201 protein-coding genes, 3 pseudogenes, 3 riboswitches and 1 other annotated feature (1 of these 208 cut by a window edge) are annotated in these 230,686 nt (G+C 36.8%); of the genes and pseudogenes, 149 read left to right on the plus strand and 55 right to left on the minus strand.

Features of this window, described 5'->3' with window-relative positions; all coding sequences use genetic code 11:
* Positions 1 to 354: 354 nt before the first annotated feature.
* Both CEQ21_RS01005 and CEQ21_RS01010 read left to right on the plus strand, forming a co-directional pair.
* Positions 355 to 975 (plus strand): DUF975 family protein, encoded by a 621-nt coding sequence (locus CEQ21_RS01005; RefSeq protein WP_185762851.1) that lies wholly within the window; start codon positions 355 to 357, stop codon positions 973 to 975.
* A 184-nt stretch (positions 976 to 1,159) separates the two neighbouring features.
* Entirely contained in the window at positions 1,160 to 2,071 is a 912-nt protein-coding gene (locus CEQ21_RS01010) for an ROK family protein (protein ID WP_185762852.1), read from the plus strand.
* Positions 2,072 to 2,152: 81 nt separating this feature from the next.
* Here the strand turns inward: CEQ21_RS01010 and CEQ21_RS01015 are convergent, their stop codons facing one another.
* Together CEQ21_RS01015 and CEQ21_RS01020 are read right to left on the minus strand one after the other, a co-directional pair.
* Positions 2,153 to 2,806 (minus strand): HAD family hydrolase, encoded by a 654-nt coding sequence (locus tag CEQ21_RS01015; RefSeq protein WP_185762853.1) that lies wholly within the window; start codon positions 2,804 to 2,806, stop codon positions 2,153 to 2,155.
* Positions 2,807 to 2,950: 144 nt separating this feature from the next.
* A complete protein-coding gene (locus tag CEQ21_RS01020; RefSeq protein ID WP_185762854.1) occupies positions 2,951 to 4,651 on the minus strand; it encodes a 2-isopropylmalate synthase in 1,701 nt (566 codons plus the stop codon).
* Positions 4,652 to 4,728: 77 nt separating this feature from the next.
* Positions 4,729 to 4,957 (minus strand) — a binding site (T-box leader).
* A 190-nt stretch (positions 4,958 to 5,147) separates the two neighbouring features.
* On the opposite strand from CEQ21_RS01020, the gene CEQ21_RS01025 reads away from it, so the two are divergent.
* Positions 5,148 to 6,002: a YitT family protein gene (locus CEQ21_RS01025; RefSeq protein WP_185762855.1), complete on the plus strand. Its 855-nt coding sequence runs from the start codon at positions 5,148 to 5,150 to the stop codon at positions 6,000 to 6,002.
* A gap of 108 nt (positions 6,003 to 6,110) precedes the next feature.
* On the opposite strand, the gene CEQ21_RS01030 is transcribed toward CEQ21_RS01025, so the two are convergent.
* Positions 6,111 to 7,669 (minus strand): IS3 family transposase gene (locus CEQ21_RS01030; RefSeq protein ID WP_235907130.1). Its coding sequence is split into 2 segments (ribosomal slippage): positions 6,111 to 7,018 and positions 7,018 to 7,669, totalling 1,560 coding nucleotides; the frame shifts between segments, so codons are not numbered across the junction.
* A gap of 668 nt (positions 7,670 to 8,337) precedes the next feature.
* On the opposite strand from CEQ21_RS01030, the gene CEQ21_RS01035 reads away from it, so the two are divergent.
* Complete coding sequence (locus tag CEQ21_RS01035; protein WP_235907131.1) at positions 8,338 to 9,723, plus strand: amino acid permease; 1,386 nt, start codon at positions 8,338 to 8,340, stop codon at positions 9,721 to 9,723.
* A 136-nt stretch (positions 9,724 to 9,859) separates the two neighbouring features.
* On the opposite strand, the gene CEQ21_RS01040 is transcribed toward CEQ21_RS01035, so the two are convergent.
* Entirely contained in the window at positions 9,860 to 10,336 is a 477-nt protein-coding gene (locus CEQ21_RS01040; protein ID WP_185762856.1) for a GNAT family N-acetyltransferase, read from the minus strand.
* Between the two features lie 382 nt (positions 10,337 to 10,718).
* Here CEQ21_RS01040 and CEQ21_RS01045 point away from each other — a divergent pair, with 382 nt between their 5' ends.
* Positions 10,719 to 13,151, plus strand: a complete 2,433-nt coding sequence (locus CEQ21_RS01045) for a sensor domain-containing protein (protein ID WP_185762857.1) — start codon at positions 10,719 to 10,721, stop codon at positions 13,149 to 13,151.
* Positions 13,152 to 13,534: 383 nt separating this feature from the next.
* Here CEQ21_RS01045 and CEQ21_RS01050 read toward each other — a convergent pair whose 3' ends face one another.
* The 7 genes from CEQ21_RS01050 to CEQ21_RS01080 form a co-directional block, all read right to left on the minus strand.
* Positions 13,535 to 13,717 carry a hypothetical protein gene (locus CEQ21_RS01050; protein ID WP_185762858.1) on the minus strand — a complete coding sequence of 61 codons (183 nt, stop codon included), beginning with the start codon at positions 13,715 to 13,717 and terminating at the stop codon, positions 13,535 to 13,537.
* A 199-nt stretch (positions 13,718 to 13,916) separates the two neighbouring features.
* Complete coding sequence (locus CEQ21_RS01055; protein ID WP_185762859.1) at positions 13,917 to 14,828, minus strand: ABC transporter substrate-binding protein; 912 nt, start codon at positions 14,826 to 14,828, stop codon at positions 13,917 to 13,919.
* Between the two features lie 18 nt (positions 14,829 to 14,846).
* On the minus strand, positions 14,847 to 15,857 hold the full coding sequence (locus CEQ21_RS01060) for a FecCD family ABC transporter permease (RefSeq protein ID WP_185762860.1): 1,011 nt from the start codon (positions 15,855 to 15,857) through the stop codon (positions 14,847 to 14,849).
* Positions 15,858 to 16,892, minus strand: a complete 1,035-nt coding sequence (locus CEQ21_RS01065) for a FecCD family ABC transporter permease (protein ID WP_419181562.1) — start codon at positions 16,890 to 16,892, stop codon at positions 15,858 to 15,860. It abuts the gene before it with no gap.
* Between the two features lie 186 nt (positions 16,893 to 17,078).
* On the minus strand, positions 17,079 to 17,555 hold the full coding sequence (locus tag CEQ21_RS01070) for a FixH family protein (protein ID WP_235907132.1): 477 nt from the start codon (positions 17,553 to 17,555) through the stop codon (positions 17,079 to 17,081).
* 15 nt (positions 17,556 to 17,570) lie between these two features.
* Positions 17,571 to 18,944, minus strand: a complete 1,374-nt coding sequence (locus CEQ21_RS01075; protein ID WP_235907133.1) for a PepSY-associated TM helix domain-containing protein — start codon at positions 18,942 to 18,944, stop codon at positions 17,571 to 17,573.
* A gap of 313 nt (positions 18,945 to 19,257) precedes the next feature.
* Positions 19,258 to 20,178, minus strand: a complete 921-nt coding sequence (locus CEQ21_RS01080; protein ID WP_185762862.1) for a Ppx/GppA phosphatase family protein — start codon at positions 20,176 to 20,178, stop codon at positions 19,258 to 19,260.
* A 240-nt stretch (positions 20,179 to 20,418) separates the two neighbouring features.
* On the opposite strand from CEQ21_RS01080, the gene CEQ21_RS01085 reads away from it, so the two are divergent.
* The 6 genes from CEQ21_RS01085 (at position 20,419) to CEQ21_RS01110 (ending at position 26,612) form a co-directional block, all read left to right on the plus strand.
* The gene (locus tag CEQ21_RS01085) at positions 20,419 to 22,641 is read left to right on the plus strand and encodes an RNA degradosome polyphosphate kinase (RefSeq protein WP_185762863.1); all 2,223 of its coding nucleotides are present in this window, start codon (positions 20,419 to 20,421) and stop codon (positions 22,639 to 22,641) included.
* 147 nt (positions 22,642 to 22,788) lie between these two features.
* The gene (locus CEQ21_RS01090; RefSeq protein WP_185762864.1) at positions 22,789 to 23,271 is read left to right on the plus strand and encodes a DUF2975 domain-containing protein; all 483 of its coding nucleotides are present in this window, start codon (positions 22,789 to 22,791) and stop codon (positions 23,269 to 23,271) included.
* A 10-nt stretch (positions 23,272 to 23,281) separates the two neighbouring features.
* Positions 23,282 to 23,503 carry a helix-turn-helix domain-containing protein gene (locus tag CEQ21_RS01095; RefSeq protein ID WP_185762865.1) on the plus strand — a complete coding sequence of 74 codons (222 nt, stop codon included), beginning with the start codon at positions 23,282 to 23,284 and terminating at the stop codon, positions 23,501 to 23,503.
* Between the two features lie 35 nt (positions 23,504 to 23,538).
* Complete coding sequence (locus tag CEQ21_RS01100; protein ID WP_235907134.1) at positions 23,539 to 24,339, plus strand: DUF817 domain-containing protein; 801 nt, start codon at positions 23,539 to 23,541, stop codon at positions 24,337 to 24,339.
* 171 nt (positions 24,340 to 24,510) lie between these two features.
* Positions 24,511 to 25,089: a CBO0543 family protein gene (locus tag CEQ21_RS01105; protein ID WP_185762866.1), complete on the plus strand. Its 579-nt coding sequence runs from the start codon at positions 24,511 to 24,513 to the stop codon at positions 25,087 to 25,089.
* 308 nt (positions 25,090 to 25,397) lie between these two features.
* Positions 25,398 to 26,612 carry an MFS transporter gene (locus tag CEQ21_RS01110; protein ID WP_185762867.1) on the plus strand — a complete coding sequence of 405 codons (1,215 nt, stop codon included), beginning with the start codon at positions 25,398 to 25,400 and terminating at the stop codon, positions 26,610 to 26,612.
* Positions 26,613 to 26,665: 53 nt separating this feature from the next.
* Here CEQ21_RS01110 and CEQ21_RS01115 read toward each other — a convergent pair whose 3' ends face one another.
* Positions 26,666 to 27,646, minus strand: coding sequence for an aldo/keto reductase (locus tag CEQ21_RS01115; protein WP_185762868.1), 981 nt, complete (start codon positions 27,644 to 27,646; stop codon positions 26,666 to 26,668).
* A gap of 427 nt (positions 27,647 to 28,073) precedes the next feature.
* On the opposite strand from CEQ21_RS01115, the gene CEQ21_RS01120 reads away from it, so the two are divergent.
* From CEQ21_RS01120 to CEQ21_RS01150, 7 genes are all read left to right on the plus strand, one after another.
* A complete protein-coding gene (locus CEQ21_RS01120; protein ID WP_185762869.1) occupies positions 28,074 to 28,985 on the plus strand; it encodes an AraC family transcriptional regulator in 912 nt (303 codons plus the stop codon).
* A 209-nt stretch (positions 28,986 to 29,194) separates the two neighbouring features.
* Positions 29,195 to 30,136, plus strand: coding sequence for a sugar phosphate isomerase/epimerase family protein (locus CEQ21_RS01125; protein WP_185762870.1), 942 nt, complete (start codon positions 29,195 to 29,197; stop codon positions 30,134 to 30,136).
* A gap of 48 nt (positions 30,137 to 30,184) precedes the next feature.
* The gene (locus tag CEQ21_RS01130) at positions 30,185 to 31,390 is read left to right on the plus strand and encodes a Gfo/Idh/MocA family protein (protein ID WP_185762871.1); all 1,206 of its coding nucleotides are present in this window, start codon (positions 30,185 to 30,187) and stop codon (positions 31,388 to 31,390) included.
* 154 nt (positions 31,391 to 31,544) lie between these two features.
* On the plus strand, positions 31,545 to 33,044 hold the full coding sequence (locus CEQ21_RS01135; protein ID WP_185762872.1) for an MFS transporter: 1,500 nt from the start codon (positions 31,545 to 31,547) through the stop codon (positions 33,042 to 33,044).
* The gene (locus tag CEQ21_RS01140; protein ID WP_185762873.1) at positions 33,041 to 33,703 is read left to right on the plus strand and encodes a methionine ABC transporter permease; all 663 of its coding nucleotides are present in this window, start codon (positions 33,041 to 33,043) and stop codon (positions 33,701 to 33,703) included. Before CEQ21_RS01135 ends, CEQ21_RS01140 begins: the two co-directional genes overlap by 4 nt.
* A gap of 32 nt (positions 33,704 to 33,735) precedes the next feature.
* Positions 33,736 to 34,593, plus strand: coding sequence for a MetQ/NlpA family ABC transporter substrate-binding protein (locus CEQ21_RS01145; RefSeq protein ID WP_185762874.1), 858 nt, complete (start codon positions 33,736 to 33,738; stop codon positions 34,591 to 34,593).
* A gap of 12 nt (positions 34,594 to 34,605) precedes the next feature.
* Positions 34,606 to 35,808 carry a M20 family metallopeptidase gene (locus CEQ21_RS01150; RefSeq protein WP_185762875.1) on the plus strand — a complete coding sequence of 401 codons (1,203 nt, stop codon included), beginning with the start codon at positions 34,606 to 34,608 and terminating at the stop codon, positions 35,806 to 35,808.
* Between the two features lie 194 nt (positions 35,809 to 36,002).
* On the opposite strand, the gene CEQ21_RS01155 is transcribed toward CEQ21_RS01150, so the two are convergent.
* Complete coding sequence (locus CEQ21_RS01155) at positions 36,003 to 36,887, minus strand: LysR family transcriptional regulator (RefSeq protein WP_185762876.1); 885 nt, start codon at positions 36,885 to 36,887, stop codon at positions 36,003 to 36,005.
* 118 nt (positions 36,888 to 37,005) lie between these two features.
* Here CEQ21_RS01155 and CEQ21_RS01160 point away from each other — a divergent pair, with 118 nt between their 5' ends.
* A complete protein-coding gene (locus CEQ21_RS01160) occupies positions 37,006 to 38,238 on the plus strand; it encodes an MFS transporter (RefSeq protein WP_185764034.1) in 1,233 nt (410 codons plus the stop codon).
* Positions 38,239 to 38,478: 240 nt separating this feature from the next.
* Complete coding sequence (locus CEQ21_RS01165; RefSeq protein ID WP_185762877.1) at positions 38,479 to 38,652, plus strand: hypothetical protein; 174 nt, start codon at positions 38,479 to 38,481, stop codon at positions 38,650 to 38,652.
* Between the two features lie 114 nt (positions 38,653 to 38,766).
* On the opposite strand, the gene CEQ21_RS01170 is transcribed toward CEQ21_RS01165, so the two are convergent.
* Positions 38,767 to 40,155 (minus strand): catalase, encoded by a 1,389-nt coding sequence (locus tag CEQ21_RS01170; protein WP_185762878.1) that lies wholly within the window; start codon positions 40,153 to 40,155, stop codon positions 38,767 to 38,769.
* 243 nt (positions 40,156 to 40,398) lie between these two features.
* Between CEQ21_RS01170 and CEQ21_RS01175 the strand changes: the two genes are divergently transcribed.
* The 3 genes from CEQ21_RS01175 (at position 40,399) to CEQ21_RS01185 (ending at position 43,208) form a co-directional block, all read left to right on the plus strand.
* Complete coding sequence (locus CEQ21_RS01175) at positions 40,399 to 40,644, plus strand: hypothetical protein (protein ID WP_185762879.1); 246 nt, start codon at positions 40,399 to 40,401, stop codon at positions 40,642 to 40,644.
* A gap of 325 nt (positions 40,645 to 40,969) precedes the next feature.
* Positions 40,970 to 42,379, plus strand: a complete 1,410-nt coding sequence (locus CEQ21_RS01180; protein WP_185762880.1) for a GH1 family beta-glucosidase — start codon at positions 40,970 to 40,972, stop codon at positions 42,377 to 42,379.
* Between the two features lie 121 nt (positions 42,380 to 42,500).
* The gene (locus CEQ21_RS01185) at positions 42,501 to 43,208 is read left to right on the plus strand and encodes a GntR family transcriptional regulator (protein WP_185762881.1); all 708 of its coding nucleotides are present in this window, start codon (positions 42,501 to 42,503) and stop codon (positions 43,206 to 43,208) included.
* A 114-nt stretch (positions 43,209 to 43,322) separates the two neighbouring features.
* On the opposite strand, the gene CEQ21_RS01190 is transcribed toward CEQ21_RS01185, so the two are convergent.
* The gene (locus CEQ21_RS01190) at positions 43,323 to 45,017 is read right to left on the minus strand and encodes a methyl-accepting chemotaxis protein (RefSeq protein ID WP_185762882.1); all 1,695 of its coding nucleotides are present in this window, start codon (positions 45,015 to 45,017) and stop codon (positions 43,323 to 43,325) included.
* Positions 45,001 to 46,650 carry a pyridoxal phosphate-dependent decarboxylase family protein gene (locus CEQ21_RS01195; protein ID WP_185762883.1) on the minus strand — a complete coding sequence of 550 codons (1,650 nt, stop codon included), beginning with the start codon at positions 46,648 to 46,650 and terminating at the stop codon, positions 45,001 to 45,003. The genes CEQ21_RS01190 and CEQ21_RS01195 overlap by 17 nt, the downstream gene beginning before the upstream one ends.
* A 121-nt stretch (positions 46,651 to 46,771) precedes the next feature.
* Positions 46,772 to 46,859: riboswitch (cyclic di-GMP riboswitch) on the minus strand.
* 356 nt (positions 46,860 to 47,215) lie between these two features.
* Between CEQ21_RS01195 and CEQ21_RS01200 the strand changes: the two genes are divergently transcribed.
* The 3 genes from CEQ21_RS01200 to CEQ21_RS01210 all read left to right on the plus strand — a co-directional run bounded on the left by CEQ21_RS01200 (position 47,216) and on the right by CEQ21_RS01210 (position 49,150).
* A complete protein-coding gene (locus CEQ21_RS01200) occupies positions 47,216 to 47,872 on the plus strand; it encodes a PspA/IM30 family protein (protein ID WP_185762884.1) in 657 nt (218 codons plus the stop codon).
* 449 nt (positions 47,873 to 48,321) lie between these two features.
* On the plus strand, positions 48,322 to 48,507 hold the full coding sequence (locus CEQ21_RS01205; protein ID WP_185762885.1) for a hypothetical protein: 186 nt from the start codon (positions 48,322 to 48,324) through the stop codon (positions 48,505 to 48,507).
* Between the two features lie 259 nt (positions 48,508 to 48,766).
* Positions 48,767 to 49,150, plus strand: a complete 384-nt coding sequence (locus CEQ21_RS01210; RefSeq protein WP_185762886.1) for a hypothetical protein — start codon at positions 48,767 to 48,769, stop codon at positions 49,148 to 49,150.
* A 48-nt stretch (positions 49,151 to 49,198) separates the two neighbouring features.
* Here the strand turns inward: CEQ21_RS01210 and CEQ21_RS01215 are convergent, their stop codons facing one another.
* Positions 49,199 to 49,816 (minus strand): GntR family transcriptional regulator, encoded by a 618-nt coding sequence (locus CEQ21_RS01215; RefSeq protein WP_185762887.1) that lies wholly within the window; start codon positions 49,814 to 49,816, stop codon positions 49,199 to 49,201.
* Positions 49,817 to 50,060: 244 nt separating this feature from the next.
* Between CEQ21_RS01215 and garR the strand changes: the two genes are divergently transcribed.
* From garR to CEQ21_RS01235, 4 genes are all read left to right on the plus strand, one after another.
* Complete coding sequence (gene garR / locus CEQ21_RS01220) at positions 50,061 to 50,960, plus strand: 2-hydroxy-3-oxopropionate reductase (protein ID WP_185762888.1); 900 nt, start codon at positions 50,061 to 50,063, stop codon at positions 50,958 to 50,960.
* An 8-nt stretch (positions 50,961 to 50,968) separates the two neighbouring features.
* Positions 50,969 to 52,396: a four-carbon acid sugar kinase family protein gene (locus CEQ21_RS01225; protein WP_185764035.1), complete on the plus strand. Its 1,428-nt coding sequence runs from the start codon at positions 50,969 to 50,971 to the stop codon at positions 52,394 to 52,396.
* Between the two features lie 64 nt (positions 52,397 to 52,460).
* Positions 52,461 to 53,783, plus strand: coding sequence for a gluconate:H+ symporter (locus tag CEQ21_RS01230; protein ID WP_185762889.1), 1,323 nt, complete (start codon positions 52,461 to 52,463; stop codon positions 53,781 to 53,783).
* A gap of 205 nt (positions 53,784 to 53,988) precedes the next feature.
* Entirely contained in the window at positions 53,989 to 54,531 is a 543-nt protein-coding gene (locus CEQ21_RS01235; RefSeq protein WP_185764036.1) for a cysteine hydrolase family protein, read from the plus strand.
* A gap of 349 nt (positions 54,532 to 54,880) precedes the next feature.
* Here CEQ21_RS01235 and CEQ21_RS01240 read toward each other — a convergent pair.
* Together CEQ21_RS01240 and CEQ21_RS01245 are read right to left on the minus strand one after the other, a co-directional pair.
* Positions 54,881 to 56,439, minus strand: a protein-coding gene (locus tag CEQ21_RS01240; protein WP_235907135.1) for an IS3 family transposase whose coding sequence is annotated in 2 segments (ribosomal slippage) — positions 54,881 to 55,788 and positions 55,788 to 56,439 — 1,560 coding nt in all. Because the reading frame shifts where the segments join, the coding sequence is not laid out codon by codon here.
* Positions 56,440 to 56,572: 133 nt separating this feature from the next.
* Entirely contained in the window at positions 56,573 to 57,460 is an 888-nt protein-coding gene (locus CEQ21_RS01245; RefSeq protein ID WP_185762890.1) for a glycine betaine ABC transporter substrate-binding protein, read from the minus strand.
* Positions 57,461 to 57,894: 434 nt separating this feature from the next.
* Between CEQ21_RS01245 and CEQ21_RS27340 the strand changes: the two are divergent.
* Both CEQ21_RS27340 and CEQ21_RS01250 read left to right on the plus strand, forming a co-directional pair.
* Positions 57,895 to 58,061, plus strand: a pseudogene (locus CEQ21_RS27340) (hydrolase); the annotation flags it as partial.
* 122 nt (positions 58,062 to 58,183) lie between these two features.
* Positions 58,184 to 59,179: an ROK family transcriptional regulator gene (locus tag CEQ21_RS01250; protein ID WP_185762891.1), complete on the plus strand. Its 996-nt coding sequence runs from the start codon at positions 58,184 to 58,186 to the stop codon at positions 59,177 to 59,179.
* A gap of 77 nt (positions 59,180 to 59,256) precedes the next feature.
* Here the strand turns inward: CEQ21_RS01250 and CEQ21_RS01255 are convergent, their stop codons facing one another.
* The 3 genes from CEQ21_RS01255 to CEQ21_RS01265 all read right to left on the minus strand — a co-directional run bounded on the left by CEQ21_RS01255 (position 59,257) and on the right by CEQ21_RS01265 (position 62,651).
* Positions 59,257 to 59,733: a hypothetical protein gene (locus CEQ21_RS01255; RefSeq protein WP_185762892.1), complete on the minus strand. Its 477-nt coding sequence runs from the start codon at positions 59,731 to 59,733 to the stop codon at positions 59,257 to 59,259.
* A gap of 142 nt (positions 59,734 to 59,875) precedes the next feature.
* Positions 59,876 to 61,264 (minus strand): Na+/H+ antiporter NhaC family protein, encoded by a 1,389-nt coding sequence (locus tag CEQ21_RS01260; protein WP_185762893.1) that lies wholly within the window; start codon positions 61,262 to 61,264, stop codon positions 59,876 to 59,878.
* Between the two features lie 565 nt (positions 61,265 to 61,829).
* Positions 61,830 to 62,651, minus strand: a complete 822-nt coding sequence (locus CEQ21_RS01265) for a mechanosensitive ion channel family protein (protein WP_185762894.1) — start codon at positions 62,649 to 62,651, stop codon at positions 61,830 to 61,832.
* A gap of 302 nt (positions 62,652 to 62,953) precedes the next feature.
* Here CEQ21_RS01265 and CEQ21_RS01270 point away from each other — a divergent pair, with 302 nt between their 5' ends.
* From CEQ21_RS01270 to CEQ21_RS01325, 12 genes are all read left to right on the plus strand, one after another.
* Positions 62,954 to 65,017, plus strand: coding sequence for a methyl-accepting chemotaxis protein (locus tag CEQ21_RS01270; RefSeq protein WP_185762895.1), 2,064 nt, complete (start codon positions 62,954 to 62,956; stop codon positions 65,015 to 65,017).
* Positions 65,018 to 65,398: 381 nt separating this feature from the next.
* Positions 65,399 to 67,252 carry a bifunctional homocysteine S-methyltransferase/methylenetetrahydrofolate reductase gene (locus CEQ21_RS01275; RefSeq protein ID WP_185762896.1) on the plus strand — a complete coding sequence of 618 codons (1,854 nt, stop codon included), beginning with the start codon at positions 65,399 to 65,401 and terminating at the stop codon, positions 67,250 to 67,252.
* A gap of 87 nt (positions 67,253 to 67,339) precedes the next feature.
* Entirely contained in the window at positions 67,340 to 69,631 is a 2,292-nt protein-coding gene (gene metE / locus CEQ21_RS01280; protein WP_185762897.1) for a 5-methyltetrahydropteroyltriglutamate--homocysteine S-methyltransferase, read from the plus strand.
* 389 nt (positions 69,632 to 70,020) lie between these two features.
* A complete protein-coding gene (locus CEQ21_RS01285) occupies positions 70,021 to 71,277 on the plus strand; it encodes a hypothetical protein (protein WP_185762898.1) in 1,257 nt (418 codons plus the stop codon).
* 351 nt (positions 71,278 to 71,628) lie between these two features.
* Positions 71,629 to 71,934, plus strand: coding sequence for a PTS sugar transporter subunit IIB (locus tag CEQ21_RS01290; protein ID WP_185762899.1), 306 nt, complete (start codon positions 71,629 to 71,631; stop codon positions 71,932 to 71,934).
* 32 nt (positions 71,935 to 71,966) lie between these two features.
* Complete coding sequence (locus tag CEQ21_RS01295) at positions 71,967 to 73,238, plus strand: PTS sugar transporter subunit IIC (protein ID WP_185762900.1); 1,272 nt, start codon at positions 71,967 to 71,969, stop codon at positions 73,236 to 73,238.
* Between the two features lie 359 nt (positions 73,239 to 73,597).
* The gene (anmK, locus tag CEQ21_RS01300; RefSeq protein ID WP_185762901.1) at positions 73,598 to 74,746 is read left to right on the plus strand and encodes an anhydro-N-acetylmuramic acid kinase AnmK; all 1,149 of its coding nucleotides are present in this window, start codon (positions 73,598 to 73,600) and stop codon (positions 74,744 to 74,746) included.
* A 17-nt stretch (positions 74,747 to 74,763) separates the two neighbouring features.
* Positions 74,764 to 75,099 carry a PTS lactose/cellobiose transporter subunit IIA gene (locus CEQ21_RS01305; RefSeq protein WP_185764037.1) on the plus strand — a complete coding sequence of 112 codons (336 nt, stop codon included), beginning with the start codon at positions 74,764 to 74,766 and terminating at the stop codon, positions 75,097 to 75,099.
* Between the two features lie 12 nt (positions 75,100 to 75,111).
* Positions 75,112 to 76,197, plus strand: coding sequence for a DUF871 domain-containing protein (locus CEQ21_RS01310; RefSeq protein WP_185762902.1), 1,086 nt, complete (start codon positions 75,112 to 75,114; stop codon positions 76,195 to 76,197).
* A gap of 78 nt (positions 76,198 to 76,275) precedes the next feature.
* Positions 76,276 to 77,178, plus strand: a complete 903-nt coding sequence (locus CEQ21_RS01315) for a BadF/BadG/BcrA/BcrD ATPase family protein (RefSeq protein ID WP_185762903.1) — start codon at positions 76,276 to 76,278, stop codon at positions 77,176 to 77,178.
* A 15-nt stretch (positions 77,179 to 77,193) separates the two neighbouring features.
* Positions 77,194 to 78,051 (plus strand): MurR/RpiR family transcriptional regulator, encoded by an 858-nt coding sequence (locus CEQ21_RS01320; RefSeq protein ID WP_185762904.1) that lies wholly within the window; start codon positions 77,194 to 77,196, stop codon positions 78,049 to 78,051.
* 57 nt (positions 78,052 to 78,108) lie between these two features.
* A complete protein-coding gene (locus CEQ21_RS01325; RefSeq protein WP_185764038.1) occupies positions 78,109 to 78,606 on the plus strand; it encodes a kinase in 498 nt (165 codons plus the stop codon).
* Positions 78,607 to 78,748: 142 nt separating this feature from the next.
* Here CEQ21_RS01325 and CEQ21_RS01330 read toward each other — a convergent pair whose 3' ends face one another.
* From CEQ21_RS01330 to CEQ21_RS01340, 3 genes are all read right to left on the minus strand, one after another.
* Positions 78,749 to 79,456, minus strand: a complete 708-nt coding sequence (locus CEQ21_RS01330; RefSeq protein WP_185762905.1) for an SDR family NAD(P)-dependent oxidoreductase — start codon at positions 79,454 to 79,456, stop codon at positions 78,749 to 78,751.
* Positions 79,457 to 79,507: 51 nt separating this feature from the next.
* Entirely contained in the window at positions 79,508 to 80,680 is a 1,173-nt protein-coding gene (locus tag CEQ21_RS01335) for an MFS transporter (RefSeq protein WP_185762906.1), read from the minus strand.
* A gap of 266 nt (positions 80,681 to 80,946) precedes the next feature.
* Positions 80,947 to 81,357 (minus strand): MerR family transcriptional regulator, encoded by a 411-nt coding sequence (locus CEQ21_RS01340; RefSeq protein WP_185762907.1) that lies wholly within the window; start codon positions 81,355 to 81,357, stop codon positions 80,947 to 80,949.
* Between the two features lie 304 nt (positions 81,358 to 81,661).
* On the opposite strand from CEQ21_RS01340, the gene CEQ21_RS01345 reads away from it, so the two are divergent.
* Positions 81,662 to 81,919 carry an HPr family phosphocarrier protein gene (locus tag CEQ21_RS01345; protein WP_185762908.1) on the plus strand — a complete coding sequence of 86 codons (258 nt, stop codon included), beginning with the start codon at positions 81,662 to 81,664 and terminating at the stop codon, positions 81,917 to 81,919.
* 68 nt (positions 81,920 to 81,987) lie between these two features.
* Entirely contained in the window at positions 81,988 to 82,932 is a 945-nt protein-coding gene (locus tag CEQ21_RS01350; RefSeq protein WP_185762909.1) for an alpha/beta hydrolase, read from the plus strand.
* Between the two features lie 98 nt (positions 82,933 to 83,030).
* Here CEQ21_RS01350 and CEQ21_RS01355 read toward each other — a convergent pair whose 3' ends face one another.
* From CEQ21_RS01355 to CEQ21_RS01365, 3 genes are all read right to left on the minus strand, one after another.
* A complete protein-coding gene (locus tag CEQ21_RS01355; protein WP_127739528.1) occupies positions 83,031 to 83,342 on the minus strand; it encodes a DMT family transporter in 312 nt (103 codons plus the stop codon).
* Between the two features lie 3 nt (positions 83,343 to 83,345).
* Complete coding sequence (locus CEQ21_RS01360) at positions 83,346 to 83,696, minus strand: DMT family transporter (RefSeq protein WP_185762910.1); 351 nt, start codon at positions 83,694 to 83,696, stop codon at positions 83,346 to 83,348.
* Between the two features lie 119 nt (positions 83,697 to 83,815).
* On the minus strand, positions 83,816 to 84,385 hold the full coding sequence (locus CEQ21_RS01365; RefSeq protein ID WP_185762911.1) for a TetR/AcrR family transcriptional regulator: 570 nt from the start codon (positions 84,383 to 84,385) through the stop codon (positions 83,816 to 83,818).
* A gap of 296 nt (positions 84,386 to 84,681) precedes the next feature.
* Here CEQ21_RS01365 and CEQ21_RS01370 point away from each other — a divergent pair, with 296 nt between their 5' ends.
* The 5 genes from CEQ21_RS01370 to CEQ21_RS01390 all read left to right on the plus strand — a co-directional run bounded on the left by CEQ21_RS01370 (position 84,682) and on the right by CEQ21_RS01390 (position 90,332).
* Positions 84,682 to 85,026, plus strand: a complete 345-nt coding sequence (locus CEQ21_RS01370) for a hypothetical protein (protein ID WP_185762912.1) — start codon at positions 84,682 to 84,684, stop codon at positions 85,024 to 85,026.
* 31 nt (positions 85,027 to 85,057) lie between these two features.
* On the plus strand, positions 85,058 to 85,459 hold the full coding sequence (locus tag CEQ21_RS01375; protein ID WP_185762913.1) for a hypothetical protein: 402 nt from the start codon (positions 85,058 to 85,060) through the stop codon (positions 85,457 to 85,459).
* A 371-nt stretch (positions 85,460 to 85,830) separates the two neighbouring features.
* Complete coding sequence (locus tag CEQ21_RS01380; RefSeq protein ID WP_185762914.1) at positions 85,831 to 86,334, plus strand: MarR family winged helix-turn-helix transcriptional regulator; 504 nt, start codon at positions 85,831 to 85,833, stop codon at positions 86,332 to 86,334.
* Positions 86,335 to 86,746: 412 nt separating this feature from the next.
* Positions 86,747 to 88,504 carry an ABC transporter ATP-binding protein gene (locus CEQ21_RS01385; protein WP_185762915.1) on the plus strand — a complete coding sequence of 586 codons (1,758 nt, stop codon included), beginning with the start codon at positions 86,747 to 86,749 and terminating at the stop codon, positions 88,502 to 88,504.
* Complete coding sequence (locus CEQ21_RS01390) at positions 88,497 to 90,332, plus strand: ABC transporter ATP-binding protein (protein WP_419181563.1); 1,836 nt, start codon at positions 88,497 to 88,499, stop codon at positions 90,330 to 90,332. Before CEQ21_RS01385 ends, CEQ21_RS01390 begins: the two co-directional genes overlap by 8 nt.
* A 339-nt stretch (positions 90,333 to 90,671) precedes the next feature.
* Here CEQ21_RS01390 and CEQ21_RS01395 read toward each other — a convergent pair whose 3' ends face one another.
* Complete coding sequence (locus CEQ21_RS01395) at positions 90,672 to 91,043, minus strand: VOC family protein (RefSeq protein ID WP_185762916.1); 372 nt, start codon at positions 91,041 to 91,043, stop codon at positions 90,672 to 90,674.
* A 206-nt stretch (positions 91,044 to 91,249) separates the two neighbouring features.
* Here CEQ21_RS01395 and CEQ21_RS01400 point away from each other — a divergent pair, with 206 nt between their 5' ends.
* From CEQ21_RS01400 to CEQ21_RS01420, 5 genes are all read left to right on the plus strand, one after another.
* On the plus strand, positions 91,250 to 91,540 hold the full coding sequence (locus CEQ21_RS01400; protein WP_185762917.1) for a hypothetical protein: 291 nt from the start codon (positions 91,250 to 91,252) through the stop codon (positions 91,538 to 91,540).
* Between the two features lie 211 nt (positions 91,541 to 91,751).
* Complete coding sequence (locus tag CEQ21_RS01405) at positions 91,752 to 92,147, plus strand: hypothetical protein (RefSeq protein ID WP_185762918.1); 396 nt, start codon at positions 91,752 to 91,754, stop codon at positions 92,145 to 92,147.
* A 165-nt stretch (positions 92,148 to 92,312) separates the two neighbouring features.
* Complete coding sequence (locus CEQ21_RS01410; RefSeq protein WP_213087323.1) at positions 92,313 to 93,194, plus strand: MurR/RpiR family transcriptional regulator; 882 nt, start codon at positions 92,313 to 92,315, stop codon at positions 93,192 to 93,194.
* 139 nt (positions 93,195 to 93,333) lie between these two features.
* Positions 93,334 to 94,284, plus strand: coding sequence for an NAD-dependent epimerase/dehydratase family protein (locus CEQ21_RS01415; RefSeq protein ID WP_185762919.1), 951 nt, complete (start codon positions 93,334 to 93,336; stop codon positions 94,282 to 94,284).
* Between the two features lie 310 nt (positions 94,285 to 94,594).
* Positions 94,595 to 95,563 carry an alpha/beta fold hydrolase gene (locus CEQ21_RS01420; protein ID WP_235907136.1) on the plus strand — a complete coding sequence of 323 codons (969 nt, stop codon included), beginning with the start codon at positions 94,595 to 94,597 and terminating at the stop codon, positions 95,561 to 95,563.
* A gap of 115 nt (positions 95,564 to 95,678) precedes the next feature.
* Here CEQ21_RS01420 and CEQ21_RS01425 read toward each other — a convergent pair whose 3' ends face one another.
* Positions 95,679 to 96,893 carry an ROK family protein gene (locus CEQ21_RS01425; protein WP_185762920.1) on the minus strand — a complete coding sequence of 405 codons (1,215 nt, stop codon included), beginning with the start codon at positions 96,891 to 96,893 and terminating at the stop codon, positions 95,679 to 95,681.
* A 278-nt stretch (positions 96,894 to 97,171) separates the two neighbouring features.
* Between CEQ21_RS01425 and CEQ21_RS01430 the strand changes: the two genes are divergently transcribed.
* The 9 genes from CEQ21_RS01430 (at position 97,172) to CEQ21_RS01470 (ending at position 104,695) form a co-directional block, all read left to right on the plus strand.
* On the plus strand, positions 97,172 to 97,990 hold the full coding sequence (locus CEQ21_RS01430) for a purine-nucleoside phosphorylase (RefSeq protein ID WP_185762921.1): 819 nt from the start codon (positions 97,172 to 97,174) through the stop codon (positions 97,988 to 97,990).
* A gap of 39 nt (positions 97,991 to 98,029) precedes the next feature.
* Positions 98,030 to 98,485 carry a nucleoside deaminase gene (locus tag CEQ21_RS01435; RefSeq protein ID WP_185762922.1) on the plus strand — a complete coding sequence of 152 codons (456 nt, stop codon included), beginning with the start codon at positions 98,030 to 98,032 and terminating at the stop codon, positions 98,483 to 98,485.
* Positions 98,486 to 98,749: 264 nt separating this feature from the next.
* Positions 98,750 to 100,282: a maltose/glucose-specific PTS transporter subunit IIC gene (locus CEQ21_RS01440; RefSeq protein ID WP_185762923.1), complete on the plus strand. Its 1,533-nt coding sequence runs from the start codon at positions 98,750 to 98,752 to the stop codon at positions 100,280 to 100,282.
* A 21-nt stretch (positions 100,283 to 100,303) separates the two neighbouring features.
* Positions 100,304 to 101,005 (plus strand): N-acetylmannosamine-6-phosphate 2-epimerase, encoded by a 702-nt coding sequence (locus CEQ21_RS01445; protein ID WP_185762924.1) that lies wholly within the window; start codon positions 100,304 to 100,306, stop codon positions 101,003 to 101,005.
* Between the two features lie 218 nt (positions 101,006 to 101,223).
* On the plus strand, positions 101,224 to 102,063 hold the full coding sequence (locus CEQ21_RS01450) for a MurR/RpiR family transcriptional regulator (protein WP_185762925.1): 840 nt from the start codon (positions 101,224 to 101,226) through the stop codon (positions 102,061 to 102,063).
* 188 nt (positions 102,064 to 102,251) lie between these two features.
* Positions 102,252 to 102,608 carry a VOC family protein gene (locus tag CEQ21_RS01455; protein WP_185764042.1) on the plus strand — a complete coding sequence of 119 codons (357 nt, stop codon included), beginning with the start codon at positions 102,252 to 102,254 and terminating at the stop codon, positions 102,606 to 102,608.
* Positions 102,609 to 102,923: 315 nt separating this feature from the next.
* Entirely contained in the window at positions 102,924 to 103,313 is a 390-nt protein-coding gene (locus CEQ21_RS01460) for a MerR family transcriptional regulator (RefSeq protein ID WP_185762926.1), read from the plus strand.
* Between the two features lie 132 nt (positions 103,314 to 103,445).
* Positions 103,446 to 103,712: a DUF2316 family protein gene (locus tag CEQ21_RS01465; protein ID WP_185762927.1), complete on the plus strand. Its 267-nt coding sequence runs from the start codon at positions 103,446 to 103,448 to the stop codon at positions 103,710 to 103,712.
* A gap of 20 nt (positions 103,713 to 103,732) precedes the next feature.
* The gene (locus CEQ21_RS01470; RefSeq protein WP_235907137.1) at positions 103,733 to 104,695 is read left to right on the plus strand and encodes an aldo/keto reductase; all 963 of its coding nucleotides are present in this window, start codon (positions 103,733 to 103,735) and stop codon (positions 104,693 to 104,695) included.
* A gap of 58 nt (positions 104,696 to 104,753) precedes the next feature.
* On the opposite strand, the gene CEQ21_RS01475 is transcribed toward CEQ21_RS01470, so the two are convergent.
* Together CEQ21_RS01475 and CEQ21_RS01480 are read right to left on the minus strand one after the other, a co-directional pair.
* Complete coding sequence (locus tag CEQ21_RS01475; RefSeq protein WP_185762928.1) at positions 104,754 to 105,674, minus strand: MBL fold metallo-hydrolase; 921 nt, start codon at positions 105,672 to 105,674, stop codon at positions 104,754 to 104,756.
* Between the two features lie 35 nt (positions 105,675 to 105,709).
* Positions 105,710 to 106,327 carry a TetR/AcrR family transcriptional regulator gene (locus CEQ21_RS01480; RefSeq protein ID WP_185762929.1) on the minus strand — a complete coding sequence of 206 codons (618 nt, stop codon included), beginning with the start codon at positions 106,325 to 106,327 and terminating at the stop codon, positions 105,710 to 105,712.
* A 170-nt stretch (positions 106,328 to 106,497) separates the two neighbouring features.
* Here CEQ21_RS01480 and CEQ21_RS01485 point away from each other — a divergent pair, with 170 nt between their 5' ends.
* The 3 genes from CEQ21_RS01485 to CEQ21_RS01495 all read left to right on the plus strand — a co-directional run bounded on the left by CEQ21_RS01485 (position 106,498) and on the right by CEQ21_RS01495 (position 109,768).
* Positions 106,498 to 107,694: a YhgE/Pip domain-containing protein gene (locus CEQ21_RS01485; RefSeq protein WP_185762930.1), complete on the plus strand. Its 1,197-nt coding sequence runs from the start codon at positions 106,498 to 106,500 to the stop codon at positions 107,692 to 107,694.
* 394 nt (positions 107,695 to 108,088) lie between these two features.
* Complete coding sequence (locus CEQ21_RS01490; RefSeq protein ID WP_419181580.1) at positions 108,089 to 109,132, plus strand: bifunctional transcriptional activator/DNA repair enzyme AdaA; 1,044 nt, start codon at positions 108,089 to 108,091, stop codon at positions 109,130 to 109,132.
* Between the two features lie 321 nt (positions 109,133 to 109,453).
* Positions 109,454 to 109,768, plus strand: coding sequence for a DUF3892 domain-containing protein (locus CEQ21_RS01495; RefSeq protein WP_185762932.1), 315 nt, complete (start codon positions 109,454 to 109,456; stop codon positions 109,766 to 109,768).
* Between the two features lie 47 nt (positions 109,769 to 109,815).
* Here the strand turns inward: CEQ21_RS01495 and CEQ21_RS01500 are convergent, their stop codons facing one another.
* On the minus strand, positions 109,816 to 110,682 hold the full coding sequence (locus CEQ21_RS01500) for a LysR family transcriptional regulator (protein WP_185762933.1): 867 nt from the start codon (positions 110,680 to 110,682) through the stop codon (positions 109,816 to 109,818).
* A gap of 125 nt (positions 110,683 to 110,807) precedes the next feature.
* Between CEQ21_RS01500 and CEQ21_RS01505 the strand changes: the two genes are divergently transcribed.
* The 9 genes from CEQ21_RS01505 (at position 110,808) to CEQ21_RS01545 (ending at position 117,576) form a co-directional block, all read left to right on the plus strand.
* Positions 110,808 to 111,716 carry a DMT family transporter gene (locus CEQ21_RS01505; RefSeq protein ID WP_185762934.1) on the plus strand — a complete coding sequence of 303 codons (909 nt, stop codon included), beginning with the start codon at positions 110,808 to 110,810 and terminating at the stop codon, positions 111,714 to 111,716.
* Between the two features lie 100 nt (positions 111,717 to 111,816).
* Entirely contained in the window at positions 111,817 to 112,725 is a 909-nt protein-coding gene (locus CEQ21_RS01510; protein WP_185762935.1) for a DMT family transporter, read from the plus strand.
* 229 nt (positions 112,726 to 112,954) lie between these two features.
* The gene (locus CEQ21_RS01515; RefSeq protein ID WP_185762936.1) at positions 112,955 to 113,203 is read left to right on the plus strand and encodes a hypothetical protein; all 249 of its coding nucleotides are present in this window, start codon (positions 112,955 to 112,957) and stop codon (positions 113,201 to 113,203) included.
* 37 nt (positions 113,204 to 113,240) lie between these two features.
* Positions 113,241 to 113,639 (plus strand): hypothetical protein, encoded by a 399-nt coding sequence (locus CEQ21_RS01520; RefSeq protein WP_185762937.1) that lies wholly within the window; start codon positions 113,241 to 113,243, stop codon positions 113,637 to 113,639.
* Entirely contained in the window at positions 113,629 to 114,246 is a 618-nt protein-coding gene (locus tag CEQ21_RS01525; protein ID WP_185764044.1) for an NUDIX hydrolase, read from the plus strand. The genes CEQ21_RS01520 and CEQ21_RS01525 overlap by 11 nt, the downstream gene beginning before the upstream one ends.
* 169 nt (positions 114,247 to 114,415) lie before the next feature.
* Complete coding sequence (locus CEQ21_RS01530; protein ID WP_185762938.1) at positions 114,416 to 115,354, plus strand: ring-cleaving dioxygenase; 939 nt, start codon at positions 114,416 to 114,418, stop codon at positions 115,352 to 115,354.
* Between the two features lie 88 nt (positions 115,355 to 115,442).
* Positions 115,443 to 115,832 carry a DoxX family protein gene (locus CEQ21_RS01535; RefSeq protein WP_185762939.1) on the plus strand — a complete coding sequence of 130 codons (390 nt, stop codon included), beginning with the start codon at positions 115,443 to 115,445 and terminating at the stop codon, positions 115,830 to 115,832.
* 145 nt (positions 115,833 to 115,977) lie between these two features.
* Positions 115,978 to 116,961, plus strand: a complete 984-nt coding sequence (locus CEQ21_RS01540; protein ID WP_185762940.1) for a ring-cleaving dioxygenase — start codon at positions 115,978 to 115,980, stop codon at positions 116,959 to 116,961.
* An 18-nt stretch (positions 116,962 to 116,979) separates the two neighbouring features.
* Positions 116,980 to 117,576: an NADPH-dependent FMN reductase gene (locus tag CEQ21_RS01545; protein ID WP_127739496.1), complete on the plus strand. Its 597-nt coding sequence runs from the start codon at positions 116,980 to 116,982 to the stop codon at positions 117,574 to 117,576.
* A 131-nt stretch (positions 117,577 to 117,707) separates the two neighbouring features.
* On the opposite strand, the gene guaD is transcribed toward CEQ21_RS01545, so the two are convergent.
* The gene (gene guaD / locus CEQ21_RS01550; RefSeq protein WP_185764045.1) at positions 117,708 to 119,075 is read right to left on the minus strand and encodes a guanine deaminase; all 1,368 of its coding nucleotides are present in this window, start codon (positions 119,073 to 119,075) and stop codon (positions 117,708 to 117,710) included.
* Between the two features lie 168 nt (positions 119,076 to 119,243).
* Positions 119,244 to 119,345: riboswitch (purine riboswitch) on the plus strand.
* A 158-nt stretch (positions 119,346 to 119,503) separates the two neighbouring features.
* Between guaD and CEQ21_RS01555 the strand changes: the two genes are divergently transcribed.
* From CEQ21_RS01555 to CEQ21_RS01595, 9 genes are all read left to right on the plus strand, one after another.
* A complete protein-coding gene (locus CEQ21_RS01555; RefSeq protein ID WP_235907138.1) occupies positions 119,504 to 120,850 on the plus strand; it encodes a nucleobase:cation symporter-2 family protein in 1,347 nt (448 codons plus the stop codon).
* A gap of 24 nt (positions 120,851 to 120,874) precedes the next feature.
* Positions 120,875 to 121,864, plus strand: a complete 990-nt coding sequence (locus tag CEQ21_RS01560) for an aromatic ring-hydroxylating dioxygenase subunit alpha (RefSeq protein ID WP_185762941.1) — start codon at positions 120,875 to 120,877, stop codon at positions 121,862 to 121,864.
* 275 nt (positions 121,865 to 122,139) lie between these two features.
* The gene (locus CEQ21_RS01565; protein WP_235907139.1) at positions 122,140 to 122,988 is read left to right on the plus strand and encodes a hypothetical protein; all 849 of its coding nucleotides are present in this window, start codon (positions 122,140 to 122,142) and stop codon (positions 122,986 to 122,988) included.
* Positions 122,989 to 123,170: 182 nt separating this feature from the next.
* Positions 123,171 to 124,013, plus strand: a complete 843-nt coding sequence (licT, locus tag CEQ21_RS01570; protein WP_185762943.1) for a BglG family transcription antiterminator LicT — start codon at positions 123,171 to 123,173, stop codon at positions 124,011 to 124,013.
* A gap of 123 nt (positions 124,014 to 124,136) precedes the next feature.
* Positions 124,137 to 126,002, plus strand: coding sequence for a beta-glucoside-specific PTS transporter subunit IIABC (locus tag CEQ21_RS01575; protein ID WP_185762944.1), 1,866 nt, complete (start codon positions 124,137 to 124,139; stop codon positions 126,000 to 126,002).
* A 64-nt stretch (positions 126,003 to 126,066) separates the two neighbouring features.
* Entirely contained in the window at positions 126,067 to 127,506 is a 1,440-nt protein-coding gene (locus tag CEQ21_RS01580; protein ID WP_185762945.1) for a glycoside hydrolase family 1 protein, read from the plus strand.
* A 102-nt stretch (positions 127,507 to 127,608) separates the two neighbouring features.
* Entirely contained in the window at positions 127,609 to 128,403 is a 795-nt protein-coding gene (locus CEQ21_RS01585) for a polysaccharide deacetylase family protein (RefSeq protein WP_185762946.1), read from the plus strand.
* Positions 128,404 to 128,505: 102 nt separating this feature from the next.
* Entirely contained in the window at positions 128,506 to 129,390 is an 885-nt protein-coding gene (locus CEQ21_RS01590) for an anti sigma factor C-terminal domain-containing protein (protein ID WP_185762947.1), read from the plus strand.
* A 16-nt stretch (positions 129,391 to 129,406) separates the two neighbouring features.
* On the plus strand, positions 129,407 to 130,030 hold the full coding sequence (locus CEQ21_RS01595) for a GyrI-like domain-containing protein (protein ID WP_185762948.1): 624 nt from the start codon (positions 129,407 to 129,409) through the stop codon (positions 130,028 to 130,030).
* A 43-nt stretch (positions 130,031 to 130,073) separates the two neighbouring features.
* Here CEQ21_RS01595 and CEQ21_RS01600 read toward each other — a convergent pair whose 3' ends face one another.
* Positions 130,074 to 130,379, minus strand: coding sequence for a hypothetical protein (locus CEQ21_RS01600; protein ID WP_185762949.1), 306 nt, complete (start codon positions 130,377 to 130,379; stop codon positions 130,074 to 130,076).
* A 153-nt stretch (positions 130,380 to 130,532) separates the two neighbouring features.
* On the opposite strand from CEQ21_RS01600, the gene CEQ21_RS01605 reads away from it, so the two are divergent.
* Together CEQ21_RS01605 and CEQ21_RS01610 are read left to right on the plus strand one after the other, a co-directional pair.
* A complete protein-coding gene (locus tag CEQ21_RS01605) occupies positions 130,533 to 130,730 on the plus strand; it encodes an acetyltransferase (protein WP_185762950.1) in 198 nt (65 codons plus the stop codon).
* A gap of 82 nt (positions 130,731 to 130,812) precedes the next feature.
* Positions 130,813 to 131,271, plus strand: a complete 459-nt coding sequence (locus CEQ21_RS01610; protein ID WP_185762951.1) for an NUDIX domain-containing protein — start codon at positions 130,813 to 130,815, stop codon at positions 131,269 to 131,271.
* Between the two features lie 42 nt (positions 131,272 to 131,313).
* Here CEQ21_RS01610 and CEQ21_RS01615 read toward each other — a convergent pair whose 3' ends face one another.
* From CEQ21_RS01615 to CEQ21_RS01630, 4 genes are all read right to left on the minus strand, one after another.
* Complete coding sequence (locus CEQ21_RS01615; protein WP_185762952.1) at positions 131,314 to 131,730, minus strand: DUF1284 domain-containing protein; 417 nt, start codon at positions 131,728 to 131,730, stop codon at positions 131,314 to 131,316.
* Positions 131,731 to 132,038: 308 nt separating this feature from the next.
* Positions 132,039 to 133,397, minus strand: a complete 1,359-nt coding sequence (locus tag CEQ21_RS01620) for an MFS transporter (protein WP_185762953.1) — start codon at positions 133,395 to 133,397, stop codon at positions 132,039 to 132,041.
* Positions 133,398 to 133,431: 34 nt separating this feature from the next.
* Positions 133,432 to 134,961 (minus strand): FGGY-family carbohydrate kinase, encoded by a 1,530-nt coding sequence (locus tag CEQ21_RS01625; RefSeq protein WP_185762954.1) that lies wholly within the window; start codon positions 134,959 to 134,961, stop codon positions 133,432 to 133,434.
* Positions 134,962 to 134,985: 24 nt separating this feature from the next.
* Complete coding sequence (locus CEQ21_RS01630) at positions 134,986 to 135,762, minus strand: SDR family oxidoreductase (protein ID WP_185762955.1); 777 nt, start codon at positions 135,760 to 135,762, stop codon at positions 134,986 to 134,988.
* 214 nt (positions 135,763 to 135,976) lie between these two features.
* Between CEQ21_RS01630 and CEQ21_RS01635 the strand changes: the two genes are divergently transcribed.
* The 6 genes from CEQ21_RS01635 to CEQ21_RS01660 all read left to right on the plus strand — a co-directional run bounded on the left by CEQ21_RS01635 (position 135,977) and on the right by CEQ21_RS01660 (position 142,573).
* Complete coding sequence (locus CEQ21_RS01635) at positions 135,977 to 137,101, plus strand: ROK family transcriptional regulator (RefSeq protein ID WP_185762956.1); 1,125 nt, start codon at positions 135,977 to 135,979, stop codon at positions 137,099 to 137,101.
* 621 nt (positions 137,102 to 137,722) lie between these two features.
* Positions 137,723 to 138,775: a sulfate ABC transporter substrate-binding protein gene (locus CEQ21_RS01640; RefSeq protein WP_185762957.1), complete on the plus strand. Its 1,053-nt coding sequence runs from the start codon at positions 137,723 to 137,725 to the stop codon at positions 138,773 to 138,775.
* Between the two features lie 81 nt (positions 138,776 to 138,856).
* A complete protein-coding gene (cysT, locus tag CEQ21_RS01645; RefSeq protein WP_185762958.1) occupies positions 138,857 to 139,699 on the plus strand; it encodes a sulfate ABC transporter permease subunit CysT in 843 nt (280 codons plus the stop codon).
* Positions 139,700 to 139,715: 16 nt separating this feature from the next.
* Positions 139,716 to 140,594, plus strand: coding sequence for a sulfate ABC transporter permease subunit CysW (cysW, locus tag CEQ21_RS01650; protein ID WP_185762959.1), 879 nt, complete (start codon positions 139,716 to 139,718; stop codon positions 140,592 to 140,594).
* A gap of 22 nt (positions 140,595 to 140,616) precedes the next feature.
* A complete protein-coding gene (locus tag CEQ21_RS01655) occupies positions 140,617 to 141,690 on the plus strand; it encodes a sulfate/molybdate ABC transporter ATP-binding protein (RefSeq protein WP_185762960.1) in 1,074 nt (357 codons plus the stop codon).
* Between the two features lie 121 nt (positions 141,691 to 141,811).
* Positions 141,812 to 142,573 carry a class I SAM-dependent methyltransferase gene (locus CEQ21_RS01660; protein WP_185762961.1) on the plus strand — a complete coding sequence of 254 codons (762 nt, stop codon included), beginning with the start codon at positions 141,812 to 141,814 and terminating at the stop codon, positions 142,571 to 142,573.
* 8 nt (positions 142,574 to 142,581) lie between these two features.
* Here CEQ21_RS01660 and CEQ21_RS01665 read toward each other — a convergent pair whose 3' ends face one another.
* Positions 142,582 to 142,848 (minus strand): HPr family phosphocarrier protein, encoded by a 267-nt coding sequence (locus tag CEQ21_RS01665; RefSeq protein WP_185764047.1) that lies wholly within the window; start codon positions 142,846 to 142,848, stop codon positions 142,582 to 142,584.
* A gap of 177 nt (positions 142,849 to 143,025) precedes the next feature.
* Between CEQ21_RS01665 and CEQ21_RS01670 the strand changes: the two genes are divergently transcribed.
* The 16 genes from CEQ21_RS01670 to CEQ21_RS01745 all read left to right on the plus strand — a co-directional run bounded on the left by CEQ21_RS01670 (position 143,026) and on the right by CEQ21_RS01745 (position 167,155).
* Positions 143,026 to 143,943, plus strand: a complete 918-nt coding sequence (locus CEQ21_RS01670; protein WP_185762962.1) for an AraC family transcriptional regulator — start codon at positions 143,026 to 143,028, stop codon at positions 143,941 to 143,943.
* A gap of 177 nt (positions 143,944 to 144,120) precedes the next feature.
* Complete coding sequence (locus CEQ21_RS01675; protein WP_185762963.1) at positions 144,121 to 145,338, plus strand: MFS transporter; 1,218 nt, start codon at positions 144,121 to 144,123, stop codon at positions 145,336 to 145,338.
* Positions 145,339 to 145,689: 351 nt separating this feature from the next.
* Complete coding sequence (locus tag CEQ21_RS01680) at positions 145,690 to 148,395, plus strand: alpha-mannosidase (protein WP_185762964.1); 2,706 nt, start codon at positions 145,690 to 145,692, stop codon at positions 148,393 to 148,395.
* Positions 148,392 to 149,723: a glycoside hydrolase family 125 protein gene (locus CEQ21_RS01685; RefSeq protein ID WP_185762965.1), complete on the plus strand. Its 1,332-nt coding sequence runs from the start codon at positions 148,392 to 148,394 to the stop codon at positions 149,721 to 149,723. The genes CEQ21_RS01680 and CEQ21_RS01685 overlap by 4 nt, the downstream gene beginning before the upstream one ends.
* Before the next feature lie 27 nt (positions 149,724 to 149,750).
* Positions 149,751 to 150,374 (plus strand): YesL family protein, encoded by a 624-nt coding sequence (locus tag CEQ21_RS01690; RefSeq protein ID WP_185762966.1) that lies wholly within the window; start codon positions 149,751 to 149,753, stop codon positions 150,372 to 150,374.
* Positions 150,375 to 150,408: 34 nt separating this feature from the next.
* A complete protein-coding gene (locus tag CEQ21_RS01695) occupies positions 150,409 to 152,289 on the plus strand; it encodes a beta-N-acetylhexosaminidase (RefSeq protein ID WP_185762967.1) in 1,881 nt (626 codons plus the stop codon).
* A gap of 24 nt (positions 152,290 to 152,313) precedes the next feature.
* The gene (locus CEQ21_RS01700; RefSeq protein WP_185762968.1) at positions 152,314 to 155,421 is read left to right on the plus strand and encodes an alpha-mannosidase; all 3,108 of its coding nucleotides are present in this window, start codon (positions 152,314 to 152,316) and stop codon (positions 155,419 to 155,421) included.
* 192 nt (positions 155,422 to 155,613) lie between these two features.
* A complete protein-coding gene (locus CEQ21_RS01705) occupies positions 155,614 to 156,543 on the plus strand; it encodes an ABC transporter permease (RefSeq protein WP_127739466.1) in 930 nt (309 codons plus the stop codon).
* A 48-nt stretch (positions 156,544 to 156,591) separates the two neighbouring features.
* Positions 156,592 to 157,575 (plus strand): carbohydrate ABC transporter permease, encoded by a 984-nt coding sequence (locus CEQ21_RS01710; RefSeq protein ID WP_185762969.1) that lies wholly within the window; start codon positions 156,592 to 156,594, stop codon positions 157,573 to 157,575.
* 21 nt (positions 157,576 to 157,596) lie between these two features.
* Positions 157,597 to 159,051 carry an ABC transporter substrate-binding protein gene (locus CEQ21_RS01715; RefSeq protein ID WP_185762970.1) on the plus strand — a complete coding sequence of 485 codons (1,455 nt, stop codon included), beginning with the start codon at positions 157,597 to 157,599 and terminating at the stop codon, positions 159,049 to 159,051.
* Between the two features lie 208 nt (positions 159,052 to 159,259).
* On the plus strand, positions 159,260 to 160,714 hold the full coding sequence (locus tag CEQ21_RS01720) for an ABC transporter substrate-binding protein (protein WP_185762971.1): 1,455 nt from the start codon (positions 159,260 to 159,262) through the stop codon (positions 160,712 to 160,714).
* A 140-nt stretch (positions 160,715 to 160,854) separates the two neighbouring features.
* On the plus strand, positions 160,855 to 162,645 hold the full coding sequence (locus CEQ21_RS01725; protein ID WP_185762972.1) for a sensor histidine kinase: 1,791 nt from the start codon (positions 160,855 to 160,857) through the stop codon (positions 162,643 to 162,645).
* A complete protein-coding gene (locus CEQ21_RS01730) occupies positions 162,638 to 164,143 on the plus strand; it encodes a response regulator transcription factor (RefSeq protein ID WP_185762973.1) in 1,506 nt (501 codons plus the stop codon). The genes CEQ21_RS01725 and CEQ21_RS01730 overlap by 8 nt, the downstream gene beginning before the upstream one ends.
* A gap of 22 nt (positions 164,144 to 164,165) precedes the next feature.
* A complete protein-coding gene (locus tag CEQ21_RS01735; RefSeq protein WP_328593465.1) occupies positions 164,166 to 165,551 on the plus strand; it encodes a glycoside hydrolase family 1 protein in 1,386 nt (461 codons plus the stop codon).
* Positions 165,552 to 165,574: 23 nt separating this feature from the next.
* Positions 165,575 to 166,471: an ROK family protein gene (locus tag CEQ21_RS01740; RefSeq protein ID WP_185762974.1), complete on the plus strand. Its 897-nt coding sequence runs from the start codon at positions 165,575 to 165,577 to the stop codon at positions 166,469 to 166,471.
* A gap of 228 nt (positions 166,472 to 166,699) precedes the next feature.
* Positions 166,700 to 167,155 (plus strand): Imm6 family immunity protein, encoded by a 456-nt coding sequence (locus tag CEQ21_RS01745; RefSeq protein WP_185762975.1) that lies wholly within the window; start codon positions 166,700 to 166,702, stop codon positions 167,153 to 167,155.
* A gap of 147 nt (positions 167,156 to 167,302) precedes the next feature.
* On the opposite strand, the gene CEQ21_RS01750 is transcribed toward CEQ21_RS01745, so the two are convergent.
* Positions 167,303 to 167,665: a hypothetical protein gene (locus CEQ21_RS01750; protein WP_185762976.1), complete on the minus strand. Its 363-nt coding sequence runs from the start codon at positions 167,663 to 167,665 to the stop codon at positions 167,303 to 167,305.
* Between the two features lie 1,279 nt (positions 167,666 to 168,944).
* On the opposite strand from CEQ21_RS01750, the gene CEQ21_RS01755 reads away from it, so the two are divergent.
* The 5 genes from CEQ21_RS01755 (at position 168,945) to CEQ21_RS01775 (ending at position 179,899) form a co-directional block, all read left to right on the plus strand.
* Entirely contained in the window at positions 168,945 to 171,944 is a 3,000-nt protein-coding gene (locus CEQ21_RS01755) for an endo-beta-N-acetylglucosaminidase (RefSeq protein ID WP_185762977.1), read from the plus strand.
* Positions 171,945 to 172,037: 93 nt separating this feature from the next.
* Positions 172,038 to 175,163, plus strand: a complete 3,126-nt coding sequence (locus CEQ21_RS01760; protein ID WP_328593449.1) for an alpha-mannosidase — start codon at positions 172,038 to 172,040, stop codon at positions 175,161 to 175,163.
* A gap of 39 nt (positions 175,164 to 175,202) precedes the next feature.
* Positions 175,203 to 177,485, plus strand: a complete 2,283-nt coding sequence (locus CEQ21_RS01765; protein ID WP_185762978.1) for a glycoside hydrolase family 3 N-terminal domain-containing protein — start codon at positions 175,203 to 175,205, stop codon at positions 177,483 to 177,485.
* 499 nt (positions 177,486 to 177,984) lie between these two features.
* Entirely contained in the window at positions 177,985 to 179,232 is a 1,248-nt protein-coding gene (locus CEQ21_RS01770) for an MFS transporter (protein ID WP_185762979.1), read from the plus strand.
* 127 nt (positions 179,233 to 179,359) lie between these two features.
* On the plus strand, positions 179,360 to 179,899 hold the full coding sequence (locus CEQ21_RS01775) for a GrpB family protein (RefSeq protein ID WP_185762980.1): 540 nt from the start codon (positions 179,360 to 179,362) through the stop codon (positions 179,897 to 179,899).
* 72 nt (positions 179,900 to 179,971) lie between these two features.
* On the opposite strand, the gene CEQ21_RS01780 is transcribed toward CEQ21_RS01775, so the two are convergent.
* Positions 179,972 to 181,606 (minus strand): alkaline phosphatase, encoded by a 1,635-nt coding sequence (locus CEQ21_RS01780; RefSeq protein ID WP_185762981.1) that lies wholly within the window; start codon positions 181,604 to 181,606, stop codon positions 179,972 to 179,974.
* Between the two features lie 967 nt (positions 181,607 to 182,573).
* Between CEQ21_RS01780 and CEQ21_RS01785 the strand changes: the two genes are divergently transcribed.
* From CEQ21_RS01785 to CEQ21_RS01795, 3 genes are all read left to right on the plus strand, one after another.
* Entirely contained in the window at positions 182,574 to 183,533 is a 960-nt protein-coding gene (locus CEQ21_RS01785; RefSeq protein ID WP_185762982.1) for a LacI family DNA-binding transcriptional regulator, read from the plus strand.
* A gap of 116 nt (positions 183,534 to 183,649) precedes the next feature.
* Positions 183,650 to 184,114: a YrvL family regulatory protein gene (locus tag CEQ21_RS01790; RefSeq protein WP_185762983.1), complete on the plus strand. Its 465-nt coding sequence runs from the start codon at positions 183,650 to 183,652 to the stop codon at positions 184,112 to 184,114.
* Between the two features lie 87 nt (positions 184,115 to 184,201).
* A complete protein-coding gene (locus CEQ21_RS01795) occupies positions 184,202 to 184,456 on the plus strand; it encodes a hypothetical protein (RefSeq protein WP_185762984.1) in 255 nt (84 codons plus the stop codon).
* Positions 184,457 to 185,217: 761 nt separating this feature from the next.
* On the opposite strand, the gene CEQ21_RS01800 is transcribed toward CEQ21_RS01795, so the two are convergent.
* Positions 185,218 to 185,586: an MmcQ/YjbR family DNA-binding protein gene (locus CEQ21_RS01800; protein ID WP_185762985.1), complete on the minus strand. Its 369-nt coding sequence runs from the start codon at positions 185,584 to 185,586 to the stop codon at positions 185,218 to 185,220.
* A gap of 335 nt (positions 185,587 to 185,921) precedes the next feature.
* Between CEQ21_RS01800 and CEQ21_RS01805 the strand changes: the two genes are divergently transcribed.
* Positions 185,922 to 186,377 (plus strand): DUF2691 family protein, encoded by a 456-nt coding sequence (locus CEQ21_RS01805; protein ID WP_185762986.1) that lies wholly within the window; start codon positions 185,922 to 185,924, stop codon positions 186,375 to 186,377.
* A 64-nt stretch (positions 186,378 to 186,441) separates the two neighbouring features.
* Positions 186,442 to 186,588: a YuzL family protein gene (locus CEQ21_RS01810; protein WP_419181564.1), complete on the plus strand. Its 147-nt coding sequence runs from the start codon at positions 186,442 to 186,444 to the stop codon at positions 186,586 to 186,588.
* A 51-nt stretch (positions 186,589 to 186,639) separates the two neighbouring features.
* On the opposite strand, the gene CEQ21_RS01815 is transcribed toward CEQ21_RS01810, so the two are convergent.
* Positions 186,640 to 187,476, minus strand: a complete 837-nt coding sequence (locus tag CEQ21_RS01815; RefSeq protein WP_185762988.1) for an STAS domain-containing protein — start codon at positions 187,474 to 187,476, stop codon at positions 186,640 to 186,642.
* 181 nt (positions 187,477 to 187,657) lie between these two features.
* On the minus strand, positions 187,658 to 188,479 hold the full coding sequence (locus CEQ21_RS01820) for an STAS domain-containing protein (RefSeq protein ID WP_185762989.1): 822 nt from the start codon (positions 188,477 to 188,479) through the stop codon (positions 187,658 to 187,660).
* Between the two features lie 192 nt (positions 188,480 to 188,671).
* On the opposite strand from CEQ21_RS01820, the gene CEQ21_RS01825 reads away from it, so the two are divergent.
* A complete protein-coding gene (locus CEQ21_RS01825; protein ID WP_185764050.1) occupies positions 188,672 to 190,597 on the plus strand; it encodes a beta-glucoside-specific PTS transporter subunit IIABC in 1,926 nt (641 codons plus the stop codon).
* Positions 190,598 to 190,618: 21 nt separating this feature from the next.
* Positions 190,619 to 192,028: a glycoside hydrolase family 1 protein gene (locus tag CEQ21_RS01830; RefSeq protein WP_235907140.1), complete on the plus strand. Its 1,410-nt coding sequence runs from the start codon at positions 190,619 to 190,621 to the stop codon at positions 192,026 to 192,028.
* Positions 192,029 to 192,070: 42 nt separating this feature from the next.
* Here the strand turns inward: CEQ21_RS01830 and CEQ21_RS01835 are convergent, their stop codons facing one another.
* Positions 192,071 to 193,180 carry a GGDEF domain-containing protein gene (locus CEQ21_RS01835; protein WP_185762991.1) on the minus strand — a complete coding sequence of 370 codons (1,110 nt, stop codon included), beginning with the start codon at positions 193,178 to 193,180 and terminating at the stop codon, positions 192,071 to 192,073.
* Positions 193,181 to 193,672: 492 nt separating this feature from the next.
* Between CEQ21_RS01835 and CEQ21_RS01840 the strand changes: the two genes are divergently transcribed.
* Positions 193,673 to 193,834, plus strand: coding sequence for a hypothetical protein (locus CEQ21_RS01840; RefSeq protein WP_185762992.1), 162 nt, complete (start codon positions 193,673 to 193,675; stop codon positions 193,832 to 193,834).
* 302 nt (positions 193,835 to 194,136) lie between these two features.
* A complete protein-coding gene (locus tag CEQ21_RS01845) occupies positions 194,137 to 194,442 on the plus strand; it encodes a hypothetical protein (protein ID WP_185762993.1) in 306 nt (101 codons plus the stop codon).
* A gap of 175 nt (positions 194,443 to 194,617) precedes the next feature.
* Here CEQ21_RS01845 and CEQ21_RS01850 read toward each other — a convergent pair whose 3' ends face one another.
* A complete protein-coding gene (locus CEQ21_RS01850; RefSeq protein ID WP_185762994.1) occupies positions 194,618 to 196,105 on the minus strand; it encodes a glycoside hydrolase family 30 protein in 1,488 nt (495 codons plus the stop codon).
* Positions 196,106 to 196,170: 65 nt separating this feature from the next.
* Positions 196,171 to 198,888 carry a beta-glucosidase gene (locus CEQ21_RS01855; protein WP_185762995.1) on the minus strand — a complete coding sequence of 906 codons (2,718 nt, stop codon included), beginning with the start codon at positions 198,886 to 198,888 and terminating at the stop codon, positions 196,171 to 196,173.
* Positions 198,889 to 199,498: 610 nt separating this feature from the next.
* On the opposite strand from CEQ21_RS01855, the gene CEQ21_RS01860 reads away from it, so the two are divergent.
* Both CEQ21_RS01860 and CEQ21_RS01865 read left to right on the plus strand, forming a co-directional pair.
* A complete protein-coding gene (locus CEQ21_RS01860; RefSeq protein ID WP_185762996.1) occupies positions 199,499 to 199,975 on the plus strand; it encodes a hypothetical protein in 477 nt (158 codons plus the stop codon).
* 324 nt (positions 199,976 to 200,299) lie between these two features.
* On the plus strand, positions 200,300 to 200,704 hold the full coding sequence (locus CEQ21_RS01865; protein ID WP_235907141.1) for a DUF4279 domain-containing protein: 405 nt from the start codon (positions 200,300 to 200,302) through the stop codon (positions 200,702 to 200,704).
* 251 nt (positions 200,705 to 200,955) lie between these two features.
* On the opposite strand, the gene CEQ21_RS01870 is transcribed toward CEQ21_RS01865, so the two are convergent.
* Together CEQ21_RS01870 and CEQ21_RS01875 are read right to left on the minus strand one after the other, a co-directional pair.
* The gene (locus tag CEQ21_RS01870; protein WP_185762997.1) at positions 200,956 to 201,369 is read right to left on the minus strand and encodes a hypothetical protein; all 414 of its coding nucleotides are present in this window, start codon (positions 201,367 to 201,369) and stop codon (positions 200,956 to 200,958) included.
* The gene (locus CEQ21_RS01875) at positions 201,366 to 201,806 is read right to left on the minus strand and encodes a LytTR family DNA-binding domain-containing protein (protein ID WP_185762998.1); all 441 of its coding nucleotides are present in this window, start codon (positions 201,804 to 201,806) and stop codon (positions 201,366 to 201,368) included. Before CEQ21_RS01875 ends, CEQ21_RS01870 begins: the two co-directional genes overlap by 4 nt.
* Before the next feature lie 605 nt (positions 201,807 to 202,411).
* Between CEQ21_RS01875 and CEQ21_RS01880 the strand changes: the two genes are divergently transcribed.
* The 7 genes and pseudogenes from CEQ21_RS01880 to CEQ21_RS01910 all read left to right on the plus strand — a co-directional run bounded on the left by CEQ21_RS01880 (position 202,412) and on the right by CEQ21_RS01910 (position 209,374).
* Positions 202,412 to 202,822: a hypothetical protein gene (locus CEQ21_RS01880; RefSeq protein ID WP_185762999.1), complete on the plus strand. Its 411-nt coding sequence runs from the start codon at positions 202,412 to 202,414 to the stop codon at positions 202,820 to 202,822.
* Positions 202,823 to 202,969: 147 nt separating this feature from the next.
* Complete coding sequence (locus tag CEQ21_RS01885) at positions 202,970 to 204,247, plus strand: aminopeptidase (RefSeq protein ID WP_185763000.1); 1,278 nt, start codon at positions 202,970 to 202,972, stop codon at positions 204,245 to 204,247.
* A gap of 116 nt (positions 204,248 to 204,363) precedes the next feature.
* A pseudogene (locus tag CEQ21_RS27440) lies at positions 204,364 to 204,588 on the plus strand (group II intron reverse transcriptase/maturase); the annotation flags it as partial.
* A 612-nt stretch (positions 204,589 to 205,200) separates the two neighbouring features.
* Positions 205,201 to 205,752: a sigma-70 family RNA polymerase sigma factor gene (locus tag CEQ21_RS01895; protein WP_185763001.1), complete on the plus strand. Its 552-nt coding sequence runs from the start codon at positions 205,201 to 205,203 to the stop codon at positions 205,750 to 205,752.
* Between the two features lie 3 nt (positions 205,753 to 205,755).
* Complete coding sequence (locus CEQ21_RS01900) at positions 205,756 to 206,172, plus strand: PadR family transcriptional regulator (protein ID WP_185763002.1); 417 nt, start codon at positions 205,756 to 205,758, stop codon at positions 206,170 to 206,172.
* Positions 206,169 to 207,500, plus strand: coding sequence for an FtsW/RodA/SpoVE family cell cycle protein (locus CEQ21_RS01905; protein WP_185763003.1), 1,332 nt, complete (start codon positions 206,169 to 206,171; stop codon positions 207,498 to 207,500). Before CEQ21_RS01900 ends, CEQ21_RS01905 begins: the two co-directional genes overlap by 4 nt.
* 367 nt (positions 207,501 to 207,867) lie before the next feature.
* Positions 207,868 to 207,975: riboswitch (SAM riboswitch) on the plus strand.
* Between the two features lie 118 nt (positions 207,976 to 208,093).
* Positions 208,094 to 209,374 carry a Na+/H+ antiporter NhaC family protein gene (locus CEQ21_RS01910; protein WP_185763004.1) on the plus strand — a complete coding sequence of 427 codons (1,281 nt, stop codon included), beginning with the start codon at positions 208,094 to 208,096 and terminating at the stop codon, positions 209,372 to 209,374.
* A 638-nt stretch (positions 209,375 to 210,012) separates the two neighbouring features.
* On the opposite strand, the gene CEQ21_RS01915 is transcribed toward CEQ21_RS01910, so the two are convergent.
* The 4 genes and pseudogenes from CEQ21_RS01915 to CEQ21_RS01930 form a co-directional block, all read right to left on the minus strand.
* A complete protein-coding gene (locus tag CEQ21_RS01915) occupies positions 210,013 to 210,495 on the minus strand; it encodes a DMT family transporter (protein WP_185763005.1) in 483 nt (160 codons plus the stop codon).
* A gap of 11 nt (positions 210,496 to 210,506) precedes the next feature.
* Positions 210,507 to 210,936, minus strand: a pseudogene (locus CEQ21_RS01920) (DMT family transporter).
* A gap of 290 nt (positions 210,937 to 211,226) precedes the next feature.
* Positions 211,227 to 211,796, minus strand: a complete 570-nt coding sequence (locus tag CEQ21_RS01925; RefSeq protein ID WP_185763006.1) for a flavin reductase family protein — start codon at positions 211,794 to 211,796, stop codon at positions 211,227 to 211,229.
* Between the two features lie 33 nt (positions 211,797 to 211,829).
* Positions 211,830 to 212,084 carry an HPr family phosphocarrier protein gene (locus CEQ21_RS01930; RefSeq protein ID WP_185763007.1) on the minus strand — a complete coding sequence of 85 codons (255 nt, stop codon included), beginning with the start codon at positions 212,082 to 212,084 and terminating at the stop codon, positions 211,830 to 211,832.
* Positions 212,085 to 212,348: 264 nt separating this feature from the next.
* Here CEQ21_RS01930 and CEQ21_RS01935 point away from each other — a divergent pair, with 264 nt between their 5' ends.
* From CEQ21_RS01935 to CEQ21_RS01985, 11 genes are all read left to right on the plus strand, one after another.
* Positions 212,349 to 213,185 carry a MerR family transcriptional regulator gene (locus tag CEQ21_RS01935; protein WP_185764053.1) on the plus strand — a complete coding sequence of 279 codons (837 nt, stop codon included), beginning with the start codon at positions 212,349 to 212,351 and terminating at the stop codon, positions 213,183 to 213,185.
* A 1,017-nt stretch (positions 213,186 to 214,202) separates the two neighbouring features.
* Entirely contained in the window at positions 214,203 to 215,057 is an 855-nt protein-coding gene (locus CEQ21_RS01940; protein WP_185763008.1) for a PRD domain-containing protein, read from the plus strand.
* Entirely contained in the window at positions 215,054 to 216,898 is a 1,845-nt protein-coding gene (locus CEQ21_RS01945) for a beta-glucoside-specific PTS transporter subunit IIABC (protein WP_185763009.1), read from the plus strand. Before CEQ21_RS01940 ends, CEQ21_RS01945 begins: the two co-directional genes overlap by 4 nt.
* A gap of 13 nt (positions 216,899 to 216,911) precedes the next feature.
* Complete coding sequence (locus CEQ21_RS01950; protein ID WP_185763010.1) at positions 216,912 to 218,357, plus strand: glycoside hydrolase family 1 protein; 1,446 nt, start codon at positions 216,912 to 216,914, stop codon at positions 218,355 to 218,357.
* Positions 218,358 to 218,589: 232 nt separating this feature from the next.
* Entirely contained in the window at positions 218,590 to 219,168 is a 579-nt protein-coding gene (locus CEQ21_RS01955; RefSeq protein WP_185763011.1) for a TetR/AcrR family transcriptional regulator, read from the plus strand.
* A 322-nt stretch (positions 219,169 to 219,490) separates the two neighbouring features.
* The gene (locus tag CEQ21_RS01960) at positions 219,491 to 219,967 is read left to right on the plus strand and encodes a MarR family winged helix-turn-helix transcriptional regulator (protein ID WP_185763012.1); all 477 of its coding nucleotides are present in this window, start codon (positions 219,491 to 219,493) and stop codon (positions 219,965 to 219,967) included.
* A gap of 60 nt (positions 219,968 to 220,027) precedes the next feature.
* Positions 220,028 to 220,777 carry an SDR family oxidoreductase gene (locus CEQ21_RS01965; protein ID WP_185763013.1) on the plus strand — a complete coding sequence of 250 codons (750 nt, stop codon included), beginning with the start codon at positions 220,028 to 220,030 and terminating at the stop codon, positions 220,775 to 220,777.
* Positions 220,778 to 220,792: 15 nt separating this feature from the next.
* Positions 220,793 to 221,137, plus strand: a complete 345-nt coding sequence (locus CEQ21_RS01970; RefSeq protein WP_185763014.1) for a carboxymuconolactone decarboxylase family protein — start codon at positions 220,793 to 220,795, stop codon at positions 221,135 to 221,137.
* Positions 221,138 to 221,253: 116 nt separating this feature from the next.
* Entirely contained in the window at positions 221,254 to 222,213 is a 960-nt protein-coding gene (locus CEQ21_RS01975) for an aldo/keto reductase (RefSeq protein WP_185763015.1), read from the plus strand.
* Positions 222,214 to 222,306: 93 nt separating this feature from the next.
* Complete coding sequence (locus CEQ21_RS01980; protein ID WP_185763016.1) at positions 222,307 to 222,579, plus strand: HPr family phosphocarrier protein; 273 nt, start codon at positions 222,307 to 222,309, stop codon at positions 222,577 to 222,579.
* A 903-nt stretch (positions 222,580 to 223,482) separates the two neighbouring features.
* Positions 223,483 to 223,980, plus strand: coding sequence for an HPP family protein (locus CEQ21_RS01985; RefSeq protein WP_185764054.1), 498 nt, complete (start codon positions 223,483 to 223,485; stop codon positions 223,978 to 223,980).
* A 507-nt stretch (positions 223,981 to 224,487) separates the two neighbouring features.
* Here the strand turns inward: CEQ21_RS01985 and CEQ21_RS01990 are convergent.
* A complete protein-coding gene (locus CEQ21_RS01990) occupies positions 224,488 to 224,859 on the minus strand; it encodes a cupredoxin domain-containing protein (RefSeq protein WP_419181565.1) in 372 nt (123 codons plus the stop codon).
* A 311-nt stretch (positions 224,860 to 225,170) separates the two neighbouring features.
* Here CEQ21_RS01990 and CEQ21_RS01995 point away from each other — a divergent pair, with 311 nt between their 5' ends.
* From CEQ21_RS01995 to CEQ21_RS02015, 5 genes are all read left to right on the plus strand, one after another.
* The gene (locus tag CEQ21_RS01995) at positions 225,171 to 225,746 is read left to right on the plus strand and encodes a pyridoxamine 5'-phosphate oxidase family protein (RefSeq protein WP_185763017.1); all 576 of its coding nucleotides are present in this window, start codon (positions 225,171 to 225,173) and stop codon (positions 225,744 to 225,746) included.
* 181 nt (positions 225,747 to 225,927) lie between these two features.
* The gene (locus CEQ21_RS02000) at positions 225,928 to 226,680 is read left to right on the plus strand and encodes a class I SAM-dependent methyltransferase (RefSeq protein ID WP_185763018.1); all 753 of its coding nucleotides are present in this window, start codon (positions 225,928 to 225,930) and stop codon (positions 226,678 to 226,680) included.
* Positions 226,681 to 227,649: 969 nt separating this feature from the next.
* Positions 227,650 to 228,486: a BglG family transcription antiterminator LicT gene (gene licT, locus CEQ21_RS02005; protein WP_185763019.1), complete on the plus strand. Its 837-nt coding sequence runs from the start codon at positions 227,650 to 227,652 to the stop codon at positions 228,484 to 228,486.
* 107 nt (positions 228,487 to 228,593) lie between these two features.
* Positions 228,594 to 230,465, plus strand: coding sequence for a beta-glucoside-specific PTS transporter subunit IIABC (locus tag CEQ21_RS02010; protein WP_185763020.1), 1,872 nt, complete (start codon positions 228,594 to 228,596; stop codon positions 230,463 to 230,465).
* A gap of 11 nt (positions 230,466 to 230,476) precedes the next feature.
* Positions 230,477 to 230,686, plus strand: partial view of a 6-phospho-beta-glucosidase gene (locus CEQ21_RS02015; protein WP_185763021.1) — the 5' portion only. The gene runs 1,224 nt beyond the window's last position; 210 of the gene's 1,434 nt are visible here — the first part of the coding sequence; its start codon is at positions 230,477 to 230,479; its stop codon lies off the right edge, out of view.

Below are 230,686 nucleotides of genomic sequence, written 5' to 3' on the forward strand. Positions count from 1 at the left end.
GTCAATAGAGGAAGGAGTTATATTTACACCAGGCTCTATCCTTGGCACAAAGTCAGACTTTATGCGTCTTACATATGGAAAAGCTAGTGATGAGGAAATTCCTATTGGTATCAAAAGACTGGCGAAGGCGCTGGGGAAAATAACCAGCTAAGCATAATTGGATGTTTAAAATATTAGTAATCGCTGAGTGACTAATTAAGGTCATTCGGCTTTTTTGTGTTCAATAATGCTTAGTATTAGTGAAATGGAACGTTTCAGAAAAGAAACTTTGTTGTAGGAGTAAAACAATAAAATAAAAATAAAAGAATTTGAGGTGAAATGATGCAGATAATGTAACAAGAAGCATTGGATGCATTGAAGAATAATTGGGGAATGGCTGTGTTAGTTTGGTTTATTTTAGCTATAGGTAATGTGTTAGTATTTATTATTTTCTTTTCAATTAATTTATTTATACCCTTTCTATTTGATATACCCGTGAAAGAGACTTCTAATTTACCATTAACAACAGTACTTTCCTTTGCAGGGGGAGTGGTATCTTTGCTGCTGATACCATTATCTATTTCTATCACCTGGTTTTTTTTAGATATTGCAAGGCGGAATTCACCGCGGATTAGCGAAGTATTAAAACCGTACAATAATATAATTTTACTTTTAAAGATGATAAAATTAGCGATTGCTCAAATAGTACTCATAATTCTATGGTCGTTCCTTTTCGTAATACCAGGAATTATAAAAGGAATTCCCTATTCTCAAGCGTTTTATTTGCTTAAAGATCATCCAGAATACACGATATTTGAAGCACTTGCAGAAAGCAGGAGGCGGATGCACGGTTATAAGTGGAGGTACTTCATGTTGAATCTTAGTTTTATTGGATGGGGAATTGTTGTCAGCTTTACTTCAGGGATAGGCAGTCTTTGGCTTAGTCCTTATCTTCTCACAACACAAGGTGTTTTTTATGATAAATATATAGCTTAGGAGAAGGGGAATTAGGTTTATAAGAAGTGTGCTACTTTGAGGATAAGTAACCAAACTTTTTGGCAAGGATTGAATTCTATTCATTAAAAAAGGAAAAACCCATTTCTGCGGCGAAATATTATAGTACTTCAACTATTCAGATAAACACAATTAAAAATCATCAAAAAGACTAGGAGAATTATATATGTATTTCGTACTTGATATCGGTGGAACGTTTGTTAAATATGCTTTGATGGATACTGCTGGGAACATTTCTTCAAAAGGGAAAAGGCCCGCGCCTCGAACGAATTTGGACGATTTTGAAGAGGTCCTGTTTAGTATTTTGGATGATCACGACTTATCAGCCGTTAAAGGGATTGCCGTAAGCTGTCCAGGGACGGTAGATGTTGATACAGGTATGATTTATTATGGAGGGTCTTTCCCATTTCTTCATGAAGTGAATTTGGCAAAAAGAATTGGGGACAGGTACGGAAAAGATGTCTCCATTGAAAATGACGGGAAATGTGCTGCTTTAGCTGAATTGTGGCTTGGCAGTATTAAAGAAGCTAAGGACGCAGTCGTATTAGTGCTCGGAAGCGGTGTAGGCGGTGGTATTGTCGTTGATGGCAAGCTGCATCGTGGAGTGAATCTGTCTGCTGGTGAAATGAGCTTTGTGATGGATAAAATAGACATGACAAGCAGGAAAGCACAATTTTTTGGCTCCGATTGTTCGGCAGTGCGCATGGTGCGTCTTATCGGAGAAGCAAAGAAGCTGGATGATCCAACAGATGGTGAAGCTGTATTTGAATACATAAACAATCAGGATGAAGAAGCTAATGAAATATTCAATGAGTTTTGTTTTTATCTAGCTTCCCAAATATTGAACCTGCAATATATTTTAGATCCGGAGATATTTGCAATTGGCGGCGGAATCAGTGCCCAGCCTATCTTAATTGAAAGAACAAAGTGGGCAATAGAGGAAATAAAGTCAGCTAATTCTCCCCATATGGCAAATCCGAAAATAGATGTTTGCAAGTTCCGAAATGATGCAAACCTATACGGGGCGCTTTATCACTTTTTTGTCAGCAAGGAAAAGGAAATAGTGATTAAACAATAGCTAATTCGAAGACGAAAAAATAATGTTAAAAAATAAAAGGAATAGCCCCATGTGAGGTTATTCCTTTTTATGCTACTTCTATTATTTATATTTGGATATTAAATCAGCTAGTGGCATTGCCTGCATGGAATCAAAGCGGTAATCCACATCACAGAATTGCATGGCATTTGTCACTTCATTTGGGAAAATAACAACATTTAAGCCTGCTGTTTTAGCTGCTTGTGCCCCGTGAGCAGAATCTTCGAATGCTATGCATTCATTTGGCTGCAGCTCAAGGCAACGGGCAGCTTCTATGTATAGAGCTGGATCTGGTTTAACTTTTTCTACATCGTCAGAGGTTTTGATGCAGTCAAAATAATCAAATAAACCTAATCTCTTTAAATGCTTGGAAACCCAATCATAATTTGAGCTTGAAGCGAGACCAATTTTCAAACCTAAAGATTTGGCTGTATCAAGATAATCCTTAACACCAGGTCTTTCTTTTTCTAGTTCGAGCTTGCTAATAAAGTTTTCTTGAAAAGCTGTTTCTAAAATTTTTAAGTCGAGTTTTCTTTTAGACTGTTCTTCCAGGTAAACAAATGGGGAGAAATCTGTGTGTGTGCCTATTTCTTTTTGCCATAATTCTAAAGGCAATTCACAGCTGTGTTCTGTAAATAACTCCTGCAGTAAGTGGTACTGATGTGTTTCTGTGTCAAAAATAAGCCCATCAAAGTCGAAAATGATTCCTTTTATCATATGTTCCTCCTTTAAGATACGTTTGCTGTTTATTAACATGAACAGAGGATTATTAGGAAACAAAAAGTTTCCCATCCACATTAATAATATTAACATAGTTTAATTAAACATAAAGAACCCTGCATAAACAGGGTTCTCAATCATTTATTTAGACAAGGAGTATCCTTGCTCGGCAGCCGGCTGTTCACTGCTGACCATATTGTTAACGGCACTGAACAGGGCTTTAATGGAGGAGGTCATAATGTCTGCATCAATTCCACATCCCCAGTAAACGGAGCCGTTTGCGGCTGTAAAGCCTACGTAAGAAACGGCTTTTGACTCGGAACCTGTTTCAAGGGCATGCTCTGTATAAACTAAATCCTTGTATTGGATACCCAATGAGGATTGCAAGGCATTACTGATAGCGTCAAGCCTTCCGTTCCCTTTACCACTTAATTCATGGACGGTATTGTCCTTTTTCACTGACACTGTTGTGTCATAGCTGTTATTTTGCGTGAATTGATATTCAATGAATTCAACAGGAGCATCTATATTGACGTATTCATTCAGGAAGATGTCATGAATTTCGTCAGGCATAAGCTCCTTATGAAGGTTATCAGATACTCTTTTAACAGCATATCCAAAGCTTTCACGCATTTTAGCAGGAAGATCAAGGCCGTAATTCTGTTTAAGGATATAACCGATGCCACCTTTACCGGATTGGCTGTTAATGCGGATAATGTCTCCTTCATATTGTCTCCCAATATCTTTAGGGTCAATCAAAAGGTAAGGGACTGTCCAATAGTCGCAATTCTTGTCCTCACGCCATTTCATGCCTTTAGCAATGGCATCCTGATGGGAGCCTGAGAATGCTGTAAAGACAAGCTCTCCACCATATGGATGTCTTTCAGGAACCCTCATTCTTGTCAATTTTTCGTATTTTGCTAGGATGCCAGGAATATTATTAAAATTCAAATTCGGCTCTACGCCGTGTGAATACATATTCAATGCAAGTGTGACAATGTCAACATTTCCTGTTCGTTCCCCGTTTCCGAACAATGTTCCTTCCACCCTTTGTGCACCTGCAAGAACTCCAAGCTCGGCATCTGCAACACCTGTACCTCTGTCATTATGTGGATGTAGCGACAGAATGACATTGTCCCGAAAGCTTAAATGCTCACTCATGTATTCAATTTGGCTTGCATAAACATGTGGCATCGACATGGATACAGTTGCTGGCAAGTTAATGATAACCTTGTTATCCTCAGTTGGCTGCCAGATGTCTAGTACACTGTTACAGATGTTAAGTGCGAATTCTATTTCTGTTCCTGTGAAGCTTTCAGGCGAATATTGAAATTTGAAGTTGCCTTCTGTTTCTGCTGCGTATTTTTTCAATAGCTTAGCGCCAGTAACGGCAATATCAATTATTTCTTGTTCAGACTTTTGGAAAACCTGTTCCCGCTGTGCAACAGATGTGGAGTTGTACAGATGGACAACTGCTTTATTAACACCTTTAAGAGATTCAAACGTCTTTTTAATAATATGCTCTCTGGATTGTGTCAGCACTTGGATTGTTACATCCTCTGGAATTAAGTCTTGTTCAATTAATGTCCGTAAAAAGGCATATTCTGTATCAGATGCTGCCGGAAAACCAACTTCAATTTCCTTGAAGCCAACTTCCAATAGCAATTGAAAATATTCCAGTTTTTCTTCAAGGCTCATTGGCACAATTAGCGCTTGGTTGCCATCACGAAGATCCACACTGCACCATGTTGGAGCTGCTTCAATGTACTCTTTCTCTGTCCATTTCAAACTTTTAGCTGGAGGGGTAAAATAACCTCTGGAATATTTTTCGGTATTTTTCATCACTACTGACCACCTTTTCGGATTAATTTAATAGAAAGAAATTTTTGTAAGGAAAATAAAAAAAGCCCGTTGTCTCTATAAGAGACGACAGGCTTTACCTTCGTGGTACCACTCTTTTTGATTCACCTGAAATAGAAATCGGGGGTGAACCCACTTTACGACTTGATTACGGCAGTCAGCCGTTAAGACTTACATTTCAGCCTTACCACTCCTGGGCGAGTTGGGGGAGTTTATTGTCTGTCTTTCACCAGCCGACAGCTCTCTAAGCAATAAATATCCCTTAATACTCCCAATCCTAGCGTTTCGTTTTCTTAATTTTCTCCATTTTATAATTAATTTTGAATTCAGTCAACAGACGATTTTTGTCATTTTGAAACTTTTCTAAATTGTCTAGTAACTTGTTATATTTTCTGACATTGTTTTTCGCTATTGTCGGAAATCTATTGTTAAGTTATGATTAAATCTTATATTCAGTAAGAGAAAGGATTTTAACACAATGCAAAGTAAACAAGAATTTCGTTCTTATAGTTTAATTATTCTTGGAACATTTTTAGTAGGTTTGGCATTTAATATATTTCTATTGCCTGCATCTATTACGGCAGGAGGAGTAGCTGGAATAAGTATCATTTTGAACAAATTGAATGGGTGGAGCCCGGCAGTTGTACAATGGGCAATCAATATTCCAACTTTTGTTGTAGGCTATTTTCTTCTTGGTAAGGATTTCAGCATCCGCACCTTTGTTGGAACAATGTTGCTGCCAACATTTATTTGGCTGACATCGTATTTACCGTTCTCAGTAGAAGATCCATTGCTTGCTTCTATTTACGGAGGAATACTTAGCGGAATCGGGATTGGTCTTGTATTCCGTGGTAAAGGCTCTACTGGTGGGACAACAATTTTTGGACAGCTCATTAAAAAATATACTCGTTTGTCGAGTGGTTATTCACAATTTCTTATTGACGGCTGTATCGTGATAGTAGCCATGTTCGTTTTTGATTTTGAAAGAGCATTATATGGCATGATAGCCATGTTTATCATTGGAAAATCAATAGATGTCGTCCAGCTTCGTTCATCCACTTCAAAGCTAGTCTTAATAGTGACAGAAAACGAACAGAAAATTACAGATTTAATTCGTAATGAAATTGACAGAGGCTTCACAAAGGTTTGGTCTGAAGGAGGATACAGCAATCAGAAGAAGGCATTACTATTCAGTGTTGTAGAACAATCTGAGGCTGTATATTTAAAAGAACTTATCCAAAGAAGCGACAATAGTTCCTTTGTGATTTTCTTAAATGCTTCAGACATTATCGGCAGAGGATTTTCATTGCCGAGAGATTTTCCAAGAAGCTAATGATATGGAGGCTGGGACATAAGTATGTGAACCAGCGTAAAGACCGAACTACTTAATCAACTTTGAAATGCCCCCTGTCAAGTAGACAGTTGAAATAATAAAAAAGATTTAAACAGCTTGAGCTCTATATTCCATAGGGCTTAAGCCGTTTAATCGCTTTTGATATCTTTCATAATTATAAAAATGAATATACTCCTCTATCGCATGTTCAAGTTCCTCAAATGTATTATATTTATGTATATAATACTTCTCACATTTCAGTGTTCCCCAAAAAGATTCCATCGGTCCATTATCAATACACCGACCAACTCTTGACATACTCTGCGTCATTTTCGCCGCATCTATCCTTTGCTTAAATCCTTTGGAGGTATATTGATACCCACGATCACTATGGATAAGTGGATGTTCCTCCTCTAATAATAGTGCAGTTGCTTGGTCTAGCGTCTTAAATACAAGTCTATTATTATTGGAATGTCCTATAACAAAACTTACAATGGAGCCATCATAAAGGTCACGAATCGCACTTAAATAAGCCTTCCTTGATTGGCCATACTTAAATTCCGTTACATCTGTAACCCATTTTTCATTTGGTTTTTCCGCAGTAAATTCTCGATTTAGTCTATTTTCCGCCACCTGTTTAGGAGTAAAGTGTTTATAACGTTTTTTCTTGGTGCGGATAATCGAGCGTAAGCCCGCCACTTTCATTAGTCGATAGATTCTTTTATGATTAAGTTTCTCTTTAAACTGTCTATTCATGTGAAGCGTCATTTGACGATAACCGAAGGTGCTATCCACTTTTTCATGAAGAATCTTCATTTCTTTTATGATTTTTTCATTCAGTAAATCCTGGGAAGTAGGGAGACGATTCAGCCATTTATAATAGGCGGATCGTGCTATTTTGACTATTTCACAAAGTAAAGAAATACTTATGTTTTCTTCCCTGTGAAGCTCCTGGATAGCGATATATTTATCCTCGAATCGGATAGGCTTTATTTTCTCCTCCTTTCTATCTCCTCCAACTTTTTTAAATACAAATTCTCCGCACGTAACCGTTCATTTTCTTTTTCTAGCTTTTTCATTTGAAGCTTGAATTTTTCTTCTGGAGTTAGCTTTGATTCCTCTTTCCTTTTACCACGTCTATCTTTCAACGCTTCTTCTCCGCCATCTTCATACTTCTTTACCCAGTGATAAACTTGTTGATAAGAAACTTGATACGTATCCGCTGCTTCTTGATAATTTTTTCCGTTCCCCAAGCAATCAAGTACAATATGTAATCGTTCTTCCCAAGTTAGTTTGCTTTCATTAGTCATAGAGCCCGTCCTTTCTTGTGACGCATCTTTTAATTCACTATGACTATTATACTTCCTAATCCAACTTCTGAGGACAGAGGGATGGGATATTTCATACATTCTAGAAACCTCACGAATCGAAGAACCACCGGACAAATACTCTTTTATGGCGGATAACTTTAGTTCTTCCGAATATTTTTTCCATGCGGAAGACTCCTTTAATCCTTCTAAGCCAAAGGTATCAAACTTATATTTCCATTCCAAAACGGTGGCATGATGTACTTTATAAATGGATGCCACTTTAAGTGAAGAAAGTGATTCATCAAACGCCTTCACTATTTCATATTTTTCTTCTGCAGAGTAAAACTTTCGAGACATAAAAAATACTCCCCTATAGTATCCAGATTTTATTTTTTAACCTGTCTACCTATAGGGGAGCTTATCACTTTTGATTAAATAGTTCGTTTTTTTTTGTTTTTAGTTTTAATATAATAATTAGAAATCTTAGTGTAGCGTAATAGAAAGAACTTATTTTGAACCCATATTCTATTTAGTCAGAAGCCTCATTTTTTAAAAATTAGATGTAATTTTATTATTCTTGTTTAGAAAGGTTATCTTTTGTTTTGTTCCAGCCTCATTTTTTATTTAAAGATAAAAATCGAGAAAATTTTTCTGAAGGATAAGTTATAGAAGAATAACAAAGCAAAAGATTTCCATGCTTATGATAGTGATTTCCTGCTTAAGAAAAGAATAGATTACTCTTAATAGAATGTGAAATCCTCAACAAGCTACTAGCACTTATTTAAGCTGAACATAAAAAAGGTTAGTAATCTTACGGAAATAATAGGAGAACGGACTAATACTATTGTATTAAAGTATTGTTATGGAGAAAGTAAAAAATACAAGAAAACTTCCATTGACATAATGTATTTATACCTTTTATAATCAGCGGAGTAAAATTCTGAACAATTAATAGAGTAACACTTTTTTAAACTTAATTGTTTGAAAATTTTAATTTTAATTAACATTCTGGGAGGATTACAGCTTTGAGTCAACTTTTTCGTAGAAAATCTGTGAATGTGATGATTTCGCAATCTCAAAATAAAACGCTAAGCCGATCGATGGGGATCATGGATCTCATCTTTTTGGGTGTCGGCTGTGTAATTGGTACAGGTATTTTCGTTGTAACAGGTGTTGTAGCAGCAGAAAGTGCAGGTCCAGCCATTATTTTATCCTTTGTACTTGCAGGAATTGCTTGTGCGCTTGCAGCATTTTGTTATGCAGAATTTTCGTCGGCAGTTCCGCTGTCCGGCAGTGTTTACACATACACTTATGCAACACTAGGTGAGTTATTTGCCTTTTTAATTGGCTGGGACTTGATGATGGAATATGTTCTCGCCATAGCAGCAGTCGCAACAGGCTGGTCAGCTTACTTCCAATCCTTGATTGCAGGCTTTAATCTTAACTTGCCAGCAAGCATAACGTCAGCCCCAGGAGTAGGGAAAGGCGGGCTTGTCGATCTTCCAGCGATGCTTATTATTTTAGCTATTACTGCATTGGTTTCAAAAGGTGTAAAAGAAAGTATTAAATTCAACAATATTATGGTTTTTGTTAAACTAGCAGTTATCTTATTATTCATTATTGTCGGTGTTTGGTATGTGAAGCCAGATAACTGGACTCCATTCATGCCATTTGGCTTCGATGGGATAATTACCGGAGCAGCAACTGTTTTCTTTGCATATATTGGCTTCGATGTTATTGCAACAGCTTCTGAAGAAGTGAAAAACCCAGGTAAAACAATGCCAATCGGAATTATTGGGTCACTGGCAATTTGTACAGTACTATATATCGCTGTTTCAGCGGTCTTAACTGGAATGATTCCATTCACACAACTAGGTGTGGGTGCACCAGTCTCACTTGCATTAGAATCAGTAGGACAAAATTCAGTTGCAGGTATTATCTCAATAGGGGCTGTAATGGGAATTACAACAGTTATCCTTGCATTGATTTATGCACAAGTGCGTTTAAGCTATGCAATGAGCCGTGATGGTCTTCTGCCAAAGATGCTTTCTTCTGTTAACAACAAGACAAAAACACCATTCAAAAATACATGGCTGACAGGAATTATTGCTGCATGTATCGCTGGTTTTGTTGATTTGTCTACACTAGCTCATTTAGTTAATATGGGTACATTGGCAGCCTTTACGCTAATTTCAATTGCGATTATTGTGCTGCGTAAAAAATTCCCTGAATTGAAAGGTTCCTTCCGAGTACCATTCGTACCAGTATTGCCAATTATCAGTGCTCTTCTTTGTATTGGTTTAGCTATCAGCTTGCCAGGAATTACTTGGATTGCCTTTGTTATTTGGCTAGCAGTTGGAACGGTTATTTACTTCGTATTTTCAAAGAAAAATAGTAAATTGAATAATTAATAGGAAGCAGCCTTTGGCTGCTTTTTTTGTTTTCCTTCATTATTGCAGGTATAAATTCAGAGGGCTGGCCATTTAGTAGGATGGCAAAATAAACGACAGCTGCTAGTGTTTGCAGGTGTCGTTTACTTGTTTTAGCTTATTTCAGCTTCTTCATGTACCATGCATCCATTGCTGAGTGCTCTGACCCTTCCAATGGCTTTGCCAATAGTTCAAATTCAAACTTTTCATAGAGCGCACACGCAGCCTTCAATTGTTGGCGTGTCTCCAAATAGCAATAATCAAAATGCTTTGCAGCAAAGTCCAAGGCAGTGTTCATCAAAAGGTTAGCATAGCCTTTGCCTTGGGCTTTAGGGCTTAAGTATAGCTTTTGTAATTCACAAATGCCGCTTTCTTCATTGAAAGGGGCTATTCCTATACCGCCGACTACCTCACCATCAAGCATTGCCACCCAGTAGGCAGCGGATTCTAGCGAATTGTAGTAAGAGGTCAAATTATCTAACGATGGATCAAAATAAGCAGTGCCTTTAATATTTAAACCGACAGACTCAAGTGAGTGCCTGATGATAGTAGCTATTGTTTCATTATCTTGGTGTTCTATCTCTCTAACAATCATGTAATATTCCCCTTTGTTCTTTGTGATAAGTAAATGTTACCTCATTTTTTTGAAAATACAAATATTTTATAATCATTAACTAATGAAAATGTATATAGTAAATTATCTCCATATAATTTTTTATCACTATTAACTGAATAAAAGTTTAGTTGAAGGAAAAAATGGGTAAATTGAACTAAATAATTTTCCTTAGTAAGGAAGATATTTATACTTTTTACAGTGGAAGTAATTGGTAGAGAGAAGAATGAGAAGTTGTATATATACTTCTGTTGATGTTGTTGATTGTCAAACATTAACAAATGCAATTATCTTCCTTTCTTAATCAGTTGCAATATATAATAGGTCTAAAGTAGTGATATGGGTCTTTGGTAGGGGTGTTATTATGGGCTATCCGATTTTGTATTTAGTTTTATGTTGTATTATTTGTGTTACTTTATTGAATACAAATATGTATGTAACCACAACAGTAGCAGGGAAGAAAATGCATGAAGCAATATATACGTTATTTTTAGCTGTTTTATGTGGTTTCATCATTTCTATTATTCCCTACATTGGTCTTCTAAGCTTAAAAGCAGTTGAATTGTCAAAAGAAAGTTTAATGCTTACTTTTAAAAATACTTTATATACTTTTTTGTTCTGTTTTGTGTGCTTTTTTCTCCTGAATACTATTGGAAAAGTAGCGGTCAAGCCATCTAGATATAATACGAACAAAAAGAAAGGAATTATTCCTTATCTTGTTTTGAGTGTTTTCGTTGCTTCGTTTATTTTACTTTACATCGTTTACTTATTAGATAAAGTTTACTCGATTCCTTTATACATAAATAATGTAAATGTGCTTTATTCTGTTACACTTTTAACTACTTCTATTTATAATATAGCGCGAATTATTGAGCATTTCCATTTAGATCGATTAATGATTAACAGGGGAATAACGTATGCGAAGAGCTCTGCTTTCTTTACGGTATTTAGTATTTCTTTCGGTTCAACTATCTATATGTTTATACAAAGTTTATTCCAAGCTGCAGATTTCTCTATCGTTATGGTTTCTATCATCAGTTTACTTGTATTATTTATCATAACGATTAATTATATTGAAAACCAAATGATACATCAGAATGGTACAGTAGAGAATCAGAATATGAAACTTAAAATTAATGAACAGCAATACAGATCATTATTTCAGTATAATCCGGATGCGATTTTTATTTTAGATTTGGAAGGCAATTTCAAAGAAGTTAATCCCTCTGCCTTAACGTTAACTGGTTACAATTTAAAAGAAATACTCCAGCTGAAAATAACAGACCTTGTGTTAAAACAGGAAACGGAAAGCTTAACTGCATCTCTTTATGAGGTTATCAAAGGAAGCAGCATTTGCTTTGAGTCCTTTATTTTCACCAAAAATAATAAAAAAGTAAATCTCAAAATTACAGCGACTCAAATTAAAATAGATGACTCTATCACAGGTATATATGTCATTGCCCAGGACGTAACAGAACAAAATCAAGTGCAAGATAAGGTAAACTTCTTAGCGTATCACGATGAGCTTACAGGACTGTTGAATCGTCGTGGGATTTATGGACAGGTTGATGAGCAAATTAATAAGGGGATTAATTTTGCGACAATATTAATGGATGTAGATATGTTCAAGGATATTAACGATCATCTTGGTCATGCAGCTGGGGATACATTGCTTAAGCTCATTGCAAAAAGGTTCCAAAATACCATTAGGAATAGAGGGTTAATCGGCAGACTCGGCGGTGATGAATTTCTAATCTGTTTTACTGAGATGAAAAACTCAGACGAAGTTAAAAGATTAATAAAAGATATACAAACAGAAATGAAGCGACCCTTTAAAATAGCAGGTGTGCAAAAAGAAATCACATTGAGTATCGGTGTTTCTTATTATCCCAATGATGGTGACAATTGTAATACATTAATAAAACATGCCGATATGGCCATGTATGCTGCCAAAAAAGCTGGACGGAACAACTATTCAGAATATGAATCTTGCTTAGAGCATGATATGCTTTCGAAGATTACGATGTACGAAGAAATCAAAAATGCTATACAAGAAGAACAGTTTGAACTCTATTACCAACCTAAACACGATATAAAAGATGAAAATATTGTTGGTACAGAGGCTCTTATACGATGGCATCATCCTCAAAAGGGCTTTATCAGCCCTGGAGAATTTATTCCTTTAGCAGAGGATACTGATTTAATTATTCCGTTAGGCAACTGGATAATTAGAAGAGCCTTTAGACAGTATAGTGAGTGGAATTCACATTCTCCAATTAACTTTCACTTGTCTATAAACATATCACCAAAACAGTTCATTGACGATAACTTTATCCCATTTTTATTAAGAAGCCTAGAAGAGTTTTCTGTATCTCCAGAAAAAATAGATTTAGAGATAACGGAAAGCCTAGCTATAGAAAATACAGAATTAACATTAGAAAAAATCAATCAACTAAAAAAGCTTGGCTTTAAAATTACCATGGATGATTTCGGTACCGGATATACGTCTTTAACGTACTTATCTAAATTTCCATTAGACAGAATTAAAATAGATCAATCCTTTATCAGAGATCTTACAAGCAATAAGAACCATGCTGCTATTGTTCAATCATTAGTATCAGTTGCTAAGAATCTTGATATCAAAGTAACAGCAGAAGGTGTGGAAACAAAAGAACAATTACAATATCTGCAAGAATGGGATTGTGACGAAATTCAAGGATATTATTATAGTAAACCAATACCTTCTACTTCTTTCGTTGAATATCATCAAATGAAGAGTTACTTAACGACGACTTAATATTTGAAATTATAACTGAAGGCAAAGAAGCTGATGCATTTGCAGCTGGAGCAGGGGGAAATATTCTGCAATATTGGGTTGTGTCATCAGACTCAGTGGTTCCGTAATTTTTCAATAGGTTATTTCTAACATCCGGCAATCTGGGAATGACTATCGGGATAGCTGCAGGTGGTTTATTTATCTCTGGTTTAGGAACAGAATACTTCGTTTTTGTAGGCTTTTTATCGCTGATAATATGTTTAATATTAATAAGATACTACTTGTGCAAACCTGCCAATTAACAATTAGGGCATGGTAATTTTGAAGTGGAAAGAACAAAAAAATGTAAATTTTACTTAAAAAACAAAAAGCATATTTTCCAGCTCAGGAAACTATGCTTCTTTCTATTGCTTATTTTTATCCTTATCAATATATTTCCAAGTATAGTATGTAAACCAAAAAGCTATTATCACTAGAAATGAGTACATCCTCTTTTCATCTGGTAGATAAGCTGCTAATAATAATGCAGTAATCGCAAAGGGAGGCATAAGTATCCAGTATTTTTTCTTATCCAATTTCCTATTCATATTCCACTACCTTTTTACGTAATTACAAACTGACTGTATATACGACTATTTAAATAAATAGTTTCATATTAAATAAAAGCAATACAAATAAAGTTTAAGATAGCTAGGTCAGTTACGTTATTTTGGAGTTAATGGGATTGCTAGACACATGGAATAAAAGCAAAAAAATCCTATGGATACCCATAGGATTTTTTACTGTTTACTTCGAAAACAGCTTCTTAGCTTCTTCCATCGCAAGCTTGTTGCCGAGTGCGGAGTAGTCAAGCCATGGCTGATCGGAAACAACATAAACATGCTTGTTTTTGACAGCCTTTAAACCTTGATAAATTGGGGATTCTTCGAGCTGCTTGAAGGCTGTTTGGGCTTTGTCGTCACTGTTTACGACTACAAAAATAGCATCTGCATCGAAATCAGGTAAAACTTCCTGGGAAATGACTTCATATGGCTGTGTTGAATCTAATTCTTTGATCCCTGTTGCTGGCGTGAATCCTAAATCATCGTATAGTATTGGGCCAAGTGGACGTTTTGTTGTAAATACACGAAGCTCTTTAGCAGTTACACGGATAGCCATCACTTTACTGTTTTTGCCGAGTTCATCTGCAGCCAATGTTTTCACTTCACTTGTCAGGTTTTCATAGTCTGCAATGAAATCTTCCGCTTCCTTGGTGCGGTCGACGAGCTTGCCGATTGCCTTCAAATGATCACGCCAAGTTCCCTCATCAAGGTTAAAGCTTTCTGTTGGAGCAATGTCTTCAAATTTCGAAATATCCTCACCTGAAATTCCTTCATCAATATATATGACAGAGGGATCTAACGCAATGACTGCTTCCATATCAGGGTCTTTTGCAGGACCAAGCTTTGTTGAATTCTTCAATTGATCCTTAACATGTGGAAGAAAATCATTTAGTTCGCCGCCGACAACAGACCCGACAGGAGTAACTCCTAATGCAAGCAGGTCATTTGTAAGATGGATAGAAAGAGAAGCGATTTTTGGTTCGCCTTTGCCTGTTTTCGTGTCACTTTCCTTACTGTCGGTTGAAGCCGTTTGTCCGCAAGCGGAAAGAATTAATAACAGCATTGCTGTAAATAACAAAACTAGTTTCTTTTTCATTGTGTTCTCCTTGGTGGATTATTTTGTTTTTGTTAATAAGTAAAGAAAATAAGGTCCGCCTATCGCTGCTACAACAATACCAGCTGGTATCGCATTTGGTTGAAAGATCGAACGGCCAACAGTATCTGATAAGACAAGTATGACCATACCGAGAAGCCCTGCGACAGGCAGAAAATGCTGATGTCTTGGTCCGACTAAACGGCGGGCAAGGTGGGGTGCCACGAGTCCTATAAAGCCAATCCCACCAACCATCGCTACACTTGCACTGGATAAGGCAACAGCAATAGCGAGCATGCCTAAGCGAGTGCGGAGCACGGAAACACCGAGCCCCACCGCCGTACTGTCTCCAAAAGATAAAGCATCTAGCTTTCGTGACTGCAGAAAGCCAAGAGGTGTCAATACAACAATCCACGGTAAAAGGGCGATAACATGTATCCAATCCCTGCCCCAAACATTGCCGACGAGCCACCTTGATGCAAATGTGTATGTATCCTCGTCAAGACGAAGGGACAGAAACAAGGTGATAGCATTAAAGCAGGCTGCTATCGCAATCCCGACAAGGATGAGTCGAATTGGCAGTATCCCTTTATAACGATCATATGTAAGTAAGATGATAGTCACCGCCGTCAAGCATCCACCAATAAAAGTGAATAATGGAATAAGCAATGCGGCTTTATCGTTTAAGGAATGAAAATAAGTGACGAACATGATCAGCCCAAAAGAAGCACCTGCATGTAATCCGATAATGCCTGGGTCTGCCAATGGATTCCTTGATACGCCCTGCAGAATTGCGCCTGATATACCAAGACCTATGCCTGCCAATATGGTAATGATGATGCGAGGCAGGCGATAGTCAAACAGCACAAGTGAGGATTTAAAATCACCAAATCCAAACAAAGTTCGCACTACTTCAAGTGGTGCAATCCGCAGTGAGCCTGTATTCAAACTGATTAAGATGACAATAACATTTATAAGTATTAACACAAGAGCAACTGTAAGGGTTTTAGAGCTGCGTAAATTTGGTTTCATCTATAAATCCCTCCCAACCTTACGCGCTGTATAAAGAAAGAAAGGAACACCAACTGCAGCGACTATTATTCCGATTGCCAATTCTCGTGGAGGATTTACAGTACGGGCTCCTAAATCGGCAAGCATTAAGAGAATTGCCCCTAGCAAGGCTGACATTGGAATGATAAAACTATAGTCAGAGCCTACAAGCTTGCGAGCAATATGTGGAATAACTAGTCCGATAAATCCGATAGAACCGACTGCCGACACAGATACGCCTGCCAAAATGACTGCTGCAATGATGGATAGGAGTTTAATCAGATTCACTTTTATGCCGAGATTCATGGCGGTTTCTTCACCTATTGCAATAAGGGATATAGAGCGTCCCATGCTAACAGCCCATATAATTGTGAGCACAATCACAGGAACCAGCACCTTCAAGTGGTCCCATTTAATGCCTGCAACTCCTCCTGCATACCAAAAAGCAAGATCTTGGCTCAAATCGAAGTATATCGCGATGCCTGCGCTTAAAGAGTGCAAAAGAGCAGCAATTACTGCTCCTGATACGGTTAATCTCATTGGGGTCAGGCCACCTGGAACAGAAGCACCCATTATAAAGATTAATAGTGTACTAAGGGCAGCCCCTATAAAGGAAAATACCATTAGTAGCGAGTACGAGATGCTTGGAAAAAAGGCAAAGGATAAAGTTACAATGAACATCGCTCCTGCATTAATGCCAAGTACCCCTGCATCTGCCAAAGGATTACGTGTAACACCTTGCATAAGTGCTCCGGCAACAGCAAAAGCAGCACCGACAATTGCAGCACCGATAACTCTCGGTAGTCGCAGTTCATAAATGATTTGCTGCTCAGTCAGAGAGGAATCATAGTTGAAAATCGCTGTCCAAACATTATGAAAGGTGATATCCTTTGCTCCGAAAGAAACTGCTGTTACTAATATAACAATTAATCCAGCTAGGAAGAAAATGAATAATAGTAGCCTCCACATGTTGTGTAAACGATTATTTAAATGTTTTTGATGAGGGGTTTGCAGCATATAAGTCAACCTTTTCCTTTTATTAATTACTAATAATGAAAATCATTATCAATTGCATTTCCCTATTATATGAACAATATTTCCGCAAAGCAATCTTTTTTTAGTTAATTAAATAGGCTAATAGAATTAGATTTAGGTTGGAGAGGAAAAGAAAAAAAGAGCTACTCAGCTCTTTTTTCTGAAACATTAATGATGGTGCTCATGATCTTCCTCTTGCTGTGGAAGATTCTTCTGTAAGTAGTTTAAATCGTCTTCAGAAAGCTCACCAACAATAAATTGCTTTTGCGGCATAATGATAGAGTCATGATAGCTTGCATGAACTTTAACGTAATAAAGACCATCACTACTTAAGGTCTTTTTTATGCTATAGACACCATTTCCTTGTTTATCTGCTTCTTCCATCATTTTTTCAGTAGATCCATCTTGTTTCCATACTTCAAAATGGACATAGTCAGCATTATTAACTTTTTCGCCATTTTGAAGAAGGGTAACTGTTATTTCAGTCACTGCATTTGCTTTTAGAGAAGCAGGCAGCTCTAATACAGCTTCAAGAGGCGTTTCTTTTTTATAAAGGGAAGCCGCATCCTGTTTAAGAAGGGAGCAGGCACTCAACAGCAGACAAATTAAACAAGATAATAATAGGGCTAATAATGTTTTTTTCACGAAATAAGCCACCTTTTATGCATTTAGAAACCTTTTAGCGTTAGGAACTCTTTGAATAATTAACCAGTCAATAAGCCAAACAAAGATAAGTGATAAGCCTACTAAAGGAAATATGATTCCTAAAAAAATAAGCAGGAAGAGCAGCAGTTTCATATTCTTTATATTTGGAGCTTTTGGTGCTCCTAATCCTGTTTTAGGCTTGCGTTTCCACCACATATAAACTCCTGTGAATGCTACTAAAATAGTACCAAGACAAATAAGAAGGCTAACTAATTGATTAAGGAAGCCGAGTTCTGTTCCTTTATGCAAAGTAATCCCAACAGCAACTATCTTGCCGATAAGTCCATAATTGTCATAACGATAATCAGCTAGTACAGCACCTGTATATTGGTCGATATGGATGGTTGCTTCATCCTTTGCTTTAGGTGGAAAAGCAGAGAGCGTGTAAACACCCTCTTTTGTTGATGGGAAAATAACAGAATAGCTTGGATGCATTCCTTCCCGCTCAGCAGTTGTTACGATATCGTCAATGGAAACGGGGATGAAGCCTTCAAGCTCTGATTTCGGTACATCTAAAGTTTCAGCAGCCCATGGGACTTCTGCAATATCCTTTGTTTTAATATTAGATGTAGGCGCTGCCCCCACCCACACTGATGGAGGATAGCCTTCACCTGTATTTGTTACTAACGATTGAAAGTTAGTTCCCCAAAATCCTGACCAAGGCAATCCAGTCAAAATAAGAAATAACAGCCCGCCTGTAATCCAAAAAGCAGGTACGGCATGTAGATCTCTTCTAAGGACGTTATTGCCCTTCGTGAACCGAGGTATAAGGGTACCGGCAAGGCTTTTCTTTTTTTGCGGATACCATAAGTAAAGTCCAGTTACAATTAATACAAAGGCCCAGCAAGCGGCAAGTTCTACTATTCTATCACCAGCAGTACCTGCCATTAACTCACCATGAATTTCTTCTATTAAATCCATGATGCGATTATCGCTGTTTAATTCACCGAGTATAGTACCAGTGTATGGATCAACAAAAACGGTCAATGTCTCGTTTTGGTAGGTGATGTTTACCTCACTTGAACGAGTTGCCTGTTCCCCAGGACGATAGCTCGTAACTTCTGCTCCAGCGTAATGATTTGTCACAATATCAACCTGTTCAGACGGGGGGATTCGTTCTTTCTGCTGTTTAACTTCGTAAAAATCTTGATAAAGCACCTGTTCAATTTGTGGCTTAAATAAGTAAACAGAGCCAGTGAATGCAAGGATAATTAAAAACGGCGCGAAAATTATCCCAGCATAAAAATGCCATCTCCATATTGCTTTATAGAGAGCGGCTTGTTTTTTCTTCTGATTTTGAGTTTGCTTGTCAACAGTTGCAGGCTGCACTCGTATCTTCCTCATTCCTTTAATTAAGTAGTTAGTTTGCTTAAAGCTATCCTTACATATATCGGATTACTTAGTAGTATTGTTAAGAATTCTACTGTGTAGACTCCTATATACTATCCTTCAAGTTAGAAGAATAGTATATAGGAGCAAGACTCATCACCATATTATATACAGAATTTACAAAATCTTAAAACATGAAGAAGTGTTTTTAGCTTATAATGAACTTAATTCCTAATTTCAGCATGTCTTGTTCGACCTTCCATTGAACAAACAACAGTAGAAAACCACCGGACGAATGTTCGGTGGTTTTTTTCTAAGAAGCATTATTCGTTTTTTCAAGCAAGTCATAAATGAATCCATCTCGTACTGATTGAGTGCAGTAGGAAAAATAGGGAGACTTGGTCATTTCCATTAAGGTAGAGATAATTTTGATAGCTGGTATGATAATATCTTTTCTTTTTTTGGATAAGCCCTTAATATTAGAACGCTCCGTCACACTTATAGAGGATAACTCTTTGAATATATTGTCGATATCTACTATTGTCATATTTAATGAGTTTTTCTTATCTTTCGCTTTATGTATGCGAGATAGATTTTTAGCACTGCCACCAATTCCAATAATAGGAAGTCCAGCTGCAGATAACCACGGAAGTGTTTGCAGTTGTTCGGACAGATAAGCTTGAAGTTTTTCAATTTGCTCTGCTGTCACCATCTCACCTTTTGTAAATTTCTCATTTAAGTTAACTGCACCGAATGGGAAGCTGTAATACTCAATTAATTGTCGATTTCGGAATAGCGTGATTTCAGTGCTTCCTCCACCGATATCAATGGTAATACCATCCTGCAAGTCAATTGCTTGAATGATACCAAGATAACCAAAGTAGGCTTCCTCATAGCCGCTTAGAATAGAAAATGGAATAGCTGTTTTCTGCTGAATTTCTGCTAGAACCTCTTCCTGGTTAGCAGCATTCCGAACCACTGCAGTGGCAAATCCAATCATTCTGCTTACACCATTTTCTGCACCGATGTTTTGGAAGTCTTGTAAAATTTGCAAGGTTAAATCTATGCCTTCTCTTGTTATGTTTCCTTGTTCATCTATGTAACTGATCAGCCTTGCAGCCACTTTAACCCGCTTTACTTCCTCTGTATGAACAGTATTGTTTTCAATGTTATAGATAGCAAATTGAATCGAATTAGATCCGAGGTCTATGATAGCAATTGAATTCTCTTTCAATTATCGAATCCTCCTTATGTAAATGATGATATGTATATCTTATAAGAAAATGTTAAGAAAAAATATTAAGCTTTTGTAAAGTCATCTAACCATTGTACCCTATAGCATAAAATCTTAATCTTACTACCTCCATATCTGCATATTTCTACAAAAATTTACAAAAAATTTACAAAGCAATCAGATGTACACATGTTATTCTAATTATAGAATATTAGCAATAATTGTTAAGGGGATGTAATAATGCAAACTCATCAAGAGAATTGGAACACCGTTAATCTAGATAATCCTTCCTATTACAATAATCGAGAGTTAAGCTGGCTCGATTTCAATAGTCGAGTGCTTGAAGAAGCGGTAGATAACCAAAATGCCTTATTGGAAAGGTATAAATTTTTATCGATTTTTAGTTCAAATCTGGATGAGTTTTTCATGGTACGTGTTGCTGGACTCCTGGATCAAGTGAAGGCTGGGTTTAATAAACCTGAGAATAAGGCAGGGCTTACTCCGAAAGAACAGTTGAGTGCTATTTCTGAAAAGGCGCGTTTGCTAGTAAAAAGTCAAGATAAAATATACAGTGATTTAGCCAGCTTATTAGAAGAAGAAGGTGTACGCATCATTTCCATCGACGAGGTTTCCGCGAAGGAAATGTCGATTTTGGAGAAATTTTACGATGAACAAGTTTACCCGGTATTGACTCCTATGGCAATTGACGCTTACCGTCCCTTCCCAATGCTGTTAAATAAATCCTTAAACTTAGCGGTAGTTATTGAAGAAAAATCTGCAGAAAAAAGGAAGGAATTAGACCTTGATGGCAATTTAGTTATTGTACAAGTTCCTGCAGTTATTGGCCGTTTAGTAGAGATTTCACAAAGAGGTCAAGAAAGAAAATTTGTTTTGCTAGAAGAAGTGATTTCTAGTTTTATTGAGAAGTTATTTACAGGATTTAAAGTGAAATCTGTGACATCATTTCGAATTACCCGGAATGCTGACTTAACCATACATGAGGATGAAGCAGAAGATTTGCTGCAGGAAATCGAGGAAGAATTGAAGAAGCGGAAAAGAGGAGCAGCAGTCCGCTTAGAATATCAGCAGCAGCACAGCAGTCAAGAGGTGATTGCTTACCTTAGACAGGTGCTTGAAATTCATTCAAAAGACGTTTTTGATGTCCAAGCTCCTTTAGATTTAACATTTCTGTTTTCGTTTTGCAAAAAAATCGAAGCAACACATGAGCATATTGCAGCAAGAACTTTTATTCCACAGCCGCCAATCGACTTGGAAGGGGAAGGAACTATCTTTGAGAAGATTGCGAAGCAGGACGTTTTGCTGCATCATCCGTATGAGTCATTCGAACCAGTTGTGGAATTCATGTCACAGGCAGCAGATGATGAAAATGTATTGGCAATCAAGCAAACCTTGTACAGAGTGAGCGGTGACTCCCCGATTATTGAAAGCCTTAAACGAGCAGCAGAGAACGGCAAGCAGGTAACGGTTCTAGTTGAGCTAAAGGCGCGGTTTGATGAGGAGAATAATGTTCAATGGGCGAGGGAATTGGAGCAAGCCGGCTGTCATGTAATCTATGGGATGACCCATTTGAAAACACATAGCAAAATTACACTCGTAATCCGCAGAGAAAAAGGCAGGGTTCAAAGTTATGTCCATTTAGGGACAGGCAATTATAATGATGCCACAGCAAGAATTTACACAGACATGGGATTGCTGACATGCAATGACAAAATAGGCACTGACGCGATTAATTTCTTTAATTATTTGAGCGGTTATATGGAAAGACCGTCCTATGAGCATTTATCAGTCTCACCATTTGGAATTCGTGATACGTTTATTGAGTTAATTGATAAGGAAATGGACTATCATAAAGAGTATCAGAATGGTAGAATCATAGCAAAAATGAACTCGTTGACAGACAAAATAATTATTAAGAAATTATATGAAGCATCCATTGCCGGAGTTAAGATTGATCTTATCATCAGAGGAGTTTGCTGCTTAAGACCTGGTATTAAGGGTGTCAGTGAAAACATAAGAGTTCGAAGCATTGTGGGTGCATTCTTAGAACATACGAGAATCTTTTATTTTCATCAAAACGGTGCGGAAGATGTATCTTTATCCTCAGCTGATTGGATGACACGAAACATGGAAAATCGTGTGGAAATACTTTTCCCAATATTAGAAAAACATATAAAAGATAGAATTCATGACTGTTTGCTATTAATGCTGAAGGACAACTGTAAAGCACGTGAACAGGATAGTAATGGCAGATATCGTTATATACAGAGAAACGATAACCAGAAACAGATAAACAGTCAAAAAATACTTTGTGAAGAAGCAATCCAATATAGAACGAAACTCATGACAGCAAACTTGAATTCAGTTAAAAAATCTAAAATCTTTAATTTTACAGAATTGTCTTTGTTTCGTCTTAAAGGATTTGTACCTATATTTAAAAAATAATCTTTTACTGAGCATTCCTTTATATACAAGGAATGCTTTTTTTTTGGTTAAACAATAAAAATAAAATTAAAAACAATATTAATTTATTGTAAAACGATAAATTCTATGGTAAATTGAATACATAATTAATGAGTGAGGTGTATTTTTGTGAACCAGGTTTCCACGCTGTTTTTAAAGATAGCTGTTATTTTTATTGGTCTACCCATTTTGGCATTATGTATCTTTGTTGTTCCAGAAATCGGGAGATATGCAGGAGAGCTGCTTTCAAATATAACTTATATAAAATATCTTGTTATTAGCTTTTTTTATGTTTCTGCCATTCCTTTTTATATTGCGCTTTATCAAGCATTCAAGCTGCTGATTTTTATTGACAAGAATAAAGCCTTTTCGGAGTTATCTGTGAAATCTTTAAAGGTAATTAAATACTGCGCCATTATTATAAGTGGACTGTTTGTGATCGCAATGCCGCTCTTTTATTTCGTGGCTGATGCAGATGATGCGCCTGGAGTTATTATTATTGGTTTGGTCATCATCTTTGCATCTATGATAATTGCGGTATTTGCGGCAGTGCTTCAGAGGCTTTTACAAGAAGCTATTGAAATAAAATCAGAAAATGATCTAACGGTCTGAGGAGAATACAATGGCGATAATAATAAATGTTGATGTAATGCTGGCTAAACGGAAGATGAGCGTAACAGAGCTTTCAGAAAGGGTTGGCATCACAATGGCTAACCTGTCGATATTGAAAAACGGCAAGGCAAAAGCAATTCGCTTATCAACTTTAGATGCGATTTGCAAGGCTCTCGATTGCCAGCCTGGCGATATTTTAGAATACAAAAATGATGATGTGACAGAAGAGTAATAGGTTTAAGAATCATACGAATAGGAGGCTTTGCCATGAATACATCAACAATGGTAAAACGGAGCTATAAATCATCTATAAAACAATTGCTTGTGTTTGGGTGGGAACAGGCTTTGTCTTGCTTGTTTCCAGTCGTTATCTTCGCCTCTTTAGCAATTACACAGTATATCCCGCTTCCGTTATTGCCACGGTATGATTGGCTGCTTCTCATTTGTCTGCTCATGCAATGGATAATGGTAAGGTCTGGATTGGAAACAAGGGATGAGCTTAAGGTTATAACTTTATTTCATATAATCGGACTTGCTCTTGAATTGTTTAAAGTGCATATGGGCTCCTGGTCCTATCCAGAGGAAGGTTTTTCAAAAATCTTTGGTGTTCCATTGTACAGCGGGTTTATGTATGCAAGTGTAGCAAGTTTTCTTTGTCAGGCTTGGAGGAGACTGAAGGTAGAACTAGTTAAATGGCCGCCATTTATTGCTGTTGTTCCACTTGCTGCTGCCATTTACCTGAATTTCTTTACACACCATTATTGGATAGACATGCGCTGGTGGTTAACAGCTCTGGTAATTATCGTCTTTTGGAAATCTTGGGTAATATATGAGGTAGATGGAATAAAGCATAAGATGCCGCTTTCTTTATCGTTTGTGCTGATTGGATTTTTTATATGGGTAGCCGAAAATATCGCTACATTTTTCGGCGCATGGAAATATCCAAATCAAGCCGAAGCTTGGAGTCTTGTACATTTCGGGAAGGTGAGCTCATGGCTGTTATTAGTGATCGTCAGTTTTCTAATTGTCGCGACATTAAAGCAGGTGAAAGGAAAAATAGCTGAATAAGTTGATGGAAAAGCAACAGGTAAATGTTGCTTTTTTTTGTTGGTGGAAAGTTATTTCGTAATTTTTGATGAATTATTGTTTGTTATCATGAATTTTAGCTGGAAGGGCAAGATAAATTTGGATAAATCTTGGGGAAAATCAACTAAATTTTAGAATGTGATGGTGTTTGCAATGGTTTTTCATACATATGCATTTACGGCTGTTATTATCCTCTCTGCTATAGGGTGCGTATCAATTATTCGATTTGACTGGAAGCGTTATGGTCTTATTTACATCATCAGTGCGATTTCAGGTAATTTATTATGTTTTGCGTTAACGTATATAGGGTTCTATACTTTTTACAATTACCTTCTTGAGGATATTTTTATAACCCCAATATTGCTTGTATCGACGTTGTTTCCTTTGATCGCCTTAATCGGGATTAGGTACAGCCCTGAGCAATGGATTTGGAAGATTCCTTTTTATTGGGGAATTGTTCATTTAGGAGTTTTAGGGGAAGTGATTTTAAAGTACTCTGTTTTATTTAAATTTGAACCAGAGTGGGATTTATGGGACAGCTATACGTTATGGTGGATAAACTATTTATTGTTTGAATTGTTAGGAGGAAAAATCATTCCACCTGAAAGAAGAAATCCGCTAAAAGCCTCATCCTTTCGATATGGTGCATGGGCATGGATTGTTTTACACGTTATATTTATTACGACCATTTTTCTCGCAGGTGTATATGTAGGAGTAACTGTCTTTAAATAAATAGATAACTTGTTTCTTTAAAATAATTAAAGTACTCATAAATCTGACTCTATAAGGGTTTATGTAGTAATTGAGCTAACCTAACAAAGTTACGCTTGTAAAAAAAGATTGTCAGAAGTTAATAGAGCATGATACTATTAGTTAAAATTAATTCCCTTTAATCTGGTCCAGAGAGTCCAAAAAGGCGAAAGAGCGGTCATACATAATATTTATGTACAAGTATACCCTTTTGTCCTTTGGATGAAAGGGTATTTTTTATAACTATACTTTAATTAAGTCCTGTGAGGCTTGAAAGGAGAATGACAACATTGGATTATCGCAAAAAAACAGTAGTTGCATCAGTAGCTGGATTAACATTAGAGGGTATGGACATTATGTTTATTTCCTTTGCAATGTCGTTGATTATTGCAGATTTTCATATTGATATGACTGCAGGAGGACTTATTTCGTCTATTACCAATATTGGAATGTTAGCCGGAGGAGTAATTTTCGGGATTTTAGCAGATAAATTTGGGAGAGTAAAAGTTTTCACATACACGATTTTACTGTTTGCAGTTGGAACAGCGTTAACTGGGCTTGCACAAAATATTGAGCAAGTATACATCTTTAGATTTATTGCTGGATTAGGAGCAGGTGGAGAATACGGTATCGGCATGGCGCTTGTGGCAGAAGCATGGCCAAAGAATAAACAAGGACGAGCATCTTCCTATGTTAGTGTCGGTGCACAGTATGGAGTTATTCTAGCAGCATTGCTTAGTGCGATGATCCTTCCTGCTTGGGGATGGAGAGGATTGTTCCTAGTCGGTTTAGCACCGGTAATTTTCGCATTTATTGTTCGTAAAAAACTGGATGAGTCACCAGAATGGGTTGCGTCACAACAGAAAAAGCAGCCTGCACAAAAGAAAGAAGGCAAATTAAAGCAATTGTTTGCAACACCGAGAATTACAGCAACAACACTTGCGTTAGCAGTAATGGCTACAGTTCAAATCGCAGGATATAACGGCTTAATGATCTGGCTTCCATCTATGCTGCAGCAATCTCAAGGATTGTCCGTATCGAGCTCTGCCCTTTGGACAATCAGCACTGCCGCTGGAATGATTGCAGGAATGCTGACATTTGGACAAATTATAGATCGCCTTGGTATGAAACGTTCTTATGGAATCTTCTTATTCGCTTCAGCAATTGCCGTGTACTTATACTCCTTTGCGTCAGGAAGTATCGGTCTGTTAGTAGGGGGAGCAATTGTTGGCTTCTTCTCAAATGGAATGTTTGCAGGCTATGGGGCTTTAATAAGCAAATATTATCCAGTAGAAATACGCAGCACGGCTACAAATACGATTTTCAATTTTGGAAGAGCCTTAGGCGGCTTGTCTCCGATATTAGTAGGATATATTTTACAGCATTCAAATGTAGCAACAGCAATGGGATATTTAGCACTGCTTTATTGCATTTCCTTTGTAGCGATGATCAGCTTACAAAGAGGAAAAGGACATGTTGTCCAGTCTTTATCAAAAGCAGTATAATAATAATGAAAGACGCCATCCTCGGAACAAGAGAATGGCGTCTTTTTTGCGGTTTAGCTATGTCCAACTATTACATGTGGTATATATGGCTCTTCAAGGAAGGCTATTTCATCTGGAGTCAGTTTAAATGACAAGGCACCAGCAGCATCCTCAAGATGAGATAACTTTGTTGCGCCAATGATAGGAGCTGTAACCTGCTCCTTTTGCAGCAACCATGCAAGTGCAATGTTAATGCGAAGGACACCGTGCTTGTCTGCTAATGATGCAACACGCTCTATTACTAAGCGATCTGCGTCTGACGTCGCATCGTATTTTGATTTCTGAATCTGATCTGTTTCAGAGCGATGAGTTGTTATAGATAAGTCACGAGTTAATCGCCCTGATGCAAGGGGACTGTATGGTGTGACAGCGATATTTTCCTCCTTACAAAGCGGGAGCATTTCTCGTTCTTCTTCCCGGTAAATTAAATTTAGATGGTTCTGCATGGACACAAACTTTGTCCAGCCATGTTTGTCTGCAGTATGCAATGCTTTTTGAAATTGCCAAGCAAACATGGCAGAAGCACCAATATACCGGGCTTTCCCTGCTTTAACCACGTCATGTAGTGCTTTCATCGTTTCTTCAATCGGAGTGTTATAATCCCAGCGATGGATAATATAAAGATCAACATAATCCGTTCCTAATCTATTAAGGCTTTTATCGATTTCGTTCATAATGGCCTTGCGGGAAAGACCAGATCCATTAGGACCTGTATGCATTTGTCCATGGACCTTAGTTGCAATGACAACCTCATCACGATTTGCATAGTCCTTTAAAGCACGGCCAAGGTATTCTTCACTTGAACCAAGAGAGTATACATTTGCTGTATCAAAAAAATTAATTCCCATATCAAGAGCTTTTTTGATAACAGGGCGTGAGTTCTCTTCATTCAACACCCATTTATGCAGCCATTTACCTGCATCACCAAAACCCATACATCCAAGACATAACCGTGACACATCTAATCCTGTATTACCAAGCTTTATATACTCCATGTTAGAATCCTCCTTAAATAGGTTAGCCAATAAATTGGGCTGTGTTCATATGTTCATTATGTCATATAGAAGGAAAGAACCTTTAGCTTATTCCTATCAAGTGTTTGCCTAATCCGCTCAATTAAATAATACAACCAGCAGTTTAGCATCTGCTGTTTTCGAATTCCCTTTTCCGGAAAATTAGTCAATGACCGACCTGTAGCTAAAAGCAGTCAGGCAATTTGGCGATGTTTAACTCTTAAACAGGTGAAATCCTCGAAAATACCCATAGTAATAGCTAAATATATACAAGTGAAAAATAGGAAATATATCCCGTATTATTGCAAACTAGTAAACTTGTTATTGAAAGCGTATTCTTTTATAATTCAATATAAAGATATTGGAACTGTATTATTTATACATTTTGGTTACGGAGAGGAGTGATTTTGTGGATTTGACAAAATATCTGTCAGGAAAAATTTCTCTGAATGATTTTGTTCATCGTATAAACCAAAGTGGTGCAAGCTTTCATGTTCACTATTGGGGCGTAATGCCGAAGCATTATGACAATCAACTGCATAAGCATTCTTTTTTCGAGGTTTGTTTTGTTGTCGACGGAGAAGGCACTTATATGGATGAAAAATCCAATTACACTCTTCAAAAAAACTCGATTTTTCTATCAAGACCAGGAGTACTTCATCAGATAAAAAGCGAGCATGGCCTGTCATTGCTTTATGTTGCCTTTGAACTTGTTGATTCAGAGTCAAATGAAAGCTGGGTTCATATTATGAAATCAGCAGAAAAATGCGAGAAGGTTATTTTATATAATAATAGTGAAACAGAAACAGAGCTATTATGGAAGTCCCTGCTTATACAAGCTACAAGGCATAAACAACATTTCTTTGAAGAAATGCTCACTAATATCGCCGGCTCCCTTATTATCTCTATCCTTCAGGACTTCGTTCCTGACTTAAATAGGAATAATAATCAAAGGAATGATCCCGAACAGCATTCGGCATTCCTTACTCAAGCTCGACTCTATATTCACGATAATCTGTCTAACTGCTTAAAGCTGACAGAAGTAGCACGACATCTGCACATTTCAGGCAGACACTTATCGAGGATTTTTATGACAGAATTAGGGATAAGCTACTCTAAATATGTTCAAGATGAGAGGATAAAAAAAGCAAGTATGCTGCTTAAAAGAAGTGACTTATCCTTAAAGGAAATCGCTGAAGAAACAGGCTTCATGAATGTCCAGTACTTCACCAGAGTGTTCACCTCCATGATGCAAACCTCCCCAGGACGGTTTCGAACCATGTTTATTGATATACATACAACAACATATTCTGATACGTAACCTCCAGTTAACTGGGGGTTTTTATATTACCAAAAAAAGATGTCCTTAAAGTATAAAAAGATGTCTCTATAATTTAAATACTAATCTTTCCATTTTTAATATAATTACATACGTAGACAACGTAATAATCTTTTAAAAGCAGCAGATATTTTCTGCTAAATGTAAACGGATTCAATATGGTTTGAGATTAATGAAGGAGGAGAAAAGCAATGAAATTATCTTATGTAACAGACAGTCTAGCACATCTGCCTTTTGAGGAAATGCTTGATCAAGTGTCAGAGCTTGGCATTAATACAATTGAAATGACAACAGGAGGATGGTCTCCTGCACCGCATTTAAGATTAGATGAACTATTACAAAGTGAGCAAAAAAGAGCTGATTTCTTAGATAGTCTCGCAAAGCGCAATATTAGATTATGTGCATTAAACTGCTCTGGAAACCCATTAGATCCAGGAGAACTTGGAAAACAGCACAGAGAAATTACTGATAAAACGATGGAGCTTGCTGAACTGCTAGGAGTGAAAAAGGTTATCATGATGAGCGGCTTGCCTGCAGGAAGTCCTGAAGATAAAATTCCGAACTGGATAACGTATACGGTTAGCTGGCCGCCTGTACTTAAGGAAATCTTGGATTACCAATGGAATGAAGTAGCGATTCCATATTGGAAGGAGCTTGTTAAAAAAGCCGAAGCTTGTGGTGTTGAAAAAATTGCTTTAGAAAATTTCAGTTCCCAATTAGTGTATAACCCGCAAACACTGTTCAGACTGCGTGATGCGGTTGGACCAATGGTAGGGCTGAATCTTGATCCAAGCCATCTTATTTGGATGGGAGCAGATCCAATTTTGGCAGCGAGAGAATTGAAAGAGGCAATCCATCATGTCCATGGCAAGGATGTGAGGATAGAGAGACATTTATCTGCTGTTAATGGCATTTTGGAAACGAAAGAAATTACGGATGTTGCTAATAGAGCGTGGAACTATGTTGCAGTTGGCTGTGGGCAAGACTTGCAATGGTGGAAGGAGTTTTTCTCTGTTGTGAAGATGATGGGATATGACGGAGATGTTTCGTTAGAAATGGAAGACTTAACAATGTCAGTGGAAGCAGGCATAAAAACATCTATTGATGCATTAAAGCAAACACTTAGTTTCTAATTCATTTCCATGTCTTTGTAGTATAAAAAACAATAAGGAGTGTTCCTCATGTTAAATGGAGAGAAAAGAATTGCAAGACCGTTACGCTGGGCAATGGTTGGTGGAGGGCGACTTGGCCAAGTCGGCTACAAGCACAGAATTGGTGCATTGCGTGATAATACTGCCTTTCAATTAATTGCAGGAGCATTTGATATTGAGCCGGAGAGAGGCAAGGATTTCGGCGTGAATATAGGGGTTTCAGAAGGTCGCTGTTACCCTGACTATAAAACAATGTTTGCTAGTGAAGCACTGAGAGAGGACGGAATTGAGGTAGTTTCCATCGCCACGCCAAATGGCACACATTATGAAATATGTAAGGCAGCACTTGAAGCAGGCTTGCATGTTATTTGTGAAAAGCCGTTATTTTTTACTTCAGAGGAAGGCGAAGCAATTAAAGCACTGGCTAAGAAAAAAGATAAAATTGTCGGGGTAACATATGGTTTCTCTGGAAATCAGATGCTTCTGCAAATGCGAGCGATGATTGAACAAGGAAAAATTGGCGATATTCGCGTTGTTGATTTGCAATATACACATGGTTTTAATTCGAATGATAAGACGGACAAAACGAGCGATGCCCAAAAATGGCGGATTGATCCAAAGATTGCAGGAACAAGCTTTGTGTTAGGAGATTTGTCTACACATACTTACTATATGTCCCAATTAATCATGCCAGAAATGAAAATTGAAAGACTGCTTTGTGATCGTCAAAGCTTTATTGAAAGTCGTGCTCCCCTGGAGGATAATGCTTTTGTATTGATGCAGTATGAAAACGGGGCTGTTGGCAGACTTTGGACATCCTCCATTAATGCAGGCTGTATGGACGGCCACCGCATAAGAATAGTTGGAACGAAAGCGAGCCTGGAATGGTGGGACAGCAAGCCTAATGAGCTAAGGTATGAAGTGCAAGGTGAGCCAATTCAAACTCTTATTCGTGCTATGCCCTATTTGGATGAAGCCTGCATGGCGGATGAGCGATTAGGTGCACTCCATCAGGAAGGTCTGTCTGAGTCCTGGGCGAACATTTACCTGAAATTTGCAATCGCGATTGATGCGAAAAACCGCAAGGACGAAGAAACATTAAGCAACTTGGTATACCCAGATATTGATGCTGGAATTGCAGGTATCCGCTGGATTGAAAATTGTGTCCGATCTGCCGACAATGGTGCAGTTTGGGTAGAATTTGAAGCAAATAAACAACTATCCTCCACCAATTAATGAATTTCCTCGGGATCAATAAGGAGCTGATCCTGAGGAAGAGCGTTTATTCATTAGACTTGTAATGAAAGCGCTTTATATATTGATCATCAGGTAATCAGCAGGGATTTTACCAATGGCAATATCCAATATTGTATAAAAGGGGGAGTCAAGTATGGGAAATGTAAATATTTCTGAACAAACAGTTCAAGCGAATCGTCCTGAGCAAAAGGACCCGAAAAAGTTTTTGAAGCTAATAACAATCGTTTCAACCTTTGGCGGACTGTTATTTGGCTATGATACCGGGGTTATCAACGGGGCTCTGCCTTTTATGGCTCATGCAGATCAATTAAATCTTACTCCGTTCACAGAAGGGCTTGTAGCAAGCTCATTAGTATTAGGAGCTGCCTTCGGTTCCATCTTTGGAGGAAGATTGTCAGATACAAAAGGACGCAGGAAGGTCATATTATATCTTGCCGTACTGTTTTTCTTTTCTGCAGCCGGTTGTGTTATCGCACCTAATACATCTGTAATGATTGGCTTCCGCTTTTTGTTAGGTCTTGCTGTCGGCGGCTCTTCAGTCGTCATTCCCTCTTACTTGGCTGAAATGGCTCCTTCAGATAAACGTGGACGGCTTGTTACACAAAATGAATTAATGATTGTAACGGGGCAATTTCTCGCCTATATATTCAATGCATTAATCGGAAATATATTTGGAGATACAGGACATGTTTGGCGTTATATGCTAGTTATTGCTACATTGCCTGCAATTGCCTTGTGGATTGGTGTTCTTATTTTACCAGAAAGTCCAAGATGGCTTGCTTCAAAGGGCAAAATGGGAGAAGCACTGAAAATCCTTTTATCCAGCTTTAGTGCTAAAGAGGTGCGCAAGCTAAGAAGACGGATCGGCATGATTTTTCAAAACTTTAACTTGTTTACATCAAGAACAGTAGCTGGCAACATCGCCTATCCTTTAAAGCTCGCAGGCAAGCCAAAGGGAGAAATCAAGGCAAGAGTCGATGAGTTATTACAGTTTGTTGGACTGACAGATAAAGCGAACGATTATCCGGAACAGCTGTCTGGCGGGCAGAAGCAAAGGGTTGGCATTGCAAGAGCACTTGCTAATTCACCAGATATATTGATATGTGATGAAGCAACTTCGGCTTTAGACCCTGATACGACAAATGAAATATTGCGTCTGCTAAAAAAAGTAAACAAAGATTTAGGAATTACGATATTGCTGATCACACATGAAATGAATGTAATTCAAACGATTTGTGACAGAGTTGCTGTTATGGAGAATGGGGAAGTTATTGAATCAGGAAATGTATTTGAGACTTTTACGGACCCGCAGCATCCAACGACAAAAAGATTCATACAATCCGTACAACAGGATCGTCCGTCAGAATCCTTGCTACACCAATGGAAACAGAGTGGGGGTAAGAATTTGTATCGAGTCATTTTTAAGGGAGAGCTGGCTAATAGGCCATTGCTGTCACAAATTTCACGCAAGAACAATGTTGATGTCAATATAGTGTATGGTTCTGTGCAAGAGCTGCAAGAGAAGTTTTTCGGGAATTTACTTGTCTCCTTTGAAGGGGAAGCATCAGCTATCGATACAGTTATAGCTGAATTAGAACAAGAGGTCTCTATTGAGGAGGTGCTTATCGGATGAAGGTCGATTGGGCAACGTTTTGGCCGCGAATAGTAGATTCGACAGGCGAAACCATTTTAATGGTCATCATGACTTTGATTTTTGGTTCAATTCTGGGTATTTTGATTGGATTACTTTTATTTGTTACAAGAAAAGGAAACATTTTGGAAAACAAACTAGTTTTCCGATTGCTAAATTTACTTATTAATATTATCAGGCCTATTCCATTTATTATTTTCCTTGTTGCAATTAGCCCTCTAACTCGGTCAGTTGTTGGTACAACAATTGGGACATGGGCAGCGATCTTTCCAATGACAATAGCTGCATCGTTTGGAATCGCAAGGGTAGTAGAAAATAATCTTATTAGTATTGATCCAGGTGTGATTGAAGCAGCAAAAGCAATGGGTGCTAGCCCGTTCCAAATCATCTTTACTGTGTTAATACCAGAAGCACTCGGTCCGTTAATTCTCGGATTAACCTTTGTAACAATTAGCTTAATAGATTTTTCTGCAATGGCAGGGACAGTCGGCGGTGGCGGATTAGGCTATGTGGCAATGACATACGGCTATCAACGGTTTGATGGCAGTGTCATGCTCGTGACAGTCATCATTTTAATTTTGCTTGTTCAGGTAGCGCAATGGATTGGCAATACATTATCAAGAAAAATAATGCGCAGATAACAAAAAACAGAAAAAGAAGAGGGGAAAAGAACATGAAAAAATTAGTGAAATTATTTGTTGTATTACTTGCAGTTTGGGCTCTTGCAGCCTGTGGAAATGAATCAGCTTCAGGCGATTCGAAAACAGTGAAAGTAAGAATTGGTGTAACCGGTACAGATGGTGAAGTATGGCCACTTTTAAAAGAAAAAGCGAAAAAAGAGGGAATTGAAGTGGAACTAGTAGAGTTCTCTGATTATACCCTTCCTAACCAAGCACTAGCGAACAAGGAGATTGATATTAACTCATTCCAGCATATTGCCTTCCTTAGCCAGTTTGCCAAAGAAAATAATGCAGATTTAGAACCAATTGGTGCTACAGTTATTGCTCCTATGGGGATTTACTCGGAAAAAATCAAGGATATTAAAGAATTGAAAAAAGGCGATAAAATTGCGATTCCTGATGATCCATCAAACCAAGCGCGTGCATTAAAGCTTCTTGAATCAGCAGGCTTAATCAAACTTGCAGATGACTTTGGACTTTTCGGTGATCCTACTAAAATTGTTGAAAATCCAAAAGATCTTGATATTTATCCAGTTGTTGCACAGCAGACTCCACGTGTTCTTCCAGATGTAGCAGCATCTGTCATTAACAACGGTGTTGCAGGTCAGGCAGGGTTTGACCCAGTTAAGGATCCAATTTACTTAGAGGATGCAGATGATGAAAGTGTTCTTCCATATGTTAATGTTTTTGCAGCACGAGCTGACGATGCAGACAATGAAACATATAAACGTATTGTTGAGCTTTACCATGAGGCAGATGTGATAAAAGCAGTAGAAGCAGATACGAACGGTGGCTCCATTGTCGTTGACACACCGAAGGAAGAGCTAGTTAAACAATTTAAAGGACTATAGGAGGGAATTAGCATGAGCAAAGTGGATACAGGTTTAGACGTTATCAATCATTCCGTTGAAAGCAAAAAGGATCTTTATGTACAAACAAGTCAAGCGATTCATGCCAGACCAGAAATCGGAAATCAAGAGTTTTTTGCAAGTGAAACCTTAGTAAATTTATTGGAGGACGCAGGATTTTCGGTAGAAAAGGCAGTGGCTGGGCATGAAACTTCCTTTTGTGCAGTGAAGGACAGCGGAGTTTCTGGACCGACTATCGCTTTCCTTGCCGAATATGATGCTCTTCCAGGTCTTGGACATGCATGCGGTCATAATATCATTGGTACAACAAGTACAGCTGCAGGCATCGCACTTGCAGAAACACTTGCCGAAACAGGAGGACGTGTGCTTGTATTAGGAACTCCTGCAGAAGAAGGCGGACCGAATGGCAGTGCAAAAGGCAGTTTTGTTAAGCATGGCTATTTAAAAGATGTTGACGTTGCATTAATGCTACATCCTGCTGGGAAAACATCATTGACGAGTGAAACACTTGCTGTTGATCCGTTAGATTTTCATTTTTACGGAAAAGCAGCACATGCAGCAGGCTCACCTGAAAAAGGTATTAATGCATTAGATGCGGTCATCCAGCTTTTCAATGGAATTAACGCATTACGACAGCACCTCACAGATGATGTTAGAATACACGGAATCATCACACACGGAGGAGATGCTCCTAATATCGTCCCTGAATATGCATCAGCACGCTTCTTTATTAGGGCGGAATCTTGGAAAAAAGCAGAAGAAGTGTCATTAAAGGTCCGGGCTATTGCTGATGGTGCAGCACTTGCAACAGGAGCGACTGTTAAAGTAGAAAGATTCCAAAATGAAGTGAAGGATTTTGTGCTAAATTACGTATTGGATGATATTTTAAAAGGGGAACTTGAAGCAGTTGGCGAAATTGTTTCGTTAGAAAAAGCGACTGGAAAAGGATCAACAGATGCTGGCAATATCAGCTATGAAGTTCCGACAGCTCACGGCCATATAAAAATTGGACCAGATGATTTAATTGCACACACAAATGAATTCAGAGAGTCTGCACGCTCACAAGTTGGCGATCAGGCAATCATAAGCGGGGCGAAGGCACTTGCGGCAACAGGCTATCGCCTGTTGAAGGATTCTGTTTTGCTTCGTCAAGTTAATAAGGCATTTGATGCAGCTAAAGCAGCAAAAAACAACTAACAGCTAACAGCTAATAAGCCAATAGCTTTAAGAAAAAGGCACAGAGCTTGGGTATATGCCGTTGCTTAAAAAACAATCAATCATATACTCATAGTGAGGATATCGTCCATTCTCATTTCTATTGGATCCATCATCATATTATTATTTCTTTTAAGCGCACCGTTATAGAAGGTGCGCTTTTTTTGATTCTAGTATTAGTTATCCTCTGCAAAATAATCGAAAATAAAGCCTTTAAACTGTAAGGCAGCAGGGGAAAGATAACGTCCATCAACCCAAGCTAAAGCAATAATTCTTTCGTATTCAGGAGGATTAATGGGTATTTTGACAATGTTATTCATGTCGGTTCCTTTCATATCTGGCAGGATGGAAATGCCTAATCCTGCTGCGACTAAACCTGCAATAGTGTCTGCTTCATCACCTTCAAAAGCTATCTTAGGCTGTATTCCTTTTTCCTGTAACATTTCCTCTGTTAATATCCGCAGTGCATAGCCCTGCTTTAACAGAATGAACGGTTCTTCTGCTAACAGGTGCAAATCAATGCTAGTATGCTCAGCAAGCATATGTGTTTTAGGTACATAAACAAATAGCTGTTCACTAAAGAGCCTCGTCCATTCGATTGGTGTATGTAATTCAATCGGACTTACTAGACAAAAATCTAATTCTCCTTTTTTCATATCATCCAGTAGGGAGTGCGAGGGGCTTTGCTTTAAGGTGATATTAATATTGGGAAATTTGCAGCGGAAAGCTGCAATTACATCTGGGATTAAATTCGTACTTAATGTATGCAAAAAACCAAAGGAAACGGCCCCTCGTCCAGGCTCTAGTAATTCCTGTATTTCCTTTTTACCAAGTTCAAATTCCTTCATCATAATGTCAACACGCTGTAAAAACAGCTTCCCATACTTATTAAGTCTGATTGAACGTCCTTGGCGTTCAAATAATGGAGCACCTATCTCTTCTTCAAAGCGGGCAATCGACCGACTTAAGGCAGGCTGTGTAATGCAAAGTGCTTCGGCTGCTTTTGTCACATGCTCCATTTGGGCAAGCGTTCGGAAGTATTCAAATTGTTGCCATTCCATTTCGGCTTCTCTCCTTATTACATGAATGCATTAATATTATTATTATTATGAATTATACATCATAATTGACAGGTGATAACATTAAGTCGAAAACATTAGAAGGAGATGTACTTTGGTAATGGCCATAAAATACGGTACACAAATATTTCGTAAAACAAGCTTTGCTTTTTTTGCGGCAGGCTTCAACACTTTTGCCATTCTGTATTGTGTTCAACCATTGATGCAGGATCTTGCTTCAGAATTTCAGCTTTCTGCAACAATGGCTAGCTTAGCTTTATCACTATCGACGATTTGCTTAGCGGTTAGTATGCTGCTTTTTGGGTCATTGTCTGAAGTATGGGGACGAAAGCCTACTATGGTTTATTCGATGCTTATAGCTTCCATTCTATGCTTATTGACTGCTACCACTGATAATTTTCATGTTTTGCTTTTCTTGAGGATTTTGACAGGAATTGTTTTGGCAGGAGTGCCGTCTGTTGCAATGGCATATCTGGGAGAAGAAGTGGAATCTGTCAGCCTGGGAAAAGCGATGGGACTTTATATTAGCGGCAATGCTATTGGGGCAATGGGTGGGAGAATTATTTCAGGAATCCTGAGTCATTATTTTGGCTGGCATATTGCGATAGGTGCTGTCGGGGTAATTAGTATTGCAGCTACCGTTATTTTTACTTTAACGCTAAGACCCTCGCAAAATTTTAATGCAAAAAGCTTCGGAATATATAATCTTGGCAAGTCATTAACTGCTCATTTAAAGGACCCAGGCCTGCTATGCTTGTTTGGATTAGGGTTTTTGCTGCTTGGAGGTAATGTAGCACTGTTCAATTATATTGGCTATGTGCTGACAGGTGAACCTTATGCGCTGCAGCAAGGCGTGGTGAGCTGGATTTTTCTATTATTTGTTATCGGGATGTTCAGTTCGATTTGGATTGGCAGACTAGTAGACCGCTATGGACGTCAATATATTCTGCTAATGAATCTTGTGCTTATTATAGCAGGAGCCTTACTTACGATTAATGAAAGTTTACTAGGTAAAATTATCGGCTTAGGCATGACAACATTTGGTTTCTTCGGAGGCCATTCGATTGCAAGTGGCTGGGTCAGTCAAAGAGCAGTAAATAATAAAGCCCAGGCATCCTCGCTGTACTTATTCCTGTATTATGCTGGCTCAAGTGTCGGCGGAACACTTGGTGGAGTGTTTTGGACATATATTGGCTGGAGTGGAGTAGTCTCGATGGTTATTGTCTTTTCCATTTTAGGTATTATTCTGGCTGCAGTGCTTCTTAAGATCACAGGAATCAGACAGCAGACAATTAAGAAAACGAAAACAAAACATCCGCAAATAGATAAGTAAGGAGGCTGAGACAAAACCCTAACTTAAAACACAAAAAGGGATACCTTCTGACATAAGCAGAAATATGTTTGGCACAGCTTCCTTATTAAGAAGCAATCAATATCTTAAAGAAACCGATAATAACATAATCGAAGACTTTTTCACATTATTCACCTCTTCTTTATAATTTAGTTAGTTTAAATTATCTGAATAATGTAAAATAAGGATAAGTTTTACAAAATTAGATAAGGACGTGTTTAAATGAAATTATCTTTAATGGAAAAACTCACTCTTATTATTTTAGGTATTTGTACTTTAATTTTTATTTATGGATATATAGAGAATAAAGACTGGATAAATATTGCATTCTTATTAATTCCTGCTGTGTATGTTATTAGACTTATTATAATAAAAAAAGAGAAAATGACATGTTAGATTAGGATAATAGAATGATAGCTTAGAATTGCTAGGTTTAAATAAAGAAAAAAAATAGTGGGTAGTCATCCGTCGATGACTTTACCCACTATTTTTTGTACATTTTACTTATCTTCAGTCATTTGGTTTCATGTCGATTTGACGTAATACTCTTCCACCTAAAGTAGAGGAGGCATTATAAAAATATTGGAGAACAACACTTCTCGTTTCATCAGAAACCTTTGCGAGGTCATTGGCCAGATTCTCGACTAAATGGTCCTGCTGTATGGAAGGAAGTGTATGAAAGTACTGGCCGGCCTGTGTAAAGTCGTCTTGTTTTGGAATACTGGAGCGTTGGAGGCGACCTTTTACATGCCTTCCTTTACCGCTTGTCACGAGAGCTGATGGATCCCAGTTCTGCTGGTTGTTAATTGGTATTGATCGAAAATTAGGACCAAGACGGTGCCGCTGAGAATCCCAGTATATATTGGAGCGACCCTGCAGCATTTTATCATCGGAGAGTTCTGCACCTTCCAGTAGATTGGAAGGTGAAAAGGCGACTTTTTCAACCTGTTCCAGATAATTGTCTGGGTTGCGATTTAAAATCATCCGACCGACAGGAAGAAGGGGATATTGCTGTTCATCCCAAACCTTCGTGTCATCAAGCGGGTCATATGGCAGGCTAACTTCATCCTCAGTTTCCATCAGCTGAACATAGAGAATATATTCTACCTTTTTTCCTATTGCAATTGCCTCAAATAAATCCTTCCCAGCTATATCAGGATTCGTACCGTTCCAATAAGCAGACTCTTTACTATCAATAAATTTGATGCCAGAGGACGGAAGCCAATGATATTTTACATAACGTCTTACACCTTGGGCATTTCTCCATACATATGTACTTACACTGTGGCCAGGGGTATGCCGGAGACTCTTCACTGTACCTGCATCAGAATATAAGCGGACAACGAAATGGATGGACTCAGGGGCACGGGCAACAAAGCTCCAGAAGCGATTTGGATCAATTAGATTATTCACTGGTGAAGGAAGAAAGGCTTTAATCGACTCAGGAAAACGAATCGCATCACGGACAGAAAAAACGGGAATATGATTGCAAATCAGATCGAAAATACCTTTTTCTGTATAAAACTTTGTAGAAAAACCCCTCACATTCCGCGACGTATCCGGAGTGCCTTTCGTGCTGACAGCAAGCGAAAACCTTACTGTAACAGGCACCTGCTGTCCTGGCTCCTGTAAAAAACATAGCTTCGTATAATCGCTCATAGAATGAATCGTTTGAAAGTACCCAAATGCACCATAGCCTTTTACATGGACGGGTCTTTCTGGAATTTTTTCATGGATAAAATTTTCTAATGTTTCATGCAGAATATTATCCTGTTCCAAAACAGGACCTCTTTCTCCAACTGTCTCTGAATGCAACGCCCCAGGTAAATCATTTTGCCAGTCTGAGAGGTCCGAGTAATTCGCTTTTCTACTGTGAAAATGCTGTTCCTTTTCTTTCAATATAAACCAACCCCTGATTATTTAATGGAAAATAAACCTTTATAAAAAGGAATGCTTGAACTTAATATCGATACAAGTTATTCCGCAGTTTGCTAATTTATGACAGACTTATGCTGCTTTATTAAGAATGGAGTCAAATCCTCGTAAACTATTGAAAAAAATAAACACAAAAGGTTTTTTGTTTCCTTTTGTGTAATTTTATCCTAAATGTGTTAAGGTAATTAAAAAAAGAGGAGGTTTTCTATGAGAAAATATGCTGCTGGACTTTCCATTGTTTTAACATTAATAAGTATCAGTCCCCTTTTTTTTAATGCTATTGATGAATGGCTTGTACAAATATTTATTGTTTCTTTCCTAACATCATTAATTTTAGGATTGTATGCGGAGAAAAGTATTTGGAGAAAGCTTGCTCTTTGGTTTTTAAGCTTAGTATTTCTAGTCCTTGTACTATTTTTTGTTGTGACGACATTGCTGTGGAATAAGCCATAAAACAGGGAAACAAGGGTATTATTTACTTGGTTTATTACTTAGTAGAAACTGGTGCTATTAATACTTATAAGTCTTTATGACAAAGAGGAGGGATCACCTAGTGAATCTTCCTTTTTTATCATGAAGACTTTTTCATTGTTAAAGAAAAGAAGATTTTCATAACCGCATTATCCGATTAATTTCTTTGAACATACTTCAAGTCGTGTTAACTGATTTCTTATTGCCAGATAATAAGAAACTCGCTATAATAGCTTTATAATTTGTATGTACAAATTTAATAAATATCTAACAATATAATAGATGAGTATAAATTAGGGGGATAACAATGAAATTTCCGCATGATTTTTTATTTGGGGCAGCATCTGCTTCTTACCAGGTGGAAGGGGCATGGAACGAAGATGGTAAAGGGGTAACAAACTGGGACGTATTTTCGAAATTACCAGGAAAGACTTTCGAAGGGACGAATGGTGATGTTGCAATTGACCATTATCATCGTTATAAAGAGGATATTAAATTAATGGCTGAAATGGGTCTGGAATCCTATCGTTTCTCTGTATCATGGGCACGAATTCTGCCTACAGGTGATGGAGAAGTTAATCCTAAAGGATTAGAATTTTATAATAATCTTATCGATGAGTGCTTAAAGTACGGAATCGTACCATTTGTGACATTGTATCATTGGGATTTGCCAATTACTTTAGAAGAGGACGGCGGTTGGACAAATAGACGTACAGCAGATGCTTTCGTTAAATATGCAGAAGTTTGTTTCCGTGAATTTGGAGACCGTGTTAAACATTGGATTACTTTCAATGAAACAGTTATGTTTACAGGTTTAGGCTATTTAAAAGGTGCACATCCACCAGGCATTACAAATGATGAGAAGAAATACTTCCAAGCAACACACTATGTGTTTTATGCACATGCAAAAGCAGTAGAAGTGTATAAGAGCTTAAAGCAATTCGGTGAAATTGGAATTACACATGTATTTTTGCCAGCCTACAGTGTGGACGGAAAGAAAGAAAACATCATTGCTGCACAGCATGCGAATGAATATGAAACATTCTGGTATTATGATCCGATTTTAAAAGGAGAATATCCTTCATATGTTGTGAAGCAGCTAGAAGAAAAGGGCTGGACTCCAAGCTGGACAGAGGAAGAACTAGATACATTGAAGAGAAATGCAGAAAGCAATGATTTTATCGGCTTGAATTATTATCAGCCAATTCGGGTTGAAAAGATTGCGGAAGGTTCGCTTGCAGTGGAGCATTCAAGAGAATCCTCCACACTTGCTCCTGGTAACCCATCCTTTGACGGCTACTACCGAACAGTCAAAATGGAAGACAAAACATATACGAAATGGGGCTGGGAAATCTCCCCACAAGGCTTCCTTGACGGCTTGCATATGTTAAAAGACCGCTATGGGGATATTAAAATGTACGTAACTGAAAATGGCCTTGGCGACGAGGATCCTATCATTGATAATGAGATTGTCGATGTTCCTAGAATCAAATATATTGAGGAGCATTTAAAGGTTGTGAAGCGTGCAATAGAAGAAGGCATTAACTTAAAAGGCTATTATGCATGGTCTGTTATTGATTTGTTAAGCTGGCTCAACGGTTATAAGAAGCAATACGGATTCATTTATGTCGACCACGCTGATAATTTGAACAGGAAGAAAAAGCTTTCGTTTCACTGGTACAAGCATATCATTGAAACGAGAGGGGAAGAACTTTAAGATAAAACGAAACCTCCTTATGCAAATAGGAGGTTTTTTTGCTTGTGAATCGTTTTAATCAAGTCATTAATTGTTTACAATAGAAGCAATACACTAACTGATTTTTCTGAAGGAGATTTTTATGGCAGTAAAATATAGAGAGATAGCGGATTTCTTGGAAAGAGAAATTACTGAAGGGAAATTTGACGAGACGAATAAGCTTCCAACAGAGGAGGAGCTTGCCAAACAATTTGAGGTAAGCAGAAGCACTGTCAGAAAAGCCGTCACACAGCTTGTTAATCGTGGCTATATATATCAAGTTCAAGGAAGCGGAATGTTCTTGAGAAAAAAATCGGAAACGGATTACATTAACTTAGGGAGCTTGCGTGGCTTAACGAAGGATTTGCCAGCTAAATTAATTGACACGAAGATTTTAGAATTACATGTCTTGGAGGCAGATGATGAGCTCGCAAGGAGGCTTCAATGTGAACTTGGAGCCAAATTATACTACACAAAGCGACTTCGGATTGTAAATGAAGAGCCTTTTTCCATTGAAATCAGCTACTTTAAAAAGGATATCGTTCCATATTTAAATGAGGAAATAGCTGTCCAATCGATCTATACGTATTTAATTGAAGATTTAAAGCTAAGTATCGGGTTTGCTGATAAGATAGTAAACTGTGAGCTGATGGATGAAGACACAGCCAATTTGCTGCAGTTAAAAAGCGGTGATCCTGGATTGATAATCGAAAACACCGTATCACTGACAAATGGTATCATTTTTGAACTGTCGAAATCGATCTTTCATTTCCAGAAAGCAAAAATATTGAATAGAGTAAGCTTTAAATAAGAAGCGGGTTAGTCGAATATTTAGGTATTCCTGCTCATAAATGATAATAAACCAGTCCCATTTCCTAAAAGGAAATGGGACTGGTTTTTAATAAGTGTTAACGATATTTAATTATTACAATTTAAATTTCTTAACACTATCACGCAGGCTTTCAGCCATTGTAGACATAGTTTGTGCAGAATTTGCGATCTCTTCAAATATTGCAGTTTGCTCTTCAGAGGTAGCAGCAATTTGTTGAACATTGCTTGTTGTTTCAACAGAAATAGCACTTAGCTCTTCCATTGATTTAGATACTTGTTGAACACCATTATTCATGTCTTCAATCGCAGTATTAACCTCTGTGATTTGCGTGTTAACACCGTCAACTGATTTCTTAATATCAGCAAAAGCACCTCTTGCATGCTCAAATGTTGCAACACCTTCTTCTAATTTACTGTAACCAGAGTTCATTGCCTCCACAGCATTCGAAGATTCTACTTTGATTGTTTCTACTTTATTTGTAATATTGTTTGCAGCAGTTCTTGATTCCTCCGCTAATTTACGCACTTCTTCAGCTACTACTGCAAATCCTTTACCATGGTCCCCGGCTCTTGCTGCCTCAATCGAAGCATTAAGTGCTAACAGGTTCGTTTGGTCTGATATCGCAGTAATTAACGAAATAATTTCGCCGATTTCATTCGTTTGTTTGCTTAATCTATTAACAACCTCAGATGTATGTTTCATAGATTGGTGAATTTCATCCATTTGCTCAAGCGCAGAATCTATAACCATTGAACCATTTGTTGCAACCTTAGACGTTTCATTAGAATTTGTAGACACGTCCTTAACATTTGAAGCAATAAGCTGCATACCATTAGAAACATCAAATATCCCTTTGTTCATTTTATCGATATTTTGAGTCTGATTTTCTACTCCACTTGATACTTCCTGAATAGATTCAGTTACTTGAACGACGGAAATATTTGTTTGCTCAGCACTTGAGCTAAGCTCTTCAGCAGTTGTTGAAACCTCTTGGGCGTTATGAGCTATTTTATTGATTAAAGTGTTCAGGTCCAATACCATTTGCTGTGTTCCAGTTGCAAGCTGTCCAATTTCATCTTCTCTATTAATATTTAAGTCTTTTACTTCTAAGTTACCATCAGCAACTTGGTTTACGTAGTCCTTTATAGCAATGATAGGATTTGTGATGCGTTTGCTAATAAAGTACGCAATGATTATACCTAAAATAATAAAGATGACAGTTAGCGCTAATGACGTATAAAGAGCCTGTGATTTCAAAGCATTGATAAATGATGCATCCATATCAATACCAGCAATCATATCTGTTCCTTTTATAGGAGCAAAGATAGATTTATGAACCCCAAATTCATCCTTATAAATATCACTATATTGAATTTTTCCTTCTGAAAGTGTTTGTTTCATATCCTCAGAAAAAGTGTAATCTGACCCTTGCTCATCAGAGTTACTTAATGCGACGATGTACTCGTTATTACCTTTTTTAGCAAGAACATAAGTGTTTTCAACCTTATGTTTTTGCTGGTAATAATTCACTTTGTCTAATAGTTCTTTATATGCACTTGCATTGCCACTATCAGCACTTTTAACAAGAGTAGGATCAATGTTTTCAACCATATCATTAAGAACTGTTTCTAATCGATTCTCAAACTGGTCAATAACATAATTATTGATAATATTCATCGAAAAAGTATAAAGAGTTGCACTAAAGATAACGGAAAAAATTGCAATTGGTATAACAAAATCTAAAATATTTTTAAATAGTATCGACTTTTTTCTAGAGGGTAACTTCAACTTTCAGGCCCTCCATTTTCAATATGGACTTTTCAATAGCTGTTATCATATGGTCTAAATGTTCCACTTCTGTATATGGTGAAATCGAGAATAATTTGGAAACATAAATAGGAAGACGCTCAGCTGAATCACTAACATCTACTAAGCATTGCTTTTTAGTGTCACCGAAAAATACATCTTCACGCTGTTGGCCAAGAATTTCAAATAACTCATAGTTTAATTCGTTCGTAAGATTTATTTGTTCAGCAGTTGCTTGACCGCTTTGTTCAAGATCCCATTGCACAGTGTCTTGGTAAATACGGAATGTTGTGATAGGACCAATATTTTTCTCGTTAGTAATACCCATATTAGGGATTCTTTCTTTTAACATTTTTCTGAAGGCTATATTAACGCGAACATAATTTGCAAGAATCTGTTGATAGCCTTCAACACCAAACGCTAATAATGCTGCATAAATAGCGATTGAGCTTCCCATTCTTGAGCACTCCAACGTATAGCCTGTATGGTAGCTACCATATCCACGATTACCAACATAAGGTGTTTCAAACTCTTCAAGGTCAAGAAGACCAAGGCTCTCACCGTCTTTCACTAAGAAAAGACTTGTTAAATATGGTGTTTGCCCAAGCTTTTGGAAGTCGAAGCATAAGCTGTCTGCGATTGAGATATACTGCATTCTTTCGTTAATTTGCATTAAACCTTCCAATACATCCTTTTCAAAGCTAAGAGGATTGTTAGTGAAATCGTAATTGGCAAATAAAGAATAGAAGCCGCCCAGTGCAGAATCTGCATGGATGTGAATTGGTTTTAACTGATGTTTTTTCTCTAATTCAGTAGTAACTTCTTTAATACTTTTCACATCGTCAATACCAAAGCTGTCAGTCGTTCCAGTTGTAGCTACAACATAAATTGGGATACCGCCTTTTTGAATAACAGCTTCCATTTTTTCTTGAAGATCTGTTATGTCCATAGCAAAGTCGCTGCCAGCTTTAACGCGAATCAAATGGTTGCTGCCTATTCCAGTTGCTTCAACAGATTTTAATAGACTATAATGTGCATTTTCTGAAGCGAAGCAATAAAGGTTATTTGGTACTCCTTCCTCTTTAGCATTTGGGAATTGTTTAGCAATAGCTAGACGCAGTCCACTGAATACGGCACCCTGTCCACCCCAAGTAGTGTATCCCCAGCTTTTTGTGTAATCATATCCAACAAGCTTAGACATCATCGAGATTACTTTTACTTCAGCCTCTGCTGCTGCAGGACCATATACATCCCATAGGTTGTTTCCGTTTAATATCGAAGTCGTAAGTAGTCCGATAATTCCAGGAATACTTGCCATTGGTAATACATTAGTAACGAAATTTCTAGTATGGTAGGGATGTCCATCAGAAAGAGCGATAAGTTTATTTACTATTTCCTCCATATTAATCCCGGAATTTGGAGTAGCTGCATTTTCAACTATTTCTTTGTACAAATTGTCACTTTTCTCTTGAATAGGACCTAATGTAGATTTGTTAGGATCTTTCTTACTGTCAATTCCACTTAATAATTGTTCGATATAACCTAATAATTCTAATTGCTGCTGTTTATTTCCATCTTCACTAGGAAATAACTGCTGTACTTTTTTAAAATCCATAATTTCCTCCAAATTATTTTTTGTTAATAAGATAAATGCTTTATAGGGCTAAAAAAGAGAACCATAAAAAAAGGCCCTCTGTAAATAAGGGCTGCAAACAAAAATACAAAAGTAATATGTATGTTGCAGCTCAGCCATCTTAGCTATCAAAATGCCTTAGACCCGAAGCTTTGCGTCTTCACTTTTCAATGAATTTGCCAAATATATAAAGACTTTATCCTACTAACCTATGTCAAAATTATCGGTCGAATTTCCTATTTTTTTAGTGGAAATTTAAAGTTGTTAAATTCTGAAAGTTCATCATCTTTCAATTTCCTTATTTGTTTTGCAGTTTTTTATTTAATAGAAACATTTCACCATGTTTTCACCAAACATTATTAAACTGCAATTAACGAAAGGAAAGGAGGAATATAACAGGCAGAATTAGGACTAGGAAATAGCTACCATTGATCCTCACTCACTGTTTATTTTGACTAAGGAAATTAGGCAGGAAGGATAAATTCAGGAATCCAAGCTTACTTAAATAAATGGAAAATATAATACAAACAACAAGGAGCGAATAAAAATGGGTATTTTTAAGCGAATTAAAACAATTACAACTTCAGGTATCAATGGATTATTGGATAAAACGGAGGATCCAATTGCTATGCTGAATGAATATTTACGAGAAATGGAACAGGAGCTAAATAAAGCACAATCAGCCATTTCCAAACAGCTGTTTGCTGAAAATAAACAGTCTGCATTAATAGCACAAACGAAGGAGAATATTGGTCAAAGAACGCGACAAGCAACATCTGCTCTCCAGAAGGGAGACGAGGCTGCTGCTAAATTGGCTGTCGGGGAAAAAATCTATCTTGAACAGCAGCTCAGTCTGTATAATCAGCAGCTTGATGCTATTAAGGAGCAAACGGTTGTACTAAAGGACAAGTTTAGTGAGCTGCAGACCACTCTTAATGAACTGGGACAAAAGAAAACGGTGCTTGCATCTCGTGCAAATGTTGCGAAAAACGCTAAACAAATCCAAACCATAACAGTATCCTTTGGTGGAGATAATATTTTAAAAGGTGTTACTAGAATGGAGGAGAAAATCCTCTTCTTGGAAGCGGAAGTCCAAGCTTGTGGGTATACACCAAATCCGTTGAACAGTGCTGACAAAACGGTTAGTGAGGAGGCAATTGCTGTTGAGTTGAATAAACTTATGGGAGAAAAAGAGGCTATATAGGTTGAAGAAAAGCACCGGTTTTGGTGCTTTTTTTTGTGATGTAGAAAGAAAGTCTTTAAAAACTGAAAAAATTCGCAGAACGGTTCTATAACAAAACAAAGTATTGGCGGCAGGCTTGGGTCTTTTTAGTGAAGAGATTTGAATATTGCTTATGGGAATTAAGCCCAGTGTTTTAGACATATTATATTAAGACTTTAATTTATGTCTGTTACGCTCTTTCCTTATTTTTTAAAAAATAGGTGTGTCCATGGGGGAGAAGCGGTTTCTGTTAAGTACTTTCGCTAATATATTATAAGGTATTAAGAAATCAAGTTTGGTAAGGGAGGCTGCAGTTCAATTGGAGGTAATTATGATTAGTAAGGACAAGCAGTAATTACCATGAATTCGGAAAAAATATAATGGTGTAAAAAGCCTGTGATTGGAAGATTCTTTTAGATAGAAATAAAAATATGATGATGTATCTAAGTGCCAACAAGCAGAGCAATGAAAGAAAGAAAAAACCATTGCATGTCGATACAATATACGAAGTAATTAAAATTCTATTATTAGTTGTAAGTAATCTTATTGTGATAACTAATGGCTTGTCTTCACAGGTTAACGCAGGTCCTTTCTTAATTAATATTTTCTTTCAATAAAATAGCTGAGCTCATTACTAAAAAGCACCTCTTAATACAATCCCCTATAATACCATTAAAACCTCCTTCTCACTTACTTGAAAGGTGTACTCATATGAGTGCACCTTTCTCTATTTACAACATAGACTAATATATTTAAGCAAATTCATCATTTTTCATCACTGCATCATAAATGGGTATCTGTATTATAACAGAATAGGACGAGCTGCAATATATTGTTAAGGAAGAAATAATTAACAGATGGAAGGGGAAAAAATTTATGGAGCTTCATTTAGATTTCATGTTATTTCATAAGCATAATAAGAAAAAGGACTGCAAATGCAAGGATAAACACAAGCATGGTCACAAATGTGACGGGAACTGTGTAAATGGCATCAAAGACGAACTTAAAAGACTTCATGGTCGTCTTGTGAAGATTGTTACAAATGGCGGATATTTCATTGGTGTGGTAGGGAAGGTTGATTGTGATACAGTAGCATTAGGACCTGCACCATGGTATTATCCTATCACTGTTTCCCTTTGTGAAATTAACGCAGTAATTGAATTGCCATATTATCCTTATTACGGTAGTTCAGAAGCAATGACTACGGCTGATCAACTTGCAATGAACTATGCTGGAACTCTAGAAGTAGACGCTGAATAATAGGCAGAAATAAGGGGTGTACTCAATAGTGAGTGCACCCCTTTTCTATTATCCGATCAAGTGAAGGCAAAATTCGAGGTCTGCTTGTAAATGGCTTTTCATCAACTGTTCTGCTTTCTGGCCATCTCTTTCTTTAATAGCTTCATAAATTTGCTCATGTTCGTCAATTAGGTGTGGGCGATTATAGAAAACAACTGTTTTTCTAAAAAGATAAATAGTGGACTGCATGCGGTCAATAATATCAATCATGACGTTATTGTTGCTTGATTGCACAATAATTTCATGAAAACGCTCGTTTGCCTTCATTATGTCTTCTATTTTCCCATTCCTTCCGATTTCAACACAGGCCAATAATTCCTCGAGTTCTTTTTCTTTTATGTATGAGGCTGCACATTGGGCAGAATAGCCTTCCAAAAGAATGCGGACTTGGAACATATTACGTAAGTCTTTCTCCGTCGGCTTCACGACTCGTTTGTTGACGATAAGTCCCTCGTACTCCAATTTCCTAATAGACTCCCTGATAGGTGTTCTGCTCACACCAAGCTCTGCTGCAATTTTTTCTTCAACTATTTTAGTGCCACCTTGCAGCTCGCCATTTAGTATTTTGTCCCGTAACATTTCATAGGACTGATGCGATGCAGAACGAGAACGCTCACTTCCATACATAGTTTCACCTCCTATACAATTGCTATTTATCTGTATCTTACCAAAGAAAAGCTAAAAATAATATAAAGAAAAATAGCTGAAATGATATTTTGTATACAAAAAATAAAAAAATGTATACAATTTTTATGTAATCGTGTACAATGAGTTTGTAGAAAGTTGAAAACGATTTCAGTTATTGAAATATTTTAAAAAACAAAAGTGTGCAATTTTGCAAATGCTTACAAGATTGAGGAGGAATATATAGATGGAACAAAAAGTTGGATTTATTGGATTAGGAATTATGGGGAAGCCAATGTCTTTGAACCTTATAAAATCAGGACATTCTTTAACTGTATTGGATCTTAACAAAGAGGCGGTTGCACAGCTAACAGCTGCTGGAGCGGAAGCTGCTTCAACTCCAAAGGAGCTTGCAGCAAATGCGGATATTATTATTACCATGCTACCTGCATCTAAACATGTAAAGGAAGTTATTATTGGCGAGAATGGAATTTTGGAGGGTGCTAAGCCAGGTACTGTGATAATTGACATGAGCTCAATCACACCAAATGTGTCACGTGAGCTTGCAGAAATTGCCGCAAAACGGGGCGTAGCCATGCTAGATGCGCCTGTAAGTGGTGGAGAGCCGAAAGCAATTGATGGAACATTATCGATTATGGTTGGAGGAAAGCCAGAGGTTTTTGAAAGCGCTAAAACAGTTCTAAACGGAATGGGAAAGGACATCGTATTAGTGGGGGATAATGGCTGTGGCGTGACAGCAAAGCTTGCTAATCAAATAATTGTAAACCTTAACATTGCAGCAATGTCAGAGGCATTAGTGCTTGCGGCAAAAGCAGGTATTGATGTTGAGAAGATGTATGAAGCAATTCGTGGTGGACTTGCAGGCAGTACAGTATTAGATGCTAAGGTACCGATGATTCTGGAAAGGAATTTCACTCCTGGAGGAAGTATTGCTATTAATATGAAGGACATAACAAATGTAATGGACACAGCACATGAGATTGGCGTGCCATTGCCTTTATCTAGTCATCTGCTGGAAATATTCCATGCATTAAAAACAGACGGAAAAGTGAATGATGACCATTCAAGTATTGTCAGATATTACGAAAAGCTTGCTAATACTGAAGTAAAGAAGGCGGAGAAATAATGGAAGACATGCGATTAAATGCAGAATACCTTAAGCAACTGCCAGCGATAGATAAGAAGGAAGCAGATAAGTTAGCAGCAGAGGCACTTAAGGAATTAAACAAAAAAATCATTGTGCTTGATGATGATCCGACAGGTGTGCAGACGGTGAATAATATTTCTGTCTTTACGGATTGGTCAGAAGAAGCTATAGAGGCTGGTTTCCAAGAAGCTGCTTCAATGTTCTTCATTTTGACGAACTCAAGAGGGCTGACAGAAAAAGAAACCGAAGCTGTTCATCGTGAAATTGCTGAAAACATCCTTGCAGTCGCAACAAAGCTTGATAAGGAATTTTTGATCATCAGCAGAGGAGACTCCACTCTAAGAGGACATTATCCTCTTGAAACTGCTGTTCTTAGAGATACACTTGAAGAAAATTCTGCACTTAAGATAGACGGAGAAGTAATACTGCCATATTTCAAAGAAGGCGGTCGATTTACTCTAAATAATATCCACTATGTGCAAACAGGTACAAAGCTTGTTCCTGCTGGAGAAACGGAATTTGCAAAAGACCGTACATTCGGCTACTCAAGTTCTCATCTTGGAGAATGGGTCGAAGAAAAGTCAAATGGGGACTATTTAGCAAAAAACACCTTATATATTTCGATTGAACAGCTGCGTGCAATGGAAGTAGAAGCTATTGCTGAACAGCTTACTAATGTTCAGGATTTTAATAAAATAGTTGTCAACGCTGCTGATGAAGCAGATGTGAAGGTCTTTACAGCTGCACTTGTAAAAGCAATTCAGTCAGGCAAAAACTTTTTGTTCCGAACAGCTGCGGCACTGCCGAAGGTTATAGGAGGAGTTCAAGACAAGGGGCTTTTAACAAGGAAAGAGCTAGTGAACGAAGAGACGACAAATGGTGGGTTAATTATTGTTGGCTCTCATGTGAAGAAGACGACAGAGCAATTAGAAAAATTACAAGAGTTATCTACCATTGAATTTATTGAGTTTAATACAAACCTAGTCCTAGAACCTGATAAATTTAAAGAAGAGTGTGAACGGGTTATTGAAACAGTTGAAGACTTCATCACTTCAGGCAGGACAGTAGCTGTTTATACAAGCAGAAAAAGGCTTGACCTTGGAGAAAACAAAAAAGAAGAGGAACTGAAGCTGTCTGTCTCCATTTCAGATGCAGTTACGTCCATTGTAACTAAATTGAAGGTGCGACCGAATTTCCTTGTAGCTAAAGGGGGCATAACGTCAAGTGACGTTGGTACTAAAGGCCTGGCAGTAAAAAGAGCAACAGTAGCTGGACAAATTAGACCAGGAATTCCAGTCTGGATTACAGGGGAAGAAAGTAAATACCCTGGTATGTCCTATGTAATCTTCCCGGGGAATGTTGGATCAGTAGATGATTTAAAAACAGTTGTTGAGCTGTTGAGCAGTAAGGATTAATCAAATATAGACATGGAATGCCTTTATGGCATTCCAAAATTCAAAAGGGAATCGAGGGAGAAATATGCCGATTGTATATATATGTATTGGGGTAGCGCTTTTGCTCTTATTAATGGTGGTCTTTAAGTTAAACGCTTTCATATCGCTTGTGATTGTGTCATTGCTAGTAGGTGTTATGGAAGGCATGGCACCAACTGAAGCAATGGAATCTATAACAACTGGTCTCGGCAGTACATTAGGCCATCTTGTTTTAGTCATCTGTTTTGGTGGAATGCTCGGTAAATTAATGGCCGATTCTGGTGGGGCCCAGCGAATTGCAACAACATTGATTAATTCATTTGGGAAAAAACGGGTTCAGCTTGCTGCTGTTCTAACAGCAGGGATAGTTGGAATTGCATTATTCTTTGAAACAGGTGTAGTCGTATTAATTCCACTTGTGTTTACAATTGCAGCTCAGGCAGGTGTGCCAATTCTTTATATTGGAATGCCAGTTATTTCTGCTTTAATCACAATGCATGGCTTTGTACCACCACATCCAGGACCAACAGCAGTTGCTGCTGTTTATGACGCTAATATTGGTAAAACATTATTATATGGTGTGCTTATTGCGATACCAGCTATTTACTTAAGTGGTCCACTATATGTAAAAACGTTTAAGAAAGCAGATTTAGAAGTTGAAATACCAAAAGGGTTATTTACTCCAAAGCATTTTAAGGAAAGTGAGCTGCCAAGCTTTGGTATCAGTGTATTCACTGCACTTATTCCAGTTATCCTTATTGCCTTCCAAGCAATAGTTGAAATTGCAATGCCTAATTCATCCTTGCTCCCGGTAGCACAGTTTCTAGGTGATCCTGGCTTTGCCTTATTGATAGCGGTTATTGTTGCCATCTTTACATTTGGTTTAAACAGAGGCAAGAAAATGCCTGAAATTATGAATTCCATTTCTGAGTCAGTAAGCAGCATTGCCATGATTCTGTTAGTAATTGCAGGGGGCGGCGCATTTAAGCAAGTTTTGATTGATACACATGTAGATCAATATGTCGCTAACCTTATGGAAGGCTCGACAATGTCACCGTTAATTCTGGCATGGCTTATCGCTGCAATCCTGCGCGTGGTTCTTGGATCAGCAACAGTTGCAGGCTTAACAGCAGCCGGCATTGCAGCACCATTAGTCGGAGCGGCACATGTGAGTCCAGAACTAATGGTATTAGCGACAGGGGCAGGAAGTATGACATTCTCTCATGTTAACGATGCAGGATTTTGGATTTACAAGGAATATTTCAATCTTTCGATTGGAAAAACAATCCGTACATGGTCTGTAATGGTTACAATAGCTTCCTTAGTTGGGCTTGCTGGTGTGCTAATTATTAACTTCTTTATTAGTTAAATAGTTTCTACTATATAAAGGGTGTTAAAGATAAATATTCATATGACTGCATTCTAGGCACATTTAGAATGCAGTTTTTTTTGCGTATGCATATGTGATAGGTTCTAAGCTATGTATGCTCGGGAAAACAATCGGAATAATAAATGTAAATAAATGAAATGTGAGGAGAGTTCTATTGGCAAATTTTAAAGGTCTCCCGGCACTGATGATATTGGATGTACAAAAGGGATTTGATGACCCATATTGGGGAAGCAGGAATAATCCGCAAGCAGAAGAAAATATAGCTCTGCTGTTAAAGGCATGGCGAAACAATAACGGGAAGATTATTTATTCTCAACACCTGTCCGTTCAACCGCAATCCCCACTCCATTATAAGAATAATGTTGGTATACAGTTTAAGGAAATAGTGCAGCCCAAAAGCAATGAAAAAATTATTCAAAAAAATGTAAACAGTGCCTTTATTGGTACAAGTTTAGAAACCTATCTTCAAGAGCAACAAATAGAAGAATTAATAATAACAGGTTTATCAACACAGCATTGTGTTTCAACAACAACGCGGATGTCTGGGAACTTAGGATATAAAACATTCCTCGTAGCTGATGCTACTGCTGCATTTGAAATTACCGACCATAACGGTGTTTCATATAGTGCAGAAGCAATACATAAACATGAGTTGGCGATGCTCCAAAATGAATTTGCAACAATCTTAACGACAGATGAGATTATCGGTGAGTTAAACAGTTTATAGCATAGGAAATTTAGTATAGTAATTATTTATAGTGTCTCATTTAAAGAGGCTGGGACAAAACAAAAGATAACCTTTCTAAACACGAATAATAAAATTACATCTAATTTTAAAACAATGAAGCTTGTGACTAAATAGAAAATGGAGTTAAAATTAGTTCGTTTCATTACGCGCCCGTCCTCGCCTGCGGGGTCTAAAGCGTCCTCTAATTCCCTTATTAGTCGAGTGGCCTCCGCTCCATTCCACTAAGATTTCTAATTATTGTATGAAAACTAAAAACAAAAAAACCGAACCATTTAATCAATAGTGAAATGCCCCCTGTCAAGTAGACAGTTGAAATAATAAAAAAGATTTAAACAGCTTGAGCTCTATATTCCATAGGGCTTAAGCCGTTTAATCGTTTTTGATATCTTTCATAATTATAAAAATGAATATACTCCTCTATCGCATGTTCAAGTTCCTCAAATGTCTTATATTTATGTATATAATACTTCTCACATTTCAGTGTTCCCCAAAAAGATTCCATCGGTCCATTATCAATACATCGACCAACTCTTGACATACTCTGCGTCATTTTCGCCGCATCTATCCTTTGCTTAAATCCTTTGGAGGTATATTGATACCCACGATCACTATGGATAAGTGGATGTTCCTCCTCTAATAATAGTGCAGTTGCTTGGTCTAGCGTCTTAAATACAAGTCTATTATTATTGGAATGTCCTATAACAAAACTTACAATGGAGCCATCATAAAGGTCACGAATTGCACTTAAATAAGCCTTCCTTGATTGGCCATACTTAAATTCCGTTACATCTGTAACCCATTTTTCATTTGGTTTCTCCGCAGTAAATTCTCGATTTAGTCTATTTTCCGCCACCTGTTTAGGAGTAAAGTGTTTATAACGTTTCTTCTTGATGCGGATAATCGAGCGTAAGCCCGCCACTTTCATTAGTCGATAGATTCTTTTATGATTAAGTTTCTCTTTAAACTGTCTATTCATGTGAAGCGTCATTTGACGATAACCGAAGGTACTATCCACTTTTTCATGAAGAATCTTCATTTCTTTTATGATTTTTTCATTCAGTAAATCCTGGGAAGTAGGGAGACGATTCAGCCATTTATAATAGGCGGATCGTGCTATTTTGACTATTTCACAAAGTAAAGAAATACTTATGTTTTCTTCCCTATGAAGCTCCTGGATAGCGATATATTTATCCTCGAATCGGATAGGCTTTATTTTCTCCTCCTTTCTATCTCCTCCAACTTTTTTAAATACAAATTCTCCGCACGCAACCGTTCATTTTCTCTTTCTAGCTTTTTCATTTGAAGCTTGAATTTTTCTTCTGGAGTTAGCTTTGATTCCTCTTTCCTTTTACCACGTCTATCTTTCAACGCTTCTTCTCCGCCATCTTCATACTTCTTTACCCAGTGATAAACTTGTTGATAAGAAACTTGATACGTATCCGCTGCTTCTTGATAATTTTTTCCGTTCCCCAAGCAATCAAGTACAATATGTAATCGTTCTTCCCAAGTTAGTTTGCTTTCATTAGTCATAGAGCCCGTCCTTTCTTGTGACGCATCTTTTAATTCACTATGACTATTATACTTCCTAATCCAACTTCTGAGGACAGAGGGATGGGATATTTCATACATTCTAGAAACCTCACGAATCGAAGAACCACCGGACAAATACTCTTTTATGGCGGATAACTTTAGTTCTTCCGAATATTTTTTCCATGCGGAAGACTCCTTTAATCCTTCTAAGCCAAAGGTATCAAACTTATATTTCCATTCCAAAACGGTGGCATGATGTACTTTATAAATGGATGCCACTTTAAGTGAAGAAAGTGATTCATCAAACGCCTTCACTATTTCATATTTTTCTTCTGCAGAGTAAAACTTTCGAGACATAAAAAATACTCCCCTATAGTATCCAGATTTTATTTTTTAACCTGTCTACCTATAGGGGAGCTTATCATAGTTGATTAAGTAGTTCGGTCTTTACGCTGGTTCACATACTTATGTCCCAGCCTCTTTATCCTTATTATAAATCCTGTAAGTCTTCAATAGAGTCTATATCCATGTACTCCGGAACTACTAGACCATTTTTTAAACCAGTAAAGTTTGGTCCTAAGTCAACAAAGTCACCTTCAAATTTTTCATAGTAAGCAGCATGTGTAGTTGGTAATGCGGCGCCTATCATTGCATCAACACTGCCGTCAGAAACACCTGCCCACATAGCGCCTGGTTCTACTTGTATCAAGTTAACGGAATATTCTAACTTATTTTCAAGTACGTATTTAACGACATTATTACTTGCAATGGAATCCGCCCAAGCAGCATATGTCATACTTATTTCTTCCCCATTACCAGGCTTGACACCTTCTGTCCAGGAATTCACTAAATCAGCATTTTCCGCGACCCATTCTTCAGCTGCTTCCTGTTCCGATTTTCCGCTTTGTATTTTGACCATGACATCCTGCATCTCTTCAGGTCCCCATTCGAATTGATCAAGAAACTTATATGCTTCAGGTAAATCGTCTTGGAATCCATGTCTAACAAGTGTATGTATGTATTCCTCCCCACCGTAAAGTTCTTTTGGATCCTTTAGCATCTTTAAATCGAACTCATTAAATATCCAGTGTGGAACCCATCCTGTCACAATAATCGGATCTTCATTTTTTATGGCTTTTGTTAATTCAGCTGTCATAGCAGTATCTGATCCTTCAATTACTTCCCATTTTTCATCAAGTCCATATCCAGGTAATACTTTATTTTGGGTAGCATTCATAAGACCTGATCCAGGGTCTATACCGACAATTTCATAATCCAACTGTTCTCCAAGTGAGCCACTTGTCTCACTACCTCCACATGCCGTTAATCCAATCGTTAAAGCTATTGCTGATGTCATTCCGCTAAGTTTTTTTAGCACCAAAAAACTCCCCTCTAATCATTTTTTAACTAATTAAAGTGTAACTGTATAACAAATTGAATACAAAGAGCGTATATGCTGTTAATCTCCTGTAAACTATGTACAGATGAAACTGTATGTTTAATATGTACTGTATACGTAGTAATCCTCTTGATTCCTCCTGATTGCTTCTGAGAATTTGAAATAGTCAGTTTATGGATAAAGCTCTTTTTCCGAAAAATTAGCTTTAATTATTTGTATTGTGGTTCTGTTGTTAGCACGATTAAAAACAGCAAAATGTATACAGAAAACAAATAATACTACTCCTAATAAGACAGTTACTCTAACTAACAAATAGTATAGTAGACAGGAAGCTAACGATGTACACCACTTATTAACTAATTTAATAAGTGGTGTTACGGGCTAAATAAATTTAATATTTTGGAGGGATTCAAATGATTAAATTAGTTATTTCTGATATGGATGGTACTTTTTTAAATAATAAAAGCGATTTTAACAGGTTTATTTGAAAAAACCAAAAAAATCATGAAGGATAAAGGAGTCGTGTTTGCACCATGTACACAGAAAGCAATGTGAACGGATAGAAGAACTATTTGGTGAAGTAATCTGGAAGAATCGGCTTTGAGCCTGGTTTTTTAAAATATTGTGATAAAAATGTATTTATGCTATATTAGCACCATGCTTTTTTAAGTAATTTAAAAAGGTTTATTGGTGGTGAAAGAAATGAATGAATTATCTGCTACTCCAAAATCTATGAAAAAAGTTATTCATACTGGAATTCGCAAATCTCTGCTGGAAATGGGGAGTGCTACTAAGGTTGAACTTAGTAATACATTAGATATCAGTTTTCCGACTATAAGCAAATTTTTGTCCCAGATGGAAAGAGACGGAGAGATTTATTTAGTAGGGCTAGATGATTCTAGTGGTGGAAGAAGAGCAAAAAGATATTCATATAACGCAGAATATATGTTAGGTTTATCCATATTTTTAGAACGAAGCGAAACGAATTATACAATATTCAATTGTGCGGGCGAAATAAAAGAAACAGGCACTGTTCAAAGTGTCTTAAAAGAGGACGATTTAACTTCATTGAATAGTTGTATTGAAAGCATTATGGCTAAATACCCGAAAATAAGCTCTATTGCTATTGGGGTACCTGGTTCTGTTGATAATGGCCGGATATTTTATATACCAGGCTATGATTCCCTTCAAAATTTTGACTTAAAGAAGTATTATGAGGATCGTTATTCTATCCCTGTAGTTGTAGAAAATGATATGAACGCAGCTGTACTTGGATATCATTACAATATGGGCATGTCCGAAAAACACTCGCTCGTATATTTGTATTTTGGTCAAAATGGACCAGGAGCGGGCATTATGATTAATGGGGATGTAGTTAGAGGAAGTACGTTTTTCTCTGGGGAAATCTCCTTGATCCCTCAGTATAATGATAATAATTTCCAAGAAGCATTGAAGAATGATGCTATTAAGATTGATGCAATCAGCAGGTTAATAGCCTCATTTGTATCTATTCTTAATCCGCATGCCGTTATATTCAACAAGGCTGAGGTTGAACAGCAGTTGTTAGATAATATTCTAAAGAACAGCTCAGAATATGTACCTTCAGAACATCTGCCGGAGCTTACATGGAGCGATTGGAAACAGGATTATTTATACGGGCTGCAGAGTCTTGCCCTTGAGAAAATTATGAAAGAATAAACATTAAATGGCGGTCCTGCTATTTTTGCTTCTATCCAATTTGAGCAAAATAGCAGGAACACCATTTTTTTGTCTTTTTAGTCGCTTCTGATAATTTTCAAATGTAATGGCAATACAAAACCAAAGGCAATGACAAACGCAATGATGGAAAAATATCCATTCCAGCCTTTAAATTTCATATAGCCAAGATGAACCATACCAAATTCTATTAAAAAGGCAGCTAAAGTGAACCATGAGGTTAAAATCCAGCGGTTTTTTCTTGTGAAATAATTTAAGAAAAGGATAGCAAGAGAAGTTGGAATGAATGTATAGCTTAAAATATCCCCGAGACCAGCTTTTTTAGGATCTCCGATATCAAATAAATCAATTGCCCTTGCAAGGATTCCGTCGCTAAGCCATGTCGCCAACCCAACAATTCCAAATGTAATATAAATTTCTTTCCAGGAAATATTTTTAGGGATGAAAAGTACTGTGAGCGCTAATAACATGCTAACTGAAACAGGAAACCATAATCCCTTCGCATGTAAATCCAGATTAGAAATAAATTCTTGCATTATGTAACCACCCTTGACATTTGCAGTTATTTTTTGCGTAATTTCTAAATATATACAATGATATTATGGATTGAATTAAACGAAGATGGCAAAATAAGAGCACAGTTATCATTTTGATAACTGTGCTCTTATTACAAGTATTTTAATTCTTCTTCGTTTTAGGTAATGAAATGCCTGTAAAACCATAAAATAACGTAATTAATGGTGATAAAAGGCAGAAAAATGCAAAGAGAGCATACTCTGTCACAGAAACACCGAGTACAGTTGACAGAAATACGCCACAGACACCCCAAGGAACAAGAGGATTAACAACTGTTCCTGCATCTTCAAGCACCCGAGACAGATGCTTTGGTTTCAGACCTGCCTTCTTGAAATTCTCTTTAAAAGCATTTCCTGGAAGCAGGATAGATAAGTACTGTTCACCGATAATAAAGTTAACAGCAACTGCCATTCCAGCAGCAGAGCATACTAGTAAGGAAACGCGGTTAAGAATCCGTTGCACGACAGATAAAAGGGCTGGAATGATTCCTAGTTTAAATAACAAGCCCCCCATGCTTAATGCAAGGAGAATAATGGAAATACTGAACATCATGCTTTCAATTCCGCCCCTTGACAGCATGGAGTCCACTTCCTTAATTCCACTAGTAGATTTGTATCCTGAGTAAAGTAATTCTAGTATTCCTTTAAATCCTAAGCTGTTATTCACCCAAAAAGAAATAATCAATGCAGAAATTGTACCAGCAAATAATGTCGCAATAACAGAAACCTTTTTAAGTGCGAGCACACCTAAAATGATAAATGGAATGATAGAATACCAGTGGACAAGGTTCTGATCCAGTAATGTCCCTTTAATCGCATCTATTTTTTGAAAGCTTTCGCTTGTTGTCTTAGGAGATATCATTAAGTAGACAAGAAATGAAATAATAAATGCAGGAACGGTTGTCCATGCCATATCCTTAATATGTTCAAATAAATCCGTATCAGCAACACTTGCTGCTAGTGTTGTAGTATCAGATAATGGTGACATTTTATCCCCAAAGAATGCACCAGAAATTATCGCTCCCGCCGTAATAGCAGGCGAAATGTCAAGTGCAATGCTTGCACCGATAAAGCCAACTCCAATAGTAGCTGCAGTAGTTAGGGAGCTACCGATACAAAGACCGATAATTGCTGTAACAACAAAAACAATTGCATAATAAAACTTTCCAGTAACTAGTTCAACAGATAAATAGATAAATGTTGGGATTGTGCCGCTTGCCATCCAGCTGCTTATCAGCATGCCTATGAAAAAGAAAATCATTACAGCACCTAACCCTGGCTTAATGCCGTCTACCATCGCTTGTTCTAGTTCGCTAAAGCCCACTTTTTTGACTGCGCCATAAATTAATAGAAGTGCAATTCCTGTCATTATCGCAATATGAGGAACAACCTCAACCCCAATGATAAGGTATCCAAGTATTCCCATTAATAGTATCGTAACAATCGCTGCTTCAATCGGACGGACTGATATCGTATTTTTTTCTAACTCCATAATTATTCCTCCAAAACTCTTAAATACTTCGTTCCTACTTAAAAGAGTATGCTTAAATTGTCACTCTTTTCTAAATAAACGCTTTTAAGCGTTAAAGCGAACATGCATTACATTACACGATTTTTTTCCTTATGTCAAAATAATTTATTTTAACTTGGTTTTGAGACATAAATATAAGAAGGGTGTCCCAATTTAGAAGTTAAATAGTTACTGACAAAAAAGAGGTTAGGGACAAAACAAAAGATAACTCTTCTAAACACGAATGATAATATTACATACAACTTTGAAAAATGAAGCTTGTGACTAATTAGAATATAGAGTTAAAGTTAGTTCATTTCATTGCGCGCTCGTCCTCGCTCTTTCCGCGGGGAAAGCTTCCCTGCGGGGTCTCAGCCTTTCCTCTATTTCCCTTAGTAGTCGAGTGGCCTCCGCTCCATTCCACTAAGATTTTTAATCATTGTATTAAAACTAAAAACAAAAAAACCGAACTCATTAATCAATAGTTGATTAATGAGTTCGGTTTTTACGCAGATTCACATACTTATGTCCCAGCCTCTTTCCTATATTAATGGCTGGTGCTGGTGCTCTCTGCCATTATTAAATCGCTATTGTAAGCAGCAAGTGCAAGCTCATATCGCAGCTTTTTACTTGCTTCCACATAATCTGCTTCCTTCACAAGTCCTGATATCGAATATTTATGGCCCATGAAATCAACATTTAGCTCCGTTATTTGGTTAAATTGAAACCTTTCAATGGAAATACCGTTTTCATCCTTTAATAAATATTCACTGTATTTTTCATTACAAATTCGAGCAACTTCCTCCATTACCTTGAAGGCAGCATCTGGATTTTGTCTATAATTAAGAATAAGGCTTTCATTTACCCTGCGTCTGCCTCTTGTTCCATTCTGAAGTTCTGTTATATTGCTGTAGGAAACAGTATACAGATAGCCATCGTATTGACGGATTTTGAGATGACGCATGCTGATTTCTTCAATTTTCCCTTGGCGCTCGCCATTAATAATAATATAATCGCCATAATTAATTTGCCGTTCAAACAGGTATGTTAGCCCCATAATATAATCCCTGATAATATGCTGAAGAATAACAGCCAAGGCACCTGCTACAACAACGGAGCCAGTAACAAGCTTTTCAAGGTTAAAGAAATGGCTAAGTAAATACAGGAGAAAAAAGACTACTCCTATTACCTTTGTGGCCTGATTGGTGAAATGGATAATGGTCTCTTCGCGATTTTCATCTAAAAAGCTTGTTTTATCAAAGAAAATCTTGATAAATTTACGGATTAAATAAACAATTAGTATAATAAGCAGTGCTGCAACAGTAATTTTTATAGGAAACTTTTCAAGCAGCTTCGAAATATCATTCATTTTTTCACCCCAATAATTTATGCAGAGGATTACAGTCTAGAGAAAAACTTCTAATAAAATTTAACAATATCATGATTTCGAAAAAAAAAGAAGTTTTATCTAAGCCGAGTGGAAGGGATTGGCTTTATTCAGGAACGTATCGAAAGTAAACAGAATTAGAGTAAGGAGGACTGCCTTTTTTGGCAGTCTTTTTTTTCCTTGTAATATATTACATTGTGCAATGCATTCATTTTTATAAAAATACACCGATATTAATAGTAAGGTATATCTGTTTGAACAATATTTTAGAAGGAAGGTTACTAATGAAAAGAATGTCTATAAAGGTAAAAACGCTGGTTTTTCTTATGCCATTAATTTTTATAACGCTTGTGGTGATGACGATTGTTTCGTTTAAAACGTCCCATAATTATATTTCTAATGAAACAGACCAAAAGCTGAAATATCAGTTAGATTCCATAACTGGTAACGTACAAGGAGTTATTGATACACATACTGCCTTTTCAAAAGGGATTGCTAATGCATTAGAGAGGAAGGCAACAAGCTTTACACTGCAAGATTTTGACTCTGTGTTTAAATCAGAACTAGATGATAATCATGATGTATACGGAATCGGAATATATTTTGATCCGTATAAATATAAAGAAGATACAAAGTACTTCAGTACGTACAGCTATCGAGAGGGAGACAAGATTACCTCCACTCAAGCATATAATGATCCAGATTATGATTATCCAAATCAAGCTTGGTACAAAGCTGGTGTCGGGTTAGATAACGCTGCGAATATTGCTTATACAAAGCCATTATACGATGAAAGTACTAAGGCAACACTGATTACTGCCGCAATGCCACTCTATAAAGAAGAGAACGGAACTGAATCTTTACAAGCAATTGTAACGAGTGATATCAATCTTGGAGAAATACAAACACTTATTTCTGAAACAAAAGTGGGAGAAAAGGGTTGGGCGTTTCTCTTGGATAAAGACGGGCAATATATTGCAGCAAAAAATGAAGAAAAGGTAATGAAGCTAAATATTAAGGACGAAAAAAGCAAGGAATTAGCGGGGCTATCAACTTCGATGCTTTCTGGTAAAGAAGGTAATGGTTACTTTACTGAAGATGGTGCAGAATACTTTGTGCAATATCAACAAATTCAAGGTACTGGCTGGGTATTGGGTTCTGTTGTGCCTAAGCTTGAGCTTACACAAGCATCTCAATCTATCTTAAAGTATTTAATAATAATTGGCATTGTAGGTGTCGTTATTATCGCTGCTGGAATCATCATTTTCTCTACGTATTTGTCTAAAAATGTGAAGAAGGTCAATGATTTGTCGGTAGATATGTCAAATGGCGATCTGACGAAGGAGCTGCATATAAAAAGCTCTGATGAATTCGGTGTAATGGCTACTAACTTTAACAAAATGATTAGTAATCTTAGAGAGATGCTTTCACAAGTAGCTGTTAGTTCTGAAGCAGTATCCTCAACCTCTTTAGAATTGAGGGAAGGAGCAACTGAAACAACAAAAGCTACTGAACATATCGCAGATGCTATTCAGGAGGTATCTGAAGGTGCACAAGTACAAACAGCAAGCTCTCAGCAAATCGTTTTGGCAATGGAGGAAATGAGTTCTGGTATTCAAAGAATTGCGTCTTCTTCTGTAGAAATGCTGGAGAACTCTGCTGATGTAATGGAAAAAGCTAAAGATGGTCGCCGTTCATTGGAAAACTCGTCAACACAAATGAACTCCATACAGCAAAGTGTGTCTCAATCAGCTGAAGTAGTAAAAAGATTAGGCGAGCATTCGAAGAAAATTGGCGATATTGTCAAGGTAATATCCGATATTGCTGATCAAACAAATCTTTTGGCTCTTAATGCGGCAATTGAAGCAGCACGAGCTGGAGAAGCAGGAAAAGGATTCGCTGTAGTTGCAGATGAAGTTCGCAAGCTCGCAGAAGAATCTAGTCAATCTGGTAAGGAAATAGTAGAGATAATCTCAATAATCCAGCAAGATACAAAGCTAGCTGTTGATGTTATGGATAATGGAACGAAAGAGGTTCAAGCGGGTATTGTTGTAGTAAATGGAGCAAACACGGCATTCTTGACAATATTAGAATCTATTCAATCTGTGGATAGTTTAATTCAGGAAGTGTCCGCTTCTTCTCAACAAATGTCTGCTGCATCACAAGAAATCACAGCATCTGTTGAGCACTTATCCGATATAGCAAGTAATGCGTCTGATAATACGCAAAATGTAGTAGCAAGCACTGAGGAACAACTAGCAACTATGAACAATTTGAAGAATGCAAGCGGCCATTTACAAAGCATGTCACAAAAGCTGAAGGAGCTTATTTCTCAGTTTAAGATATAAATATAGTCAACAAAGGCATGATTCCGATATACAGGAATCATGCCTTTATTTAGTATAGGACACTTGCCGTGCAATTTTTATTGTTGCTTTCCTCACAGTCGTTATAACTGTTTTTTATAGCCACTAATTACTTTTATCCGTTACAACTGTTCTTTATAACCACTGATTACTTTTATCCGTTACACTATAGCTCGTTAAACATGATAAGCTACAAACAACGTTAGAGATAAGAAAAAAAGGAGGCAGACTAGATTAAAAATTAGCGTTTTTAATATTGGAAATATAGAAACCACTCAATGTTAGCTGCAGTCCTGCTTTTACTGCCATTTTGCTTCCTGTTCTTAAACAAATGAAAGTGAGGCTCTTGAAGGAGGGGAATTGATGAATTTCAGAGAAGAATTACAAAAGCGCATTTTAATCGGTGATGGGGCGATGGGAACTCTTCTTTATTCAAATGGAATTGATAATTGTTATGAAGAGCTGAATATTACTCATCCAACCCGAATCGAAACAATCCACTCAGCATATTTGGAGGCTGGTGCTGATATTCTCCAATCCAATACATATGGAGCGAACTATTATAAACTTAAGCGCTATGGTTTGGAGGAAGAGGTTAGCACTATTAATAGAAAAGGCATAGCGATTGCCAGAAAAGCAGCGAATGGAAAAGCCTTCGTTTTCGGAACAATTGGTGCTTCTAGAAGCTTTCGGAAATCTGATCTCGATTTGGATGAGATTAAAAGATGCTTTCGCGAGCAATTATACAGCCAGCTTATTGAAAATCCAGATGGGTTGATATTAGAAACTTATTATGATTTAGAAGAGCTAGAAATGGTGTTAAATATTGCTAGAAATGAAACGGATCTGCCGATTATTGCGAATGTTTCCTTACATGAAACGAGTTATTTGCAGGAAGGCATTCATTTAAATGAAGCCTTACTCAGACTAGAAGCATTAGGTGCAGATGCGGTTGGCGTGAACTGTCATTTAGGTCCGCACCATATGATACGCTCACTTGAAGAGGTTCCGTTGCCAAAAAAAGCATTCCTGTCTGTTTACCCAAATGCAAGCAGTCTTCCAGAATATGTTGACGGGCGCTTCGTATATGAAGCTGTTCCAGAGTATTTCGGATATAGCGCAGTTAATTTGCGAAACCAAGGAGCGCGAATAATCGGAGGCTGTTGTGGTACAACGCCAAACCACATTGCTGAAGTTAAAAAGGCGCTTGGAAATATTGCTCCAATTACGGAAAAGAAAATAATCAAACGCAAAGTGGAAATGATAGAAGCCGCAGCAAAAGAAACAAAAAAAGGTCTTTATGAAAAAGCAAAAATGGAGCGAACTATTTTAGTTGAATTAGACCCACCGAAGAAATTGGGCATTAAGGAGTTTATGAAAGGTGCAAAAGCACTCCATAAGGCAGGGGTCGATTCAATCACACTTGCTGATAATTCCTTAGCAAGCCCAAGAATAAGCAATGTTGCGCTTGGAACAATCTTAAAAAAGGAAATTGGCTCAGAGCCACTGATGCATATAACCTGTCGTGACCGAAACATGATTGGCCTGCAGTCTCACTTAATGGGCTTGCAGACACTTGGCTTAAATGAGGTGTTAGTCGTGACCGGAGACCCTTCCAAAATTGGTGATTTCCCGGGAGCGACAAGTGTTTATGATCTTTCGTCATTTGATTTAATCAGCCTTGTGAAGCAATTCAATGAAGGGTTATCCTACTCTGGACAAAGTCTTGGTCAGCGCACTAATTTCAAGATTGCCGCCGCCTTTAATCCTAATATCCGTCATTTGCATAAAGCGGTAGAGAGGATGGAAAAGAAAATTGCTTGCGGGGCACAGTCATTTTTGACACAGCCAGTTTTCTCCACAAACCAAATAGAAGAAGTTTACGAAGCCACAAAGCATCTTGACACACCGATATTTATGGGGATAATGCCACTAACAAGCACACGAAATGCCGAATTTATTCATAATGAGGTTCCCGGAATCAAGCTGCCTGATACTGTCAGAAAGGCAATGGCTTCGGCAGGTAATAATCCGATAAAGGCTAGAGCAGAAGGCTTAGCAATTGCTAAAGAGTTAGTGGATGCAGCAGCAGAGAGGTTTAAAGGGATATATTTAATAACACCTTTCCTGCGGTTTGAGCTGACAGAGGAGCTTTCGAAATATATTAGAGCAGTGGATAATAAACATGTTGTTGAACTGACAGCAAACGAGCAATAAGAAGAAAAGTATGTAGAGGACAGATAGTATTTTAATGACGACTAATTATATGGGAAAACTTTTGATATTTCTAAGGAGGAACAAATAATGAATTTAGTTAGTACAGTAATTGGCTATCCTTATATTGGTGAAAATCGTGAATGGAAACGTTGTGTGGAATCTTTTTGGAATAAGAAAATATCGGAGGAACAATTTACAACAGAGATGAAAACAATCCGGTTGAATAACTTAAAGCACCAGCAAACGCTTGGCCTGGATTTACTCACTGTTGGGGATTTTACCTTTTATGATCGTATGCTTGATGTTGCGACAATGTTTGGATTGGTTCCAAACCGTTATAAATGGACAGGAAATGAAGTAAACCTAACAACATACTACACAATGGCTCGCGGCGGTAAAGATGCAGTGGCTTGTGAAATGACTAAGTGGTTTAACACAAACTACCACTATATTGTCCCTGAATATGAGGGCAAGCAGCCGCAGCTAACGAATAACTATATTTTAGATTATTTTAATGAAGCGAAGGAAGAACTTGGTGTTATTACTAAACCTACTATTATCGGGCCCTTTACTTTTGTACAATTAGCAAAAGGATATGATGTTAAATCGAAGAATTCGTTTTTAGTTAAATTATTGCCTCTATATGCACAGGTCTTTCAAGAGCTGCTTGAAGCTGGAGCTGAATGGATTCAAGTAGAAGAACCTGCACTATGCCTTTCCCTGAATGAGGATGAAATAAAACTTGTACAGGAAGCATACACATACTTAGCGTCCGAATTACCTAAAGCAAAATTGATGCTGCAAACATACTTCGAAGCACTTTCAGCGTACAGTGAACTGACACAGCTCCCTGTTGCAGGCTTTGGCCTTGATTTTGTCCATGGGGCAGAGGAAAACATCCAATCAATTCGGAAATTCGGATTTCCGCAAGATAAAGTATTAGGAATAGGTCTTATAAATGGAAGAGATATATGGAAGGCTGACTTAGTTGAAAAAGCTGCGGCAACACAATCACTATTATTATTAAGTGGTGTTAAAGAGGCTTGGATTCAGTCATCATGCAGTCTGCAGCATGTACCTGTTACAACGAAAACGGAAAAAGAGCTTGATGTAACATTAAAAGCTGCACTGTCATTTGCTGATGAGAAGATAGAGGAGCTGACACAAGTAACAGCTTATTGTGTCGGTGTGAGAACATCTGACAAAAATAGCCTTAAGGCAAGCAAACAAGCAATTGAAGCACTTGCACAGCATAAAACGCGAAATAATTCTAATGTAAAACAGCTTGTAGCTACAGTGAAGGCAGCGGATTTCTCACGCCCGCTTTCATTCAAGGAGCGTCAGTCACTTCAGCAAACAGCATTAAATTTACCGGACTTTCCAACAACAACAATCGGAAGTTTTCCTCAATCCGACCAGGTTAAGCGTACACGAACTGCTTGGCGTAAAAAGGAAATTACAGATGCTGCTTACGCAGAATTTGTAAAAAACGAAACAGCTCGCTGGATTGAAATTCAAGAGGATATAGGCTTGGATGTGTTAGTTACTGGTGAGTTTGAGCGTACAGATATGGTAGAGTATTTTGGTGAGAAGCTGAGTGGCATCGCATTTACAAAATTCGCTTGGGTTGTTTCCTACGGTTCACGCTGTGTTAAACCACCAATTATTTATGGAGATGTAGAATGGACAACTCCAATGACACTGAAGGAAATAGTGGATGCTCAAGAATTAACGGAAAAATACGTGAAAGGAATGCTGACAGGTCCTATAACAATCTTAAATTGGTCTTTCGTTCGTGATGATATTTCGAGAGAACAAGTTGCAAACCAGTTAGCATTAGCATTAAGAGAAGAGATTCAAGCATTGGAGGATGCAGGTATAGCAATTATTCAAGTAGATGAACCGGCACTGCGTGAAGGGCTGCCATTACGAAAAGAAAAATGGAATCAATATCTGCGTTGGGCTGTTAATGCCTTTAAGCTTGCGACATCAAGTGTACAAAATGAAACGCAGGTGCATACTCATATGTGTTATTGTGAGTTTAATGATTTCATTGATACGATCCGAGCACTGGATGCTGATGTTATATCAATTGAAACATCAAGAAGTCATGGTGAGTTGATTCATTCACTTAGACAAAATTCCTATGAGCTTGGCATAGGTTTAGGTGTTTATGACATTCACAGTCCACGTGTACCGAGTGTAGCGGAAATGGAAACAATTCTTAATGATAGTCTTGAAGTTATTTCAAAAGAACAGTTTTGGGTTAATCCAGACTGTGGCTTAAAAACACGCCGTGAGGAAGAAACAGTTAAATCCTTAAAAAACATGGTGGCCGCAACGCAGAAACTGCGCGAGCAGCTGTCACAAACAGTATAAGGTAAAAGGAGCAGACCAGACTGGTTTGCTCCTTTTATGGTGGTTATTGGGTAAAACGATTCATTTATAATTACTCTATAGAATATGAAATAAGGCTAATATAGATAGCCAGACAAAAAGCCTACTATGTACCAACTGCATAGTAGGCTCCCTGTTTGGGTTGGTTATTATATTGCTAAACCATTTTATCAGAACACTATTATATCAATAAAAACGTAAAAAAAAGGATTTGCGAAGAAAAGTAACGATATAGTAACCGTACTGTAATTCATTGCAGTATAAATAGTTTATAAAATGGATGAATATAGCAGTTGAAGAAGTAAATCGAATGATACAGACAATTGTTGGTAATATTAAGTAGAGAGTTAGCCAGAGGAGAAGGATAATTTATGCCACATCAAAGGTTCCAGTCAGCTAATATAAAACCTCGCTATACAAAGGGCTTAATTTCAGCATTAGGAGTAAACTCGGCATATCCTCGAATCCCTTGGATTGCCGCATGGTGGTCTGCAGCCTTCCCGGGTTTTGGTCATATGTTTTTAGGGAAATATCTACAAGGATTTATTTTGATCATGTGGGAGCTTGTTGTTAATAGTCAAGCTAATTTAAATAAGGGTATTGCTTTATCGATGCTTGGCAGGTTTGAAGAAGCCAAAATACAGATAAACGAAGACTGGTTTTTACTATATATGGCAGTGTATGTATATAGTATTTGGGACAGTTATCGCAGTGCTGTTGAGGTCGCTAAAAGTCATGTTTTAGCAGAAGTGGAGGATGCGCCAGTAACACCCTCGGAAGTAACTTTTTTCGATGTTGTTATTCTTGATAAAAAGAACCCTTGGGTAGGTGCTGTTTGGTCCATTTTGTCTCCAGGTCTTGGGCAATTATATGCTGGTAGTACTGTTGTTGGAACACTTGTTTTAGCCTGGTGGATATATGTTGCATATAAAGCAGAGGCTGTTCGAATGTGGCTTTATTCTTTCCTCGGTGATTTTAATACAGTAGTAGAAATAGTTGATTGGCAATGGTTTCTGTTTATGCCTTCCATGTACGCCTTTGCTATTTACCAGGCATATACAGCTGTCATTGAAAGTAATACACTTTACGATATTGAGCAAATGCGTTACTTAAGAGTGAGGGATGAGAACTTGTCACAGCAAAAAACATTTGCGACCAACAAAGTCCAAATAATAGCAACGTTTGAACACTCGCCATTTGTAGAAATCGTTATTCACGAAATGGCGAAGATAGGGGTGCCACAGGAGAATATAGTGGCAATGCCATTAGAAAATCTTAAAGCACCAACTCATATTCTTGATTCCCTTCATAGTGTTGATGGCAGAAGTCTACTGGACGGAGCAATGCTTGGAGGAACAATTGGAATGGTTTTAGGATCAATATACGGATTTGTTTTATACTTAGGACCAATAATTTGGGGACTGCTTGGGCTTGTCGGCGGTTTTTTACTTGGTCTGTTAATTGAAATAGCCCTTAATAAAGGGAAATTAAAACTCTTCGCCCCCAAAAAAAGCGAGGTCATCATACAGGTAACATGCAATGACACGCTTCAGGAACAACTGATTAAAATCCTTAAATCACGGAAAGCGATGGGGTATTTAATTGTTCCGCAACGGATAGATATTTAGATTAAGTAACTTTAAAATTGGTTTAATGACTGCAGGTGTCTGCAGTTTTTTTATGTTAGTGCATTGTTTGGCAGCAGATTATTGGCTGCCTTTTACCATTTCTGTCAGCAGATAAATTTGGCTATAAGAATTATTTAGTAAGCATGGAGCATATAATGATTAATTTGAAATTAAGTAACATTCAAAAATAAATTTATTGAAACAATATTACACGAGTGTTATACTCGTTTTTAGAAAGCGCTAACAAAAATATTAGAGGTGATAAATGAAGAATAAACTAAATAGCATAAATTCGGCTAAATCAAGCAGACGGTTTTTTAAAGAATCACAACTTTAAAAGGGGGAGTAAACATGAAGGTTTTATTTGTTTGTTCAGGTGGAATGTCAAGTGCGATTTTGGTTAACACATTAAAAAAGGAAGCAGAGAAGAAAGGATTGACGCTTGAGGTTTTAGCAGTTGGGGCACAGGAGTTTGCTGAGGAGGTTCATAATGGCTGGGATGTTGCAATGGTTGCACCTCAAGTGAGACATCGTATTGATAGTTTCAAAGAATCAGCTGAAAAAGCAGGTGTACCGTGTGGTGTTATTCCATCACAAGCATATAGCCCGCTTGGTGGTCCAGCGATGTTAAAGCTGTTAAACGAACTAACGAACTAAAAAAATAGCTCGATTTAAGGAGAGAATATCATATGGATAAGTTTGTGGATTTTTTAGACAAAAACCTTTCTACTCCAATGGCAAAGCTATCTGAGCAAAAGCATTTACAAGCAATTCGTGATGGAGTGGTTTCTGCATTGCCATTTATTATTTTCGGCAGTTTATTTCTCATTATTGCGTTTCCTCCGGTAAGTGCTGACTCTGTTCTTGGTGTTTGGGCCAGTACACATGCGGCAGAAATATTAATTCCATACAGATTAACAATGTTCATTATGACTTTGTACATAACCTTTGGGATTGGTTTCAGTTTATCTCAAAGCTATAAAATTGATCCCTTATCTGGTGCATTACTTTCTACTGCGTCCTTTTTATTTACTATCGGTGTTCAAATGGTAGAGGAGGTAGGCTTCGTTTTACCGATGACTAGTCTTGGGGGACATGGTCTGTTTGTCGGCATGATTGTATCGATATTTTCTGTTGAAGTGCTGCGGTTATGCAAAACAAAGAAAATAATGATAAAAATGCCGAGCTCTGTACCAACATCTGTTGCAAGATCGTTTGAGGCATTAATCCCAGTAACAATCGTTCTGACCGTTATGGCAATGATTACCGTTGTATTTGGAATTGATACACATTCCCTTGTCGATAAGCTGGTCTCCCCATTAATTAAAGCAGGAGATACATATCTCGGGGTGATAATACCAACGTTTTTAATTACCTTCTTTTGGTCTTTTGGGATTCATGGGGTGTCTGTAGTTGGAGCAGTAGCCCGTCCTGTATGGGAAGTATATTTAGCCAATAATTCAGCAGCCGTAGCTGCTGGAGAAGTAATACCACATATTGCTCCAGAGACATTTTTTCAATGGTTTATCTGGATTGGAGGCTCAGGGGCAACATTAGGTTTAGTTATTGCTATGCTATTGGCTGCGAAATCAAAATACAGTAAAGCGATTGCCAGAACGACCATTATTCCCGTGTTGTTTAATATTAACGAACCAGTTATTTTCGGTATGCCAATTGTATTAAACCCAGTCTTGATTATTCCGTTCATTATTACGCCGCTAGTTGGCGCAACAATTGCCTATATTGCAACTGCCATTGGAATGGTTAATCCAACATATGTAATGGTGCCATGGACCTTACCAGCCCCAATTGGAGCTTATTTAGCAACAGGTGGAGACTGGAGAGCAATAGTAATAGTAATTATTAATATTGTACTATCTATTTTAATTTACTTACCATTCTTTAAAATGTATGACAACAAGTTGGTGATTCAAGAAAAAGAAGAGCAACTAGCTTCCTAATGATATTTATACCAAGATAGCACCTGCCATTAATGCAATAGAAAGGAGAGAAAATGAATAAATCTCCTAATCTGCTTTTTTTCAGCTATAAAAGTGCCTGGATATTTTTTAGCTGTATACTCATTCTGAATCTTTTTGTTGTTCCTTTTTTAACCTACATTGGCGTTAATCAGCAAGTAGCTTTGTTTTTAATAAACACATTAGGCATTAGCGCTAGTCTGACATATGTGGTAGTGAGGGTTGAAGGTAAATTAATTAAACATAAACATAAACATAGCTTTTCGTTATTTATGTCCTTATTAATAGTCAGTTCAATAGTTTGTTCTATACTAGTATTTCAATAAATTGAGGTGGTCTTAATGCCATACGCTGTTGGGTTAATGTCCGGTACATCACTAGACGGTGTTGATGCCGCATTGGTTAAAATAGCTGGATGCGGCATGAATACATCGGTTGAACTTGTTGAGTTTATATCGATTCCTTTTTCGCAAGAATTGAAAAAAGAAATTCATGATTCTTTATCTGTAGAAACGTCTAACAGCGAGCTTATTTGTTCTTTGAATTTTAAGTTAGGAGCAATTTTTTCAGATGCTGTTATAGCAGTTTGTGAGAAAGCTGGATTTATGTTGCAAGACCTTGACTATATAGGCTCACATGGACAAACAATTTATCATCAGCCCAACAAAACGAAAACACTCTTTCCATCAACCCTGCAAATTGGCGAACCGGCTGTTATTGCTTACAGAACAAAAACAACCGTCATATCAAATTTTAGAACAATGGATATGGCGGCAGGAGGTCAAGGGGCTCCACTTGTTCCCTACACTGAACTTATACTTTATGGCAGCAGTGAGAAAGCGCGGATTTTACAAAATATTGGCGGAGTTGGCAATGCAACTGTACTTCCTAAAAATGCTAGTGTAAAAGAAGTTCAGGCATTTGATACTGGCCCTGGAAACATGATCATCGATTATCTTTGCCAAAAATTTTTTGGAGTTCCGTATGATAAACATGGTGAGATAGCTAAATCAGGTAACGTTAATCAAATATTACTTGAAGAATGTATGAGAATATCGTTTATATTAGCCTCGCCTCCAAAAACAACTGGAAGGGAATTATTTGGCACGGCATTTGTGGAGAAGTTGTTGCTTGATTATCCTCAAGTATCTGCAAAGGACTTCATTGCGACGATGACAATGTTTACTGCGAAATCTATAGCAGAAAATTATCGGAAATTTATTTTTCCTGCAACAAACATCGACGAAGTTATTGTGGGTGGCGGTGGAGCATTTAATAATCATCTGGTCCATTTGCTTCAACACGAACTAATTGGTTACAGCCGAGTTATCAGGCAAGAGGATTTAGGGTTTTCGTCTGAAGCTAAAGAAGCGATTGCATTTGCGATATTAGCAAATGAAACGATAAATAACCTGCCAAGTAATGTTCCTAAAGCAACTGGTGCTAACCAGCCAGTTATCCTAGGCAACATAACACCAGTGCCATATTAGGTTAAAGGAGTGTCATGATGACAGCAAAATCTTTGAATAACGAACTGGAAATCTTTCAAATTATCTCTAATGGTGGAAATGCGAAAAGCATAGCCTATGACGCATTAAAAGCAGCAGAGGAATTTGAATTTGATAAAGCAGAACAATTAATTCAACAAGCGGAGGAAGAACTTCATCTTGCACATAAAACACAAACAAAATTAATACAAGCGGAAATCAATGGAGCTCCGGTTGAGAAATCATTATTGATGATTCATGCTCAGGATCATTTAATGACAGCAATTAGTGAACAAAATCTCATTAAACATATGATTAAGATAATCAAAAAGTTAGCTCCGTCCCCAAAAAATTGAGAGGATGCTTTGATGAAAAAGTTAGGAATATCCATCTATCCAGAACATTCTACAATTGAAAAAGATAAAGAATATATTGCCTCAGCCCATAAATACGGCTTTAAAAAGGTTTTCACTTGTTTGCTTTCCGTCAATGGTGATAAAGACAGCATAATGAGGAATTTTAAAGAGATTATTACCTTTGCAAATGAGCTAGATATGGAGGTAATGGTTGATATTGCACCACGAGTCTTTGCGGAATTGGGAATTTCCTACAATGACCTATCATTTTTTGCAGAACTAGGGGCATATGGAATTCGCTTAGATGTTGGTTTTACCGGTAATGAAGAAGCTATTATGACACATAATCCGTTTGGGCTTAAAATTGAAATTAATATGAGTAATGCAACGAACTACTTAGATAATATTATCGCCTATCAGCCTAATAGAGAAAACCTAGTAGGTTCACATAATTACTATCCGCATCGTTATGCAGGATTAAGTTATCCGCATTTTATAAAATGCTGTGAACTTTTTAAGAAGCATAATATTAGCACAGCTGCGTTTATCAATTCTGATTCAGCAACATTTGGGCCATGGGCTGTTACAGAAGGATTGTGTACACTTGAAATACACCGGGATCTTCCCATATCAACCCAAGCTAAACATTTACTTGCTATAGGCCTTATAGATGAAATTGTTATCGGTAATGCCTATGCATCAGAATTAGAACTAAAACAATTAAGTGGACTTAATCATAGCAAGCTACACTTTAAGGCAGAATTATACAAAACGGTAACAGAACTTGAGAAGAAAATTGTTTTGGATGAACCACATTTTTATCGTGGTGATGTGTCTGACTATTTAATAAGGTCAACGCAGTCACGAGTGAAATACAAACAGGAAGACTTTCAATCAACATATACGCCAGACATTCATCGTGGAGATATTCTGATTGAAAATGAACGATACGGACAATACAAGGGCGAGTTACAAATTGCGTTGCAGGATATGCGAAACTCTGGGAAAACAAATGTAGTTGGTCGAATTGTTCCTGAAGAATTGTTTTTATTAGAATGCTTGCAACCTTGGGGCAAATTTAGTTTTACATTAGAATAGCTCAAAGCGGTTTTGAAGACCAGCCTCAAGCTACCCTGTGAAAGCTTGAGGCTTTACTGTCTTTTTAGGAGGGATTCTTTGAAATATATTATTGGTGTTGACGGAGGCGGAACAAAAACAGAAGCAATAGCGTATGATTTTCAAGGAAATATAGTAAGTAAAGGGATATCAGGAGCAGGGAACCCGTTAATAAATGAAAAATTAGCAATTGCAAATTTAAATTCAGCGATTAATCAATGCACTGCTTACTTAAGAAAAGAGGATTTTGCCTATCTTTACATCGGCCTTGCAGGATATGGGGGGTTGAGTAATAAGGAGGATTTTGAAAAAAAGCTAAGTGATATTTATAATGTACCTTGTACGGTAGATAATGATGCAGTTATTGCACATGCTGCCTTGCTCAGTGGAAAAGATGGTGTCTTAACAATTTCAGGTACAGGTTCTGTTAGTTTGGCAAAATATAAAGAGACGACGGCGATGGCAGGAGGCTGGGGTCATCTGCTTGGTGATGAAGGCAGCGGGATGTGGATTGCTCTTGAAGCCTTTAAAAGAATGACGGTTGAGGTTGATACGCAGGTAGAAACTAGCAGGCTGACAAGAAATATATTGTCGTATCTTAAATGTACAGAGGTTTCCGAAATGAAGAAGCATATTTATACTTCTTCAAAAGGAGAAATCGCATCGATTGTGCCAATAATTGTCGAGCAAGCTAATGCAGGTGAAAGGGAGGCATACTCCATTTTACAGGAAGCAGGAAGCCAATTAGCTAAAACCACCTTAAATGCGTATTATAAACTACCCTTTACCCAACCCGTTGTAATTGCAGTAAAAGGCAGTGTTTTAACAAAAATTTCTATTGTTCAGTCAGTATTTATTGATAAAATAAAAGAAAAACTTCCTAAAACAACATTCATTACAGATGATGTATCATCAACATTAGGGGGTTATTATTTAGCCTTGAAGAAGTTAAAAGAGTACTAGGAAGGAAGTAGAATAATGGTTTCCGTTAATATATTAGTGAGAATTGAGAGTGTTATTGACGACCTGCCTAATTCAGAAAGAAAAGTTGCTCAATACATATTAGAAAATGCCGAACATATTGTTAGAATGTCTGTTCACGAATTAGCGACGCAAGCAAATGCAAGTAGTGCTGCTGTTATCCGTTTATGCCGTTCTATTGGGGTCGAAGGGTACTCGGAATTAAAGCTCTCCTTATCATCGCAATTATCACATTCTTTAAAAAGCGGCTTCTACGATATAGAACATAATGAAACAATCCAATCTATAAAAGGGAAGATTGTTTCCAATTCTGTACAGGTGATCAAGGAAACAGCAATAGAATTAGATGAGGAAATTATTGATCGAACCATTGAAAGTATTAAAAATGCTGATGTTGTTTATGTGTATGGATTAGGAGCCTCATCTCTAGTAGCCGACGACATTATGCAAAAATGGTCTCGCCTTGGGAAAGTAGTTGTTGCTATTCAAGACGCACATATATATGCTTCTATTCTTTCTGGCGTGACAAAGAACTGTATCTTTTTCTGTGTTTCCAACACGGGAGAAACATCTGAGGTTTTACGCTTAGTTGATATTGCAAAAGAGGCAGGCTGTCAAACAATTGGATTATCAAGATTTGGACAAAATAGCCTTTCACAGAAGGTCGGATTGTCGCTCCAGTACGTTCGAGCACCAGAAGCACAATTCCGCAGTGCTGCCACTAGCTCAATCCTTGCACAATTTATAACTGTAGACATTATCTTTTATGCCTATGTTTCTAAGTATTATGAAGATAGCATGGAAAAAATTGTTAATTCACGAAACGCCGTCTTAAAATTTTCGCAAAAAAAGTAAAGCATGACACACTGATATTACAAATAGGTTTAGGTGGGAAGAATGGCAATTTCAAAGATTAAATCAAAGCTAATCATTCTGCGTGGAAATTCAGGCAGCGGGAAAACTACGATAGCGAAAAGTCTACAACACCATTTTGGGGCAGGTACTCTGTTGGTTTCTCAGGATACAATTCGTCGCGATATGTTAAAGGTTAAAGATAGGGATGGGAATCTTTCCATTGATTTAATCCGTCAAGTTGCAGAATATGGTAATGGTAGATGCGGATATGTAATAGTAGAGGGTATTCTATCTAAAAAGCGTTATGGCGACATGCTTGCTGAGTTGATTGATTTCTTCGAAGGAAGGGCAGTTAGTTATTATTTTGACTTAACGTATGAAGAGACATTCAAACGTCACAATTCTCGTCCAAAAAAGACAGAGTTTGGTGAAGCTGCACTACGCTCCTGGTGGATTCCAGCGGATTATCTAGGTATTGATGGAGAATACAAAATTCCTAATGATATGACACATACTGAAATAATGGAGCTAATATTAACTCAATTAAAAGAATAGCAAATTTTATTATCAAGAAGCAGGTAAATAATTCCTCATAAAGGAAAATTACATAATAATGTTAAGGTCGTCCTTGCCGGACGACCTTTTGTTTAACTTTTAATGATGCTTATACAATCTAGGAAAACAAACGGTTACATGGTTACCAATCAATTTGTGTTCTGCCCCGGAAAAACTTGCCGTTTGGACCATCACTTCCAATTGATGCTAACCAAATGAACGATTCAGCAGCTTGTTGAGGAGTTGTTGGAGCAGTTGGGCCACCCATGTCTGTACTTACCCAGCCTGGATCGACAGCGTTTATTTTAATATTACCTTTGACTTCACTTGCGAGTAATTGTGTTAATCCGTTCAAAGCGAATTTAGATAACTTATAAGCACCTATTCCAGGATAAGACATTTGACTCATCTCGCCATACTCAGAGGATACATTAATAATTCTGCCATAACCTTGTTTTTCCATAAGAGGTAGAAATGAACGAATTACATGGTAAACTCCGAAGAAATTGGTTTCAAGGGTTTTCTCTAGTGTTAATGGCTCCATATCCACTAGTCTTTTATTATCATCCAAATAAATACCGGCATTATTAATTAATACATCTAATCTTCCATATTGCTCCTTAACAGTTATCGCGGCCTGATGTATGCTATCTTGATTGTTAAGGTCCAATACTAGGTAGGTTGCATTTAAGTCAGATTTGTTAAGACTCTCGGTAATTTCGTGGCCTGTTTTATGATCTCTACATGTAAAGATGACTTTAAAATTCTTCGAAGCCAATTGTTTTACAAGCTCATAGCCTATTCCGCGGTTACCGCCAGTGACTAGAGCCAGTTTAGTATTTGTTGCCATTATTATTTCCTCCTTTTTTCGACTACTTGAATGTAAAGTAAGAAGATGTTCCTATCTTGAAAGTTCTTGTGTAGGGGTAGTCATATAGTTTCTAACTACAATGGTTGCTAAACTTAATACTAATGATAAAATCCCTACTAATATAACGTATTGAGTACCCATTGTTGATATAAATAGGCCTCCTGCTGCTGAACCTACAGTTGTACCAATATTACAGGATGAAATGAAAAGACCGTTCGCAAATTCAGGTGCTTCGGGAGCTGACGATGTAATCAAATATTGATTAATATTTGCCATTATGCCTCCTGCTAAAATGCCCCAAATAACAGTTAACATTGCCATTGGCAGAGAAAACTGTCCAGTGAAGAATAGAATGATATAAACAGCACCCAATATTAAAGGGAAATATAATATTGATTTAACCGGATTACTTGTAAGTAATTTACCAGCAAGAATGTTACCAATAATATTGGCCCCACCAAAAAGGAATAGCGTTAAAGTAATACTATTAGGAGACATATTCGTAACTGATTCTAAATATTCAGCAAAATAACTGTAGACTCCAAACACAGATGCATTTAATAATATGACGGTTACGATGGAAATCCATATTATTGCTTTTTTCAATATAGAAAATTGTTCACTGTATGTTTGTCTTTCTTCGACAGGCATGGATGGTACAAAAATTACTGTCGCAATGAATACAAGTGCAGTAACAATAGCAAAGAAAGCCATCGCCATCTCAAAGGAAACAGTATTATTAATAAAACTTGCAATTGGCACTCCTGCTACCATACCGGCAGACACTCCGATAAATACTTTAGAGACAGCTTTAGGAGCTTCTTCTTTGCTGACAGAGGAAGCCGCTACAGTGAATGCCATAGAACAATAAATAGGATGAAAGAATCCTAGGAATATTCGAATAATTAATAAAAGGGTAAAATTAGTTGTGAAGACAGATATTATATTCCCAACAACAAAGACTCCTAATACAATTAACATAACCTTCTTACGATTTATACCAGAAAATAACAGCGGCATAATTGGTCCCGAAATGGCAATTGCGAGGGCAAACATACTTACGAGCAATCCCGCTTTGGAAACACTAACATTAAATTGTTCAGCGATAGAAGGTAATAATCCGATTACCCCCATTTCCGTATTTAAAATTCCAAAAACTCCTATAGTCAAAATAAATAGCATTAAATTACTGCTTTTAGTCAAAAATAGCCCTCCTAATAAGTTAGTTAACTTTCTACAAACCGCCACCATAGAAATTAACTTGTATTTTCACATCGTTAAGTATAATGGTTAGAGTTAACTGTAAATCAAGTGGGTTTTTTTTATATAACAAAACTTTTTTACAATTGGAATTATCCTGTACTTATTATCAGAGCCTGTTGAAAAGAGGGCTAATGGGAAAAAAAGTGCAGTAAAAAATAATAAAGCCACCAAGCCTGCAAAAAGATTTACAGGATTGATGGCTCGAATTAATTTAAATTTCCAATTTTATCTTCTTTATGAATATCTTCCGTTCCTGCTTCTAAAGCAGTTTTATAATAATCACATTTATGATTAATGATCTCCATTGTCTTGTTCAGTTCTGCCAACTGCGCTTCAACAGCAGCTTTTCGTTCTAAAAACATATCGAATCTTTGCTGCAGGGTGGAGTCTCCATCCTGACACCAATCAATGAAGCTTTTAATCTCTTTAATAGGCATTCCAGTCGATTTAAGACATTCAATAATTCTTAAAGCACCAATATCAGATTCTTTAAACAGTCTTGTTCCGTTAGGTGTCCGTTCAACAAAAGGCAAAAGCCCTTCCTTGTCATAGTAGCGTAATGTATAGGTTGTTAAGTTCAATTCCTTTGCCACTTCACTAATAGAATAAGTACTCATCTTTTCTCTCCTATTCTCCTAAAAGATAAATTTCGAGTTAACTCTAACATATGCAAAAATGGTATCACGGGTTTTGGTATATGTCAAAATTTCGAAAACTAACTTTAGATATAGTCATATTGTTAATTTATACAAAAAATAATTATAAATTAATCACTTGACTTAGAGTTAACTATAAGGGTTAACATTGCTTTTGCAAGAGAAGGAATGTTGAAAACTGAAGATTTTTCAATCGCATTAGCGTCTCTTGTTTGTAAAGTATCATTCTTGAAAAATTATTAAGTTTAACATTAGGAAGGTGAATATGGTGTTTGTAGCAAAGGAAACAGTTAGGCTCCATCGTGGACTTCAAGCAAGAAATACTACCATATTTGTTGCTAAGGCTCGTACATTTCGTAGTGATGTAATTCTAACTAAAGAAGGTAAGTCCTCTGATGGGAAAGAGATTATGAAGGTAATGGATTTAAATGTAAAAAGCGGAAATGATATTACCTTGCTAGTAAGTGGGACAGATGAACTGGCTGCCATTCATACATTAAAAGATTTTTTGTTAAATAAATAAATAAATAAATAAATAAATATAGCTGCTATTATTCCTTTGAAATAGCAGAAGAGAAGGAGAAAAATGAAATGTCAGATAACTATATTTTTGAGTTAAGCAGTTATGTTACAAGAAAGTCTGTTTTATACAAAAACAGGTTTGGAATTAACATCTCAGCAGATCTTTATATTCCAAAGAATTTTGATGAGACAAAAACATATGCAGGACTTATTATTGGTGCGCCATACGGTGGTGTTAAAGAGCAGGGTCCTGGAATTTATGCTCAAAATATGGCGGAACGAGGATTTATAGCACTCACATTTGATCCTTCCTACAACGGTTACAGCGGTGGAGAACCACGACATATTTCTTCACCTGATTTATTTGTAGAAGATTTTAGTGCAGCTGTTGATTATCTTGGTACTCGTACATTCATAGATAGAAATAAAATTGGCGTAATCGGAATTTGTGGAAGCGGTGGTTTTGGAATTAGTGCTGCGCAAGTGGACAGACGAATTAAGGCTGTTGCAACGGTAAGTATGTATGATATATCTCGTGTAGCAGCTAACGGCTGGAAGGATTCATTTACGGAAGACGAAAGAAACAATATCCTCGATTCAGTTGCAGAGCAACGTTACGTAGATTTCGAGGCAGCACAGCCAACGCTTGCTCAGCGTGGAGCACCAATTGGATTTGACGAAAATACAGACCCTATTGGTCGTGAGTTTGGTGAGTTCTATTCTACTCCTCGTGGTTATCACCCTAATTCGATTACTCAATTTACAATCACAAGCAGTATGTCATTTATGAATCTGCCTCTGCTGACACATATTAAATCGATTTCACCACGCCCGCTGTTATTTATCATTGGCGAACATGCACATTCACGATACTTTAGTGAAGATGCTTTTGAAATGGCTGCAGAACCAAAAGAACTATTTATTGTTCCAAATGCAGGACACGTTGATTTATATGATAAAACAGATGTAATTCCTTTTGATAAGTTAGAATCATTTTTTACTGAAAATCTATAATAGTCAAGAACCAACTAGAGAATGATCTCCAGTTGGTTCTTGTGTTAAACAGACTAAGTAATGAGTTAGATTTTGAAGTATAGCTGTTTTCTAAAAAATTATGCAACAAGCTTCAAGCCTACCGCAGAAAATAAAATAACACCGATGCATACTAATCTTTTCCAATCCTTTGGTTCACTAAATAAAAGCATACCTAATAGTGCTGATCCGATTGTGCCAATTCCAGTCCAAATAGCATAGGCCATCCCCATCGGAATTTCTGTCATGGCATATGATAATAATAGAAAACTCAATCCAAAACAAAATATCATGTAATAAAGTGCATTTTTCTGTTTTTCACCAAGTCTTTTGACATTTAAGACACCAACAACCTCAAAACCGCCTGCTGCTATTAATGCTAACCAAGTCATTTGTCAGCCTCCTTTTACTTCGACTTTTGCTGTTTCTTGTGAGCTACTTAATATTTTCAAGCCGACGACACCGCAGAGAAGTGTCGCAATAAAGATAATTTTGTACATATTAAAGGGTTCTCCGAACACGACCATTTCAGCTAAAACAGTACCTGCAGTACCAATCCCCGTAAAGACTGCATATAACGTGCCTACTGGTAAGCTCTTTGAAGCATATGTTAACAAACAAAAGCTAGTTGCAATTGCTGCGATGGTTATTATCCATTCAAAGTAATTATCTGCGTGTTTAAGACCAGATACCCAAAATATTTCTAAAATTCCTGCTATCAGGACGAATAGCCAATTTCGATTCATCATCATCACCCTTTAGTGAGTATTTACCTTACGAACATTCGTAAGGTTTAGCTTGCAATGACTGTCTTAATGTCATTGCTAACTGACCATAAAATATAATGTAAAGGCAGGTCACTTATCTATCTATCATTTGAAATTCCTCTCCAGTATATCTTCCAAGAGATGTTCAGCCTATTCTCCACATTATTTGCATAAATTAATTCCACAAGAATTCCATCAAGAAAATTCAAGAAGGATACAGTACCTTCTTCGGCAGTTACACGGATATTTGTTGCTTTTATAAACACGTCGAGCAAATGCTGTTCTAAATTTTTGTTATAAAAGTTAAATTGATCTATGACAAAATCACGCAAATGAAATGGTGGAATAAATGCCATCCGCAGCAAAAATTGAATATTCTTGTCTTCTTGATACAAATACCTTTCCTTATACTTTATTAACAGTTGAAATAAAACCTCTTCAAGTTCAGCCTGCTTACGTTCTTGAAAAAAGCCTTTCAAAAAGGAAATTTCTTCATCAACAACATCCTTCATCACTTGAAGAAAGATATCTTCCTTATGCTTGAAATGTGAATAAACAGATTGTTTTTTAATACCAATTTCAGAAACAATATCGTCTAAAGATGTTGCTTCATACCCTTTGTTAACAAATTGTGCTAAAGCACTTTTTTTAATTTCCATTGCTTTCATGATAAACCTCCCTGACGAACGTTCGTAAGTTAGTATATGTGAGAAATCCGAACATGTCAATCGTCTTTTGTACAATAGACAGCAAACTATATTTCCTCTTTATATTGTGAAAAGTTATTTCTGTTTATAACAACCTCATTTAAATCAGCTAAACCAGTGATAAATTTCTTGTAGAAGGTCCATGTAAATGGGAAGCAACCAGACGGGGGAAATATTAGTTAGATTAATTATGTTAATTTTGGAAATCTTTGTTATAATGATTTGAAATGGTTTTTAACATACAAGGAGTGTTTTAGTTGGATGAATGGTTAAGTCTGATTTTGGGACTATTTTTCAATGTGATATTAATAGTAGTTTTATTGAATATCAAAAAAATGAATATACAAAAGGTAAAGTTCGCAATTTTAAGTAGTATAGCAACTGTTATCGTTGCAATAATTCCTATTATTGGATATAGAGTTGATAATAACAATGTCTTTACTTTGGGATTTCCAGCTGATGCTTTTTATTACGAAGGTGATTGGATGTTTTCTATTGCATCATTTGGCTTGGTTTTTAACTTTTTCTTTTTTTATTGGATTTTTAAACTTATAAATAAAGCATGGAGATTTAGTATTTCTACTATTAAAAGAGTATGTTAGTTATATATTGATGTATTAAAGAAGGAGTTTTATGTTTATATTCATATTTCTAATTAGATATATTTCAGAACAGCCGCTTTTAAATGTGGGAACATTATTGGTTTCCATATGCGGTATAATATTATCTTGCAATGGATTAAATTATAATAAATCAGGCATTGTCCAATTAAGCCGCATTGTGCTTTGTTTTATGATTCCGATCGAAAACTTTCTTATGTATCTAAATAACTTTGTTGGAAATGCATCTGATGGATTTGAGTTTATCCCATTTAGTATTGGTGAGAAATTAAGAATAGCTTGTCAAATCCTGTTTATTTTTTTACCTGAAATTGCATGGATTGTTTCAAAGAATATAAATATACAACCTGCTAGGTGGCTGCCTTTTCTGTATCCATTTGGAATAATAGTTTTTCATAAATTTCTCCCTTTTTAAAGTAATTTCCTGCTGTGGTTGGCTAAACAAGTAGCCGATAATTTATAGAATCTATAAGCCTTTCACCAATCTAGAGCTCTGTTTGTGATTGAAAGGCTTTTTACTATGTGAATTTATTTACTACAAAAATTTGCTTTCCACATACTTAAGTTAGTTTGATAAATTGTCTAAAAATTTGTAAAATATTTGCGGGGTTTCAAGTGTTTTGATTCCAACATGGAGTTAAGGTTTTTATGTTCTTTTCAAACATTCTGGTCTGTTTATCCTATTGACAGTCAATTGACATAAACAAATCCATCGTGTAAGATGTTTTTTAATTAATATATCTTATGCGATGTATCGTAACCGATGTTAATGAGAGGAATGGACAAATGTTAGAAAGAGCTGATTATCTTCGCGAATCGATAGATTTTTTACAACGCTTTATCGCTAAAAGCATGCAGACAGAAGCTGAGGGATATGGATTAACAGTACCGCAAATTAGGGTTATTGCTGAAGTAGTGACAAATAAAATCACAAGTATTAAATTGTTAACGTATAATTTGAAAATGACACAAAGTACTGTTTCAGATATTGTTGATAGACTTGTAGGAAAAGGCATACTTGAGAAAAGTCCTAATCCTAAAGATAAGCGCTCGGTCGTTATTACATTGACGAAGGCTGCGGAAGAAGGCATAAACAAAAAAGATTACACGTACTTAAATAAAATGATAGATGGCGCTCTAGATCAATTAGAAGCAGAAGAGCAAGAGATTGTTATGAAGGGAATGCAGCTTCTCGTTGGAGCGGTAAAAGAAAAAATGACAGCAGAAGGTATAAACTACAACGAATCCTTCGATGTAATGCTTTTTCCCGAAAATGATAATAAACAATAAAAAGTATGGAGAAGCGTATAAACCCGATTAGACTATTGTTATGTTATTAAAGATACTTTTATTGATTATTTTTTGAGCAAACTTATTTAAGTAGTCGAGAAGCAAGCTAAATAGAATCACATTTGTACTCTGAAGGAATTGAATTCCATATATAATTTGATTTAGAAACGGAAACTAGATGTTTTCGTTTTTTTTTTAGAATTTAAAACCATTTATTTAAAATTGACAAGGTAAAATATATCGTATAAGATGCATATTATACGATATATCCTGTACGATGTAGTTTGCGATTTGTAACTATGCCTCTCCATAATTAGTGAGACGTGCACGGATAATTATATAATAAATAGTTTTTTACACTTAAATTATACGAACCTAAAGAAGCGGTTTTTGCAAAAAAGGAGGACATTCGATGTTAAAAATATTTAGCCATTTTCAAAGGAAGGATTGGCTATTAGTATTCTGTGCATTAGTATTTATTGTTTTACAAGTATGGCTTGATTTAAAGCTTCCTGATTATATGGCTGAAATTACCAAGCTTGTGCAAACGGAGGGAAGTGAGACTAGTGATGTTCTTACCCAAGGCGGATTTATGCTGTTGTGTGCGGTTGGAAGTATGGCAGCATCAATCATCACTGTCTATTTCGCTGCAAAGGTAGCGGCGAAATTCTCAAACCGTTTAAGAGGAAAGGTGTTTGATAAAACACTTTCGTTTTCGATGGAGGAACTCACTGGTTTTTCGACAGCCAGTTTAATTACTCGTTCTACTAATGATATTATGCAAGTTCAAATGCTTATTATTCTTGGTTTGCAGGTTGTTTTGAAAGCACCTATACTGGCAGTTTGGGCTGTTTTGAAAATTATGGGAAAAAGCTGGCAGTGGACAGCTGCAACAGGAGTCGCAGTATTTGTGCTGTTAGTATTAATTGCTATCATCGTTTTAGTAGCATTGCCTAAATTTAAAGTTATCCAAACATTAACAGATAATCTTAATATGGTTACAAGAGAGAATTTGACTGGAATTCGTGTCGTCCATGCCTACAATTCTACTAAGTTTCATCAGAATAAATTTGAAAAGGCAAACAGTGAGTTGACAGATACTAACCTATTTACAACGAGAACAATGGCCATCTTAATGCCGACTATTTCTCTGATTATGTCTGGAATCAGTCTTGCTATCTATTGGATTGGTGCTGGTTTAATAAATGCTGCACCTTTAACAGATAAGCTGACTATTTTCTCTGATATGGTCGTATTTTCATCTTATGCGATGCAAGTAATTATGGCCTTTATGATGGTTTCGATAACCTTTGTTTTGCTGCCCCGTGCAGCTGTTTCTGCAAAACGAATTAACGAGGTTCTTGATACAGAAGTAAGCATTAAGGATGGAAGTGCAACAGAAGGCATATCTGAAGCCGAAATCGAATTTCGAAATGTCAGTTTTAAATATCCTGGAGCAGCAGAATATGTTTTGCAAGATATCAATTTCAAAGCATCTAAGGGAGAAACGCTTGCCATCATTGGTTCAACTGGCAGTGGAAAAAGCACGTTAGTTAATCTAATCCCTCGTTTTATGGAAGCAACAGAAGGAGAGATTTTAGTGGATGGTCTTAATGTAAAAGATTATAAGCTAGAATCACTCAGAGACAAACTTGGTTACGTCTCCCAAAAAGCCGTTATGTTCAGTGGGTCCGTTTCTTCTAATATTGCTTTTGGGGAAGCTGACAAAAAGTCAGCAGAAGAAAACGATATTAAAAGAGCAGTAGAAATTGCTCAAGGAAAAGACTTTATTGAAAATATGGATCAGCAATACGAGTCCATTATATCTCAAGGAGGAACCAATCTTTCTGGTGGACAGAAGCAAAGATTATCCATTGCGCGTGCCATCTATAAATTGCCTGAAATTTATTTGTTTGATGACTCCTTTTCTGCCTTAGATTATAAAACAGACCGTGTTCTGCGCTCAAAATTAAAGCAAGAAATAAAAGATGCAACATCTATTATTGTTGCACAACGAATAGGTACAATTAAAGACGCTGATCGGATTCTAGTATTAGATGAAGGGAAAATAGTCGGAATAGGAACACATGCTGAATTAATGGAGACATGTGATGTTTACCAAGAAATTGCGTATTCACAATTGTCAAAGGAGGAGCTCGAAATTGGATGAAAAAGGTCATGCTAACCAAGAGCATATTAACAAAAAACCTGATGAAAATCTAAAAGATGCTAACATGAAAGCCGCTAAAAAAGGCATGAATGTTAAAAGCCTAAGAGAACTGGCTCTCTATTCCAAGGCGTTCTTTCCAGCAATTATTGTTGCCTTAATTCTTGCTATGGCTGCAGCAATCTTTAGTATTGTTGGCCCGAATCAGCTAAGCAAGATGACGGATCTTATCACAGAAGGATTAATGGGAAGCATTGATTTAGATGCTGTTTTTGATGTTGCCATTTTACTTGTTTTTTTGTACGGGTTAGGTTTTATCTTTAACTACATTCAAGGCTTTATTATGGCGACCGTTACCCAAAGAGTTTCTAAGCAATTACGGCAAGATATTTCCGTGAAAATAAACCGTCTGCCTTTAAAATACTTCGACTCTACTACTACAGGGGATGTTCTTAGCAGAGTAACTAATGATGTGGATATGGTCGGACAGACAATGAACCAAAGTATCAGTGGGTTAATCTCAGCAATCACTATGTTTGTGGGCTCATTAATTATGATGTTCTATACAAACTGGATTATGGCCATATCAGCAGTGCTTTCAACCTTTATTGGATTTGTATTAATGGTTTTTATCATCTCAAAATCACAGCGTTATTTTGCACAGCAGCAAGCAGAACTTGGAAAGCTGAATGGTCATATTGAGGAGACATATTCAGGGCATAATGTGGTGAAAGCCTATAATGGAGAGAAGCAGGCAAAACATGATTTCTCTTTAATCAATACAAGATTATATGATAGTGCATGGAAATCGCAATTTTTGTCAGGTCTCATGATGCCATTAATGATGTTTATTGGCAACTTCGGTTATGTAGTCGTCTGTATCGTTGGTGCTGCCCTTGTAGTAAATGGAACGATTTCGTTTGGTGTAATCGTTGCTTTTATGCTTTATATCCGCTTGTTTACACAACCACTTCAGCAGCTCGCCCAAGCAGCGACTAATCTGCAATCAACAGCAGCAGCTAGTGGAAGGGTCTTTGAATTTTTAAATGAAGCTGAGCTTGTTAAGGAAAGCGACAAGTTAGAGAAATTGGAAAATGTAAAAGGCGATGTGGAATTTAAGCATGTTCAATTTGGATATGACGAAAGCAAATTAATTATCAAGGATTTCTCTGTAAAGGTCGAAGCAGGACAAAAAGTAGCAATTGTTGGTCCAACAGGAGCAGGAAAAACAACCTTGATCAACCTGTTGATGCGTTTTTATGAATTAAATGGAGGCGAAATTACCATTGACGGTATTTCGACAAATCAAATGACAAGAGAATGTTTACATGATCTCTTCTGTATGGTGCTTCAAGATACCTGGGTTTTTGAAGGATCTATTCGTGACAATATCGTCTACGCAAGAACTGATGTATCAGAACAAGAGGTTGTGGCAGCCTGTAAAGCAGTTGGACTGGATCACTTCATTAATACGCTGCCAGATAAATACGATACGATCTTAAATGACAAATCAAGTTTATCCGCAGGACAAAGACAGCTGATAACAATCGCTCGGGCTATGGTGAAAATGGCACCATTACTTATTCTAGATGAAGCAACTAGTTCGGTTGATACACGCACAGAAGTCCTTATTCAGCAAGCGATGGATAAACTTACAGAAGGAAAAACATCCTTTGTTATCGCCCACAGGCTTTCTACCATAAAAAATGCAGACTTAATTTTAGTGATGAAAGATGGAGATATTATCGAAGCAGGCAACCATCAAGAATTAATCAGCAAGGATGGTTTCTACGCGGAACTTTATAATAGCCAGTTTGAAGAAGCTTCTTAAGCATGAATTTTGAAATTAATAAAGTATGGCTTTAAAATTAGTTCGTTTCATTACGCTTCACCCACTCGCTTACAGCGGGGAGGTTATGGAGCCTCCTCGTCTTCGCCTGCGGGGTTTCATCCTTTCCTCTATTTCCTTTAGTAGTCGAGTGGCTTCCGCTCCATTCCACTAAGATTTTTAATTATTGGTTATAAAACGTAAAACACAAAAAAACCAAACTATTAATCATAATGATAAAATAGTTTGGTTTTGAAATAGACTTAAATCCTTATGTCTCCGCTTTCTTTCACCCAATTTATTGTCAATTAGAATGGCTCTCTTTGTCACAATCTTCTCTTGTTAACGATGTTGGTCAACAAGAATTTGATTTCCGTCTGGATCTTCAATGAAAAAATGAGCTGGTCCTTCTTTTGTTTCAACGGCATCAGAAAGTATATTTATACCCTCAGACTTAAGTTGTTTATAAATTTCTCGGACGTCTGTAAACGATTCGAGATTTTCTGCGTTTTGATCCCAGCCTGGATTAAAGGTTAGAATATTCTTTTCAAACATTCCTTGGAATAAGCCAATAATGCTATTTTCATTTTTCATAATCAGCCAATTATTAGCTATGTCACCACCTAAAGCTTCAAATCCTAATTTTTCGTAGAAAGCTTTGGAAACATGGATGTCTTTTACGTTTAAGCTTACAGAAAAAGCACCTAATTTCATTTGTTTATCTCCCTTTTTTGTGAATTTTCGGAAAAACTTTATTTCATTTTACTATAAATGAGTAAGTGAATACTAGCATGGTTAAATAGTTTTCAGTAGAGCCTTACTTTTTGTGAATAGTTCCATAAAAATGAGCAATTCTGCTATATTTTGCCCTTTTCAGGGTAAAGTAAAAGGAATCATTCCAACTAAAAGGGGAGTTTCATTTGACTAATATTTATAATCTCTATAGCTCAGACGAAAACCATTTAGGCATAAGTAAGTCCTATCATATTCAATGTGACTTACCTCCGCATAAATTCCGGCAAATTTTGATGGAATTCCGTCAAAATAATACGGTAGGCAATGACATTCAGGCGTTTGTTGATTATTTAAAGGAAACATTTCCTGAGAGTTTCCACACCTTTGATTATGATGATGTTGTCCAGTTTGACGCAGATCAAGAGAATAGTGCAATTTTAACTAATTTGACTGATCAAATGAACAAGCCAGTTTAATCGACCGGTTGATTCTAGTAACATGAATTAACCCATCGTCTGCACAAAACACCAACCCGCGCTTAAGAAGTGGGTTGGTGTTTTTTGTTTGTGCAAAGCTGTATTCGTTTTTGTTTGCATTAGTGTATTTATTAACGCATAAAGTTAATAACGATACTTTGCTCTGTTTGTTATCTTTCCATATAGCCAAATTAAGAAGTGAGGATAATCTATGTTAGAAACAATTAAGAGAATTAAATGGAAAACAGCAGTGAATATGGGGATATTGTTCTACACATTAACAGTACTGCTGCATGTTCTTATTCTATGCGGTGTTATTCCATTCACGATTGTTAATGGCGGACACTCTCAGGACTTCGGAACTCAAGTGCCAATCTCTATAATGAATCTCACAATTAGTATAATTGGCGGAGTTTTTACGCTAGTTATTGGAAGGATTGTGACTAAACGTAAAAGGGGAATAACCATGGTCTGCTGGTTTTTTGTTGCACTATGGTCCTTCGGATTCGCTCAGCAGCTTGTTGGAACAACATTTGAAAGACTGTTTTGTTCGATAATTTTGCTTCTTGGAGTTATAGCAAACTTGCGTATGGCAGTGGGAAAATAGCAGTGAACAGGTGTCCTGTAACACTATTTGCTAATAAACGAAGGTAGCATTACACCGAGTCACATTATCGAACAGCAACAGATTTGCCAGGGAAGATACTTTACAAAAACTATTTTATTTTAAATAATAAATTTAACAGACAGTTTTTTAGAAAAGGTGATCGCAGTGTTATTACAAGAAAAAATGAAAACTTTAAAGTTTTCACCTAATGAAAGGATCGTTTTGGACTTTATTCTAGAAAAGCAAGAACTAATTGATGAATACTCGACAACAATGATTGCAGAAGAGACATATACTTCTCCATCCATTTTGGTAAGGATTTCAAAAAAACTAGGCTTTAATGGTTGGAATGAATGGAAAAAAGCCTTTCTTAAAGAAGTGAACTACTTAAAAACAAATTTCACAGATTTAGACGCAAATGCTCCTTTCACAGAACAAGACTCTATTATGAATATTTCCAGTAAAATTACACAAATACATATTGAAAGTGCTAAAGACACATTATCTCTTATTAACCAAAATTCCTTGCAAAAGGCAGTAAGATTATTAAGTAACAGTAGTGAAGTAAAGGTTTTTACGATATCTAATTTAACTTTTTTAGGGCAGGAATTCGTGTATAAATTGAGGCATATTGGTAAAAAAGCAGACACAAATCCGACAGAAAGCATGATGTATCAAGAAGCAGTCATGACATCAGCGATGGATTGTGCTGTCTGTATTTCTTATTCAGGTGAATCTGCATCGCTTTTGGAAACAGCTAATCACTTAAAAACAAATAAGGTTCCGATCATTGCTATTACAAGCATTGGAGAAAACAGCTTGTCCAGACTAGCAGATGTAACATTGCATATTACAACAAGAGAAAAATCGTATACAAAAATTGCTGGATTTGCCTCACTTGAATCGATTTCTCTTATTTTAGATATTCTATACTCCTGCTTATTTTCTGTTTCATATGATAAAAACTATGACTTTAAAGTGAAATTAGCTCAAAGAACGGAAACACGAGAAATTAATAATCAGATTATTAAAGAGGAAGAGCAATAAGATTAAGAGAAATTGAAAAGCTTTTTACGTTTTCTTGCTATTAACACAGAAAAAAATAGAAAACACTTCGAAGTTGATTGAAAGCCGTTTCATTTTTAGTTAATCTCTGTTAAATTCGATTTCAAGGGAGGAATGATTGATGAAGGTCGTTGTTATCGGTGGTTGTGGGCATATAGGATCTTATTTAGTTCCAAAGTTAGTGAAAGCAGGCTTTAATGTTTCTAATATAAGCAGAGGGAAAAGCAAGCCATATACGCTTGATTATGCATGGAATGAAGTTACTAATATTATTTTAGATAGAAATAATGATGAAGCATTTGCTGAAAAAATCGCAGCAATGGAAGCTGATATTGTCATCGATTTAATTAATTTCACTTTAGAAGATACGAAGAAAATGGTGGAGGCTCTTAAAAATACAAGATTGTCTCATTATTTATTTTGTTCCTCTATTTGGGCACATGGCCGGGCTGAAATGTTACCTGTAATAGAGGATTGTGTTAAAGAGCCGATTTGTGAGTATGGCAGCGAAAAGTACAAATGTGAACAATACTTGCAGGAGCAATTTCGTGTAAATGGCTTCCCTGCAACTACTATTATGCCAGGACAAATTTCTGGTCCAGGCTGGAATATCATTAGTCCGTTAGGAAATGTTAATCCTGACGTTTTTCAAACAATTGCTGACGGAAAAGAAATCTTTCTTCCTAATTTGGGGATGGAAACATTACATCATGTTCATGCAGACGATGTTGCACAAGTATTTATCAATGCTATTACGCATAGAAACCAAGCTTTAGGTGAAAGCTTCCATGCAGTTGCTGCAGATTCCATGACCTTATATGGATATGCAAAAGCAATGTATCGTTTCTTTAGCCAAGAACCGAAAATCAGTTTTCTTCCATGGGATAAGTGGTGTGAGTATGTCGAAAAGGAAGCTGATATTAGCTCTTCCTATTATCATCTTGCACGCAGTGGTCAATTTAGTGTCGAAAAGGGAAAAAGGCTTCTTGAATATCAACCACGTTATACTACATTAGAAACAGTTGAAGAAAGTGTTAAAAATTATTTGGAGAGAAATCTGGTTAATATATAGAGTGGTGAGCTAATTCAATAAAGTTCTGATTATTACTAAATGAAAATACAGATTATATTTTTTTAATGGCTGCCTTACATTAGGCAGCTTTTTTTGTACTTGTAGAGTGAGTGAGTTGGTTGGTTTCGAATACAGTTCAGGAGTAAAAGAAATCAAGTTTACTTCTGAAGAATTAATACATCTTAAGGCTGACAAAGATATATTTCTTAAGGTTGATTACTGTATTGGCGATGTAAAGTAATATGGACTAAGAGTTACATAGAAAATAATGTAAAAAGCGTTGGTCAAACCAAGAAAAGGGAGTGAGAAATTGAGTGTAAGAAGGAAAAGAAAGTTTATAGCTGTAATGAAAATCATTTTGTTAGTGATATTGTCGGCTCTCGTTATTTGGTTTGTATGCAGTAATTTACTAACTATTTACGAAAAGAAGAAATATCCGGCAATAGGAGAGCTAGTAGAAGTAGACGGAAAGAATATGCATGTCTATAAAAAGGGGGAAGGAAAAAACACAATTGTTTTATTAAGCGGGCTTGGAACGACCGCACCAGTTCTTGACTTCGAGCCGTTAGTTAATGAATTAGCAAAGAAAAATAATGTCGTTGTAGCAGAAGCCTTTGGATATGGTTGGAGCGATATAACCGAGAAAGAACGAACCGTTGAAAACATAATTGAGGAGCTGAGAGCAGCTTTACAGGCAGCTAATATCAGTGGTCCATATGTATTAATGCCCCACTCTATATCAGGAATTTATAGTATGTACTATGCCAATACATATCCAGAGGAAGTCAAAGCAATTATCGGAATAGATCCCACATTGCCTCAGGCGTTAAATTATTTCGATGAATCAGCTCCTTCCATGCCAAAGTATATGAGTTATTTAGCCCCAACAGGTGTGGCGAGGTTAGCTACATATATAACTCCAGACAGCTTACTGCCGATTGCTGAAGAAGACACATACTCTAATATAAACTTAAAAACTACAAAAGCTGTCACTGCCTGGAAAGGCTACAATAAGAATATAGTGAGTGAAGCAAACGAGATTAAAGATAACATCAACAAAACAAAAAAAATGACTTTTTCGGCTGATTTACCAGTTCTGATTTTCACTAAGGAGGAGGAATTGAATAATCAAGGTAAGTCAAATATCACCTTTTATGAAGACCAACTAACCAATGTAGATCATAAAAAAATAGTTAGCCTAGATGGACATCATTATTTACATTGGACTTATTTCAAGGAAATGAGTAAAACAGTTAACGATTTTTTAAAGATTCAATGACATGAATTTAATGATTATCTGACTCTGCGAAACTGTGATACAAATTAACAATAATAAGGGATATTATCCTCGTTCATTGGATACTATCCCTTAAGTTAGTAGCTTATTAATGCAATTATAAAGGCAGTTCCTCTGTATAATAGTCTAATACCATACAGCCTGCGCCTTGTGCGACAATATTGTATGCATCAGCTGATTTTACCATTGTAATATTGGCATTTGCATAGTGTGTCAGTCGGTTGCTTGCTGCTTTAGCAGCTGCTTCAAAGAAAAGCGGTTTCGGGACTAAAGTTCCCCCGAAGATAACAACTTCGGGACGTAACAGGAAAATGAGATTACTTAAGCCGACGCCAAAATAATAAGCAGCTTCTTCCACAACTTCTAAACAAAGTGGATCGTTTTGTTCTAGCGCGTTTAAAATATGGTGGAAGTTAATATCCTCCAGGTTACTTAGCTTTTCTTGCAGAAGAGAAGCTTTCCCACGTTTTAAGAGACGTAATACTTCATCACGGATGGCTGGCAAACTACTATAAGCTTGCAGACATCCATATGCTCCACATGAGCAACGGCGCCCATGAATATCAATGATGATATGCCCAAAAGCGTCCTCCATTTCAAACTTGTTCGTAACCAATCTGCCTTGAGAAATAGTTCCACAACGAATGCCGATATCACTTGATACAAAAACTAGATTTTCGGTATCCTGCCAGTAATTCAACCTATATTCCGCTAGTGCTGCTAAATCTGTTCCATTATCGAGGAAAACAGGGACATTATTCGTTTGTTTTAAACAGTCTACTAAATTTATATCCCATCCACCTGCAGGGAAGGAATGGGTAGAGGTAATCATTCCTTTTGCTGCATCAAAACGGTCAAGCACCCCAACGCCTATTCCTAATAATTTATCCTTTGGAATGTTATTTTTTATCAGCAATTGATCAACGCAGGCTGTTATATAGTTTAATGTAAATTCCCCCGTACATTCAGCAGTCATTTTTAGCTTTTCAACACTTACAATATTCAGTTTTATATCAAGTAGTAGTACTGTTGTGTAAAAACTGGTGATTTCGATACCAATTAAGTAATAAGCATCTGGCCTGATTACGTACATTAACGGTTTCCGACCGCCACTTGATTTCCCTTCGCCACTATCATAGATAAGCCCTTCATCCACAAGCTCCTCCAGTAAACGAGCACAAGTGACATGCTTAAAGCCTGTGAGCTCCGTTAATCTATTTATTTTAACTGGTCCCAATTTACGAACCAAGCTATATAAAAGCTTAAGGTTTCTTGCTTTTGGCGATGAAACTTCGGTAAATTTTTTTAGCATGTGTTTCCCCCATAATTGGCCTATAAGGCTATCGCTTATGTCCATTTTATCTAAAATTAACATAAAGCAAAAGGTCATATGTAAAATACTTTTTTTATAAAATAATAAAAGTGTTGGGAAAATGGTCATATTACTATAATAAACCAATTTGATTATTTGGCTTTTTATATAAATGATAAAAAGTTATTTACATATTAAGATTAACCTATTAAACTGACGATAGCAGAAGTATTTTAAACTATAAGAAATTTTTATATTCATTCAAGGAGGAGTTAGTAATGCACAAAACAACCGAAATTTTCGAGGCAAGAGATTTTATCATGACTAAGACAGCGTATCGCCCGACGATTGGTTTAATTCTCGGGTCTGGCTTAGGGGATCTGGCAGACGAAATAGAAAACCCTCTTATCATTCCGTATAGTGAAATTCCTCACTTTGCAAAATCTGCGGCAGTAGGGCATGCAAATGAATTGGTTATTGGAAACTTAAATGGGAAAACAGTTCTGGCGATGAAGGGACGTTTTCATTATTATGAAGGATTCACCTTGGATGAGGTAACATTTCCTGTACGTGTTATGAAGGCTCTTGGTGTAGAAGAATTAATCATCACAAATGCTTGCGGTGCAATAAACACAAGCTTTAATCCAGGCGATTTAATGCTAATTACAGACCACCTTAATCTGGTAGGTACAAATCCATTAATCGGGCCAAATAATGCTGAGTTAGGCACTCGTTTTCCAGACGTTTCGGAAGTATATAATCGCAATTTGCGAGCTATTGCTACTGAGGTTGCTAAAGAACAAAATACGACTTTGCAAAATGGAGTTTATGCATGGTGGAGCGGGCCTGCTTATGAAACACCAGCAGAAATCCGCATGATTCGAACATTAGGAGCAGATGCAGTTGGAATGTCAACCGTTCCAGAAGCGATAGTAGCTGTTCATGGACAAATGAAGGTACTTGGTATTTCCTGCTTAACAAATATGGCATGTGGAATTCTCGATCAACCGCTAAGCCATGACGAGGTAATTGAAACAGCAGCGATGGTGAGGGAGAAGTTTATTCAATTAGTTAAAGGAATCATCGAGAAAATGTAAGTACGATTAATCTAGTTATTGGAATGGAGCTACTATTTAATGACAAATAAAGATGAATTGTTTATGAGAAAGGCAATTGACATTGCTAAACAAGCTCGAACGGAAGGTAATGAACCTTTTGGAGCTATTTTAGTCAAAGCCGACAAAATTGTAATGGTCGGTGAAAACAAAATAAATACTTTCTGTGACCCAACACATCATGCCGAAATTGGGCTAATCAGAAGGTTTTGCTCTGAGAACAATATCTTTGATTTAAACGAATACACCCTATACACAAGCTGTGAGCCCTGTGTAATGTGTTCTGGCTCAATGGTTTGGGCGAATTTAGGTAGATTAGTATTCAGTGTCTCACACGATCAATTAGCAGAGATAGCTGGCAGTAATATTATGATTTCCTGCAGCGAAGTGTTCGAAAAAAGCCCGAATAAACCAATTGTAGTAGAAGAAATCCTTAATGAAGAGGGTTTGAATGTTTTTGAAGAATATACATTTTAACGTTTAAGGGCATCATGCAATGACCTTATAATATTAGTTTTTCAAAAGTCCAATGAGTTATTATTGGATTTTTTTTGTTGTGTAAAAAGGTATGGGATATCCATTTGGGTAAATATGGCTAATTAACTGAAACAATTTTCAGTGGTAAGAAGAGATGTATGAAAATACTTGAAACCACTTAAAACTCCATTGAACCAGTCTGTAAGCGGATATATGATAACCATATAAGAAATAAAAATAACAAGATAAAGGAGGGGAATAGCAATGAAAAAAGCTTTTGAAAAAGCTCAGCAATTTGGTAAATCGTTTATGCTGCCGATTGCTGTTTTACCAGCAGCAGGTTTGTTATTAGGTATAGGTGGTGCGCTGTCAAATCCAAATACTGTTTCAGCTTATCCATTTTTAGATATTAGTTGGTTACAAGCTATTTTTACAATTATGAGTGCTGCAGGTTCCATTGTCTTTGGTAACTTGCCTATTATATTCGCAGTAGGTGTGGCGATTGGTTTAGCTCGTTCTGATAAAGCAACAGCCGGTTTAGCCGCAATGATTGGTTATTTTGTCATGAACAGTACCATTAATGCCTTACTTTTTTTAACTGGTGACATAGTACAAGAAAATTTGACTGCAGCTGGGCAAGGAATGTCGGTTGGGATTCAAACGTTAGAAACTGGGGTATTCGGAGGAATTATTGTTGGTATTGTGGCAGCTGCTTTGCACAATAAATACAATAAAATTCAACTACCTCAAGTGTTGGGATTCTTTGGGGGGTCTCGTTTTATTCCTATCGTTGTTTCGTTTGCTTCCATTTTTGTAGGAGCCATTCTTTTTCTAATTTGGCCTTATTTCCAAGCGTTTATTAACCAACTCGGATCGCTTGTAACAAGTACCGGAGAAATTGGAACCCTTTTCTATGGATTTCTTTTACGGATGCTTGGCCCTCTTGGATTGCACCATATTTTCTATCTTCCTTTCTGGCAAACTGCCCTTGGCGGAACACTAGAGATTGGCGGGAAAATGGTAAGTGGTACTCAAAATATCTTCTTTGCCCAATTAGGTGACCCTTCGACTGAACAATATTATGAAGGGGTATCAAGATTTATGTCAGGCCGTTTTATTACGATGATGTTTGGTTTACCAGGAGCAGCATTAGCAATCTATCATTGCTCTAAAAAGAAAAATAGAAAGGTAGTAGCGGGAATACTACTATCAGCCGCATTAACTTCATTCTTAACAGGAATCACAGAACCGTTAGAATTTAGCTTTTTATTTGTGGCGCCGCTTCTGTATTTAGTCCATGCAATTTTTGATGGTTTTGCTTTTATGATGGCAGATATTTTCAATATTACTGTCGGTCAAACCTTCTCAGGCGGATTCATTGATTTTATTTTATTTGGAGTATTGCAAGGTGTGGATAAAACAAATTGGCCATATGTGTTATTGGTAGGTGTTCCATGGTTCTTCTTATATTACTTTACATTCAAGTTTTTGATAAGAAAAAGGAATTTTAAAGTCCTTGGACGCGAAGACGAGGAGCAGGCTACTAAGCAAGTTGCAGCTACAGAGCGTGCTAAAACAATTGTTGAAGGATTAGGCGGAGAACAAAATATTGATGTTGTTGATTGCTGTGCGACTCGTTTACGCATAACCATTAAGGACGAATCCTTGGTGAATGATGATATCATTAAACAGACTGGTTCAAAAGCAATTGTGAAAAAGGGAACAGGTGTGCAAATCATTTATGGACCGCAAGTTACTATTGTCAAAAACGAAGTAGAGGAGTATTTAGGTCAGTAATAAATAAAGGAAGTGGTTTGAATGTATCAGGTACTCGAACAAATTAATAAAGGATTAGTCGTTTCTTGTCAAGCTTTAGAAGGAGAACCGTTGCATAGTTCGTTTATTATGGGGCGTATGGCAATAGCCGCAAAGGAAGGCGGTGCAGTTGGTATTCGGGCAAACTCTGTCTCTGACATTATAGAGATAAAAAAACAAGTATCTCTTCCTGTTATTGGAATTATCAAAAAAGTATATGGAGACCATCCTGTCTTTATCACTCCAACCATGCAAGAGATCGCTGCATTAGCAAAGACAGGAGCCGAAATTATTGCGACTGATGCAACGAATCGAATCCGCCCCGATGGTAGTGATTTACAATCATTTTATCAAGAAGTTAGAAGGGCATATCCTCATATTCTGCTGATGGCTGATGTTTCAACAGTTAAAGAAGCGATTTTCGCTGATGAGTTAGGGTTTGATATTGTGGCACCAACATTATATGGATATACGGAAGAGACCAAGGGTTTAAAAATTGATGATTATGATTATGCTGTTATTAAACAAATTATCAAAGAAGTAAAGAATGCAAAAGTTATCGCAGAAGGTAATGTATTAACCCCGGAAATTGCCTGCTCCTTGTTAGAAATGAATGTGGATGCAGTAGTTGTGGGTGGTGCAATTACAAGACCACAGATTATTACGAAAAGATTTGTGGATGCTATGCAAAAAAAATTAAACTAAAGCACGGATATTATAATAAACTAGGCAGTAGAAGGTTCATTTAAATTAAACTTTCTACTGCTTTTTTATTTATTCTACGATTATCTTTTTGTATATTTAGATTTAGAAACAGAAGATATTACTATAAGTAAGAAACAATATAGATAAAACAGTAATAGTGAATGCCACACATACAGTAAGTTATAACGAAAATTATTTCTATCAGAGGAGAAATCATTATGGAATATCTCGGTGAGAACCTTCTTAATGGTATAGCCTCTACCATGGAGAAATTTACAAGCTCTGAGGCCGATTTGGCAACTTACATTATTGAAAATCCTGATGAAATCAGTCAATTAACAATCAGTCAAATTGCAAAAAAAATCCACATATCTCCTGCTACTATTACTCGTTTTTGTCAAAAAATATCTTTTTCTGGATTTAATGAATTTAAACATGAGCTAAAACGATATATTGACTTAAGAAACAAACCTACAAGGAATACTGATATTAAAGAGATTGATTACTTTTCTAATCTCTATCAAAACCATTTAGAGATTATTGAAACAACCTTCCGTAAAATGAATGTTTTGGATATTCAAGAAGCAGTATCACTTATAAATAATGCAAATAAGGTTCATGTTTACGGTATAGGAAATTCAGGGATTGCTGCTCAAGAGTTTAAATGGAAATTTTTTCGAATCGGAATACATGTTGAATCGATTACAGATCCACATCAAGCTGTAATGGATGCTGCATTATGCACAAACAAAAGTCTCGTCATTGGCATTTCTGTTTCTGGAAAAACGAGAGAAGTTACCGATGCTATTAATATTGCTAAGAAGCAGGGTGCGTCTATTCTTGCTATAACAAGTGATAAAAAATCCCAACTGTCTCAGTTAGCAGATTTAACACTATTAGTCACAAATAAAAGTAATATGCATATGGGTCAAAATATTTCTCCAACCTTACCTTTATTTTTACTTTTTGATTTAATATACACAGAACTAGTGGCAAAAGACTATATGAACCGTATTCAGTTTCGCAATAAGACATTGAGTGCTTTACAAGATATTTGACTAATCTTACATACATAAATATTAATTTGTGTATCTAAAACGAATTTCGGTAAACATAGTGAAGGTAGTGAGGTGTTAATCAAAACAGATTAACACCTTTTGGAGAAGAAGGAATTTAAATTTATTTCTTGAACTTCTAATAGAAGTTGAAAATGAAGTACATGAGAGAAGGGAGATAGTTTTTTATGATGATAAAAGGGTTTGGCGGGATATTTTGGAGGACCAATAATATAGATGTCGTGAAAAAATGGTACAACGAAGCGTTAAAATTGGATATAGGAGATTGGAATGGGACGATGATAAAACCGCAATCAGGAAATGAAACGATTTTTTCATTGTTTGCTGAAGGTGACCAATATTTTCCAACAGAACAGCAAGTAATGTTAAATTTTCAAGTATTTAACCTAGACGAGACGATTAAGCATCTTGAGGAAGTTGGTGTTCCTCTTGAAAAGGATAAAGAGACTAGTGAATTTGGTGAGTTTATCTGGATTAAAGATCCTGAAGGTAGGCTTATTGAGCTATGGGAGAAAAGTGAGTTGTAAGTATACAAACTAGTCTGCATTCCTTTTAAAAGCTGTGACAGCATGTTAAGAAAGAAATGAATATAAAAAACGAACGAAGACTTTCTTTAAATGATAGATGTCCCTTTCTAATTGTAACCATCATGGCCATGTGAAGCGAGGAAAATTATTGGAGATTTTAGAATGGTAGAATGGCTGTCTTATGGTGATCTAAAATGATTAGCATATGTTAAGCAGTACTTTTAGCAATCTCGTCATTATCTTGACATTCCTACGATTGGAAACTATAATTCTAAACATAACGTTAACGTTGTGTTTAGAGAGGTGAGGTTTTTTATGGATAATCGCATGCGTATCGGAGAGCTTGCCAGACGGGCTGGAGTCACACAGCGTACTATTCGCCATTATGAGAGCAAAGGGATTTTGCCTCCAGGTGAGCGTGAAGGCAGCGGCCAGCACTATTATACAGAGGAATCGCTTGAGCGTCTTCGAAAGATTGACCAATTGAAGAAGCTTGGTTTAAGTTTGGATGAAATGCGTGAAGTTGTTCAGTTATATTTTATTGATCCTAGCGGAGTTCAATCTAAAAGGAAAGCTCATTCTATTCTTCAGCAGCATCTTGCGGAAACGGATCAGAAAATCGGAGAATTGACGCAATTCCGAGGGGAAATTAAGTCTCTCATGAATCATTTTGAACGCTGGTTTGAACTAAAAGAGGGTGAATAACCTTTTTTTGCACTAAACATGACGTTAACGTAAAAGGTGATGTTTTATTGTTTTAACTCTGTGTCATAAGGATACTCTATACGTTTTGATAGGGAAATCGGGAAGGAAAGCTGGTTTAATAGGAGGTTCAAAATGAGTTTAAATTCGGCACAACGACAACAAACTAGTATGGAATTAAAAGCAAATTTTGATATATCAGGTTTAACTTGTAAAGAAGTTCAAACAGATTTAGGTTTTTCAGGCGAACTATTAGAGGAAACATTAAATGTAGGATCAGGTACACATGGTGAAGCAGTTTGGAGACTGCGTGATTACTTAGAGGAAAAGATACAAGAACAAGGAAAAGAGCCACATCCTTATTCCATTTTAAAAACAAATATATGGTATAAATACAAATAACGATTCAGGAGGGAATTTTTGTGGAAAACCAACAATATTTAAGATTTGGTTTAGGCTGCAGCAGAATGTCTAATGTTTCATCAGACAGAAAGGAAAGTATTTCCACAATCCATGCTGCCCTTGAAAGTGGAATTACACATATTAATACGGCAGATTTTTATTCAAGCGGTCATAATGAAATGCTGATTGGTGATGCACTTAAAGGCTATAAAAGAGAAAAGGTCTTTTTATCTCTTAAGTTTGGGGCATTAGTCGCTCCTAATGGTGCCATGTACGGTTTGGATGTGAGACCACAGCATATTAAAAACTATTTAACCTATTCATTGAAGCGTTTAGGTGTCGACTATATTGATTTGTATCAACCAGCAAGAATAGACATGGCAATTCCTGTTGAGGAAACGATTGGCGCTATTTCCGATATGGTTAAGGCTGGATATGTCAGACAAATTGGAATGACACAAGTTGATGCTGAGACTTTAAGAAAAGCGAGTTCAACCCATCCGATTAGTTTAGTTGAATACCAGTATTCTTTATTTAACCGCAGTATTGAAAAGGAGATTTTGCCTGCAGCAAGAGAATTAGGCATTGATGTAGTAGCATTTGGGACATTATCACATGGCTTGCTTAGCGGCTCTTTTTCCAAAGAAAAAGCAGATCACAGTAATGCACATATTCCGTTATTTGCTAAAGAAAACATCGACAAAAATCTTTCACTAATTGAAGCATTACGCGTCATTGCTGATGAAAAACAAGTGACTGTCGCACAGTTAGCTGTTGCCTGGATTTTAGCAAAAGGGAAAGAGATTTTGCCGTTAATTGGTGCAAGAAAAGTATCGCAGCTTAAAGAATCAATTAGGTCCTTTGATCTTCAGCTAACAGAAGCTGATGTTAAAAGAATAGAAGAGGCTGTACCGGTCCAAGAAATTGCCGGAGGAAGCTTTCCACAAATGAAATTTAAAAATGGTGTAGTAGTTCGTCCATAAACTGTTGAAAAAATCTTCTATTAGCAATCAGAGCACTTCGTTTTGAAGTGCTCTTTATTCATGGCCAATATGTTTCCCCAATAAGAAGTTTTTTTAATTGCGAGTCATCTAAATTTAGTCTTTGCCATTCTGCATCTAATCTTGCTAAAGCCTCTGGACCGGTATCATCTGCTAAATGATAGGTTCCATAGTGCATCGGGATAAACGTTCTTCCCTTCAACTCTAAAAAGGCTCGAACTGCATCCTCCGGGTTTATGTGACTTACTTTCATAAACCACTCTGGTTCATATGCACCAATAGGCATTAAGACTGTTTGAATGTTAAATTTCGCAGCTACTTCTTGAAATCCTCTAAAATACCCTGTGTCACCGACAAAGTAAACGGAATGCTCCATACCTTCAATAATCCAGCCGCCCCAATGAGATGTATTTGTGTCAGTTAGGGTTCTTTTTGTCCAATGCTGTGCCGGAACAAAGGAGAAGGTCAGATCATGCTGCTGGAACGAATCATACCAACTGCTCTCAATGACTTTAGTTAAACCACGTTTTTTTAAAGCTTTGCCTAAACCGATGGGAACATAATAAGTAGGATTGCCCTTCAGCTTTTTTAATGTTGCATAATCAAGATGATCATAGTGTCCATGGGAGATAAATACAACATCAATTGCAGGTAATTCAGTTAGGGGAATTCCCGGCACAGTTAGTCTTTTTTGAAACCCCATTCGATTAGCCCAGACAGGATCTGTAATCATATTCAGACCATTCATTTGAATCAAAAAGGTAGAATGTCCAATCCATGTTATCGAAGCATTCGTTTCATTATTATGTAATTTTTCTACTTCCTTATGTGTTGCCTGTTCAATTTTAAGCGTCAAATCCTTTTTATTACTTCTGCGTTCCTTTTGCCAGCGTCGGAAATCATTAAATGTTTTTTTCGTATCTATATTATCTAAATTTGCATAACGTTGTTTTTGTTTCATGTTTATGTTAACCTCCGCATTTTTAGTTCTTGAGCTTATTTCTTTAAACCAGCAGCATAAAAGGGACCATTAACATTAATCATAGTTAAAATACGAGCCATTTCTTGAGGAGATTCTTTTCTGCCGCTATTAAGCCATTGCTGAATAACTCCTATTAAGGCAGTACCCATGTAAGAGAACAAGTATTGGCTTGGTACAAGGAAGTTTTCTTCCTTAATAAGGGGAATAGGATTGTTACCGTAAAGTGTATCACGCATAAATTCCTTCAGTCTTGTTTGAAAAGATAAATCTCCCTTTGGACCTAATAAAGCGGTCATAATATCACTGTTTTCATTTAAATATTCAAATAATGAAACGGTGAGCGGGAATGGTGGTACATCAGAAGAGGCCATTTCGAGTGAAGCAATAACTGTTGGGAAGTTCTGCTTTGCAATACTTGAAATTTCTAGCATTACTTTTTCTTCACATTTCGCCATTAAATCGAATTTATCTTGGTAATGTGCGTAAAAGGTTCCTCTATTTATATTTGCTCGTGTGGTTATATCTTTTACAGTGATTGTTTCAAAGCCTTTTTCCTCCATTAATTCAATTAGAGCTGTAAGAATGGATTCTTTAGTACGAATTATTCTTAAATCTGTTTTACTATCAGCCATTTTTTTCCTCCTATCCATTTATCCCACACATTTATGGAATGTGTTCTGTAACCAACACATTTAACATTTTTGCTTATTGAAGGGAATGTAATTCACACTTATAATTTAGAACGTAATAAAACAACACGGTGTTCTTTTATTATAACTTATTATCTTGGAGGAGCTCAAATATGTTAAAAAACAAATTATTGTTGCTAACACCAATCATTGCATTGGCTATTATATTTATCTTTTCATTAACACTGATTCCATCTGTTCAACCAGAGCCTAAAAACTTACCGATTGCTATCGTTAATGAGGATGAAGGGGTAGAACTTCCTAATCAGGCAAAAATGAATGTTGGTAAACAGCTCGTGAAAATGATTAAAGAAAACTCAAAAGCAACATCAGATCAAAAAGACCCGACAGTGAAGTGGGTTGAAGTGAAAAACACAGAAGAAGTGCAAAAAGGCTTAGATAAACAGGAATATTATGCAGCATTAGTTATTCCGAAGGATTTAAGTGCGAAGCAAGCTTCCTTACAAACTGCAGCACCATCTGCAGCAGAACTTGAAATATACGTAAACCAAGGTATGAATACAATGGCTTCAACTTTGGCAGGACAAATATTAAATGGAATTGTTGATAATATAAATAACAATGTGCGTACACAGCTTCTGCAAGGATTAGAACAACAAGGAGCAACAATAACATCAAAGCAAGCTGAAATCCTAGCAGCTCCGATTACAAGTAAGGTCACTAATGTTAACGAAACAGGTTCTAATAGTGCAAACGGAAATGCTCCGGTTTCATTATTCCAGCCACTTTGGATGGCGAGCTTAGCAAGTGCTGCTATTATCTTTATCTCTCTTCGAAAAATAGCTAATACTGCTGATAGAAAAAGGAATTTTGCAGTTAAATTGGTGCAAATTCTAATAGGCGCGATTGCCACGCTTGTCGTTGGATTTGGATTAACCTGGATAGCAAGCGACTTGGTAGGACTTCATATTCCAGATTTCACAAATACAGCTCTGTTTTTAGCTATTACATCCTTTAGCTTCTTCCTTATGATTTCAGCAGTTCTGTCTTTAATAGGACTTCGAGGGATGCCATTATTTATCTTAATGCTTTTCTTTGGTGCTCCATTACTGGCGATGGCTCCGGAAATGATGTCATCATTCTATCATGATTGGGTGTATTCTTGGTTGCCAATGCGCTTTATGGTAAGTGGATTACGTGAACTTCTCTTCTTTGGAAAAGGATTAACTTGGGATTCTGTATCACATCTTGTTTGGATTGGCGCAGGCGGATTAATTGTTATGCTTGCATCTGCATTAAGAGTTAATGCAACGAATAAAAACCCACAAAATGAAAAATTAGAAGGATAATCTTCACAGGCTGTTTTCTTTAAATGAAAACGGCCTGTTTTCGTTTTTCCCTTAATTCTGTCTTAAACCAGCAAATAAAAAAATTACTTGTTCATTTTTCGAAAGTATTTCACTTTTATGGTCTCTATAATAAATAATATAAGCTAAGGCAAGAAGGGAAACCGAAAATTCCCCTTGAATTATGGGAGCGTGAAAGTGCCATAGCTTTATAACAAGCGGCGACTGTTATGACAAGCAATTGTAAAGTTGATTGAAAGTATGGGCATAAATGAATAATGAAAATTTGTATTTTAAACAGTTGTAGAAACTATTAAGATATGGAAGGAATCTTCTATCACTTGATATAGCATCTTTTTAGAAATGAATGTAAGAATGAGGTGAGTTTACTTTGATTATGTCGGAAAAGAAAAAACAAGAATTCTATAAAGCATTAGTAGAAAAAAACCCTCAATACGATGGCATTTTTTTTGCAGGGATTAAAACAACAGGGATTTTTTGTCATGCAACATGTACTGCGAAAAAGCCGAAATATGAAAATTGTGTGTTTTATTTAACCGCAGAAGAAGCACTGTTATCAGGATTTCGTCCTTGTAAACGCTGTAACCCGCTTCATTATCCACACAGTATCCCAGAGGAAGTGGAGATATTGGTTGCTGCAATTGAAAGCAGCCCAGAGAAAAGATGGAAGGAAGCAGATTTTCATGAATTAGGAATTCATTCTGCAACAGCTAGAAGAAAGTTTAAAGAAGTTTATGGAATGACATTTGTCCAATATGCCCGCTCTCGTCGCATGGGAATGGCATTCAAAAAGATCATGACCGGTAAAAAGGTAATTGATCAGCAAGTATCTGTTGGCTATGATTCTTCGAGTGGATTTAATGATGCATTTACAAAAATTATGGGGAATCCACCAAAGAAGACAGCTATTTCGATTATAAATGCGAATATCTTTTCCACACCACTTGGAAATATGATTAGCTTGACTGATGCAAATTATTTGTATTTGCTAGAGTTTACAGATAGAAGAGGACTAGAAAGAGAAATTGAAAAATTGCGGGTAAAGCATAATGCAAGAATTTTACCTGGAAATACGGATATTCATACAAGCTTAATAAACCAGATGAATTTATATTTTTCCAAGGAGCTAGTTCAATTTTCCATTCCAATTATAAAAAGCGGTACTCCTTTTCAAATAAAGGTATGGGATATTCTGTCTGCAATTCCTGCAGGTCAAACGATTTCCTATCAAGATATTGCCCATAAATTAGGTGATAAAAATCTTGTTAGAGCTGTTGGCAATGCGAACGGTGCAAACCAAATTTCCATCATTATTCCTTGTCATAGAGTAATAAATACAAACGGGGAACTAGGCGGATATGGTGGTGGCATAGAACGGAAAAAGTATTTACTTGAGTTAGAAAAACCAATTGGACATTAAAAAGTGGCTGGGATACTACAAAATATAACCTATTTATACACGAATTATAAAACATGGTTTTAGTATAAGTTCGTTTCATTTCGCTCCGCCCACTAACTTTCCGCGGGGAGGAATGGAGCCTCCTCGCCTTCGCTAAATTCCCCTAAGATTTCTAATTATTGTTTTTAAATGAAAACATAAAAAAACTATTAATTAATAAACGTCTAAGTAATGTGCTTTCAATTAGACTTAAATACTTTTGTCCCAGCCTCTTTTAATTAGCACTAATACATAACACCTTTAACTTTGTACAAACTAAAAAGAAATTTTGGAGGTGATTCTATGGAAGGTAAGGACTTTCAAAAAACATATGATGAATATATGCAACAAGGAATGGATCAGGCTCGATTAGAAGCCGTTGGAGAAGTAGAGTCAGGAACAGAACAAATTATTGCAGTTCGCAAAAACGATGATGAAGATATTATCGCCTTTAAAACAAGCAGTGGAAGAGAGTTAGATTATCTTACTGCACTGGAGGAAGCGAAAGCAGGGAAGTTAGCACATATAGATGTATTTCATAAGTATGGCAGGGATATTATTCGGAGTGAGCCTGATGGTATTACTGAAAATAACTTAGATAATTTACCTTCTTTTTAGGAAGATATTAAGTAAGGACGCCTTTCTCTCGAAGGACGTCTTTTTTTCTAGTATTTACGGTATCTCTGCAGAATAAAATCAATAAAATGCCTGCAGGCGATTGGGAGCACTCTTTTGTCTTTGTATGCAAGGCTGATTGAGCGGACAAAGGGCGGGTCTATTAGCTTCGTTACAATTTGATAGGGGCATCTTTGCAGGATGAGCTTTGGCAGGATAGAAATGCCAAGTCCTTGTTCTATCATCGACATAATAGTGTAATCATCATGTACATGATAGTGAATGCTTGGTTCAAAATGATAATGGTCGAAGATGGTTAATGCCTCGCTAATTTCCCCATCTTTTAAAAGAATAAACGGATCATTTGTCAGCTGCTGAAGCGGTACTTTATCAAGACTTGCCAATGGATGATCTAATGGTAATACAGCAAGCATGTCATCTTCCTGCAGCTTTATTGTTGTCAGGTTATTGATGCCGTATGGATTTACGAATCCAAAATCAACACTTCCCTCTTTAATCCAATTGGAAATATCTGTGTAATCGCCTTGGTGTAATTCAAAGTGAACAGCAGGATGCTTTTCCTTAAAATCCTTCATTAATTTTGGTAGCCAATGGCTGGAGACACTGGAAAAGGCACCAATCCGGATGAGCCCGCTCTCAAGACCCTCCATCTCCTTCCGTCTTTCAAGCAGTTCTCGATGTGAGTTGCATATTTTCCGAATGAATGGTAATAATTCTACTCCATCAGGTGTTAAAGTTATCCCTGTTCTGGAACGGATTATTAACGTTGCGGAAAGATCCTTTTCGAGCGTATGGATCATTTGGCTAATGGCGGATTGTGTATAGCCAAGCTCTTCTGCAGCTTTTGTGAAGCTGCCTGTTTCAATCGCTTTTATAAAGGCGTAATATTGATTCATTTGCATTCTCCCTTTAGATTAGGAATTCTAATGGTTAAATTATAAATATTCGTTTTACTAATGTAAATGCTGTTGATAATATTAAGCCGAAAGAATATTCAAGTAGAGGGAAGGGCTTAGGCACTATGACACAGAAACAAGCAAACTTAATTTTGGCGACAGTCTCAATGGGATGGGGAACTTCCTATATTTTTATGAAGATTTGTGCTGATTCCATGTCACCGATGACAATGGTGGCATTTCGATTCGGTATCGCATTTTTCGTCATGATTGCTTTATTTTCAAAAAGAATTTTTCCGATTGATGTTAAAACATTAAAATACAGTATGGTAACAGGTTTGCTTTTATTAGGGATATTCATCTCCCTTTCTTACGGAATGAAAACCACAACTGCCTCCACTGCAGGCTTCCTCACAAGTACGACTGTAATACTTGTACCAATACTGCAAGCACTTATATATAGAAAATGGCCGAGTATCATGATTTCTGTTGGTGTAATTATTGTTGCTATTGGCTTGGCACTTCTGACAATTGGCGATGACTTCGCACTTGCATCGGGCTCTCTCTATTGCCTGGCCGCAGCTGTGTTTTATGCATTGCATATTATCGTGACAAACCTCTTTATAAAAAATGTTGATCCGTTAAAGCTTGGTGTATATCAGCTGGGGTTTGCAGCCTTATTTGCGGCAATTATCGGTATATTCGTGTTTGGTGATCTTTCACTGCCAAATAACGGTTTAGATTGGTTTGCTATCATTGGTCTTGCACTCATCTGCTCAGCATATGGATTTGTGATGCAGCCTATTGCCCAAAAGCATACAACACCTGAGGTGACAGGCTTTATATTTGCGTTGGAGCCAATTTTTGCGGCAATATTTGCAGCCGTTTTTCTCCATGAAAATATTGGCTTGCAGGGATATGCAGGAGCATTACTTGTATTAGCTGGTGTGTTAGCGGCAAGCCTCAAGTCTGAGAAGAAAGTTGATGACACAAGCAGTCAGCCTGTGATAAAGATAAAGAAACAAACGATTTAAAAAATCTGAAAATAAAGGGAAGACGTTTTGTTTCTGGTTATGAGATAATCTTTTCATGGAGACTTTGAGTCAGAGGAAGGTAAAGGAGAGAGGTCATGAAATGAAAAAATTATCGCAAACAAAGACGATATTGCTTTTGACTTTTCTCGTTATAGTATGGGGAGTCAACTGGCCGTTATCAAAAATGGCCCTTGAATATACACCACCACTGCTTTTTGCCGGGATACGAACTGTCCTTGGCGGATTGATATTGCTTGTGTTTGCATTGCCGCGAATCAAGCAACTAAGATTTAAGGAAACATGGCATTTATATGTTATTTCTGCTGTATTAAACATTATTATATTTTACGGATTGCAAACAGTCGGGTTAGGTTTTATGCCGGCAGGCTTATTTTCTGCCATTGTATTTATAGAGCCAGTTTTACTTGGCATTTTTTCATGGCTTTGGCTTGGGGAATTAATGTATGGATTGAAAATTGTTGGCTTGATACTAGGGTTTGTTGGCGTTGCTATTATAAGTACTGGCGGTATAACTGGCGATATCTCTGTTCTTGGAATATTCCTTGCACTTGGTTCTGCAATTGGATGGGGCTTAGGCACGGTTTTTGTGAAAAGAACAGGCAACCGAGTTGACTCGATATGGATGGTTACCATGCAGCTTCTGATTGGCGGGATTTTCTTATTATCGATTGGGTCTGGAACAGAAAGCTGGTCCAGTATTAATTGGCAGCTTCCTTTCGTTGCTAACCTGTTGTTCATATCCATATTTGTTATTGCTTTTGGCTGGCTCGTATACTTTACACTTGTCGGCGCTGGTGAGGCAAGTAAAGTTGGTTCGTATACCTTTCTTATACCGCTAATTGCTATTATCTGCAGTTCTATCGTTTTAAATGAATCGATTACCTTTAAGCTAGTATTAGGATTAATATGTATTGTTGTCAGCATATGCTTTGTTAATATTAAGTTAAAACCTAAGGTGATGAAGACACAAATAAACGGAAGATTATAGTGTTTTTTAGAAAAGAGTCTTTTGCTTGCAGAAGACTCTTTTCTTTTGAAAATTTGTCAATAAAATGCAATTTGATGAGGTAGATATGTTGAAATTTATATAAATTAACAAAATGTGGAGTATTATATGAAAAATCCTCAACAAATTCCAGTAAGATGCTTGCATCCTACTGAAGAAAATAATAAGGTGTATGTAGCAATTTTATAAGTATTTATTTCGGGGGTAACAAATGTCACATGTAAAACAACATGAAGTGAGCATACTAGATTATGAAAAAACAGGCCATCAAACCATTTTTGTGCAGTTTTCAGGGATGGATGCCATTACAGGCAAAAATTTTGCAGGAGAAGTCAAGTTTGTCGGCTCTATGCCATATGGTGATTTAATTCATCCAAAAAGAACGTTTTTATCAATAGAATGCAGAGAACATGTACAAGCGTGGCTTATAGATAAGTATTGTTCAGGTGCATTTAACTAAATCATTTAAGGGAGTGGGAAGTATCGACAGTATAAAAGTGAAAAGTCCAAAAGACTGCGGTAACTCACCTAAAAAAAGATTTATTAACGAACATATTATTGCTTTAGCAAGGCAAGACATCGGTTTATTAGAGACCACCTTTTCAAATAATAGTCATTGGAATATTGTCGGAAAAGTTCAGGCTGCTGGAAAACAAGAGGTACTGGAGGCGGTACTTGACCGCTTTAATGGAGAAATAAAGGAAATTGAAATTCAGCAAATCATTACACATGGCAGCACGGCTGCTGCTAACGGCAGCTTTAAAACAGCAGAAGGTCGTGAGTTCTCCTTCTGTCATTTATATCAATTCGTCAGTGCAGGAAAAAATGTAATCAAGGAAATGACTACATATTTAATCATGACAAGTGAATTGGGGGAGTATAATGATGGAGCCTGAATGGCTGAAATGGGCGAAGGAACTGCAAGCAATTGCCCAAACAGGATTGGCTTATTCAAAGGATGTATATGATAAGGAAAGATTTGAATCAATCCGAAGAATAAGTGTCGAGATATTGGCTAAATATACTAACGTGGATTCTTCCATCATCAAGGACTTATTTGCAAACGAAACTGGCTATGCAACACCAAAGGTCGATATCAGAGCGGCAGTATTTTTCGATAAGAAGATTTTGTTAGTAAAAGAAAAAACGGACGGCAAATGGGCATTGCCTGGCGGTTGGGGAGACATCGGCTTATCTCCAAGTGAGGTTGCTGTTAAAGAAGTGCAGGAGGAATCTGGATTTGACGTGAAAGCATTGAAATTAATGGCTGTGTTTGACAAGAAATTTCATGACCATCCTCCGTCTCCAATCCATGTTTATAAGCTGTTGATTCAATGTGAAATTATTGGAGGTCTTGCAGCAGAAGGTATAGAAACAAGCGCTGTACAGTTCTTTGCAGAAAACAACCTCCCGCCGCTGTCATTGCCAAGAAATACAGAGGCACAGATCCATCTTGCCTTTAAGCATTTATATAATCCAAATGAGCCAGTATATTTTGATTAATATTTTTAATAATTTTTTAAAAGCTGTTGACAACTAACGATAATTATTTTATTATTATCTCATATTCAAGATATATTAAATCGAGATATTAAAGCAGCTTCGTTTTTATTTTTTTAAATAAATATCTCGAATTCAAAATAAATTCATTAAATGAGTGGAGGAAAATGAAATGAGCAAAAAAACAATGGGAATTCACCATATTACAGCAATTGTCGGGCATCCACAGGAAAACGTTGATTTTTATGCAGGTGTATTGGGATTAAGATTAGTGAAACAAACGGTTAATTTCGATGACCCTGGAACATATCACCTTTATTTCGGTAATGAAGGCGGCAAGCCTGGGACAATTATTACGTTTTTCCCTTGGGCAGGAGCAAGGCAAGGAGTGGTTGGAGATGGTCAAGTAGGTGTCACTTCCTATGCTGTGCCAGTGGGAGCATTAAGTTTCTGGGAAGAAAGATTAGAAAAGTTCAATATTCCTTATGAAAAAGCAGAGCGCTTCGGAGAAGTTTATCTTGAATTTAGTGACCCGCATGGCCTTCAGCTTCAGTTAGTTGAAAGAGCAAGCGGAGAAGTAAATACTTGGACATTCGGCAATGTGACTTCAGATGTGGCAATTAAAGGTTTCGGTGGTGCAACGTTGTTGTCTGCACAACCAGAAAAAACGGCTGAATTGTTAGAGCATGTGATGGGACTTGAAGTAGTCGGACAAGAAGACAATATTATCCGATTCCGTTCAACAGCTGATATCGGTAATATTATTGATCTAAAAACAACAACTATTGGCAGAGGTGAAATGGGAGTCGGGACTGTTCATCATATTGCTTGGCGTGCTACTGATGATGCAGATCAATTAGATTGGCAGGAATATATCGCAGACAAAGGATATGGTGTAACAGCAGTTCGTGACAGAAACTACTTTAATGCTATCTACTTTAGAGAGCATGGAGAGATATTATTTGAAATTGCTACAGATCCTCCAGGTTTTGCTCATGATGAAACGCTTGAAACAATGGGAACAAACTTGAAGCTGCCAGCGCAATATGAGCAGCATCGTGCACAGCTTGAAAAAGTCCTTATCCCAATTGAAGTAAAACAGCTAGATTAACTGTGTGAAGCCATAATAATATGGCTTCACCGGAAGATTTATTTAAATCATAAAAAAAAATGAAGAAATAATAGAGGAGAAGATGAAAATGGAAGATTTAGGTTTATTGTTAATTCGAGTAATGGTTGGGATTGTGTTTATGTTTTATGGATCACAGAAGCTGTTCGGAATATTTGGTGGACACGGCATAAAAGGAACAGGCGGCTGGTTTGAGTCTATTGGTGTGAAACCAGGGGTACCTGCAGCAGTATTGAGCGGTCTTGGCGAGTTTATAAGTGGGATTTTGTTTATTATCGGTTTATTTTTACCTTTGGCAGCAGCAATCATAACGATCATTATGGCTGGAGCAATTGTAAAGGTTCATGGTTCGAAGGGATTTGCCAATGGTGCAGGCGGTTATGAATATAATTTAATGCTTATTGTTGTGGCAATGGGAATGGCATTAGTTGGACCAGGAGCATTTGCATTAGGCCTATAAGAAAATAAGTAGAGACACGGATATTGACCTTTATCTAGGTAGATGTTATAATTATCACGAATTAAAGATATCTTAATTAAAAATAAAAAAAATATATTTTTTCGCTCATATCTCGAAATCGAGATAATAATAGGAGGACTCTTCCATGAATGAATTAAAAGGACTTCATCACATTACAGCAATTACAAGCAGCGCTGAAAAAATTTATGAATTTTTCACTAATGTTTTAGGATTAAGACTAGTGAAAAAAACAGTTAATCAAGATGACATCCAAACATATCATTTATACTTCACAGATGATGTTGGCAGTCCTGGTACAGACATGACGTTTTTCGATTTTCCAGGTATCCCAAAAGGAGTGCACGGCACGAATGAAATTTCGAAAACCTCCTTCCGTGTGCCGACAGACGCAGCTCTGGCATATTGGGTAAAACGCTTTGACAAATACGATGTAAAGCATAAAGGCATTCAAGAGCAATTTGGTAAAAAGACGTTATCATTTGTCGATTTTGACGATCAGCAGTACCAGTTAATATCAGATGAAAAAAATGAAGGAGTTGCAGCGGGTACGCCGTGGCAAAATGGTCCAGTACCATTAGAGTTTGCGATAACTGGTTTAGGACCGATTTTCGTGCGAACATCTTATTTTGATTACTTTAAAGAAGTATTAGAGAAAGTGTTCCTTATGAAGGAGTTAGGTCAAGAAGATTCCTTCCATCTATTTGAAATGGGTGAAGGTGGTAATGGGGCACAAGTAATCGTGGAATTCAATAACATTCTTCCACAAGCTCGCCAAGGTTTCGGTACAGTTCACCATGCTGCATTCCGCGTGGCAGATCGCGCTGAACTGGATGAGTGGACAAATCGCTTATCAAGCTTCCAATTACCAAATTCAGGTTTTGTGGAGCGCTACTATTTCGGCTCCTTATACTCTAATGTGGCACCACAAGTATTATTTGAATTGGCAACAGATGGACCAGGATTCATGGGTGATGAGCCTTATGAAACCCTTGGAGAAAAATTAGCACTACCGCCATTCTTTGAATCAAAACGGGAGGAGATTGAGCAGCTTGTCCGCCCGATCAACACTGTTCGCAGCACTCTAAAAATAGACAAAGAATATTTGTAATAAAAGGGGATTATGTTAATGGGTTTTTTCAGTAAACTATTTGGAACAAAACAAGAGGAGGAACAAACAATGGAAAAATTAAATATCGGTATTATACTTGGATCAACTAGAGAAGGACGTGTAAGTCCACAGGTTGGCGCATGGGTGAAGGAATTAGCAGACAAACGCGGTGATGCAAACTATACAGTTATTGATATCGCTGATTATAAATTGCCATTTTTAGGTGAGCCGGGAGCGGATGCTTCAGGAGCTGCTGCTTGGTCTGAAATTATCGCCAAACAGGACGGTTTCGTATTTATCGTGCAAGAATACAACCACTCTATAACAGCAGCGCTGAAAAATGCTTTAGATTTCCTTCGTGATGAATGGAATAACAAAGCTGCAGGAATCGTATCCTACGGTTCAGTTGGAGGAGCTCGTGCAGCAGAGCATTTGCGCGGAATACTTGGAGAATTGCTAGTGGCTGACGTTCGAGTACACCCAGCATTGTCTTTATTCACTGATTTTGAAAATGGTACAGAATTCAAGCCGAAAGAAGTCCAAGCAGAGTCAGTTAACCAAATGCTAGACCAAGTAATCCCATGGTCAACAGCATTGAAAACTATCCGTAAATAATTGAAAGAAAATAAGCCTGTGCATGCTGCACAGGCTTATTAGTCGTTCCAGGGGAGTTAAATAGTTACAGAGAATCAAACTAAGTCAAAACGCATCTTGCTTTGCAATGTTCGTGTTTGGCTTTACTTTTATTAAAATCGAGAATGAACTCTTTCCCCTTGTACCCAAACTTCTTTAATGTTTTCTGGACGAACAAGGTAAATTATTTTTTGAAAAATGTCATCTAAAGCTTCATGAGCATCAAAAATAGGAAGCTTAGCTGATGGCATTTTTGTATCAATAATTTGGACGTCCCACGTATAATTTTCTTCTAATTTTCCAATAGGCAGGCTTAAGCTTTCACCACCGCCAGCAGTAGCTAAGTAAAAGGCTTCATGAATAGAAATGCGAGAATCTGCCACTCCTCGTTCTTCAGCGGCAAGAGCAGTACTGACACCATCCTCGAGCATCCTTGACGAAACCACTGCTTGTTTGGCATTGTCGTAAATACTTGGAGTTGCTCCTGCTGAAATATCTGTTCCAAGGCCAATGTCGATTCCCATCGCTTGCAATCTTTTTAACGGTAATACACTGTTGGCAAAGTAGGCGTTTGAAAGTGGACAATGGCTTATGGCTGTTCCAGTGCTAGCGAATAATTCAGCATCCTTGTCATCGAGGAAATTACTATGAGCCATAACAGATTTATCGCCTAACAATCCGAAATCATGAAGTGCGAAAGCATCATTTTTCTTAAATCTATCCTTCACATATTGATGAGCCCAATCACTTTCACTGCAATGGGACTGGATATGAGTATCGTATTTAGCAGCAAGCTCACCAAGCCCTTGCAATGCTTCATCTGAACAGCTCGGAATAAAACGCGGCGTAACAACAGGGTAGACACCTTGCTTTACTTCTCTAGCTAAGTCCTTCATTGCAAGGATAAATTCCTCCGTATCTTTTATAGCTGTTATTGGATTTGCATCTCGGTAGTAGTCTGGATTTTGGTCTGGATCATCCATTACTACTTTACCAACAAGGCCACGTTGTCCTTTTTTAGCGCAAATTTCTGCTAATAATAAGCTTGCTTCCTTGTGGACTGTCGCAAAATAGAGGACAGTGGTGGTCCCGTTGGCGAGTAAGGTACTAACTAAATCCTCATACACCGTTTTGGCGAATGCCAAATCTGCATATTTTGCTTCAAGCGGGAATGTATAGGTATGCAGCCAATCATACAGCGGAAGATCAAGAGCAGTACCTGATTGGGCCCATTGCGGGGCGTGAACATGTAAGTCGACAAAACCAGGTAAGAAATATTGTCCTTCTTCTAATTGACGAAAGTTCGCATCCTCTTTATGTTTGGCAATAAGAGAAGTGTATTCCTCCTGTTCAGGGCTAACAACCTTTTCAATCATCCCGTTGCTATTTACAAAGAACAAATGATTTTCCATAATAGTTACTTTTTTAGGAGAGTAACTGCTAAATGCAGTACCATGAAAAATATACGTATAATTAATAATAAACACCTTCCTATAGTTCGTGTTTTGTGGTAATATAAATATTGTAATAGATGATTAGTAGCTAGTCTACATGAAATCAGATAGTTTTACTAGATTTTAAAAATTTAGAAAAAACTATTTTCGAAAAATATCTTGCACTAAAAAAAAATCGTGGTATTGTAGTAAAAAACAAAACTAAATAGTGTTTTTCATATAATCGTGGGGATATGGCCTACAAGTTTCTACCTGTTTACCGTAAATAAACTGACTATGAAAAGCAAAAAGAATGGCTTACTGATATAGGTCTATTCTTTTTGATACTTTGAATCTATAAAGCTCGAAGTACATGCTTTTCTGTTGGTGGGAAAAGTATGTACTTCGAGCTTTTTTAAGTTGGTAGAAACTATTGATTATATGAATGTCTAGTAACCTACAGGGGGAATGGGAGAATGGCAAAAGGTATGAAAGAGAATAGGACGACGGAAGAAAAAGAAAATATTTCCGTTGGCAAGTCGATATTTCTAGGTTTACAGCAGGTTTTAGCAATGGATTTATTTATACCGCCGATCATCTTGGCAGGTTTACTTTCGTTTTCTGTAGCAGATAGTGCTTTGTTGATTCAAATGACATTTATTGCTTGTGGTATTGCCACAATTATTCAAGCAGGATTTGCAATGAGGCTTCCTGTCATGCAAGGGCCGTCATTTGTGCCATTGAGTGCATTGGCAGCAATTGGCACAACATCAGGTATTGGGGCGATGATTGGCAGCTTAATACCAGGTGCGTTAATCGTTGCTTTATTAGGTTATCCACTTAAGGTTTATAGTAAGGTTGTTAGAAAAATCATTCCACCAATCGTTGCAGGAACTGTGATTGTGGTTGTTGGCCTTTCATTAATGCCAAGTGCGATTAATTCTATTTATTCAGCAGAAGGTAGCTTTGGAGAGAACATCCTTATTGCTACAATTACAGCTGCTATTCTTATATTTTGTATGTATGTTGGCGAAAAAGCGAAATCCAAATGGAAATATATTAAAGTTGTGTCCGTTGTATTAGCACTTATTATCGGTTCCATTATTGCTTCTTTCTTTGGTTTAGTACATTTTGATTCGCTTAAGACAGCTGCATGGTTCCAAATGCCAGGTCTATTTTCTTTCGGTATGCCTGAGTTTAATCTCCATGCCATTATCGTAATGATCGTTGTTTACCTTATTGTCACTATAGAAACTACCGGAACTTGGTTTACTGTAAGTAAAGTAACTGGCGAAGAGCTAGATGACAAGCGTTTAAATGGTGGAGCACTTGGTGAAGGGTTAGGCTGTTTTGTTGGTTCCTTCTTTGGAGGAACACCGGTAACAGGTTATTCTTCTAATGCTGGAATTATCGCAATAACTGGAGTGAAAAGCCGTAAACCAATTATTGTAGGTGGAGTTATATTAGTTTTACTTGGTATGATGCCAAAGCTTACAAGCTTAATCGCATGTATTCCTAGTGTGGTTGTGAATAGCGTTTTTGCAATTTTATGTGTAGTTATCATGATGAATGGCTTTAAAGTTATTAAAGATGAAGCATTCACTGAAAGAAATATGCTTGTTATTGGTGTGCCAATTATGCTTGCATTATTCGCTGTATTAATGCCTGCAGACGTTTTAGCAGGATTGCCAGAAATCGTTACTTATTTTGTATCATCTGGAACAGCTATTGGTGCGATTGCTGCATTGGTTCTGAACTTAGTGTTACCACAGAAAAAAGACGATAAAGTCAAAGTTAATGATGTTTCCATGAACGTAAACTAAGAAGAAAAGAGGAGAGTCAACACTATGCAACAGGATAGACTATGGAATGAATGGCATCCAGTATGTAAAGCAGAGGAGTTATTGGAAGATCCAAAACAGGTATTCGTGCTTGGCGAAAGAGTCGCTATTTTCCGCAATGAAAAGGGAGTTCATGCTTTTAAGGATTTATGTATCCACCGTGGCGCCGCCCTTTCCCTAGGAAAGGTGAAAAACGGGAAGTTAGTGTGTGCCTATCATGCATGGGAATATGATTGTGTTGGCGCATGTGTGAAGATACCTGCCCTTCCAAATGGCAGAGCGATTCCAAAAAAGGCTAAAGCAACTGTTTATCATTGTGAAGAACATCTTGGATTGATCTGGGTGAACTTAGGCGATAATCCTGCTCCCCTTATTTCTTATCCAGAATACAATATGGAAAATCATCGGACTGTTATTTGTGGTCCTTATGATGTAAATGCAAATGCACCAAGAATAATTGAGAACTTTCTGGATGTGTCACATCTTATGTTCGTACATGAAGGCCTGCTTGGTGACGAGGATCATGCGGAAATAGTTGATTATAAGGTGGATTTTATCGATAATCGCTATATTACAAGCAAGATTCCTGTTTACCAGCCAAATCCAGATGGTCGTTCAAAAGGCGGATATGCAGACTATGTATACGAAATCTTAAACCCAACAACAGCTCGTTTTACGAAAACATCTGAAGGCTCTGATGATGCATTAACGATTTTGCTAGTTGTTAATCAAGCGGGTAACGAACAATCACAGGCTTATATGCTGTTATCAAGAAACTATGACTTGGATATGCCTGACGAACCATTTGTTGAATTCCAAGATACGATTTTCTATCAGGATCTTGATATTGTACAAAGTCAAAAACCAGAACTGCTTCCGTTAGATTTACAAGCAGAATTACATCTTAAATCAGATGCGCTAACAATTGCATATCGCAGATGGTTAAATCAATTGGGTGTTGAGAATGGAACTACACCAGTATTAGAGAGAGTGTGAGCACGGGGTTACCCGTGCTTTTTTTTGTTGTTCGGGGTGGGTGGAAAGCGAGTGTTCATAATCGAAATGAAATGAACTATTTTTAAAAACAAACTCTAATTTTAATCCCAAGCTTCATTGTTTCAAAGTTAGGGAATCATTTAAATTTCTTGTTTAGTTAGGTTATATCTTGTTTTGTCCCAACCTGTTTACGACACAACAGATAAAAATGTACAAGCACTCATTTTAATACTGAATACCATATATGAAGTTGATGGAAAAAGAGTGTGATGAAAATGAATAAACGAACAAGGACTAATTCTGCCTCAAACCCTAGTACAACAACCCAGCCTGGCTTACAGGCAACGTCAAGCTACACTGTCAACATAGCAGTTATTGGAGACAGTCATGTAGGCTACTTGAACAGCCAAAGTATTTTTAATAACTTTCTTCCAAGGGCGATAAATAGTGGGACGAAAAGATATGTTATTTTTGGCGGGGACAATGCCCATGCATTAGGAGCTTTTACAACAGCAGAGGCGCGAAGCTATTATCAGCAGTTTAAAAATATTGTTGATCATAATTTGGGACCGAAAAATATCTATTACCGCACATCTATAGGGAACTGGGAGGATACGAGCAGAAATGATAGCAGAAGTTTATTTCTGCAATATTTTAACCCATTAACAGGCAGAGTAAGTATTCCAAGAACAAGAGGGTTAGTGCAGCATGTTTGGCTTGATAATGGGACTGGAACATTCAGCCAAGACAGTATTAATCTATTAAATAGTTTAGATCCTAATCATTACTATATTATTGATACGCATTGGCCCCTTTATGTACCGGGGATATATAATACGGTAAGCTCAGATCATGTTGTGAGCAGACAAGAAACAGACCGGTTTTTTAATGCAATCCCAGCCAACGTGAGAAGCAGAATCCTTGGTATCTTCACACATCATGCCCATGTTTTTTATTCAAAGCTAACAAATATTCATGCTAACTTTCCGAATACGCCATTTTTTGTGACTGGTTGTTCTGGTGATTACAAATGCTCGTCGTTTGAAAGTGGCTACTATGATGCAGATATAAGCATCCAGAGTAATAATCAAGCATCATTACAGGTGAGAAAAGTGATACTGTAATTCTGTTAAATAATGGGCTGAAGTACCCTTGATAAAAATATTCTTGCTATTTTTTATTTTATTTGATAAGATATAGGAAGCGTATACAGAACGGATTGTAACTGTTAAATCAGGCAAAACCGATTACCTTATTTTTAAAGGGTGGGTTTTGCCTTTTTCTCTATATATCGGAGGGTAACAAAGTGAAAATCGAAAAAATATTAAACAACAATGCGGTTATCTCAATAAAAGATAATCAAGAAATTATTATCATTGGTCGTGGGATAGCTTTTCAAAAGCGAGCTGGTGATCAGATTGCCGAGGACCAAATTGATAAAATTTTCACTTTAGAAAACGAAGATATGAGGACGAATTTCAAAACCTTGATAGCTGATATGCCGATTGAATATATGCAATTATCAGAGAAGATTATTGCTTATGCAAAGATGAAGCTTGGTAAGAAATTAAACGAAAGCATTTATATTCATTTAACAGACCATATTTATTATGCGGTGGATCGCTTTAGGAACCATCTTCCAATAAAAAATGGATTGCTTTGGGAAATAAGACAACTGTATCGAGATGAGTATGAGGTAGGTCTTGAAGCATTGAATATGATTTGTGATCAATTTGGTGTAATCTTGCCAGAGGATGAAGCAGGATTTTTGGCACTTCACTTCATCAATGCAGAATTGAATGAAGAGATGCCAGTTGTACATGATATGACAAAAATCATGCAGGAAATCTTAACACTTGTCAGGTATCACTTTAAGATTGATTTTAATGAAAATTCTCTGCATTTCTATCGCTTTATTACCCATCTTAAGTTTTTTGCGCAGCGTTTAGTGAAAGGTAATCACTATAACAGCTCAACAGATGACGATTTATATCAAGTAATTCAAATGAAATACCCTGATGCACATACATGTGCGCTGAAAATAAAGAAATTTATTGAAAGCATGTATACGTATGTGTTAACAGACGAAGAAATGATCTATTTAACCATTCATATAGAACGAGTTGTTAAAAGCAATAATGACAAATAGGGTTGTAACCTAACGGGCAAAACCTAAATCAAACAGAAATGTTTTGATTTAGGTTTTTTTGTTGGAAATTTTTACGTCAATAGGGAATGAATATAAGTGTTATAAAGAAAAGGAGAAGAGAACATGAGTAATACTAAACTTGCTAATGACATTGTCGATTTAGTCGGCAAAGAAGAAAATATCTCAAGCCTTGTGCACTGTGCAACACGCTTGCGTTTCAAATTAAACGATAGCAGTAAAGCAAACAAAGAAGCATTGCAAAACCTAGACGGGGTGCTAAGTGTTGTCGAAAGCGGCGGACAATTCCAAGTTGTAATTGGCAGCCATGTTCCAGAAGTTTATAAAGAAATAAATAAAATTGCTAATATTGGCAGTGTAGAGCAAGCTCCATCGAATGCCCCAAAGCAAAGCGTTGGTGCACAGATTTTTGAAGTTATATCACGCAGTTTCTCCCCATTAATCGGAGCACTTGCTGGTGCAGGTATGTTAAAAGCAATCTTAACAGTATTAACAATGAGTGGATTGTTATCAACGACAAGTGGTACGTACTCTATCCTGTCTGCAGCTGGAAATGCTGTATTCTATTTCCTGCCGATTCTGTTAGGGATAACGATTTCGACTAAACTTGGCGCAAATCCGTATGTTGGTGGAACAATCGGTGCCGCGTTACTTGAGCCTAATTTCACAGGGTTAATGACAGATACAAGCAATGTGTCTAGCTTCATTGGAATACCAGTCGTACTGATGGATTATTCCTCCACTGTATTCCCTGTGTTTATTGCAATTTGTATTTATGCACTTTTAGATAAGTTCTTAAAGAAAATCATTCATAAAGACTTGCAGTTATTCTTAGTTCCAATGCTTTCATTAATGATTATTGTTCCATTAACAGTGTTGGCATTCGGTCCATTTGGAGTGTATGTAGGAAACTGGATTGGTGATGGAATCAGCTTCTTAAGTTCGAAGAGTGGTTGGTTAGCAGGTGCCGTTATGGGTGCAGGCTGGACGTTCTTAACAATACTTGGACTTCACTGGGGTCTTGTCCCACTTATCCTTCAGAATTTGGCAGAAGGCTATGATCCTTTAATGGCAATGCTGTCAGCAGCTGTATTTGCCCAAATGGGATTAGCAGTTGGTATTTTCTTAAAAGCAAAAGACAAAAAGGTAAAAACAGTTGCTGGTTCAACTTTCTTACCAGCAGCATTAGCAGGTGTAACAGAGCCAATTATCTATGGTTTGTTGCTTCGTAATAAACGAACAATTCCGTTTGTGGCGATTGCTGGAGCAATCGGAGGGGGAATAAGCGGGGCGCTTGGAAATAAAGCAATGTCATTTGCTTTCCCAGCTTTCCTAACAATCCCAGCCTACACACCAATTGTTTCCTTTATCATTCCAATGCTTATCGCATTTGTGATTGCTCTAGTACTAGTATTAGTACTTGGCTTTGAAGATAAGAAGAAAAAAGACGAAGTTCAAGCAGAAGAAGTTGCTAAAGAAACAGAAAAAGTAGAAGTACCAGCAGAACCACTTTTAAAGCAAGAAGTTATTCTTAGTCCATTAACAGGGACTGTTCTTCCACTATCAGAAGTAGATGATGCAGTATTTGCTTCAGAAGCAATGGGGAAAGGAATAGCAATCGAGCCAACTGTTGGAAAAGCGATTTCTCCAGTGAATGGAACGATTACAACTATTTTCCCAACTGGTCATGCGATTGGTATTACGTCAACAGATGGAGCAGAAATCTTAATTCATATAGGTATTAATACTGTTCAATTGAACGGTCAACACTATACACCGCTTGTAAAGCAAGATGACGTAGTAAAACAAGGCGATGTGTTAGTAGAGTTTGATATTGAAAAAATCAAAGAAGCTGGCTATCCAGTAACAACACCAGTGATTATCACAAACACAGGTAAGTATACAGAAATCATTGGAACAAGCGAAGAAAGCATTGTCCAATCAAAAAAATTATTAACAGTTATTGTTTAAACCAATGTGAATAAGGAGAGAGTGGTACACTATTCTCTCCTTAAATATAAAGGAGGAAACAACCATGACAGCAACATTTAAATTCCCAGAAGGTTTTCTTTGGGGCGGCGCAACTGCAGCAAACCAATTAGAAGGAGCTTCTAATGAAGGCGGAAAAGGACTAAACACACCAGACGTATTGCCAGGTGGAAAAGTTCGGTTGAAAGTACTTTCAGATCCAGGCTTTGACTTTGAATTAGATACAGAGAAATATACATATCCAAACCATGAGGCAATCGACTTCTATCACCGTTATAAAGAGGATATCGCACTTTTTGCGGAAATGGGGTTTAAGACGTTCCGTATGTCTATTGCTTGGTCAAGAATTTTCCCAAATGGTAACGAGCTAACTCCTAACGAAGAAGGCTTAGCATTCTATGACCGTGTGTTTGATGAGCTATTAAAATATAATATTGAACCAGTTGTAACGATTTCACACTATGAATTGCCGATTCATTTAGTAAAAGAATATGGTGGCTGGAGAAGTCGTGAATTAGTAACATTCTTTGAACGTTATGTAACGGTTTTATTCAACCGTTATAAAGATAAAGTAAAATACTGGATGACATTTAATGAAATCAACAGTAGTCTTCATATGCCAATCCTTGGTTTAGGGTTTGCAATCCAAAACGAAGAAGACCGTTATCAGCCAACATTCCAAGCATATCATCATCAGTTTGTAGCAAGTGCAAGAGCGGTTCAGCTTTGCCATGAAATTATTCCTGGTGCACAAATTGGCTGTATGCTTGTATATCTGCCAACATATTCTGTTGATTCCAATCCAGAAAACGTGCTTTTCGCATTGCAAGAAGAACAAATCTTTAACTATTTCTGTGGTGATGTGCAAGTGCGTGGACATTATCCTGCATTCATTAAGCGCTATTTCAAAGAACATAATATTGAGCTAGATATTCAAGACGGCGATTTAGAGCTTATTAAAGAAAATACAGTTGATTATGTTGCACTTAGCTACTATATGTCACGTACAGAAAAGAAAGACAAAAAACCAGAAGAAGTCGGCCAAGGTAATATTTTGGGCGGAATAAAAAATTCCTTCTTGAAAGCAAGTGACTGGGGCTGGGAAATTGATCCAACTGGTTTAAGAATTTCACTAAACCAATTATATGATCGCTATGAAAAACCACTATTCGTTGTCGAAAACGGCTTAGGTGCTTATGATAAAGTAGAAGAAGACGGAACTATTAACGATGATTACCGGATTGATTACTTACGTGAGCATATTAAAGCAATGGGAGAAGCAGTACAAGATGGTGTCGAGCTTATGGGCTATACACCGTGGGGCTGTATCGACCTAGTAAGTGCATCAACAGGTGAAATGTCAAAACGCTACGGTTTCATCTATGTCGACAAGCATGATGATGGCAGCGGAACATTAGAGCGCAGCAAGAAAAAATCATTTGACTGGTTCAAAAAGGTCATTTCAACTAATGGTGAAGAGCTTTAATAGTAAGAAGCATGGGACTTGGTCTCATGCTTTTTTGTGTATTCAATAAGTAAACATAAGAAACGAAAAATGGAGGAAAAATAAAAAAAAGGAGGTTGTTATATGTTGAAATATTCGGCAGTTATATGGATGCTTATGTTACTTTTTTTTCCTTCTCAGGCTGGGGCGCAGCAACAGGTGCCAATCCTTATATATCACTCTATTGATGAATTTAAAGGCCAAGGCTCTAAAGAGCTTTACGTAACACCGGAAAACTTTGAAAAACAAATGCTATATTTACGAGACAATGGTTTTACTTTATTAACATTCGAACGATGGCAGGATATTTCAAAGGTAAAAAAGCCAATCTTTCTTACATTTGATGATGGATACAAAAATAATATGAATGTATATTCTATCTTTGAAAAGTTGAAAACAGAACAATTTCATCCGAGAGCTACTTTTTTCGTTATTTCAGACTTTATCGGCCGTTCCAACCGTTTATCGAAGGCTGAATTGAAAAAGCTTGCTGATAGTGGAATGGTCTCTGTCCAATCACATACTGCGACACATCCCGATTTAACGAAGATAACAAATTATACGGAAGAGCTGAAGGGTGCAAAAGATACTATTCAGAGCATAACAGGAAAACCAGTTATTTCTGTAGCTTATCCTTATGGCAGCTTTAACAGCAAAGTTATCGAGGAAGCGAAAAAATATTACTCATTCGGATTAAGTACAACACCACAATATTATTTCGAAAATGGTCTTAACAATGAGTTATTTCTGCTGCCGCGTATATATATTAAGTACTCCACTTCGATGAGTGATTTTGAAAAAATAGTAAACGGTCGACAGATATTATCAAAAAAGCAGATTACGAAAAAACCACTAATGAGTTATTGGAAAATAACGTGAGATAATTTATGAAAGTTATATGTCATTTTTCCAGATTTTGAGACGCTCCTTCACTATTAGGATATGATAGTAAAAACATGGAATGGGAGAGAGGGTAACACAATGAGTATAACTGTTAATATACCTAAACAGGACGACAAGCGTAAAACGCTACGGTTTTTGACAGGGATCATCATTATTGCTTTAGCTGTATTATACATAGTTGCCTACTTCAATTTAAAGCATGATGTAGCGAAAGAAAATATGCTCTTAAATACTGTGAAAGGCGCAAATACACAATGGAAAAGCTCAGGTAAGGAAGTTCATTTGTGGAGTGCGATTTCCTATTTCCAAGCAGAAAAAACGATTGGTGGACAGAAGATTGTTACAAATTCAATGAAGGAGAAGGTTAGTGTTCTTGGCAACATGGAATCGGTATCAGAAGCTTCAATCCTAGCAAGCAGCAGTTATGAGGATGAGGGAAGCAAAGAGTTGCTTTTTTATGATCCGAAAACAGACTATAAGAACCTGCCGCAGGAGCTGAAGATGCTGGCTAACATGGACAGTAATACAATGGCAGAGCTTGCTCTTTCGTTCGATAAAGCATATTCTTTAGCAGAATTAGAGGAGAAACTTGGCTCCACACATGTTAATTGGCTTTGGGTAGACACAGCAACAGATGCAGAATTAAGTAAAATGAATATATCGCTAAAAGAAGATAAAGCTTACGTTGGGGATTCAACAATCGGTTTTCAAGTGAAAGGTGCTGGCTTTGTGAGTCAAGGACAAGTATTTCTTGATAAATTAAAGAAGCTCAGTGATGATAAAGAATATCAAAAGGAAGCTGAACTTGTTTTAACTGGAATAAACAAGAGTGCTTTTCCGTCCGTAAAAGATATCAAAGTGAGAGGTGCTGTCGTTTCAGGAACACCAGAACAGTTAGCTGCATTTATGAAAGTTAAAATAATTAAAGCATCGACTATAGGAACAAAAATACACCAGTTATAAAGGAAGGCGGGAGGCTTTGAAACATGAATGGAGAAAGCATGAAAAGAGCTTGTATTTGCCTAAAGCAGCACCAGAGCTTGTCGAGGTACCAGGACACAAGTTTTTAATGATAGATGGACAAGGCAATCCCAATGAAGAAGAGTTTGCCGAAAGGGTTAAAGTCTTATATTCAATGGCATATGCTGTTCGTATGATGCCTAAAGGAGGATTTACTCCTCCTGGTTATGTAGAATATACAGTTTATCCGCTCGAAGGAATATGGAGTTTAACAGAGAAAGGCAGGAAGCTCACAGAACTGAATAAAAATGAATTCCTATATACAATCATGATAAGACAGCCGGAGTTTGTGACAAAGGAAGTTGTACTAATGGCTTTAGATAAAGTAACGAAAAAGAATTCTCACCCTTTTTTAGAGCAAGTGTATTTCCAAACCTCGGATAAAAGCCTTAATGTCCAAATGCTGCATATCGGCCCATATGATGACGAACCGAAAAGCTTTGCCATTATGGACGAGTTTGCTAAGGATAATAACCTCCTAAGAATAGAAAAGGAGCACAGAGAAATATACTTGTCTGATGCAAGGAAAGTGGTTCCAGAAAAATTAAAAACCGTATTAAGATATAAAGTTCAACAAAAATAAAGCTATAAAAAAGGGAACTTGCTTGAGTTCCCTTTTTCGGCTGCTATTGTGGGATAAAGTCATAAATAATTAAAGCAATGGAAAGTAAAGAAATGGTGAAAAAGAGTATAGTATTACCGAAAATCGAGATAATTTTAATCTTTGATTTTTCCCCTTTAAATCCGAAAACAACCCCTAATATAGGTGTGATAATCAGAGGTGCGAAAAACAAATATCCTAACCATTCATATCCATTGAAATATGTATTGCCTGTTGGAGTAAATAGACTGCCAACCATGTATGCCAGTAATGTCCAACCAATTGTTCCTAGGAAGCAATAAAAAGAGAAGGAAGTATAAATATTTTTCATTAGTAAATAACCTCTTCCAATAATTGTCTTGTTGATTCATAATATACAATTAATGGTATCAATAAAAGTGCAATATTACCCGATTGAAGGACAACAAACTAAAAAGGCTATAAGCAAGTTAGCCTATATCAACACTAAAATGGAGTGATGAAAATGAATGAAACAATATGCCCTCAATGCAACAGCGACAATATAAACAAGGGAGTTATTGCATCTGGAGTTAACGACTTGCATATGTATGCTTATGATAACAGAAGACGCGGGTCCTCCCCAATTTTGTCTTATTACTGTGGGAAATGTGGCTTTATTATCGGCTCATTTGTAGAAAATCCGGCTAGACTTACAGACTAGTAGGGTCATTGTGATAGATGGAACTCTATCAGCAGAAGCCATCACGAAAAAATTAATAAACAGGATAAGGAGCAAAACGTAAATGAACGTTAGAATCTCAGCAAAAGCAATTATTATCGACAATGATAGGCTATTGTTAACAAAAAATAAAGACGACGAAGGGTATTTTTATTTATTCCCAGGAGGCGGACAGGAGCATGGGGAGACATTACATCATGCGGTGAAAAGGGAGTGCTTAGAAGAAATTGGCGAAGAAGTCGAGATTGGTGAGCTGTTATTCGCCCGAGATTACATCGGGAAAAATCATGAGCACGCATCCTTTGATTTTAACTTTCATCAAGTCGAGCATTATTTTATATGCCGCTTGATAAGCGACAATAATATTCTACCAGTAAATCCTGACAGTCACCAAGTTGGGATAGAATGGCTGCCCATTCAACAATTACAAAACTATAGGGTTTATCCGAAAGAATTGCTTTCGTATCTTATCAAATATATAGAAAAAAGCTCAACTCCAGTATATTTAGGGGATATAAATTAAGCCTGCTAGTCTTTCAGCTTTAGACAAGTTTAGGAGTTTTCCTTACTTAATCTCTCTTAATGGCTTCCCTTCATGAAGTTCCTGAATTCCTTCTTCACATACCCCATAGGAACGCCAGGAGCATGTTTCACAAATGATGGGAATATCAGACGGCACAGCATGTGTTAGAATAGCAGCTTCAACCTCCCGCCAATGGATAATATCACCAACATGAAGTCCCAGTTTTTTTAAAAAAGCAGCATCTCTATCATATATATGACTGTCTAAACAGTGGTACTTTCCTGAGTTAGGATATTTCTCGCATAATTGATCTGGACCGTCTACAATTTGAACAAATGTTTCAGGATTCTTCCGCAAAGTTTGATGCAGCTTAGTCATGTTTTTTACATACTCTGCCGAATAGCCCATTCCCCGGTATCCTAACAAGCAGAAAAGATGATGACCCCGAATTTTAAACATGAAACCCCTCCTGTACTGTTAATATGTAAACTATAATTATCATTTGGTTAACTTATTATTAATATAGCATTTATTTCATGCAAGCGTAAATAATTTTCTAGTAGCTAATATTTGGGGAATTGCCACAGGAAATTCTCAAGGATTATATAGTGAATTGTAGAAAAGGCGCCATAATCTTAAAGTTAAGTTAGGTGGCGGACTGTTTAACAAAGCTTCCTATTTTCATCTATGTTTTTTATGGATGACTTCCAGAGGTTTAGATGCGAATTATAAGGGGCTAGCAACTATGCTAGCCCCGATTTCATATTTTAAATGTTTACGATATTCTCATCGGTATTTTTAGCGGCTAATGCTCGTCTGCGACCGAGTTCAATATCCATATCTGTCCGCTTCTCATCCAGTTTATAAAAAAACATGGTAATCCCTATCAATACACAAATAACTAATGGAACCCAGATAAAGCTGATCTCAATATAATGTAAGGCAGTTGTCGATTGGGTGGCATTTGGCACATAACCGCCCAATTTCAAGAACACCCCTACAAGCGCACTGCCGAGACCTAAGCTAACTTTAACAAAAAAGCCTTGGAAAGCAGCGATCATGCCGGAAATACTGCGATGGTTTTTGTACTCTGAATAATCAATAACGTCTGGCTGAATGGAGAAGGTAGTGCCGAATATTCCATAAATCCCAAGTCCTGTTATTGTTAAGCCGGCAATCAACAGGGAAGGGGAGGTTTTTCCGAAATAAATAACTAAATCGCCGATAATATAAATGACAGTACTTAAAAGCAATACGGTTTTTTTCGGCATTTTCTTTTGCAGCCATGGTAATAGAAGCAGCATTGGCAGACCAGATAATATCCCGAATAGTCCTACAAATGTAAGCCAATCTGTCCTTCCTAGATTATAAGTGAAATAGTAAATGACGGTTGTATTGCGAATAACAAAAAGGCCAAAGTATAGAAAATTTAAAATAAAGAAAATAACAGCCGGCCCGGTTAATCCTTTAAAATCCTCTTTAAAGGAAGATTTGCCTGGCTGGACGGTTGGTGGCACAACTTCCTTTGTATTGAAGAAGGTAAACACAAATACAAACACAGCTGCGATACCATATATACTCATTGTCACTAAATAACCTTTTTGGTCATCTCCCTGACCGAAGTAATGAACCATAGGTGTAGTTATCGTCATAACTAAAGCGCTTCCAATCAACGCGCAAATCATCCTCGTCGAAACTAACCAGTTACGCTCATGATTATCAGAAGTTAATCTTGGCACAATGGTATTTAAAGGGATATTAACGACTGTATAAGCAATGTTTAATAAGCAGTATGTGACATATGCCCAGAGAATTTTACCTGACATGCCGACATCAGGAACAATAAAAGTCATAATCGTAAAGACGGCGAATGGTATTGCTCCAATGATGAAATAAGGTCTACCTTGTCCCCATCTTGTTTTTGTCCTGTCTACTAATAATCCCATGCCAGTATCTGCAAATGCATCGATGATTTTGGTTACTAACATTAAAGTACCAGCAACCGCTGCACTAATGCCGAACACATCAGTGTAGAAAAAAAGAAGATAAGACGCCATTGTACTAAATACGAGGTTGCAGGCGAAATCGCCTGCCCCGTATCCAATTCTTTTTTTCCATTTATCCATTTTGTCACAACTCCCTTTGCAAATAGTTACTTAGTCAGCGTGCTGAAATGTTAGTCAGTGTTTTCATATCTGTTTTTAAGTTTTGATAGATTGATTTATACACCTTGTAATAGTCATTATATTTACGATGATTTTCTTGATTAGGCATAATTTTATCATCTAACACCTGCCACTTTTTCACATCGTCATAAGTAAGTAGACCTGTGCCAATACCAGCAAGCATGACATCACCCATATTTGCTTCTACATCATGAATCGGACATACGATTGGATAGCCTGTAACATCTGCGAAAATTTGTCTCCAAAGCTTCGACTTCGTAACACCGCCGGCAAGGAGAATGTATTCACCTAAATATTCTCCAGTTGCTTCAATTGCATCTCTTAAGCTAAAGGCAACCGCTTCCAAAAAGGCTCGATACATATGTGCTTTCGTATGTGCCAGCGAAAGGCCGACAATGGTGCCTTTTGCATCAGAATCCCAAATCGGACTTCTTTCCCCCATAAAGTAGGGGAGTACAACTATGCCATCACTTCCTGCTGGAATGTTAGCGGCCTGTTCATTTAATACATCATAGGCATTTTTGCCACCTGCTTTTTCTGCTTCCAATTCAAATTGACTTAAAGTTTGCCGAAACCATTTTACAATCGCACCTGCAGTCGCTCCTCCTGCGAAATGGTAGGAAAGACGTTTAGCATCATATAAATACGGCCAGACAATTAAGTCTTTTCCTTGCACTGGTTTATCGGAAATCAATGCTGCACACATCGACGTACCAATTGCTGCTGCATATATCCCTGAATCGAATACACCAAGCCCAATAGTTGCTGCACCGCAGTCAATCCCACTTGCAATAACAGGCATTCCTGCAGTCAGTCCTAGTTCGGCTGCAGCTTCCTTCGTTAATCCACCGACAATATCTGTTGATTCGACAATCTTTTCAGGCATCATGGAGACAGGAATATCCATTGCCGCCATCATTTCCTTTGACCATGTTCGATTATTCATATCGAATATTCCACCAATATTTCCTGCAGAGGAATAATCAATAACAACCTCACCAGTTAATTTATAGATGACATAATCATTTGGCGGTAAGAAGAGTTTCGTTTTGCTCCAGTTTTCAGGCTCATTATTTTTCATCCACAATATTTTCGTATACCCATAATAAGGATCTGCTCCATTATGAGTAACCTCAAGCAGTTTCTCTTTTCCCATAGCTTCAAGGGCCCAGTTTGCTTCTTGTTCTGCTCTGCGGTCCATCCAAATCATACAAGGCCTTACAGGCTCCATATTCTCATCCAATGGGATACCGGAGCCGCCGTAAAGGCCGCTGACAGCAATTCCACGTATATTCTCAGGGGGGATTCCCGATTTTAATACAGTGTTTTTAATAGATGCTTTCGCCGCATCAAGCCAAACAGATGGCCATTGCTCTGCCCACAAAGGCTTTGGTGTTAACACATCGTATTCCTGCAGATCTTGAGCAATTAGATTGCCATCTGTGTCCATTAGTATTGTTTTTGTACCAGATGTGCCAATGTCTGTGCCGAGTAAGTAGTTCATCGTTCAAAACCTCCTAGGAATCTATTAAATTGCAGTAAATGCTCCATCAATGACAAAGTCTGATCCAGTCGTAAAGCTGCTTGTGTCTCCTGCGAGATATACACAAATGGATTGAAGCTCCTCAGGTCTGCCCATACGCTTAAGCGGTGCCATTTCATTCCATTGTTCGATAAGCGGCTTTAGGCTTGGTGAGTTTAAAGTAAGCTCTGTTCCGATGTAGCCTGGGCTGATGCAGTTAACGCGCACATTTCTTGTTGCCCATTCAACTGCAAGTGATTTCGTCAGCTGTATGACACCTGCTTTAGAAGCATTATAGGAGGCCTGTGGCTGCGGTACATTTACAATATGTCCTGACATGGAGGCTGTATTAATAATGGAGCCGCCGCCTTGTTTTAACATAACCTTTCCAGCAGCTTGAGCTGTCAGGAAAACACCTGTGAGATTAATATCAATGACTTTCTTCCATTGATCAAAAGTCATTTCCTCTGCAGGTATATTCATGCAGATTCCCGCATTACAAAAAGCAACATCCAAACGGCCGAAATTTTCCAATACAGTATCAATCATAGCGCTTACATCTTTAGGGTTAGTAACATCTGCTTTAATAGCGATCGCCTTAATCCCATTATTCTCTGCTAATTCCTGCGCCGTTTTTGTAGCTTCGTCAATATCTAAATCAACAATGGCGATATCTGCTCCAGCTTCAGCGAAGGCAGTCGCAACGCTTTTGCCAATTCCTCTTGCACCACCAGTTACAAAGATTTTTTTTCCGTCTAAACGCATTTTTTCAATAATACCCATTGTTATCATTCCTTTTTGTTAATGTATTTTGTAAAACAATTTTATAAAATATATTTACATAATAAGTCCTGTTAAGCAAATAGTCAATCATTAGAAAAGAAAAAGTTGGCAGAAGGTTTTTGACAAAGCTGTGATTGTATACACATATATGATATATTTAATGTGCTAACATAAAGGTTTTTTATAAAATTAGTTTGTAAAATGGGGTCTTATCATGGAAAATAACATCACATTTAAAGATATAAAAAAAAGTAATTACTCCTCGATCTATCATCTAATCTATCAGTATGAGAAGCTTTCCAAGCAAGAAGTAGCGAATCAGCTTAATCTAAGCTTGCCAACAGTTACCCAAAACCTTGTTCGTTTAGAAAATGAAGGACTAATAGAAAAGAGCGGGCAATTTGAATCCTCTGTTGGAAGGCGGGCTGCTGCATATGCGATTTGCCCGCAAGCAAGAGTCAGCATAGGTGTGGAGATTGAAAAAAAATCGGTGCAAATAGTGGCGATTGATTTGCGTGGACATGCTTTTCAGCAAGAGAAAATAGTGATGGAATATGCAGAAGAGGAGCATTATTATAAAAGCTTAAGTCAAGCAGTACAGGCCTTTATTTCGAATCTTCAAGTACAGACAGAACAGGTTCTGGGAATTGGCTTTGCTGTTCAGGGGTTAACATCGACCAATGGACAAAATATTACGTATGGAAAAATATTAATTTCGACAGGATTAAAAATCGACGTATTTGCCCAATATCTTCCTTATTCATGTAGTTTTTTGCATGATGCTAAATGTGCTGCAACGACAGAGCTCTGGGTAAGAGACGATATTGGCGATGCTGTCTATCTTTCAATTGGTCCCCATCTTGGTGGAGCAATAATTATTAATGGACAAATCTATATGGGAAAAGAAGGCCATAGTGGCACTGTTGAGCATATGACAGTAAATGCTGAGGGTCCCGCCTGCTACTGCGGGAAAAGGGGATGTATGGAAACATATAGCTCTGTTAATGCATTGCTGAAAGAGGAGGAGTCATTACCATTCTTCTTCGAAAAAGTCCGTTCAAAGGTCCCTGCCTATACAAATAGGTGGGATGCCTTTTTAGAGTATTTAGCCATTTCTATTAACAATATCCACCTTGTCCTTAATAGAGATTTTATATTAGGAGGACATTTATCAGCTTACTTAACGGAAGAGGATATAAATACTCTACATGAAAAAGCAAATGAAAAAACAGCGTTCCCAAGCAATGAAGCATTTATATTTATAAGTCGTTCTGCCGCAAACGGTGTACCTGTGGGTGCTGCTATTCCATTCATACAGACATTTTTGAACACAATTTAGAAAAAAACAAGACAGCAAGCCAGATACTTCACTGTGTCTAGCCTTCCTGTCTTTTTTTTTGCATAATGTGCTTGGAAACGCTCTGTTTTAATTCTGCTTCCTTTAATTTTGGTGTTACCCTTATTATTCTCTTTTAAATTTAACTGATTCCGATTGTCTTGATATTTTTAAAATGTTTATAGGCCTGTTCTCGCAGCATTTCTCCATACGAATATCTAAATATTCTTCCTTCAATTTTTTGAGCAATTTAAGAATATCAGTCTCAATATTTTTTTGATTGTTTCCTCATAATCCTCGAATGCATTTGCTTGTCCACAACTTTTTTTTTGCCCTCCGTTTCTCGAGATTTCCGTAATATAAATGTCAAAGGATGGGACTTTTCTTGCTTGCGCTTTTGCTAATTAGTATTAGCGTTTGAGGGTGTTTTGGTAAGATATATGAAAAATTAGAAAACTTTCCAATCCCTAGTTGACAGATGGGTGAAATAAGTATAAATTACGAATTAGAAAACTTAATTTTAAAAATTTTATAATAATGACGCTGATCAGATAACTGAAAGCTGCTACCTTTTTCTTAAAAAGTTGGCAGCTTTTTTTTATAAAAAAAGGGGGAGCTCTAACTATGAAAAGAAAAAAGATATCATTTTTTAAGACAACTGCACTAATATTGGCCGTTTTCGTAACCCTTGCTGGGTGCAGCAGTTCGGAAAGCAGCGGGGAAAGCTTTGATTCCAAAAAAGTAGAATTATTGAATGTTTCCTATGATCCAACGAGAGAGCTGTATGAAGAATATAACAAAGCGTTTGCAGACTATTGGAATGAAAAAACAGGGCAGGATGTAACCGTTCAACAGTCACATGGCGGATCAGGCAAACAAGCACGAGCTGTCATTGATGGGATTGAAGCAGATGTCGTGACATTGGCTCTAGCTGGAGATATTGATGCGATTGTGAAGGAAAGAGGAATTATCTCAGAGGATTGGCAATCGAAGCTGGAGAATAACTCGACTCCATATACTTCGACTATCGTGTTTTTAGTAAGAAAGGGTAATCCAAAGAATATTCAAGATTGGGATGACTTAATTAAGGACGATGTTTCTGTTATTACTCCAAATCCAAAAACATCAGGCGGTGCCCGTTGGAATTATCTTGCAGCATGGGCGTATGCTGACAAACAATTTAATGGAGACGAAACGAAAATTAAAGATTTTGTGAAAAAGCTTTTTTCAAATGTCGCAGTTCTTGATTCAGGAGCACGCGATTCAACTAACACATTTGTACAACGGGAGATTGGTGATGTGTTAATTGCTTGGGAGAACGAAGCGTACTTAGCTATTAATGAATTAGGGAAGGAAAACTTTGAAATTGTTAGCCCATCCTTGAGTATACTAGCAGAGCCGCCAGTTGCTGTAGTTGATGATATTGCTAAGAAAAAAGGAACAACCGAAGTTGCTACAGAGTACTTAAAATATTTATACAGTGAAACAGGCCAAGAAATTGCAGCGAAAAACTACTATCGTCCTCGTGATAAGGATGTACTGGCAAAATATGCTGACCAATTTGAAGATATTGATTTAGTGACAATTGATGATGATTTTGGCGGTTGGACAAAAGCTCAGGAAACACATTTTGCTGATGGAGGCACATTCGACGAAATTTACGTTCCATCAAACTAATCAATTATCATCATTACCTGTTTCACAAGCGTGGAAAGGTAATGATGATTTACGATTCTTTACAATAAAAGAGGTGAGTAAATGAGGAAAGAAACGAAGCAAAGAAAAGTGAAAAGAAGTAATGTTCTTCCTGGCTTTGGCCTTTCGTTAGGATATACGATGCTATATATAAGCATCCTTGTTATATTGCCATTGTTTATGATATTTTTTAACACCACTAAAATGGGCTGGAGTGAGTTTTGGGATACTGTCCTTGATCCTCGAGTTGTTGCTTCTTATAAATTAAGCTTCGGAGCATCATTTACAGCTGCATTAATCAATGTTGTATTCGGTGTTCTCCTTGCATGGGTGCTTGTCCGGTATCCATTTCCGGGGAAAAGAATTGTGGACGGTCTTGTGGATTTACCTTTTGCACTGCCAACAGCAGTTGCTGGGATTGCTTTGACTACTTTATACGCACCAAATGGATGGATTGGAAGTCTGCTTGGCTTTAAAGTGGCCTTTACGCCTATCGGTGTAACGATTGCACTGACTTTCATTGGCTTGCCGTTTGTTGTGAGAATGGTTCAGCCAGTTTTGCAAAATCTTGAGCGGGAAGTAGAGGAAGCATCAGCGAGTCTTGGAGCTTCTAGACTTCAAACCTTTACAAGGGTCATCTTTCCAGAGCTGCTTCCCTCCATTCTGGCAGGTTTCACGTTAGCATTTGCCAGATCTTTAGGAGAATATGGATCAGTTGTTTTTATCGCAGGCAATATGCCGATGAAAACGGAAATAACCCCATTACTGATAATTACAAAGCTGGAACAATACGATTATACAGGGGCGACAGCAATTGCTTCTGTAATGTTGTTTGTGTCCTTCCTTTTGCTTTTCTTTATAAACCTTTTACAGTGGTGGACAAACAGGAATATGACAGCAAATTAAGAAAGGAGGAGAAACATTGGCAGGAAATGTACCATTACAACCAAACACAGCACCAGCCTATCAAAAGAAAGCGGCTGCATCAGAGCCAGCTTGGGTGCGAACTATTTTAATCACCATATCACTTGTTTTTTTAGGATTGTTTCTAGTTCTTCCATTAATCACTATTTTCATTCAAGCATTTGATCAGGGTGTGCAGGTCTATCTTGCTGCAATCACGGATCCTGAAGCAATGTCAGCAATTAAGCTGACATTATTAGTTGTTGTTATTGCAGTCCCTTTGAATGCCATTTTTGGTGTGGCTGCAGCTTGGGCTGTTTCCAAGTTCCAGTTTAGAGGTAAGAATTTGCTGATTACCATTATCGACTTACCGTTTGCAGTGTCGCCAGTTATTGCTGGTTTAGTATTTGTCCTGTTATTCAGTACACACGGCTTGTTTGGAGAATGGCTCTATGCTCATGACATTAAAATAATCTTTGCTGTGCCGGGAATTGTTCTTGCTACCATTTTTGTAACATTACCATTTGTAGCACGGGAATTGATTCCATTAATGCAAGCTCAAGGGACATCAGAAGAAGAGGCTTCTCTGACACTGGGTGCAAATGGCTGGAAAACCTTTTGGTATGTGACCATTCCAAATATAAAATGGGGCTTGCTATATGGAATTATCCTGTGTAACGCAAGGGCGATTGGCGAGTTTGGCGCAGTATCCGTAGTGTCAGGACATATCAGGGGCTTAACAAATACAATGCCTCTTCATATTGAAATTTTATATGGGGAGTATCAGTTTGCAGCCGCCTTTGCAGTTGCCACATTAATGTCTATTTTAGCAATTATTACATTGATTATAAAAAGTGTGCTGGAGTGGAAAACAAAAAAACAATTCAGCAATTTGTAAAGAAGCAAAGGGGTGGTTGGATATGAGTATTGTCATTGATAATGTTTCAAAATCATTTGGCTCTTTTCAAGCATTACAGGATATAGATTTGGAAATCCAAACAGGAGAGCTTGTCGCATTATTAGGTCCGTCCGGATCTGGGAAGACGTCACTGTTAAGAATTATTGCTGGTTTAGAATATGCCGATGAAGGCTCGATCTATTTTGGCAGTGATGAAATAACCGATATAAATACTAAAGACAGAAAGGTAGGCTTTGTTTTTCAACATTATGCACTGTTTCGTCATATGAATGTGTTTGATAACATTGCCTACGGTTTGAAGGTCAGGCCGAAAAACACAAGACCAGCTAAGAAGGAAATAGAAAAAAAAGTGAATGAACTGCTGCAGCTAGTTAAATTGGAAGAACTGGCAAAGCGTTATCCTGCCCAGCTGTCAGGTGGACAGAAGCAGCGTGTTGCTCTTGCACGTGCTTTGGCTGTCGAACCGAAAGTATTGCTTTTGGATGAACCATTTGGAGCTTTAGATGCAAAGGTCAGAAAGGATTTAAGACGCTGGTTAAGAAATCTTCATAATGAATTCAATATCACCAGTATTTTCGTTACACATGATCAAGAGGAAGCGCTTGATGTAGCGGACAGAATTGTCGTGATGAATAACGGGAAGGTGGAACAAATCGGCTCACCTGAGGAAGTGTATGAGCATCCGAAAAACCCATTTGTATATGATTTCCTTGGAAATGTTAATTTGTTTCATGGCAGACTTGATAACGGAAAGCTAAGTCAAGGTAATGCTCAGTTTCCAGTTCCAGGAGTTCAGCATGAACAGGACCAGCAAGCAATTGGGTATGTCCGACCACATGATATAAATATAACAAAAGATGAAAGTGGTCAGGATTCTATCAAAGCAACGATTACACATATTCACGTTGTTGGTCCTATTGTCCATATTGAGTTGAAAAGAACCGACAATGACGAGTTTTTAGAAGCAGAAATAACAAAGGAGCTATATCGTACACTTGGCTTGCAAACAAAGGAAAATGTATATGTTAGACCAAGTCAGCTGAAGGTGTTTTTTCCTGACGATTACTCTATATGATAGGATGAGGCTGCATTTTGCAGCTTTTTTGTTGTGTTAGCTATACTCTTCCTCGATAAAATTGCTCGTTGCTTGTCTGCGTTTTTCCATTAGTCTATTCTTAAAGGAAGGGGTTGTGATTATGGATAATAATACGAAGTTCAATGGAAAGGCGAAGGTGTATGCAGCATACCGACCAGACTATCCAAAGCAGCTGTTGAATGATTTAATCTCCGAGTGTGAGCTAAGTATAAATTCAACAGTAGCTGATATTGGCGCAGGAACCGGGATTCTAACAAAACAGCTTTTAGATTTAGAGCTAACGGTATTTGCTGTTGAACCAAACGAAGATATGCGGCAAGCTGCGATAGAATTGCTAAAAGACTACAAATGCAATACTTTAGTTAATGGAGCGGCAGAAAACACGACATTACCTCCAAATAGTGTTGATCTAGTTACAGCGGCTCAAAGTTTTCATTGGTTTAATAAAGAAGAATTTCATAAAGAATGTCAAAGAATACTTAAGAAGGGTGGAAAAGTCGCTATAATCGCAAATGAACGGATAGATGAAGCATCAGTGAACTTGGAAATTGCCGATGTATTTAGACGTTATTGTCCAAAATTTAACGGCTTTTCGAATGGGTTGAATGGTTCACAGGAGGTTTATGACTCTTTCTTTAATAGAAATTACCAGGAAATAATATATGAATATCCGTTAAAGTATAATAAATCAACTTTTATTGGCAGACATTTATCCTCATCATTTGCCTTAAAGGAAGGGGATAAGCAATTCTCTATGCTTGTTGAAGCATTAGCCGCTATATTTGACAAGTATGGCGAAAACGGACTGTTATATATGCCTAATGTAACAAAATGCAGATACGGCGCAATTCTGGCAAAATAGCAAAAAAGTCAAGAAATTCTCCAAGTATCTATGAGGGCTTTTTCAATTGCCTGTATTGCTTGCTGCTCATCCGCACCATCTGCCCAAATCTTAAAGGTTGTGCCAGGTTTTATTTCCAAAGACATGACGTCCATAATTGCTGCGGGCGAATTTTTGAGACAAACAGATCGACCTTTATATTCTAAATAGATACTGGATTGGAACAAGGACGCTGTGTTAATTAATAAGCATGTAGGCCGGGCAAATCCCGTGATGGCAATAATGTTAAATCGCATTTCGGTCAATTTCTAGTTCCTCCTGTTATTATGTTAATTATTATTTTCATTATCGTATAGGATAAAAGGAAAGTGATAACCCATTTATCGCAAAAGGTTGCCTATTACTATCACAGCTATTATCGAATCGTAGTAAATCCTTTATAATGCAAGTAGTTAAATGAAAAGGAGACAGTTATGACAGTGCAAACGACAAATCAATTGAGTGAATTAGGCAAGCTTGTTGAGCGTTTTACAAAGGAAGAAGGTTTAAATAATACTGCTGTGCCGTCTTTGTTTTTTATTCGCGAGTCTCAAGTTACAGAGCCAATACATGCAGTCTTTAAGCCATCGATTTGTATTATTCTTCAAGGCGAAAAAGAGGTCCTGCTTGCTCAGGAACGCTTTCAGTACGGACCACAGGATTATATTGTTTCATCTGTTCATTTACCTGTTGTTGGGCAAGTAATCAAGGCTGCTAAAGATGCTCCGTATTTAGCCTTCAAGCTTGAGTTCACAGCGAGAGATATATTTGGCTTGATAAGCGATCCTAACAGCCAATTGGAAAGAAAGAAGAATATGAATAGAGCCATGTATATTAGCAAGGCAGACCATTCATTGTTAGATGCAGCAACAAGGCTTGGCCAATTGTTGGAAAAACCAGAGCATATACCAGTGCTTGCGCCATTATACAAAAAAGAAATATTGTATCTGGTCTTACAAGGTCCACATGGAGCCACCCTGCGGCAAATGGCGATAGAAGGCAGCCAAACGTATCGAATCAGCGAAGTGATTGACCATATTAAGCTAAATTATGTCAGTGCCTTTCGCATAGAAGATCTTGCAGATAAGGCAAACATGAGTGTGGCAACACTTCATCGTTACTTTAAACAGGTGACAGCAATGAGTCCGATACAATTTCAAAAGAACCTAAGGCTGCAGGAAGCAAGGCGAAGATTACTGGCAGAATCTACCGACGCAGCCGAAGTAGCATTTCAAGTTGGCTATGAAAGCCCGTCCCAATTCAGTCGTGAATATTCGAGGATGTTTGGACTTCCGCCAAAAGAAGATATAAAACAGTTAAGAGCGAATCCTGTCCAAAGTAAAAATGCATAAGTCATACAAAAAATGTGGAGAATATTCATTCAACCACATTTTTTTTGTATTTGCTTCCCTTTATAGGTAATAATAATTGCCGAAAACACTATAATTTGGTATGATAACTAACGACCGTTCGTTAAGGTGGGTCGCGACAAAAATAATGATTTCATCATTTTAGGGAAGTGAGTTCACATGCAAAAACCAATTAAGGAACAAAAAATGGTATTAATCATTTTATTAAGTAATCTTTTCATCGTATTTTTAGGAATTGGTTTAATCATTCCAGTAATGCCTTCATTCATGAACATGATGCATATAACAGGAAGTACGATGGGCTATCTTGTTGCTGTATTTGCTTTTGCCCAGTTGATTGTGTCTCCGTTTGCAGGCAGATGGGTAGATAGTATTGGCAGAAAGAAGATGATTGTTTTTGGTTTAGTGATATTTGGAATCTCAGAGTTGATTTTCGGACTGGGAACCAATGTTTCCGTGTTATATATATCAAGAATACTAGGCGGAATCAGTGCTGCCTTCATCATGCCTGCTGTAACAGCATATGTAGCCGATATTACGACAATACAAGATAGGTCAAAAGCGATGGGCTATGTTTCTGCCGCCATCAGCACTGGGTTTATCATAGGACCAGGTGCAGGGGGCTTTATCGCTGATTTTGGAATCCGCGTGCCGTTTTTCTTCGCAGCAGTGATTGCCTTTTTAGCAGCGTTCACCTCTGTCTTTATCTTAAAAGAACCATTGTCTAAGAGTGAGCTTGCAGAACTTGCCGCAAATACGCAGAAGTCTAATTTCTTTAAAGACTTAAAGAAATCGACTCAACCGATTTATTTAATTGCTTTTATTATTGTCTTTGTCCTAGCCTTTGGTTTATCAGCCTATGAAACAGTGTTTAGCCTGTTTTCTGATCATAAGTTTGGATTTACACCGAAGGATATTGCCACAATTATTACAATCAGTTCAATATTTGCTGTTATTGTGCAGATTCTTTGGTTCGGAAAATTGGTAAATAAGCTTGGAGAGAAAGCAGTCATCCAGCTTTGCTTAATCATCGGTGCTGTTTTAGCGTTTGCATCAACGATTATGTCTGGATTTATTGCTGTTTTGCTTGTTACCTGCTTTATCTTCCTGGCCTTTGATTTGCTGCGGCCAGCTCTGACGACTTTTCTGTCAAAAACAGCGGGTAAACAACAAGGCTTTGTGGCAGGAATGAACTCAACCTACACAAGTTTAGGAACAATTTTCGGTCCAGCACTTGGTGGAATATTATTTGATATCAATATCAATTTTCCATTCCTGTTTGCAGGTGTTGTAATGATTGTTGGCTTGGGTCTTACGATGATTTGGAAAGAGAAAGCCGATGGTGTAGTTTACGATGTTTCGAATAATACTGATTAAACCTCCGCTTTTGTAGTGGAGGTTTTTTTTATAATTAGAGAATGTAAAAGAGAGTGGTTAATAGCCTTTTTAAGCTGAAATTGCCAGAAATAAATTAGAAAATATAAATATTATTGCTCATCTATTTACAAATATATACTGAATCAAGAAAAGGATAGGAGCAGGTTTCATTGCTAAAAATGTGACCTGCTCTTTTTTCATGGATTAATATTAGATACACTGTAAAATCCATAGAACTTACTTCCAAGCTATTGCCCTTAAATCCAGGAGGATTAAAATGAAAGAAAAGCAAATATAATAAAATGGCAGCGTTTTCTTTATGCTGGTATATAGAAAGGCGGGTAAGATTAAATGAAAAAAACGGCGCATATTATCTCCCACACCCATTGGGACAGGGAATGGTACCTGCCTTTTGAACAGCATCGTTATTATTTCATAAATTTGATGAATAATTTGTTAGAGCAGTTTAAACAAGAGGGAAATGCATTTCAGTCATTCCATCTTGATGGCCAAACTGTTCTGTTGGAGGATTATTTTGCTGTTCATCCGGAAAATCGGGAGTCTGTTACACAATTAATTAACGAAGGAAAGCTGCATATTGGGCCATGGTATGTTCTGCAGGATGCGTTTTTAACAAGCTCAGAAGCAAATGTGCGAAACCTGCAAATCGGGTTACATGATGCGAAACAGTACGGGCATGTATCAAAAATCGGCTATTTCCCTGACACCTTTGGCATATACGGGCAAGCACCACAGCTTTTAAAGCAAGCGGGGATTGATACGGCTGCCTTTGGAAGAGGAGTAAAACCAACTGGCTTTGATAATATGGTGTCAGATTCTCCAAACTTTGAATCACCTTATTCAGAGATGATTTGGAAATCACCAGATGGCTCCAATGTCTTGGGGATTTTATTTGCTAATTGGTATTCAAACGGAAATGAAATACCTGTTGTTGAAGAGGAAGCGAAAATATACTGGAACCGAAAATTACAGGATGCCGAAAAGTATGCTTCCACCAATCAGTTATTGTTTATGAACGGATGTGATCACCAGCCGCTCCAACATACAATTCCGCAGGCCATTAATGCTGCCGAGTCTCTTTTTCCTGATTATACCTTTAAGCATTCAAGCTTTGATGAATATATAACAGCTTTAAAAGAAAACCTGCCTGAGCAGCTGCAGGTCATAGAAGGTGAATTGCGCAATCAAAGGACAGATGGATGGTCCACTCTTGTTAATACGGCGTCCAGCCGAATTTACTTAAAACAGTGGAATAATCGCTGCCAAACACTTTTAGAAAAGATTGCCGAACCACTTGCTGTGATGGACTTTTTAGCAGGGGGGAAATACCCAAGGGAATATTTGCGCTTTATGTGGAAATCATTGATGAAAAATCATCCGCATGACAGTATCTGCGGCTGCAGTATTGATGAAGTGCACCGTGAGATGGTGACTAGATTTGAAACAGTAGCGCAAATGGGAGAGATATTTGTACAGAAGCATGCAGCACAGCTTGCTGATAAAGTTGATACCTCAGGCGGTCCAGAGGGCGGAATTCCCCTTATCGTTTTGAATACAACAGGCTGGGATAAAAACGAAGTTGTTACGAAAACAGTCGATTTGAAAGTAGTGTATTTCTCGGAAATGCATTTTGAACAAATTCCAGCCTATCTTAAAGAGGAAGAGATGTCAGCTTACAGACTTGTTGATGAAGCTGGCGATAATATCGATTGTTTTATGGAGGAACCAATTGTCGAGTTCGGGTACGACTTACCGGATGATAAATTCCGCCAGCCGTATTTTGCCAAACGAGCAAAGCTGTCTTTTTTTGCGGAGGAAATACCTGCATTCGGATACAAAACATTCTATCTTGTTCCGCATGAGCAGTCTGTTGGGGTGATGCAAGCACATTCCGTTAATAACGAAATGGATATGGAGAATGAATATGTTCACATCTTATTTCACGAAGATGGTACATATGATTTAACAGACAAAGCAACAGGAAAGACCTTAACTAAGCTTGGTATTTACGAAAATACTGGTGATGTTGGCAATGAATATATGTTTAAGGAAGCAAATAACCATCCTCCGATAACGACAAAGGGTGTTCGAGCCGAGTTCCAACTCATTGAACGATCAGCTCTTAGAACAGTGCTTGAATTTACACATACTTTAACAATCCCTGCTGCAGCAGATGAGCAACTTGAGATAGAGAGGAACAGCTTGATTTGGCATAAGGAAAGGCAAGCAGGCAGATCTTCCGAAACAAAAACCATCACATTAAGGACAACAGCAACGCTCGAAAAAGGAATGAAGGGCCCAATATTTAAGCTGATAATTGATAATCAAGCAGCAGATCATCGTTTACGTGTTCTTTTTTCAACAAATTTGAAAACGGATACACACTATGCGGATAGTATTTTTGAAATTGCATCACGCCCAAATACACCGGATTCAGAATGGGAAAATCCAAGCTTTTGTCATCATCAGCAGCGTTTTGCCAGCATAGCAGATAACGAGGTCGGTTTAACCGTGGCAACGGATGGACTTCAAGAATATGAAATCTTACAAGCAGATGGAACGCTTGCGGTCACAGTCTTACGTTCGGTTGCAGAATTGGGTGACTGGGGTCATTTTCCGACACCTGAGGCGCAATGTTTAGGTATTCAAGCAGCTGAGTGGCAAGTACTCTTGCATGAAAAGGATGTAATAACCGCGAAGGCATATGTTGATGCGTATCAATATAAGGTTCCCCTTCAGGTTATTCAAACAAATGCACATAAAGGAGCATTGCCAAGGAAATACAGATTTGTGAAGTGGGAGTCAGAGGGACTTGCATGGACGTCAATGAAAGTGGCAGAAGATAGTGATGATGTGATGGTGCGTTGGTATAACCCCGCCTCGTCAAGTGTACATCTGAAAGCATCCTTAGATTCAGCTGCCAATTCCTATCAGAGTACGATTATCGAAGAACAAAGCAATCATACTAGCAATCAGTATGATGTTGCTGGCTATGAAATTATAACAATTGGCTTTCAAAAAGGAGAGAGACTATGACAAGCGCAATTCCAGAATCATTACAAAAATTAATCCAACATGTAAAGGACTATTTTCCTGAGGATGAGAAGCTTCACAAGATGTTTGAACAATGCTTTGTTAATACGTATACAACGACTTTAAAAAAGCAGGCAGACGGAAAAACCTTTGTTGTAACAGGAGATATTCCGGCAATGTGGTTAAGAGATTCGGCTGCGCAAGTGCGTCCATACTTGCTTGCAGCTGAAGATGATGAAGAGCTAGCTGATTTACTCGAAGGTGTCATCCGTCAGCAATTTGCCTTTATTCTGCATGATCCATATGCAAATGCGTTTAATGAAAGCGCAAACGGCAGGGGGCACCAAACAGACCATACCGATATGACACCACATATTTGGGAACGAAAGTACGAAATTGATTCCTTATGTTATCCAATCCAGCTTGCTTATTTATTTTGGAAGTCGACTGGACGTACGGTATTTTTAAAGGAAAGTCTTCAGGAAGTGCTCGAAACTGTTATCCGTGTCTGGCGAACGGAGCAGGATCATGAGAATAACTCTGCCTATTTGTTTGAAAGGGCAGATGTACGTCAATCCGATACATTAGTTCGCCAAGGAAAAGGAGGCCTTGTCGTTCCCACTGGCATGACTTGGAGTGCTTTCCGTCCAAGTGATGATGCCTGCACATACGGCTACCTTGTGCCTGCCAATATGTTCGCTGTTGTTGTGCTTGGATATGCTGCAGAGATTTGTGAAGAGGTGCTGCAGAACGCTTCCTTGAAAGAAGAATCCTTAAAACTGCAGGAGGAAATCAAGAAGGGCATCGAGCAATATGCAAAATTGGAGCATCCCATTTATGGAGAAATGTATGTGTATGAAACAGATGGAAAAGGCGGTGTCCATTTAATGGATGATGCCAATGTGCCAAGCTTGCTGGCAGCACCGTATTTAGGATTCCAACCATTTAATGACCCAACGTATCTCAACACAAGAGATTTTCTGTTAAGCAGGGATAATCCCTATTATTATGAAGGGAAATTCGCGAATGGTATTGGCAGTCCGCATACACCAGACCACTATATTTGGCATATAGCTTTGGCGATTCAAGGAATGACTGCGGTTAGTGAAGAAGAGAAACAGCAAATTTTAACAGCATTCAAAAATACAGACGGCGGTACGCACTTTATGCATGAAGGCTTTAATGCAGATTGTCCTGAGGAATTTACGAGAGATTGGTTTGCGTGGGCTAACACGATGTTCAGCGAATTTGTCCTCAGTTTAACAGGCAAAGCCGTGAAAGGAAGTCCCCTGTATCAACAATTGCAACAAAATACTAGTAAACAATCATAAGCTGTTCTTAAGAAAGGGTGGTGCCGAATGAAAAAAGAACCATGGATGATTGTTGGTTGTGAATGGTTATGGCGGGGCATCTTTGTCAATTTATGCTGGATAGCCTTTACTGCTTTAGGATTAGGAGTTTTTGGGTTTTTTCCTGCTTCTGTTGCCCTGTTTACAATAGTCCGGAAATGGCTGAGAAAAGAATCAGATTTCTCTGTATGGAAAACGTTTAAGGAAGTGTATATGAAAGAGTGGAAGCGAACGAATGGAATAGGCCTTGTGTTTTATAGCATTGGCCTGTTTCTTTATTTGGATCTGAGAATTATTGATAGCTTTATGTCCGGCATGCTTGCAAGCTTTCTCTCTACCATAATATCAATAATGATGCTGTTTTTGTTATTAGTTGTGTGCTATTTCTTCGCCGTCTATGTTCATTATGAGTTATCCAATAAAGAATATATTAAACAATCGCTTCTGTTCACGCTAACAAGTTTACCATCAACAATAGGAATTGCTGCCGGCCTTTTTGTTATTGGCAGCATGATAAATCAGATGCCTGGACTGATCCCGTTTATTTCTGCGGTGGCACCGGCTTTTTGGATGATGAAGGTTTGCCTCAGCAGATTTACCTTTTTAGAAAAAAGGCTGCAACAGCAGTATTAACCAAATTATCTTTTGAAAGAAGGAGGGAACTTTTGTGGAACTGTTCTTAAAAGGCGACACAGCAAATGTCGCTGCAGGTTTAGAATGTATGGCAAAACGATTAAAGGTGGAGCTGACTGCTAATGGTTATCCGATTGACGTGAAGCAGCAGAGGGGACCATTAAGGGTTGTCAATAAAAGTGGTGTTGGTGTAATTACGTTTGAAAAGCCTATCCATTTTTTTCGGGCATTAGGATTATGGCTGGAAAACTATCAAAAAAGCAAGGAGTTCGACAAACAGGAGACGCCACAATTTAAGATGAGCGGTGTCATGCTTGATGCATCGAGAAACGCGGTGCCAACAGTTAACGAAGTGAAAAAGCTGCTAGAACATATGGCGCTCATTGGTCTTGATACGTTAATGCTTTATACAGAGGATACATATGAGGTAAAGGAGTATCCTTATTTTGGATATATGCGGGGAAGATACACTCGTAATGAGCTCAAGGAGTGTGATCTATATGCGGAGATGCTTGGAATTGACATGATACCTTGTATTCAAACATTAGGCCATATGCGGGAGGCCATCAAATGGAATTATGCTTCCACGATCAAAGATACAGACGATATCCTCCTTGTTGATGAACCGAGCACCTATCAGTTTTTAGAAAACTGTCTTAAGGCTGTATCAGAGCCATTTCGCACAAACCGGATTCATATCGGCATGGACGAGACATTTCAGCTCGGCTTAGGGAAATTTTTAGAGAAGCATGGCTATGAACATCATATTGATTTAATGACCCGTCATCTCAAACAGGTTGTTGCGATAACAAACAAGCTTGGGTTAAAACCAATGATCTGGAGCGATATGTATTATCCCTTGTTTGCTGACAACAGCCCGTATATGGATGAGGATGGCAACATTCGGAAAGATATTCTAAGGGATATTCCTGACGTGGAGTATGTTTATTGGAATTATTACCGCAAAGAACAGGAAGTGTATGAAGAGGATATTTACAAGCATAAGCTGCTTGGCGCAAAGCCAATTTTTGCGGGAGGGGCATGGACTTGGAACGGACTTGCGCCAAACTACGGCAAGGCGATTGTTACAACAAATGCAGCACTTCCTGCCTGTAAAAAGGAAGGGATTGATGAAATCTTTGTGACATTATGGGGTGATAACGGAGCAGAAACACCAATTTCAACCGCTTATCCAATGCTGCAACTATTTGCCGAGCACACTTACTGCAAGGATGTGACGATGGATGAAGTAGCAGAGCGTTTCGCCTTTTGCGGTGCAGGAGATTTTGAGGATTTTATGAATTTGAAATTATTAGATGAAACACCTGGTGTTATGGAAGATAACTTGAATTGCTCGATGACATCAAAAGTGCTGCTTTATCAAGATATTTTAATAGGTTTATACGATGAGAATATTCGTAGTCTATCTCTTGGAAAGCACTATCAGCGCGTTATGGAAATGCTCAATAAAGGCAAACAGAAGAACCCGAACTGGGAAGCTTTATTTGATTTTTATGAACAGCTTGCTGCGGTTTTAGCGGACAAAGCCGAAATCGGTATTCAAGTGAAGGCTGCATATGAACATAAAGATTATGAAGAGATGAAGGCACTTCTGCTTATCTTGGATAAAATAAGTGCGAATGTTGACCTGTTAAGACAAAAGCATCGCAGTCTTTGGTTTCAGGCAAACAAGCCATTTGGCTGGGAAGTAATAGATGTTCGTTATGGCGGTGTTTTGGCTCGAATCGCTTCCGCTAAATTCCGATTGCAGGAGTGGATTAATGGGCGGATTTCTTTCATAGAGGAGTTAGAGGAAGTAAGAATGACTCATGAAGGGCCATGGGAAATGGCTGATGGGATAGTCGGCGGCAATGTTTATCATCGTATCGTCACTGCCGGCAGCTTTTCCATTTAATCTTGTTATGTAGGGGTGAAAAATATGTTTTTAGTAGAAAGAAAGTTTGAAGAGCGCATAAAAGAACTGGCAGGTTACCGCTATCGAGACTTTACAGAAATCTCTTCATTTCACATACAGGAGGATGATGGGGAAATCGGTGCTTATCCGCCAACAAGCTATAATAGTCAAAAAAAGATGAATATCGGTGACTATTGGCAAGGACGCGATCGTTATCTTTGGCTTCATGCAGAGATTGATACTCATCTGCCATTTGCCGATCAACAGGTCGCAGGTCTGTTTTCATTTGGAAAAACTGGCGGCGGAAATAACTCCGGCTTTGAATCTTTGTTATTTGTTAATGGCAAGCCTTATCAAGGTGTTGATTCCAATCATGAAGAGGTTCTTTTCGATGAAGAGACAGCAAAAGAACCGATTATGTTAGATTTCCGGCTTTGGTCAGGGCTTGAAGGTGGAGGCGTTCCTGTTCAAAATGAATTTAAGCTCGAAAATGCTGCGATTGGCTGGCTAGATCGCCGTGTAGATAACTTATATTACACACTTCTAGCGGCATTTGAGGTGCTAACAGAAACAAGTGAATCAGATTCGGCTTATACTATCTTAAAAAAATTGATTTCTGATGCACTTAAGCAAATTGATTGGACAGAGCCAGGCAGCAATGAGTTTTACCAGTCTTGTTATGCGGCAGACGAAAGTGTTACTGAGGCGCTGCAATCTATAGATAAAACTTCTGATATCACCATTCATACTGTCGGTCATACCCATATTGATGTAGCATGGCTTTGGCGTTTAAAGAATACGAGGGAGAAATCTGCTCGTTCGTTTTCAACGGTATTGCATTTGATGAAGCAGTTTCCTGATTACTTATTCCTGCAAACACAGCCACAGCTCTATGACTATCTAAAATGCGATTATCCTGATATTTACGCTCAAATTAAAGAAAGAGTTACAGATGGCAAATGGGAAGCAGGCGGGGCGATGTGGCTGGAGGCGGATTGTAATATTCCGAGCGGAGAATCGCTTGTCCGCCAAATCCTCCACGGCAAAAATTATTTCAAAGAAGAGTTTGGTGTTGACTGTGAATACTTATGGCTGCCAGATGTGTTTGGCTATAGCTGGGCATTGCCGCAGATTTTGATAAAATCGGGCATCAAAACAATGATGACGACGAAAATCAGCTGGAACCAATATAACCGCATGCCTCATGATACCTTTTATTGGAAAGGCATGGATGGCACGGAAATCTTAACCCATTTCATTACTACACCAGAGCCGTGGAATTCTGCCGATTCATGGTTCTATACCTATAATGGCTTTATAACAGCGAAAACAGTAAGTGGTGCTTGGAAAGGGTACCGAGACAAGGAGTTATCAAAGGATTTGCTGCTTTCCTATGGCTATGGTGATGGCGGTGGCGGCGTTAATCGTCATATGCTTGAAATGCGCCGGCGTTTTGATAAGCTGCCAGGTATGCCGAACGTGAAAACATCCACAGCAGGAGAATTTTTTGAAAAGCTGCACCAAAATGTAGCGGAAGCGGATGGCTATATTCATAAATGGGATGGTGAGCTATACCTGGAATATCATCGCGGTACCTATACGAGCCAGGCATTTATGAAGCAGATGAATCGGAAATTAGAGCTGTCATACAGACGAGCCGAATTCCTGACAGCTTGGCTTTCGGAAAGTGGTCAGTGGTACGGAAGGGAAGAGCTTAACGATGGCTGGAAAATCATCCTGCGTAATCAATTCCATGATATTATTCCTGGCTCCTCCATTCATGAAGTATATGAGGATGCTAGAGAAGAATACAAGGAAGCACAAGAGATAGTTCAGAATGTAGAAGCCAATATAATGGATCGGAGCATGGAGAGAAATGACCATTCTGTTGTGTTAGTTAATGCAGCCGGAAGCATTGGAAAAAGAAATGTAAAGATCCCTTCTATTACTGGTGTTAAAGAAGGTGTTTGGAAAAACAGCAAAGGCGACATCGTACCGCAGCAAAAACAAAATAATGGCTGGATGATTGAGGTTAATAACCTGCCATCCTTTGGTGCAATGAACTTATATTTTGAGGAAAATACAGTTCCGGAGAAAAAATCGAACTTCTTCTATCAAAATCGAAAACTAGAAACACAGTATTATACAGTGGAGTGGAATGAGTATGGTCAAATAACGTCCTTGTTTGATAAGCAGGCAAATCGCCAAGTGCTTAGCAGTGGTCAAAAGGGAAATGTGCTGCAAATATTTGAGGATAAGCCACTCGCCCATGACGCTTGGGATATTGATATTTTTTATCAAGAAAAAATGGAAGAAATCCGTCATTTAGATGAGTTTGAGGTAGTCGAAAATGATGAACTGTCGTTTGCTATTAATGCGAAGTGGTCCTATCATCATTCTGACATTTCCCAGCGCATCGTCTTTTATCACAATGATCGCCGAATTGATTTTGAAACAACAGTTAATTGGCATGAAAAGCGAAAATTACTGAAAAGTGCCTTCCCTGTTGATATTCGGGCAACAGAGGCAACCTATGATATACAATTTGGCAATGTGAAGCGACCAACCCATTGGAATACTAGCTGGGATATGGCTAAATTTGAGACGGTCGGTCATCAGTGGGCAGACCTGTCAGAGCCGGATTATGGGGTCAGTCTGCTGAACGATTCTAAATATGGCTATGACATTAAAGAAAATACGATGCGAATTACGTTACTAAAAGCAGCCATACATCCAGATCCCCATGCAGATCAAGGGACACATTCGTTTGTGTATTCACTTTACCCTCATATTGGTGATTGGCGCGAAGCAAGGACCGTGGAGAAAGCATATGATTTGAACGACCCTGTAAAGGTATTTGCAGGTACGGAGACGAAAGAAGCGTCCTTTTTAGAAATGGATGCCAATCATGTTTGGATAGATGCGATTAAACCAGCATACGATGGCAACGGAATGATTATTCGTCTGCATGAATACGAAGGGCGAAGAGGCAATGTGACACTAAATGTCTTAAAGAACCATTTGTCTTGGGTTGAAACGGATTTGATGGAGGAACCGATTGGAGAATATGCTGTCACTCCTATTAAGTTTGACATCAAGCCATATGAGATTAAAACCTTTAGAATTTTATAAATGCATAGAAATGGCCGGCATGAGTACAAAAGCCGGCCATTTTTGTGTTATATTGTCTAATTATTGAATAATTTTTTAAAAATTCTTAGATTTTTGCACTTAATCCTAAATTAGTCAACTATCCTTGAAACAATTTTCCCTATAAAATAAGATTATGTAAGTGCTTACATTAATAGAGGGAGGAGGGGAAATATGAAAAGTGTATTAAAAGACCTTTATAAAAATCGAATCTGGCTGCTTATGGTTTTACCAGGAACAATTTGGCTGCTGTTATTTTCCTATCTTCCGATGTTCGGGCAAGTGCTGGCTTTTAAAAAGTTCCGAATAGATCCTGATGGCTTTTTTGCAAGCGTCATAAACAGTGAATGGGTCGGCTTTGACAACTTTACCTATCTATTCAGTACGAATGACGCTTGGATTATCACAAGAAATACTATACTCTATAACCTTGTCTTTATTGTATTGGGGCTAGTGACTGCAGTTGCAACAGCGGTCCTGCTCAATGAGTTAATTAATAAACGGCTATCAAAGGTCTACCAGACGTCTATTCTGTTTCCTCATTTTATTTCATGGGTTATCGGCAGTTACTTTGTTTTCACGTTTTTGAGTACAGAGCATGGCTTGTTAAATATGATTCTCGGCTGGTTTAATGCTGACCCTGTTTCTTGGTATAACGAGTCGAAATATTGGCCGTTTATTCTGGTCATCATGAGCATTTGGAAGGGCGTGGGGTACGGAAGTATCGTTTACTTAGCCTCCATTGTCGGGATTGACAAAACATATTATGAGGCAGCAATGATAGACGGTGCTTCGAAATGGAAGCAGATAAAACATGTTACTTTACCAATGCTTAAGCCGTTGATGATTATCTTAACAATCATGAATATTGGCCGCATTTTCAACTCCGATTTTGGATTGTTTTATCAAGTTCCAAGAGATTCAGGTTCCTTGTATGGGGTAACAAACGTTATTGATACATTTGTTTATCGAGGACTCATGAATTTAGGGGATATCGGGATGAGTACGGCAGCGGGTCTTTATCAATCGGCAGTTGGATTTATCCTCGTTATGATTACTAACTACATTGTGCGTAAAGTAGATGAGGAAAGTGCACTGTTTTAACATTCATTTCTTTATGAAGGGAGGAAAAGTCGCCCTGCGGCTAAATATATGCCAAAACTAGACCAAACAGAATCAACGCTTGAAATAGCCTCGACACAAGGAATAAAAAAGGGAAAGACTAACTTCTCCAAAAAGTTTCGGGATCCTCATGCCATACATCCGGCAGCTAATGCCGTAATTAGTGTACTGCTTGGAATCCTCGCGTTTTCATGTGTCTTTCCTTTTATATATGTCATCATCATTTCCTTTACAGGAGAGGAAAGCATTGTAAGAAATGGGTTTGAGCTTATTCCAAAGGAATGGAGTATCGATGCCTATAGGTATTTATGGGGTATGAAGGAAGCATTATTCCGCTCATATGGTGTTACAATCCTTGTAACCATTTTGGGGACTGTCATCAGTGTATTTATGATAACCTTTTATGCCTATGCAATCTCAAGACCTCAATTTAAATATCGAAGATTCTTCACATTTCTTGCGTTTTTCACGATGCTGTTCAGCGGCGGGCTCGTGCCGACATATATCGTTGTCACACAATTTTTGCATCTAAAGAATTCGATATGGGCTTTGATTTTACCGCTTGCTATGAACGCTTTTTACATTATCATCATGAGAACTTTCTTTCTGAAGTCTGTTTCTGAATCCATTTTAGAATCTGCAAGAATGGATGGGGCAAGTGAATGGAGAATATTCTTTCAAATCATCTTCCCGCTTTCCTTGCCGGGAATTGCCACAATAGCCCTGTTTAGTACACTAGGCTATTGGAATGATTGGTTTACAGCCTTGCTGTATATAGATAACCCCAATCTCGTTCCGCTCCAGGCTTTACTCATGAAAATAGAGGCAAACCTTGAATTTATGAGAAAAAATATGGATGTTGCCATCCTGCAGAAAAGTTTATTCGATACGATACCGCAAGAATCAGCCAAAATGGCAATGGTAGTAATCGCCACATTGCCAATTGCAGTCTCCTATCCATTTTTCCAAAAGTACTTTATTAGTGGACTGACAATTGGTGGCGTTAAAGAATAATCAAAGAAAGAGGGAAAAGCGATGAAGAAGAAGAAATTAGGTCTTATGCTAGCATCCGTTTTGGCAGCTGGAGCAATTCTGTCTGCCTGTAGTAAGGACAGTTCTACAGATGGTAGCGGTGCTGATGGTGACAAGCCATATGAAATCAAATGGTACACGATTGGAACACCACAAAAGGATACAGATAAAGTTTTTGAAGAGGTGAATAAATATACAAAAGAAAAAATCAACGCTACAGTCAAAATGACGCAAATTGACTGGGGTGATTGGGACCAAAAATCACAGGTGATGATTAATTCTGGTGAATCGTTTGATATAATCTTTACAAATGGTACCGCTTACGTTCAAAATGCCCAAAAGGGTGCATTCCTAGCTGTTGATGATCTGTTAGAAAAAGAAGGTAAAGCACTTAAAGACGTAATCAATCCTGATTTGCTTGAAGGAAATAAGGTCGACGGAAAACTTTATGGTATACCTTCAAACAAAGAGGTTGCCAGACAGGATGTTTATACATTTAACAAACGTCTTGCAGACGAATATGGTTTTGATCTTTCAAAGGTTAAAACATTGCAAGACCTTGAACCAATGCTGAAAACAATTAAAGAAAATGAACCTGGAATCACACCGATGGCAACATTTAAAGCACCTTTACGTTACGACTATGTTGTTAATAATGAAATGCCTTTTGCGTTCCCGTTTGAAGGAGACACAGACAAGGTTATTAATCCATTTGATACGGATGATGCGATGCAGCAATATAAAACAATGCGGAAATACTATCAAGCAGGCTACTTAAAAGAAGATGCAGCAACAAGCAAAGACAGCTGGCCGATGGATGTGGAAAACTGGTTTGTCCGTATGGGCGGTTCCCAGCCGTATGCTGATTTACTATGGTCACGTTCTGCTAAGTATGAAGTAGTGTCTGTTCCTTCTGAAGAGCCGACAATTATTAATGATTCTGTATCTGGTTCGATTCAGGCAATTTCTGCAACATCAAAAAATCCGGAAAAAGCGATGGAGTTTTTAACACTGCTTAATACAGACCCATATCTTCGCAACCTTGTCGATAAAGGAATTGAAGGAACTCATTACAAAAAGAATGATGACGGCACGATTGAAGATTTACCAGCACGTATCGACGGATATAACATGCCATCGTATTCTTTAGGCAATCACTTTATTTTAGATTTGTATAAAGATGATCCAAAAGATAAATGGGAGAAATTCAAGGAATTTAACGCTTCTGCTGTAAAAGCTCCGTCACTAGGATTTAAGTTTAATAGTGATCCAGTGCGGTCAGAGCTTGCGGCGATTACTAACATTTCACAAGAATTTTATCCAGCCTTGGCAACAGGCTCTGTGGACCCAGAAGAATACTTGCCGAAATTCAATGGAAAATTGAAGGAAGCAGGCTTGGAGAAGGTGCTAACAGAAATTCAAAAGCAATATGATGACTGGAAAAGCTCACAGCAATAAGAAAATATTCAAGCTGGATTAATACTTCCAGCTTGTCCTGTTTTCATCTATATAGTTATATGACTTCGATCCTTCCTATTGTATAAACCATGAACTGTTACCTTAAAATAGCGGGGGGATTGGAACTAAAAACACCACAATCATCTGACTCAATTAGCATAGTTGATTGCTGGCAATACAAATAATCAATAGGAAGAGGAGAAGTGAAGTGAAGAAAAAACGTTTAGGCCTTATTTTATCTGCTGTTCTGGCAGTCGGAACCCTTTTATCTGCCTGCAGTAAAGATAATGGCGCACAAAGTAGCAGCGGTAGCGAAAATCAACCCTATGAAATTAAATGGTACACACTTGGAACACCGCAAAAAGATACCGAAAAAGTATTCGAAGAGGTTAACAAGTATACGAAGGAAAAAATAAATGCCACAGTCAAAATGACGCAAATTGATTGGGGAGACTGGGATCAAAAATCGCAAGTAATGATTAATTCCGGTGAAGAATTTGATATAATTTTTACATTTGGTAATAATTATGTTCAAAATGCGCAAAAAGGTGCATTCTTAGCAATTGATGATTTGTTGGAAAAGGAAGGGAAGGCACTTAAAGACCTAATTAATCCTGTTCTGCTGGAAGGGAATATGGTGGACGGAAAATTATATGGTATTCCTGCTAATAAAGAGGTTGCTAAACAAAATGTTTATACGTTTAACAAACGGCTTGTTGACAAATACAAGTTTGACCTTTCCAAGGTAAAAACCTTGCAGGATCTTGAACCAATGCTGAAAATAATGAAAGAAAATGAATCTAGCATAACGCCAATAGCGACATTTATGGCACCAGTGCGCTATGACATTGTGTTCAATGGTGAAATGCCTTTTGCCTTCCCATTTGAAGGAGAAACAGACAAAGTTATTAATCATTTTGAAACAGATGATGCAATGAAGCAATTTAAAACAATGCATGAGTACTATAAAGCAGGCTATTTAAAGGAAGATGCAGCAGTAAGCAAAGAAAATTGGCCAATGGATGTCGAAAACTGGTTTGTTCGTATGGGCTATTACCAGCCTTATGCCGAGTTATTATGGTCACGTGAAGCAGAGTATGAAGTAGTGTCCATTCCTGCCGAACCAGCAGCGATTGTCAATGATTCTGTATCTGGTTCGATTCAAGCAATTTCTGCAACATCAAAAAACCCGCAGAAAGCTATGGAATTTTTAACACTGCTTAACACAGATCCGTATGTTCGCAACCTTATTGATAAAGGAATCGAAGGAACTCATTACACAAAAAATGAAGACGGTACCATTGAAGATTTGCCTGCACGTATTGAAGGCTATAACATCCCATCCTATACTTTAGGAAACAACTATATACTAGATCTATATAAAGGTGATCCAAAGGATAAATGGGATAAGTTTGTGGAATTTAATGATTCTGCAGTCAGAGGACCGTCACTTGGCTTCAAATTTACCAGTGATCCTGTACGCTCAGAGCTTGCCGCAATTACAAACATTACAAAAGAATTCTACCCAGCCATAGCAACAGGTTCTGTAGACCCTGAAAACTACTTGCCGAAATTTAATAAAAAATTAAAAGAAGCAGGAGTGGACAAGGTGTTAACAGAAATTCAGAAGCAATTTGATGAGTGGAAAAGCACTCAGAATTAAAGGAGCAACTTTCAGGCTGAGTAATGGATATTCTGTTTCCAAGCGAATTTATTTGTATCAGCAGAGAAAATATTCTCGTCTTCGATCCTTAACCATTTAATAACTAAAACTGAAAACTTAACATAATTGAGGGATTGAAAATGAAGTTGAAGCAGAATAGCCGCTTTCATGAAAAAATATTTAATAAATTGTTTTTAACGTCATCTATCACTATTGTTGTAACCGTTATCATATTGATTGTAACAATTACTAACTATTATTCTGAAATAATTATTCAAAAGGAAGTCAATGTTACTACAAGAACGATTGAAAGGGTAGAGGATTACTTCTCTACTAAAGATTCAGTTATTAATAAAGCAATAAGTGATATTTATGTGCAAGGCGATTTAATCGATGATATCTCTTTTGCACTTCATAATGGCTATGGAAAATATTTAGAATACCGCCTTGATCGATTTACAGAGGAACAATCTTATTTTCCTAGTAATCTTGATACGTATTTTAATGGCTTTTTTAGTCAGGATAGTGATATTAATGCCATTAGTTTGCGCTCATTAGATAGTGCCGGAGTTGAATATTTGCTCATTAATAATTACCTGCGCTGGAATAATAGTATTAATGAAGAAAAAGCAACAGATACCTTGCAGGAAGGGGACACTAACTTAAGTGAGGCAGGTCTTCCAAAAGGACGGATATTAAAAGATACAATCACAAAAAGGGTTGTCATTAATAACCCCGTCACATTGGAGAAAATAGGTGAAATTTCCATCTATTATTCTACGGACCATTTAAATAAGATGGTTAAAAAGAATGAAGGAGCACCTGCCTCTTTCTTTTTAATTGATGCAGAAGGACAAATTATTTATTCTCATAATGAAGGAGTGCCTCCCGCAATAGTTGATCAATTGCGGCAAGAAACAAATGAAACAAAAACGAGTTATAAATCTAAAAAATTTTATATAAATACTGTTGCGAATAAGGGTGACTATACGTTTGTCAGCGTCATAACAGATGAAGGCTGGCAAAAGCTATCTATTGTTAGAGGAACAATGTGGGTCGTTATCATCCTGCTTATAGTAGCAGCGATTTTAATGTCTTATACGTTTATGCGCAATTATTCGCAGCGGATTAATAAGATTGTTTCAACGATTCGTCAAGTAGAAAAGGGCAATCTTGCTGCACGTGTTCCAGAATCCAAAGATGAAGATGAGTTAGCTCAGATTGCCTTAAATATGAACACGATGCTAGATGAATTGAATACTTACATTGAACAATTTTATCTACTGACTATGAAGCAGCAGCAGGCGGAACTAAAAGCACTTCAAGCACAGATTAATCCCCACTTTTTATTTAATACGCTCGAAGCAATCCGCATGGTTGCAGTTTTGGAGGGCTCCAAAACCTCCAGCAAAATGATCGTCCATTTAGCAAAGCTATTCCGCTATTCATTGGAATCGAAAGATATTGTACCGTTCTACACCGAAATTGAATATGTCAAACAATATTTAACCTTAATGCAGTTTAAACATCCTGATAAGCTGAAGATACAGTTCCATATTCCAGATGAATTAGAACAGACACCTGTTCAAAAGCTAATCCTTCAGCCGATTATTGAGAATTATTTTGTCCATGGCTTTAAAAAGGATCGTTCCGACAATGAGTTAATTATTCATGCGGAGAATCACCGAGGAAAAATCGAAATATGTATTGAGGATAACGGCAAGGGAATGTCTGAGGAAGAACTGGCCAACATTGTTCAACATATTAATTGTGAAGAGGGCGATGGAATGAAGTCAATTGGATTGAGGAATATTCATCAGCGTTTGAAGCTTAAATACGGGGAGCAGTATGGACTCTCAGTAGAGAGTAACAAAATTACAGGAACAAAGGTTACCTTGTCTATTCCTGTTCAGGGGATTTCCCATGTATAAGGTGTTACTTGCGGACGATGAACCGATCATCACTAAAGGACTGTCAGCCATACTCGATTGGGAAGATTACGGATTTGAAATTGTGCATACCGCTGAAAGCGGTGAGGAAGCACTTGCCTATATTAAACAACATTCAATCGACATTTTAATATCAGATATATTAATGGGCGAAATGTCTGGTCTTGACTTAATACAAGAGGTGAAAGCCCTTCGGTCCGAGATAAAAAGCATTGTTTTAACTGGGTACCAAGAGTTTGATTATCTTAAACGAGGGCTGTTATTAGGGATTGAAAACTATTTGGTTAAACCTGTTGATGAAGAAGAATTATTGAAAACGCTTCAAGCAGTGGGGATGAAGTTAAAGATTGCTACGGCAAATAGCAGGACAAAGGAATCAACCACAATGCTGGATAATACAATGTGGAGCTATTTGACTGGAGAAATAGATAAACATGATTGTCTAGAGCGTTTAGCATTATACAATATTCACTTAAACCAGCCATTTTACAATGTGTCTATCTTAAATATTGAACATTTTCAACAACAAGATGTTGTTAACGACGTTCGTCACTTCATTGAAGCGAAGTACTCTACTTTATGTGTTAAAAATCCTAGTGAGGAATTAGTGATTATTTTTGGCGGTGCAAGTGAGGAAGAACTAATCATTCATAATCAGCGCTTAGTGGAGGATCTTCGGCAAGATGATAGAGAGATTGGCTCCTTTTATTTAACAATGGGAAAGCCAGTACGTGTGATAGATGAATTGGAAGATAGTTTTACATTAGCAAGAGATTACAGCACAATGCAGTTATATATAGAGCCGAATATACTTATTTCCAATAAACTGACTATTGATCGACAAGAAGAGCAAAAAAAGCAGCAGCAATTAAAAGAATGTATTGTAAAAAAGCTCATAAACGCAGAGGAAGAATCATTAGAACTGATTGACTTATATTTTAAGAATTTAACAGCGAAGAACAATATCATTTCACCGCAAGTGGCGAAAAAATATACATTTGATTTGATTTCCTATATTCATCACTCCCTGCAAACAGAGGAGCTTTGTTTATATTCAGCTGTTGTGGAACGGATTGTATACAGTTCAGATATTAGGCAGATGAGAGATATATTGATGGAATATTGTTATGAGTTAATCCTTACCATTCATGACCATGTTCATTTACGAAGTCCAATTGTGCAAAATGTCCTAACATTTATCCATACTCACTTTGACCAAGGATTGTCCTTAAAGACACTAGGGCAGCAATTTCATGTTAATGCCATTTACTTAGGACAATTATTTCAAAAAGAGGTTGGAGTCGTCTTCTCCGAATATATAAATCGATACCGCTTAGAGAAAGCGAAGGAACTGTTAAAAACAACTCATTATCGAGCAGGAGATATCGGCAAAAAAGTAGGGTATTCTGACACAACTTATTTCTATAAGCAATTTAAAAAAATCGTAGGTACAACACCGAGTGAGTGGCGGAAAATTTAAGAAAGAAGTGATGATGATGAAAATAGATTATCCTTTTCCTGAGAAATTTTGGTGGGGCAGTGCAGCATCAGGTCCACAAACGGAAGGTGCAGCGCTTATTGATGGCAGAAAGCAAAGTATATGGGATTATTGGTACAGCATTGAGCCTGAAAGCTTTCATAATGGTGTCGGTCCAGAGCAGACATCGGATTTTTACAACAGGTTTAAAGAAGATATCCAATTAATGAAACAAACAGGACACAACTCCTTTCGAACCTCTATTCAGTGGTCACGATTAATTCCAGACGGCACTGGACAAGTAAATGAGAAAGCGATTCACTTCTACAACCAAGTTATTGATGAGCTGCTGGCAAATAATATTGAACCATTTATCAATCTTTACCACTTTGATATGCCAATGTGTATGCAGGAAAAAGGCGGCTGGGAATCTCGCGAAGTAATCGATGCTTATGTCCAATATGCGAAAGTCTGCTTTCGTTTATTTGGCGATCGCGTCAAGTATTGGTTCACATTTAATGAACCAATTGTTCCTGTTGAAGCCAGTTATTTATACAATTTGCATTATCCACATATCGTAGATTTCAAACGGGCTGCCACTGTTGCGCATCATACGATCGTTGCACACGCAAGAGCTGTTGAGGCATTTAAGGAATCGAATGCCCTTGGCCAAATCGGTATCATCCTCAACTTAACGCCTTCTTATCCAAGAAGCGAGGATAAAGAGGATTTTGCTGCAGCCCATATTGCGGATTTATTTTTCAACCGCAGCTTTCTTGATCCTGTTACAAAGGGGGAATACCCTACTGAATTGGTTGATATTTTAGCAGAAAAAGAGCTGCTTCCAAGTGTCGAAGCAGGTGATTTGGAAGTAATTCGTAATAACCCGATTGACCTGTTAGGTGTGAACTATTATCAGCCCCGCCGTGTCAAAGCAAAAGAGAATCCTGAGCCGGAAAATGCACCGTTTATGCCAGAACATTTATTTGATCCTTATATTATGCCAGGAAGGAAAATAAACCCCCATCGCGGCTGGGAAATTGCAGAGGAGGCTGTCTATGATATTATGGTCGACCTTCGTGACCATTATCATAATATCCCCTTTTTTATTTCGGAAAACGGCATGGGGGTGGAAGGAGAAGAGAAGTTCCGCAACGTAGAGGGCTTTATTGAAGATGATTACAGAATTGAATTTGTGAAGGAGCACTTAAAATGGGTGCATAAAGGCATACAGGAAGGTGCCAATTGTCTTGGGTACCATATATGGACATTCATGGACAATTGGTCTTGGGCAAACGCTTATAAGAATCGCTACGGATTAGTGGAAGTAGATTTAAAGAATGACAGGAAACGAACTGTAAAGAAATCGGGGCAATGGTATAAGCAGCTCGCAGAGAATAATGGATTTTAAACAGACTGGAGAGTGAGAAGCAGATGGAAGCCTTTATGGTAATAGATATTGGCGGCACCTTTATCAAGTATGCTGTTATGGATGAAACGGCAAACAAACTGAGAAGCGGCAAACTAGCAACACCTAAGGACGGATTGGACAGTTTCTTGCTGACTGTCCAAAAAGTCGTCGAGGAAAACGCCGCTGACTTTAATCTTCAAGGATTAGCGGTAAGCTCTCCAGGCGCCGTTGATGTTAAAACAGGTTATATAGGTGGAGCAAGTGCAATTCCCTACATACATGGAGTTAACATGACTGGACTCATCAAGGAGATGACGGGACTCGAGACAACGATTGAAAATGACGCAAATTGCGCAGCCTTAGCAGAAGGATGGCTAGGAGCAGCAAAAGACATTGATTATTATATTTGTATAGTGATAGGAACAGGCATTGGCGGCAGCATCGTCCTTAACAAAACAATCCTCCGCGGTGCTTCCCTTCATGGCGGAGAATTCGGCTGCATGATTATGGGCACCTCCTTTAACGAACCACTTCAAGCAACATGGAGCCTTAACGCTTCAACCAATGCACTTGTGCAAGCGGTGAAAAATAACCATTCATTCAGGGAAGAACCACTTAATGGAGAAGACGTATTCAAAATGGCTGAAGAAGGCGACCCAATTGCCCAACAAGCTTTCACCAACTTTTATAAAAGGCTTGCAATCGGAATTTACAATTTACAATACGCAATCGACCCAGCGAAAATCCTGATTGGCGGCGGTATCAGTTCCCGTAAGGATGTCATAGCCGGAATTAACCAAGAATTACAGAAATTACGAAATGATGTTTCTTCTTTAAAGATAGAGGTAGAAGCATGTCAATTTGGTAATGATGCTAATTTAGTTGGAGCTTTGTTTCATTTTTTGAATTCTAAGTATTGATTAGATTTGGGTAAAACATTCCCTCATAAATGTGCAAGCGAAAATCCACCTTTTATAGGTGGGTTTTCTTTTTTATAGATATGATATTAGAAAATCCAAAAACATAGGAAACAAACAATGAAAAGAGGCATTCTAAAACATGATAGACTTAAATCCTCATCATTCGTGATAGGTTATATTCAATAAAACGATGCTCACAATATAGAGTAGAGATTAGTAGGGGTTATTATGGAAGAACATACATTTAACCATTTAACAGATGAAGAGAAAGTACTCTTTTTTATTTTGCTATCAAAAGAAATTTTAAACGACTTTTCACAACTTGAAGATAGACAGCTAGCACAAAATGCTATTTCAAAAAGTTTGGAATGGGTTAAAAACGAAGAAGAAATTGGTTACGAACTTTATGATCTATTGGATGATGAAGAGAATGGAATCACAATTATTCAAGAGATGTCCGATAATGAGAAAGATATCGCTGCATGGAATTGTATTATTGACACAGTTGCTTATACAAGTCGAAAAGCAATGGAAAAGGAGGGTGTAGAGTACTTTCCAGAACCAATTGCTCTAGTGGATGATTCATTAGTGGAACATTTTATTAGTTCTATGGAACAAGTTAAAGATAATTCTACTCTCCTAATAGAGAAGACATACGAGCAACTTTTATCAAATTTAGACTAAGTATAAAAACAATAATATTATTTCTTTCTTTTTAAGGATGCCGATACATTGTATGTTGGCATTTTTTTAATTACTTCCCTAAAGAAAGAGAATATGAGGAATGAAGAAAAGACTTGGAGTTATAAAATAATCCTGTTGTTTTTTTCATTAACTAATTAATGAATTTGAATCTTCCTCAAAAGTATGTAGCATCTTTATAGAAATCACAGAATTGAAGTGGCTTTTTAATGAAGACCAATAATCTGGATAAATGTAAATAAAGTCATTCATAACTTCTTGGGAGTAATATAGCAGATAATCTACTTTCGTTATTTCGAATTTTTCCAAATCGTATAAAAGTGCGTGGTGGATGGTGTAATAATCATTAATTTGATAGAGATTTGGTTTAACAATATTAAGGTTATTTGTTTGGATATAATTTAACAAATGCTCTTTTTGAAGGCTTACACTATCTTCTTTCGATAACCCCTCTATGGATATCCGTTCATTTATAAAATAAATAGCATTCATACATTTCCTCCGTAATGGTTGTTATAACAAGGATTGACAGAGTTTGTATGAAATATTCTTTTATTAGAAGGGAAAGGAATTTTTATTAAACAAATCCGAAGAAGACCAATTAATACATAATGGTTCGATGATAGCAACTGCTTTATGTAGGTGACCAGGATAATAAATTTGAAATTGAGATTCCTGTTGTTTTCCAGGGGGGAATTGGTGATGATGTAATTGATATTGTAAATGATACAGGCGTAGAAACTAATAATGAATACAAGTTGGAATTAAATGACCTTTCTGAAGAAGAATTCAACACAGATTTGACTAACCTTAGTTAGTACCAATGCTAGTAAAGATAATGAATATTTCACTGATTATTTCTTGGGAGGCTCGTCAAGAATACGATTACCCAATTTAAAAAGGATATAAATACAGTCGGAAATATGGGATGTTTAAGGTGCTATTAGAAGAAGGTGTATAAAAGTATTAAACTAAAAGAACTTTGGTAGAAAGAAGTCTTTGTACCAAAGTTCTTAAACTAGAGATGTAAATAGACGCAAGTTCATCGGCGTAAACGCAATAGTTTGAGCTTTAAAAACGTTATCTCCAATTAATACAATTGTTTCGAGTATTCTAATTTGTCCATCAGTCCTGCTCTCTTGATTATTAGCTATAGGTATGCAAAAGGGAAAATCAAAAAAGAGTAGGTGGTATCTACTTAAATATCATTATTTTAGTTACATATCAGTTTGTAAAGTTAATCATTAGAGTGGAGTATACACAAAAAAAGAACGATTGTTCGTATGATTTTGATTATATGATTTATCATCATCTTACTCTAAATTCTCATCTCTAGTTTTCTTAAGTCCTAATGTTATAGTTGCTAACTAGATATTGTCCCTACTGCTTAAGTCGTCTAACATTTCAAACGGGTACACAATATAAAGTAGAAAGTATAATTTATGCATTACGCCTATTGTTAAACAAATAACCTATCTCAGTGTCAGAGTCAGCGGGCACTTTTTTTTGTGATTCCGTTTCAAGTAAAACTGTTCTTTATTTTAACCAATGAATCTATGCTTTTACCAATAGGATGCGAAGATTATGCCTGATAAAATAATGGAAGGGCTTACATTTTGCCTGTTTTATAGCTGGTGTAAACAATATGTGTGAATGGAGGTGAAGCGATCACTCATTCAATCTTAATGGGCAGCTATTGATTAATGCAGAAAGCAATCCTTAACTTCTTTTGTTATTACATACATTCGTTACAAATAAGGGAGGCATATGGATGTTTTCGAAATGGAGAAAAACGAAAAAGACACTAATCGTCACGGTTATAATGCTGTTTATGCTGCAGGCAGGCTTGTCTCCGGCATTGGCGGGGGATACATTTCCATTTACTGGTGAAAGTGCAACTGGTTTGAATCAGCCGACACAGCATGGATATACGGTGAATCACATTTTAGATTGGACACCAGAAACAGATAAAAATGCTGACATGCTTAGGTCGAGAGTGCCGTTACAAGAGCGAAATCAAGCATTTGCTGCTACACAGGCAAACCCGGAGATAAGCGCGGATACGCAAATGTTTAATCTTGCTGGTGACTATGGGAATGCTTTTTTGGACAGTACGGCATATACGAATAAGTTTGGTCAATATACGTTTCCGTACTGGCAGTATGTCGATTATTATTCGTATTGGCATGGAACAGCGTCAGCAGATGTTCCAGATTATTTATATAATCCGAGCCTTCCATGGTATGAAAGATGGTTTGAATTTGGGGCATTAAATATTCCAAATCCTGCTTATACGAATGCAGCCCATAAAAACGGGGTTAAATCACTCGCGGTTATTTTCTTCTCAGATAATGATAGGGGACCACAGACATATTCACAAATGTTTGTTAAAGACAAGGACGGCAAATTCCCTGTTGCTGAAAAGCTCGTTGAAATGGCGGAATACTATGGGTATGATGGTTATTTCTTTAATCAGGAGGAAGCAAGTGCAGGGGTTGCTGTTAAGGATATTCCTGTATATAAAGAGTTTTTAAAGGCAATTAAACAAAGCGGCCTATATGTGCAGTGGTACGATTCAGTTGATAATACAACAGGCAAAACAAGATATGAGAACGAATTCACGGCTGTCAATAGTCCGTTTGTCAAGGATTCAAAATACGGCACTTTGACTGACTCAATTTTCTTAAACTATCTTTGGAATAAACAAAAGCTGGAGAAGTCTAAAGCCCATGCAGAAAGCTTAGGATTAGATCCTTTACAAACTGTGTTTGCAGGTGTTGAAGCAGGTGGAGACAGATTTAATAAACAGCGCAATGATTTACGAAATAATTTGGACAGCAACAAAAAGCCGATGAATAGTATTGCTATGCTCGGATCTGACTTTACTCATCATGCCTTGGATGAGGATCTGGGCGGAGAAGATACGAATCGACGTAATAACAGTGACTACCAATGGATGTCTTTTATTCGTGACAGAGCATGGTGGAGCGGTCCTAATCTTGACCCAACAAACCCAGGCAGAAACGCAGATGCTAAGCTTACAGATGTTGCAGCAAAAGGAGATAACTGGGACGGTGTTGCTTCCTATATAGCTGAGCGCAGTGTCATTCAAGGCTCTAACTTTGTGTCCAACTTTAACATGGGCCGAGGCTTAGATTACTATGTAAATGGCAAGCTAAGCAATAAAGATGAATGGTCAAATATTAATATTCAAGACATTCCGGTCACATGGCAATGGTGGATGGATACAACTGGAACACCGCTGCAGGCAGATTTTGATTTTGGTCCTGATTACAATACAGGGGCAAGATACAGCTATCAAAAGGTTGGTGCCTTTAATGGCGGAAGCTCGCTTGTTGTGAATGGTTCATTGGATGCCGAAAACCTATTGCATCTTTATAAAACCGATTTACAAGTGAAAAAGAGCTCGAAGTTTTCAATTACCTATAACAAACCATCTGAAGATGATTCATCAGTTATGAGTATCGGCTTATTCTTTAAAGATAATCCTGAAAAGGCAGTGAAAGTGGAAGTGCCTAATTCCGGTAAAAAAACGAATGGCTGGGTAACAGCAAATCTTGACCTGTCCAAATATGCAGGCAAAGAGCTTGCTGCATTTGGGATTGTGTTTGCGAATGGAGAACAAGAACAGATAGCTGATTATCAGATGAATATCGGGCAAGTGAAAATAAGTGATGGCTCGATAAAAAAACCGAAGGCTCCGACTGAGCTTAAAATAACAGAAGCATTAAGTGACTCGAATGAAATGTATATCGCTTGGAAGCTGGAAAACTATGAGAATGTGAAGCAATACAATGTCTATAACAATGGAGTTTTTGTTGGCGGCGTTTATGACGAAGTATTTTACATCAAAAACTTGCAGAATTTATCTGGTGATATTTCTCTGACAGCTGTTAGCCAAGACGGTCAAGAAAGTGCACCTGCTGTTGTGAAATATGATTTAACAAAGGGTGTACAAAACATTAAAGCAACTCAAGCAGATAATGGTGATATGGTCGTTTCATGGCAAAATCCCAAAAATGTGGATGGGAAAATTACCGTGAATATTGCAACAGAGTTCGACTATGCAAAGAAAGTGAATAAAACGGTCACCGTAAAAAACGGCAAAACAGAGGTGACGCTCCCTAATATGCCGCTAAATGGAGATAAATATCAGCTTAAAATAAGAATCGGCAGCCAAAACTGGATTAGCTATCGCAGTACGTTTTTTGACAAAACGATAGAAGCGTATCCAGCAGAAAAGGTCACTATTGATGGGAATTCTGTTAAGTGGAATTTACCTAATACGAGAGATTGGCACCATATATATGTATATGAAAATGGCGAAGCCAAAACATTTGATACGACCTACAGTCAAGGCAAAAGGCCTTATATTGTGCGAGGGCGCACGCATTTAAAGGAGCTCACCTTCCAAACGAAAGCAACAGACAGCATCCTTGAATTTGTGATAGAGGATTATTCAGGTAATAAAGCGACAACAGTAATCAGAATGAACTTAGACGATCTTTATAGTAAAATCAATGATTTTGTTGCTAGTGGTGAATTGACTGAGTCAGCTGGAAAGCAATTAACAAAAGTCTTGAACGCTGCCAAGAAGCATTATGAAGAAGATCGTTTAAAGCAAGCAGCAACCCAAATGAAGAAATTTAAGGATGAAATAAACAGTAAGCAAATGAAGGATATGGCAGACGGCGCAAAAACTACATTAATAGCGAGTGCCGATTATTTCCTAAGAAATATGTCGAAGTAAACCACTAACTAGCAATTAGGAGGATGGCAGATAGATTGCTGTTTGCCATCTTTTTTATAATTTTTAAGAATACTAACTTAGGAGGGAAAGACATTGTCACTGGAAAGAATACAGCGATTTATTCAGCACTTAGGGAAGTTTGAAGTTTTAGAATCGATTCAAATGAAGGATTGGCAGGCAAAACGTGGAGTTTATGTGGAGCCGGGTAAATATGAATTTAACTCAAATGAAACAGTTCTAATTAATGAAGGTGATTGGCTGATTGATGCTGGTGCCACGATGTTTTTGGAAAAGGAAGTTTCGATTCCAGCCAACTGGAGAAATCGTCCATTCGGTCTGACGTTCCATTCCAGTGCAGAGGGGCGCCGAACTCTTCATGAGGGGCTCGTTTCTATTAATGGCATGCCACATCATGGAATTGACCGTAACCGCAATTACGTCCCTTTCCCAGAAGATTCGCGAAATTTAGAAAAAATTACCATTATAATCGAATTATATAATTATGCCGGCCAAACCCTTGATGAGTTAAATTATCAAAATGAACCAGCAGAATTTGATCCGCCACCGTTAACCCTTTTACAAAGCAGTCTTGATTTAGTTAATAGCGCTGTGCAAAGTTTGCTTGCAACAGTGAAGTGTTACTTTGAAACAGCGAAACTACTGCCTGAAGGTAATATAGACAAATCCACTATCATCACGGCTTTGACAGAGGTGGAACGGAAAATATTGTCCGCAAAGCCAGCAGCGTTAACAGATATTTCGTTGGTTGCAGAAATAGAAGAAACTTTAATGGAAAGGCTTGCAGATTTGTCTGACAGCACGAACGGACAAATGCTGATGGTAGGTCAGTCTCATATTGATTTGGCTTGGCTTTGGCCTGTTAAGGAAGCAATCCGTAAGTGCAGCAGAACCTTCTCAACAATGAGCACACTACTCGAGGAGAATCCGAATTTTACTTATGCACAAAGCCAGCCCCAAGCGTATGCCTTTGTTAAAGAGCATTACCCTGACATCTATGAAAGGGTGAAAAAGCATATTGCCGATGGACGCTGGGAGGTTGTCGGTGGAATGTGGGTGGAGCCTGATTTAAATATGCCGTCAGGTGAAGCTTTGGTTCGTCAGCTGCTGTATGGCATGAAGTTTTATAAGGAGGAATTCGGCGTTCAGCCAAGAATTGAATGGCTTCCAGATACATTCGGCTATTGTGCGTCACTGCCACAATTGTTAAAGGGAGCTGGAATTGATTACTTTATGACATCAAAAATGAATTGGAATGATACGAACCCTTTTCCGTTTGATTTATTTTATTGGGAAGGAATCGACGGCACGAGAATCCTGTCCTTTTTGAATCATGGCTTAAATGAATATACACATCCACAAGAAATTCAAAGCCATTGGGATAGTTATAAGCAAAAAAACATCCATCCGCACCAAATGCTGCTTTACGGCCATGGAGATGGCGGCGGCGGAGTTACGCAGGAAATGATTGATTATGTTGATCGGTCTGCTTCCTTGCCTGGCTTACCTTCTGTCGTCAACAGTACCGCACATGAATTTTTTGATGGAATCACAGCGAAAAATCCGCCCTTGCCAGCATGGGTTGGTGATATGTACTTAGAGCTTCACCGCGGAACATATACAACACATGCCCGCAACAAAAGATGGAATCGGAAAGCAGAGGTTCTTTACCGAGATGCGGAAATTTGGGAAAGCGTCGCTGCAAACTTTGCAGGTGCAAACCATGATTCTTCATTGGAGCATGGCTGGAAGCTGCTTCTGCTCAATCAATTTCATGATATTATTCCTGGATCATCCATTCCAGAGGTATATATTGATTCGGAGTCTGATTATAAAGAGATTTTTGTATGCGGGGAAAAGGTAAGAAATGCTGCATTACAGGAGCTGGAACAGCAAATTAACACAGAAGGCGACGGGATACCTTTTGTGATCTTTAACAGCCTGTCATGGGAGAGGGCTGAAACAGTTAGCATCACTGGAGGGTTAGAATTGGCAGGCAAAGGTGCCGTCAATCAAGATGGCGAAGTGTTGCCAACAGAGATAATTCAAAAGGAAGATGGTCAATTGGAGCTATCTGTTTATGTTCCAGCCATCCCAGAAATGGGCTATAAGGTCATTTGGCTGCAGGATTTGGAGAATATCCAAAGTAATAAACAAGAGCAAGCTGCACGCGATTGGGAAACAGATTATTATCTTGTGGAATGGAACGAACTCGGAGAAATTACTCGTTTATATGACAAAAACTTACGACGAGAGGTATTGAATGATGGAGCTTGCGGAAATCAGTTCCAGCTTTTCCATGACAGACCGATGCTGTGGGATGCATGGGATATCGATCCGAACTTTGCAGAACAGCAAGCAGAAACGATTAGCCTTTTAGAGCAGAGCAGCACTAAGGGTGCAACGAAGGATATCATTTGCTTTAAATGGCAGCTTGGTCAATCAGTTATTGAACAAGATATGATTTTATATCACCACAATAAACGAATTGATTTTCAAACGAAAGTCGATTGGCACGAACAGCATAAATTATTAAAGGTTGCTTTTCCAGTTGATGTGATGAGCAGCAAAGCAACATATGAAATTCCGTTTGGAACGGTAGAGAGAGCGACACATTCAAACACAAGCTGGGAGCAAGCACAGTTTGAAGTATGTGGACACAGATTCGCTGACCTGTCTGAAGCAGGGTACGGTGTCAGCTTGCTGAATGACTGCAAATATGGCTATGATGTGAAACAAAATGTATTGCGTTTATCCTTATTGCGGGCACCAAAATGGCCTGACAAGGGAGCAGATATTGGCCTTCATGAATTCACCTATTCCCTTTTCCCGCATGAAGGGGAATGGAGAGAAGCTGAAGTAGTGAAGCAAGGCTATGAACTGAACCACCCTGTTGTCGTTTTAAAGTCGACAGCACATCTTGGAAGTCTTCCAAATTCGTATTCCTTCATAAAAACTGAAGCTAAACAAGTTATTCTTGATACGGTGAAACAATCTGAGAATGGCAATGGTCTTACGCTAAGAATGTACGAAACGAGTGGTGGCAGAGAGCAAATTCAGCTTTCTTTGGCTGAGCAGGTTCATTCTGCATATGAAACAAATTTGTTGGAAGAGAAACAAGCAGATATTTCTCTGGAAGGCAATAAGCTGTCGGCAGCATTAAAGCCATATGAAGTAAAAACAATTGTCGTAAACCTGTAGTTTATGCAACCAATAAAATGATAAGAGTCAGGTGGGAAAATGGTTCATTTTAATCAAGCGCACGAAACGGAAAAAAGCCAAGTTGAAGCATTATTAGCTAAAATGACATTAAAGGAAAAGGTTGGCCAGGTTAATCAAAAGCTGTATGGCTGGGAGGTCTACGAAAAAACAGACACTGGCTATGTTCTAACGGAAAAGTTTAAAGAACATGTACAGCGATGGGATGGAATTGGTGTTCTTTATGGTTTATTCCGTTCTGATCCATGGTCTGCCATTCATTTTGACAATGGCATAACAGAGGATGCGAGTGCTGAAGTAGCCAATATGATCCAGCAATATGTCAAGGATAATACAAGACTAGGCATACCAGTTCTGTTATCAGAAGAATGCTCCCACGGTCATCAAGGCTTAGATAGTATGATAACACCTGTCAATTTAGGAGTTGGTGCAACGTGGAATCCAGAGCTGCATCAGAAACTAATGGCAGCTGTTGCAGAGGAAGTCCGTGCAAAAGGGGCTCATCTTGCACTCGTCTCGACATTGGATATTTTGCGTGATCCGCGCTGGGGTAGATCAGAGGAATGCTTTAGTGAGGATCCTTTTCTTGCCTCAGAGCTAACAAAGGCTGTCGTTAAAGGGATGCAAGGGAAGCAAGCTGAGTTTATTGAAGAGGGGAAAATGATTGCAGTATTAAAGCATTTCGCGGCACAGGGAAACGGTACGGGTGGCAAAAATGCCGCACCGGCTTCCATTGGCGAAAGAGAATTGAGGGAAATTCATTTGCCGCCGATGAAAACGGCTATCCAATCAGGTGCCCTTGCCTGCATGGCCGCCTATAATGAAATTGATGGCATTCCCTGCCATGCTAACGGTTATCTCCTTCAGCAAATTTTGAGAGAGGAATTGGGGTTTAATGGTGCAGTTATGGCTGACGGCTGCGCACTCGATAATTTAGTTGCCTTAACGGAAAGCACGGAAAAGGCAGCAGCTTTAGCACTTGAAAGTGGTGTAGACATAAGCCTGTGGGATGATGTGTATATTGCTTTAGATTCTGCAGTTGAATTAGGGCTTGTTAGTGAGGAAAAGCTGAATGATGCTGTAAGAAGAGTGCTGACACTTAAATACAAAATGGGGTTGTTTGCAAATCCTTTCGTGGAAGAGAAACCACAGAGAGATGAGGAACAGGCAGACAAAATTAATCTGGAATCAGCTCGACAATCGATTGTGCTGTTAAAAAACAATGGTATTCTCCCATTGAAAAAGGAGTTAAAAAGAATTGCGGTCATTGGACCGAATGCAGATGCCAGTTATAATCAGCTTGGTGATTATACACCGTTTCAAAGGGAAAGCAGAGTCAGCACCGTCTTCAAGGGGATTGCTTCATTGGTAAAAGACGCAGAGGTGGTGTATGAACAGGGTTGCGGCATTCGTTCTGGCAACGAGGAAGGACTGGAAAAAGCGGTTCGTCTTGCCAGAAGCTCAGATGTTGCTGTTGTTGTTTTAGGCGGTTCAAGTGCAAGGGATTTTACTGCCCAGTTTGATTTGAACGGTGCTGTTATTAATACAACTGGTGAGGAAGAGATGGATTGCGGCGAAAATGTCGATACTGCCGATTTGGAGCTTGGTGGTCTGCAGCTAAAGCTTTTGCAAAGGGTAATGGAAACAGGGACACCTGTTGTCGTGGTACTGATTTCTGGCAGACCTCATGCGATTCCGTGGATTGCAGAACATGCTCCAGCAATCTTAAGCGCATGGTACCCAGGGCAAATGGGCGGTCAGGCCATTGCGGAAATTTTATTTGGAAAAGTAAACCCGAGCGGAAGATTGCCTGTCTCCATCCCAAGGTCTGCCATGCAGCTGCCTGTTTTTTATAATTACAAGGATGGAGGATACAAGAAGGACTATTTTGATATGTCTGGTAATGCTTTATATCCGTTTGGTTTTGGACTTTCTTATACAGATTTCGTATATGATAATCTCCAGATTACAAGACCAGCAATTACAGCAGAAAGGCTAGCGGCTGGGGAAAAGTTCTGTATCTCTGTTAAGGTTACAAATGTTGGAAATAATGACGGTTATGACGTGCTTCAGCTTTATATAAAAGGGAAGGCTGGTAGTATTATCAGGAGAGTTAAGGAATTAAAAGGCTTTAAGAAGGTATGGCTTGCGGCAGGAGAAACAAAAGAAGTTTGCTTTGAGCTTGGAGCAGAGGAGTTACAAGTGTTCAGCAGCCAAAACACTTATAAGGTGGAACAGGGGGAGATTGAAATAGAGGTTGGTAATCCTCGCAGCTGCTTAAATGCTGTCTTAAATGTCAGTTGATTTTAGGTGTATAAATTTTATTACATGTAATGAGCGGACTAAACTTAAGGCTGTTTAGTCCGCTTTTTATTTTTTGGTTCAGAGGATATAGATTGAGGTCTTCTGCAATTGAATTTCACCTCATGTAAAGAAACTTGCAGATAAACACGTACTTTATAAAGTTTCCGCTTTTGTTCCTGAAAGCGGTTGAATTTGGGTGGTGTTTTTGTTATGCTAAAAGCAACTTTACAGGAAATGGAGGTTTTCCTTTTGACGGCATCCATGAGATTAAGATTCTCACCATTCATTCGTTAATTGAATACGTATGAAGCTCTGCCTATGTTTTAGAGTAGGGGAATGGTCTGTCTATTATTAAGGGAGCCTTTATTTGACGGGTAGTTTTAAAGAGGGAATAGTCTGCCCTCTTTTTTGCTGTCTTTTATAGTAAGGACAGAGGCCTTTCTAAGGTTGTAGGTGAAGCACCATTTCTAAAAATATAAGATGAAATGAGTGGGGAAATATGAACTTAGTTAATAACCAGCAAAATGAATCTTGGCTAAGAAACATCGTACTGTTTTTAAGCAGCCAGACGATTTCGCTTTTTGGATCATCTCTTGTTCAGTATGCGATCATGTGGCATATCACATTAACAACAGAATCAGGAATGATGATGACATTGTATATCATCTGTGGGTTTATTCCGACATTTATTCTGTCTCCAATCGCAGGAGTTTGGGCAGACAGGTATAATCGAAAGATATTGATTGTATTATCTGATGGGCTCATCGCCTTTGCTACATTAATCCTGGCCATTCTGTTTATAATGGGGTTTGATTCCATTTGGCTCTTATTTGTTATGGCGGCGATTCGTGCTTTTGGGGCGGGAATTCAAACACCTGCTGTTGGTGCCATCTTGCCACAAGTTGTTCCAAAGGAAAAGTTGACAAAGGTTAATGGAGTGAATGGCAGCATTCAGGCTATCATCATGTTCGTATCACCGATGGTAAGTGCTGCATTATTGGCAACTACAGCCATTGAAATCATCTTCTTTATAGATGTCATTACCGCAGCAATTGCGATTGTTACAATGCTTTCCTTTGTGAAAATTTCTGTACATGAAAAGGCAGCGGAAAAACAGACAACAAGCTATTTTGCCGATTTTAAAGAGGGCTTGAGCTATGTGAACAGCCACAGTTTTCTTAAGTCGTTTTTCGTGTTCTTTGCGATTTTCTTTGTATTAATGGCACCGGCGGCATTTCTGACACCGCTCCAGGTTACCCGCAGCTTTGGCAGTGACGTATGGCGGTTGACAGCAGTCGAACTTGCCTTTTCTATTGGGATGATTGCAGGAGGCGGTATCATTGCAGCATGGGGCGGCTTCCGTAATAAGATTAGCACGATGACGCTTGCGAGTGTCATTATGGGGGTATGTACATTAACACTCGGAATTGCGCCGTCATTTTGGCTCTATTTAATCTTCATGGGAGTTTTCGGCATTGCCATGCCGATTTTTAACACACCAACTACTGTACTTTTGCAGGAGAAAATCTCTGAGGAATATTTAGGAAGAGTTTTTGGCGTGTTAGGAATGATTTCTACCTCGATGATGCCAATCGGCATGCTTATTTTCGGTCCACTCGCAGATATTATTAGAATCGAATGGCTGCTAATAGGTACTGGATTATTCATGCTTGTGCTAACGGTTTTCTTAAGCCGCAATAAGGCGTTAATTGAAGCAGGGGAGCCTGCTGTGGTTACTGAATCATAATGTATCTATTTAAGTAACAGCTAATTAATGAACGCCTGAAGTATCCAGCTAAAAAATCTGTTGTCGAGGAGACAGCAGGTTTTTCAGCTTGTTAATATAGGACAATGTTTGCGATAGGGGAAGGGACATGACAGTATCTATTGTTGAATTACATCCATACAATCCTGACTGGGAATCTAAATTTGAATGGGAGAAAACAAGGATTTTAAAGGCACTAAGAGATATAACATTAGCAATTGAACATATAGGCAGCACATCCATAAAAGGATTAGCGGCTAAGCCAATTATCGATATAATGATTGGAGTTCAAAATCTTAACCAAGTAGCTGACTGGATACCCTCCTTACTCGATATTGAGTACGAATATGTACCTAAACCAGAATTTACAGATAGAAGATTTTTTAGGAAAGGTCCATGGGGGCAGGGAATTTGTCATCTGCATATTTTTGAATACGATAGTGTTGAATGGCAAGATAAAATACTCTTTCGCGACTATCTCCGATTACATCCTGAAGCTTTAGGAGAATACGCTTGTCTAAAAGAAGAACTTGCCCTAATACATAAATTAGATCGATATGCATACACGGAGAGAAAAGGACCTTTCATTAGGAGAATAATAGAAACTGCTAGAATAGAGAAAGAGAACATATTATCAGAAGAAAAATAAGCATTTAACGCTCACCTTTGTTAATAAACCAAAAAATGCTCCCAGAATTCAGGAGCATTTAATTATCTCAGCTTATTTACCTTTTTTCACGATATTAACAGCTTCCTGTGACACATAAAACTTGCCATTGCTTTGAACGGTTACGGTTTTTAACTCTTTATCCTTGCCTTTAATAGTGACAATATTTTTATTTACTGGAATTTCTGCTGTAGTTTTGCCTTTTTTGACTACTAGGACAGGGTTCGTTTTGTCAGATGAATCAATGCTGACTTTTGCTCCAATTTTTTTGAATGCACTTTCTGCTTCCACGAATACCTCTTTATCCACTTTGCCTAAGCTGAAGCCTAATGCAGTCGCAGTAGATTTAGCAACATCGGTATTTTCGATTAAACCAGTCGGCTTGCCTGGTCCATATGAATACATGAAAAGGTCTTCTCCAGTATGTCCACCTGTTGTAAAGCCAAGATTTGCGCGGTTTGCAAGGAGCTGGACAAGTGTTTTACTTAAGTTTGTAGATGAGTTTAATGCTTTTGTTTCGTCTGCAGTAGGATTAGTAATTCCGTATAATGCTGCTACTTCCAAAACATTTGAATTGTCTTTCTTGAGCTGCTTTAATGCACCCTCTAATGTCATTTCCGCTTCTTTCAATGGGTCAATATAAGCGGAAACTGGCGTAGCAGGGTAAGAAGAATTTGTATTTTGGTTACCGATCGAAATTCCGCTGTTTCCATGATCCGATACGGCAATAACTAATGTATTTTTATCTCTTTTCGCAAAAGCGACAGCTTCTTTGACAGCTTCATCAAAAGCTAGTGTATCACTGATCATTCCGATTGGATCATTGGCATGTGCTGCCCAGTCTGGCTTGCTTCCTTCAACAAATAAGAAGAATCCGTCCTTATCCTTTGAAAGTGTGGAGATTCCTTTTTTTGTCATTTCCGCAAGTGTTGGTTCATCTGGATTTGTTTGCGAACGGTCCATATCATATGCTAATGCTGCTGGTGCGAAAGTACCCCATAGCTTGTTTGATTTTGACTTCAATAATTCATCACGTGTTTCAATTATGTCATAGCCTTTATCCTCAATAACATCAACAAGGTTTTCACCGTCTTTACGGTTCTTAGCTTCCAGTGAGTTTTTTCCACCGCCTAACACAACATCTATATTTTGATAGACTTGTTGCTCAGCGATACTATCATAATCAGTACGGTGTGTTGCGTGTGAAGAAAAAGCTGCCGGTGTTGCGTGCTGTATTTCTGATGTAGCAATAATCCCAGTTGCTTTCCCTTTAAGCTTGGCCCCCTCCAATACGTTCGCAACAGGTTTTAGCGGATCATCTGCAAGGGAGGCATCAACTCCAGGTGATGCTATCTTTTCTGGTAGTACTCCGACGAATTTGTCGTTTGATTTATTACCTGTTGCCATCGCTGTTCCAGCTGGAGCAGAGTCAGTGACAGCCGATTCAGCAGAATATGTACGCACACCGCCAGACATGATTTCGTCCATCGCAAGCGGCTCCCCTTTATACCATCTTGCAAGTGTAGTAGTTGTTGAACTGACTCCATCCTTGACAAGGACAATAACATTTTTAGCTTGCTGTGATTCTTTTTTCGCTTCAACTTTCTCATTTGCTGATGTATATGCAAGTGATCCAATTGCTAAAGAGCTTGCTAGAGTGATTCCCATAACCTTTTTATTTATTTTCATGTTAACCGTTTCCCCTTTCATTTCTAAAAGTTAGCTATGATTTCTGCTATGTTGACTAGGACTATCAGAATTAGTACATCACTCCTTTAATCATCAATTGCCTCTTAGTATAAAGTGACTAAGTTAATAGATTGTAAAGAATGTGTAAACATTTGCGAGGAAAGGGGAAAATAGGAATAATTACTCAAATGTATGAACGCGCTCTCATTTTAAGGAAGGTGTTATTTCCTGGAGGATTATTTCTTTAGTAAGTTGCTCCTCGCTGGAAATGGTTATGTTCCCAGATAATATATAGATATCATCCATTTTCTTAATTTGTAAATCACAAGTGCCGCTGGAAAAAGTAGAATCTGTGCAGAATAAATTCATAATTACATGTAGAATCCCCGTCTTGTTAACTAAACCCACGAGCTCCCCATAACAAATGCTTTTACTATAAAAGGTTGCAGACACAATGTCATTGTCCTGCGTAAAGTGAAAGATGGTATTGTTTAATAATTCCTGTGCATTATCATGGTGTATAGACAAAAAAACTTTTCCGTTTATATTTTCCATGTAGGGGACCCAGCCTTCCTGTTTTTGTCTTAAGAATAAATTATGGAACGCATTTCAAGTCAATAAGACTTTTATACTTTAAATTTGTGTTTGACCTGGTACTCGTTTCATAAATTACAATTTAAGCAAATGATAAGAAGGTGAGGGAATGATATGTTGGCACTCATTTTACTTTGTTTCATTATTTTTTGCGGCACATATGCTTGTATAAAAACATCAGGAGGAACAACAGAAGTTACTCCAATTGAATCATTTGATGATTATTTTATGGATTCAAATACAAAACCTAACAAACGATAAAATTCTTTTTAGCAAAAGGCCTGTTCGGGGTCTTTTTTTAATGAATTGACCTGGTACCCGTTTCATACGTTAGTATCGTAATAAAGTATATTGAAGTAAATAAGGTGAGGAAATGACAAACATTAAGGATTTGGCAAAAATGTCAGGAGTATCTGTCTCGACGGTATCTCGTGTTTTAAATAACCACCCATATGTAAGCGCTGAAAAAAGAACAGCAGTTTTGAAAGCGGTTGAATTTACCAACTATAACAGAAATATCAATGCAGTTCATTTAAGCAGGGGAAAGACACAACTTATGGGTGTCGTGCTGCCTGTCACTGACACGCCCTATTTTGCATTGCTGCTTAAAGGGATTGCTAAAAGGGCTTTAGAAAACGATTATAAGCTCGTATTGTTTCAAACAGATTATGCAGAAGATAAGGAAATTGAGGCATTACAGATGCTAAAGCAAAAGCAAATAGATTCCTTGATTATTTGTTCAAGAAAACTTGATTTAGCTCTTATTCAAGAACATATGCAATATGGAACGATTGTTCTTTGTGAAAAGACTGCCGAAAAAAGCCTTCCCTCAGTGTTTATCAATCATTATGAAATTTTCTTTCAAGCACTAGAGTATTTGTATAGAAAGGGTCATAAAAGTATCGGCTATAGTGTTGGAAGAAAAACTGGTTCGAATAGTTCTTTGCGTGAGCAAGCATACAGGGCCTTTTTGAAAAAAAATAAGCTTCCGTTCTATTCTGATTACATTATGGATGAATGCTTGTATTTCGAGGACGGAGAAAAGGTGATGCAGAGACTGAAAAGCATGGATATCCAACCAACCGCACTAATTATTACAAGTGACCAAGTGGCTGCAGGCATTATGATAGCGTGCCAAAAGGAGGGGATATCAATCCCAGAACAACTTGCAATTATTGGATTCAATAATGAGCCTATTGCTAAAATGATGAATATTACTACTATTGATATACCGCTTGTTGAATTAGGAGGAGATTTATTTTTACAGGCATTTTACGGATATAATTCAAATAAGCAAATCTCTGTTAAATTAATAGAAAGAGAAACTGTTTAGAACTTAAGGATCTGCACATCCTTAAGTTCTTTTCTTTATGTACAGCTTGCAGAGAAACGAAACTTATTGGCCAAGTAACCGTACATTACATAAAAGGATCAATTGAGGTGATATAGATGAGTGACGACAAACCATTTAAGCAAGAGACGCTTCGAACAAAAGTAATGATTATCGCTATAATCTCCGTTATTATAATTACTGTGCTAGGGGTGATAACCGCTGGTTACTTCTTTGGCATCATAGGCCTATTCCGGCTGTTGGGTGTTCAATACGATTCCTTTGGTTCCTTACTATGGTTTATTGTTGGATATTTACTAATAGGAGGAATTGGTGAGCTCTTCACTAATGTCATACGGATATTAATGCCAAAAGCGCAAAAATGGCGCGAGTCGCAAATCAAAGCAGCCTTTGTTTTATTATCCTTTCTAGTAAATCTTATTATTATCTCATTTTTAGACAATGTGATGAATTCAATTGAAATGCAGGCAATCACTAGGGTAATAGTTTCATTCATTCTAGCGTTAGCAGATTATGTAATGGATGCAAATATCAGCAGCAATCAGGAAGAAAAACAAATGTGACGGCAGTTCAAATATTAATTGCCAACATCAGTCATAATGAACTACAATTAAATTAAATGGAATTATATTATAATTTTGGAGGTTATTATGTCAATTAAACAAGTAACTCTCGCTTCTGAATGGAATTTGATTTTTCATGAAAAATATTCATTATTTGTTGAAATCGAATCTAAGCATAAATACAACATCATTGACGTTGATAATGATTTAATTGCCATTTTCACACTAGATGATGCATCAGTAGCCTTCCAGCACAGTGTTTATAATTTGCAGCATACAATAGATTTTGCCACTAAAACAATTGAAATTAAACATAAACCGTATGAGGAGGAGGGAGAATAAGATTCCCTGGCCTTCTATGATTTGTGTTAGATCCTTTACTAATTGAAAGGAGCTATTTTTATTAGGTAAAGGTGTGGAATCCTTAGCCAATAAAATGAACTTGCAGGAAGAAAAATTTTTATTACATAAACAAGAATTATTGAAATCAAGGTATTTAGGTAAGAACTTAGAACAAAAAAATCGGAGGTATACATGGCATTAGAGCACGACTTTTATCTTATTTCTAAACCAACAGATGTAAGATGCTTTTGGCAGCATACAAGTGATAACAGTAAATAGCATGTTATCCTTAATGATGATTTTATACAATATATAACAGACACCTTAAAATGGATACCAACAAAAAAAACTGGAATACATGCAATCACTGCTGAAATTGGAATTAATTATCATGGTGTCACACTGTTGGATAAACAATCAGCAGTACCATTTGATACTGTCACTGCTTTCCAAACACATTATTTCTGGCAAAATATAAAGCATAGTGTAAAGAAATCAATAGAGTATTAAAACAAGAGGGACGCTGCTTAATTGTTGAGGGGTTTATAAAATGAACTATCATATGACTGCTTATAAAACAAATGAATAAGCTGCTAAGAGAAGCTGGTTTCACAGTTGTTGAGTTTTTTTGAAATGAGCAAAAAAAATGGATTGGAATAATGGGTACGAAATAATATTAAACATGTTTTTTAGACCGAATAAGTTACACCATAATATAGTTTTACATGATTCTCAACCCATTTTGCAAACACAAAAAGCTTCTACAATTCACCCATTTTTCTAATATTATTCTGCATTCTCTTAGTTAACTTCCCAAATATCAATTCATAGGAACAGCCAATAAGCTTTTGAATAAATTCCACAGATAAATCCGATTCATAATAAACAGTAATCCAATGCGTTTTATTCATGTGGTAACCTGGAATAATACTTCCTTTATATACCTCTTGTAATTCTTCAGATTCAACTGGATCACATTTTAATGTGATGTATTTTTGGCTGTTTTGATTGGAGCTTAACATCGCAAAAATTTTCCCGCCAACGTGAAAACGGTCTGCGTTCCAGTCTACTTGAAAATCATATGTTGCTCCCAATAAACTTTTACAATATTCCTTTAAGATGTCTTCCATATTAAACCTTCCCATCAATTTTATTATCCGAGAAAGGGAACTTTATTACAACAAATTAACCTGAAAATGCATCTATAGGTAGGATTTCAGCTGCTTTTAGCCAAGTAATATTTTGGATTTGTGGTATTAGAGTTATTATAGGATTAGTGGAGATAACCTAATATTCGTGCGTGCAGAATTTTTTAAATGTACAAATAAAGGAATTTTAGTAAACTTATTATTGAAGAAGTGAACTTGGAAGGTACTTGTAAACAGAGTTACTATAAGGCTTTTTAAATATGCTTTTTTAACAATTTAATGAATAAATAAGTGATGCAAAATGAGAGGAGAGAACGATGAAACGAGGGATAATATTTGAAATTCCCAATGCACATGGGAAATTTCTTGGTGATATATTAAAGCCTTTAGATATTGCTTCCTTCAATTGGAAGATAGAAGGGGAATCTTATATAGTTGAAAATGGAGAACTGGCAGATACACTTTTTCCAGAAGAGGTAATGAATGGTTCTACCCTTGCTAAAAGGATACAAGACAATGTGTATTATTGTATTTGTGCGGATTTAAAAGCTTTTTTGAAAGACCAAGTGGTACATGACATTGAAACATATGAACAATTTATAGAAAGTAATTGTCTATTTGTACTTTTAGTAGTTGATTGCACTTATGCTACCATTTATTGCAAGGATCTTGATAAGCTTGAATGTTTATATGAGCATGCGAAAACGCAAGGCTTTACTAGTTTAGATTATGTTAGCGATGAAACGGATGAAAGAACTAGTTTGTCTTTTTGAAAAGTGCTAAATTTTTCTGTTAAGTATTATTTCATAACAACCTCTTTTTAAGGAACACTAAGCCATGGAGGTGAAGACAGTGTCAAACAGAAAAGCTGATCCATCAACAATTGGTTTAGGTGCAACAGAGGTGCAAGGACAAGGTACGACGATGAAAGAAACGGGGAACAGAAAGTCTGATTCCTCAAACAAAAAGCAAAAAAAATCCTGATAAAGTGTTAGTAAGGTAAAAACAGGCGGATCAATATGCCGCCTGTTTTTATTAGATTTTAGCTAGCTTGATTGAATTCGCAAGAGAGGAATTCACTTCTATGTTATCGAACTTCAAACCGAGTTGAATCGCGGTTTGAGCTACCTCTGGGCGGATGCCAGAAAGATTTGTTTTTACACCAATTAATGATAATGCTTCAATTAGCTGAAATATTTGGTGTGCAACCATTGTATCGATGATTACTACACCAGAAAGGTCAAGCAAAAGTCTATTTACACCAAGTCGATTGCATTGTTCTAATGTTTTTTCGAGTAAGATTTTTGCGCGGGCTGTGTCTATTTCTCCGACTAATGGTAATAAAGCTGTCTTTTTATTTAAAGCGATAACAGGTGTGCTTAATTCAAGTATTAATTCCTGTTGGGCATGAAGTCTTTTTTCGGAGCTTTTATTATACTCCTTTGTAAACCATTCGATTACATAACCCATCGTATCTGTGATTGTTTGATATATCGTATGTACTTCTTCGACAGTGATGCTGTCTTTATTTTGGTCCAAAAAAGCAGTCATTAATTGAAGGTACTGATGCTGAGTTCTGTGAAATTCCCGGATAATGAAGTGTATCGGTGTTTGTGCATGTTCCTGATCTTGGGCCACCTTTAAAATCCATTGTTCAAAATCGGCTAAAAAGCTTTCCTTTTCTTTCGTAAAAACCTCTGCGAAATTTTCATGAAACTCATAGTTCTGTTGCTTCACTGCTTGAATTACTTCCGGGTCATTTGAAGCATACACTCCGCTTGTAGTTGTTTTATCTAAATTTTTATACCAGTTTTCTGTTAGCTGCCATGTCTGTTCAACAAAAAAATGATAAAGTTCTTTATTCGAGTACACTCTCAATCCTCCTGTTGATGCATAAGTATTATTTGTCCATACAAATTTTACACTAAAAAATGTAATTCGTCTAAGATTCATTCATTCTAAGTGCATAAGCTTCTTTTTTAATGTAAAAATACCTCCAAATAAAGTAACTACCACAAATTAGATGTCGTTACTCTCTTTGGAGGAAAAAATTTTATAAAAATGCCTTTAATGTATCTTGAAGTGTGCCTCTAGTTTCAGCATCTTTTTCAAAACGAATTCCAGCATGAACCATTTTTTTGACAAGCTCAGGTCTAAGACCAGTCAGTATCGCTTTACATCCCATCATGGAGATTCCAGCTAATATCTTCTCAAAATAATCAATAACATCCATTTCCATTACCGCAATGCCTGAAAGGTCGATAATTAATGTTTGTATTCTTGATTCTGCAATATCATTTAATACTTTTTCCTCAATGACTCTAATCCGATAGGAGTCGATTGCGCCAATTAATGGCAAAACGGAAACAGATTGCTTCACAGGGATTATCGGAACAGATAAATGCTCGACCATTTCTCTTTGCTGAAAGATCATTTCGTCCTTGTAGTTTGAATAGTTAAGGAAAAAGCTGTTTAAAAACCGATCCATTTTTTCGTTGATTGCTTTTTCTAAAATATAATAATTTTTTCGGTCATTAATAATATCTTTTTGGTCATCAAGTATATGGATAAAATGCCAAATAGTTCTCCGAATTGCCTGAACCCATTCCAATTTTAGCTCAAGTGTCAAAGAATGCTTCGCCCATGCAATTCCTTCTTTTTTTGCGAAAGAAACCAATTCTTCCTCTTTATTATCAATAATATAAAAAACCATTAATTTTGCATTTTTTAATAAATCAATATTGCCCTTATTTAAAATATCAGAAATTTTTGTTGAGACGTTTACTGCTTCAGATAGTAATTTATTTTCGAATTGCTGCTCATTTTCGTTAATAAACTGCTTAATTTCTTCCCTAATGCTCTCGATTGGATTCATGTCATATACCCCTTTGGCAAGTAATAAATATGTATCTGTGTTTAACCTATATTATATAAGTAATGAATATATAAGGGAAATTTAAAATTTATCATTTGATGTGTATTAAGGGAAAGGGTTGGAGGATAAGTTCACTATTGTTGTAGCACAATAGTGTGGAGATACAACAATATTGGAAAGTAGGTGTGTATGGTGAAATATGAACAGTTGGCAAAGGATATTATTGCAAATGTTGGAGGTAAAGAAAATGTCAACAGTGTAGTTCATTGCATCACGCGGTTGCGTTTTAAGTTAAAAGATGAAGGTAAGGCAAATACAGATGTTATTAAGAACATGGAAGGTGTAGTTACCGTTATGAAAAGCGGTGGCCAATATCAAGTGGTCATCGGAAATCATGTCCCTGACGTGTACAAGGCGGTCGTGGAGGTAGGCGGGTTTAATAACCAAACCTCTGAAGAAAATCAAGATGAGAAGTCTCAAGGTCTTTTCAATCAATTCATTGATATTATTTCCAGCATCTTTACACCTGTATTAGGGGTTTTGGCAGCAACTGGGATGATCAAAGGGTTTAATGCGTTATTTTTAGCATTAGGCTGGCTGGAAACAACGTCTGGAACGTATCAAATATTAAATGCGCTTGGTGATTCATTATTTTATTTCTTCCCGATATTTTTAGGATATACAGCCAGTAAAAAATTTGGCGGGACTACCTTTATTGGAATGGTAATTGGTGCTTCACTTGTCTATCCGACATTAACAACCTTGTCGGCAGGAACAGCCATTACCACATTATTTTCAGGAACCGTTTTTCAATCGCCAGTATATATTACTTTCTTAGGCATCCCAGTCATATTAATGAGCTATTCATCATCCGTTATTCCCATTATATTGGCTGCTTACTTTGGGGCGAAGCTTGAGAAGTTTTTCCGCAAGGTAATTCCAGATGTGGTAAAAGCCTTTTTAGTCCCGTTTTTCACCCTTTTAATTGCAGTGCCAATAACGTTTCTAGTGATTGGACCTATTGCAACATGGGCAGGTGTGCTAATTGGACAAGCAACACTGTGGCTATATAATCTGAGCCCGATTATTGCAGGTGTTTTCGTTGGGGGTCTATGGCAGGTATTTGTCATATTCGGGCTTCATTGGGGTCTTGTACCAATTGCGATCAATAACCTGACAGTAAGTGGATCAGATCCAATCCTTGGTACGATGTTTGCTGCATCCTTTGCGCAAATCGGTGCTGTGCTTGGGGTTTGGGTTAGAACAAAGCAGCAAAAATACAAAACATTAAGCATACCGGCATTTATTTCAGGTATCTTTGGTGTAACAGAACCGGCTATCTATGGAATTACGCTCCCGTTAAAAAAACCATTTATTATCAGCTGTATTGCCGCAGCTGTCGGCGGTGGAATCCTCGGGTTTGCCAATTCACAAATTTTTATGGTAGGTGGACTTGGGATATTCGGAATTCCTACTTATATTGATCCAAAGGCAGGAATTACATTTGGGTTCTGGGGAGCAATCATCGCCATTATTGTCGGCTTTATTCTGGCATTCATTCTAACTTACTTATTTGGAAACAGTAAAACAGAATCAACAGCTGCCACTAATGTTAACAACCAGGTAACCAAAGAGGAACAGGTTCCTGTTCAGTTAGGTGATGAGACAATTTATAGCCCGATAAATGGTGCAATACTATCCTTATCAGAACTGAAAGATGAGGCATTTGCTTCAGGTGCACTGGGTCAAGGTGTAGCAATTGAACCAGCCGAAGGAAAAGTGTTCTCTCCTGTTGATGGTACAATAACAGCCCTTTTTCCGACAAATCATGCAATAGGTATTACATCTGATAAAGGCTCAGAAATTTTAATCCACGTTGGTATGGATACAGTCGAACTGAATGGCAAGCATTTTCAAGCACATGTTGGCCACGGGTCAAGAGTTAAGAAGGGGCAACTGCTGATTGAGTTTGACATAAATGAAATAAAAACAGCAGGATATGTTGTTTCTACACCTGTCATTGTCACAAATCAAGGGGATTTTATAAGCATAACATCAACTGAGCAAAAGCAAACAAAGGTTGGAGAGCAGTTAATTGAAACAAAAGTAAAGGCTTAATAAATGAATGAGGTGAAGAAAATGAGCAGGTCAGTGCAATTTCCAGATGGATTTCTCTGGGGAGGTGCCGTTGCAGCAAATCAGTTAGAAGGAGCATATCAAGCCGATGGTAAGGGTTTATCAACTGCAGATGTTTCTCCAAACGGTATTATGAGTCCTCCTGATTTTTCAATGAAGAACTTTAATTTGTATCATGAAGGCATCGACTTTTATCACAAGTATAAAGAAGATATTGCCTTATTTGCGGAAATGGGCTTTAAAGCTTTTCGTTTTTCCATCGCATGGACACGGATATTTCCGAATGGAGATGACCAGCAGCCGAACGAAAAAGGTCTGCAATTTTATGATGACATGATTGATGAATTGCGAAAACACAATATTGAACCTGTTGTGACTATTTCTCACTATGAGATGCCGTTAAATTTAGTCGAAACATACGGTGGCTGGAAAAACAGGCAAGTAGTTCATTATTATGAAACCTTTGCGAAGACTATTTTTAAACGATACCGCAGCAAGGTAAAGTATTGGATGACTTTTAATGAAATTAATGTGCTTTTGCATGCACCATTCACTGGCGGTGGTCTTCTTTTTAAGGATGGCGTTAAGAATGAACAGGATATTTATCAAGCAGCACATCATCAGTTTGTTGCAAGTGCACTCGCTGTTAAAGCAGGGCATGAAGAGATACCTGAATCACAAATAGGCTGTATGATTGCTTCGATGATAACCTATCCCTTCAGCTCTAAACCTGAAGACATGTTTACAGCATTATCACAGGACAGGAAGACACTGTTTTTCTCAGATGTGCAATCAAGGGGCTACTATCCAACATATATGACCAATTATTTTTCTGATAATGGTATTAATATTGAAATGCAAACAGGGGATTTGGAATTATTGCAGGATTATACTGTCGACTATATAGGCTTCAGCTACTATATGTCATTTGTCGCAAGTACTGACCCAGAACATCAAGCAGGCAAGGCTTCCGGTAATCTATTTGAAGGTGTCAAGAATCCTTACTTAAAGTCATCAGAATGGGGCTGGCAAATAGATCCTGTTGGATTGAGAACGGTCTGTAATCAACTGTATGACAGATATCAAAAGCCGTTATTCATTGTCGAAAATGGACTTGGTGCGGTTGATAAGCTTGAGGAGGATGGCACAATTCAGGATACTTATCGAATAGATTATCTGCAGCAGCATATTAATGAGATGAAAAACGCCATTGGCGATGGTGTAGAAATAATGGGCTATACGTCATGGGGACCAATCGATTTGGTTAGTGCCTCAACCGCTGAATTAAAGAAACGATATGGATTTATATATGTGGACAGAGACAGTGAAGGAAAAGGGTCAAATGAGCGGTTAAGGAAGAAAAGCTTCTATTGGTACAAGCAAGTAATTGAGACTAATGGTGAAGTTCTTTAGTTAGAAAAGCAGGACCTTATATTTAAGGTCCTGCTTTTCATTTTAAACAGAAGTAAGAATAGGCAGCTCGTTGACTTCATAATTCCTACACACTCGGTTTCGTCCAGATCTTTTTGCATGATATAATGCTTTATCTGCCTCTTCGATAAGGACACTAACGTCATTAGTTGTTTCAGGATAACTTGCAACACCTATGGAAACGGTAATATTTATTTCTTTTCCTGAGCTTAAGGTAAAAGGAAATTGTTCTACATTTTTTCTGATTCTTTCACTGATCTCATTTGCTCTATCAAGAGAACAGTCTAATAAAATGACAGAAAACTCCTCACCGCCATTCCTGCTGACAATATCAAATGAACGGGTCGAGGAGGAAAGCAGGGCACCTAAATCTTTTAAAACAATATCTCCATCGCCATGACCATATGTGTCATTTATATGCTTGAAGAAATCAATGTCAATATAAAGGAAGGAAAGCTTCTCTTCCTTCTGTCCAACATTATTAGCGAGCGTATTAAAAACCTCATCGAATTTCCTAACATTATTTAATCCAGTTAGACTATCAATTGTCGATTCCAGCTTGTACTTATCAAAAAGCAGCTTCGTTTTTCTGAGATATACGAGCATATAAAAGGCTAATACACCAGCAGAATAGGATGCTACCCAATAAGTCGGAAGCAGCAAATACAGTGTCTGCTTATTATCAACAAGCAAAACAGCGATTACAGAAAGCAAAACATTGTTTGCGGTTAATATGATAGCTATCTTCATCTGTAAGCTTAACTTTACTTTAGAAGAAAGTAAAAGAGTGATAATAGAAACAGTAAGGATATAGCATATTGCGATGTAAGAAGCAAAACTAAACCCTATCATTAAACGCCCGACAATAAAAAACAGTAATGCAATAGTAATGGGAGTTATGCCACCATAGAATGCAACTAATATAAGTGGAATATGCCTTAAATCAAAAATAGTATCACCTATATGGATGCTGTAAAACATTAATATATCAGAAGAGATACCGGCAACAATTCCAGCGTGAATTTTGTATTTTAATTTGGAGCTGCGGTTTAATGGTGCTTTAATTAACTGTGTGTATAAAAAGATTAATGATGTTAATATCGCAAAATTTGCAAACAATTCTTTTAATATCATAAATATATATCACCATTGATAATTTACCATAATAGTATCACCGTGTAACTAGAACTTTTCACCAGTTAAAAGCAAGGCAGGGCAATAGTCAAAAAGTCGGAATAAGTTAGGTCTCTTGGGATAACGTACTCGATTTAATTAAAGATACTCATCTGGTTGATCACTAAGGAAAAGCCCCTCACTCAAAAGCTTAATATCATTATGTATTTGTTCCTTGATTACTGCGTCATCACATTTATAGTAATCATCCATCAAGCGCTTCAGTTCTTGACATAGTAGTTCAATTTGAATCATATAATTTTCCTTTCAAAGTAGTAGCTAGCTATTATTATGCATGAACAGTATTTTGGATGGAAGGGATTCGACAAAAGAAGTGTTGAAATGTAATCATTCCATCGTGTTTAATTTTGTAATTTTAAAATATATTCTTTGCTAAAGGGAACTTTTCACGAAGTTATTCGTAAAAAGTATTAGTTGAAAAGGAGAGGTGAAATGAATAAAGGGCGAATTTTATTGATCATTGGTTGCTTAATGTTTTTGGTGGGTATTTATATTTCCTCAGATTGGACTGTTTTCGGTTCGATATTAGGAATTACTGGTGGGCTATTACTGGGATTAAGCACACATTTCTTTATTAAAGCTAGACAAAAATGACATCAGAACTCTGTTGCTGCCGCTTGGCAGTTTTTTTTATGTCTTTTTCTTATTTTTTCAAAAATGGATGAACCTATGGGGTAAAGCGGTTTCTTGAAGAGAAGAACATTAATATACTGTAATGTAAAAAGAATTCATGAACAAAGAGAGATTCATCGTTATTTGATTTAAGGAAGTATTTCTTTCATGCAGGCACTTTCTATCTTTTTGAATATTAATTCGAGAATTGGACAAGCCAGCGAACGAGCTACTTATGGTCAATGCCTGCAGCAAAATAATTTAATATAAAGGGAGAAGATATAATGGTTAAAAGAAAATTACCTGGATTTCCTGAACTTCCTGAAGTACCGGAAGAGCCAGAAACACCGGAAGAAGAAGTATTGCTAAATGCGGAGTACCTGCCAATTGGTAAACTTGGCCGCTTTGCTGGTATTTCAGTAGGAACAACATTAAGTGTGTACACTGATAATAAGCTTCACCCATGTATCCACGGTTTATTCCAAGGGTTAGTTAAAGATGAAAAAGAAGTGATTGCGTTAATCCTATCTTACGGTGTTCTGTTCCGAATTCCAGTGAAAGAAGCTAAATTTATAACAATCGGTATTTAATATCAGCTAACAAAATAGGATTATCCTCATGTGCTAAACAAAGATAGTACAAACTCTCCTCGCTAATGTTTTCTTTTTACACCTTCAGAAGTCTACCAAATGCTATATATGGAAAAGGCGCGCTTCAATTTTGAAGCGCGCCTTTTTATTGTCTGTCATACTATAAAAAATACTATCAATCCTTCTCTTTATTATGCCAAGAAAAAGTAACGGCACTCTTGTCAGGAATGGAATAGGTAAAGAATTTGCCTTCAAAATTAACATGGAAGCTCTTCTTTTTGTCGCTTTGATTCAGTGCAATGAGAACAATTGATTTGTCAGGGTTTTGGTAGGCGACAGTTTCTAATGCTCCTGGGAAATTGGTGGAATAAATGCGTGCAGCGGTTGATTGAACAAATTTGCTAGCGTGACCTAATGCATAATACTCGGCGTTTTTTTCTATATTGCCAGTTGCTTGATCAATCGTCAACAAGCCTGTGCAGTTGCTGCACCCACCGTTTGTTGGACCATTATTTTCATCTAAAGCAATATTCCACATCAGGACTGACTTTGCCCAGTTGCGAGGACCTCCAATAATAAGATTGGACATTTGCCAGCTGAAATTATCCGCAAAATCTTCACTCCATTTACCTGAGCTGCATTCTGTTAAATAGATTTGCTTTGTTGGGAAGTTCTCATGTACCTGTGACATAGCTGCGGGCTCGCCTTCATAGCAATGAAAGGCAAAACCGTCTAAATATTCGCTGGCAGGATCAGTTTGAGAAAGTTTGTTAATATAGTCTCCTGCGCCATGCCAGTTATGATCATATCCAATGATTTTAGTTTTAATATTATGCGCTTGAAAAGCAGGTCCTAAATACTTTCCAATAAATTCTGCCTGCTCCTCTGCACCCATGCTCATAGATGGATAACTCTCTGAAGTGAATTCTGGTTCATTTTGCATGGTTATAGCTGAAATGTTAACACCGTTGCTTTGATATGCCTGAATATATCGGACAAAGTAGTCTGCATATGCTTCATACACCTTGTCATTTGTATAATCTAAATACCAGCCGTTGAGTGTTTTTTCGCCAAATTTCATCCAAGCAGGCGCGGTCCAAGGTGTACCGATAATCATCATATCCTGTTTGACGGCAAGTATTTCCTGCAGGCTTTTAATGACATTCCTGTCTTGCTCAATAGAAAAATCCTTCAGGTTATAATCGGTTTCTTCTTTTGTATCATTGTACGTATAGCTGCTTGGGTACCCATTTTCATCTACAGAGAAATCAGATGCACCAATGCTATGTCTGACAGCTGAAAGATTAATACCTTTACTTGTAAATAAGTCCTCATACATAGAGGTTCTATCTGCAGTATCCATGTTTTGAAACAAATACGCAGAAGAGCCTGTTACAGCTGCTCCAAAGCCATCCATTTCTTGATAAGCTGTATTTGGGTCAATCGTTATAGATAAGGGAGGGGAGGAATCACTGTTTGAAAGGTATAAGGACTCTTTTTTCTCCAGTAAATCCTTTTTATCTCCAGTTGTTTGCCAAACGGAAACCTCAACGTCTTGTTCTGCATAGTTTTCGTCCTGCTTCTTTAATTGGACTGTCGTATAAAGTGCAAGGAGAAGCAATAATAAAAGAAGGAAGATTATCATTTTGAGTTTAATTTTCATTGTTACTTATCCTCCTAAAAAAAATCCCCACAAAAAAGGCTTGTGGGGAAAAGGATGCAATAAATTTATTGTCTTGATTGATTGTCCTTTTTGTTTTCCTTGTTAAAATAGTTGCTTGTATTTTTTGAGATATGAATTTTTCCCTTTAAACGGATATCAGATGAAGAGCTTCCAACATAAATTGGTACATTACCAGAAGGTGTTACCCATTCGTTTTTCGCTTCATCATAATAAGAAAATGCTTTAGGGTCAAGCTTAATGGTCACTTTTTTTGTTTTTCCAGGCTTTAATTCCACTTTTTCAAAGCCTGCCAATTGCTTAGGAGCTGTTTCTGTATTTGTCGGCAGTTTACCTGTGTATACTTGTACGACTTCAGAACCAGTAACATCACCAGTGTTTTTAAGGTTTAATGTAACTTCAACTGCTTGCTTTTTGCCTTTATTAGAACGAGTCACTTTTGTTTTTAGTTTCTTATAACCAAATTCAGTGTAAGATAAGCCATGTCCAAAGGAGAAGGCTGGTTTAATGCCATCTTGTTCAAATCCACGGTATCCAACAAAGATGTCTTCTGTGTATTTTGTCACTTCGTCAACACCAGGATATTGTTCTTCAGAATTAACTGGAGTTGAATCCTCATCAACAGGGAAAGTAACAGGCAGTTTACCTGATGGATTCACATCACCGAACAATACATCAGCTATCGCGTTTCCTTGCTCCTGTCCTGGGTACCAAGCCTGTACAATGGAATCTACTTTATCCTTCCAGTCTCCCATTTTAACTGCAATGCCGCTTTCATTTATAACTACTACATTTTTATTAACTTTTGATACTTCCTTTATTAGCTGTTCCTGGTTATTAGGAAGCTCCATATCAGAACGGTCCACATAACCTTCACTATCATATGTTCTTGTAACTATTACGGCAGCATCTGACTTTTTCGCCAATTCAACTGCATCTGCAATGTTTTTGTCGACAACATTGTCGCTGGCTTCCCAACCGAAGCGCAATTGACCGCCGTTGTCATTACCAGTTGCATCTTTATAGTCTGTTTTATACTCAATTTTGACATCATAGTTTTTGCCTGCATCTAAAGAAACTGTTTTTTCAACCGTATCCAATTTCTCTCCAGCATTATCAATCACTAGATTGCTATCTATATACACTTTGCTTGATCCATAGCTTGTAGTCGAAAGTGTATACTCTCCAGATTTTGGTACATTTATTACGCCAGTATATTTTGCAGACATCATGCCATTTAAGCTTGTTGGCAGGCTGTCCAATTTAGATGATTGAGCATTAAAGCCTTCATAGTTATAAAAACCAAGATTTAAGTTAACTTGTTTCGCAGTATGCTCAAATACTGGATCACCTTCCATATTTTTGTTAGACCAGTATGAAGCCTGTAGTCCATTTTCATTAGAGCCAGCTTGAGGCAATAAGAAAGAAGAAGGGACTGCATTTGGTCCTGGAAGAATATCACCAGCACTGATTGAGTCTGTTCCAGCTGCATAGTTTACTTGAATATCTGTTCCTGCACGTTTTTTAATGCCTTCAAGAGGACTTACAGTATAAGTTGGGTTAACTAGAGAGCTTCCGCCACCAGCTGCTGAAGCAGTATCTGCATCAGGTCCAATAACTGCAATTGAATCTAGTTTGTCTGTATTTAATGGCAAAGTCTTATTGTCATTTTGCAGCAATACCATTGTTTCAGCAGCAATTTGACGAGCGATTTCCCCATGTGCTGCTACATCAATCGGATTATTTTGTGCAGGGTTATCAAATAATCCTTTGTCAAACATTTGGAAAAGAATACGATAGGCGCTTTGATTAATTGTTTCTTCCTTAACTTGTCCATCAGTTACTGCCTGTTGTAATTCATCGCCCCATAATCCATAAGGCTCTCCAGGCGTTTCTAGGTCTAAGCCTGCATTAATTGAGTCAGCAGTACTAACATTAGCGCCATAATCACTCATGACAAAACCTTCAAAGTTAAGGCTATCTCTTAACAAATCTGTTAAAAGGTCTGGATTTTCACATGCATATGTACTGTTAACCTGATTAAACGAGCACATTACACTTCCAAGGTCAGCATTTTCAATAACACTTGCAAAAGGTCTAGCATAAATTTCATTAATTGCACGTTCACTTGCTTGAGAGTCGCTTGTGAAGCGGTCCTTCTCTTGGTTATTTAACAGATAATGCTTGGCTGTCACCAAAACATTATTGCCTTGCAGGGCATTCACATAGCTTGTAGCCATCTGACCTTGCAAATATGGATCCTCACCTAAAGATTCAAAGTTTCTAGCACCAAAGGCGTTTCTGGCAATATCTAATCCAGGACCAAGCATAACATTATGGGTAGTGTTATGAGCTTCGTTCCCGATTAAGTCACCATATTTCTCTGCTGTTTCTGTGTTCCAAGTCGCCGCAAGTCCGAGTGCGGAAGGTAATGCGGTAGATTGTTTATTTTGTACTTCAGGATTAGCTATCCGAACACCAACAGGTCCATCCGCCATCTGCAACGCAGGAATACCATATTTGTCTAATCCTTCATTATAAAAACCATAATAGTTGTTGACATTACCGGTGATAAAGTCAATTTTATCCTCCAATGTCATTGCTTCCACTAATAATTGAGCTCTTTCCTCTGCAGAAAGATCCTTGTCCATCCACGGAAAAGCTTCCGCAGATGTGCTCAATGGAGCAACTGCCAAACTAAGCACCAACATAAATAAGATGCCAAGTATCGCAAGCTTTTGTTTCCCCTCTGATAATACAGCCATTTCTCCAACTCCTTTTTAGTATTGAATATGTCCTGTAATATTTGTCTCTAACTCTTAGGACCTATCCCTTGAACACCTAACATCATAGCGAAATGAGTTGGAAAGACCATAGATGGATTGTTGTATTTTTGAATAGCAAAAAAAGAGAGAAATTAGCTACCAAAAGGAAATATATTGAAAGAACATCCTCTAATCTTCATTACAAAATTGTAAATAAAGGAATGCCCTACGTTTACATAGAAAATGACCAAATAACCATTGTAATTATTTATTTGTTAAAATTTCACAAACTATTCAGATATATAAGTAATACAACAGAAAATGAATTGTAATAGGAAGAATATAGCGTAATGAAGTGAAATAAAGAGTGGGGAGTTTGTAATATTGTTACGCTTTATGAGAGTAGGATTTAGAATGTTAGTCTACTCCTAGCTAGATAACCTTATAACAGAAAGGGAGTAAGTATATTTTTATTAAATTTGAGTTTATGATTACCAATGCTATTGCTGATGTGGAAAACAAAGTTAGGAAGTTCCTCCTTTCTTAGAGGTATATTCACCTTATTATAGGGAAAATTAACTCGGATATTTATTGCATTGGAGGTTACTTAATGAAAATAAAAAAGTATAAAAAATCAATGGCATTATTAATTTTGCTTGCACCTTGGTTATCAGCTCCTTTGTTAGGAAAAGCTTCTATAAAACGTTTTTTACCTGCCGGAATATTTATCTCTTTTATTGTCCATATGTTTAATATAATCGCCAAAAAGCGTAAATGGTGGTTCTGGTATCAAGTGCTATCTAAACAGATAACCTGGGTATTTCCGTTTACATGGGGACCATTCCTAGTCGGATCTTTATGGATTCTAAAGTATACCTATGGTAAGTTTTTCAGTTATTTAGTGCTGAATTTACTGGTAGATAGTGCATTTACTTATCTATTTGTATCCTTTTTTAAAAAAATAAATATATTTGCATTATCAAAATTCAAGAAAATCCAACTATTAAGTATATTTATGATTGATACCCTGTTATTGTATTTGTTTCAATTTTTCTTGGAGAAAGCGAAAGGGGAAATGGAGAAATAATGTTGGGGAAAAACTAGTTTTTGTAGCTGGTCATAAATACCATCTAAGTCGGAATATAAATTTTAGATTTTTTTTATAAAATACCTGTAGATAAATACCTATCTACGGGTCCCACTTTAAAGTAAAACATCGTCCTCTCTTAGTACTACAAATTAAGGCACTATCGAAATGAATATTCCACATAATCATGAGGCGGTCATAAAGCAAAAGGTTGCTGCTAATAGCTATTGTTTCTTAAGTCTTTATAATGAAGGGCATATGCAAAACTGGTGATATAATAAAATTAATACAGAGTGTACAAATTATTCGGAGGTAAAACGGAAAGTGAGTAAAACTCAAGTAATGGTTTACTTCAGCTTATTTGGAGACAAATTTCCGATAGATGAAATAACAGAAAGATTAGAAATAACACCTACTGAAACCTATAAAAAAGGCGATTTAATTCCTAATCGTTCAAGTGCTCGTTATAGAAAAGAGACAAGCTGGGATTTAGGAACGGGTTACGAAGCTTCACTTGATGTAAATAATCAACTGCAAAAGCTTGTTAAAAGGTTACGTAATAAGGTATTAATAATTAACAAAATAAAAGAGGATTACTCTGCGGAGTGTAAATTCTTTATTGTCATTAAAATGGAAGAGGGAAATACACCTGCTCTTTATTTAGATAAAAGCATGATAAAATTTGCTTCAAGCATTGAAGCGGAAATTGATATAGATTTGTACTATTAAATAAACAAATGCAAAAGAAGCTTAGATTCATATAGAGTATAAGCTTCTTTGCATTTAAGTTAATTTGGAGCTAAATTAGAATAAATTTAGGAGTATTCGTACTCAGATACAGTACAACAGGAGTTTAAGTAAATAATATTCAGGTTGTCTGTTCAAGTAATTAATATACAAATACAGCAAGCTAAAGGACTCATAATCGAGTCCTTTTTGTTATCAATGGGGTTTTTTATAAAATAATATATGATCTTTGCTTATTCCTTATTTATATCATTTAGAGAATCTGCTAATTTTCTATTTTGGTATTTGGAATAGAAGTAAAACGCGATAATGTGTCCTACTAGTGTCAAAAGTACAAAGAATACGGTATATTCTTTTATTAGATTAAACATATCTGTTGAAAATAAATATACGACTAATAATCCCCCAAATGAGTTTATTATTGTGCTTAATAAAATATTAATGGATGCCTTAAACGTTGAGAAATTCCAGATAAAGGGGTAGATTATTCCGAAAATCACTCCGAAAATCACGCCAATGCCTATTAAATTCCAAACATAATTAAACGGAATATTCAGGCCCCGATAAACTAATGTACTTAAAAGAAAAATCCATATAATACTCCCTAAGGTAGCTTGTGTAAAACTGTGTCTTAAATGGTTAATCATGATAATTTCTCCTTTATCAATTTTGCATAATGTCTACTTACTAAATATTTATTGTCATTTTTGGTGAATACCTCTAATCTGGCATACTCACTTGAACGAAAAGAAGCAACTTGAGATAAATTTAAAATGGTTGAATTATTTATTCTGAAGAACCCATTTGCCTCCAGTGTTTGCAATTCTTTTAGTCTCTTCTGTAATAAATATTCTTCTTTGCTCGCTAAAAGTATTTTAGATAAATGCCCTAATGAAACTATAACTTCAATTTGGTGAATATCGATGCGTAGTTTTCTATTGTTCTTTAGGTTTTGTACATTTAAAGTCACATCAGTACAAAAACCTTGCTTCAGTGTTTCTAATTTGTCTTTATTAACCGGATGTGCCTTAATATCGACTTTATCTATTTCCTGCTTTTTATCCCAAATAAAGTTTAATTTCATATTAACCTCCTTTCTTATCTCAAGAATATCAATCCAATCGATAAATGGATATATTTTCTTGTTTTGTTACAAAAAAAGTATCCTTTATTGCATTCGGTATCTAACAACAAAAAATTTTGTTATACAATAAGTCGATTAATTTACAAACGAACATCAAACTTCGCTCGGTTCTTTTGTAACAATTAAAGGTAAATATCTTTCCGGATTATTAATGGGAGTAAAGAGGAAAAATAAAGAATTGTATAAAAAGTGGTGAGTCTTAAGAATAAACAGTTCCAGCGGTTACAAGATAAAATTCAGTCCTCATTTATTGTAAAAAAGTAAGAATCTGAGTGGGCAAGCACTGCTTTAGCAGAAAGGGAAAAAGCTGAAAATATACTCCTTTATAGCTTAGGAGAATGCTAAACAAGTACTTAAAAGTTTCTCAAATTCTCTCTAAAATTGGCGACAGTCGATTTGTCTTTAGGGGTTAATGCTGCTTTATTGCAATGGAGCAAACAAGGCAGTATTGTTTAAGTGTACTTATTAATAAACCAGTATCGTTAGATGTTTGTTAAAAGATTAGTAGAATGTTTTATACATAAAAGTATATAAGGGGGATTGTAATGAGTTTGGCTACTTATATAGGGTGTAATATAGAAATACCAATTAATGACGATGAACCTTCAGATGAATTTTTTTATATTGGGAGCTGCTTTGCGGATGAGGTGAATCTTTTAAATGTTAAAAATCATCAGTTTTCTACTCCGTATGTCTATGAAGTATCAAGTCATTGGGGAATTGAAATTAGTAAATATATGAACCCGAAAACGTGTGCACAATCAAAAAAGAAGCTAATAAGATTATGTGAAATTATGGATAATTATATAAAAAAGGACGATTTTTTTGAACTTTATAGCTGTTGGGTAGGAGAAGAATATAGAAAGCGTGAGGGTGACATAACCCTCACGATCAATGATTTTGATATTAATCAAATTGAAATACCCGAACAAACGCTAGTTAGATTTGTAAAGTGAATAATTTTAGTTGAATTAGCAGGGTTTTCTTAGTTAACTAGGAAAGTCCTTTTTTATGTTTTCATCGTGGCAGCATTCTTGTAATAAATAAAATCTAGGTTATGAAAGAAACGAGACAGTTTAGTGAAAGAAGGTATTGGTACATAAATGGTTGAATTGTTTAGAAAGGAGTTATTACAAAGAGGTTTACTCTTAACTAAAGGAGTGGTGAACTTTATGTATTTGAATAACTATGCAAAAGTGATTGTAAGTGTTGGAGTGACAGTTGAAAAGGGAGATTTAATTAAGATAAATTTTTCTTTCGAACATTTACCTTTAGTCCGTGAAATCTCAAAGGAAGCCTACAAAAACGGAGCGCAATTTGTTTCGCTATGCCTTAGGGATTCAGAAGTAGAAAAAAGTCGTGTGCGTTATCTAGAGGATGAATTTTTAGAGGTATACCCGGAATCCGTAATTAAGAATGAATTAATTTATGCAAAGTCAGGCTATTCAACAATTACCATAATTTCACCATCATTTTCAGAGGAAGATTCTAATTGGGTAGAAAGAGTTTCTAAAATCAATAGAGCAAAATCAATTGCGATGAGACCTTGCCGTACTTTTGGAATGGAAAATCATAATAAATGGGTAGTTGTTAATGCACCTACAAAGGAATGGGCACTGCAAGTTTTTCCGAGTCATCAGGACGATAAAGCCATTGAACTTTTATGGAAATATATACTCGATGCAACTAAATCAAATGATTCTAACCCTATTTTAGTCTGGGAAAAACAAGATTGTATGCTGAAGAACAAAGCTAAAAGATTAAATGATTATCGATTTTCTGCACTACGTTTTGTTAGCGAAAAAACAGATTTAACAGTTGCTTTAGTAAAAAATCATGTTTGGTTAGGTGGATCAGAAACAACTAAAGACGGTAAAGTATTTATGTCTAATATTCCTGTGGAAGAGGTTTGGACAATGCCAAACAAATATCATGTGAATGGCTATGTTACAACCACAAAACCTTTTATTTTAGCTGGGAAGATCATTCGGAACCTAAAGCTGTTTTTCAAAAATGGAAAAGTTATTAGAATGGAACCTAAACAACAAGTCCTCCTTGATTTTCTTCAAACGGATGAAGGGGCTAGTATGGTAGGGGAAGTTGCTCTTGTTTCAGCAAATTCAAGTATTGCTAAAATGGGGATAACATTTCAAAGTACTCTATTAGATGAAAATGCTGCTTGCCATATTGCACTTGGACAAGCATACATTGATAACCTATTGGATGGGTATTTAAAAAACGAAGAAGAACTAACAGAGTTAGGTATGAATAAATCAGCTGTTCACGAAGATATTATGATTGGTGATAGCTCTATGAGTGTTTATGGAATATTAGAAAAGGATGAAATTTTAATCATGGAAAATGGTGAATGGAGTATCTAGGTAAGTGCTCTCCATTTTCGGATTATATCCAAATATTGATTATGTAACAAACGTGGCAGGATAGCGGTGCGAAATGTTCCTAGTTAAATGGAGGATGGTTACATTACTCCGGTAAAGGGTTAGGGATTCATGAATGGCATTGTCATCACATAAACCCTTATCATCTTTCAAAAGATGATAGTTATTCAAACTTAGTTGTTATTCATAAAACAATTCATCAATTGGTACACCTAAAAGATAAAGTGAAAATAGAAGCTCTTTTACAATCTCTAAAGCTTACAAGTAGGCAAAAAGAAAAAGTAAATAAACTACGATTAAGATGTCAAAATGAAATAATCTAACTTTGGAAAACAGCACTCGATTGCTTAATACATAGAAAGAATAGATTGGATTAGTTGGAACGCCGTATGATTCGAAAGTTTCACGTACGGTGTGAACAGGGGGAAAAGGGAGCGATAACTTCAAACTCTTACCTATCTGTATGAATAAGAAATTCAATGAAATTATGTATTCAAAGAAGAAGATTAGAGCTATAATACCAAGCAAAGAGAAGATACTCAACATAGTTAGGTGAAAGACAAATGATGTTACCAGATCTATACTCAAAGTTAGCAATAGCACCTTTATGTATTTTTGTATTGATAATGGCTATTCTTTATTTGTTATTAAAGTTTAAAGACAAAGGTTTCTTTGCATTTATGCTTAAAATCTATGCAGTATTTATTATTGTCAATTATGTAATAGCACTGTATTTTCGTTTCATAGGTTTAAATAAACTGTTTTAATGACCACCTGGAGGTGGTTTTTTCTTTTTATAAAAGTTTAATAATTCGATAAGAGGTTGGGCCTTTTTCTATTTATACCTTAGATTATAGAAGGTCATAAAAATCGAATATTTTTAAAACCCAATGAAGGTTAGCTACGTCTATTATATGTGAGAGGGTGATAACAAGATGAATGGACTAAAACAACTGGCGGTGACAGATGAAAGTATGTTGCTTGAGAGAGAGGAAATAATTGATCAATTAATGCAAGAATATAGCGATGATATCCTGCATCTCGTATATACATATGTTAAAAATCGAACGACAGCAGAAGATTTAACTCAGGAGATATTTTTAAAATGTTATGAAAAGTTAAATCAGTTAAATCAGCAGGCAACACTAAAAACCTGGGTATATCGTATTGCTAGTAATCATTGTAAGGACTACTTAAGAAGCTGGCATTATCGCAAAATAACGCTTAGCGATAAAATTTTGGATTATCTACCTTCGAAATCAAAACAGGTTGAAGAAGAGATTATCGCGAATAGTGAAGGAAACATCTTAACAAATGCTGTCATGAATTTACCTCTAAAGTACAGAGAAGTAGTATTTCTGCATTATTATGAAGAACTATCTTTAGCCGAAATAAGTAAGATTACGAAAGTAAATATAAATACAATAAAAACTAGGTTAAAGCGTGCAAAAGAATTATTAAAAGACAAGATGATCGAGGAGGTTTAGGAGATGAATGATCCATTTACTAACCTGAAGAGTTCGATGAAAAAATCAATTTTTAAGGATTTTTCTTTTTCCAATGAAAGAAAAAAAGAGGTGAAAGAATCCATTCGTATGAGACAATCTTGGAAAATAGAAACCATCATAGCTATATTAGAATCGGTTCAGCATGAATCAAAGGATGGCTACAATATTTCTACCCAACTTTTTCAAAAAAGTGAACATACTTTCCAAAATAATGAAGGGCAGCTTTATTCACTTTTACATCTACTAGAAAATAAAGAAATTCTAAATTCAAAATGGATAAACAAAAAGAAATATTACTCCTTAAATTCCAAAGGGGAAAAATACTTAGCTACCTATAAACAAGATAAATCAAAACAAGAGTTATCCCTTAAACACTTACTAGAGGAGGCGTCCTTATGAGTTCTCCGAAATTTGAAGAATTTTTAAGTAAAGTAACTTCCAAAGTGAAATCTAAGGAAGCCCACAACAAGATAAAAAAAGAGCTTATTCATCATCTGCAAGAGTTAAGTCAATCTTACAAAAAGAGAGGGTTTACTAAAGAGGATGCAGAGGAAAAGGCGATTCAAGAAATGGGAAATCCATTTACTATTGGGGAGAGATTAAATCCCCTACATAAGCCGAAAATGGATTGGGTTCTAATCGTTTTATTTGTTCTTTTTGCTGGTATTAGTTTTCTCCCGTTAGTTGCTGGGATTCCTGAATTTTCTCTATCAGGTACCTATTTTATGGGGAGACAGACAATTTGGTACACTCTGGCTATTCTTGTAATCATTGGATTCCTTTTCTTTGATTACCAAAAATTAAAGAACGGATGGATATACTTTTATGCGATAGGCCTATTAATCCATATATATCTTCATCTTTTTGGAATTATGACTAACGGAGCAAAGAAGTGGGTTTCCCTCCCAGGTCTGACGGTCGATGGAACCATGATGAGCTTATTTTTCTTTTTTCTTGCTTGGGCTGGTATTTTTAACAAAATAAATGAGTTTCGTAGTTGGAAAAAACAAGGTTTACTTTTTGGTTTATTTTGGATTCCCATCTCGCTCTACATGATGGTGCCAGACTTTATGGTTAGTGTTATTTACTTCTTCTGCATACTTGGGATGTTTGCTTTCGCTCGAATCCATAAGAAATTAGCTGTAAATCTGATCCTAACAAATCTATTGGCTGGTATTATTTTTATTATTATGTTCTACATGACCTCACGTCAAAGTTATTTGTTAACTAGATTATCTGCATTTAAAAACCCTACTGCCGATTCAAATGGAGCAGGATATATGTATAAGGCGGTGAGGAATGTCCTTTCAGAAGCGGGATGGTTCGGTAACGGACTTTCCAACGAGTTGAATTTTAAATTGTTACCAGAATCACATACAGATTTTGCTTTTCCCTTCCTCGTCTATTCTCTTGGTTGGGCTTTCGGATTCGTCCTATGTTTAATCCTACTGATATTTATTTCAAGGATCTCAAAAAATGCGTTTAAAACACAGGACCTCTACGGGAGATTGATCGTAATAGGTGGTGCTACATTGTTTGCGGTTCCTACTACCTGGAACATCTTAATGAGCTTTGGAGTCGTGCCTATAATGGGGATTTCTCTGCCTTTTATTAGTTATGGAGGCAGTGCAATACTCTTTTACGCTGCTGTTTTAGGACTCATTTTTAATGTTTATCGAAGAAAAGATCTTGTAGAACCCACGATTGCAGATGAAATTAAAAGTTAAAGTCGAACATGTAATTGCTTAAAAAGGGTGACAGCTAAACTAATAGCTGTCGCCCTTCCCTTATTGAACAACTATTGGGGGCTTTTCTAAAATATAAGGTGCCTTTTTTTTATGTCGCTAAAGGGGCAGTATTCCTGTAATAAATGAAGAAGTAGGTTATGGCACAAACGTGGCAGGAAAGTTTAATTGAATTTTATCAAATAATATTAAGTTATTAGGTGTCTAAAAAGAAACAATTCTTTATCTATTTTTAATATTTCCCTTTCATTTGAATTTAAAAAAACAAAAAAAATGTTGCTAAAAGAATAAAAACTATGTATTCTTTTATCTATTGTGACAAAAATAAAATAGAATTTAATAGTTTATCTTCTTATAAAGAGAGATGGAGGGACTGGCCTGATGATATCTCGGCAGCGGAACTTAATTATTAAGTTGCTGTGCCAAATCCAGCAAGCATAAGCTTGATAGATAAGAAGAGTGTTTTATATATAAATATAAGACCTCTTCTTGTTGTTTTTCAAGATAAGGTCTTTTTTTGTTGCAAAGAGGACAACCGAGTTGTCTTGTTAAATATTTATTTGGAGGTAGTTCATATGAAAAAAGGAAATCCGTGGGCACTAATTCCATTTGTTGTCTTTTTAATTTTATTTATTGGTTCAGGAATTATTACGGGTGATTTTTATACTTTCCCTGTACTTGTTGCCATTGTTATCTCGGGTGCTGTGGCACTGGCGATGAATAGAAAAGAAAGTTTTGAACGAAAAGTTGATGTATTTTGCAAAGGAGCAGGAAATTCAAATGTAATGCTGATGGTTGTTATTTTTCTTTTAGCCGGAGCATTTTCAGAAGTAGCAAAAGGTATGGGCGCAGTTGACTCCACTGTTAACCTTACTCTATCTTTAATTCCTCAAAACTTGCTCGTAGTTGGTTTATTTATCATTGCTTGCTTTATCTCTCTATCTATGGGGACATCCATGGGAACTATTGTTGCTTTAGCACCAATTGGTGTAGGGATAAGCAATCATACCGATATTTCCATGGCTTTAGTAATGGCTGGTATTGTTGGGGGTTCAATGTTTGGAGATAATTTATCTTTTATTTCAGATACAACAATTACAGCAGTTCGTTCTCAAGGTGCTGAAATGAAGGATAAATTTAAAGTTAATTTTTGGATTGTACTTCCAGCAGCTATAATAACGAGCATTATTTTAGGCGTAATTACAATCGGGGGAACTTCGCAGGTTGAGCATTTAAGCTATAATTGGATAAAAATTGTCCCTTACGTTTTAGTTATTGTTTTCGCATTAGCAGGTATGAATGTTTTCCTTGTTCTAGCATTAGGGACTGTTTTCGCAGGAACAGTTGGCATAGTAGATGGTAGCTATCAAATAATGAGCCTATTGCAAAAGATTGGAGAAGGAATGGCAGGAATGTATGAAATAGCCTTTCTTGCAATAATGATAGCTGGAATGGTAGAAGTTATTAAGTTTAATGGCGGTATTGATTTTCTACTTCATTTAGTGACAAAAAGAATTAAAACAAAAAAAGGTGCTGAATTTGGTATTGCTAGTTTAGTGAGCTTAGCGGATATATCTACGGCTAATAATACAATTGCTATTTTAATTACAGGTCCACTTGCAAAAAATATCGCTGATAAGTACGGAATCGAGCCAAGAAAGTCAGCAAGTATTTTGGATCTTTTCTCATGTACATTCCAAGGGATTCTCCCGTATGGAGCACAATTACTGGCTGCGGCAAGCGTAGCAAATATTTCACCAGTGAGTATCCTACAGTATTCATTCTATCCAATTCTAATAGGAATTTGCGGCATTATAGCAATCTTTATCGGATATCCGAAAAAAAAGAATACTTAAATATTCATGTTGGTATGCTCATTTTGAAGCTATACTATAAAAAAATTATCCAGTAAGAAAGCTGCCGTTAGGCAGCTTTCTTACTGGGCATTAGTTCAAATAATAGGTAAAAAACACTTACATAACATCAATTTTGCTTAACACAACCTACTTATTAATAAAAAAAGAAAGGGGGTTATTGTTGCAGATTTTATGGGCAGGAGAGGCAATAGGCATACGAGTAGATATCACCTTTAATGCATTAGATTAACTCTTAAATTAAAAAGAAAAATCCTCTTTCAAATAAGACTAATTGTGAAAAAATCCACTTAAACCAACGGTGGCTTTGATCAAATAAGGATTAATGACCTTTTGTTAAACATCTTATGGCACTATAGGGGCAGGATAGTTTAAGTGTATATAATCACAAACTAGTATGGTTAAGCATGTATTTTTATTGGAAATTAAAAGTAAACAGTAGAATATTCTCATATATAAGAACAGAAAATTAGAAGTGAGGAATATAGAAATTGTAATCTTGAAAGAATAAGGCAAATATTATTTTGATAAGGTTTTACGTGGAGAAGGTATTAAATTAGTAAAAGAACCCTCCTAAATTTAATTGGAAGGGTTTTAGATACTTATATACTCATTTTTGTTTAATTTACTTTTACAGCATTAGGGCTTGTTTCTTTAGTAGTCTGTTTATTGCCTTTGTAAATGAAATAAAGTGCCGTTAACATAAACAATAAAGCTAAGAAACGTTTAAAGTCTAGTGGAATGACTTTACTATTAAACCAGCCATAATTATCAATAACTATTCCACCTAACAGTTGTCCAGCAATAACTGCTATATTGGAAGCAATAACACCAATTTTTGAAACAGCAACTATAGTAAAAAGTCCGTAAAAAGTTCCTAGAAAAACAGCAGCTAACTGCCACTTAGGAGCTTCCAATATTTTTAATATATTACCTTCACTAAAAAAAAGTATCATTATAAATAAGAACAATGTTCCTGTTATACAAGTTAAAAGAGTAGTTTCGATTGTGCCTGCTTTTCTGCTTAATGTACCATTTATGGATAACTGAGCACTTAACATAATACCACCTAATAAGGTGAAGAAAACCATGAATATACCCATTGATAGACCTCCTAGTTAATAAGTATGAGTGCGATACCCATTGAAAGAAGGGCAAGTACTTTTTCTTTATTTACTTTGTTTTTTTGGCTTCCTAACCAGCCGAATTGTTCTATGACTATGCTCATTAATAGTTGCCCAATTATGACGGAAATCATTGTAATTCCTACCCCAACAAACGGTACGCTTATAACAATGGATGTTAAATAGAGGCCTCCTAAAAATCCTCCGGTCAAAGACCATTTAGGTGCTTTTACAGTATACGAGAGATTTCCTTTCCCAAAAAATAACCATATTAACCCTATAATGATAGTTCCTACAAAAAAAATTATAGAAGCCCGTTTCTAACTTCCCTATACTTTCCCCAAGTTTTGCATAAATACCACCCTCAAAGCTTAGTGCTGCACCAGCTAATAAAGCTAACACATAGGCAATTAAACGCATAAGTAACACTCTCCTTTTTAGTAACGATAATTGTTTTTTTATACGAGAAGTATAAACTCGATAGTAAGAATAGGGTCAACAGTTGAACACCTGATTGGAATAAAGTTAGTAGTTACACGTACACTAAGGAAAGTCGTCTCCTACTCGGAGGAAAGGTAAGTATGAAAGGTAAGTATAAAACAGACTATTTTAAAACAGCTGATACTAATGAGTACCAACTGTTGAACGTTTGAACTTTAAAAGCTGTTACCTACATTTCATACTAAAGTAAAGTTTTAGAACAATCTTTTTTAATCTTCTTTATCATAGAATGCATGGTGGTGTTCTTCAGCTTTTCCATTTAATACTCGGTAATTAGATCTGCCAATATATAAAGGAATTTCTAGTTTATCTAGGTCAGGTAATCCATTGCCTAAGAAAAGTTCTTCGTCTTTATATCTCTGTAAAACTTTTCCTATTATCCAATCATGATCAGCTACTGGAGTAATACTTTCGACTTTACATTCGTAAGCATAATAGGCGTCTGTTAAAATTGGTACATTCGTCTTTAATCCATCTTCATAAGAGATGTTAAATTCTTTAAACTTATCCATATTATTTCCACTGTGAGTACCTAATGCTTGTATTAGTTCTGAATATTTTGCAGGAAGAAAATTCACCCCAAAAACTCCACTTTTTTCAATCAATGTATGAGTATGTTTTCCTTTGCTTACGGAAACTCCATACATACCAGGGGAAGATCCAACATAGGTATGCCAACCAGAAGCCATAGCATTTCTTTTCCCTTCGTATTGAGTCGTAATAACGGCAATCATCCCTGGATAAGCGTACCAACCTGAACCTTCTATCGGTTTTCTCATAATAATTCTCCTTACTTAAATAAAATTTATTTTTTACTTACTTATTAAGAAATTTTTTAATACGTTAACAGCTTTACATTCATCGTCTCCATGTACCAAAAGAGTAATGTTGTCACCATCTTTTATGCCTAACTCCATAAGTTTCATAATTTCTTTCCCACAAGAGGATCTCCCATTTTTAATAAGAAATATTTCACTATTATAAGAACATGCTTTGTGAACGAACCTTGTAGTATTAATAGCTGAAAAACCAAATTGGAGACAAACTGTTAAGTCCTTTAGAAACATAATTAATCACCCTTTCCTAAAGAGTATGTCTATACGCTTATCCTGTTTGTATATTTAAAAAGGATGAGTGATAGGATGGTATGTTTTTAAGATGACGTATTTTTTTAATGGCTTCCTTGTGTTAAAATATAAACCTTATTGTAAGAATAAGGTCAATACTTTTTGTTTTTATTTTCTGATTTTTTTTTATCTTATGCTGTAAATAAAATAGAATTGTAGTAAAAGAAATGTTCTGTATTTGCATGTGAAGGAAGGGAAAGTATGATGAAGGAGTATTATACAGTAGGTGAAACAGCACGTTTAAACAATATTACTAATCAAACATTGCGTTATTATGATAAAATTGGGATTTTTAAACCAGAATATACAGATTCAAAAAACGGTTATCGTTACTATCACATCAGACAGTTTTTTTACCTAGACATAATTAAATACCTTAAACAAATTCGAACACCATTAGAAGAAATAAAAAGTATTATTAAGTGTGATCCTGAACACATGCAAGCATTTATAGAAGAGCAAGAAAATGTTATTACACAAGAAATAAGGAATCTTGAGAAAGCTAGGCGTCTACTTTATAGAAGAAAAAATCAGCTAAAAGAGCAATTAGATATTTGCAGTAAAAAAATCGAGTCAGTATATTTCCGATATATAGAAGAACAACCGATTATAAAAGTAGAGACTCCTCAACTAAATGGTTTTGAACAATCTGATATCTACTTTAGAAGATTAGCCGATGTATTGGAGGAAAGGGGAGATATAGTAGATAGTTATTATGGTTACATTTATGATTTCGCATCCTATAATAATCCTAGTGAAATACTCACCAAAAGTATCTATACGGCTATCTGCATAGAAGAAGAAATAGAACTAGGAGCAATGGATATTAGTTCTGATATGATTCCCCAAGGTGAATATGTTTGTATATCTTTTGATTGGTCTACTGATAATTTTTATTCTTATTACTGTAAACTTTTTAGTTTTATTGAACTGAATGGAATTCAGACGGATGGACATGTATATCAAGTTTCACTACCCACCAACTATAGTTCTTTAAGAAAAGAGCAATTTCTAACGGAAATAAGAGTGAGAAAAGTATAGTGGGAAATTGTCTGTATTATTAGGTTTTTAAGAGCCTTATTACGCACTTTTCGAGACAATTAAAAAAATACGAAATTACGAAATATAAATGAATATAAAGCAGAGTTACACTCTGCTTTATATTTTTAGTTCATTTAGAATGTAATAACTCAAGGGTATTAATATTGTTTATGATACTAACATGGCAGCATTCCTGTAATAAATGAAAACTGCTTATGGAAGTAAAGTGGCAGGTTAGTGAAAGAAGGATTAAGTAAAACCATCAATGCTAAACTATTGATGGTTTTACTTAATCCTATAAATGAGCAATTTTTGTCTAACTAAAAAAATGGAGTTTGTAGCAGGATCTATTATTTCTAATAATCCATTATCATGGTTAAAGAAACAAAAGTGTATTTTACTGTTGTATATAACTTTTTGACCGAACGTGATATTAGTAAAATGTTCTAGATTTTTGGCTGTTGACATGACTATATCTTCTTAGCCTCCTTCACTGTATAAAGGGAAGGTGACTAAGAAAAGTCTAATAGGACCCAATATATAATGTGATGTATTAAAACGGTAACATAATACTTGCCCATAAGTAAATCCTGTTATCCTTATCAACTGATCAGAATTAAACTAACAAATAGCCTTGCATTTAGAATTATTTTTATCTTACTAAAGTGGCAGTTTAGTTTAATAAACCTATATGATATGGTAAAAGAAATATTAGCAATATGTGGTTGATTGATTACGATTTATATGTAACGAATAATTTGCTTTTTCTTGATATGCTCTATTTTTCTATTAGTATAGTTAGGAGTTAATCACGTCATCAATTTTCTCTTGTTTTTGCAAGCGTTGACATATCATTATAACTAAAATATAATAACGATAGAAAAAAAACCAAGGGGTAGCGCCGTAGTTACCTTATAGAGTATGTTACTGATATGCAGGCAGAACTCAAATTACCTAGAATTAGCAATTCTTTCTAGGTAATTTGAGTTTTTTTTCTGGAAAGGAGGAAATTTGAAAATGAAAGTAAGTCAAATATTAAATAATAACATTGCTATTGTAAAAAGAGGTGGTAATGATATTATCATTTATTCTAAAGGAATTGCCTTTAAGAAGAAGGTTGGACAAACAATAACGGAAAGTGAGATAGAAAAAACTTATGTTTTGGATTCAAATGATATATTGGAACACTTTAGTTATTTGTTAAGTAAATCTGATGCTAATGTTATTACCCTTGTTAACAAGCTCATTAGCTATGGAGAAGTAAAATTGGGCCAAAAAGCGAATGATTATTTAAATTTGACCTTACTGGATCATTTCGACTTTGCATTAAAACGAGCAGAAAAAGGACAGTTTGTTCGTAGCCCTTTAACATGGGAGGTTAGAAGGTTTTATCCTAAGCATTTTGAGATAGGATTATATGGTTTGTCACTAATGCATGAGATGTTCAATATTAATTTTCCAGAAGATGAAGCCGTATCAATTGCTCTGCATTTTGTTAATTTACAAGAAATGAAGAATGGGTTAGATGACGCACTAGAAGTAATGGAAACAATACGTGACATAGTTTCTATTATTAAATACCATTTTCAAACAGAAATAGATGAGAAATCCTTAAATTATATGCGTTTAGTAACTCATCTTCAATATTTTATAGAAAGAATAGTAAGTAAACGAAAATATAATGACAATGATTTAATATTAAATACACAGATACGGAAGATGTATAAAGAAGCATATGGTTGTGTACAAAAAATAAAGGTTTTTATTAGAGAAAGATATAAAACAGAAATTACTATAGATGAAGAGACTTACTTAATTTTGCATATTAATCGAGTAACTAATAGGAATGAAGGAAAGGGAATAATAGAATGAAATACAAAGAGTTAAACGAGCAAATTATTCAATATGTTGGCGGAAAGCAGAATGTTGAAGCCGTCGTCCACTGTATGACTAGATTACGTTTCACACTAAAAGACAGATCATTAGTTAAAACAGAGGAAATAAAAGAACTAGATAAAGTAATAGATGTAGTATCAAATAATATCTCCTATCAAATAGTAATAGGTACTGAGGTGGCAGAGATTTACCCTGAACTAGTGAGTATGTTAGGAGTAGAAAATGATACTAAACTTGATAAGCCGAGACAAAACATTGTAAAAAGAATTTTAGATTTATTGTCAGAAACAATTACACCTATTCTGCCTGCAATGATGGCTGTTGGTTTAATATCTGCAGTATTATCTATTTTTACTGTATCAGGTCTACTTTCAACAGAAAGCTCGACATTTTTAATTTTCGACTCTATAAGAACTTCTTTATTTTATTTTCTGTCAGTTTTCATTGCTGTATCTGCTGCAAAAAGGCTAGATGCTCCATTATACTTAGCAATTTTATTAGCTGCAACTGTTCTATCCCCTTCAATAAATGGAGTTGAAGGATTGAGTTTATTTGGGATACCACTGCCTAAGATTGAGTATGCTAATACTTTTATTCCTATTTTAATAGGTGTTTGGTTTATGGGGTTGGTTGGTAAAACAACTAAAAAATATATACCAAAATCATTGGAGTACTTCTTTTCTCCATTAATCATAATGTTAATCACTGTACCTGTTACATTGTTTTTATTTGGTCCGATTGGGTCATTAATCAACGATGGTATTTCTATCCTAGTTCAATTTTTGATGGATACTATTGGAAGCTGGATCGTTGTTGCTTTGTATGCGGCTGGATTGCCATTTTTAATTATGCTTGGTGCTGGGAATTTCGCCATTCCACTTTCAGTTAGTTTTTTCTCATCGCTCGGTTACGATCCTGTGTTTGTACATGCTTATATTATTGCGGATATAGCAGTTTGTGGTGCAATGTTAGGATATATGTTAAAGGCTAAAGACAAAAAGCAAAAACAATTTTTTGGAACCGTATCATTTAGTGCACTAATGGGGGTAACAGAGCCAGCTGTGTTCGGAGCTTTCGTTAAATATCGTAGACCATTTATTGCAGTGTTGATTGGTGCGGGTATTGGAGGATTATTCGCTGGTTTAATGAATGTAAAGGCTTACACATTTACTACATTATTTGGAGTTATGTCCTTTATCGGAGAGAGTGATTATAGCAACTTCTATTATTTGGTAATAGCGATAGTTATCAGTTTTGTAGGATCCTCAATAGCTGGATATTTACTTTGGATTCCACGTTCTATACTAGTGGATAATGTAGAAAAGACAGAAAATCAACCAAAAAAAATAGAAAAGGTAGTAAATAAAGCTGTAATGGTAAGTCCTATTCATGGAAACAGAGTTTCACTTGAGAACGTAAAAGATAATGCCTTTTCGACTGGAGCATTAGGAAAAGGAATGGGGATTAATCCATTAGAATCAATTGTAAAATCTCCAATTGAAGGAGAAATAGTAACTATCTTCCCTACCAAGCATGCAATTGGACTTAGAAGTACCGAAGGAATTGAAGTCCTTATCCATGTTGGGATAGATACGGTTTCACTCAATGGATTAGGGTTTGAAAGCTTAATAGAACCAGGGAAATATGTAAAAATGGGAGATCCTTTACTTAAAGTAGATTTTGAGTTAATCAAGGAAAAAGGATTTGATCCTACAGTTATTATAGTTATTACTAATTCTCAGGATTACTTGGAGATTATTCCAAACTTGGATGAAGAACAAGATATAGATAAAGGATTTATAACGGTTATTTTATAGGAGGAGTTTTATTATGGATAAGAAAAATAGAAGTACTTTCCCCCACGACTTTTTGTGGGGAGGAAGTATCTCCGCACACCAAACAGAGGGTGGATGGGAAGAGGATGGAAAAGGACCTGGTATTATGGATTTTGTAACTACGGGTTCTTATCAAGTACCAAGACAAATTACAAAAGAAATTGACACTACTAAAAGTTATCCTTCCCATAATGCAATTGATTTTTATCATCGTTATAAAGAGGATATAGCTTTATTTGCAGAAATGGGATTTACAGCGTTAAGAATCTCCATAGATTGGTCAAGAATATACCCGACGGGTGAGGAAAGGGAGCCAAATCAAAAGGGAATTAAATTTTATAAAGATGTTATTGATACAATTAAATCTTATGGAATTGAGCCCATTGTTACTTTATATCATTTTGAAATGCCAATTCACTTAGTAAAGAAGTATGGTGCTTGGGAGAACAGAAAAGTAATAGAATTATACTTAAGATTTTGTGAAACTATGTTTAAAGCTTTAAAAGGGAAGGTCTATTATTGGGTTACTTCCAATGAAATGAATCATTTAGATCCACAAACTGAAATGTCAGATATCTTCACATATATGCTAACAGGACATAAGTACAGTGAGTTAAAAGATAAAAAACAATCTTTAGCAACTATGGGGTATAACTTAGCTCTTTCTGGAGTTATGGCAGCTGCTTTGGGTAGAAAAATAGACTCCCGTAATAAAATTGGTTGTGTATTTGGGCTAACTCCTATGTATCCTTACGATTGTAACCCAACCAATGTTATGGATAACTTTAAAGAAATGGAACGTGATTTTTATCAAATTGATGCTATGTGTAACGGTAAATTTCCTGAATATAAATTACATGAATACACTTTAGCAGGTATAAACATTGATATGTTAGAGGAGGATAAGTTAGCTTTCAAAGAAGGTATTCTGGACTTTATTGGAATTAATTACTATTCTTCAAGTGTAACTAAAAGCAATGCTAATGCTGATGATGATAAAGCAATGTTTGGTGGGATACAAAATCCTTTCTTAGAGAAAAGTAAATGGGGCTGGTCAATTGATCCTATTGGATTAAGGTATTTATTAAATTATGTGTATAGAAGATATGGTTTGCCGTTAATGGTGACTGAAAATGGTTTGGGAGCAGTTGATCAATTGGAGGAAAATAATAAAATAAACGATGATTACAGAATAAATTACTTTGAGCAACATTTAAAGACATTAAAAAAAGCTATTTTGGAGGATGGAATTAAATGCTTAGGCTATTTAACTTGGGCACCAATAGATCTAGTTAGTGCTTCTACAGGTGAAATGAATAAACGTTATGGTTTTATTCATGTAAATAGAGATGATGATGGTAGTGGTGATTTTTCTAGAATAAAAAAAGAATCGTTTTATTGGTATAAAGAAGTAATTGAAACTAATGGAATCGATATTTAAATGGTATCTATATTGGCTAAATGGCGTGACTAAAAGGAAGTCTTAATGGTTTCCTTTTAGTTTTATATAAAATAACATACGTTTAGCGTGGGAAACTTTCTAACTTATTATTGTAATTATCATATCAGGTGTAATTAAAAACTAATTAGCTTGTAGAAGGTTGATATTGAAGTAAATTTATGCCCTCAATCTCAATAAACTAATATTCACGATAGTTCGGAAGGTGGTTTATATGACTTCTGATAAAATAAAACAAATTGCAATATGTCATTTTGCAAGAAACGGATATGAAGGAGCATCATTAGGTCAAATAGCTGCTGAAGTAGGAATAAAAAAACAGTCAATATATAACCATTTCAAAGGGAAAGACGAACTATTTCTTCAGATATGTAGAGATTCGAATGTATACGTGATATATACTGTTAAAAAGTACATGGAAATAAACAGAAATCTACCATTTAAGCAATTCCTATATAATCTACTTCTAGTGTTGAAAGACCAATTTGAAAAAAATGAATTTACAAGGTTTTGTCTTCGATTTTCTTTGTTTCCACCTTCTCATTTATATGAACAGGTTAAAGAAATTGTGTATCATTATTTATATATGTTTGAAGCTTTGCTCATTTCTGTTTTTGAAGTTTCAAAATTAGAAGGCCAAATACATACAGAAGTATATTTGGAAGAAGCAACATCTGCTTATTTAGGATTATTGGATGGTATATTTATTGAAATGTTATATGGTGAACCGTCTCGCATTCAAAAAAGATTAAATCACTCTTGGACGATTTATTGGCGAGGAATAACCAAATAGTATGTAATATTTTTATATAATCTGGAACATACGTAGTTCTAAGATAAAGAAGCAGTGAAATGCTAAATCATCAGAATCTATTTGGAGAATTCATTTGGGGCATTGTAAATATAATAATAAATTGAAAACAGATCCGAAATGATAGTGAAGGGTCTGTTTTTTTGTAATGCACTAATTTTATTATTTTAAAACAAAAACCAATTTTGGGTATCAAAGGAACTGAAAATTTTTTCAAATAATAAATTTAAAAAATTATAATTTGACAATAGTCCCGTTTAGGACTATAGTAAAGTTAACAGTCCTAAATGGGACTATATTTATAATGGAAGGAGGAAAAAAAATTAATATTCGTTATCGTGATGAAATAGATAAAATTACTTCATCCATTAATCAAACAAATAAGCTATACGAACATTGGGCTAGTACAAAAGGGATCAATTATTATGTTTTCTTGGTTTGCTATGCCTTATACGAAGATGGAAAGGCAACTCAAAAAGAATTACGTGAAATGTTTGAAGTGCCTAAACAAACAGTGCATAATGCAATACTTCAATTAAAAGCAAACGGCTATATTGAGATGGAAGTATCACCAACAAATAAAAAAGAGAAAAATATAAAATTGTCAAAAGAAGGATTTATTTACGCAGAAAATTTAGTCGTTCCACTTATGAAAATAGAGGAAAGAGTAATTCAAAAAATGGGGCCAACTCATACAGAACAACTAATTCAGCTATTAGATGAATATAGAAAATTGTTAAATGGAGAAATACAGGAATCGCTCAAAGAAGAAGCTGATTAAAAGTAATTTAGTTGGCTCGTATAAACTGCTATTAAAAAAGATAAATAGAGGAGAATGAAAATGACTAACAATATTAAAGGAAAAGTAGTAATTATTACTGGAGCATCGAGTGGTATAGGAGAAGCAACAGCTAAAGGGTTGGCAGAGAAAGGAGCTAAAGTTGTACTTGCAGCACGCAGAGAAGAGCGATTAAAGAACTTAGTAAAAAATATTGAACAGCTAGGCGGTGAGGCCAAGTACAAAGTTACTGACGTTACATCATCAGAACAAGTACAAAGCCTAGCTAACTTTGCAATTAAAGAATATGGTCAGATTGATGTATTGATCAATAATGCAGGAATTATGCCAGGTTCCTTCCTACATCAAAACAATGTTTCTGAATGGGATGAAACAATCGATATAAATGTAAAGGGTGTACTGTATGGTATCGGCGCAGTATTACCACATATGCGAGAAAGAAGTTCTGGTCATATAGTAAATATTTCTTCAGTTGCTGGTCATGAAAACCCGTATCCATCTGGAGTGGTCTATTACTTAACAAAACATGCTGTTCGCTTGATTAGTGAAGGGCTACGAGCAGAAGAAGCAATGTTTGATTCAAATGTAAGGGTAACAAATATATCCCCAGGAGCAATAGACACGGACTTGAAATATACAGTAAAAGATCCAGAAGTTAGAGAACAGGTTGTAAAGATGTATGAGCAAAAAACACTTTCTTCAGAAGATATGGCAAAAGGGATTATTTATGCGATTAACCAGGATGAGCAGATTGCCATCAATGAGATGATTGTTAGACCAATCAATTCTTAAAAAAAGGGTGATTTTATGAAGAAACAGACTGCTGGTAGAGAATATTTAGGAAACCTTGCACCTCAATTCGCTGCTTTAAATGATGATGTTTTATTTGGCGAAGTATGGTCAAGAGAAGAGCAACTTTCTCCAAGAGACAGAAGTATGATAACAATAGCAGCACTCATGGGTAGTGGCATCTTTGATAGGTCATTTAATGATCATATCGTAAAAGGTCTGGAAAATGGGATTACTAAGGAGGAAATAGTTGAACTCATTACCCACCTAGCTTTTTATACCGGTTGGCCAAAAGCATGGAGTGCTTTTGCAATAACTAAAGAAATTGTTGAAAAAGAGTCTAACAATAAAGAAGCAAATTAACCTTAGTAATTTTTTAAAGCTTCTTCCAAAAATAACATCTTTAATATTACTTATTCAAGGACGCTATTAGTTTTATTTGTAATACTTTTTAAAACCGAATGAAGGGTGCGAAGTATATGAAAACAAGAGTAATAGGTAAAGATTTAGAAGTTTCATCATTAGGTTATGGTTGTATGGGATTATCACACGGTTATGGTCCTGCCACTAATAAAGAGGAAGCTATAAATACAGTAAGAGCTGCTTTTGAATCTGGCTATACAATGTTTGATACCGCAGAAATTTATGGTCCTTTTATTAATGAAGAAATTGTAGGAGAAGCTTTAAAACCGTATAGAAATCAGGTTGCTATCGCCACAAAATTCGGTATTGCTAGTATGAACGATAAAACTGGGGAAATGGTGTTGGATAGTTCACCAGAAACAGTTAGAAAATCAGTGGAAGCTTCCCTAAGTAGATTAAAAATCGATACCATTGATCTATATTATCAACATCGCCAAGACCCTAATACGCCAATCGAAGTGGTAGCTCAAACAATGAAGGAATTGATTGAGGAAGGAAAGATTAAGAATTGGGGTTTATCTGTAGTCGATGAAGATACTATAAGAAGAGCTCACAAGGTTTGCCCTATAGCTGCTGTTGAAAGTGAGTATTCTATTATGTACAGACATATTGAAAAAGATGTGTTGCCTGTTTTAGAGGAATTAGACATTGCATTAGTTGCTTACAGTCCACTCGGAAAAGGATTTTTAACTGGAAAATATTCTAAGGAAACAACGTATCCTGCGGGAGATTTACGAAACATAATGGCCAGATACAAACCAGAAGTAATGGAGGCTAACCAAGCATTATTAAGATTTATGCAGAATATAGCGACAGAGAAACAAGTTACACTATCGCAAGTTGCATTGGCATGGTTACTAGCAAGAAATCCTAATGTTGTTCCAATACCCGGTTCACGAAATATAGAGCGAATTAAGGAGAATGCTGGAGCAGATAAGATAGTACTCTCGTTAGATGAATATGCTCAAATAAATAAGTTGCTAAATGAAATTGATGTGGTTCAAGTCGCATTTTAACTTTCCTTTAAAACAGGTAAAGTTTTATACTGAAAGTCATAAGTCGTTATGTCCATATATTCCTCATCTAGAGATAAAGAGGAGCGAACTAGATTGATCTTTAAGGAGTTTCGAATAAATAAATCTACTGGATTTGCTAGAGCAGCTGTAGAATTAGTTAGAGTTTCCTGTAAGTTTAATTCAGTAATCTCACTGGGGTATCATGGTAAAACCGTTAACCTTAATAGTCACGATTCACCAGATACTATATTAAAGGTTATGATATTAGAGATTGAGTCAGAATCACCATTTTTAATAAGCGTTCATGGAATGGATGAACAGAATGCATTAAATGATATAACCTTCCGTCTTAGGAAGTTTTCCTAACCAAAAGAAGAGAGGTCTTTTTCTCTCTTCTTTTGGTTTTTTTAGTTGTACAAACTATAAAAGGAAAAGACAAGTTTGTGAATTGGTACACTTAAACTAACGGGGGCTATAGCACAATAAGAGAGGAGTGAATCTAATCTTGCTTCAGAGGAAGCAGGAGTGACTCAAAATATCATAAGAATAGTGAACTATCAAGAAAAAACTTTGTATTAATGAACGCGTGAAAATTTAGTTAAATGGAAGATTAAAAAAGCAGTCATAATCGTAAATTCATTAGTAAGAATTATCGTTAATTTCTGCATGAAACTGAGTATTAGAGGAAAAGGGTTGTTTTATTTTATTAGGAGTGACAGTAGAAAAGAAGTCTAAGGTATACCGACTAAAGGCATCTTATACAGTGGTAGTTCAAATTAAACACTTGCCCTAATACTTAACTTTTTGTTTTTCAATATTGACAAAACTACTAAATAGAATGATTTCTATTACAATTATAATTATAAATTTAAAGATTTTATAAACAACCAGCCTGTGGGCAAGGAAAATATAACTTAAAGTGCTAGCTGGGTTTCATTGTTTACTCATAATATAATTAAAGATTTTAGATATAATTATAGTTTTATTAAGTAAATATGGACAATAAAAAATTTGCGACCGTCGAACCCACCACTGGTATATATTATGGTGTTAGATGTTTTTTTTTTAGGGAAAAACCTATATCAAATGCATGCTGAAAAGAATGTTGTTATAAATTTTACATTAAAAACAAGAAGTAGTGGGATTCATTAAAAATAAGAAGTAGTGTAATATATTTAAGATAGTTTTTTAACAAGGAGGCAACATCTTTTGATTAAACACAAAAATCTTGCAAAAAAGGAACAAAAGGATGAAAATACATCCTATTTAATGAAAATGAAAGGGGCTGGAGAGAAGAGCCCACTGAAAGTAAATATAAATGATATTATAACAGGGTTTATGGGTGGAGCAATAACCATTTTCATTCTCGGTTTATTAACACGATTTACCTATACTCCTTTGCTAATAGCTTCATTTGGTGCAAGTTGTGTATTAGCATTCGGACTCTGGAATTCACCATTATCACAGCCAAGAAATATTATAGGCGGCCATTTCATTTCCACTTTAATAGGATTAATTATTAATCATTTATTTGGTAATGAGCCATGGTCTTTGGCTTTGGGAGTTGGGTTAGCTATCGGTTTAATGATGTTAACTAAAACAACCCATCCTCCCGCTGGTGCAGATCCAATAATAATAATAATCGGCTCTTACTCATGGGAGTATCTATTTACGCCAGTATTATCAGGTTCTATAGTAATTGTACTGTTGGCATTATTTATTAATAATTTAAGAACCAATAGGAAATATCCAGTTTTTTGGGTGTAAATTTTCGGTTGAAAAGTAGAGAATACGTTAATGTAAAGGTAATTGGATGTATGATTATGTAAACTCTGATTATTCGATTATTCCCATTCACTCAAGTTCCAAAGGGCTAACTAGTCTCCATTAAAAGTGAGGAAGAGACTTGAAAACAAGGAATAAAATAAATGGTAATACGATAAAAATAATCATAAAGTGGAGCGATAACAACATTGAACATGAATCGTATATTACCTTAAAAAAAGAATAAATAGAAAACAGGCATTAAAAGTTTCAAATCTTGACTTCTAATGCCTGTTTTGTATGTTTAAAATATAGTGTTTTTTAGGATGGACATATTAACTGCAGCTTAATTACTTTATGATTAAAAGGCACAAATACTGTAATAAATGAAAAACTGGGTATGAAAGAAACAGGTGCAGGTAGTGACATAAGAAAATTATTATAGATAACAACTAACAAAAAAGTTAACTTTCAGTAACCTTAAGATATTAAGCTCTTATTATTAATTAATTAATAATTAGTAATCCATTCAATCAAGTGATCATAGTCGCTTGAAAATCTTATGTTTTTTTTATTATTAGATTGGTTGAGGTGGTCTAAAATATCCCCTTCATCTAATAAAAATGCAATTGCAATGGTATTTTCTAATATGACATTAGAGAAAAACTTGTCTTTCCACAATTTTTGAACTGTGAAGTGTTCGGGTGTATATCCTTTTCTATTTACTAATAATTTAAATTTTTTGCCTTGGCTAATAAACACATTACATTTTTGCTCAAAAGAATCAAACCACATACTTACATCTGCAATGGAGATATATCCTGTTAAATTAGTAATAATCATATCTTTCGAAATGGATGTACACGTATTATTCACATTCAACTAAAGAACAACTCCTTTTTTAGTATTATAAACCGAATATGGTTAAGGGCATAGGTTATTGCGCACAGTTTGTAACTATTGTGCACTACTATCAGAAATTTGGCGGGTAAAGGAATAACATAAATAATCGGGGGCAATAGTCCAAGAAGGATTATTGCTTTAACTTTAAGGAAGCTGAAAAACTCCGTAAAACATCTACACATTCATAAAGTATAGTACTCCAATAATAAATATAAATATAACCATAATATATAAGATTGAGATGGTAGGCTTTTTAATTTTCACATTTGGCAGATGAGGAGGAATTTATTATGGGAACTGTTTATTCATCAATACTTCCAAAACACGAAGAATTTATAAGGAAACAACGAATTTTTTTCGTTGGATCAGCACCTCTAACATCGGACGGTCATGTTAACATTTCACCAAAAGGTTATGATGTATTAAGAATCTTTTCCTCAAATGAGGTAGCTTATTTAGATTTAACTGGCAGTGGAAATGAAACAAGTGCACATTTAAAAGAAAACGGCAGAATTACGTTTATGTTCTTAGCTTTTGACGGACCTCCTATGATTTTAAGGCTTTATGGTAGCGGTAATGTGATATTACCTAGCACACCAGAATGGACTGATATGGCGAAACATTTTGACATACTTCCTGGTGCTCGACAAATAATTCATGCAAAGATTGAAACAGTAAAAACATCATGTGGATTTAGTGTACCGTTCTACTCATATGATGGTGAACGAGATACTCTTCAAAAATGGACTAACAACAAAAGTGAACAAGACTTAGAGGAATATCGTAAAAAGAAAAATTCTATAAGTATGGATGGGATAGTTACACCGATTGGAGAAAGTTTAGCTAACTTTAATAATTTAAAATAACCGTGCCGTCTAAGGGGGCTTTTCTCTTATGTAGAACGTCAGGGGCAGCATTCCTGTAATATGTAAAAATAGCTTATGGAAGAAAACTGGCAGGTTGGTGGGGATTTTCTAACTTGCTCCATAAACGTCCCATATTGCTGTAAAACACAACTATGGTTTCATTAACCAAGGAGGAAGATAAATGAAACAAAATATGTACGACAATCCAAATTTTTTCAAAATCTATACAACCTTGCGTGAAAGTGAAATCACTGCTAACGACTTTATAGAGCAGCCAGCGATCAAATCATTAATTCCGTGTTTGAAAGGAAAAGCAGTCTTAGACTTGGGTTGCGGTGATGGTCATTTTTCGAAATACTGTATAGAAAACGGGGCGAAGAATGTAATAGGTGTAGACATCTCAAAGAATATGATTGAACGAGCTAAAAAATTATACCAAGCTAATAACATTGAATTCATGTGTTTACCTATGGAGGATTTGGGATTGACCAATCAAAAATTCGATCTAATCATTAGTTCTCTCTCTATACATTACGTTGAAGATTACCCATCATTGATTCAAAAAATTAATTGTCTTTTAAATAACAGTGGGGAATTTATCTTTTCAACCCTACATCCGATAGCAACAGCTCGGAAAGGAACCGATCACTGGATTAAGAATGAAGATGGTCATACATTACACTGGGCAATAGATAATTATCAAGAAGTAGGAATCAGAAAACATGACTGGTTTGGTGAATATAGTGTGGTTATTTATCACAGAACCATTTCTACCTTAGTAAATACTTTGATTGAACACGGGTTTTCGTTGGATAGGATGATCGAACCTGAATCAACTTTGACAGGAATAGAGAAAATGCCGGAATTAATAAATGAAAAGCGTAGACCATCTTTTATTATTATTAAGTCAAGAAAACAAAATAATATCTATTAACATTTATCACAAATGGGCGCTTTTCTTGAATAAGTAGCGTCTTATTTGTCCCTACGATGGTTAACTAAATTTTGTTGAATTGTGAATGTTTTTACTTAAACTAACGGGAGGTTTAGTTGAAAAAAAAGGATTATTCTATATGGTCAAAATTAATCAGCACCCCCCTTAAGTTTTTACTTTATCTAGTATCTAAGGGTTACATGGAAAAAGTTAAAGTATAAACCGTAGCTCAAAATGCTTAATTGCTACCAGATGCATCTAGCAGTAAGAACGAGTTATATTTCCCCCAAAAAGGGAAATATAATTTACTTACAAGATAAAACAGTTTCATTAACAAATAGAAGAAAGAATAAACGAGAAATATATATAACTATAAGTCTATGAGACCGTCGAAACCACTGATATATATAGGGTTAGACGGTTTTCTTTGTGAATAGGCAGGGTGCCCCCGCTCCAAATATAAAAAGTAACTTCAGAAACGCCATATTCGTTACATAGGTACTTTCACTGAAGTATCGGAATGATATAATCCACTACTGTTATTTGAAATCGTCATTGTATTTTATGATAATATTATTACTCTCATCCTTCCATGAATTACTGTAAGGAGTTAACTAAGTGGTGTCCATAAAACGATACTAATTCCATCTACTAAAAATAAACTAGTAGAAAGTAATTTCACTCAAATAATATACGATTTTAATAAGATTACATTCAATATTGATGGAATCTATAAGTGGGAAGATATAGAATTTTAATATATTCGAGATAATTTTGGTACAGCAGGTGTGCCTGTTACATTCAGCAAATTTTATCGTGAATAAGAGTTTTTTGTGAAAAATATTAAATTGACAGCAAGAAATTACCTATGCTAGACTTGTTTCAAGGATTGTTACCGCTTTATTGCGAGCTATACCTTTGTTTTTTTTATATTAATGAAATTTAATTAAAGATGAATAGGGACTATCGATGAATGTTTATAAAGTAATTAATAATAATATCGTATTGTCTAAAAATCAAGATAATCAGGAAATTGTCGTAATGGGAAGTGGTATCGGCTTTAAGAAAAAAGTCGGTGATGGTATTGATGAAACCCGAATTGAGAATATTTATCTCAGTTCAAAGGAATGGAGTGTCAATAAATTAACCCAGATGCTTTCCGCTATCCCAATAGAACATATTCAGGTAGCAAATGAAATCATTAGCTTTGCAAAAATTTCACTTGGAAAAAAATTAAGTGAAAACATCTTCTTGACCCTGACTGATCATATTAGTTATGCAATTGAGCGCTATGAGAATGGTATGGAAATTAAAAATGCTCTTCTTTGGGAAATTAAGAGGTTTTATAACCATGAGTTCCTAATTGGCAAGGAAGCGTTATCAATTGTAAAAAACCGACTTGGGGTTGATTTACCTGAAGATGAAGCTGGTTTTATTGCCTTACATATCGTCAATGCAGAACTTGATATGGGACAAGTAAGTCGAGTTTCAGAAATAGCAAAGGTTATTCAAAATATCTTAAGTATAATAAAATTCCACTTCAAAATTGAATTGGATGAGTATTCACTGTATTATGAGCGGTTTATAACTCACTTGAAGTTTTTCTTCCAACGTTTGTATAGTGATGTTAAATTAAACGATGCAGGAACGACGAGTTTTATATGGATATTGAAAGAAAAATATAAAAACGAGTACGCTTGTGCATTGAAAATTAAGGAATATATAAAAAAAGAACTTGGTAAAGAACTAGAAGAAGATGAGTTAATTTACTTAGTAATACACATTAAAAGAATAACGAATGCTTAGGATTGTTACTGATTACAGCAGGCTATACCTAAATGAACACTCTATTTAGAGGATTCATTTAGGTATTTTTTTATTCATTTTTTATTTTATCAATTGGAGGAGACAGAATGAACTATCAAGAGTTAGGGAAATTAATCATTGACAAAGTTGGTGGTGAAGAAAATATTAAGAGTTTGAATCACTGTGCTACACGTTTGCGTTTTAATTTAAAAGATGACCAAAAAACAGATGAAGAAGCGTTAAAAAATACTTCGGGTATTATGGGGGTAGTTAACAAAGGTGGCCAGTATCAAGTCATTATTGGTAGTGATGTGGGCAATGTTTATAAAGAAATAACAAGACAAACCAATATTTTGAATGAAGAGGAAAAGACTAAGGAGGAAGATAAGCGCTCCACTTTTTCCAAGGTCATTGATACAATTACAGGGATATTTACACCGATTCTTCCAGCAATAACAGCAGCAGGAATGCTAAAAGCCGTTTTATCTGTTTTAGTTGTCTTTAATGTTTTAACAACAGAAAGTCAAAGTTATCAGGTTATAAATTTCATGGCTGATGCTGCCTTTTACTTTTTACCTATTTTGCTAGCAGCGTCTACTGCACAAAAATTTAAGGCAAATATGTATTTAGCTATAATGGTAGGAGGAATATTACTGCATCCAACTTTCGTTACAATGGTAAATACAGTTAAAGAAACTGGAGGAAGTATTAATCTTTTAGGGCTTCCAATTTCAGCAGTATCTTATTCTTCTTCTGTCATACCAATTATTCTTTCTGTATGGTTTATGTCTTATGTTGAACCGATAGCAGATAAAATTTCACCAAAGGCAATTAAGTTCTTTAGTAAACCGTTGATTACGATTTTTGTCGTAGGAACAGTCAGCCTTGTCGTTATAGGACCTATTGGTTATTTGATTAGTGATGCAATATCAAAGGGGATAACGACTTTAGAATCTGTTAGTCCATGGATCGTTCCATTGTTGGTTGGTACATTCTCTCCATTACTTGTAGCAACAGGTACTCACTACGGTCTAGTTCCAATTGGAATTAACAATCGGATGACAACTGGTTTTGATACAGTGATTTATCCTGGAATGCTTGCTTCTAATGTTAGCCAAGGTGCTGCTGCAATTGGAGTTGGTATTAAATCAAAGGATACTAAGATAAAACAATTAGCATATTCTGCTGGATTGACTGGCCTTTTCGGTATTACTGAACCTGCTCTTTATGGAGTAAATTTACGCTTTAAAACACCACTTTACGCTGCAATGATTGGTGGTGGAGTTGGTGGACTATTCATGGGGATATTTAGAGTTCGAAACTTTTCTGGTGGATCACCAGGCCTTCTTACTTTACCTAGTTATATTGGAGACAACACTTTAAGCTTTTTCTATTACGCATGTATTGGCGCTGTTATTAGTATTATCGTAACCTTTATCGCAACACTAATACTTTATAAAGATCCAGGCGTTGAAGAAGCATCTGAATTAAAAGAACCAGCAAAAAAAGAAAACCTGCTTTTAAATGGTGCAACATTATTATCACCAATGCAAGGTACTTTACACAGTTTAAAATACGTGGATGATGGCATGTTTTCAGAGGAAATATTAGGTCAAGGAGTTGCCATTGAACCATCGGAAGGTAAGGTTGTTTCGCCAATAAATGGTACTGTAAGCGCAGTCTTTGATTCGAAACATGCAATTGGACTTACGAGTGAAGACGGTATAGAAATTCTAATTCATATTGGAATTGATACAGTTCAACTAAATGGTGAAGGATATGAGTACTTTATTCAGAAAGGCCAAAAGGTACGTAAAGGAGATAAGTTAATTCAGTTTGACATGGAGGGGATTAGATCTAAAGGTTACAAAGTCGTAACACCAATTGTGATTACAAACTCAACGGAGGTTGGAGAAATACTAACAGCAAATGAAAAGCCAATAAAATTCGGAGAAGAAATTATTAAAGTAATGAAATAGGAGGAAGTACGATGGGATTTAGAAAAGATTTTTTATGGGGCGGTGCGACCGCAGCAAATCAATGTGAAGGCGGATTCGATAAAGGTGGAAGAGGGTTAGCAAATGTAGATGTTATTCCTACAGGCAGTGACCGCAGAAGTATTATTACAGGTAAAAAGAAAATGTATAATTTTGAAGAAGGATATTATTATCCTGCTAAAGAAGCGATTGATATGTATAAT

The organism is Niallia circulans, assembly GCF_007273535.1.
In the GTDB taxonomy this organism is placed as follows: domain Bacteria; phylum Bacillota; class Bacilli; order Bacillales; family Cytobacillaceae; genus Niallia; species Niallia circulans_B.

Coding starts and splice junctions, on each gene's coding strand:
- CEQ21_RS01010 (WP_185762852.1), top strand. CDS start 1,160: ATGTATTTCGTACTTGATATCGGTGGAACGTTTGTTAAATATGCTTTG.
- CEQ21_RS01015 (WP_185762853.1), bottom strand. CDS start 2,806: ATGATAAAAGGAATCATTTTCGACTTTGATGGGCTTATTTTTGACACA.
- CEQ21_RS01020 (WP_185762854.1), bottom strand. CDS start 4,651: ATGAAAAATACCGAAAAATATTCCAGAGGTTATTTTACCCCTCCAGCT.
- CEQ21_RS01025 (WP_185762855.1), top strand. CDS start 5,148: ATGCAAAGTAAACAAGAATTTCGTTCTTATAGTTTAATTATTCTTGGA.
- CEQ21_RS01040 (WP_185762856.1), bottom strand. CDS start 10,336: ATGATTGTTAGAGAGATAGAACACCAAGATAATGAAACAATAGCTACT.
- CEQ21_RS01045 (WP_185762857.1), top strand. CDS start 10,719: ATGGGCTATCCGATTTTGTATTTAGTTTTATGTTGTATTATTTGTGTT.
- CEQ21_RS01050 (WP_185762858.1), bottom strand. CDS start 13,717: ATGAATAGGAAATTGGATAAGAAAAAATACTGGATACTTATGCCTCCC.
- CEQ21_RS01055 (WP_185762859.1), bottom strand. CDS start 14,828: ATGAAAAAGAAACTAGTTTTGTTATTTACAGCAATGCTGTTATTAATT.
- CEQ21_RS01060 (WP_185762860.1), bottom strand. CDS start 15,857: ATGAAACCAAATTTACGCAGCTCTAAAACCCTTACAGTTGCTCTTGTG.
- CEQ21_RS01065 (WP_419181562.1), bottom strand. CDS start 16,892: ATGCTGCAAACCCCTCATCAAAAACATTTAAATAATCGTTTACACAAC.
- CEQ21_RS01085 (WP_185762863.1), top strand. CDS start 20,419: ATGCAAACTCATCAAGAGAATTGGAACACCGTTAATCTAGATAATCCT.
- CEQ21_RS01095 (WP_185762865.1), top strand. CDS start 23,282: ATGGCGATAATAATAAATGTTGATGTAATGCTGGCTAAACGGAAGATG.
- CEQ21_RS01100 (WP_235907134.1), top strand. CDS start 23,539: ATGAATACATCAACAATGGTAAAACGGAGCTATAAATCATCTATAAAA.
- CEQ21_RS01105 (WP_185762866.1), top strand. CDS start 24,511: ATGGTTTTTCATACATATGCATTTACGGCTGTTATTATCCTCTCTGCT.
- CEQ21_RS01115 (WP_185762868.1), bottom strand. CDS start 27,646: ATGGAGTATATAAAGCTTGGTAATACAGGATTAGATGTGTCACGGTTA.
- CEQ21_RS01125 (WP_185762870.1), top strand. CDS start 29,195: ATGAAATTATCTTATGTAACAGACAGTCTAGCACATCTGCCTTTTGAG.
- CEQ21_RS01130 (WP_185762871.1), top strand. CDS start 30,185: ATGTTAAATGGAGAGAAAAGAATTGCAAGACCGTTACGCTGGGCAATG.
- CEQ21_RS01135 (WP_185762872.1), top strand. CDS start 31,545: ATGGGAAATGTAAATATTTCTGAACAAACAGTTCAAGCGAATCGTCCT.
- CEQ21_RS01140 (WP_185762873.1), top strand. CDS start 33,041: ATGAAGGTCGATTGGGCAACGTTTTGGCCGCGAATAGTAGATTCGACA.
- CEQ21_RS01145 (WP_185762874.1), top strand. CDS start 33,736: ATGAAAAAATTAGTGAAATTATTTGTTGTATTACTTGCAGTTTGGGCT.
- CEQ21_RS01150 (WP_185762875.1), top strand. CDS start 34,606: ATGAGCAAAGTGGATACAGGTTTAGACGTTATCAATCATTCCGTTGAA.
- CEQ21_RS01155 (WP_185762876.1), bottom strand. CDS start 36,887: ATGGAATGGCAACAATTTGAATACTTCCGAACGCTTGCCCAAATGGAG.
- CEQ21_RS01160 (WP_185764034.1), top strand. CDS start 37,006: ATGGCCATAAAATACGGTACACAAATATTTCGTAAAACAAGCTTTGCT.
- CEQ21_RS01165 (WP_185762877.1), top strand. CDS start 38,479: ATGAAATTATCTTTAATGGAAAAACTCACTCTTATTATTTTAGGTATT.
- CEQ21_RS01175 (WP_185762879.1), top strand. CDS start 40,399: ATGAGAAAATATGCTGCTGGACTTTCCATTGTTTTAACATTAATAAGT.
- CEQ21_RS01180 (WP_185762880.1), top strand. CDS start 40,970: ATGAAATTTCCGCATGATTTTTTATTTGGGGCAGCATCTGCTTCTTAC.
- CEQ21_RS01185 (WP_185762881.1), top strand. CDS start 42,501: ATGGCAGTAAAATATAGAGAGATAGCGGATTTCTTGGAAAGAGAAATT.
- CEQ21_RS01195 (WP_185762883.1), bottom strand. CDS start 46,650: ATGGATTTTAAAAAAGTACAGCAGTTATTTCCTAGTGAAGATGGAAAT.
- CEQ21_RS01200 (WP_185762884.1), top strand. CDS start 47,216: ATGGGTATTTTTAAGCGAATTAAAACAATTACAACTTCAGGTATCAAT.
- CEQ21_RS01205 (WP_185762885.1), top strand. CDS start 48,322: ATGATGATGTATCTAAGTGCCAACAAGCAGAGCAATGAAAGAAAGAAA.
- CEQ21_RS01210 (WP_185762886.1), top strand. CDS start 48,767: ATGGAGCTTCATTTAGATTTCATGTTATTTCATAAGCATAATAAGAAA.
- CEQ21_RS01215 (WP_185762887.1), bottom strand. CDS start 49,816: ATGTATGGAAGTGAGCGTTCTCGTTCTGCATCGCATCAGTCCTATGAA.
- garR (WP_185762888.1), top strand. CDS start 50,061: ATGGAACAAAAAGTTGGATTTATTGGATTAGGAATTATGGGGAAGCCA.
- CEQ21_RS01225 (WP_185764035.1), top strand. CDS start 50,969: ATGCGATTAAATGCAGAATACCTTAAGCAACTGCCAGCGATAGATAAG.
- CEQ21_RS01230 (WP_185762889.1), top strand. CDS start 52,461: ATGCCGATTGTATATATATGTATTGGGGTAGCGCTTTTGCTCTTATTA.
- CEQ21_RS01235 (WP_185764036.1), top strand. CDS start 53,989: ATGATATTGGATGTACAAAAGGGATTTGATGACCCATATTGGGGAAGC.
- CEQ21_RS01250 (WP_185762891.1), top strand. CDS start 58,184: ATGAATGAATTATCTGCTACTCCAAAATCTATGAAAAAAGTTATTCAT.
- CEQ21_RS01255 (WP_185762892.1), bottom strand. CDS start 59,733: ATGCAAGAATTTATTTCTAATCTGGATTTACATGCGAAGGGATTATGG.
- CEQ21_RS01260 (WP_185762893.1), bottom strand. CDS start 61,264: ATGGAGTTAGAAAAAAATACGATATCAGTCCGTCCGATTGAAGCAGCG.
- CEQ21_RS01265 (WP_185762894.1), bottom strand. CDS start 62,651: ATGAATGATATTTCGAAGCTGCTTGAAAAGTTTCCTATAAAAATTACT.
- CEQ21_RS01270 (WP_185762895.1), top strand. CDS start 62,954: ATGAAAAGAATGTCTATAAAGGTAAAAACGCTGGTTTTTCTTATGCCA.
- CEQ21_RS01275 (WP_185762896.1), top strand. CDS start 65,399: ATGAATTTCAGAGAAGAATTACAAAAGCGCATTTTAATCGGTGATGGG.
- metE (WP_185762897.1), top strand. CDS start 67,340: ATGAATTTAGTTAGTACAGTAATTGGCTATCCTTATATTGGTGAAAAT.
- CEQ21_RS01285 (WP_185762898.1), top strand. CDS start 70,021: ATGCCACATCAAAGGTTCCAGTCAGCTAATATAAAACCTCGCTATACA.
- CEQ21_RS01290 (WP_185762899.1), top strand. CDS start 71,629: ATGAAGGTTTTATTTGTTTGTTCAGGTGGAATGTCAAGTGCGATTTTG.
- CEQ21_RS01295 (WP_185762900.1), top strand. CDS start 71,967: ATGGATAAGTTTGTGGATTTTTTAGACAAAAACCTTTCTACTCCAATG.
- anmK (WP_185762901.1), top strand. CDS start 73,598: ATGCCATACGCTGTTGGGTTAATGTCCGGTACATCACTAGACGGTGTT.
- CEQ21_RS01305 (WP_185764037.1), top strand. CDS start 74,764: ATGACAGCAAAATCTTTGAATAACGAACTGGAAATCTTTCAAATTATC.
- CEQ21_RS01310 (WP_185762902.1), top strand. CDS start 75,112: ATGAAAAAGTTAGGAATATCCATCTATCCAGAACATTCTACAATTGAA.
- CEQ21_RS01320 (WP_185762904.1), top strand. CDS start 77,194: ATGGTTTCCGTTAATATATTAGTGAGAATTGAGAGTGTTATTGACGAC.
- CEQ21_RS01330 (WP_185762905.1), bottom strand. CDS start 79,456: ATGGCAACAAATACTAAACTGGCTCTAGTCACTGGCGGTAACCGCGGA.
- CEQ21_RS01340 (WP_185762907.1), bottom strand. CDS start 81,357: ATGAGTACTTATTCTATTAGTGAAGTGGCAAAGGAATTGAACTTAACA.
- CEQ21_RS01345 (WP_185762908.1), top strand. CDS start 81,662: ATGGTGTTTGTAGCAAAGGAAACAGTTAGGCTCCATCGTGGACTTCAA.
- CEQ21_RS01350 (WP_185762909.1), top strand. CDS start 81,988: ATGTCAGATAACTATATTTTTGAGTTAAGCAGTTATGTTACAAGAAAG.
- CEQ21_RS01355 (WP_127739528.1), bottom strand. CDS start 83,342: ATGACTTGGTTAGCATTAATAGCAGCAGGCGGTTTTGAGGTTGTTGGT.
- CEQ21_RS01360 (WP_185762910.1), bottom strand. CDS start 83,696: ATGAATCGAAATTGGCTATTCGTCCTGATAGCAGGAATTTTAGAAATA.
- CEQ21_RS01365 (WP_185762911.1), bottom strand. CDS start 84,385: ATGAAAGCAATGGAAATTAAAAAAAGTGCTTTAGCACAATTTGTTAAC.
- CEQ21_RS01375 (WP_185762913.1), top strand. CDS start 85,058: ATGTTTATATTCATATTTCTAATTAGATATATTTCAGAACAGCCGCTT.
- CEQ21_RS01380 (WP_185762914.1), top strand. CDS start 85,831: ATGTTAGAAAGAGCTGATTATCTTCGCGAATCGATAGATTTTTTACAA.
- CEQ21_RS01385 (WP_185762915.1), top strand. CDS start 86,747: ATGTTAAAAATATTTAGCCATTTTCAAAGGAAGGATTGGCTATTAGTA.
- CEQ21_RS01395 (WP_185762916.1), bottom strand. CDS start 91,043: ATGAAATTAGGTGCTTTTTCTGTAAGCTTAAACGTAAAAGACATCCAT.
- CEQ21_RS01405 (WP_185762918.1), top strand. CDS start 91,752: ATGTTAGAAACAATTAAGAGAATTAAATGGAAAACAGCAGTGAATATG.
- CEQ21_RS01415 (WP_185762919.1), top strand. CDS start 93,334: ATGAAGGTCGTTGTTATCGGTGGTTGTGGGCATATAGGATCTTATTTA.
- CEQ21_RS01425 (WP_185762920.1), bottom strand. CDS start 96,893: ATGCTAAAAAAATTTACCGAAGTTTCATCGCCAAAAGCAAGAAACCTT.
- CEQ21_RS01430 (WP_185762921.1), top strand. CDS start 97,172: ATGCACAAAACAACCGAAATTTTCGAGGCAAGAGATTTTATCATGACT.
- CEQ21_RS01435 (WP_185762922.1), top strand. CDS start 98,030: ATGACAAATAAAGATGAATTGTTTATGAGAAAGGCAATTGACATTGCT.
- CEQ21_RS01440 (WP_185762923.1), top strand. CDS start 98,750: ATGAAAAAAGCTTTTGAAAAAGCTCAGCAATTTGGTAAATCGTTTATG.
- CEQ21_RS01445 (WP_185762924.1), top strand. CDS start 100,304: ATGTATCAGGTACTCGAACAAATTAATAAAGGATTAGTCGTTTCTTGT.
- CEQ21_RS01450 (WP_185762925.1), top strand. CDS start 101,224: ATGGAATATCTCGGTGAGAACCTTCTTAATGGTATAGCCTCTACCATG.
- CEQ21_RS01455 (WP_185764042.1), top strand. CDS start 102,252: ATGATAAAAGGGTTTGGCGGGATATTTTGGAGGACCAATAATATAGAT.
- CEQ21_RS01460 (WP_185762926.1), top strand. CDS start 102,924: ATGGATAATCGCATGCGTATCGGAGAGCTTGCCAGACGGGCTGGAGTC.
- CEQ21_RS01465 (WP_185762927.1), top strand. CDS start 103,446: ATGAGTTTAAATTCGGCACAACGACAACAAACTAGTATGGAATTAAAA.
- CEQ21_RS01475 (WP_185762928.1), bottom strand. CDS start 105,674: ATGAAACAAAAACAACGTTATGCAAATTTAGATAATATAGATACGAAA.
- CEQ21_RS01480 (WP_185762929.1), bottom strand. CDS start 106,327: ATGGCTGATAGTAAAACAGATTTAAGAATAATTCGTACTAAAGAATCC.
- CEQ21_RS01485 (WP_185762930.1), top strand. CDS start 106,498: ATGTTAAAAAACAAATTATTGTTGCTAACACCAATCATTGCATTGGCT.
- CEQ21_RS01490 (WP_419181580.1), top strand. CDS start 108,089: ATGTCGGAAAAGAAAAAACAAGAATTCTATAAAGCATTAGTAGAAAAA.
- CEQ21_RS01495 (WP_185762932.1), top strand. CDS start 109,454: ATGGAAGGTAAGGACTTTCAAAAAACATATGATGAATATATGCAACAA.
- CEQ21_RS01500 (WP_185762933.1), bottom strand. CDS start 110,682: ATGAATCAATATTACGCCTTTATAAAAGCGATTGAAACAGGCAGCTTC.
- CEQ21_RS01505 (WP_185762934.1), top strand. CDS start 110,808: ATGACACAGAAACAAGCAAACTTAATTTTGGCGACAGTCTCAATGGGA.
- CEQ21_RS01510 (WP_185762935.1), top strand. CDS start 111,817: ATGAAAAAATTATCGCAAACAAAGACGATATTGCTTTTGACTTTTCTC.
- CEQ21_RS01515 (WP_185762936.1), top strand. CDS start 112,955: ATGTCACATGTAAAACAACATGAAGTGAGCATACTAGATTATGAAAAA.
- CEQ21_RS01525 (WP_185764044.1), top strand. CDS start 113,629: ATGGAGCCTGAATGGCTGAAATGGGCGAAGGAACTGCAAGCAATTGCC.
- CEQ21_RS01530 (WP_185762938.1), top strand. CDS start 114,416: ATGAGCAAAAAAACAATGGGAATTCACCATATTACAGCAATTGTCGGG.
- CEQ21_RS01535 (WP_185762939.1), top strand. CDS start 115,443: ATGGAAGATTTAGGTTTATTGTTAATTCGAGTAATGGTTGGGATTGTG.
- CEQ21_RS01540 (WP_185762940.1), top strand. CDS start 115,978: ATGAATGAATTAAAAGGACTTCATCACATTACAGCAATTACAAGCAGC.
- CEQ21_RS01545 (WP_127739496.1), top strand. CDS start 116,980: ATGGGTTTTTTCAGTAAACTATTTGGAACAAAACAAGAGGAGGAACAA.
- CEQ21_RS01555 (WP_235907138.1), top strand. CDS start 119,504: ATGGCAAAAGGTATGAAAGAGAATAGGACGACGGAAGAAAAAGAAAAT.
- CEQ21_RS01560 (WP_185762941.1), top strand. CDS start 120,875: ATGCAACAGGATAGACTATGGAATGAATGGCATCCAGTATGTAAAGCA.
- CEQ21_RS01565 (WP_235907139.1), top strand. CDS start 122,140: ATGAATAAACGAACAAGGACTAATTCTGCCTCAAACCCTAGTACAACA.
- CEQ21_RS01575 (WP_185762944.1), top strand. CDS start 124,137: ATGAGTAATACTAAACTTGCTAATGACATTGTCGATTTAGTCGGCAAA.
- CEQ21_RS01580 (WP_185762945.1), top strand. CDS start 126,067: ATGACAGCAACATTTAAATTCCCAGAAGGTTTTCTTTGGGGCGGCGCA.
- CEQ21_RS01585 (WP_185762946.1), top strand. CDS start 127,609: ATGTTGAAATATTCGGCAGTTATATGGATGCTTATGTTACTTTTTTTT.
- CEQ21_RS01590 (WP_185762947.1), top strand. CDS start 128,506: ATGAGTATAACTGTTAATATACCTAAACAGGACGACAAGCGTAAAACG.
- CEQ21_RS01600 (WP_185762949.1), bottom strand. CDS start 130,379: ATGAAAAATATTTATACTTCCTTCTCTTTTTATTGCTTCCTAGGAACA.
- CEQ21_RS01605 (WP_185762950.1), top strand. CDS start 130,533: ATGAATGAAACAATATGCCCTCAATGCAACAGCGACAATATAAACAAG.
- CEQ21_RS01610 (WP_185762951.1), top strand. CDS start 130,813: ATGAACGTTAGAATCTCAGCAAAAGCAATTATTATCGACAATGATAGG.
- CEQ21_RS01615 (WP_185762952.1), bottom strand. CDS start 131,730: ATGTTTAAAATTCGGGGTCATCATCTTTTCTGCTTGTTAGGATACCGG.
- CEQ21_RS01620 (WP_185762953.1), bottom strand. CDS start 133,397: ATGGATAAATGGAAAAAAAGAATTGGATACGGGGCAGGCGATTTCGCC.
- CEQ21_RS01625 (WP_185762954.1), bottom strand. CDS start 134,961: ATGAACTACTTACTCGGCACAGACATTGGCACATCTGGTACAAAAACA.
- CEQ21_RS01630 (WP_185762955.1), bottom strand. CDS start 135,762: ATGGGTATTATTGAAAAAATGCGTTTAGACGGAAAAAAAATCTTTGTA.
- CEQ21_RS01635 (WP_185762956.1), top strand. CDS start 135,977: ATGGAAAATAACATCACATTTAAAGATATAAAAAAAAGTAATTACTCC.
- CEQ21_RS01640 (WP_185762957.1), top strand. CDS start 137,723: ATGAAAAGAAAAAAGATATCATTTTTTAAGACAACTGCACTAATATTG.
- cysT (WP_185762958.1), top strand. CDS start 138,857: ATGAGGAAAGAAACGAAGCAAAGAAAAGTGAAAAGAAGTAATGTTCTT.
- CEQ21_RS01655 (WP_185762960.1), top strand. CDS start 140,617: ATGAGTATTGTCATTGATAATGTTTCAAAATCATTTGGCTCTTTTCAA.
- CEQ21_RS01660 (WP_185762961.1), top strand. CDS start 141,812: ATGGATAATAATACGAAGTTCAATGGAAAGGCGAAGGTGTATGCAGCA.
- CEQ21_RS01665 (WP_185764047.1), bottom strand. CDS start 142,848: ATGCGATTTAACATTATTGCCATCACGGGATTTGCCCGGCCTACATGC.
- CEQ21_RS01670 (WP_185762962.1), top strand. CDS start 143,026: ATGACAGTGCAAACGACAAATCAATTGAGTGAATTAGGCAAGCTTGTT.
- CEQ21_RS01675 (WP_185762963.1), top strand. CDS start 144,121: ATGCAAAAACCAATTAAGGAACAAAAAATGGTATTAATCATTTTATTA.
- CEQ21_RS01680 (WP_185762964.1), top strand. CDS start 145,690: ATGAAAAAAACGGCGCATATTATCTCCCACACCCATTGGGACAGGGAA.
- CEQ21_RS01685 (WP_185762965.1), top strand. CDS start 148,392: ATGACAAGCGCAATTCCAGAATCATTACAAAAATTAATCCAACATGTA.
- CEQ21_RS01690 (WP_185762966.1), top strand. CDS start 149,751: ATGAAAAAAGAACCATGGATGATTGTTGGTTGTGAATGGTTATGGCGG.
- CEQ21_RS01700 (WP_185762968.1), top strand. CDS start 152,314: ATGTTTTTAGTAGAAAGAAAGTTTGAAGAGCGCATAAAAGAACTGGCA.
- CEQ21_RS01705 (WP_127739466.1), top strand. CDS start 155,614: ATGAAAAGTGTATTAAAAGACCTTTATAAAAATCGAATCTGGCTGCTT.
- CEQ21_RS01710 (WP_185762969.1), top strand. CDS start 156,592: ATGCCAAAACTAGACCAAACAGAATCAACGCTTGAAATAGCCTCGACA.
- CEQ21_RS01715 (WP_185762970.1), top strand. CDS start 157,597: ATGAAGAAGAAGAAATTAGGTCTTATGCTAGCATCCGTTTTGGCAGCT.
- CEQ21_RS01725 (WP_185762972.1), top strand. CDS start 160,855: ATGAAGTTGAAGCAGAATAGCCGCTTTCATGAAAAAATATTTAATAAA.
- CEQ21_RS01730 (WP_185762973.1), top strand. CDS start 162,638: ATGTATAAGGTGTTACTTGCGGACGATGAACCGATCATCACTAAAGGA.
- CEQ21_RS01740 (WP_185762974.1), top strand. CDS start 165,575: ATGGAAGCCTTTATGGTAATAGATATTGGCGGCACCTTTATCAAGTAT.
- CEQ21_RS01745 (WP_185762975.1), top strand. CDS start 166,700: ATGGAAGAACATACATTTAACCATTTAACAGATGAAGAGAAAGTACTC.
- CEQ21_RS01750 (WP_185762976.1), bottom strand. CDS start 167,665: ATGAATGCTATTTATTTTATAAATGAACGGATATCCATAGAGGGGTTA.
- CEQ21_RS01755 (WP_185762977.1), top strand. CDS start 168,945: ATGTTTTCGAAATGGAGAAAAACGAAAAAGACACTAATCGTCACGGTT.
- CEQ21_RS01765 (WP_185762978.1), top strand. CDS start 175,203: ATGGTTCATTTTAATCAAGCGCACGAAACGGAAAAAAGCCAAGTTGAA.
- CEQ21_RS01770 (WP_185762979.1), top strand. CDS start 177,985: ATGAACTTAGTTAATAACCAGCAAAATGAATCTTGGCTAAGAAACATC.
- CEQ21_RS01775 (WP_185762980.1), top strand. CDS start 179,360: ATGACAGTATCTATTGTTGAATTACATCCATACAATCCTGACTGGGAA.
- CEQ21_RS01780 (WP_185762981.1), bottom strand. CDS start 181,606: ATGAAAATAAATAAAAAGGTTATGGGAATCACTCTAGCAAGCTCTTTA.
- CEQ21_RS01785 (WP_185762982.1), top strand. CDS start 182,574: ATGACAAACATTAAGGATTTGGCAAAAATGTCAGGAGTATCTGTCTCG.
- CEQ21_RS01790 (WP_185762983.1), top strand. CDS start 183,650: ATGAGTGACGACAAACCATTTAAGCAAGAGACGCTTCGAACAAAAGTA.
- CEQ21_RS01795 (WP_185762984.1), top strand. CDS start 184,202: ATGTCAATTAAACAAGTAACTCTCGCTTCTGAATGGAATTTGATTTTT.
- CEQ21_RS01800 (WP_185762985.1), bottom strand. CDS start 185,586: ATGGAAGACATCTTAAAGGAATATTGTAAAAGTTTATTGGGAGCAACA.
- CEQ21_RS01805 (WP_185762986.1), top strand. CDS start 185,922: ATGAAACGAGGGATAATATTTGAAATTCCCAATGCACATGGGAAATTT.
- CEQ21_RS01810 (WP_419181564.1), top strand. CDS start 186,442: ATGGAGGTGAAGACAGTGTCAAACAGAAAAGCTGATCCATCAACAATT.
- CEQ21_RS01820 (WP_185762989.1), bottom strand. CDS start 188,479: ATGAATCCAATCGAGAGCATTAGGGAAGAAATTAAGCAGTTTATTAAC.
- CEQ21_RS01830 (WP_235907140.1), top strand. CDS start 190,619: ATGAGCAGGTCAGTGCAATTTCCAGATGGATTTCTCTGGGGAGGTGCC.
- CEQ21_RS01835 (WP_185762991.1), bottom strand. CDS start 193,180: ATGATATTAAAAGAATTGTTTGCAAATTTTGCGATATTAACATCATTA.
- CEQ21_RS01840 (WP_185762992.1), top strand. CDS start 193,673: ATGAATAAAGGGCGAATTTTATTGATCATTGGTTGCTTAATGTTTTTG.
- CEQ21_RS01845 (WP_185762993.1), top strand. CDS start 194,137: ATGGTTAAAAGAAAATTACCTGGATTTCCTGAACTTCCTGAAGTACCG.
- CEQ21_RS01850 (WP_185762994.1), bottom strand. CDS start 196,105: ATGAAAATTAAACTCAAAATGATAATCTTCCTTCTTTTATTATTGCTT.
- CEQ21_RS01855 (WP_185762995.1), bottom strand. CDS start 198,888: ATGGCTGTATTATCAGAGGGGAAACAAAAGCTTGCGATACTTGGCATC.
- CEQ21_RS01860 (WP_185762996.1), top strand. CDS start 199,499: ATGAAAATAAAAAAGTATAAAAAATCAATGGCATTATTAATTTTGCTT.
- CEQ21_RS01870 (WP_185762997.1), bottom strand. CDS start 201,369: ATGATTAACCATTTAAGACACAGTTTTACACAAGCTACCTTAGGGAGT.
- CEQ21_RS01875 (WP_185762998.1), bottom strand. CDS start 201,806: ATGAAATTAAACTTTATTTGGGATAAAAAGCAGGAAATAGATAAAGTC.
- CEQ21_RS01880 (WP_185762999.1), top strand. CDS start 202,412: ATGAGTTTGGCTACTTATATAGGGTGTAATATAGAAATACCAATTAAT.
- CEQ21_RS01885 (WP_185763000.1), top strand. CDS start 202,970: ATGGTTGAATTGTTTAGAAAGGAGTTATTACAAAGAGGTTTACTCTTA.
- CEQ21_RS01895 (WP_185763001.1), top strand. CDS start 205,201: ATGAATGGACTAAAACAACTGGCGGTGACAGATGAAAGTATGTTGCTT.
- CEQ21_RS01900 (WP_185763002.1), top strand. CDS start 205,756: ATGAATGATCCATTTACTAACCTGAAGAGTTCGATGAAAAAATCAATT.
- CEQ21_RS01905 (WP_185763003.1), top strand. CDS start 206,169: ATGAGTTCTCCGAAATTTGAAGAATTTTTAAGTAAAGTAACTTCCAAA.
- CEQ21_RS01910 (WP_185763004.1), top strand. CDS start 208,094: ATGAAAAAAGGAAATCCGTGGGCACTAATTCCATTTGTTGTCTTTTTA.
- CEQ21_RS01915 (WP_185763005.1), bottom strand. CDS start 210,495: ATGGGTATATTCATGGTTTTCTTCACCTTATTAGGTGGTATTATGTTA.
- CEQ21_RS01925 (WP_185763006.1), bottom strand. CDS start 211,796: ATGAGAAAACCGATAGAAGGTTCAGGTTGGTACGCTTATCCAGGGATG.
- CEQ21_RS01930 (WP_185763007.1), bottom strand. CDS start 212,084: ATGTTTCTAAAGGACTTAACAGTTTGTCTCCAATTTGGTTTTTCAGCT.
- CEQ21_RS01935 (WP_185764053.1), top strand. CDS start 212,349: ATGAAGGAGTATTATACAGTAGGTGAAACAGCACGTTTAAACAATATT.
- CEQ21_RS01940 (WP_185763008.1), top strand. CDS start 214,203: ATGAAAGTAAGTCAAATATTAAATAATAACATTGCTATTGTAAAAAGA.
- CEQ21_RS01945 (WP_185763009.1), top strand. CDS start 215,054: ATGAAATACAAAGAGTTAAACGAGCAAATTATTCAATATGTTGGCGGA.
- CEQ21_RS01950 (WP_185763010.1), top strand. CDS start 216,912: ATGGATAAGAAAAATAGAAGTACTTTCCCCCACGACTTTTTGTGGGGA.
- CEQ21_RS01955 (WP_185763011.1), top strand. CDS start 218,590: ATGACTTCTGATAAAATAAAACAAATTGCAATATGTCATTTTGCAAGA.
- CEQ21_RS01960 (WP_185763012.1), top strand. CDS start 219,491: ATGGAAGGAGGAAAAAAAATTAATATTCGTTATCGTGATGAAATAGAT.
- CEQ21_RS01965 (WP_185763013.1), top strand. CDS start 220,028: ATGACTAACAATATTAAAGGAAAAGTAGTAATTATTACTGGAGCATCG.
- CEQ21_RS01970 (WP_185763014.1), top strand. CDS start 220,793: ATGAAGAAACAGACTGCTGGTAGAGAATATTTAGGAAACCTTGCACCT.
- CEQ21_RS01975 (WP_185763015.1), top strand. CDS start 221,254: ATGAAAACAAGAGTAATAGGTAAAGATTTAGAAGTTTCATCATTAGGT.
- CEQ21_RS01985 (WP_185764054.1), top strand. CDS start 223,483: ATGAAAATGAAAGGGGCTGGAGAGAAGAGCCCACTGAAAGTAAATATA.
- CEQ21_RS01995 (WP_185763017.1), top strand. CDS start 225,171: ATGGGAACTGTTTATTCATCAATACTTCCAAAACACGAAGAATTTATA.
- CEQ21_RS02000 (WP_185763018.1), top strand. CDS start 225,928: ATGAAACAAAATATGTACGACAATCCAAATTTTTTCAAAATCTATACA.
- licT (WP_185763019.1), top strand. CDS start 227,650: ATGAATGTTTATAAAGTAATTAATAATAATATCGTATTGTCTAAAAAT.
- CEQ21_RS02010 (WP_185763020.1), top strand. CDS start 228,594: ATGAACTATCAAGAGTTAGGGAAATTAATCATTGACAAAGTTGGTGGT.